Below are 226060 nucleotides of genomic sequence, written 5' to 3'. Positions count from 1 at the left end.
CCGTCACGCGCCGTCCGCACCACGTGCTGGAAGGAGGACCGCCCGACCATGCTGCCGGCCCACCACGCGATGAGCCCGGCGGCGGTGCCGCCGACGCCGAGCGCGGCGAGCAGCCCCATCTCCCGCAGCCGTCCGGCCAGGACGTAGGCGACGACGCCGCACAACAGGCCGGCGCACGCCGTCAGCACGGCGAACCAGCCGTCCGCGGCGATCAGGGTCTGGCTCTCCGGGTCGCCGAGGAGCGCCTTGCCGCCCGCGATCACGTACGTCGTGCGCGGCGCGACCGTGGTCCACAGCAACCCGGCGGGAACGCCGAGTACCGCGATCACGAGAGTCGCCGCCACTCCGATCCGAAGCTGGCCGGCCATCCGTACTTCCCCCCGCCTCTCGCTGATGATCGCAGCGTAGCGCGTGCCCACCGGTCGTTCCCCGGCCCGAGCCGCCCCGGAGACCACCCGGAACCCGGCCCGTCGCGCGGTAGGGCATGGGGCTCCGGCGGTCTCTGAGATAGTGTGCCCGCCATGTCTGGATTCAGCCCGGCGTTCGACCGGCTGGGAGCGGCGTACGCGGCGATCTCGGCCCAGCAGCAGGAGGCCCTCGTCGACTTCCTGCCCGCCGCCGACTGGAGCGCCGACCTGGCCACCGGCACGTACACGCAGGGTGAGGTCACGCTGAAGGTCGCCCTTCTCGGCAGCTACGCCGAGGAGAACCGCAGCTGGCTGTGGGGGTGGGCGAACCCGCAGTTCGGCCCCGACCACCCGGCGGTCGTGAACCCCACGGCGATCGGGGCGCGCCTCGCCATCGCCGAACTGACCGCACGGGAGCTGGACCTGTCCTGGTACGACGGTCCAGCGCGCAGCGGCGGCGACATCGTGGCGATGGCCGCCACCGGCCTGATCGGCTCGCCGGGCACGATCCCGGGCAGCTACGAGGGCGGTGTGGCCTACTTCGCCATCCAGGACGCGTCCGCTCCGGTGCCCGGCTGGGACTCCCTCACCGCCCCCCGGATGATCACCAGCGGGCTGACGCTCTTCCCGGCCGACCACCGGCTGACGGTGTCGCGGTTCTTCAGCCACCACCGGCTGACCTTCCGCGAGGACGAGACGTCGATCGTCGCGGCGCTGCCCGAGGGCGGCACCTGCGTGGCCGAGTTCGACGAAGAGGACCGGTTCGTCTCCCTGTCGATGGAGCTGATCGCGCGCTGAGCCGCCGTTGGGCGGAAAATCGCTGGACCGTTCCCCGGCGGCGACCGTACTCTGCGGGCATGTTCGGCATGGCCGCGTTCTGCACGCCCGCGCACTTCGATGCGCCGGGCGCCGCGGTCGTGCTCTCCGACGGCCTGCGACGCTGACCCTCCTCCGCCCCGTCCTTCGAGAACCCGCGGAGGAGGGTGGCGCGGCGGTCCCCTGACCGCCCTGGTTCTCACGTCCATCTCTTCTGACGCGAGGACATCACCATGGCCAAGCGGTTGTACGAACGCGGCAAGCCGCACCTCAACATCGGCACGATGGGGCACGTCGACCACGGCAAGACCACGCTCACCGCGGCGATCACCGCGGTGCTGGCCCGGCAGGGGCTGGCGAAGGTCGTGCCGTTCGAGGGCATCGACCGGGCCCCGGAGGAGCGGGACCGCGGCATCACCATCAACATCGCGCACGTCGAGTACGAGACGCCGACCCGGCACTACGCCCACGTCGACATGCCCGGCCACGCCGACTACGTCAAGAACATGGTCACCGGCGCGGCCCAGGTCGACGGGGCGATCCTGGTCGTGTCCGCGCAGGACGGCGCGATGCCGCAGACCCGTGAGCACGTCGTGCTCGCCCGGCAGGTCGGCGTCCGCCACATCGTCGTGGCGCTCAACAAGGCGGACACGGCCGAGGATGCCGAACTGCTGGACCTGGTCGAGCTGGAGGTGCGGGAGCTGCTGACGCGATACGGGTTCCCCGGTGAGGAGATCCCGGTGGTCCGGGTGTCCGGGCTGCGGGCGCTCGAGGGCGACCCGTACTGGGTCCGGCGGATCGAGGACCTCCTCGCCGCGGTCGACGCGTACGTGCCGGTGCCGGCGAGGATCCTGGACCGGCCGTTCCTGCTGCCGATCGAGAACGTCCTGACCATCACCGGCCGCGGCACCGTCGTGACCGGGGTGGTCGAACAGGGCACGGTCCGGCTAGGCGACCACGTGGAGGTGGTCGGCCTGGGCGCGACGCTCGCCACGGTCGCCACCGGTCTGGAGACGTTCGGCCAGACGATGGACCACGCCGAGGCGGGTGACAACACGGCCGTGCTGCTGCGCGGCGTACGACGCGAGCAGGTACGCCGTGGGCAGGTCGTGGCCGCGCCGGGCGCGATCCGGCCGCACACGCGGTTCCGGGCCGAGGTGTACGTGCTCGGCACGGAGGAGGGCGGCCGCAGCGGCCCGTTCTTCTCCGGGTACCGGCCGCAGTTCCACCTCCGGACGACGGACGTGCCCGGCGAGATCGAACTGGGCGAGGGCGGCATGGCGCTGCCCGGCGACACGGTCACCATGACCGTGAACCTGGGCCGCGCGGTGGCGCTGGACGAGGGCCTGGGCTTCGCGATCCGCGAGGGCCGCCGCACGGTCGGCGCCGGCACCGTGACCGCCCTGCTCGGCTGAGAAGGCCCTGGGGACCCCGCTCCGGCGGGGTCTCCGGGTGCGGTGCTACAGGCCGAGGTCGTCCAGCTCTTTGAGCAGGTCCGCGCGTGAGCCGGGGGTCGTGCCGGACGGGAGGGGGCGGGTGCCGCCGTCCGGCGTGGTCGGCTTGGTCGCCCGGGGGCGGCGTTCGCGGAGGATCCAGCCGCCCGCGATGCCCGCGATGAAACCGAACAGGTGGCCCTGCCAGCTGATGCCGCGGTGCGGCAGCAGGACCGCGAACTGGTACGCGAAGCACAACGCCATGACGAGCCCGACCGCGATGTCGATCCGGTGCCGGTCGAAGAAGCCGCGCACGATCACGTACCCGAAGTAGCCGAACACCACGCCGCTCGCACCGGCCGTCACGGTGCCCGGGCCGGAGGTCAGCCAGGCACCCAACCCGCTGACCAGCACGATCAGCACCGTGAGGCTCAGGAACTTCTTCACGCCGCGGAAGGCGGCCAGGAAGCCGAAGATGAACAGGGGCCCGGAGTTGCCTTCGATGTGCGCCCAGCTCAGGTGCAGGAACGGCGCCGTCAGCACGCCCGTGAGACCGGTGACGTCCCGCGCGTGGATGCCGTAGTGCAGGCTGAGCCCGTAGCCGTCCGCCCAGTTGACCGCCTGGACGACCCAGATGACCGCGAGCACCCCGACCATCACCCAGAACGCCTTGAGCGCCTCGGCCAGCACCGCCTCGGCGTCACCCGGCCGTCCGTCACCGCTGCCCATGTTCACCGTGCCTCTCCGGCCGAAGCAATCCCTCCCCGAAAGATAGCCCCGCCGGGGACGGTCGCGCGCGCCGGACGAAGACCGGGTCAGACGGTGGCGCCGCGGTGTTCGGGAAGGACGGCGCGGCGGACGGCGTCGGCCGCCCAGTCGTCCGCGGTCCTCTCCCGGATGCGCGTGCCGAGGACCCGCCAGTCGCCCGAGGTGGCCAGCAGGACCTTGGCCAGGCCCGCCGCGGCGGCGAGGGCGCCCAGGGCGAGCGTCCGGGCGTCGGGTGTGACGCTCGCGGTCGCGGCGTCCACCACCCGCTGGTGGGCCTCCCAGAGCGAGACGATGTCGCGCACCGGATACCAGGTCTCGGGGAACAGGCCGTAGTTCCGGTGTTGGTCGATCTCGACCTGCCCGGTGTCGACCATCCGCTTGAGCAGGCGGTCGGTCAGGCCGGTGCCGCGCAGCCGGGTGACCCACGCGAGGGCGGTACGGGGCGTGTCCGCGATCGCGTCGAGCAGTTCGTCGAGGACCGGGTCGCCGGTCGGCGGTCCACCGGACGGCACGAGGACGGACCCACCGGCCTCGTCCACGGTGACGCGACCGGTCAGGGCGAGTTCGGACAGCAGCCCGCCGACCACCCCGCAGTCCATCGCCGTCGGAGCGATGCGGCACTTGCCGCGGATGTCGTGAGCGAGGAGCAGCAGTTCCTCTGCCAGCGTCTCAGGCACGTTCGGAACGCTAAACGCCCCGGCTGTCGGCTCGGTAAACAGCGGGCAAAGTGTTTCAGGCGGGGTCCGGCGACACGATATGGCCTCGTCGTATCCGGACCGACAGCCCCGCCGCGATCAGGCAGAGCGCGCCCGCGCCGTACCACGCCGCCGCGTAGTCACCGAGCTGGTCCCGTACGACGCCGGCGGCCTCGGCCGCGATCGCCGCGCCGACCTGGTGCGAGGCGAACACCCAGCCGAACACGATCGGCCCGGACATGCCGAAGTTCTCCCGGCACAGGGTGACGGTCGGCGGCACGGTCGCCACCCAGTCGAGGCCGTAGAAGATGATGAAGACCAGCATGCTCGGGTGGGTCGTCCCCGCGAACAGGCTCGGCAGCACGAGCAGCGAGCAGCCGCGCAGCGCGTAGTAGACGCCGAGCAGCACCCGTGAGTCGACGCGGTCGGTGAGCCACCCGGAGAAGATTGTTCCGGCGACGTCGAAGACGCCGACGAGCGCCAGCAGGCTCGCGGCCGTGGTCTCCGGCATGCCGTGGTCGTGCGCGGCGGGGATGAAGTGGGTGCCGACCAGGCCGTTGGTGGAGGCTCCGCAGATCGCGAAACTTCCGGACAGCAGCCAGAACACCGGGGTTCGCGCGGCCGTGTCGAGCATGCCGAGCGCGTTGCGCGCCGCGCCGGTCGACCGCACCTTCGGCACCTGCTCCGTCGCGCCGTACGGGAGCACGCCGACGTCGGCGGGATGGTCGCGCAGGAACAGCACGACGAGCGGCACGACGGCCAGGGCGGCGACGCACACCGTCACCGAGGCGGACCGCCAGCCGTACGCGTGGGTCAGGTTGGCCAGGACCGGCAGGAACACGAGCTGGCCGGCCGCGCCCGCCGCGGTGAGCACGCCGGTGACGATGCCACGGCGCGCGACGAACCAGCGGCTCGTCACCGTCGCGACGAAGACCATCGCCATCGACCCGGTGCCCAGGCCGATCAGCACGCCCCAGCAGGCGATGAGCTGCCACGGCGCGGTCATGAAGACGGTCAGCCCGCTGCCGACCGCCACGAGCAGCAGCGCGGCGGAGACCACCTTGCGCATGCCGAACCGGTCCATCAGCGCGGCCGCGAACGGCGCGGTCAGGCCGTACAGGACCAGGTTGACCGAGACGGCGGCGGAGATCGTGCCGCGCGGCCAGCCGAAGTCCTGGCTCAGCGGGTCGATGAGCACTCCGGGTGTGGCGCGGAATCCGGCGGCGCCCACCAGGGCCACGAGTGCGACCGCCGCCACGACCCAGGCACGGTGCACCCGCGGGCGCGTCTTGGGCGGAGTGTCAGGGATTGTCGCAGTCACCCGAGGATCCTCGTACAGGCCGGGCCCGGCGGACGAGTGGCCGGAGAGCCATCATGAGCAATAATCGGGCCATGACCCCCCATGAGATCGTCGTCCTCGCGCTGAACGACGTCGTGGCGTTCGACCTCGGTGTGCCGACGCAGATCTTCGGCGGGGCCCGTGACGGCGACGACCGGCGGCTCTACCGGGTACGCGTCTGCACGCCGGACGGTGGTCCGGTCCGCACGTCGGGCGGCTTCCTGGTCCAGCCCTGCGTGGGGCCGGAGGCGATGGCCGAGGCCGACACGGTGGTGGTGACCGGCATCCACGACGGCGCGGCGCTGACGGAGGGCCGGCTGGAGCCGGTCGTGACCGAGGCCCTGGCCCGGCGGCGTCCGGACGCGCGGCTGATGTCGATCTGCACGGGCGCGTTCGTGCTCGCGGCGGCGGGAGTCCTCGACGGTCGCCGGGCCGCGACGCACTGGCGGCACGCCGACCGGTTCCGCGCGCTCTATCCGAAGGTGCGGCTGGACGCCGACGTGCTGTTCGTCGACGACGGCGACGTGCTGACCTCGGCGGGCGTCGGCGCGGGCATCGACCTGTGCCTGCACGTGGTCCGCCGCGACCACGGCAGCGAGGTGGCCAACCGCGCCGCCCGCCGCTCCGTGGTGCCGCCCTGGCGCGACGGCGGGCAGGCCCAGTTCATCGAACGGCCGCTGCCCGACCCGACCGGCACCTCGACCGCCGCCACCCGCGCCTGGGCGCTGGGCCACCTGGACGAGCCGCTGAGCCTGGCCCGGCTGGCCCGGCAGGCGGGCATGAGCGTACGGACGTTCACGCGCCGGTTCCGCGAGGAAACGGGGGTCAGCCCGGCGCAGTGGCTGCTGGGCCAGCGGGTGGAGGAGGCGCGCCGCCTGCTGGAGACGACGGACCTGCCGATCGACCGCGTCGCCGTCCGCGCCGGCTTCGGCACGGCGACGTCGCTGCGCCAGCACCTGCACGCGGCCGTGGGCGTCTCCCCGACCGCCTACCGCCGGACGTTCAGCCGGGACGCGGCCGAGGTCCGGGCCGACGCGGCCCGATAACCGGTTGGTGGGGCGGAGGCCGGTCCGTTACAACGGACGTCATGCTCCGCAAATACCCGCGAACCCCTCACATCGAGGGGTCGCGGCTCCAGCCCGGTGACTTCGACCTGGCCGCCGTGCCGTTCGCGGAGATCGCCGGACGGTACCTGGTAGTGGAGGAGAAGCTGGACGGGGCGAACGCCGCGATCAGCTTCTCGGCCGACGGCGGGCTGCGGTTGCAGAGTCGGGGGCACTACCTGACCGGCGGGCCGCGCGAGCGGCAGTTCGGTCCGCTGAAGGCGTGGGCGGCGACGGTCCAGCACCTGCTGTGGCCCCGGCTCGGCGACCGCTACGTCATGTACGGCGAATGGCTCTACGCCAAGCACACCGTCTTCTACGACGCGCTCCCCCACTACTTCTGCGAGTTCGACGTGCTGGACCGGCGGGAGGAGGTGTTCCTGTCGACGGAGCGCCGCCGCGCGCTGCTGGCCGGCACCCCCGTGGTGTCGGTGCCGGTCCTGCGCACCGGCCCGATCGACCGGCTGGAGACGCTGACATCGCTGGTCGGCCCGTCGACCTGCCGGACGCCGGGCTGGCGGGACGCGCTGGCCGAGGCGGCGGCGGAGGGCTGCGCCGACCCCGATCAGGTGCTGGCCGAGACGGACCTGTCGGAGGAGATGGAGGGCCTCTACGTCAAGGTCGAGGAGAACGGCGAGACCGTCGGCCGCTACAAGTGGGTACGCCCGGGGTTCCTCACGGCGGTGCTCGACTCCGGCAGCCACTGGCTGGACCGGCCGATCGTGGCGAACCGCCTGACCGACCCGGAGGCGCTCTATGCGACCGTTCGCTGACCTGTGCCCCGCGCCGCCGCACTGGACCGTGCCCTGGGCCGCGATCGAGGCCGCGTTCGCGTGGGTACGGCGCATGTCCGGGGTCCCGCAGGACGCCGAACACCACGGCGAGGGTGACGTCGCCACTCACACGCGGATGGCCTGCGAGGCGCTCGCCGCGCTGCCGGAATGGCGGGCGCGCCCGGCCGCCGAACGGGTACGGCTGTTCGCGGCCGTGCTCCTGCACGACGTCGCCAAGCCGTACTGCACGAGGGATGACGCCGACGGGCGGATCACCGCCCGCGGCCACTCACGGCGGGGCGACCTGATCGCCCGGCGGGTGCTGTGGGAGCTGGGAGCCCCCGTGGCCTGGCGGGAACACGTGGCCGCGCTCGTCCGGCACCACCAGGTGCCGTTCTGGGCGCTGGAGCGTCCCGACCTGGAGCGCATCGCGTTCCGGTCGAGCCTCCTGGCGCGCAACGACGACCTCGCGATCCTGGCGACGGCCGACATTCTCGGCCGGATCTGCGGGGACGCCGCGGAGGTGCTGGAGAACATCGCCCTGTTCCGTGAGTACTGCGCCGACCAGGGCTGCCTGGACCGGCCGCGCCGGTTCCCGTCCGAGCACGCGCGTTTCTGGTACTTCCGCACGCCCGGCCGGGATCCGGGCTACGCGGCGTACGACGACACCCGGATGACCGTGACCGTCCTGTCGGGCCTGCCGGGTTCCGGCAAGGACCACTGGATCGGCGAGAACGGCGCGGGGCGGCCGGTGGTCAGCCTCGACGCGCTGCGCGCCGACCTCGGGGTGGACCCGGCCGGCGACCAGCGTCCGGTGGTGGACGCGGCGTACCGACTGGCGCGGAAGCACCTGCGGGCGGGCCGGCCGTTCGTGTGGAACGCCACCAACGTGTCCCGGCAGCTCCGCGACCGGTGTGTCGGCCTGGCCGCGGGCTACCGCGCCCGCGTCGAACTGGTCGCGTTGGAGGCGCCGCCCCAGGTGCTGCGCGAGCGCAACCGGGCGCGCCGCGCCCCCGTGCCCGAGCCGGTGATCGACCGCCTGATCGGCCGGTGGGAGGCCCCGGACCCGACCGAGGCCCACGCCGTCCGGTGGGTCGTCACCGGCTGAGACCTCAGGTCAGGCAGGCCGGGCCGAGGAGCTGCTTCAGGTCGCCCATCAGGGCCGGGGACGCGGTGACGCGAAGCTTGTCGTCGAGACGGACGACCGTCGTGCGGGGACCGTTCTGCAACTGGAGGTGGACCTCGGTCTGGCCCGGGTGGGTGCCCAGGACCTCCTTCAGCCGCTGCACGACCGGCGGGGTGACGCGGGCGACCGGCAGCGACACCGTCAGGGGACGGCCCGCGTCGCTGACGGTCAGGTCCGGCTGGGTGACCTCCATCGCGATCAGCTTCGCGGTGTCCTCGCGCTTGTCCAGGCGCGCCTTGACGACGATGATCGCGTCTTCGGCCAGGAGCGTGGAGCACAGCTGGTACGCCGAGGGGAAGATCATCAGCTCGATGGCGCCCTCGAGGTCCTCCAGGACGGTCAGCGCCCAGGAGTCGCCCTTCTTCGTGATCTTGCGCTGCAGGCCGGTGATCAGGCCGCCGACCGTGACGATCTGGCCGTCGGGGCGCTCGTCGGCGGTGAGGGCGGCGATGGAGCAGTCGACGTTGGCCGACAGGATGTGCTCGATGCCGAGCAGCGGGTGGTCGGAGACGTACAGGCCGAGCATCTCGCGCTCGAAGGCCAGCAGCGTCGTCTTGTCCCACTCCCCCGCCGGGATGGCGACGTCGAAGGTCGTGTCGACCACGCCGTCGTCGGCCCCGCCGAACAGGGAGTCCTGCCCGATCGCCTCGTTGCGCTTGATGTCGATGATCGCGTCGATGGCGGCCTCGTGCACCATCACCAGGCCCTTGCGCTCGTGGCCGAGGTGGTCGAAGGCACCGGCCTTGACCAGCGACTCGACGACGCGCTTGTTGCAGACCTGCGGCGGCACCTTGCGCAGGAAGTCCTGGAAGTCGGTGAAGCGGCCCTTCTCCTTGCGCGAGGCGATGATCGCGTCGACGACGTTGCCGCCGACGTTGCGGATCGCGGTCAGGCCGAACAGGATCTCGGTGTCGCCCTTCGGGGTGAAGTCGGCGTCGGACTCGTTGACGTCGGGCGGGAGCACCTTGATGCCCATGCGGCGGCACTCGTTGAGGTAGAGCGCGCTCTTGTCCTTGTCGTCCTTGACCGAGGTGAGCAGCGCCGCCATGTACTCGGCCGCGTAGTTGGCCTTGAGGTAGGCGGTCCAGTACGAGACCAGGCCGTAGCCGGCGGTGTGCGCCTTGTTGAAGGCGTAGTCGGAGAAGGGCAGCAGGATGTCCCACAGCGCCTTGATCGCCGCGGCGGAGAAGCCGTTGGACTTCATGCCGGACTCGAAGGTGGCGTACTGCTTGTCCAGCTCCGCCTTCTTCTTCTTGCCCATCGCACGGCGCAGCAGGTCGGCCTGGCCGAGCGTGTAGCCCGCGACCTTCTGCGCGATCGCCATGACCTGCTCCTGATAGACGATCAGGCCGTAGGTCGTGTCGAGGATCTCCTTGAGCGGCTCTTCCAGCTCGGCGTGGATCGGCGTGATCGGCTGCTGGCCGTTCTTGCGGAGCGCGTAGTTGGTGTGGGAGTTGGCGCCCATCGGACCGGGCCGGTAGAGCGCGAGGGCGGCGGAGATGTCCTCGAAGTTGTCGGGGCGCATCAGCCGCAGCAGCGAGCGCATGCCGCCGCCGTCCAGCTGGAAGATGCCCAGGGTGTCGCCGCGGGCCAGCAGCTCGTACGCCTTCTTGTTGTCGAGCGGCAGCTCGAGCAGGTCGATGTCCTCGCCCTTGTTGAGCTTGATGGCCTTGAGGCAGTCCTGCATGATCGTCAGGTTGCGCAGGCCCAGGAAGTCCATCTTCAGCAGGCCGAGCGTCTCGCAGGTCGGATAGTCGAACTGCGTGATGATGACGCCGTCGCTGTCGCGGCGCATGATCGGGATGTGGTCGGTCAGCGGCTCGGCCGACATGATCACACCGGCGGCGTGCACGCCGGTCTGGCGGATCAGGCCCTCCAGACCCTGCGCCAGATCCATGATCTGCTTGACGTCGGTCTCTTCTTCGTACAGCTTGCGCAGCTCACCGGCCTCGCCGTAGCGCGGGTGCTTGTCGTCGAAGATGCCCGACAGCGGGATGTCCTTGCCCATGACCGCGGGCGGGAACGCCTTGGAGATGCGGTCACCGAGGGCGTACGGAAAGCCGAGGACGCGGCCGGCGTCCTTGATCGCGGCCTTCGCCTTGATGGTGCCGAAGGTGGCGATCATCGAGACCTTGTCGGCGCCCCACTTCTCGGTGACGTAGCGGATCGCGTCGGCGCGCCCACGTTCGTCGAAGTCCACGTCGATGTCGGGCATGGACACGCGGTCGGGGTTGAGGAACCGCTCGAAGATCAGTCCGTGCGGCAGCGGGTCGAGGTCGGTGATGCCCATGGCGTACGCGACCAGGGAGCCCGCCGCGGAGCCACGGCCCGGGCCCACCGCGATGCCGTTGTTCTTGGACCACATGATGAAGTCGGCGACGACGAGGAAGTAGGAGGGGAACCCCATCTGGCAGATGACGTCCATCTCGTACTCGACCTGCTTGCGGTGCTCCTCGTCCACCCCGTCGGGGAAGCGCCGCTCCATGCCCGCCCACACCTCTTTGCGGAACCACGACTCCTCGGTCTCACCCTCGGGGACCGGGAAGCGGGGCATGAGGTTGCGGAACTCGAACATGCCGGTCGAGTCGACCTTCTCGGCGACCAGCAGCGTGTTGCGGCAGCCTTCGGCCCAGATGTCGGAGGTGTCGATCGCCCGCATCTCGTCGGCGGACTTGAGGTAGTAGCCGGAGCCGTCGAACTTGAACCGGCCCGGGTCGGCGAGCTGCTTGCCGGTCTGGATGCACAGCAGCGCGTCGTGCGCGGCCGACTCGGCCTCGCGCGTGTAGTGGGAGTCGTTGGTGACGACGGGCGGGATGCCGAGCTTCTTGCTGATCTCGATGAGGCCGTCGCGGACCCGCTTCTCGATGGACAGCCCGTGGTCCATGATCTCCAGGAAGTAGTTGTTCTTCCCGAAGACCTCCTGGTATTTGGCCGCCGCGGCGAGCGCCTCGTCGAAGTGGCCGAGCCGCAGCCGGGTCTGCACCTCGCCCGACGGGCAGCCGGTGGTGGCCATCAGGCCGGCCGAGTGCTCCTGGAGCAGCTCGAAGTCCATGCGCGCCCACTTGCGCACGAACCCCTCGGTGTAGGCGCGGCTGGTGAGCTTGAAGAGGTTGTGCAGGCCCACTTTGTCGCGCGCCCAGATCGTCTTGTGGGTGTAGTGACCGCCACCGGAGACGTCGTCGCTCTTCTGGCTGGGCTCGCCCCAGCGCACCGGCTGCTTGACGAAGCGCGACGTGGGCGCGACGTAGGCCTCGATGCCGATGATCGGCGTGACCTCGGCGGCGGTGGCCTGCTTGTAGAAGTCGTACGCGCCGTGGGTGTTGCCGTGGTCGGTCATCGCCACCGCGGGCATGCCCTGCTTGCCGACCTCGGCGAACATCTCTTTGAGACGGGCCGCACCGTCAAGCATGGAGTACTCGGTGTGCACGTGTAGATGCACGAACGAGTCACTCATGCGCGACGCCTCCTCAGGGCATGCGGCAGCAACGCGTGCCGGGGGACACGCGCCGTCGTCGCAGGGTTCGTTGTCTCTTGCACCACCGGTCGCACGGCGGTCCCAAGAGCCTAACGGGTCCCACCGACGAGTTCGGGACTCGACACTCAAGATGTCCGAAACGCCGCGTTCGCGGGCGTGATCACTCCCGTAACGACCCGCGCACGCTCCGGCGTCTTGTATGGTCAGGCCCATATTCGGGCATCAAGCCAGTCCGTGCGAACGGTGAATCTCGGAGGCGGGACGTGTCGAGGACGATGGATCCCCCGGGCACGCTCGCCGGCGACCCGGGACATGAGGGCGACGAGGACTACGCCAAGTCGCTGAGCAACCGCCAGGTCCGGATGATCGCGATCGGCGGCGCCATCGGCGTCGGGCTGTTCCTCGGCGCGGGCGGCAAGCTCGCCGCGGCCGGGCCCGGCCTGATCCTGTCGTACGCCGTGTGCGGGATCGCCGCCTTCTTCGTCATGCGGGCGCTCGGCGAGCTCGTGCTGCACCGGCCCACCGCGGGCAGCTTCGTCTCGTACGCGCGGGAGTTCATCGGTCCCTGGGCGGGCTTCGCCAGCGGCTGGCTCTACTGGCTCAACTGGGCGATGACCGGCGTCGCCGAGACCACCGCCGTGGGGATCTACGTCCACCGCTGGCTGCCCGGCGTGCCGCAGTGGATGGTCGCGCTGGCCGCCCTGGTGGTCCTGCTCACCGTGAACCTCCTGTCCGTACGGCTCTTCGGGGAGCTGGAGTTCTGGTTCTCCGTCATCAAGGTGCTGGCGATCGTCACCTTCCTGGTCGTCGGGCTCGGCCTCGTGCTGACCGCCGCCGGCGTCGGGCACGAACACGCGAGCCCGGCGAACCTCACCGCGCACGGCGGCTTCCTGCCGCGCGGGCTGCCCGTCGTCCTCATGAGCCTGCAGGCCGTCGTCTACGCCTACTCCGGCATCGAGATGGTCGGCATCGCGGCCGGCGAGACGCAGCACCCGCGCCGGGTCATGCCCCGGGCGATCAACGGGGTGATCTGGCGGATCGGCATCTTCTACGTCGGCTCGGTGATCCTGCTCGCCATGGTGCTGCCCTGGACCGCCTACAGCGCCGGGGAGAGCCCGTTCGTGACCGTCTTCTCCCGGCTCGGCGTACCCGGCGCCGGCGACATCATGAACGCCGTCGTGCTCACCGCGGCCCTGTCGTCGTGCAACTCCGGCCTGTACGCCACCGGCCGCATCCTGCGCTCCCTGTCGAGGCGCGGCGAGGCCCCGGAGTTCGCCGGCCGGATGAACGCCCGGCACGTGCCGTACGGCGGGATCCTGTTCACCGCGATCGTGCTGACGCTCGGCGTCGGGCTCAACTACGCGGTGCCGAAGATGGCCTTCGACATCGCCACGTCGGCGTCCGCCCTCGGCGTCGTCGCCGTCTGGGGGACGCTGGTGTGGTGCCAGCTCCGGCTCCGCGCCGCCGCCAACCGCGGCGAGGTCGCCCGGCCCTCCTTCCGCATGCCGGGCGCCCCCGTCACGAACTGGCTGACCCTCGCCTTCCTCGCCGTCGTGGTCGTGCTGATGCCGTTCGCGGACGAGGCCAACCAGATCGCGTTCTGGTGCCTGCCGGTGGTGGTCGTGGTGCTGTTCGCGGGCTGGCGCGTCGTACGCCGGCGGCTCACGCCGGCGACAGGTCCCGTTCCTCCGACGCCTGCAGGCCCGCCTCGATCACCGCGGTCATGATGCGGGCGATCCGGTCGGCGCCGAGCCCCGGCGCGCGCGCCGCCATCGCCTCGACGATCTGACGCTCCCGGTCCAGGTCGCGGCCGGCGAAGCCGCCCACCGGCTTGAGCCGCTGCACCAGCCCGGCCAGCTCGGCGCGGCGTTCGAGGAGCGTGGCGAGCGCCGCGTCCACCCGGTCGATCTCGGCGCGCGCGTCCACGACGGTGGCGGGCTCGCCGTCGGCGAGCAGCGGTGCGAGCAGGGCCGCGCGGGCCCGCGCCTCGGCCACCCGCCCGGCCTCGGCGTCCTCGCCGAGCAGCAGGCCGTGCGCCCCGGCGGACAGGGCCGCCGTGGCCAGCGCCGGGTCGGACGACACGTCCACGAACACGGGCCGGCGGCGACCGGCCTCCCGCACGAGGGCCAGGTCGAGGGTGTGGTGCGGCAGATGGGTACGCGTTCCGGTCTCGCAGAGGACCACCTCGTGGTTGCCCTCGGCGACGCAGTACTCGGCGGCCGACAGCCACTCCTCCAGCGTGGCCGCCGGGGCCCGCTGGATCACCACCGGACGGCCGGTACGGGCGACCGCGCGTAGCAGCTGGAAGTCCTGCATCCAGGCCGCGCCGACCAGGACGCCGTCGGCGTGCTCGGCGATCGCGGGCAGGTCGAGGGCGGAGAACGGCTCGACGAGCAGCGGCCCGGCGTACGCCCGGCGCAGCGCGGTCAGCTCGGCGGCGGCGTCCGCGCGGCCGTGGCGGTGGCGGAGGCTGATCATCGCGACGTCCGGCTCGGCGGCGAGCCCGGCGATGATGACGGCGCCGCCCGGATCCAACAGGTTCATGGTGTGTCCCTTCGGGCGGCCCGCCCTCCGGAGACGAGCCGCCCACGTGTGTCGTGGAAAAAGCGAAAGGCAGAGCCTCGTGGGGCTCTGCCTTGTGCCGGCTCGGGAGGTCGCCGCGGTCAGGTCACGGCGACCGGCTCACCCGGAGCCGGCGACGTAAACGCGAAATAGCGACGATCCATGTGCCGATGGTAACCGGCCGTGCACCTTGAGCGCCATCTACCGGAACCGTCCGTCTCGTTATTTGAGACGGACGGGAGGATATCCTCCTGGAATGGACCGGGAAGTAGCGAAATACCGGCAACATCCCACGGAGCCCGGCGTCGACCTGCTCAGCGCGCGCTTCGTCACCCACCGCTACACCCGGCACGCGCACGCGACGTACACGATCGGGCTGATCGAGTCCGGGGTCGAGGAGTTCCAGCACGCCGGGAGCCTGCTGCGGGTGACGTCGGGCCAGGTGGCCCTGCTGAACCCGCAGGTGGTGCACACCGGCCAGGCGGGCGTGCCGGAGGGCTGGCGCTACCGGGTGCTGTACCCGGCCGTGGACCTGGTGCGGGAGGTCGCCGCCGAGCTGGGCGCGCCCGGCGGCACGCCGCACTTCCCCGCGACGGTCGTGGACGACCCGGCGGTGGCCCGCCTGCTGCGCTCGGTCCACGCCAGCGCCGCGCGCGGCGACGCCCTCGCGTCGTCGTCCGCGCTGCGCACCGCGCTGGCCTCGGTGCTGAGACGGCACGCGGCCCGGCCGCCCCACGCGGACGACGAGGGCGCGGCGCCCCGGGCGGTGCGCGCCGCACGCGACCTGCTGCACGCGCGGCCGGACGACCCGCCGTCGCTGGACGAGCTCGCGGCGGCCGTGGGGAGCCGCCCGTTCGTGCTGCTGCGCGCGTTCCGCGCGGCATACGGCCTGCCGCCGCACGCGTATCTGACGAACCTGCGCGTGCAGCGGGCACGGGCCCTGCTGGACGCGGGCCTGCGTCCGGCCGAGGTGGCCACCGTGGTCGGCTTCACCGACCAGGCCCACCTGACACGCCACTTCAAACGCGTCGTCGGCGTCCCACCCGGCGCCTACGCCCTCGGCCGCACCGCCTGAGACCCCCGGCCTCTGCGCTTGCACGAGCCGATCATCCGGCCGCTCGCGCCGCTGCGCACGCGTTCCCCACGGCCGGCGGCCCGCCCCCGCACACGCACCAGCCGAACCTCCACCCCTGACACGCCACCGCGAACGCGCCGTTCGGCGTCCCGCCCACCCTCCGCGGGCGCGCCGCTCGAAGCCCCTCCCGTTCGTGCAATTTCGTGCAAGACGGTGGTGCGGGGCGGTTTCTAGGGTCGGGGCATGGATTCGACGACGCGGCCCGCGGTACGGGACGGGCTGGGTGTGGGGTTCGCGGTCGGGCTGTCCGGGGTGGCGTTCGGCGCCGCCGCGGTGGCCGCCGGGCTCAGTGTCGCGCAGGCGTGCGCGCTCAGCCTGGCGGCGTTCTCCGGGGCCTCGCAGTTCGCGCTGGTCGGCGTGGTGGCCGGCGGCGGGAACCTGATCGCCGGGGCGCTCGGCGCCGTGCTGCTCGGCGGGCGCAACACCCTGTACGGCCTTCGCCTCGCCGAGGCGCTGGGGGTGCGCGGCTGGCGGCGGGCGCTCACGGCGCACGTCGTCATCGACGAGACGACGGCCGTGGCCACCGCCCAGGACGGCCGCCGGGCGACGCGCGCCGGGTTCTGGGCGACCGCGATCAGCATCTTCATCGTGTGGAACGTGATGACGCTGCTGGGCGCGCTGGGCGCCTCACGACTGGGGAACCCGGACACGTACGGGCTCGACGTCGTGGGCCCGGCGGCGTTCCTCGCCCTGCTGTGGCCCCGTCTGCGGAGCGGCGCCGCCGAGCGGCGCGTCGCGGTCCTCGCCGCGCTGGTGGCGATCGCCACCACTCCCCTGCTGCCGCCGGGCATCCCGGTGATGCTCGCCGCGGTGGCCGCCCTCGCCGGCGTGTCGCGGCACCGCCCGCGCGACGCGGCCGACCCCGAACCCGAGCCCGTCCTGACCGGCGGCCGCGGGGAGGAGCGTTCATGAGCTCCGTGGGAGGCCGGAACACAGTGTGTTCCCTGACGGAGGAGTGCTCGTGAACGTGTGGATCGCCCTGCTCGCGACCGGGCTGGGATGCTACGGACTCAAGCTGGCGGGCCTGGTCGTGCCGCAGCGTGTCCTGGACGACCCGCGGATTCGCCGCTTCAGCGAACTGGTACCGGTCGCCCTGCTGACCGCGCTGGTCGTGGTCCAGACACTGGCGAGCGGCCGAACCCTCGAACTGGACGCGCCACGGCTGGCCGGCCTGGCCGCCGCCGTGATCGCCCTGCTCCTTCGCGCGCCGTTCCTGGTGGTACTCCTCGTCGCCGCCGCGCTCACGGCGGGCCTCCGCCTCCTCGGCGTCTGAGCGCCCCGGCGGCGAAGTCGCGGACCGCGCGGAACCGGCTGTCGCTCTGGCCGGGTCAGGCCATGCGCCCCTGCGGTTCCGTCGGACGGGGGGCGTTTCGCGGTCGATCTGGAACCTCGGTGACGAGCGCCGCGCGGCCATTCTGCTAAGGCGCCACCCGTCGCTTTGTAGAAAATTACCTCCTGACTCGATCGTTGACAGCGAAACTTTCCTTCTTCACTCTCAGGGGCACCCAGGCAGGCCTGCCACATCCCATCCCTCTCGGATCTACCGAACGGAGGCAGTCATGGGTTGCTCTAACAGCGGTGCACCCGCCTACGGCGAGATGTCGTGGTTCTGCTGCGGCGCCGCCTGGGGCCCCTGCGGCAGCGCCGGCGGCGGCGCCTGTGGAACCTGCAACTCCAGCTCCCACCAGTGCGCCTGGCCGAACGCCTCGGACGCGTGCTTCAACATCACCCGGCCCGACCAGTGTGGTGAGGGCCTGGCGCGGCGTACGTGCGGCCACGTCTTCTACGTCACCAGCCAGTGCAGCGGTTCGTGCGTCAGCGTCTCGATCGCCGACTGCGGTCCGGACACCAACTCGTTCTGCGGCGAGCGGACCTGCTGCGGCTCGGCCTGCGCCAGCAACCGGCTCATCGACCTGACGCCCTCCGCGTACAGCGCGATCGCCAGCCTCTCCACCGGTCTCTCCCCCGTACGCATCGACAGCTAGCCGGAGGCCCCGCCATGCCCAGTACCGACCGCCGCCGGTTCCTCAGCTCCGCGGTGCTCGGCGGCACCGCCGTCGCCGGCGCCACCGCGCTCGGCTCCCTCGCCCCGGAGACCGCGTTCGCCGCGCCGCGGATCGACCTCGATCCCGGCGCCCGCGACCCGAACTTCGCCGAAGGCCGGATCACCGCGATCAGCGGTTCCCTCCTCAAGGTCTCCGGCTCCGACAAGGCGCTGCACCGCGTCTACGTCACCCACGGCACGAGCGTCTGGAAGCTCCGCCCCACGACGTTCGACGAGATCAAGGTCGGTGACGGCCTGTACGCCCGCGGTGTGAAGATGCCCGACGGCGCGCTCGCCGCCGACGCCGTCTGGGTCAACATCGTCAACCTGGACGCCGCGATCACCGCGATCGACTCGGGCAGGCTGCACCTCGACCACCACGGCAACAAGGTCGTCGGCCACGTGGTGACCGGCACCACCGCCGCGGTCTACAACCACACGCCGGCCATCTCGGACCTGTCCGGGCTCCAGGTCGGCAAGCACGTCAAGGTGATCGGCGCCTGGCGGCCCGACACCAACGAGGTCGACATCGCGACCGTCTACGCCGGGATCTGAGGAGGGAGTTCACCATGCTCGAGTGGCCGGCGTCGGTCCAGCCCCTGTTCATCGGCGGCACACTGCTGTGGTCGGGCGGGCTCAAGTGCCTCGGCCGGTCCGCGCGGCGGTCCGCCGAACGCTCCGCGCTCCCCTCGTTGGTCGGCGAAGGCCGGGCCCTGGCCGCGTACCGGCTGACCGGGGCGCTGGAACTGGCGCTGGCCGCCGTGCTCCTGCTCCCGCCCGCGTACGCCGCGGAGGCGGTCGCGGCCGTCGTCCTCGGCGTGGGGTTCCTCGGGTACCTCACCTACGCCAAGGTGGCCGCACCGGACTCCTCCTGCGGCTGCCTCAGCAAGCGGCGTACGCCCGTGACCTGGCGTTCCTTCGCCCGCGCCGGGCTGGTCACGGCGGCGGCGCTGCTGGGCACGCAGGCGGACGCCTGGTGGGCCGGCGGGCTCGGCGCGGGCACCGCCGTCCTGCTCGTCGCCGAGGTGGCGGCCCTTCTCGCGCTGTCTCCGGAGGCGGACGGCCTGTGGCTGCTGCCGCTGCGGCGGCTGCGGATCCGCATGCGCCACCCGCTCGCCGACCGGTCGTTCGAGATGCCGCTGGAGTCCAGCCTGCAACAGCTCCTGGCCAGCCCGGCGTACCGGCAGGTCAGCCCGCTGCTCAGGTCGGGTCTGCGGGAGACGTGGGACGAGGAGGACACGCGGATCCTCTGCTACACGGCCGAGTACGAGGGCACCGCCGCCACCGCGGTCTTCGCCGTACCGCTGCGGCACTACCTCCCCGAGGAGGTCCGCGTGGCCCTCGTCGACGAGTCGTCTGAGAGCACGTTGCTGGTCGGAGTCTGACCGGCTTACGGCGGTGACCCGCGGCGCGGGTCACCGCCGTGCGCGTCAGGGCAGGATCTCGAACCGGGTGGCGATCTCACCGAACAGGGCGGCGTCCTCCTCGGGCACGGACGAGCCGAGCCCCAGGCAGAAGTGGACTCCGTCGACGGCGACGAAGTACTCACGGACCGCCCAGACCCGCCCCGCGTCATGCAGCGCGCACTCCAGGAGGGCTCCCTCCCGGCCACCGACCCGAGCGTCGGTGATCCGGAAGTCGGTGAACCCCGAGCTCTCCAGTGAGGTACGCGCGCCCGCCGCGATGTCGCCCGGGCTTCCCGTCCGCCGGTTCGGCGCGCGGAAGACGATCAGGCTGTGCCGGCGATCCGTGCGCTGGCCGAACCGCGCCGTCTCCCACGGGCTGTTCTTCAGGTTCGGCGGCCGCTCGTCCCAGTCCTCGGGGACCTGGACGGCGTAGCCGAACTGGGATTTCTCGATGCGCTGCCACGACATGGGCTGCTCCTCGGCGTCCATCCGCCGAAGGTGCCTGAGGGCAGCGGTGTAGGACTCGCCGGTACGGCGGGCGCGTTCGCGGACGCGGCGCTTGAAGTGCTTGTTCGCTGTCATCAGGGCCCTCGGCGAACCACGGGACTCGGCCCCCGGCGAGGAGCCCGTGGCGGGCGGATGACCAGCGATCCGGGAAGACCAGTCCCCTTTGCCTCCACCAGGCGGCCCTGCCGGGGAGGGCCGAAGGAGGTTCGGCGGTGGATCGACGCCGCCCTGAGGATAACCCCTCGCGCGCCGTACGGCCATCGGGGAGCGGGCGGCCTCAGGCGGGGCCGATGCCGCGCATGACCGTGGCGACGAGACCGTCGGTGAAGCCGGACGGGATCTCGATCTCCTCGGCGGGAACGCCGCGCAGGAGGTTCGGCAGGACCATCTCGTGGCAGGCGCCGACGATCATGACGGCGGCGGACTCGGGATCGGCGTCCGGCGCGAGGCGGCCGAGGTCGCGTTCCGCGCGCAGGTAGTCCGCGAGATGCGCGCGCAGGCCGCGGCCGCCGGCCATGGGGTTCGGCAGGCCGGCGAATCGCGTGAGCACCTTCGGCTGGGCGAGCAGGCCCGCGAAGGCCGGCAGGATCGCGACGTGCAGCCGCAGGCCGTGCTCGACGTAGGCCAGCAGGTTGTCCGCGACCTCGCCGGCGCCGGCGCGCGCCGGCGGCGTGCCCAGCGAGCGCTCGACGGAGCTCACGTGGGCGTGCAGCGCCTGGGCGAGCAGGTCCTCCTTGTCGGCGAAGTGGTTGTAGAGGACGCCGTCGGCGACCCTGGCCTCGCGGGCGATGTCGCGCACGGTCAGCCCGGCGGTGCCCCGCCGGGCCATGAGCGCCTCCGCGGCGGCGATCAGATGGTCGCGCAGGCTCTGGTCGCCGCCGCGCAGGGCGGACGCTCTTCTCGGTGACATCACGTCGCATCGTATTGGCGCCGCGCGCCGGCCGAGGGTCAGGGGCGCGTGGCCGTGATCAGCCAGGCGGCCCCGCGCAGCCGTACCGCGCCGTCCTTCTCGAAGGAGCGCATCGCCGTGGTCAGCGCGTCGCGCGCCCGGGAGGCGAGGGCCGGGCCCATCTGGTCCAGGGCGGACCGTACCGGCCCCCAGGCGCCGACGAAGGCGGCCGCGTCCTCCGCGTCGTGCCCCCACACCTGGGTGGCGTCGACGGGTGTGGACGTGACGTCCGTCAGGCCGGCGTCGGTGAAAAGCCGGCGGACGTGGTCGGGGTCGGCCAGCGACTCGGGTCCGCTCGCGCCGGGCGCGGAGGCGGGGCCTGACGAGCGCCGGCCGCCGACCGCGGCGAAGACCGTCCCCAGGTCGCTGTCACGGAGGTGCCGCAGGCTCAGGAAGGCCACCCGCCCGCCGGGCCGCAGCGCGCGGGCGACGTTGGCGAACGCGGCGACCGGATCGGCGAAGAACATGACGCCGAACCGGCTGACCGCCACGTCGAACGCCCCCTCGGGGAACGGGTGGACCTGGGCGTCGGCCTGCTCGAAGGTCACGTTGGCGACTCGCTCCTCGGCCGCGGTGGCCCGCGCCCGCTCCAGCATCGGCGCCGACAGGTCCACGCCGGTGGCGTGCCGGCCGCGCCGCGCGGCCAGCCGGGTGAGCTGGCCGTTGCCGCAGCCGATGTCCAGGACCCGATCGCCCGCGCCGATGGCGGCGGCCTCCAGCAGCGGCTCGTTGAAGCCGCTGTTCACGGCGTCGTAGCGGCTCTGGTTGGCGGCCCAGTGACCCCCTTCGTAGCCGTTCCACGCCTCGGCCTGCGCCGTGTTGACGATCGTCGTCATGACACTCCCCCGCCACATCGTTATGAACGTATGTTCATGAACGTACGTTCATAACGTCCTCGTCGTCAAGTGCGAGGGGTGTCCAGCGGCGGTACCCGACGACGGTCACGCCGGGAGTGGAGTAGTAGGGATCGGCGGCGAGGATGTCCCGCAGGCCGCGCTCGTCGGTACGGAAGACCAGCAGCGCCCCCGAGTCGTCGGCCCACGGTCCGGCCATCGTCAGGGTCCCCTCGGCGCGCAGGCGGGAAAGCCGCTCCCGGTGGGCCGGCCGCGCCGCGAGCCGTCGTTCGTCATCGTCGAAGACGAAGGGCGTTATGCCGTCTGTCAAGCTGTCCAGGCGCGTTCTGTCTCATGGCGGACTTCGGCTAGCTTCGACGCTTCACATCTCGCTTCTGGCTGCCGTTGCGGCAGACCTGGATCAGTAGGGCCAGGCGGGCGGCGCGCTCGGCGTCGGCGATCGCCCAGCACAGCGCAACGGTGATGATCGCGATTACGACAGCGCTGGCTGTCAGCACGGGCTCGTCGAAGGCGAGCAGTATCGGGGTGGCCGCCAGTCCCCCGGCGATCTTTAGCGTCACCAGGGCGCCCCGCTTCATGAGGGCGCCTTACTCCGGCGTGGGGCCTTCAGCTCGATTCGCAGGTGGCCCGCTCGGAGGAGTTGCCGCGCAGCGTAGAGGATCTGCTGCCACCGTCCCGCCCCGGCCAAGTCCCACAGTTCGCTGCGGAACTCTTCGGCGTATCTGGCTCGATCGCAACCGGGTAGCAGGCGTGTCGCGACCTGCAACAGTTGCCTCGCCGACCAAGCCGCGCCCTCGACCTGTCGGCGACCTCCGTCATGTCCGTTCGCTGGAAGCGCGCCGAGGATTTCCTTGAGTTCGCCGATCATGGGCAGGACGGCCTCGAAGACGTCGTTGCGGGGGCTGCCCGGCAGCTTCTGGTAGCGACCGATTACCCAGCGAACGGCTTGGTCAAGTTCTTCGCAGTGGCCGGTGGCCTGGGGGTGATCGGCGAAGTCGAGGACGTTGGTGAGGCTCTTGGCGGTGTGGAGGACATCCTTGGCCTTCATGAAGGTGCGGAGGTCGCTGTGGGTGTCACTGACCGCTTGGAGGGTCCGCTTGATGTCGTGGGCGAGTTCGCGATCGCTGAGGGGCATGGTCATGCCGCACCACCGGCAGGCCGGGGGCGGAGCCCAGGAAGCGCGTTGACCGAGGTGCGGGCGGTAGCCAGAGCGTCTCGGGCTCGTTCGGCGCCGTCGGGAGTGAGCCGGTAGTAGCGGCGCCGAGGGCGGCCCTGCTCGTGGGGGTTACCGTCCTCCCAGCGGGATTCCACCCACCCCAGGCCCTCAAGCCGTGCCAGGATCGGATGGATCGTACCGCTGGCCAGGTTCGCCGCTGCGCAGATCTGCAGCCCGTACTTCTCCTGGTCGGGATCCTCAAGTAGTGCCCGCAGCACCAGCTGCGTCGTGAGTGTCATCCGTGGGACAGACCGTTGGGGCATGCCCTTACTCTACCTAGCCCTAGGTAGAGTACAAGTTAGAGGGGTCCGCCCGTCCCGCCGGCTTTCGATCGTCGAACGCAACCGCAGGATTCCCCGGAGTTCGAGTGAACTGAAGGGTCTTCACGATGAACCCATGGGCCTTCAGGCTCTATGGCGGATTCAGGCCCTTGGGTTCGGTGGAACCCAAGGGCCTGCGTTCTACCCCGAACCGTGTCCCCAGCCGCCGAGTAGGTGATCTACAGGTTCTCGATATAGCTGGCGGCGATCTCGTCGGGCGGGCTGGTGTAGAGGCGTAGCGGTTGTTAGGAGAATTCGTACCCGGTGAAGTCGGTGACGTGGACGTATCCGATGCGCTGGTAGAGGGCGTTGCTGGTGGGGTTGGTCGGGTCTGCGAACAGGACGACGTCCGTCGCTCCTGCGGTCAGCGCGGCTCTGCTCACCTCGACCGTCACGGCGCCCGCGTAGCCGCGGCTCCGGAAGGGTGCCGGGGTGAAGACGGGGTCCACCCGGACCATGCCGGCGACCATCGACGTCGAGCCCGCCATGGAGACGAGGGTGCCGTCCGGGGTCTCCCAGAAGGTGAAGTGCTTGTCCGCGAAACGCGTATCGGCCCAGGAGCCGGCATCAATCGCGTCTATGGAGACGCTCTCTCCGACGTTGGCGCAGAACTCACGGCACCAGCGCACGACCCGCTCATGGTCCTGCTTCCCCTCGACGCGGCCCCGGCCCTCCGGGCGCGGCTGAGGTGGGGTGAGTGCGCCGAGATGGTAGAGATGAGCCCGCCAGAAGGGCACCGGCGCTGCACCCGTGTGCTGCCGCCATGCCTCGGCGAACGCGGTGGCGGTGTCGTGGTCCGCGATGACGCCGGAGGGTGAGTGGCCGAGGCCGACCAAGTGAGCGGCGAGGGTGCCGGCCTGCTCGGTAGAGAGTGGGGTGAGGGTCAGGCGGTCGCGCGGAGTGCGGTAGAAGATGGCGCGGACCTTGCCCTCTGACTCCAGCCGGCCGAAGAGGGTGGATTCGGTGCTGTGCCCGTTCGCCGCGCGTGTTCGCAGTCTCTCGATGTCCGTCAGCAGCGTGTTGTGCAGGGCGGGACGTGAGCGCAGGAAGTCTCCCGCTTGGGCGAGGAAGTCTTCGACGTCTTCGGTGAGGTGCCAGTCATCTGGGCGCATGCTGCATGATCCCCCTGCCGGATCTGCCCCCGACCGCGGCCCGAGCCAGCACGAACCCTGCCAGCACATCGGTCTCGAGCCCCACCAGCTCCTCACCGGTGGCCGGAGGACGAGCCTCCCGAAGATCCCGCACGACCGCCAGGCTCAATCGGACCTCCTCGCCTTCATGCATTGGACACAACCGATTACGGAGACGGGTGTTTAGGAATCCTGAGCTGGCTTCACCTAACGGAACCCGCATAGATCAAGAGGAAAGAGCCAGGTCCTGGGACTACAGGGACGAGGAGGGCGCCAACGAACTCGAGGGTTATTTCTTAGTCCGCCGAAGGCTGGATCCCACCAGGACTGGCCGCCCGTCTTTAGGGCGCCCAACGCTTCGGCGAGCGACGGGGCGCCGGCGCTGTATCGGCCGATACTCCGGTTCATGCCGGATGACGTCGCGACGCTGCGGGCCGTGCCGCTCTTCGCCGGCCTGGACCGGCGGCGGCTCACCTCCCTGCCCGGCCGGTCCACCGCCCGCACCGTCACCGCCGGTACGGTCGTCGCCCTGCGGGGCGACCCGGCCGGCCACCTCATCGTCGTGGAGGCCGGCGCGGGGACGGCGGCTGCGGCTCGGGGAGTTCGCGGCGCCGTGCACGGTCGACAAGGCCGCCGTCCTGGCCGGCCGGACCCACACCGCGACATGGCTCGCGGCGACCCGCACGCGGATCCGGCTCGTCCCGGCGGGCGACCTGCTCACGCTCATCGACGAGGTGCCCGGCGTGCGCCACCACGTCCTGCGCCACCTGGCCGGCCGGCTGCACGACCGCCAGGACGACCTGGTGCGGGTCGCGTTCGGCGACACGACCGCACGCGTCGCCGGCCGGCTCGCGCGCGCCGCCGTACGGCCCGGCGACCGGGTGATCCTCCCCGGATCTCAGACCGGCCTCGCCGAGAGCGTCGGCGCGTCCCGTGTGGCGGTCAACCGCGCGCTGAGCGCGCCGGCCACCGCTTCGATGGTCGCGCTCGCCTCCTCACTCACTACGCGGACGGCTCGTCCCTCACCGCCCACTCCGCTCGCTCGTCGGCTCGCCGCTCGTATCGATGGTCGCGCTCGCCTCCTCACTCACTACGCGGACGGCTCGTCCCTCACCGCCCACTCCGCTCGCTCGTCGGCTCGCCGCTCGTGGGGCTCGTGCGGACCGAGCCCGGCGCGGTCGTCGTCCTGGCCCCCAAAGAACTCGCGGCACTCGCGGCCGAGTGATCCGGGCCGGCCGCGCCGGTCAGGACTCGGCGGCGGCGACCTCGAGGGCGTGGGCCAGGTCGTCCGGGTAGGGGCTCTCGAACTCCACCCAGTGCCCGTCGGACGGGTGGTCGAACCCGAGGCGGACCGCGTGCAGCCACTGCCGCCGCAGCCCCAGCCGCGCCGCGAGCGTCGGGTCGGCGCCGTACGCGAGATCACCCGCGCACGGATGGCGTACGGCGGACATGTGCACCCGGATCTGGTGGGTGCGGCCGGTCTCCAGCTTGATGTCGAGCAGGCTGAGCGCGCGGAACGCCTCGATCGTGTCGTAGTGCGTCACCGAGGGGCGCCCGCCCGCGACGACGGCGAACCGGCCGTCGCCGGAGGGGTGCCGGTCGATGGGCGCGTCGATCGTGCCCCGCAGCGGGTCCGGATGTCCCTGGACGAGCGCCTGGTAGCGCTTGTCGACCGTGCGCTCCTTGAAGGCGCGCTTCAGCATGGAGTAGGCCAGCTCGCTCTTGGCCACGACCATCGCGCCGGTGGTGTTCGCGTCGAGGCGGTGGACGATGCCCTGGCGCTCGGCGGCTCCGCTGGTGGCGACCGTGTGGCCGGAACCGAGCAGCCCCTCCAGCACCGTGGGCCCCGTCCAGCCGGGGGTCGGGTGGGCGGCGACGCCGATCGGCTTGTTCACCACGACGATGTCGGCGTCCTCGTACAGGATGGTCATGCCCGGCACCGGCTCCGGCCGCGGCTTCGGCGCCGACGGCGGGGCGGGCAGGGTGACCTCGAGCCAGGACCCCGCCTGCATGCGGTCGGACTTGGCGCCGGCCTGGCCGTCGACGAGCACGTCGCCGGCGGCGATCACCTCGGCGGCGCGGGTGCGCGAGAGCCCGAACAACCGCGCGAGCGCCGCGTCGAGGCGCTCGCCCTCGAGCCCGTCGGGCACGGGCAGGCTGCGATGCTCGGCCATCAGTGTTCGGCGTCCGGTCGGGGGCCGCCGCTCTGGTCGTCGCCGGCCACCGAGGCCTCCCGCCGGTCCGCGGCCGGCGTCTCCGGCTCGGCGGCCTCGCCGGGCGCACCGGCCTCGGGCTGCTCGGGTTTCTCAGGTTTCTCAGGTTTCTCGGGCTCGTCGTCGCGCTGCACCGTGCCGTCCACCTGCAGACCTCGCGAGGCGAGCAGGACGGCCAGCACGCCGCCGCAGACGATCGACGCGTCGGCCAGGTTGAACACCGGCCAGTGCGGCAGCTCGATCCAGTCGACCACGTGCCCGCGGAACACCCCGGGCGAGCGGAACAGGCGGTCGGCGAGGTTGCCCAGGGCACCGCCGAGCAGCAGGCCGAGCGTGACGGCCCACGGCAGGCTGCGCAGCCGCCGCGCGTAGCGCAGGATGGCCACGACCACGCCCGCCGCGATCACGGTGAACACCAGCGTCATGCCGGTGCCGATGTTGAAGGCGGCACCGCTGTTGCGGATCACCCGCAGGGTCAGCAGGCCGCCGAGCAGCTCGACGGGCTGCGGCCGGTCGGGCAGCGTCGCCACCACGATCGCCTTGCTGATCACGTCGAGCGCGAACGCGGCGATCGCGATGGCGACGAGCACGCCGATACGCCGTGGCCGGACGCCGGCGTCTTGCCCTGGGTTCATGGCGTCGCTCAGCGACGCTCCTCTCTCTGTTTGCATATCACGCATAGGGTCGCACGCGGGAAGGCCTGCAGGCGCGCCTTCCCGATCGGCTGCCCGCACGACTCGCACACACCATAGGTGCCCTGGCCGATCCGGTCGACCGCGCGCTCGTTCTGCGCGAGCAGATCCCGCGCGTTGTAGGTGAGCGCCATCTCGTGCTCACGCTCGAACGTCTTGGCCCCGGCGTCGGCCTGGTCGTCGCCGGCCCCCTCCGTCACATCGTTCATCCGCTCGGCGATCTGCGACTCGGCCGCGGCGATCTCCGAACGCAGAGCCGTCATCTCCAGTTCCAGCCGGTCACGTACGTCGGCGAGCTCGCCCGCCGTCCAGTGACCTTCCCCCTGGCGGACCGGCAACCGCTTGGCGGTCGCCGGGGAGATCTTTCGTCCCGTCGCGGACGCGCGCCGTGTGCCGGTGCGTGTCGCGCGAGGCGCCTCAGCCGTGGGATTCCTATCCTTCGGGCCGGCAGTGCCGTCCATAGTCGGGCCCCCCTTGCGCCGATCATCTCTGGCAGTGCGGGAAGCATAGGTCGCGCGTCATCGAGACGGCAAATGACCAGGTCTTGTAACACGCCGCATATGTCCTAATACAGGCGGTTAGCAAAGCCGACGCCGACCGGCCGCTTACCCAAACTTGGCGCGGAACGCCGGTCCGAACGCCGTCGTTCAACCGCCAAACATCCGATTTTCCCCGATCACCCGACCGAAAACCCCCGGACGCGACCGGGTCCTGTACGCCGCCCGTACATAACCGGGAAGAAGTCATCGCCCTCTGTGCGTTATGGTCGCTATCGGCAAGGCGTTGATGGGGACACCTGCCGCCGTACGCAACCATGAGCGACCCGGAGACGGTGCGAGTCCGGGGGTGTGCCCGGCGATCTGATCACCCCGTAGCCGCCGGCAGAACGGTCACCTCGACCCAGTAGACCCGGCCGCCGAGCATGAATGAGCGGGTCGCTCCCTTTCCGGGGCGGCCAAGGAGGGTGGTACCGCGGGGCCCACGCGCCTCGTCCCTCCGGTCCACGTGTCAATGCCGTGTCGCCGGAGGAGTCCCATGGCCGAAGAGCTGCGAGCGCGCCGGATGCGCGCCCTTCCCACCCAGGTCGACCTGCCCGCCCTGGAGCGCGAGGTGCTCACGCGCTGGCGCGAGGACAAGGTCTTCGAGCGTTCGCTCGACCAGACCGCCGGCGGAGACCCCTGGGTCTTCTACGAGGGCCCCCCGACCGCCAACGGCATGCCCGGCGTGCACCACGTCGAGGCGCGCGTGTTCAAGGACCTGTTCCCCCGGTTCAAGACCATGAAGGGCTTCCACGTCCGCCGCAAGGCCGGCTGGGACTGCCACGGACTGCCCGTCGAGGTGGCCGTGGAGCGCGAGCTGGGCCTGACCGGCAAGAAGGACATCGAGGAGTACGGCGTCGCCGAGTTCAACGCCCGGTGCCGCGAGTCGGTGCTCCGCCACGTCGACGCGTTCGAGGCGATGACCGAGCGCATGGGCTACTGGGTCGACCTCGCGCAGGCGTACCGCACCATGGATCCCGAGTACGTCGAGTCCGTCTGGTGGTCGCTCAAGGTCGTCTTCGACAAGGGCCTGCTGGTCCGCGACCACCGCATCAGCCCGTACTGCCCGCGCTGCGGCACTCCCCTGTCCGACCACGAGCTCGGCCAGCCGGGCGGCTACGAGACCGTCACCGACCCGACGGTGACCGTGCGCTTCCCGCTCGCCGAGGGGCCGCTCGAGGGCACCGACCTGCTCGTGTGGACCACGACGCCCTGGACCCTCGTCTCCAACACCGCCGTGGCCGTCCACCCGGACGTGACGTACGTGGTCGCGGCGCGCTCCGGCGAGCCCGGCCGCGTGATCGTCGCGGAGCCGCTGTTCGCCCGCGTCCTCGGCGAGGGCTGGCACATCGTCTCCCGGCACTCCGGGTCCGAGCTGGCCGGCACCGCCTACCGGCCCCCGTTCGACCTGGTGGAGGTGCCCGACGCCCACCGGGTGCTGACCGCCGACTTCGTCACCACCGAGGACGGCACCGGCCTGGTGCACCTGGCGCCCGCGTTCGGCGCCGACGACTTCAACGCCTGCCGCGCCGCCGGGCTGCCCGTCGTGAACCCGGTCCGGCCGGACGGCCACTTCGACCTCACCGTGCCGCTCGTCGGCGGTGTCTTCTTCCGCGACGCCAACCCGCGCCTCATCGAGGAGCTGAAGGAGCGCGGCCGGCTCTTCCGCACCGAGGCGTACGAGCACAGCTACCCGCACTGCTGGCGCTGCCACACGCCGCTCCTGTACTACGCGCTGCCCGCCTGGTACATCAAGACGACCGTGATCAAGGACCGGCTGCTGGAGGAGAACGCCGCCACCAACTGGTTCCCCGAGACGATCAAGGAGGGCCGGTACGGCGAGTGGCTGCGCAACAACGTCGACTGGTCGCTGTCGCGCAGCCGCTACTGGGGCACTCCCCTGCCGCTGTGGCTGTGCGCCGCGGACCACGTGACGTGCGTGGGGTCGCTGAAGGAGCTCGGCGAACTGGCCGGTACGGACCTGAGCGCGCTCGACCCGCACCGCCCGTACGTCGACGACGTCACCTTCGCCTGCCCCGAGTGCGGTGACGAGGCCCGCCGCGTGCCCGACGTCATCGACGCGTGGTACGACTCCGGCTCGATGCCGTTCGCCCAGTGGGGCGCCCCGCACCGGCAGAAGGAGACGTTCGAGTCGTCCTACCCCGCGCAGTACGTCTGCGAGGCGATCGACCAGACCCGCGGCTGGTTCTACTCCATGATGACGGTCGGCACGCTGGTCTTCGACCGCTCGTCGTATGAGAACGTCGTCTGCCTCGGGCACATCCTCGCCGAGGACGGCCGCAAGATGAGCAAGCACCTCGGCAACGTCCTGGAGCCGATCCCGCTCATGGACAAGCACGGCGCCGACGCGCTGCGCTGGTACATGGCGGCGGCCGGCCAGCCGTGGGCGGCCCGCCGGGTCGGCGACGCGGCGCTGGAGGAGATCGTCCGCAAGGTGCTCCTCACGTACTGGAACACCGTCTCCTTCTTCGTCCTCTACGCGAACGCCTCGGACTGGACGACCGAGACGCCGGCCCCGGCGCCCGCGGACCGTCCGCTGCTGGACCGCTGGGTGCTCGCCGAGCTGCACCGGACCGTACGCGAGGTCGACGAGGCCCTGGAGGGCTTCGACACGACGGCGGCCGGGCGGCGGCTCACCGAGTTCATCGACGACCTGTCCAACTGGTACGTCCGCCGGTCCCGACGCCGGTTCTGGGAGGGCCCGGAGGGCGGGCCGGCCAACGCCGCCGCCTTCGCGACCCTGTACGAGTGCCTGGAGACGCTGAGCCGGCTGATGGCGCCGATGGCCCCGTTCCTGACCGACTACGTTTGGAACGTGCTACGCCGGGACGACGCCCCGGACTCGGTGCACCTGGCGAGCTGGCCGACGGTGGACGAGACGCTGGTCGACCCCGCGCTGAGCGAGCAGATGGCGCTCGTACGGCGGCTGGTCGAGCTGGGCCGCGCGGCGCGGGCCTCCTCCGCCGTCCGTACCCGCCAGCCGCTCGGCCGCGCTCTGGTCGGCGCGCCGGGCTGGGACACGCTGCCCGGCGAGCTCCGCGCGCAGATCGCCGACGAGCTGAACGTCCAGGGGTTCGACACCCTCGCCTCGATCGGCCGTGACCTCGTGGAGTACGTCGTCAAGCCGAACTTCCGCGAGCTGGGCAAGCGGTTCGGCAAGCAGACGCCGCAGGTCGCCCAGGCGATCACGTCCGCCGAGCCCGCGGCTCTCACTCACGCGCTGCGCGAGTCCTTCACCGCGACGGTCGACGCGCCGGAGGTCGGCAAGGTCGAACTGACCCCGTCCGACGTGATCGTCACCGAGCGGCCGCTGAGCGGCTGGGCGGTGGAGAGCGCCGCCGGGGAGACGATCGGCCTGGACCTGACCGTCACGCCGGAACTCCGCCGCGCCGGTCTCGTACGCGAGGTGATCCGCCTGGTGCAGGACGCCCGCAAGAACGCCGGCCTGGAGATCACCGACCGGATCGAGCTGTGGTGGCGCACCACGGACGCCGACCTGGACGAGGCCCTGACCGAACACGGTGCCGAGGTGGCGAGCGAGGTGCTCGCGAACACCTGGCACGACGACGAGCCGGAGGAGGAGCTCCCGTCGAACCGGGACGACGGCCTGCGCCTCACCTTCTGGCTGCGCAAGGCGTCCTGACACTTCGCGGGGGGCGGGGTCGCCGTGGGCGGCCCCGCCTCCGTTCACGTACGGCCGTCAGAGCGCGGCGGCGTAGGCCTCGGCCAGGCGTTCCATCACGCTCGGGCCGTCGCGTTCCGGCGGCGGCGCGCCGAGATGGATGGTCCGCAGCTCGGCCATGAACTCGGCCCACAGCTCCGGGCCGCCGGCGGCGAGGAGCTCCGCCCGCACGCGCAGCCGCTTCGTGGTCGGCCGGTGGCGCACCCCCCAGTCGCCGAGCTGCGCGAAGACGGGCACCAGCTGGATCGCCGCCTCGGTCAGGCTGTAGGCCGCCCGCCGTCCCGGCCCCGCGTCCTCGCGGGTCAGCAGGCCGGCGTTCACCAGCCGTTTCAACCGGTCGGCGAGGATATTGGAGGCGATCCCCTCCTCCGAACCTGCGAGCAGCTCCCTGAAGTAGCGCCGGCTCCCGAACATGACGTCCCGCAGCACGAGCAGACTCCAGCCGTCGCCGAACGCCTCGACCGCGGCGTTGATCGGACATCCCGAACGCGCTGACTGCACCAACGCAGATCCCTCCCTCATCCGATTGCAATATACAACCGGATGACCTAATGTCGCCTTACCGATTGCAAAATGCAAGCAGATGGCGGAGGCGATGATGGGCGACACCGAGCGGCAGATCGCGGGCGGGAAGGTGCTCTGGCACTTCACGATGTCGCTGGACGGCTTCGTGGCGGGGCCGGACCACGCGATGGACTGGATGGCCGGCACCTCGTTCCGGCCCGGCCTGGTCGACGAGTACGTCGAGACCACGGGCGCCATCCTCGGCGGGCGAGACGGCTGGGACGCCGCGATCGATGACAAGCGCCCGTACGGCGGCGCCTGGGAGGGACCGATCTTCGTGCTCACCCACCACCCCGAGGACGCGACGCCCGCCGAAGGGGTCACGTTCCTGAACTGCGACCCGGCGGAGGCGGTGCGCATCGGGCTGGAAGCGGCCGGCGGCAAGAACCTCGAGGTGTTCTCGCCCACCATCGGGCGTCGGCTTCTCGAACTGGGCCTGATCGACGAGATCGACCTGCACGTCGCCCCGGTCCTGCTCGGCGACGGCATCCGGCTGTACGACAACCCCGGCGGTGAGCCCGTCCGCCTGCACCGGGTGGGCGAAGGCGACCCCACGTCGGCCGTGAACGTACGGTACCGGCCCACCCCGACGGTCTAGGGCCCTAGCCGCGCCGGCGGCGGCGTAGTGCGCGCTGCTGGTCGCGGAACTCGCGGTGGATCTCGCGCTGCTTCTCGCGGAACTCCAGGTGGATGCGGCGCTGTTCCTCGTGGAGCGTGCGGTGGTCCGGCTTGCCGGACAGGTCGGCGCCGTCCGCGGTCCGGCGCTTCACGTCCACGCCGCCGAGCAGGTTGAATCCGGTGAGCCGGACGACCGGGGCGGCCGCGTCGACCGTGTCCTCCGACGGCAGTGACGTGCCGCCGAGCACCGCGGCGATCGAGTTCACCACGCGCACGCCCGGCGGAACGGTGATCTGCACGCCGCCCATGACGGTGACGATGTTGATCGTGACCTCGCGCTGCGACAGCACCGCCTGCCGGAGGTCGAGCTCGACGCCGCCGCAGACCGCGACCACGTTGGTCCGGGGCTCGATCAGCCAGCGTCCCCGCCGATCGGCGCCGCTGAAGATCGCGACGATGTTCGGCGTGCCGGACTGGGGCGGGGGCAGGTCGTCACGGACGGACGGCCCGGTCTCCGGCGGGCGCACGCCGCCGGTCGCCGGCAGGTCCTCCACGATCGGCGCCAGCTCGGCATACGTCTTCGCCTCGTAGACCGCGTCGAGGCGTTCGGCGTGTTCCTCGGCCGTCAGCCGGCCCTCGGCCAGCGCCTCCCGCAGTTGTTCGGCGACCCGATCGCGGTCGGCGTCCGAGGCGCGCATGCGCGCCGGATCGGGCTCGGAAGGCTTTCCTGAAAGCTCCACAGGGGCATCATTCCGCACGAGGCAGGAAGAGCCAACGCGGAGAGCGCTTCCGGAGGCAGCGGCGCCGTTCCGTCGCCCCGCCCTCACCGCCGGCCGCACGATTCCGGGTTGCCGTCGGCCGCCGGAGGACGTTAGCGTCCGCGGCCGTGGACACCTTCCGTGCCGGCCGGCAGCTTCGGCTGATCGCCGAAGTGCTGGCGACGAGTGCGGCATGCGAGGTTCCGGTCTGGCTCCGGGGCGGCTGGGCGATGGACTTCTTCCTCGGCGAGGTGACACGGGACCACCGTGACATCGACTGGTTCGCCTGGGCCGGTGACGCGGAACGTCTGGGCGCGGAGCTCGCCCGGCGGGGGTACCGGCCGGTGGCGGGCCTGCCGCCGGAGCAGCAGCTCGACATGCTCAAGGACGGGCAGGAGCTGAGCTTCAACCTGATCCGCCGCGACGGATCGGGACGCGTCGTGGTCGGGGGTGGCCCGTGGGCGGGCTCGCCGTGGCCGGAGGACCTGCTGGAGCCGCACACCGGCCGCATCGGGAGCCTCTCCTGTCCGATCATCGCTCCCCGTGCGCAGATCGAGATCAAGCGGATGATGCCGGTCTGGGTGCCGGGCAGTCCGCGCCGCGCCAAGGACGCCGAGGACATCGCGCGCCTTGAAGCGGCCCTTGCCGCAGGCGGGCCCGAACGTCCACCTCCGTAGGACGCACCGCCTTCCGGCGCCTGGCCGTTACCGGCGGAGGCCGGTCCCGCGCATACGAAAAGGACCCGGGCGGAGCCGGGTCCTCTGCGGTGTGGGCGAGCTCAGTAGGAGTCGTCCGAGGGATCCTTGTCGGGCTGGCACACCAGGCAGGGGGTGCAGCCGCGCTCCTTCGCCTCGGTACGGGTCAGCGACTCCAGGTCGTCGGCGTCGTCCGCGATGTCCTCGATGAGGGCGCAGTTGGGACGGTGGTAGCGCTTGGTGCCGCTCAGGATGCGGACGAGCGAGTCGTCCGACGCCGCGTCGTCCTCGGAGGCGTCGTCGTCAGAGGCGTCGTCGGCGGAGGCGTCGGACTCGGCGTCGTCGGCCGGCTTCGGCGTCTCGTCCTCGTCCTCGTCCTCGTCGCCGGTCGCGGACTCGTCCGTGTCGGCGGGCTCCTCGTCGGCCTGGTCGTCGGGCCGGTCCTCGGCCTCGTCGGCCGCCCGGTCGTCGGCGTCGTCGGACCGGCCGGTCTCGGTCACCGCCGTTTCGGCCGAATCCGTCTCGGCCGAGTCCGTCTCCGCGGGGGCCTCGGCGGCCGGCTCATCCTCGGTCTCGGACGGCTGCTCCGCCGTCTCGGAGTCCTCCACGGCCTCCGGCTCCTCGGCGGCCTCCGGCTCCGACGGCGCCGGGGTGGCGGCCTCGGGCTCGGCGGGCTCCTCGGCGCGGGCCGCGTCGTCGTCCTCGGCGGGCGTCTCGTCGCTGGTGCTGGCGTCGTCCCGGTCCAGCGGCTCGAAGAACGACCGGCTGCGCGCCAGCGGTCGTTCGGCGGCCGGTTCGGACGGCTCCTCGGCGACCTCCGACTGCGGCTCCGCGTCGGTCTCCTGGTCGGTGTGGTGGTCGGCCTCGTGGAGGGTGTCGGCTTCGGACGTCACGGTCGACTCGGCCGCCGCTGGGGACTCGGCTGCGGGTGCGGTCTCGTCGTCGTCGAGCCGGGTGACGGGCAGATCCGTGCGCGTCACCGAGGCCGGGTCGTCGGCCCTGGGAGCGGTGAGCTCGGCGGTGTCCGCCGCGGTCTCCAGGGACTCGGTGGGGCGGGCGTCCTCGGGGGACGCGGGTGTCTCGGCGGCGGGCTCGGTCTCCGTGACCGCCGCTCGGGCCGCCAATGCCGTGTCGGGGAGACAGGCCGTACAGGCGGTGAAGCCCTCCTCGCGCGCCTCGACGTAGGTGAGCTCCTCCTTGTCGCGGCCCGCCAGCTGGCGGCAGGTCTCCAGGTGGTAGCGCTTACGGCCGGGGATCACATAGACGCTCGTCTCGGGGGGCACGTCGATCGCGGTCGTCGGGACCACCGAGACCGGTGCCTCCTCGCCCGCGCCCACGCGTGCCTTCGCCTTGGCCGTACGGGCGGTCTTGGACCGCGCCGCGGACCTCTTGGCGGACGACTCCGCCTCGGCGCTGCCGAACAGCTCCTTGCGGCGTAGGAACACCCCGATGGCTAGGCAGAGGGCGGAGATGATGCTGATCCCGATGGAGACGTAGATCAGTTTCAGTCCGTCAAGCCCCGCAACCTCGTGCCCGGTGTTGCCCGTGACGATGCCCGTGACTAGCAGGGCGATCGCCAGGACGACGAGCACACCACTCAGGATGATCACGCAGGTCTCCCTCTAACCGACCGTCGTACGGAGATGCGCAGCAACGCTAGCGCAACTTCGGCCGATTCGGTCGCCTCCAACCGGCTACCACTTTGTTCGAGGCTGGACATTCGCCTCTCGCGACGCGCGCTTGATCAGCGGCGGTCGTGCGGCGGGTTGTCGGCGGTGTGGAAACCTCCGGTGGCGTGCTGGGCGTGCTGCGGCTCGGGCTGGTGCTGCGGGAAGGGATTCTGGCCGGTGTTGGCCGGTCCGACCGACGGCTGGCCGTTGCGCACCTCGGCGTGCTGGGGCATGGAGGGCTGTGCGGGCTGCGGACCCGTGCCGCCCGGGCCGACGCCGAACGGCGCGTTCTGGCTGGCTCCGGCCTCCAGCTCGCGCAGCTGGCCCTCGAGGTAGGCCTTCAGGCGGCTGCGGTATTCACGCTCGAAGGCGTTGAGGTCGTCGACCATGCGCTCGAGCTCTTCGCGCTGCTGCACGAGGGAGCCCATCGCCTGACGGTGGCGGTCCTGGGCGTCGCGCTCGAGCGACTCGGCGCGGGCTCGGGCCTCGCTGACGATCTGCTCGGACTGCCGGCGGGCCTTGCCGAGGATCTCCTCGGCCTCGCGGCGGGCGCGGCCCAGCGTCTCGTCGGCCTCGCGGCGCGCGTCGGCGATCGCCTGGTCGGCCGTCTGCTGCGCGAGCGCGAGCACGCGGGCGGCCGTGTCCATGTTGTCCTCACCCGGGCTGCTCACCGGCGCGGGCGGCTGCGGCGCGACCGGGGGTATGCCGAGGCTGCCCAGCATCGGCTCCGGCTCCGGCTTGGGCTCCGGAGGCTTGGGCGGCTCGGGCATGTGCGTCATCTCGGGCTTGGGCTCGACGATGGGAGCGGCCATCGCCGGAACCTTGCCACGAAGGCACTCGGCGAGCTTGGCCCGCAGCTCCTCGTTCTCCTGGATGAGCCGGTCGAGCTCCGCCTCGACCTCGTCGAGGAAAGCGTCGACCTCCTCTTCGTCGTAGCCCGGCCGAAGCCGGGTGGTACTGAACTGCTTGTTCCGCACATCCGCGGGTGTCAGCGGCATCTGGTCTCCTTGGCGCGCTTGGAGTCTGTCCCCGAACGGACGGTACCCGATCAGAGCGGCTGGACGACGATGATCAAGAACCAGACCATGAAGAAGAGGACCGTGAAGCTCAGGTCGAACGCAACGTTACCCAGCCGAACGGACGGGATGAAACGGCGTAGCAGTCTAAGGGGTGGATCGGTGACCGTGTAAGTGGTCTCCGCCAACACCAGCACCACCCCGGTAGGCCTCCACGACCGGGCGAACGCCTGAAGCGTCTCGAGTACCAGCCTGCCGATGAGGAAGAGCAGGAACAGGTAGAGCGGGATGCTCAGGTAGCTTCCAAGGTTCACGAACACTCTCGCATGTGGCTGTCAGCTCTGATTGAAGAACCCTCGTTCTGCCATACGGGCCTTGTCTTCGGCGGTCACCTCGACATTGGCTGGGGACAACAGGAACACCTTGTTCGTAACACGCTCGATGCTTCCGTGCAGGCCGAATATGAGACCAGCCGCGAAGTCGACGAGACGCTTCGCGTCGCTGTCGACCATCTCGGTGAGATTCATGATCACCGGGGTCCCTTCCCGGAAGTGCTCTCCGATCGTGCGGGCCTCGTTGTAGGTCCTGGGATGAAGCGTAGTGATTCGAGCGAGGTCTGACACCGCCGACTCGGCAAGAGGCGGCCGACGCTCCGAGACGAACGCCTTGTGATCGCCTTCCGCCTGGTCCGGGGCTCCCGTGGACTGCTGAGGGGATGACTCGTCGTCGGCACGATCCACCCGGCGACGGTCCGCGGCATCGTCGTCGTAGATGTCGTACTCGTCGTACTCATCATCGTAGCGATCGTCCTCCACAAGGCCGAGGTAGACCGCCATCTTGCGCATCGCGCTGGCCATACGCCCCCTCCGTCGTCCACCGACAAGAGATCCCTGCGGGAAGCTTCCACTGGTCGATCGTTACGTTTGAACACGGACACCAAGGTCCACTGTGGGGACATTACCTGACGATTGCCCGTCGACCTCCGAGCAACGCCGTACCAATGCGGACGTGTGTCGCGCCACTCACGATCGCGTGCTCCAAATCACCGCTCATGCCCGCCGATACCGTTTTGGCGTCCGGATAGACGGCGCGCAGAGAATCGGAGATCTCCGCCAGACGAGCGAATGCGGGGGCCGGGTCGGCGCCGAGCGGCGCCACCGCCATCAGCCCGCCGAGCCGGAGCCCCTTGGCGGCGCTGAGCGCCTCAGCGAGCGCGAGCACCCCGTCGGGCCGTACGCCGCCGCGGCCGCCCTCCGCCGTACCGGCCTCGTCCAGGGAGACCTGGATGAGACAGCGCGGCGAACGCCCGGCGTCGGTCGCGGCCCGTGACAGCGCGTTCACCAGCCGCGCCCGGTCGACCGAGTGGATCACATCGGCGTACGAGACGACGGAGCGGGCCTTGTTCGTCTGCAGCTGTCCGACGAAGTGCCAGGTCAGATCGAGGTCGCGGCAGTCGTACACCTTGGCGGCCGCCTCCTGGTCGCGGTTCTCCGCGACGTCGGTGATCCCCAGTTCGGCGAGGAGCCGTACGTCGGAGGCGGGGAAGGTCTTGGTGACGGCGACGAGCGTGATCTCATCCGGCGCACGGCCGGCGGCGTGACACGCCTTGGCGATCCGCTCACGTACGGCGGCGAGGTTCGCGGCCAGTTCTTCGATACGACTCATCCCTTTTCCGACCCTCCGCGGGGAGACGGCGGCAGAGTATCCCGCCGGGTCACCGCCCCATCACGCGGGGTCGGCGCGTGCGGCCGGGTCCGGCTCGGACCCGGCCGTGCCGACATGGCGCGGACCGGCCGGTGCCGCCCGGGAGCGGCGACCGCGTACACGCGACCGAGGTCGGCCGCGCCGTGCGCCTGTCCGGCGCGTCGCCCGCCGAGACGTACCTGGGCCAGAAGGCGATCCTCGACGCCGCGCGGGCCGCGGGCGCGGACGCCGTCCACCCGGGGTACGCCTTCCTGTCCGAGAACGCCGTACGCCTTCCTGTCCGAGAATGCCGCGTTCGCCGAGGCGGCGCGCGGTCACGTTATCCACAATCGCGCCGCCCACCTGCCCGGACGCTTCCGACCCTGGACAATGGAAGTGGGATGGACCCCCGGGAGGGAGGGCCCTGCCCACCCCCGGCGCCGACCGGGGCCCGGACGTCCGTACGGTGTGCCGCGTCGGCGTCCGGCGCGCGATCGGCGGGAAGGATTCCGCAGGTCCGCGCGGCGTGCCGGGCCAGGAGAACGGCCCGGCGTCGCTTCGGTGGCTACTTCAGGAAGTCCGGCACGTCGAGGTCGTCGTCCTCTTCGAAGACGACGGGGCGGCGACGGGACGCGTCGGTGTTCAGGCGCGCCGCGGCAGGCTCGGTCGCCGGCCGCGGCACCTTAGGGCCCGCGACGGCCTCATTCGACGTCGAGCGGGGCGAGGTGGCCGACCCACCGACCGCTCCTCCGGCCGATCCGCTCGCCGGGGCTCCGGCCGGTCCTCCGGAGTCGCGGCCGGGCTCGCCCGGCTTGCCCGGGCCCGGCGGCTCGTGCTTGGGCTCGGTCGGCTTCGGCAGCTCCGCCTTGGGCGAGGCGGAAGCCGGGACCGCCGGCGCCTGCGGCTTGTGGTCGTCCTCCGGCTCGGCGCTCCGGGCCGGCGGGGCGGGCATCGGGGTGACGCGCGGCGGCGGGGGCGTCTGCGGCGGGACCACGGGGCGGGGCGCGGCCACCGGCGGCGTCGCCACGGGCGGCGTGGCCACCGGCGGTCGCGCCGGGGTGTTGCGCTTGGGCTCGGACTGTGGTCCGGGCCTGTTGTCCGGGCGGATGTCGTCGAAGCCCGCCGCGATGACGGTCACGCGGACCTCGTCGCCGAGCGCGTCGTCGATGACGGCGCCGAAGATGATGTTGGCGTCGGGTGCCGCGGCGTTGGACACCAGCTGCGCCGCCTCATTGATCTCGAACAGGCCGAGGTCGGAGCCGCCCGAGATCGACAGCAGCACGCCGTGGGCGCCGTCGATGCTGGCCTCCAGCAGCGGGCTGGAGATCGCCATCTCGGCCGCCGCGACGGACCGGTCGTCGCCGCGTGCGGAGCCGATGCCCATCAGGGCCGAGCCGGCCCCGGACATGACCGACTTGACGTCGGCGAAGTCGAGGTTGATCAGGCCCGGAGTGGTGATGAGGTCGGTGATGCCCTGAACACCGGAGAGGAGCACCTGGTCGGCGGCCTTGAAGGCGTCGAGCACACTGACCTGGCGGTCGGAGATCGACAGCAGCCGGTCGTTGGGGATGACGATGAGGGTGTCGACCTCGTCGCGCAGCGTCTCGATGCCGGCCTCGGCCTGCATCGCGCGGCGCTTGCCCTCGAAGCTGAAGGGGCGTGTCACCACGCCGATCGTGAGCGCGCCGAGCGACCGGGCGATGTTGGCCACGACCGGCGCCCCGCCCGTGCCGGTGCCGCCGCCCTCGCCCGCCGTGACGAAGACCATGTCGGCGCCCTTGAGCACCTCTTCGATCTCTTCGCGGTGGTCCTCGGCGGCCTTGCGACCGACGTCGGGGTTGGCGCCGGCGCCGAGACCGCGGGTGAGCTCGCGGCCGACGTCGAGCTTGACGTCGGCGTCACTCATGAGCAGCGCTTGGGCGTCGGTGTTGATAGCGATGAATTCAACGCCCTTGAGGCCCTCTTCGATCATGCGGTTGACGGCATTGACGCCACCACCGCCGATGCCGACGACCTTGATGACCGCTAGGTAATTCTGCGGTGCTGCCACAACGAGGGGCCCTTCCGCTCGCTCTATCTCTATGACCATCGGCCGCCCGTCAAGGCGACCGTCATGTTTCCTACCGGGGCCGGAACCCTCACCCTCAAGTTGAGACTTACAGTTATGTCAACCTAAGGCTGATACGGACAGTAGGGGCGCACCACTGCAGGGTCAACTAACCCGGCCCCGAGCCGATCGGCGTGTCGCGCGACATCCCACTAATCCTGTTTCGTCCCCCGCCACATGGCGAATGTCCCCGTCATGCGGCCGCCCCAGTGTGGCGCGTACGAAGGGTTCACCGCTACTCGGTGGTGACAACCTCCGGCGCGCTCACGTCGATGGTCTTGGTTTCGCGCTGCGAAGCCGTGCTCAGCAGCCCGCGGAGCAACCGTAGCTTGTCCTCGGTGCGTTCCGGCGCACCCCACACGATGGCGACGCCCTCTTTGAGCCGCAGCGTGACCGCCTCGGGCGAGCGCGCCTCGACGCTCGCGACGCGCCGGGACACCCAGGCGGGCAGGGCGCGGATGACGGCGAGCCCCGCCCGCAGCGACGGATCGCTCGACACCGGGGTCGCCACGACGAGCTCCGGCAGGCCGCGCGGGCGCGCCGCCGACGTGAGAACCGTCACGCCGTAGCGGTCGATCTGCAGGAACCGGTTGTCCTGCTGCACGGCGGCCACCGGCGTGCGCTCGCGCACGACGATGCGCACCGTGGTCGGCCAGCGCCGCTCGACCCGGGCGGTCTCGACCTCCTGGACCGCCTCGACCCGGTCGCGCACGGCCCCGGTGTTCAGCTTGATGAGCGGCTCGCCGAGGCGTACGCGGGCGACGGCGAGCACCTGGTCGCGCGACACCAGCCGCTCCCCCACCACGTCGATGTGCCGAGCGACGAGCAGCCGCGAGCCCAGCAGCACCCACGCCGCCGTGCCGAGCACCCCGGTGACGAGCAGCGCGACGAACAGCGCCTTCCAGCGGCTCGACCGGTCCCGCCGTCGTCGCGGGAGGGGACGTGGCGCGTCCTCGTCCTCCGTACCGCCGGGTTCGTCGGGCTCGATGCTCACCGGGTCTCCTCACCTGCGCGGACGTCGGGCGGGACGGGCCCCGGCCGCCACCGGCGGTCAGGCGCCGAGCAGCTCCAGAATCTTCGGCCCGAGCGCGGTCACGTCTCCGGCGCCCATGGTGATGATGACGTCCCCCGGCTTCGCCATCGCCGCGACACGCCCGGCCGCCGCGTTTCCGTCCGGTTCGTAGACGACGCCGTCGTGGGGCACGGCGTCGGCGACCAGCTCACCGGTCACGCCGGGAATGGGATCCTCGCGGGCCGGGAAGACGTCGAGCACGACGACCTCGTCGGCCAGGCCGAGCGCGGCGCCGAACTCGGCCCCGAAGAACTTCGTGCGGCTGAACAGGTGCGGCTGGAAGACCGCGATGATCCGGCCACCGCCGAGACCGCTGACGTAGTCACGGGTCGCCCGCAGGTCGGCGGCCAGCTCCGTCGGGTGGTGGGCGTAGCTGTCGAACACCCTGACGTCCCCGGCCTCTCCCTTGGGCTCCAGGCGGCGCCGCGCCCCCGTGAACCCGGCCAGGCCCTCGGCGACGGCGTCCGCCGGCACCCCCAGCTCGACGGCGGTGGCGTACGCCGCCGTGGCGTTGAGGGCGTAGTGGCGTCCCGGTACCGACAGCCGCAGCTCACGCTCGCCGACGGTGAACCGGGAGCCGAACCCCTGAGGTGTGAAGCCCGTCACCCGGTAGTCGGCGTCCGCGGCCTCGCCGTACGTGCGGACCGTCAGGCCCCGTCGCGCGCCGTCCTCGCCCAGCGCCCGGGCGACCGGGTCGTCCGCGCACACGACGAGCAGCCCGCCCGGCCGGACCCGCTCGGCGAACCGGGCGAAGGTCTCCTTCACCTTCTCGAAGCTGGCGTAGTTGTCCAGGTGGTCCGCCTCGACGTTGGTCACGATGGCGACCTTCGGGGCGAACATCAGGAACGAGCCGTCGCTCTCGTCGGCCTCGGCGACGAACAGGTCGCCGGACCCGTCGGCGGCGCCCAGGCCGGTGGTGACGAGCTGGCCCCCGATGCAGTACGACGGGTCGGCGCCGGCGTGCTGCAGGGCGACCGTCAGCATCGAGGTGGTCGTGGTCTTGCCGTGCGTGCCGGCGACCGCCACGGACCGGCGGCCGTCCATCAGGGACGCCAGCGCGGCGGCGCGGTGCAGGACGAGCAGGCCGCGCTCGCGGGCGGCGGCCAGCTCCGGGTTCGTCTCGCGGATCGCCGTGGAGACGACCACCGTGGTCGCGTCGCCGACGTGCTCGGCGGCGTGGCCGACGTACGTCGTCGCGCCCAGCTCGCGCAGGTCCGCCAGCAGGTCGGAGTCTTTCGCGTCACTGCCGGAGACCGGGATGCCGCGCCCCAGCATGATGCGGGCGATGCCCGACATGCCGGCTCCGCCGATGCCGACGAAGTGGACGCGTCCCAGCCGATCGGCCGGCACGACCTCGACCGGCGTGACCAGGCTCATGTTTCTCTCCCTGCGGTTCGGGCGCCGGTGTTCACTCGCCGGCCGCCACGACCCGGGCGACCATGGCGGCGAGGGCGACGTCGGCGTCTCGGCGGCCCATGCGGGCCGCGGCCTCGGACATCTGAGCGACCCGCTCGGCGTCGGACAGGACCGGCAGCACGTTGGCGCGGATCCAGTCGGCGGTCAGCTCGGCGTCCTCGACCAGCAGGCCGCCGTTGCCCGCCACGATCGGCTCGGCGTTGAGGCGCTGCTCGCCGTTGCCGATCGGGAGCGGGACGTACGCCGCGGGCAGCCCCACCGCGGTCATCTCCGCGCAGGTCATCGCGCCCGCCCGGCACATCGCGAAGTCGGCCGCGGCGTACGCCAGGTCCATCCGGTCGCAGTACGGAAGCATGATGTACGCGGGGTCGTCGGGCGTGACCTCGGGCTCGCTGGCGTTCTTGGGGCCGACGATGTGCAGGATCTGGATGCCGGCGGCGCGCAGGGAGTCCACCGTCGCGGTGAGCGCGCGGTTGAGCGAGCGCGCTCCCTGCGACCCGCCGAAGACCAGCAGGGTCGGCAGATCCGACCGCAGCCCGAAGTGCGCCCGCGCCTTGTCGCCCATGGCCAGCCGGTCGAGGGTGGCGATCTCCCGGCGCAGCGGGATGCCGACGACCTCGGCGTGCGGCAGCGGCGTGTCGGGGGCGGCCACCGCGACGTGCTCGGTGAACCGCGCGCCCAGGCGGTTGGCCAGGCCGGGCCGCGGGTTCGCCTCGTGCACGATGATCGGCACCTTGCGGCGGCGGGCGGCGAGGTAGCCCGGGGTCGCGACGTAGCCGCCGAAGCCGACCAGCACGTCGGCCTGGACGCGGTCGAGCACGGCGGCGGCCGTGTTGATCGCGCCGGCGAGCCGGCCGGGCACGGTCAGCAGGCGCGGCGTGAGCGTGCGGGGCAGCGGCACCGGCGGGATCAGCGCGAGTTCGTAACCGCGCTGGGGCACGAGTCTGGTCTCCAGGCCCCGCTCGGTGCCCAGGCAGGTGACCTGGACTCCGGGGTCCTCGCGGCGCAACGCGTCGGCGAGGGCCAGGCCGGGTTCGATGTGTCCTGCGGTCCCGCCTCCGGCCAGGACAACCCTCATGCTCGTGCTCCTGCTCATCGGTCGCTCAACCTCGTCACTAGCTCCGCGTGGCCGGCCTGGTTCGACCGCCCACGCCGCTCGCTTCGCCGGGTCATCGGTCGCCCTCGGTACAAGCACGCTCAGCGCTTGGCCAGGCCCAGCCAGCTTAGAGCCAGCGTGGCCGGACCCGGACCACGCGCCGCCAGGGCCTGCCGGGCGCCGGGCTCGCGCTTGGCGAACGACAACAGCATGCCCAGAACGATCAGCGTGGGGATCAGTGCTGACCCACCGTACGACACCAATGGCAGAGGGATACCCGTAATGGGCAGGACGCCGATCACCGCGCCGATGTTCACGATCGCCTGGACGGCCAGCCAGGCGGTGGCCCCGGCCGCCGCGAGCTGCATGAACGGGTCCTTCACGCGCCGGGCGATCCGCAGCCCGGCGTACGCCAGCAGGCCGAACAGGCCGAGCACGACGAGCGTGCCGATCAGGCCGAGCTCCTCGCCGATGATGGCGAAGATGAAGTCGGTCTCGGGGTTGGGCAGGAAGTTCCACTTGGCGCGGCCCTCGCCCAGGCCGGTGCCGAACCAGCCTCCCGACGCGATGGCGTACAGGCCCTGGATGCCCTGGTAGTTGAGGGAGAGCTGGTTGCCGGACTGGTCGAGGAACCCGGTCAGCCGTTGCAGGCGGTACGGCTCCACGACGATGAGGATGGCGACGAGCACGCCGGTCACGCCCGCCAGGCCGACGAAGAGCCGGCCGGGGGCGCCCACGACCCACAGGATGGCCAGGAAGATCGTCAGCAGGACGAGGGTGGTGCCCAGGTCGCTGCCGAGCATCACCAGCATGACGAGGACGCCGGTTCCGGGCAGCAGCGGGATCAGCAGCTGCCGCCACTCGGTGAGCTGGCGGAGCCGCTCCTTACGGGCCAGCAGGTCGGCGCCCCACAGGACCAGCCCGAGCTTGGCCGGCTCCGACGGCTGGAGCTGGAACGGCCCGCCGAAGCTGATCCAGCGCTGTGCGCCGTTGGTGCTCTGGCCGAGCCCGGGGACGAGCACCACGACCAGGGCCAGCGCCGACAGCAGCATCAGCGGGTAGGCCAGCGTGCGGAAGATCTTGGCCGGCATCCGGCTCGCCAGCCACATCAGCGGCAGCCCGATCGCCACCCACAGCGCCTGCTTCTCGAACAGCGTGAACGCCGAGCCGGTGTTCTGGTACTGCCGGACGCTGGAGGCCGACAGCACCATCACCATGCCGAGCGCGAGCAGCAGCATCGAGCAGCCCAGCACCAGGTAGTACGAGGTCAACGGCCGGTCGAGCAGGCCCGCCATACCCGGGAACCAGCCGCGCGGCCCCGGCTCCTCCTCGTCGGCCCGTGCCCTCAGCTCGCCGACACTCATGCTCACTCTCCTCGCCCGCCCACGGTGCCCACAGGTCGCCGCCGCCCCTCCGGGCGGGCTCGCTCCGTCGCTCAGGACGCGGTGAGACGCCTGACCGCGGCGGCGAAGGCCTCGCCGCGTGCCGGGTAGCCGGCGAACATGTCGAAGGAGGCTCCGACCGGCGCGAGCAGCACCGTGTCGCCGGGCCGCGCCAGGGCGGTGGCCGCGGCGACGACACGGTCCATGGCCCCAGTGTCGGTGTCGGCGACATCCACCACCGGGACATTCGGCGCGTGTCGCGCAAGTGCCGTCGCGATCTGTGCCCGGTCACGGCCCATGAGGACCGCGCCGCGCAGCCGCCCGGCGCACGAGCGGACGAGTTCGTCGACGTCGGCGCCCTTCAGCAGGCCGCCGGCGATCCACACGATCGGCTGGTACGCGGCCAGCGACGCGGCCGCGGCGTGCGGGTTGGTGGCCTTGGAGTCGTTGACGTAGGCGACGTCGCGGACGGTGGCGATCAGCTCGATCCGGTGCGGGTCGGGCGTGAACCGGCGCAGCCCCTCGCGTACGGCTTCGGCCGGCACGCCGAACGCGCGGGCCAGGGCCCCGGCCGCCAGGGCGTTGGCCACGTTGTGCGGGGCGTAGGGGCGCACGTCGGCCAGTTCGGCCAGCTCGGCCGCCTCGCATGCCGGGTCGCCGGTGAAGGCCCGGTCGACCAGCAGGTCCTCCACCACGCCGAGCTGACCGGCCCGCGGCGAGCCCAGCGTGAACCCGACCGAGCGCTCGGCGCGCTCGCCGAGCCGGAGGGACCACTCGTCGTCCGCGTTCACGACGGCGAGGGTGCCCGGAGCGAAGATCTTGCCCTTGTCGGCGGCGTACGCCTCCAGGGAGCCGTGCCAGTCGATGTGGTCCGGCGCCACGTTGAGCACGGTCGCGGCGTACGGGCGGACCGAGCCGGACCAGTGCAGCTGGAAGCTGGACAGCTCGACCGCCAGCACGTCGTACGGCTTGGCGCCGTCGCCGGTCACGGCCTCCACGATCGGGGTGCCGACGTTGCCGACGGCGAGCGTGCGGTGGCCGGCGGCCTCGAGCATGCACGCGAGCATGCGCACGACGGTGGTCTTGCCGTCGGTGCCGGTGATGGCCAGCCACGGCGCGGCGCCGGGGCCGCGCAGACGCCAGGCGAGCTCGACCTCGCCGATGATCTCCACGCCGGCCTTCGCCGCGGCGGCGAGCAGAGGCGCGTCGGGCCGCCAGCCCGGTGACGTGACGACGAGGTCCGTCCCGTCCGGCAGCGTCTCGCCGTCGCCGAGGCGCACCGTGACGCCGGGCAGCGCGAGCTTGTCGCGCAGCGCCTCGTCGTCACGCGCGTCGACGACCGTGACCCGCGCGCCCCGCTCCGCCAGCACGCGCGCCGCCGCCCGGCCCGAGATGCCCGCACCCGCGACGCAGACGGCGCGGCCGTGCCACTCGCCGGTCAATGGCCCGGCATCCATTCGATGTAGAACAGTGCCAGCCCGGCGGCCACGCACAGCGCCGAGATCAGCCAGAACCGCACCACGATCGTGGTCTCCGCCCAGCCGGAGAGTTCGAAGTGGTGCTGCAACGGCGCCATCTTGAACACCCGTTTACCGGTCAGCTTGAACGACCCCACCTGGATGATCACCGAGAGCGTGATGATCACGGGCAGGCCGCCGAGGACGATGAACAGCATCTGGGTGCGGGTCATCACGGCCAGACCGACGATCACGCCGCCGAGGCCGAGCGAGCCGGTGTCGCCCATGAAGATCTTCGCCGGCGGGGCGTTCCACCACAGGAACCCGACGAGGGCGCCGAGCACGGCCGAGGCGACGACCGCCAGGTCGAGCGGGTCGCGGACGGTGTAGCAGTTCGGGGCGAGGGCGACCTCGGTGCAGCTGTTGCGCAGCTGCCAGTTGCCGATCAGCACGTACGCGCCCAGGACCGAGCCGACCGCACCGGCCGCCAGGCCGTCCAGGCCGTCGGTGAGGTTCACCGCGTTGGACGTGCCGGCGATCATGAGCAGCGCCCAGCCGACGAACAGGTACGGCCCGATCGAGGGGCCGAAGTCACGCAGGAAGGACAGGTGCGTGGTGGCGGGGGTGATGTCGTAGCCGTTGGGGAAGCGCAGGGACAGCAGCGCGAACACCACGCCGACGATGATGATGCCGATCATCTTGGCGCCGCTGCGGAGGCCCAGGCTGCGCTGTTTGAAGACCTTGATGTAGTCGTCGACGAACCCGACGACGCCGAGCCCGGTCATGAGGAGCAGCACGAGCACGCCGGAGACCGTCGGCCGCGTGGTCGTGGCCAGGTGCGCGATGAAGTACCCGACGAGCGCGGCGACGATGAAGACGGTGCCGCCCATCGTGGGCGTGCCGCGCTTGCCGAGGTGGGCCTGCGGGCCCTCCTCGCGGATCATCTGTCCGTAGCCGAGCCGGCGCACGAGCCGGATCCAGACGGGCGTGCCGAGCAGCGCGATGATCAGTGAGAGGGCCGAGGCGACCAGGATGGTCCTCACGCGTCGTCGCTCCCCTCGACGGGTACGGCCGCCAGCACGGCCTCGGCGACCCGTTCGAGCCCGGCGACGCGCGATCCCTTGATCAGCACGACGTCACCCGGCCGCAACCGTTCGCCCAGCGCGGCCACCGCCGCGCCGACATCCTCGACCTGCACGCCTTCTCCTGTCCATGTGCCCACCTGCTCCGCGCCCTTCAGCACGGCCTCGGCGGTGTCGCCGACGGCGACGAGACCCGCCAGGCCGCCACGGGCGGCGTAGGCTCCGATCTTCTCGTGCTCCTCGACCGTCGACGCGCCCAACTCCGCCATTCCGCCGAGCACCGCGTACGCGCGTCCCCCGCGTGCCATGTGAATGACGGTGTCGAGGGCGGCGCGGACGGACTCGGGGTTGGCGTTGTAGGCGTCGTTGACCACCGTGACCCCGTCGGGGCGCTCGGTGACCTCCATGCGCCAGCGACTGGCGGGCTCGGCCTCCGAAAGCCCCTCGGCGACGTCCGCGACCGGCATGCCCAGGCACCGCGCCGCGGCGGCGGCCGCGAGGGCGTTGGCGACCGCGTGCGCGCCGTGCAGCCGCAGCCGCACCGCGGCCGAGCCCTCGGGTGTCACCAGCGTGAACCGGGACCGGCCCGCCTCGTCCAGCGACTCGTCGACCGCGCGCACGGTCGCGTCCGGCGCCCGGCCGAACGTCACGATCCGCGCCGAGGTGCGGGCGGCCATCGTGCGTACGAGCGGGTCGTCGGCGTTGAGGATCGCGGTGCCCTGCGCCGACAGGGCCTCGACCAGCTCGCCCTTGGCCTGGGCGACGACCTCCCGGCTGCCGAACTCGCCGATGTGCGCGCTGCCGACGTTGAGGACGATGCCGATGTCGGGCGGCGCGATCCGGGCGAGATGCCTGATGTGCCCGAGGCCCCGCGCGCCCATCTCGAGGACGAGGTAACGGGTGTCCTCCGTGGCCCGCAGGACGGTGAGCGGATGGCCGATCTCGTTGTTGAACGAGCCGGGCGGCGCGATGGTCGGGCCCAGCCGTGACGTCAGGTGGGCGAGGAGGTCCTTGGTGGAGGTCTTGCCCGCCGAGCCGGTCAGGCCGGCCACGGTCACCTGCGGCAGCCGGTCGACGACCGCGCGGGCGAGCACCCCCATCGCGGCCGGGACGTCGTCCACGATCACGGCCGCCGTGCCGACCTCGCGCTCGGCGAGCACCGCCACGGCGCCCGCCGCCACCGCCTGGCCGGCGAAGTCGTGGCCGTCGAGGCGTTCGCCGCGCAGTGCCGCGAACAGCGCGCCGGGCCCGGCCTTGCGCGAGTCGATGACGACCGGCCCGTCGACGACGGCCTCCGGGGACGCCCCGTCCAGCTTGCCGCGGGTGATCTCCGCGATCCGCGCGAGCGAGAGTGGGATCAAGACTGCTCCTCGTCCTCGGCCGCTGCGGCCGTGGTGTTCGCGACATCGCCGAGGGCCTCGTGGCGCTCGCGCAGCGCCCGCCGTACGACCTCACGGTCGTCGAACGGCAAGACCTCACCGGCGATGTACTGCCCCTGTTCGTGACCTTTGCCGGCGACGAGCACCACGTCGCCCCGCCGGGCCCGGCCGACCGCCAGCGCGATCGCCGCCGCCCGGTCGGGCTCCACGACGATGTGCGCCCGTTCGTCCTCCGGCACGGTGAGTACTCCCCCGACCATAGCGTTGAGTATCGCCCAGGGGTCTTCGGTGCGGGGGTTGTCGTTGGTGAACACCGCCACGTCGGCCCTGCGTGCCGCGAGCTCGCCCATGACCTTGCGTTTGCCCTTGTCACGGTCGCCGCCGCAGCCGAGCACGATGGTGAGTGTGCCCTTGGTCAGCGGGCGGAGGGTGCCGAGCACGGCCTCCACCGCGCCGGGTTTGTGCGCGTAGTCGACCAGGGCGGTGAAGTCCTGTCCCTCGTCCACCGGCTCCAGGCGCCCGGGAACGCCCGTGAGGCGTCCGATGCCGTTCACCGCGGCCTGCAGCGGGATCCCGGCCTCCACGAGCGCCACGATCGCGCCCAGGGCGTTGGCGACGTTGAACGGGCCCGGCAGCGGCACCCGCGCCTCGGCCTCGACGCCGCCCGGCCCGATCACCCGGAAGGTGCTGCCGTACGGCTCGAGGCGCACGTCGGTGGCGCGCCAGTCGGCGCCGGGGTCGCCCTCGGCGGAGAACGTCGTCACCGGGACCTTGGCGATGTGGGTGAGGCGGCGGCCCCAGTCGTCGTCGACGTTGACCACGCCGAGGCGGCTGAGCTCGGGCGTGAACAGCCGCGCCTTGACGGCGAAGTACGCCTCCATGGTGCCGTGGTGGTCGAGGTGGTCCTGGGACAGGTTCGTGAACAGGGCGACCTCGTAGAAGGCCCCGCCGACGCGGCCGAAGTCGAGCGCGTGGCTGGAGACCTCCATGGCCGCCGCCGTCACGCCGCGCTCGCGCATGAGCGCGAGCAGCGCGTGCAGGTCGGTGGCCTCCGGCGTGGTCAGCGTGCTGGGGAGGGTCTCGCCGGCGACCCGGAGCTCGATGCCGCCGATCAGGCCCGTCTCGTGACCGGCCGCCCGCAGGCCCGCCTCCAGCAGGAACGTCGTGGTGGACTTGCCGCTCGTGCCCGTGACGCCCAGCAGGGCCACGTCGCGCACCGGCCGCCCGTACACCCAGGAGGCCACCTCGCCGAGCACCGCGCGCGGGTCGTCGACGACGAGCACGGGGATCCCGGCGCGCTCGGCCCGGATCCGGCCCTCGTGGTCGGTGAGGATGCCGGTGGCCCCCGCGGCGGCGGCCTGCTCGGCGAAGACGGCGCCGTGGAAGCGGCTGCCGGGCAGCGCGGCGTACAGGTCGCCCTTGAGGACCCTCCTGGAGTCGTGTGTCACCCCGGTGACCATCCCCCGTATCGGCTGTCCCTGCTCGCTCAGGCCGAGCAGGGACACGAGCCCGGACAGTGAGCGGGCGGGCACGGACTTGGGGCGCATGGGATCGGGTCTGTTGGACACGGCGGAGAGAGTACCGCCGGTCACCGGTGGTCTGCGTAGATTCGGATCTTCGGAGACTTGCTGCCGGTCGGCGGAACCCGGCGGCTCTGCAGTGCGAAGCTCATGACGTCCTTGAACACGGGTGCCGCGACCTCGCCCCCGTAGTATCCCTTCTGCGGCTTCTGCAGCACCACCTCGACCACGAGCTGCGGGTCGTCGGCGGGCGCGAAGCCCACGAACGTCGAGGTGTAGCCTCCCCCGGTGTAGCAGCCGCAGTTGGGGTTGACCTTCTGCGCGGTGCCGGTCTTGCCCGCCACACGGTAGCCGGGGATCTGCGCCTCCGGCGCGGTGCCGTCCTTGCTCGTGACGCCTTCGAGCATCCGGGTCAGCTGGCTCGCCGTGGACTGCTTGATCACCCGGCGGGAGGACGGGCGGGCCGACGGCGTGAAGACGCCCTTGTCGTCGGTCGTGCCGGCGAGGAGGTTCGGCGTCACCCGCACGCCGCCGTTGGCGATCGTGGCGTAGACGCTCGCGGTCTGCAGCGCGTTGACCGACACCGACTGGCCGAACGCGATGGAGTAGCGGTCGGTGCCCCACCACTGGTCGACCGGCTTGAGGATGCCCGGGCTCTCGCCGGGCAGGCCGACCCCGGTCTTCTCGCCGTACCCGAACGCCTTCATGTACTGGTACAGCTGCGTCGCCGTGACCTCTTCGCTGGCCAGGATGGTGCCGATGTTGCTCGACTTGGCGAGCACGCCGCCGAAGGTGAGGTGCTCGGTGCCGTGGACCTCCGAATCATGGAAGGTGCGGTCGAAACGGGTCAGGCTGCCGGGCACGGTGAACGGGGTGTTCGGCGTGACGCCGCCCGCCTCCATCGCCGCCGCGGCCGTGATGACCTTGCTGGTGCTGCCCGGTTCGAAGCCCTCCTGGACCACCCGGTTGCCCAGGTCGACCGCGCGCGCCTTGTAGTAGGTCGCCGGGTCGAAGGTGGGCGCGGTGGCCATGGCGACGACCTGCCCGTTCCGCGGGTCCATGACGATGACGCTGCCGCTCTGCGCGCCGGTCGCCTTGACCTGCTTGGCGATCGCGTCCTGGGCCTTCCACTGGATGTCGCGGTCGAGGGTGAGCCGGATGCCCTTGCCCGGGATCGGCTTGCTCATCTCGTCCTCGCCCATCGGGATGCGCTGGCCGGTCTCGCTGAGCTCGACCTTCTGCCAGCCGCTCTTGCCCTTGAGCATGGTGTTCATGCTCGACTCCAGGCCCGCGCCGCCGTCGCCGTCGCCGTTGACGAAACCGGCGACGTTGGCGGCGAGATCGCCGTCCGGGTAGACGCGGCGGTACTCCTGCAGCGAGCCGATGCCCTTGAAGTCCATCGAGGTCACCATGCGGGCCCGGTCGGGCTCGACGTGGTGGACCAGCTCCACGTAGCGGTTCATCTTCGAGCCGGGCGTGAGCTTCTTGATCACATCGGCCTGGTCGAGACCGAACATCGACGCCATCGTGGCGGCGATCCGCTGCCGCTGGCCGGGTTCGACCATCACCGGGTCGGCGTAGATCACCCGCGCGTCGACGGTCATCGCGAGCGGCTGGCCGTCGGCGAAGCTGATCGGCCCGCGGACGGCGGGCAGGTCGATGCGGTTGAGCCGCTGGCGCACGGCCGCCTCGGCGTAGCCCTTGGCCTCGATGCCCTGAAGCTGGACCAGCCGGCCGGCGAACAGCGACAGCACGAACGCGACGAGCAACAGGCCGACGTTGAGCCGCTTGACCGGGTCACGGCGGATCATCAGGCCGCGCGGCCGCGCGGGACGCCGCGGCGGCGGAGCCGCGGGGCGCGGAGGCCTGCGTCGGGACGGCGGCGCCTTGGTCGCGGCGCCACGGCCACCGCCGCTGCGGGGCGCGGAGGCGCGCGGACCGGACGGGCGGCCGTTCTGGCCGCTCTTTCCCGGGCCCGCGCCGCGCGGCCCGCCGGGGGGTGGGGCGGCCGGGCCGCGGCCGCGGCGTGCCGTCACCGCGTGCCGCCTCCCTTCCGACCGGCGTCGTGAGGAGTGTTCCCGGTGGATGAGGGCGGCTTGCTCGTCGGTGTGCCCTTGGCCGGTGCGTTGGCAGGCGCGCCGACGGGCGGCATGATCGCGCCGGGTGCTCCGGCCACGCCGGCGCCGGCTGCCGCCGCCATGGCCTCGTCGGAGACTCCCGGCGGGCGGGCGCCGCTCTCGGTGACCCGGCCGGTGCGCGCGTCGATGAACGCGGGCCGCTTGCCGTCCACCATGCCGAGCGCGCGCGCCTTGGCGTGCAGCACCGCCGGGTTTCTTTCCCGGTCGATGTCCTCCTGCAGCGCCTCCTTGCGCTCGCTCAGCTGCTGGTTGCCGCGCTGCAGTTCGCTCAGGCTGAACGCGTCCTGGGCGAGCACGGTGTTGAGGAGCAGGAGGCTCACCAGGGCCCCGCCGAGCAGGCCGACGACGAGCAGCACGAACGGGGCGCGCGGCGGTGGCGCGGTCCGGCGCGCCGCGGCCTTCGGCGGCGGCTTGCGGGTCGCCGCGGACCGGCGGCGCTCCGTAGTGGTCGCCGGACGCGCCTTGACGGCACTCCCCTTGGCCGCGCCGCTCTTGGCGGGGCCGGTCTTGGCGGCACCGCTCTTCGCCGCGCCACTCTTGGCGGCACCGGTCTTGGCGGCACCGGTCTTCGCGGTGGCCTTCTTCTTCGGCGCACCGGGCCGGGCGGCGCCGGTCCTCGCCGTACGCTGCTTGACCGCTCCGCCCCTGGCCGCGTCGTCCTGGGACTCATCCGGCTCGGGCGGGCGGCGGCGGCGCGCCGACCGCGAGGCCGCCGCGTCATCGTCCCCGCGCGGGCGGCGAGTGCGGGTCTCCTGCGGCGGAGTCGTGATGGTCATGTGGTGCCTCCTGCTTGCCTCCGCCCGCTCGGCGGGTCTTCGTCGAGCGGCCTGGTGCCGCCTCGCGGACGTCCCTCACGCTCACGGATCCGCTCGACGGCGCGAAGACGCGCCGACGCCGCCCGTGGGTTGGTCGTGGTCTCTTCCTCGGACGGTTGCTCCGCGCCCCGGGTGAGCGGGCGGAACCGCGGCTGTAGTTCCGGCAGGGGAACCGGCAGGTCGGGTGGGGTGGTGTCGGTGGTCTGCGCGGCGAAGGCCCGCTTGACGATGCGGTCCTCGAGCGAGTGGTAGGACAGGACCGCGACGCGGCCGCCCACCACGAGTGCGTCGAGCGCGGCCGGGATGGCCCGCTCGAGCGTGGGGAGCTCGCCGTTGACCTCCATGCGCAGGGCCTGGAAGGTGCGCTTGCCCGGGTGGCCTCCGGTGCGGCGCGAGGCGGCGGGGATCGCGTCACGGACGATCTCGACGAGCCTGCCCGTCGAGGTCAGCGGGGCGCGCCCCCGCTCCCGTACGATCGCCTCCGCCACGCGCCGCGCGAACCGCTCCTCGCCGTAGTCGCGCAGGATGCGCGTGAGGTCCGAAGCGGAGTATGTGTTGACCACCTGCTCGGCGGTGAGCTCCTGGGTGCGGTCCATCCGCATGTCGAGCGGTGCGTCGTAGGAGTAGGCGAAGCCGCGCTCGGCCTCGTCGAGCTGCGGCGAGGAGACTCCGAGGTCGAAGAGCACGGCGTGGACACCGGGGATGCCGAGCTCGGCGAGAACCCGGGGAATCTCGTCGTAGACCGCGTGGACGAGACGGGTGCGCCCGGCGTAGGCCTCGAGCCGCCGCCCGGACCGCTCGATCGCGCTGGTGTCGCGGTCCAGACCGATGAGCGTGACACGCGGGTGGGCCTCGAGCACGGCCGCGGCGTGCCCGCCGAGGCCGAGGGTCGCGTCGACGAAGAACACGTCCTCATCGGAGGGCGTCGACAGGGCCGGCCCCAGCAGTGCCAGGATCCGGTCGAGCATGACCGGCACGTGCCCCGTCGCGCGTGGTCCCCCCTCGCGCTCTTCGTCGCCTCGCATCGAGTACCTCTCACATGACGCCACTGCTCGCGGACGGCGCTGATGCCGCGCTCGCCTGCTGGTCCGCCGTACCGGAGGCGCGCATAAGGCAACCCCGGACGGCCGATGCGGACTCGCACGGGACGCGATCGCCCCGATGCGCTCTGCGGCTCACCGCTCAATGGCTTCTTCGCCGGCCCCCGTTACGGACTTCGCCCGGCCAGGTCCCCATCCGCTGTTCCGTGGAGGAAGATGTGCTACGGCCATCTGGCACCGGGGAAGGTGCGCCAGTTGGGAGCGGGTGGAGACCTCGCCGAACGGATCCGCGACCGGCGATGGTGCGGTCAGAGAATTCCGGGCAGCACCTCCTCGGACAGATCGGAGAACTGTGGCTCCTGCTCCGCCAGGTAGGTCTCCCACGCGGTCGCGTCCCAGATCTCCAAGCGCGTGTTGGCTCCGATGACGGCGCAGTCGCGGCTCAGGCCGGCGTACGCGCGCAGAGCCGGTGGAATGGTGATCCGCCCCTGTTTGTCGGGAACCTCATCTGAGGCGCTGGCGAAGAAGACCCGGCTGTAGTCCCGGACGGCCTTGGCGGTGACCGGTGCGGTGCGAAGCGCCTCGGTGATGCGCTGGAACTCCGCCTCAGGAAAGACGTAGAGGCAGCGCTCCTGACCCTTCGTGATCACCAATCCCCCCGAGAGCTCCTCGCGGTACTTCGCCGGCAGGAACAGCCGTCCCTTGTCGTCAAGGCGCGGTGAATGAGTGCCGAGGAACATCCGGCCTCACCTCCGCCCCCCGTGAGGCCATGCACCCTGCCCCACGGCGCCCCACTCTACTCCACTCTGCCCCACGGTCAACGACCAAAACGCCTGGCTCGCGGCGTTCTCCACGACAAAGCCGCAGGTCAGAGAGGTGGAGCAGTGTGGGGCGTCCACGACGCCGCCGACGGCGGTCACGAACGAGCCGCGGCGCATTGAGAACACGGAAGGCGCCGAATGACGGGAAACACACGAACCTCGCGCGCCCGATGGAGCGGAGTGGGGAATCTGAAATGGCGCGTGAATCCGATAAGGCCCGGATGCGGCCGTTAGCCGGATCGAGGGTTACTCTCCTGCACGGGGCATCGCACCAACCAGCCCAAAAGACGTACTGTCGGTGCAACACAACAACATGAACAAACCGGATGGAGCTCCCCATCCGCATCCGTGTGCGACGGGGCCGGGCCGACGCGGACCGGCGGCGGGCCGCGTGGCCGGACGGATGGCCCGAGGAGGGGTTAGTGGCAGTCAGCACACACGGTGACGTCGGACGGGGGCTGGAAGGCCTCGCGAAGATCTCGGGCCGGATCTCCGGGGCCATCGAGTCCGTCATCGAGGGCAAGCCGGATGTGGTGCGGCTCGCGCTCACCGTTCTTCTCGCCGAGGGCCACCTGCTCATCGAGGACGTGCCCGGCGTCGGCAAGACGATGCTCGCCAAGGCGCTCGCCCGCTCCATCGACTGCTCGGTGCGGCGCATCCAGTTCACCCCCGACCTGCTGCCGAGCGACATCACCGGCGTGAGCGCCTACAACCAGGAGCGACGGGAGTTCGAGTTCAAGCCGGGTCCGGTGTTCGCCAACATCGTGGTGGGCGACGAGATCAACCGCGCCTCCCCCAAGACGCAGTCCGCGCTCCTGGAGTGCATGGAGGAGCGCCAGGTCACCGTGGACGGCCACACGTACGGTCTGGACGGGCCGTTCATGGTCATCGCGACCCAGAACCCGGTCGAGATGGAGGGCACCTACCCGCTCCCGGAGGCCCAGCGCGACCGCTTCACCGCCCGCATCTCGATGGGCTACCCCGCGCCCGGCGCGGAACTGGAGATGCTCGACGTGCACGGCCGGACCTCTCCGCTGGAGGACCTGTCCCCGGTGGCGCGGGCCGGTGACGTACGGGAGCTGATCGAGCTCGTCCGCAATGTGCACGTCTCCACCTCCGTGCGCAACTACGCCATCGCCCTGGTCACCGCCACCCGTGAGCACCCCGAGCTGCGCCTCGGCGCCTCGCCGCGGGCGACGCTTCACCTCGTACGGGCCGCTCGCGCGTACGCGGCGCTGGAGGACCGGGACTACGTCCTGCCCGACGACCTGCAGTACCTGGCCGGGCCGGTGCTCGCTCACCGGCTCCTGCCGACCGCCGAGGCCCAGGTCGAACGCCGTCTGCCCGAACACGTGGTCGCCGAGCTGGTCGCCCACGTGCCGGTGCCCGACCCCCGGCGCTAGTGGACGTGCCGACGAGCCGCGGCACCGGGGGCGCGGGGCCGTTCCGGCCGTGGCGCGCCGTCCGCAGGGCGCTCGGTTCGCTGACCACTCGCGGCCGGTCGTTCGTCGCTGCGGGCATCACCGCGATCGCCTGCGCGTTCATCCTGGGCGAGCGCGACCTGCTGCGGGCGGGCGTGCTCATCCTCGCGCTGCCCCTGCTGTCGGGGGTGGTCGTGTCGCGGACGCGCTACCGGCTCTCGTGCACGCGCCGCGCCGAGCCGTCACGGCTGCCCGTGGGGCACGAGGCCCAGGTCGGCGTCGTCCTGCAGAACATCTCGCGGCTGCCGACGGGCATCCTGCTCGTGGAGGACCAGGTCCCGTACACGCTCGGCGACCGCGCGCGCTTCGTCGTCGACCGGATCGAGCCCGGCGGCGGGCGGGAGATGGTCTACCGGATCCGCCCGGACGTACGGGGCCGCTACCAGGTCGGGCCGCTGCTGGTACGGCTCGCCGACCCGTTCGGCCTGGTGGAGCTGGCCCGGTCGTTCACGACCTCCAACCGGCTGACGGTCACGCCGCCGATCGTGCCGCTGCCGCACGGCCGGCTGACCGGCTCGTGGACGGGCGGCGGCGAGAGCCGGGCCCGGACGATCTCCACCGCGGGAGAGGACGACGTCGCGCCGCGGGAGTACCGCCACGGCGACGACCTGCGGCGGGTGCACTGGCGCTCGACGGCCCGGCGCGGCGAGCTGATGGTCCGGCGCGAGGAACAGCAGTGGCAGAGCCGCGGCACCCTCTTCCTCGACACCCGCCGGATCGCGCACTGGGGCGACGGGGCCTCTTCCTCCTTCGAGCAGGCGGTGTCGGTCGCCGCCTCGATCGGCGTGCAGCTCGGGCGCGAGGGACTCGGCCTGCGGTACGTCACGGACGAGGGCGAGACGTTCTCCCCCACCACCGCCTTCGAAGGCGCGCTGCTGGACTCGCTGGCGGTCGCCCGCACCTCCACCGGCCGGTCGCTGCGGACCGGCCTGGCCGCGCTGCGCACGACGGCGCGCGACGGCGACGGCCTGGTCGTGGGCGTCTTCGGCCGGCTGACCGCCGAGGACGTGCAGGACGTGGCCCGGTCCCGGCAGGGCACCGCCACGTGCGTCGCGGTGCTGGTCGGGGACGAGGAGCACGCGGCGGCACGGGCGGCCTCGGTGCTGCGCGCGGCGGGCTGGCGGGTCCTGACGGTCGACTCGGCGGCCTCCCTGCCGGCCGCGTGGGCCGGAGCGGACCAGGCGTCGGAGAACTCGCGGCTGCGGGCGGTACGGGACCGCGCGGGCGCCGGGCCGGCCACGCCGGCGAACGGCTCGGCGGCCGACGTGAACGGGGCCGGTACGGACGGAGCGGGCCGGGGAGTCCAGGGAGTCCAGGGAGAAACGCCATGAGGCTGCGGCTGACGATCGTGGCGTGTGTGGCCACGCTGCTGGGGACGGTCGGGCTCTACCCGCTGTACGAGTCCGGCGGATGGTTCGGCACCGGGTGCGGCGCGATCCTGGTGGTGGGGGTCGCCGGGGCGCTCACCCGGCGGTTCCGCGTGGCGGCCGCACTGTGCCCGCTGATCGGGCTGGCCGCCCTGTTCCTCTACCTCACCGTGCGGTTCGCCGCCGGGCAGGCGCTGCTCGCCGTCGTCCCGACGCCCTCCTCCACGGCGCGGCTCGGCCGGCTGCTCGGCGAGGGCTGGCACGACGCGAACGCCTACGCGGCGCCGGTGCCGATGCTGCCCGCCATCAACATGCTCACGAGCACGGGCATCGGACTGGTCGCCGTCCTCATCGACTTCCTGGCGGTGCGCGCACGCCGGGCGGCGCTCGCGGGGCTCCCGCTCCTGGCGATCTACAGTGTGCCGGCGGCGGTGCGCCAGCAGACGGCCGGCTGGCTGGCGTTCCTGCTGAGCGCGGGCGGGTACCTCGGGCTCCTGGTCTCGGACGCCCGGGACCAGCTCGCCGGCTGGGGCCGGGCGGTGTTCACCGCCCGCTGGTCGGCGGCCGTCCCCGCCGGCGAACGGCCGGACTCCAGCCCGCTCGCGGCCGCCGGGCGCCGCATCGGGCTGGCCGCGGTGGCGGTCGCGATCGTGCTGCCGTTCGCGGTGCCCGGCATCGAACCGCGCGGGCTGCTCGGCATCGGCGGGAACGGCGGCTCCGGATCCGGGAAGGGCTCCGGCTCGATCACCGGCCTGGACGCCCTGAACCCGCTCGTGAGCGTACGGCGCCAGCTCGTACGCGAGGGGGACGCCGAGGTGCTGAAGTACCGCACCACGGACGGCGGCGCACCGGACTACCTGCGGATGTACTCCCTCGACCGGTTCAACGGCGAGACGTGGTCGATCGGGCCGCTGCGCGCCGGGCAGGACGGGCGGGTGGCGGACAAGGAGCTGCCCGCCGAACCGGGCACGGCCGCCATCCCCGCGCGTGCGGTGACCACGAACATCAGCATCGACTCGCGGGTGCACGGGCTGGACGTGCTGCCGATGCCGTACCCGCCCACCAAGGTGAACATCAAGGGCGACTGGCGGGTCGACCCCCGGTCGCTGACGGTGTTCTCCACGCACGACTCGGCGGGCGGCCGGTCGTACACGGTGACGAGCATCCGCCCCGAGCCGACGTACCAGGAGCTGGTGACCGAGGCCGCCCCACCGGACTCGATCACCTCGCGGTACCTGGCGGTGCCCGACTCGGTCGGCGACGACGTCGCCAAGCTGGCCGCCCAGCTGACCGCGGGCGCGTCGACGCCGTACGAGCAGGCGGTCAAGCTGCAGGACTGGTTCACCAAGCCGGGGAACTTCACCTACAGCCTCACCACGCCTCCGCCGCGGCGCGGTAACGCGCTGCGGGACTTCCTGTTCACCTCCCGTACGGGGTACTGCGAGCAGTTCGCCTCGTCGATGGCGGTGCTGGCCCGCATTCTCGGCATCCCGGCTCGCGTCGGCATGGGGTACACCGCCGGCACCCAGCAGTCGAACGGCGAGTGGTTGGTGCGCACGAAGGACGCCCACGCGTGGCCGGAGCTGTACTTCACCGGCGTCGGCTGGCTGCGGTTCGAGCCCACGCCCGGTGGCGACGGCGGGCAGGGCAGCGCCACCGTGCCGTCGTACACGGCCCCGCAGCTGCTGCCCGGCGCGCCGGGCAGCGACCCGGAGACCCAGCTGCCGACGACCGGCTCGGGCTCGGGGTCCGCCCCATCGTCCGCGCCGACCGTCCCGCGGCACCGCACCGACACTCTGGCCGACTCGCGCGCGGCGCCGGGCGCCGTACCGGAGTCGCACACGTCGCAGCTGCCGGTCACGTGGCTGCTGATCGGTCTGGTGGTGCTGCTCCTGCTGCTGACCCCGGTCACCCTGCGCGCGCTCACCCGCGCGCGCCGGTGGCGCCGGGCGAAGACCGACGTCGCGGTGGCCCACGCCGCCTGGGACGAACTGCGCGCGGACGCGGCCGACCACCGGCTCCGGTGGCCGGCGAGCGAGACACCACGCGCGACGGGCCGGCGGCTGACCGAGACCCTCGCGCTGGAGGGGGCCGCGGCGGAGGCCCTGACGCGACTGGCACGGGCGGAGGAGCGGGCGCGCTACGCGCCGTCGACCGAGCCCCTGGCGACGCCCCGCGAGGATGTGCGCCTGCTGCGGGCGGCGCTCCGCGCCCGGGCGAGCCGGCGGGTGCGGTGGCGCGCCCGCCTGTTCCCGCCGTCGGTCACCATGAGCCTGCGGAGCGCGGGCACCCGGATCATGGACGTCTTCGAGTGGCTGGATGTGGCCACACCGCGCCGCCGCCGTCCGACCTGAGGGCCACAGGGGCTGACGGCTCGCCGCCCCTCACCACGAACGACCTCACCCGTGGGCTCGCAGGCCTCAACCCCGGGGCGTGACGGGCGCGTCCGGGTCAAGTGAGGCCCCGGTCAGGGGCCTTCGTGGCGGCGGCGCCAGCGCTCCTCCATCCGTTCCATGAAGCTCGACTTCGGCCCGCGGGACGGCTTGGGCGATCGTTTCCGGGGGTCGGGCTCGGCGCCGATGCCGGTCATGCGCTTCCAGCTCGTCAGGCCCCAGGCGCAGCAGAAGACCATGAGGAGGAAGCCGGCGACGCTGATCACGATGCTGATCGGCATCGTGTTCAGGATCGGCCCCGCCATCACCACGATCAGGCCGAGTACGAAGCCGATCGCGGCCTTCCAGATCCTGCGCTTGTAGTGGACCTTCGGATCGGTCGAGCGGACCGCGGAAACGAACTTCGGGTCCTCGGCATACAGCGCACGCTCGATCTGGTCGAGCTGGCGCTGCTCGTGGTCAGAGAGCGGCACGGCGCCTCCCAAGGACAGCCCCGCGAAGGGTATACCCACGCCGGACGGAGACATGGCTATCGGTGATATGCCCAGAATACGAGCCGCAACGACCGTGGGAAAGAAAACGCTCCCGCGTGTACGCGCCGATCGCCGAGTCAATCAGCATGTTCACCGCACGTGGTCGCATTGGCCACACCGTCCTCACTTGTCACGAGGCGACTCCTTACCGTAGTACGCCCTGCGCTCGCCGTCCGGGCGCACCAGCGCGGCGGGGCGTACGGCTCCGGTGCCGAACCGACGGGCCGCGAGGTCCATGACCTGCTCGGCCTCGCGCCAGCCCGTCTCCGGCTCGTCCAGTGTGAGCTGGCGGGTGGCGTCATCGGCGGCAATGAGATTTTCGACACGTACCCCGACGAGCCGCAGCGGAATGTGCTCCAACCCGGACGCCTCGTACAGCGTGCACGCCGTGGCGTAGATCTCACGCGCCAGGTCGGTCGGCTCGTGCAGGGTGCGGGCGCGGCTGATCGTGGTGAAGTCGGCCCGCCGGAGCTTGACCGCGACCGTACGGCCGACGTGGCCGGCGCCGCGCAGGCGCGCCCCCACCCGGTCGGACAGGCGCAGCAGCTCGCGCCGGATGGTCTCGGGGTCGGCGATGTCGACGTCGAAGGTCTCCTCCGCCCCGATGCTCTTGTCCTTGGCCGCGGAGACGACGGAGCGTTCGTCCCGGCCCCACGCGAGGTGGTGCAGGTGCTCCCCGGCCGCCTCGCCGACCTCGCGCCGGAGGGTGTCGAGCGGGGTCGCGGCCAGGTCGCCGACCGTGTGCAGGCCCAGGCGCAGCAGGATCTGCTCGGTACGCTCGCCCACGCCCCACAGCGCGGCGACGGGAAGCGGGTGCAGGAACTCCACGACGCCGTCGGCGGGCACGACGAGCAGGCCGTCGGGCTTGCACCGCGTCGAGGCCAGCTTGGCGACGAACTTGGTGCTCGCGACGCCGACCGAGCAGGTGATGCCCTGCTGCTCGGCGACCTGCCGGCGGATCAGCCGACCGATCTCGGCGGGCCGGCCGAGGCGGCGGAGCGCGCCGGTGACGTCGAGGAACGCCTCGTCGAGGGCGAGCGGCTCGACCAGCGGCGTGATGGAGCGGAAGATCTCCATGACTCCCGCCGAGACCGCGGCGTACTTGTCGTGCCGGGGCGGCAGGACGACCGCCTGCGGGCACAGCCGCCGGGCCCGGCTCATCGGCATCGCCGAGTGCACGCCGTACTTGCGCGCCTCGTACGACGCGGCGGCCACGACGCCGCGCCCGCCGGCGCCGCCGACGACCACGGGACGGCCGCGGAGCTCGGGGCGTTCGAGCAGCTCGACGCTCACGAAGAAGGCGTCCATGTCGACGTGCAGGATGCCGCAGCCGGTGTCGTCGCCCGGCGGCCCGGCCGGCGGCCCCGGCCGGTGCAGCTGCTGCTTGCGGCTCACCTCGGTGTCCGACCGCGCACGGGAACCACGGGGTGGCCCGTCACCGTCGCCGGGCGAGGGCGTGGAGCTGGGTGGCCACGTCCTTCAGCACCGGATGCATCGCGACCGCCCGCTCCAGGGCGAGGAGGTCTTCGGCCGCGCCGCGCTCGCCGTCGATCAGGCCGCTCGGCACCAGGTCGGTGAAGACGCGGACGCCGTGCACCTCGCCGACGCCCAGGCCGGAGCCCGCGATGAGCTCGGCCAGCATGCCGGAGGTGAACCTCCGGGGCATCGGGTCGTGCTCGCCCCACCGGCCCTGCGCGCTGGACAACAGCCGCCGCGCGTCGTCGAACCGGCCCGCGAGCGCCCGGTGCAGCACGGCGGCGACCTGGTTGGCCGCCAGCACGCTCACCGCGCCTCCGGGCCGTACGGTGCGGGCGATGGAGGCCATCGCCGCGGCCGGGTCGTCGACGTATTCGAGCACGCTGTGGCACAGCACGAGGTCGGCGCTGTCGGGACCGACCGTCTCCAGCAGCCCGTCGGCGTCGCCCTGCAGCGCGCGGACCCGCACGCCCGCCTCGGCGGCGCGGCGCTCCAGCCCGGCGAGGGCGTCGGGGCTGGAGTCGACGACGGTGACGTGGTGGCCCAGCTCGGCGAGCGGCACGGCCAGCCCGCCGGTGCCTCCCCCGGCGTCGAGCACGTCGAGGGCGGTCCGGCCGGACGCCTTGGCGCTGTCGTCGAGGACCTCGCGCAGAATCTCCCAGACGACGCCGCGCGCCGGACGCGTCCGCGGACGCTCGTTCACCGTGCCTCCCACCATGCCGGGCGGCACGGACGGACCCCAGGTGCACGGGCGCCTGCGCGGACGGTGGCCCCCAGCCTCTTTCGCCTCACAACGCCCAGCTTAAACGCCTACAACGACAATGACGGCTTGAGTTCGAGCAGGCGCGACAGCAGTCCGTTGACGAATCGGGGCGACTCGTCGGTGGACAGCTCGGTGGCCAGGGCCACCGCCTCGCTGATCGCCACGCCGTCGGGCACCTCGTCGTTCCAGAGCAGCTCGAAGGCGCCCAGCCGCAGGATGTTGCGGTCGACCATCGGCATGCGGTCGAGGGTCCAGCCGACGGAGTACGTCGCGATCAGCTCGTCGATGCGCTCACGGTGCTGGGCCACGCCCTCGACCAGGCGTCCGAGGAACGCCTGTTCGGCGAGCGGCTGGCTCGCGTCGGCGGCGCGCCGGGCGAGCACGTCGGCCGGCGGATCGCCGCGGACCTCGGCCTCGTACAGGATCTCCAGCGCTCGCCTGCGGGCCTTGCTGCGTGCGGCCACGGTCAGCCGCGGCCCAGGTAGTCGCCCGACCGGGTGTCGACCTTGATCTTCTCGCCGGTCGTGATGAACAGCGGGACCTGGATGACCGCGCCGGTCTCGACCGTGGCCGGCTTGGTGCCGCCGGTGGAGCGGTCGCCCTGCAGGCCCGGCTCGGTCTCGGTCACCTCGAGGACGACCGCGGCGGGCAGCTCGATGTAGAGCGGCGTGTCGTTGTTGAACGCGATCACGGCGTTCTGCTCGGGCAGCAGGTAGTCGGCCGCGTCACCCACGGTGGCGCCGGGGATGTGCGGCTGGTCGTAGGTCTCGGTGTCCATGAAGACGAAGTCCTCGCCCTCGCGGTAGAGGTACTGCATCTCCCGCTTGTCGACGTTGGCCACGTCGACCTTCGTGCCGGCGTTGAAGGTCTTGTCGACGACCTTCCCGGAAAGGACGTTCTTGAGCTTGGTGCGGACGAACGCGCCGCCCTTGCCTGGCTTGACGTGCTGGAACTCCGTGACGGTCCACAGCTGGCCGTCGAGATTCAGCGTCATGCCGTTCTTGAGGTCGTTCGTCGTCGCCACGTGCGATGTTCTCCTGCGTCGGCGGCCTGCCGCGTCTAGATGACGAGCAGTTCCTTGGTCGTCTTGGTGAGCAGCTCCGCGCCGTCCGTACGGACGACCAGAGTGTCTTCGATGCGCACTCCGCCGCGCCCCGCGAGGTAGACGCCGGGCTCGACGGTGATCGGAACTCGATCCGTCAGTTTACCGGTCTTGTCGTACCCGAGGAGCGGTGCCTCGTGGATCTCCAGTCCGACACCGTGCCCGAGGCCGTGCGGGAAGTCGTCGACGTGCCCGGCGGCGTCGATGACGTCGCGCGACGCGGCGTCGACGTCCTTGGTGGCGGCCTCCGGGACCGCGGCCTCGACGCCCGCGCGTTGCGCGGCCGCGACCAGGTCGTAGATCTCCCGCAGCGCGCCCGCGGCGGATCCGATGGCGACGGTGCGCGTCATGTCGGCGTGGTAGCCGCCGTACAGCGCGCCGAAGTCCATGGTGACGAAGTCGCCGGACTCGATCACGCGGGCGCCGGGCACGTGGTGCGGGATCGCGCCGTTCGGCCCGCTCGCCACGATGGAGGCGAATGCGGGCCGCTCCGCGCCGAGGTCGACCATCGACCGCTCCAGCGCGACGGCGATCTCCCGCTCGGTGCGGCCGGGCCGGATGAACGGCAGCACCGCGTCGAACGCGCGGTCGGTGATCGCGCAGGCCTCGCGCAGCAGCGCGATCTCGTCCTCGTCCTTGATCTGGCGCAGCTCCTCGACGGCGCGGCCCAGCGGAACCAGCTCGACGCCCTCGAGCTTCGCGGCGAGCTCCCGGTGCGCCTCCACGGTCACGTCGTGTGCCTCGAAGGCGAGCCGCCCGGACGCGCGTGAGCCCAGCGCGCCGGCGGTGTCGCGGTCGACGACGCACTCCAGCTCCGGGCACACGCGCGCCGCGGTACCCGCGTAGCGCCCGTCGGTGCCGAGCACCGCGGTGCCGTCGGCGCCCACGAGGAGAGCGGCGTTGGAGCTGGCCAGACCGGACAGGTAACGGACGTTGACCAGCCGGGTGACCAGGGCGAAGTCGGCTCCCTGGTCGGCCACGAGCGCGGCCAGGCGCGCGCGGCGTGTCTCATGGATCCCGGGCATGCCCCGACTGTACGCGCCGGCGCGCCCGGCGGCACACCGGGCCGGGCGGTCGCTCAGACGGAGGCCGCCAGGTCACGCACCTTCTCGATCAGTTTGACGCGCTCCGCGTGGTCGCCGGCGATCGGCGTGACGTTGAGCGTCGTGACGCCCGACTCCTTCAGCGCCACGAGCCGGTCGCGCACGAAGCCCTCGGTGCCGATCAGCGAGGTCTTCTGCAGCAGCTCGTACGGGACCTTCTCGGCGGCCTCCTGCTTCTTGCCGTCGAGATAGAGGTCCTGGATCTCCTCGGCCTCCCGCTCGTAGCCGTAGCGGCAGGCGAGGTCGTTGTAGAAGTTGCGGCCCTTGGCGCCCATGCCGCCGATGTAGAGGGCGGCCATGGGGCGGCCGAAGTCGAGGTAGCCCTCGACGTCGTCGCCGATCGCCAGGGGCGCCTGCGCGACGACGTCCAGCTCGCCGAGCGCGGGGTCGCGCTTGGCCTTGCCCTTGGCCAGGGCCTCGCCCCACACGCGGTCCGCCTTCTCCGGGACGTAGAAGATCGGCTCCCAGCCCTCGGCCAGCTCGGCGGTCATCTCGACGTTCTTGGGGCCGAGCGACGCGATGATGATCGGGATGCGCTCGCGCACGGGATGGTTGATCAGCTTCAGTGGCTTGCCGAGGCCGGTGCCCTGATCGGCGGGGAGCGGCAGCTTGTAGTACCGGCCGTCGTAGGACAGGCGCTCGCGGCGCCACACCGCGCGGCAGATCTCGATGATCTCCCGGGTGCGGCCGACGGGCGCGTGGTACGGCACGCCGTGCCAGCCCTCGATGACCTGCGGGCCCGACGCGCCGATACCCAGCACGAACCGGCCGTCGGAGACGTAGTCCAGGCCGGCGGCGGTCATCGCGGTCAGGGTCGGGGTACGCGAGTAGATCTGGAGGATGCCCGAGGCGATCTGCAGCCGCTCCGTACGCGCGGCGATGAAGCCGAGCTGGCTCACGGCGTCGTAGCTGTACGCCTCCGGCACGAACACGATGTCGAGCCCGGCCTTCTCGTAGTCGGCGAGCTCATCGACGGTCTCCCTGAAGCCCCCCGCGTAGTTGAGGGACATCCCGATACGCATGCCGCGGCACCTCTCAGCCGTTCCGTCCAAAAACCGAATCAGGTTCAGTAATAGCGTAGTCAGGCCGGCCTGAACACCATGCAGGTGCTCGTGCCGTGGGCGACCAGGCGGCCCTCCTCGTCCGTGACGCGCCCCTCGGTGGTGGCGATCCGGCCGCCCAGGTGGATCGTGGTGCCCTCGCAGCGGAGCCCGACGCCGTCGAGCCGTACGGGACGCACGAAGTTCACCTTCAACTCCAGCGTCGTGTAACCCGCGCCGTCGGGCAGCGAGGTGTGCACGGCGCAGCCCATCGCCGAGTCGAGCAGGGTGCTGCACACGCCGCCGTGCAGCGTGCCCAGCGGGTTGCCGAAGTCGGGCCGGGTCCGCAGCGTGAACACCACCCGCCCGGGTTCGAGCGTCTCGACCGTCATGCCGAGCAGCGACCCGATGCCCGTCACCCGCCCGTCCAGCAACGCCTTCAGCTGATCAAGTCCGGTCGGCACGGCATCCTCCTCTATGACGGTCGGCATAGTGAGGCTCTTCTATGATGGACGTCATAGTCAAGGTGGTGAACGTCTCATGGCCTCCGACTCCCGGGAGCGGATGGTGCGCAGCGCGGCCTACCTGCTGCGCGAACACGGCTACAGCGGCACGGCGTTCAGCGACGTCATCGCGCACAGCGGGGCGCCGCGCGGCTCGATCTACCACCACTTCCCCGGCGGCAAGGAGCAGCTCGCCGAGGAGGCCGTACGGTACGCGGGCGACTTCGTGGCCGCCGGCGTCCGCGCCGCCACCCGCGACGACGACCCGGTGGCGGCGGTCCGGGCGTTCAGCGGCTGGTGGCGTCGCGTGCTGGTGGACAGCGACTTCCGCGCGGGCTGCCCGATCGTCGCGGTGATCACGGAGTCGCGGCTCGCCGACGCCGCGGCGGCGGCGTTCCGGCGCTGGCAGGACGCGCTGGCGGCCGGCCTGGTCTCCGCGGGGGCGACGCCCGAACGCGCCGCGCGGGTCGCGACGCTGGTCACCGCCTCGGCCGAGGGCGCGACCCTGCTGTGCCGGGCGCGCCGTTCGCTAGAGCCGTTCGACGACGTGGTGGCGGAACTGGAGGACCTCATCGCCTCGGCGTGCGAGAAGGGGTGAGAGCGGGGCGGGCCCCTGAGATCATGCGCGCATGACGCCCGACGAGTTGCTCACCACCACCCGCACCGTACGCCGGCGGCTCGACCTGTCCCGCCCGGTCCCGCCCGAGCTGATCCGCGAATGCCTGGAGATCGCGCTGCAGGCGCCGAGCGGCGGCAACAAACAGGGCTGGCACTGGATCGTCGTCACCGACCCGGACCAGCGCGCGGCGATCGGCCGGGTGTTCACGCGGGCCGCGCGGGAGTACCTGGCGTCGGACCACGCGGCGCCCCGGCTATTCGCCGACGACCCGGAGCGCGCGCCGGTCCAGCGCCGCATCGGTGAGGGCGTCGCGTACCTCGCCGAGCACATCGCGGAGGTGCCGGTGCTGGTCATCCCCTGCCTGCGCGTCACCACCGTGCCGAGCGGCGGGCAGGCCGGGCTGTGGGCCTCACTGCACCCGGCGACGTGGAGCTACATGCTGGCCGCCCGCGCCCGAGGGCTCGGGACCGCGTGGACGGCGCTGCATCTCGCGTACGAGCGGGAGGTCGCCGGGCTGCTCGGGCTGCCGGACGACATCCGCCAGGGCTCGCTGATCCCGACGGCCTACTACACCGGGGAGACGTTCCGCCCGGCGCGGCGGCAGCCGCTGGAGGAGGTCCTGCACCTCGACCGCTGGTGACCCTCGCTCAGCCCACCGTCAGGACCGGGCCGTCGTGCGCCGCCTCCCGGGCCGAGGTGGCTAGGAAGCCGACTCGGCGAGGAGCTCGGCGACGGCCTGGAGGGCGAGGACGTACGAGAAGGTGCCGAAGCCGGCGATGGTGCCCGACGCCACGCCCGCGACGACCGAGGTGTGGCGGAACTCCTCGCGGGCCGCCGGGTTGGAGATGTGCACCTCGATCAGCGGCGCCGTGCGCTGCGCGATGGCGTCGCGTACGGCGTAGGAGTAGTGCGTGAAGGCGGCCGGGTTCAGCACGACCGGGATGTGCCCGTCGGCGGCCTCGTGCAGCCAGCCGATCAGCTCCGCCTCGTCGTCGGTCTGGCGCACCTCGGCGTGCAGGCCCAGGCGGCGCGCCGTGTCGCGGCACAGGCCGGCCAGGTCGTCGAAGGTCGCGGCGCCGTACACGTCCGGCTCACGGCTGCCCAGCCGGCCGAGGTTGGGACCGTTCAGGACCAGCACCTCTGCCATGGGGTTCATCGGGCCACCCGTTCGTAGGCGGACCTCAGCAGGTCCTCGTCCGGATTCTCCAGGCGGCCCGGGACGGCCAGGTCGTCCAGCACGACGAACCGGAGCCGGGCGCCGCGCGCCTTCTTGTCGACGCGCATCGTCTCGCGCAGCTCCGCCCAGGCCTCGACCGCGTACGACGTCGGCAGGCCCACCGCGGTGAGGATCTCCCGGTGACGCTTGACGACGTCGGCGTCCAGCCGCCCGGCCAGGCAGGCCAGCTCGGCGGCGTACACCATGCCGATCGCGACGGCGTCGCCGTGCCGGAAGTGGTACCCCTCGACCTTCTCGATCGCGTGGCCGAGCGTGTGGCCGTAGTTGAGGATCTCCCGGAGACCGCTCTCCCTCAGGTCCTCCGACACGACCCGCGCCTTGATCGCGATGGCGCGCTCGATCAGTTCGAGCGTGTGCGGCCCGTCCGGACGGCCCGCCGCCTCCGGGTCCTCCTCGATCAGCTCCAGGATGCGGGGATCGGCGATGAACCCGGCCTTGATCACCTCGGCGAGGCCGGCGACGTAGTCCTCGCGCGGCATGGTCACGAGCGTGGCCAGGTCGCACAGGACGCCGGCGGGCGGATGGAAGGCCCCGACGAGGTTCTTGCCCTCGGGGATGTCGATCGCGGTCTTGCCGCCGACGGCCGCGTCGACCATGCCGAGGAGCGTGGTCGGCACCAGCACGGCGCGTACGCCGCGCAGCCAGGTCGCCGCGGCGAACCCGGCGAGGTCCGTCGTGGCCCCTCCGCCGACGCCGACGATCGCGTCCGACCGGGTCATGCCCAGGCCGGCGAACGCGGACCACAGCCCGGCCAGCACGTTGACGTCCTTGCCCGCCTCGCCGTCGGGCACCGGCAGCGGGCGCGCGTCGTACCCGGCGCCGGCGAGCGCGTGGCAGACCGGCCGCGCGACCTCCGGCAGCCCCTCGGCGTGCACGACGGCGACGGTCCCGGCCTCGCCGAGCAGCGAGGGCAGCTCGCCGAGCACCCCGGTGCCGATCACCACGTCGTAGGGGGCGTCGCCGCCGACCCGGACACGGCTCATGAAAGCCCCTTGACGATCTCGTCGACGATGTCGTCGGGCTCGCGCTCGTCCGTGGCGACCCGGATCGTGGCGAGACCCTCGTAGATCGGCCGGCGCTCCTCCATCAGCTTGCGGAACTGGCTGCGCGGGTTGAGCACGAGGAGCGGGCGCGCCGAGGCGAGGCCGACCCGCTTGACCGCGTCCGACAGCCCGACCTCCAGGTAGACGACCGGCACCTCCGCCAGGTCGGCCTGGGTGCCGGGGTCGAGGACGGAGCCGCCACCGAGGGCGAGCACCCCGTCGTGCGCGGTGAGCGCCTCCTGAACCGCCGCGCGTTCGAGTGCGCGGAAGCGCTCCTCGCCGTCGTCGACGAAGATCTCCCCGATCGGCTTGCCGGCCACGGCCTCGACGTCGTGGTCGGTGTCGCGGAAGTCGACTCCGAGCCGCTCCGCGAGGAGGCGTCCGACCGTGGTCTTGCCCGACCCGGGCGGGCCGATGACGACGGCCTTGGGTTTCATTTGATCACCAGTGAGGATAGGTAGCCCTGCAGGTTCCTGGCGGTCTCCTCGACGGAGTCGCCGCCGAACTTCTCGACCGCGGCCTCGGCGATGACCAGGGCCACCATCGCCTCGGCCACCACGCCCGCGGCCGGGACGGCGGTGACGTCGCTGCGCTGGTTGATGGCCTTGGCCGGCTCGCCGGACAGCACGTCGATCGTGGACAGTGCGCGCGGCACCGTGGAGATGGGCTTCATGGCGGCGCGGACCCGCAGGGTCTCCCCGGTCGTCATGCCGCCCTCGACGCCGCCGGCGCGGTTGGTGACCCGCCGGATCTCCCCGTCGCGCACGATCTCGTCGTGTGCCTCCGAGCCCCGCCGCGCGGCGGTGCGGAAGCCGTCGCCGACCTCGACGCCCTTGATCGCCTGGATGCCCATGAGGGCCGCGGCGAGACGCGAGTCGAGGCGCCGGTCCCAGTGGACGTGGCTGCCCAGGCCCGGCGGCAGGCCGTGCACGACGACCTCGACCACGCCGCCGAGCGTGTCGCCGTCCTTCTTGACCTGCTCGATGTGCGCCACGATCGCGGCGCTGGTGTCCGGGTCGAGGCAGCGGACCGGGTCGGCGTCGACGCGCTCGAGGTCGCCGGGCTCGGGGACCACGCCCTCGGGGACGCTCACCTCACCGAGCGCGACCACGTGGCTGAGGATCTCCACGCCGAGCGCCTGACGGCAGAAGGCGCGCGCGACCTCGCCGATCGCCACCCGGGCGGCCGTCTCGCGGGCGCTGGCGCGTTCGAGGATCGGCCGGGCGTCGTCGAAGCCGTACTTCTGCATGCCGACGAGGTCGGCGTGGCCCGGGCGGGGCCGCGACAGCGGCGCGTTGCGCGCCTGCTCGGCGAGCACGTCGGGGTCGACCGGGTCGGCCGCCATCACCGTCTCCCACTTGGGCCACTCGGTGTTGCCCACGCGGATCGCGATCGGGCCGCCGAGCGTACGGCCGTGGCGGATGCCGCCGATGATCTCGACTTCGTCCTGCTCGAACTTCATGCGGGCGCCGCGTCCGTAGCCCAGGCGCCGGCGGCGCAGTGCCTCGGCGATGTCGGCCGAGGTCACGGCCACACCGGAGGGCAGCCCTTCGAGGATCGCGGCGAGGGCCGGGCCATGCGACTCCCCCGCGGTCAGCCAGCGCAACATGCGGTAAATACTTTCATGTACGAGCGGCGCCTCACGCAGCCGTCCCAGCATCCGGACCCGGGCGGCCGTCGGGAACCGGGTGCCGGGGTCCCGACGGCAGCCGCGTTCGGGGTCGTGACCGGCCGCGCGTCGTCGTCACAGCGGATTCCGGATGCTCAGGCCGGAGAACCGGCTGAAGTCACGATCCACGGTCCACAGCTCCCGCACTCCGTGCGCGGCGCACAGAGCGGCGATCCTTCCGTCGTGTACGAGCGGTCCGGCGATCTTGCCCTCCATGAGCATCGACCGGAGTGCGTCCCAATAGCCGGTCCCCTCGCCGAGCGTCACCAGCGACGGCGAGGCGAGCCACGCCTCGATCTGGTCGATCGCCTGCTCGGCGGTGCTGGGAGGGGCGTAGATACGCGGATGCGTGACGACGGAGAAGAACTCATGCACGCATGGCCACGGGATCGCCCACGGAGCGCGCCCTTCGGCCAGTTCCCGCACGCGGGACGCGGCAGCGAGATGAAACGCACTGTCTCGCCGATGCGCGTAAACCAGAACGTTGGTGTCGACAGCGATCACAGACGTTCCCCGTACGCCATCGCTCGAAGCTCTTCCCACGAAGCGCCGCGCGCCTCCGGGCGAAGGCCCTCTCCGTCCACGGCCGCGTCCGGGAGAGTCCATCGGCCGCCGCGCGCCCGCCGTTCGAGAACCGCTCTCAGGCCCTCTTCGATCAGCGATCTCAGCGTGGCGCCCTCCTGACTCGCGATCCGGCGCGCCTCCTGCAGGAGCCCATCGGAGATCTCCACTGTGGTCTTCATATGGCCGACCATACCCATGGACCCATATTCCCATACGCCACTACTCGGCGTTGCCGTTTCAACGCTGAAAGTGATGGGTCAGGCGATCTCTCGCCAGTCGAGAACGCCGGCGACGAGGTCGCGGACGGCGGCGAGGAGGCCGAGCCGGTTCGCGCGCAGGGCCGGCTCCTCGGCCATGACCAGCACCTTGTCGAAGTAGTCGTCGATGGGCTCGACCAGCGCCTCGGCCACGTTGGCGAACTCCGGCAGCGGCAGCGGGCCGCCGCGCAGCTTGTCCGCGGCGCCCGCGAGGGCGGTGGCCAGCGCCCGCTCCGCGTCGTCCTCGAACAGCGCGGGCTCATAGGACGCGGGCGTGTCCGGCGGCACGATCCGCAGCACCCGCTGGAGCGCGACGGTCAACCGGGCGAACTCCTCCGACTCCAGCAGCCCCTCCAGGTCGGCGGCGTCACGTGCGGCGCGCGCGGGTGTGGCGGCGTGCGGCAGGACGGCGCGCACCACGTGCACCGGGCGGCCGGCCTCCAGGAGCGCCTGCTCCAGCCGGCGCGCGGTCAGCCGCTCCGCCTCACGCACCGCCTCCGGGCTCACCTCCACCGGCTGGCAGGCGGCCGCGACCGCCAGGCCCTCGTCCACCCGGATGCCGGCCAGGCGGTCGTGCGCCCGCAGGATCGCCGTGAGGCCGAGCGCCGCCCGGCGCAGGCCGTACGGGTCGGAGCTGCCGGTCGGCTCGGCGCCGACGCCGAACAGGCCGGCGAGCAGGTCGAGCCGGTCGGCGACGGCGAGCAGCGCCCCCGGCAGCGAGACGGGGAGCGCGTCGCCGGACGAGCGGGGCAGCTCCATCTCCACGAGCGCCTCCGCGACCGGCTCCGGCTCGCCGGCGCGGCGGGCGTACTCCCCCGCCATCGTCCCGGCGAGGCTGGACAGCTCGATCACCATGTGCGAGGCGAGGTCGAACTTGGCGAGGCGCGCCGCGCGTTCGAGCGTCGCCCGCTCGTCATCGTCCAGGCCGGCGCGGTCGGCGAGGGTCAGCGCGATCGAGCGGATGCGGCCGGCGCGGTCGGCCATCGACCCGAGGCGCTCCTCGAAGGTCAGCGCGGCCAGGCCCGTCGTCATCTCCTCCGGCGGCGTGCGCAGGTCGGCCGCGAAGAAGAACGCGGCGTCCTCGAACCGGGCCCGCAGGACCGCCTCGTTGCCCGCGCGCACCACGCCGAGGTCGCAGGCGCCGTTCGCGACCGTGACGAAGTGCGGCAGGAGACGGCCGGCGGCGCTGACCGGCAGGTACCGCTGGTGCTTGCGCATGACCGTGGTGAGCACCTCGGCGGGCAGTTCGAGGTAGCGCTCGTCGAAGGAGCCGAGGAGGGCCACCGGCTCCTCCACGAGGTTCACGACCTCGGGCAGGACGGTCTCGTCGGGCATTCCGCCCGCCGTGGCGGCGAGCTCGGCCGCGGCCTCGGCGATCCGCCGCAGGCGGACCCCGGCGTCCGGCTCGATGCCGTGCGCGCGCAGCGTGTCCAGGAACCGGCCCGCCTCCGCCACCTCGACGACGGGCTCGTCTGCGGTGCGGTGCACGCGGGTCGAACGGCCGCTGTCCAGCGTCGACACCGTGAACGGCACGACGTGGGAGCCGAGCAGCGCGGCGATCCAGCGGATCGGGCGGCTGTAGGACAGGCCGGGCGCGTTCCAGCGCATGTTCCGGTCGGCGCGCAGCGCGGTGACGACGCCGGGCAGGACCTCGGCGAGCACCTCCGCGGCCGGCCGGCCCGCGACCGTGCGGACGAGGCCGACGTACTCCCCGCCGTTCACGGTGATCTCGCGCAGGTCGGCGACGTCGGCGCCCTGGCCGCGGGCGAACCCGAGCGCGGCCTTGGTGGGCGCGCCGTCGGCGTCGTAGGCCGCCGACCGGCGCGGGCCGCGTACGGTCCGCTCGACGTCGTCCTCGCGCGGCTGGACGTCGTCCACGACGGCGACGACGCGGCGCGGCGCGGACATCACCCGGACCTCGCCGTGGCGCAGCCGGGTGCCGGCCAGGAGTTCGGTGAGGCTGTCGCGCACGGCACCGGCGACGCGCTCGGTCTCGGTGGCGGGCAGCTCCTCGAAGCCGATCTCGAACGCCAGCGCCGACGGCTCGCCGATCTCGGGGAAGGCGTCCGCGCGGCGCTCGGGCACCGGGCGGGTGGCGGCGTCGCCGAGCGGGTGGCCGAGCTCCTCGCGGCGCTCGGCCCACAGCCGCGCGACGTCGTGGGCGAGGGAGCGCATACGGGCGAACGCGCTGGCGCGCTCGGTGGTGCCGACGGCTCCGCGCGCGTCGAGCACGTTGAAGGCCTGCGAGCACTTGAGCACGTACGTGTGGGCGGGCACCGGCAGGCGCGCCTCGATCATGCGCCGCGCCTCGGTCTCGTACGCGGCGAACAGCCCCCGGTTGGCCTCGACGTCGGCGTCGTCGAGGTAGTAGCGACTCATCTCGTACTCGGCCTGCCCGAACGCCTCGCCGTAGGACAGGCCGGGCGCGTACGCGATGTCCTTGAAGTGCCCGACGCCCTGGAGCGCCATGATGATGCGCTCCATGCCGTAGGTGATCTCGACCGAGACCGGGTCGAGGGCCATGCCGCCGGACTGCTGGAAGTAGGTGAACTGGGTGATCTCCAGGCCGTCGAGCCAGACCTCCCAGCCGAGCCCCCACGCGCCGAGCGCCGGGGAGGCCCAGTTGTCCTCGACGAACCGCACGTCGTGGGCGCGCAGGTCGATGCCGATGGCCTCCAGGCTGCCGAGGTAGCGCTCCTGCGCGTCACCGGGCTCGGGCTTGAGGATCACCTGGTACTGCGTGTGCGTCTGGAGCCGGTTGGGGTTGTCGCCGTACCGCGAGTCGTCCGGACGGACGCTGGGCTCGACGTAGCCGACCCTCCAGGGCTCGGGCCCGAGGACCCGCAGCGCGGTGGCGGGGTTGAGCGTGCCGGCGCCGACCTCGGTGTTCATCGGCTGGATGATGGCGCATCCCTGCCCGGTCCAGTATTCGGTGAGGCGGATCAGGGCGTCCTGCATCGTCAGCGTCGTCGGCATGTCCCGAGCCTAACGAGACACGGCGCCCCCCGCGCGCCCGCCGCCCGGCGCGCCGGAGAACCGGAAGCCGGGCGGCGGGGCCGAGCGTCAGGAGAAGACCACGCCGAGTTCGAGGCCTCCGGCGATGCGGCCGCTCAGGCGTTCGGACAGGCGGTCGGCGGCCGCGCGCAGCACCACCTGCTCGTCGGCGTCCTGGGCGAGACGCAGCCGGATCGCCAGGTCGCTCTGCGTCCCGGGCCGTACCTGGATGCCGGTGATCCCCGGCAGCCCGCCGGCGGCCTCCTGGACGGCGGCCAGGACGTCCGGGTCCTCGTGCGGGGCGGTGATCGTGCCGCCCTCGGCGAGGACGCGCAGCCTCGGGCCCTCGATGGCGTACGGCACCGGGCCCGCCACGTCGATGACCACGGCGTCGGCGCCCTCGTCGAGGGCGGCCTGGCACGCCTGGGCGATGCGCACCGCGACGGGGCGCGCGTCCGCCTGCCAGCGGGCGAGGCTCTCGGCCGAGGTGAAGGCCAGCACGCCGCGCCGTCCGTCGTCGCCGACGAGCGTCGGCAGCGCCATCTCGCTCTCCTTCTCACGGCGCAGTCCGTCCACCGTCTCATCCTCGGTCAGGACGGCGACCACGGGGACGAACAGGCGTGATCCGGCGAGGGCGGCGAGGACGGCGTGCTCTCCGTGCCCACCGGAGTAGGCGCGCAGCGCCGCCTCCAGCTTGGCGGGTGCCATGCCGTCATCGTCGGGGAATTCGGGCTGAGGAATGGTTCTTTCGGACACGACAGACCAGCGTATAGGCCTATGGATCCGGTCGCTCCGGCCTGGCGCGGATGGCCGGTGCGAGGACCGGTGTGAGGGCCGTCCCACGAGCACCGCGCACGGGGCGACGGCCTGGCGGGACGGCCCCGGATCAGCCGAGGTCGGCGATCGCCGCGACCGGGCCTCCGCCCGAGGGGCCCTGGTGGACGGCGGCCACCGAGACGAACGCGGCCGGGTCGCCCGTCACCGACGCGGTGACACCGCCGACGCACGCCTTGATCTGGCGGTGCCAGTGCACGTCGGAGTCGTCGAGCATGATGTTGCGGCGGCCGCGCACCGACCCGCTCGGGTCCGCCTCGCACTTGAGGAACACGTTGACGAGCCGGCCGTCCAGGTCGTCGTGGTGGGGGCGTTCGGGCAGGTCGATGCCTGATGAGCGGATCGCGGCCCAGATGCCGTCGGCGTCCAGGGCGTCCCGCATCACGCTGTGGCCGATGCGGTAGCGGCCGCCGATGCCCCGGACGTTGCCGACCACGACGATCTGGGCCCGGTCGAGCTCCACTCCGGAGGAGCAGGAGGCGACCGAGGAGTACAGCGACAGGTCCTTGTGTATTTGCTCCGCCTCCGGCATCTCGATCTCCCCGAGGGCGACGGCGATGCCGAGCGCGGTCGTGGAGTTGGAGATGTCCATGGACTTCAGGGTGTCCTCGGTGACGACGTCGTGGCCGCGCCGCTTGGCGTCGTTGATCGTGTCGAGGGTGAGCAGGGGCGTCTTGGTCTGCACGTAGTGGACGTCGGCGGCGTCCTGGATGCCGGCCGCCTTCATGGCGTCGCGCACGCCGCCGGCGACCTTCTCCACCATGGCGGGGCGGCCGATGTCCTCGGGCAGGATCACCTCGCTCATGGCGACGCCGACGGAGACGCGGGGCTCGTCGGTCGCCGGCGCCGAGGACGGGTCGACGGTCGCGAAGATCGTCGCGTGCGGGCTGAGCACCCCGTCCGTACCGCCGGACCACACGAGCGGCACCTGGGCGACCTCCTCCGGCGTACGCGTGCCCCGGGCGACGAGCACCTCGCGGAACGCCCGGTCGGCGAGGATGCGCGTGTAGTCGTTGACGCCGCCGTTGCCCTCGGTCTTGCCGATCACGGCGAGGACGCGATCGGCCTCGATCACACCGTCGTCGATCAGCCGGGCCAGCCCCGACGCGTCCGTGACGCTCTCGATGGCGACCTTGCGTATCTCAATCGGGTCCGGCATGTCCTCACCCTTCACAACTCGATGACTGTTCCGGCCTTGCCGTCCGCGGCGTCGCCGATGTGCTCCAGCGAAGTGATCGCCGCCCGTTTCCCGCCCGTCTCGACGAAGCGCACCGCCGCCTCGACCTTCGGGCCCATGCTGCCCCCGGCGAACTCCCCCTCCGCCGCGTACGCCCGCAGCCGGGCGGGCGTCGTACGCCGGATGGGCCGCTGGTCCGGGGTGCCGTACCCGGTCATGGCGTACTCGACGTTCGTGGCGATGACCATGGTCGTGGCGGAGACGTGGCGGGCCAGCAACTGTGCGGCGAGGTCCTTGTCGATGACCGCCTCGACCCCGCGGAAGCCGCCGTCGGCGCGTACCACCGGGACGCCGCCGCCCCCGGCCGCCACGACGATGAACCCGGCCGCGAGCAGGGCGTCCACGGCGGGCGCGTCGATGATCTCCTGGGGTTCCGGCGAGGCGACGACCCGGCGCCAGCCCCGGTCGCCGAACGACCGCCAGACCTCGCCGTGCGCGCGGCCCCGCTCGGCCTCGTGGGCGGAGAAGTAGCGGCCGACCGGCTTGGCCGGGGCGTCGAAGCCCGGATCGGCGGCGTCCACGAGGGTGCGGGTCGCCACGACGGCCACCGGCCGGTTCGCGCCGCGCGCGGCCAGGGCGCGGTCCAGCGCGTTGAGCAGGAGGACGCCGATGGTCGCCTGGGTCTGCGCGCCGCACCAGTCGAGGGGCACGGGCGGCACCACGTGGGCGGCCAGCTGGTTCTTGATCAGCAGGTTGCCGACCTGGGGCCCGTTGCCGTGGGTCAGCACGACCTGCGCGCCCCCGGCGACCAGGTCCGCGACCGGCCCGACGGCCGCCTCCACGGCGCACAGTTGGGCGTCCGGCGTGGCGTCGCCGTCCGGTCCCGTCATCGCGTTGCCGCCGAGGGCGATGACGACGCGCTCGCCGTTCGCGGTGGTCACGAAGGCGAACCTAGTCTCTGACCTGTGGTGTGCTCATGGGCAGAGTATGCCCAGCGAGCGCGCCTCCTTTGTCAGGTGTGAGCGTACGGGGCCGCTCCCCCGGTGTTCAGGGGGCCACGCGGGGAAGGCGCGCGGCGGCGTCGTCGATGACCTCGTCGCGCTTGCAGAAGGCGAACCGGACGTACGGGTCGCCGGCGCCGGAGTCGTAGAACACCTGGCTGGGGATGGCGACGATGCCGGCCCGCTCGTGCAGCACCCGGCAGAACTCCAGCCCTTCGGTGAAGCCGAGCGGGCGGATGTCGGCCTGGACGAAGTACGTGCCCTGGGTGTACAGCGGGGTCAGCCCGGCCGCCTGGATGCCGGCGGTGAGCCGGTCGCGCTTGGACTGCAGGGCGGTCCGCTGCGCCTCGACCCACTCCAGCTCGGCGCCCAGCCCGTACGCGACCGCCCGCTGGTACGGGGCGCTGCAGGTGAAGGTCAGGTGCTGCTTGACGGTCTGCACGGCGCGGACGAACCGCGGCGGCGCGGTGATCCAGCCGGTCTTCCAGCCGGTGACCGAGAACGTCTTGCCGGCCGAGGAGATCGCCACCGTGCGCTCGCGCATGCCGGGCAGCGTGGCGATCGGCACGTGCTCGGAACCGTCGAAGGTCAGGTACTCGTACACCTCGTCGGTGACGGCCACGAGGTCGTGCTCGCGGCACAGGTCCGCGATGATCTCCAGTTCCGCGCGGGAGAACACGGTGCCGGTCGGGTTGTGCGGGGAGTTGAGCAGGATCAGCCGGGTGCGCGGGGTGACGGCGGCGCGCAGCTCGGCGGGGTCGAAGGTGAACCGGTCGCCGTCGGGCCGCAGCGTGACCGGACGGCGCACGGCTCCGGCCAGCGCGATGATCGCGGCGTAGGAGTCGTAGTACGGCTCGAACACGACGACCTCGTCGCCGGTCTCGCAGAGGGCCAGGAGCGTCGAGGCGATGGCCTCGGTCGCGCCGACGGTGACGAGCACCTCGTCCGCGGGGTCGTAGGTCAGGCCGTAACGGCCGGACCGCTGGGCGGCGACGGCCTCCCTGAGCTCGGGCACGCCGGGGCCGGGCGGGTACTGGTTCGCGCCGCCGCGGATCGCCTCGACGGCGGTCTCCAGCAGCTTGGCCGGACCGTCGGTGTCGGGGAACCCCTGGCCGAGGTTGACCGCTCCGGTACGGACCGCCAGGGCGGTCATCTCGGCGAACACGGTGGTGCCGAAGCCCCGCATCCGGGCGACCAGCGGATCGATGTTGACCGTCACGCGGCTCAGGGTAACAACGCGGACAGGACGACCCCACGGGCGCTACGCCCGGTCTGTGCCACAGTGGAGCGAGCAGGAGCGAGCCCGACGTAGCGAGTGGAGTGGCCGGGCGAGGGACGAGTCCGGCCGCGGAGCGAGTGAGGAGGGCGAGCGACCAGTGAGCAGGAGTGAGCACCGAGCCGGCGCGCGGCGCCGATTCTCCTCCAGGAAAGGAGTCCGCGATGCGAGTGGCGCTGTGCCAGATCACGATCGGCGACGACCCGAAGGAGAACCTCGAACGCGCCCGCGAGGCCCTGGCCTCCGCGGCGGACGCGGACCTGGCGATCCTCCCGGAGGCGGCGCTGGTCCGCTTCGGCGGCGACCTGGCCTCGATCGCCGAGCCGCTCGACGGCCCGTGGGTGACGGGCCTGGCCGAGGCGGCGCGTGAGCACGGCACCGCGGTGATCGCGGGCGTGTTCGAGCCGGCGTCACCGGGCCGGGTGTACAACACCGCGGTGGCCCTCGACGCGTCCGGCGAGCTCGTGGGCTCCTACCGCAAGATCCATCTGTTCGACGCCTTCCACGACCGCGAGTCGGAGTTCGTCGATCCCGGCGACGCGCCGGTGGTGGTGGAGCTGTGCGGCACGCGGATCGGCCTGATCACCTGCTACGACGTGCGCTTCCCCGAGCTGGCGCGGGCGCTGGTGGACGCGGGCGCGGAGATGTTCGCGGTGATCGCGGCCTGGGCGCAGGGACCGTTCAAGGAGGAGCACTGGGTGACGATGGTCCGCGCCCGCGCGATCGAGAACACCACGTGGGTCGCGGCCGTGGGCAAGGCCCCGGACCGTAACGCCCCGCCGCGGGGGCGTCCGGGCGGCGTGGGCCGGAGCATGCTGGTGGACCCGATGGGCGTGGTCCAGGCGGACCTGGGCCCGTCCCCGTCCGTACGGCTCGCCGAGATCGACCTGAGCGTCACCGACCAGGTACGGAAGGTGCTCCCGTCTCTGTCCCACCGGCGTCCCGACCTGCTGGGCTGAGGGAGGTCCTCGTCCGGCCGCCGGCGACGTAGACGACGGCGCCCACCACCAGCCAGGCGGCGGCGACGAGCTTGGCCGGCGTGGTCGCCGAGACCATGATCCAGATCGACACCGCGGCGCCGAGGGCCGGGACCACCAGGTGCGGGATCCACCGGCGGCTGCCCCGGCGGATGACGTAGTAGCCGACCACCGAGACGTGCAGGAGGGTGAAGGCGGCCAGGGCGCCCATGTTGACGATCGACACGAGCACGTCCAGACCGTCCGCGCGGCGGGCCGCCCACACCGACACGACCAGGCTGACCGCGGCCGTGGTCAGCAGGGCGGCGCGCGGAACCCGCGAGCGGGGGTCCACCGACGCCAGCGCCTTCGGCAGGCCGCGGTCGCGCGCCATGCCGTACAGCAGGCGGGACGCCGCGGCCACGGCCGCCATCGCCGTGAACGCCGGGCCGACGCCCTTGACCACGGCGAAGGCCCGCTGCATCCACACGCCGACCGCCGTCCGGGTCATCGTGTAGAACGCGGTGCCCTGCTCGGCCGGCGCCTGGGCGAGGTGGTGCGGGCTCACCGGCATGAGCAGCCCGGCGAGGTAGGTCTGCACGACGAACAGCAGGCCGGCGACGCCCAGGCAGAACAGCACCGCCCGCCCGACCTGGCGCTCGTCGCCGGTGTTCTCCTCGGCGAACGAGGCGATCGCGTCGAAGCCGAGGAAGGACAGCACCGCCACCGAGACCGCGCCCATCACCGCGGCCGTGGTCGTGCCGCCGACGCCGAGGGCGGGTGAGGTCCACGGCCGGGCGGGACCGTCCATGATCAGCACCACGATCGCCGCGACGACGAACACCGCCAGCAGCACGATCTCGACCACGAGCACCACGAAGCCCACCCGTGCGGCCAGTCGCACGCCGAAGAGGTTGAGCAGCGTGGTCGAGACGAACGCGAGCGCGGTGAACACCCAGGCCGGCACCGAGGGCACCAGCGAGTGCAGCGCGATGCCGCAGAACAGATAGCCGACCGCGGGGATCAGCAGGTAGTCCAGCATCGCCAGCCAGCCGGCCGCGAACCCGGCGGGCCGCCCGATGCCGATGCCCGCGTAGGCGTACACCGATCCGGCCTGCGGCACCTTCCGTGACATCTGGGCGTACGACACCGCGGTGAACGCCATCGCGAGCGTCGCCACCAGGTAGACGAGGGCGACGGAACCGTGGCTTCTGGCGTCGAGGACGCCGAAGACGCCCACCGGCGCGAGCGGCCCGATGAACAACAGCCCGTAGACGATCAGGTCACGCGACGACAGGCTGCGGCGGAGCACCTGCGGCTCCATCCAAATCCCCCGATCCGAGACAAAAGCGCAGGTCAGGAATCTACCTGCTCCCTCAGAGTGTGGACGTCATCGGTGGACCGGCTGCGGTGTGGAGGCGGGGCCGGCGGGTCTGCGGGCACACCCTGGGGCACATGGTGACACTCGGGACCGTACGGTGGCCGTCCAGGACGGCCGGGACGCTCAAGGGAGATGATGATGTCGATGAGTCCAACCGTCGCAGTCGTGGGTCCGGGGGCGATCGGCACGACCGTGGCGGCGGCCCTGCACGAGGTCGGCCGTACACCGAGGATCTGTGGCCGCACAGCGCGTGAACGCCTTGAGCTGCACGTGGGCGAGGGTCGCGTCATCGTGCCGGGGCCTGTGCGGATCGACCCGGCACAGGCCGGCGGAGCGGTCGACCTTGTTCTCCTTGCCGTCAAGTCGACGCAGGTCGAGGCGGCGGCACCCTGGTTGACGGCATTGTGCGGCGCGGACACCGTTGTCTGTGTTCTGCAGAACGGCGTCGAGCAAGGGTCGATCGTCGCGTCTCACCTCTCCGGCGCCCGCGTCATCCCCTCGGTCGTGTGGTTCCCCGCCCAGGCGCAGCCCGACGGTTCTGTGTGGTTGCGCGGCGAGGCGCGCCTCACCCTGCCGGACGCGCCGGCGTCCCGTGTGGTGCTCGAGGCTTTGCGCGGCACTCGGTGCTCGGTCGACCTGGCCACGGACTTCACGTCTGTGGCGTGGCGCAAGCTGCTGCAGAACGCGGTCGCCGGATTGATGGTCCTCACGGGCCGCCGCACCGGCATGTTCGCCAGAGCCGATATCGCCGAGCTGTCTCTGGCCTATCTACGGGAGTGCCTGGAGGTCGCCCGAGCCGAGGGCGCGGCACTGAGCGACGAGGTGGCGCAAGAGATCGTGGACGGCCTCCAGGCCTACCCGGCCGATATGGGCACCTCCATCCTCGCCGACCGTGAAGCCGGCCGGCCGCTCGAATGGGACACCCGCAACGGTGTCGTGCGGCGCCGCGGACGGGCCCACGGCATCCCGACGCCGATCAGCGATCTGGTGGTGCCACTCCTCGCGGCCGCCAGCGATGGACCCGGCTAGTCCACCTCGTCCAACCAGGCGAGGACGTCGTCGGTGTGCTGGCCCAGCGTCGGAGGGGCGGTGTGCTCTCGCGGCGGCGTCCCCTCGAAGCGCAGCGACGGGCCGGGCAGCTCGATGCGGCCGAGCTCGGGATGCTCCACGTCGACGACGAGCCCCTGCGACCGGGTCTGGTCCCACTCGTAGACCTCGTCGATGGAGCGGATCGCCCCGGCGGGGACGCCGGCCTCGGTGAGCCGGGCCAGCCAGTGCTCCCGCGTTCCGGTCGCCAGCGCCTTCTCGATCAGGACGCCCAGCTCACCGCGGTTACGGGACCGGTCGGCGCCGGTCGTGAAGCGCGGATCGTCCGGGTCGATCGCCACGACCGGCGCGAACCTCCTCCACAGCCCCTGGTTCGCGACGCCCACCTGGATCAGGCCGTCGGCGCACCGGTAGCTGCCGTACGGGGCGATCGAGGGGTGGTCGTTGCCGATCGCCCGCGGCACTTCGCCCGCGACCGTCCACCGGGTGGCCTGGTAGGCGTGCGCGCCCACGACGGAGGCGAGCAGGGAGGTGCGGACCACCCGGCCGCGCCCGGTACGGGTCCGCTCGTACAGCGCGGCGACGATGCCGTACGCGCCGTTCACCCCGGCGAGGATGTCGCAGATCGACAGGCCCATCTTGGTCGGCTGGTCCGGCGCGGGCCCGGTGACGCTCATGATCCCGGCCTCGCCCTGCACGATCGCGTCGTAGCCGGGCCGCCCGCCCTCCGGCCCGTCGTGCCCGAACCCGGAGATCGAGAGGATGACCAGGGCCGGGTTGATCTCGTGCATCCGCTCGAAGGAGAACCCGAGCCGGTCCAGGACGCCGGTACGGAAGTTCTCGGCGAGGACGTCGGCGTGCCGGATCAGGCGGGTGAGCGTCTCCTTGCCCTCCTCGGACTTCAGGTCGAGGGTGATCGACTCCTTGTTCCGGTTGCAGGACAGGAAGTACGTGCTGACGCCGGGGTCCACGTCCTCCCGCCCGGGCGCGGTGGCGAACGGCGGGCCCCACTGGCGCGTCTCGTCGCCGGTGCCCGGCTGCTCGACCTTGATCACCCGCGCGCCGAGGTCGGCGAGCATCATCGTCGCGTGCGGCCCGGACAGGACGCGGGTGAGGTCGAGCACCACGATGCCGTCGAGTGGACCGTTCATCAGATGACGCCTCCGTGATCGGGTGAATGCCTACCGGCAGTATGAACGCCGCCCTCGGGAAGGCCGCTGTGACGCGCCTCACTGCTCCCGGGGCCCGTAACGATCATTTCCAGGGATGTGCCGCGATTCGTCGGGGTGCTGCCCTACGGTGTGCCGACGTGAACGTCCGATCCACCGCCGGCTCCCGACGGCCCGGCGAAGACGCCCTGACCCTTCCGGCCGCGTGGAGAGCGCGTCGGCATCCGCGGCGGGGCGATTCGTCGATCGCCGCGGTGGGCGAGCCCTCGCGGGGCCGACCCCTCTCACCGGAGGACCGCGCCGAGATCGAGCGGGTGCTCCGCGACCCGGGATCCGATCCCGAGCTGGCCGATCGGGGGCTCGCCCATCTTCACGGCTCCCCGAACCCGCCGGGTGCGGCGGTGGTCGCGTCGGTCAGGGTGCACCGGAGCGTCGGCGGGGTCGCCTGGGGGAACACCGAAGGCTGGGTCATCGACCATGGTCTGCCGTTCGCCGCCTGCGCGTACGCCGAGTTCGGTTCCGCCGCCGTCGACGGGATCCCCGGCAACGGGCCGGCCCGGGTGGTCGCCGCCTCACGTCACGGCGCGCACACGCGCGCCTGGTGGCGCGACGAGTACGCGTCGCGCCGGCTCCGCACCCGGCTGGCCGCCGCCGACGACGAGGTTCACGCGGAGGCCGTGGAGCGGCTCGCGGGCTGCCGGCGCGACCCCGCGCAACGGGCCGTCGTCTCCTACCTGGTACCGGACCGGCGCGACTGGGTGGACGAGTGCTGCGCCGCCCCTCCGGACGATCCGCTCCGGTGGATGCCGCTGCTCGCCCTGAGCTCGGCGGACCAGCTCGCCGCACTCGGCGACCGGGTGCCGCCGCGATGGTGGGACTTCCCCACGGGCGTCGTCGCCACCATGGTCGACGGGCTCGGTGCGGCGATGGCGCCGCTGCTCACCGATGCCCTGGACCAGGACCTGTCGGTGCCCGAGACCCGCACGATGCTCGGCGCGCTCGCCCTGCTGCCGTCGGACGAGGCGTTCCAGGCCCTGGTGGACCGCCTCGGCCGCAAGTACGTCCAGCCCGCGCTGCTCGGCGCGATGAAACGCTTCCCGATCCGCGCGATGCGCCTGCTCGCCCCCGCGACCCGCGGGTCGTCGCGTGCCGCCGAACTCGCCCGCGAGCTGCTGGCCGGGCACCTGCTGGCCGCTCCGGCGCGTACGGCGGCCGCGCTGCCGGATCTGCCGCCCGGCGTCCGTGCCGTCATCGATTCGCTCGGGGCGGCGAACACGCGGGTGCCGGACGCCCCGGCCGACGCCCTCCCGCCGGTGCTGCTCACGCCGCCGTGGTCCCGGAGGCTCACGCCGCCGGAGCCCACCGTCGTCGCCGGGCTGACGCCGCCCGCCCGGCAGGCGGTGACCTGGGCCGACGGCGAGCGGGAGCGGTGGGCGGGAGCCGAGCCGGCCACCTACGGGTATCAGCGACGCGAGATCGCGATCAAGGCCATCGAGGAGTACCGGGCCGGAACGAGGACCGACCGCGACCCCGCGCTGTTCCTATGGGGCCCGGAGGAGTCGCTGCGGCCGCTGGTCGGGACCTGGCGACCCGGGCGGCTCGCGGGGGCGGCGACGTGGATGCCGGCCGTCGTGGCGCGGTTCGAGCTCGACGCCCTCCCCCTCGCGCTGTACGCCGCCCGGACGAACCCGTCCGGAGCCGCCGCCGTTCTCCTGCCGTTCCTGGACGCCGAGGCCGCGCTGCTGGCGGCCGGCTGGCTGGCCCGGCCGGCGTCGGTGCGCGCGACCGCCGTCGGCTGGTTCGGACGGCACGGCACGGACGCCGTGCCGTACCTCGTGCCGGCCGCGCTCGGCGAGCCCGGGCAGCGGCGTGAGGACGCCGAGGGCGCCCTTCGCCACCTCGCGTCCGAGCACGGCGCCGACGCGGTCGTGACGGCCGCGCGCGTGTCCGGCGACGAGGCCGCGCGCGCGATCGAACGGTTCCTGGCGATCGATCCGACGGAGCTCCTCCCGGACCGGATGCCGGCGATCGGGCGGTGGGCCGAGTCCGCGTTGCTCCCGCAGGTCCGGCTGCGCGACCGCACGCGGGCGCTGCCGCGCGAGGCGACCGCCCACCTCCTGACCATGCTCGCGCTGTCGAAGCCCGGCGCGATGTACCCGGGGATCGGGCCGGTCCGCGAGGCCTGCGACCCGGCCTCCCTGGCGGAGTTCTCCTGGGTGCTGTTCCGCGGCTGGCAGGCGGCCGGCGCGCCGGCCCGGGACGGCTGGGCGCTGACGCAGCTCGGCTGGCTCGGCGACGACGAGACGGTGCGGCGGCTCGCGCCGGTGATCCGGGCCTGGCCGGGCGAGGGCGGGCATGCCAAGGCGGTCAAGGGCCTGGACGTGCTCGGCGAGATCGGCACCGACGTCGCGCTGATGCACCTGGACGGAATCGCGCGGAAGGTGCGGTTCCCGGCGCTCAAGGCGCGGGCCCGGGCACGGATCGATGAGGTCGCCGCGCGGCTGGGGCTGACACCCGAGCGGCTCGCCGACCGGCTGGTGCCGGACTTCGGGCTCGACCCCGACGGGACTCTCCTCCTCGACTACGGACCGCGGCGGTTCGTCGCCGGCTTCGACGAACAGCTCCGCCCGTACGTCACCGACGAGCACGGCAGACGGCGCAAGACACTGCCGAGACCCGGGGCGAAGGACGACCCCGAGCGCGCCGAGGCGGAGTACCGGAGGTTCACCGGGCTCAGGAAGGACGTCCGCACGGTCGCCGGCGATCAGGTCCGCCGGCTCGAGAGCGCCATGGTGACCCGGCGCCGCTGGACGCTCGCCGAATTCCGGGACCTGTTCGTCGCACACCCGCTGACCTGGCACATCACCCGCAGGCTGGTATGGGTCGCCTCGGACGGAGACCGGGCGACGGCGTTCCGGATCGCCGAGGACCGCACCCTCGCCGGCATCACCGACGGCGCGCTGGACCTGCCCGAGTCGGCCGTGGTCCACATCGCGCACCCGGTCGACCTCGGCCGCGACCTGGCGGCCTGGTCCGAACTGTTCGCCGACTACGAGATCCTGCAGCCCTTCCCCCAGCTCGGCCGGACCGTGCACACCCTGACCGAGGACGAGCGGCCGAGCGGCCGGCTGGAACGCTTCGAGGGACGCACGATGCCGATCCGCGGTGTACTGCGCCTGATCCGGCGCGGCTGGGAACGGGGAGAGCCGCAGGACCGCGGCGTCACGCGCTGGATCTCGCGGGAGATGGGGGCGGGCCGTCACCTGGTGATCGGTCTCGATCCGGGCATCGTGGCCGGGGCCGGCATCGACGACCCCGAGCAGAAGGTCCTGCACGTCCGGCTCGCCGGCCGGCCCGACGACCCCCGGCCGGACCGCGACGGCCCCGCCTTCGACGCCCTGGACCCGGCGATCATCTCCGAAACCCTCGCGAACCTGACCGAAGCGTTCGTGGAGACAGCGCCACCGACCGTGTGACCGGCGGTGACGGGCCGGCGGTGACGGGCCGGGTGGGTCGCCGCAAGCGCCCGGCGCGGGCATCCGGCCGACCGCGACGCGTCCGGTCGGCGCCGTGCCGGGGGGCCGCCGCCGCCCGTCCGCGAAGGCGGAGTCGCCGCCACCAGCCCGGTGGCCCCGGGCGGCGGCGCGCGCGGGCGATGCCTGGGCGCGCTGACCTCGCGCGGCCGGTTCGGCCGCACGGCGATGGCCTCGCGGGTGCCGGCCCCCGGCCGCGAAGCGGCCGGGGCGTGTCACGGGCGCCGGCGATGACGGGCCGGTCACGGCGGGCCGGTCACGGCGGGCCGGTCACGGCGGGCCGGTCACGGCGGGCCGGTCACGGCGGGCCGGTCACGGCGGGCCGGTCACGGCGGGCCGGTCACGGCGGGCCGGTCACGGCGGGCCGGTCACGGCGGGGCCCTCCCGCCCGGGGGCTCCAGCCCACTCTCATTGTCCAGTCCCTCGCACCGCCGTGACCAGAGGGCGGTGCGGCTGTGGATGAGCGGACCCGCCCCCGGGGGGCGGGCCCGCGCACCGGCTCAGCAGGCGTCGAGCAGGTCTCCCAGGGCGGCCTTCTCGTCACTGGTCACGAACAGCTTGAACTTGTACTTCACGCTCACGTACTCCTCGCCGTACGTGCACCAGTACGCCGTGTTCGACGGCTTCCACTCGCTGGGGTCCTTGTCGCTCTTGGAGCTGTTGCTGGAGCTGGAGGCGATGATCAGCTGCGCGTCGGTCAGGTCGTTGCCGAACGCCTTGCGCTGCGCGGCGGTCCACTGGTCGGCGCCGGTCCGCCACGCGTCGGCGAGCGGCACGATGTGGTCGATCGTCGCCTGCGAGACCACGGTGACCGTCGTGTCGTCGTAGGCGCTGTACCAGGAGCCGGAGGTCGGCTGGCAGCCGTCGCCGCCCTCGACGACGTTCTCGCCGTCGCGGGCGAGCACGTCCTGGCGGGTGGTGCAGCCGTCGGGCTGGTCGGCCCAGACGTCGAAGGCGTCGCGGCTGTAGCCGTCCATGCTGTGCGGGGTGCCGACCGTGAGCGAGGCGAGCTCGGTCCGGGCGGTCGAGTCCGACGGGGGCGGTGGCGGGTCGGCCAGCGCCTGGGTGGAAGGTCCGATGAGGCTCGCGATCCCGATCAGGGTCGCCACGAGCGTAACGGCACGTCGCACTGCTGGGGTCCTCTCATCCGTGGATCCCGCTCCCCGCATGAGACTCGCGCCCAGAGTCAACCAAATGGTTACCAGACGGTAAATACGCCTGTATTGACCGGATCTGGACAAATAGCCCATCCCCTATTTCCCGCCTCGGGCGGGCCGGGGGGCGGGGCCAGGGCCGATGGAGGCGACGGCTCCGGCAGGATGGGCGGAATGGCCGCATCCGTTCCCCCGGTCGACGCCGCGCTCGTGGCGCGGCTCCGTGCGCTCGGACCGTCGTGCGGGTCCGTGCGGATCGTCGCGGTGGACGGGCCGAGCGCGGCGGGCAAGACGACGTTCAGCGGCGCTCTGGCGGCCGCTCTGGACGACGCGCCGGTCGTGCACTCCGACGACTTCCCGGTGCCCTGGGACGGCGAGCCGCTCGCCTGGTGGCCGCCGCTGACCGCACACGTGCTCGCGCCGCTGCGCGCCGGGCGTCCCGGGCGGTTCCGCCGGTACGACTGGCGGCGCGGCGCGTACGCGGAGGAGGTCACGGTCCCGGTGGCGCCCGTGCTCGTCATCGAGGGGGTCGGCGCGGCGCGCCAGGAGTCGCCGGCGGCGTTCCGCGTCTGGGTGGAGGCTCCGCTCGCGGTACGGAGGCGGCGCGCGGCCGGACGCGGCGACGACCTGGCCGCGTGGGATCACTGGGCGGAGACCGAGGCGAAACTGTTCACCGCCGACCGGACCCGCGATCGGGCCGACCTGATCATCGACGGCAATTTCTCGTAGCTCGCCCGACCTATCCCGTAATAATGGCGGACATGGGGAAAGTGTGGCGATGGGTAATGCGCTCGGAAACGACCCTGGGGCTTTTCCTGCTCATCGTCGCGCTCGCGGGCGCCGGCATCGTGATCGACTGGATGTCGTCGGCCGCGCACGGCTGCGCGCCGCACGACACGGCCGCCATCTGCGACGACGGCCTCAAGAACGTCATCACGCCGATCTGCGTGTTCGGCACGCTCGCCTTCTGCGCGGTGTCCGTCATCGGCGTCAAGTGGTCCTCGCTCGCGTGGATGCGCCGCTGGACGCTCATCGGGCTGGCCGGCGAGCTGGCCTGCCTGGCGGTCGGCGCGGTCCTCGCCGCGACCGGCCCCTGAGGGGTCAGGACGCCGGGTCGTCCACCTCCGCGCGGGTACGCCCGCCGGCGAGCGTCGCGTAGCCGGGGCCGCGGTCGAAGAAGGCGGCCGGGCCTCGTCCGGCGCGCAGGCGTGTCCGCAGCGCGGCGGTCGCCTCCTCGTCCACGGACGGTTCTTCCGGCGGGCCGGTGAGTACGACCCCGTAGTCGTCGCGCGCGCCGTCCGCCGAGACCTTGCCGTCCCGTACGTCGGCGGCGACCATCGCAGGCGGCCGGTTCAGCGGGTCGCCCCACCCGCCGCCGCCCGTCGTACGGATCCGGATCACCTCGCCCGCCCGTACCGGATGGTCGTCGACGAGGCCCTCCATCGGCACGCCCGCCACCTCGGCGCGGAACGGCCGCCCCGCGCGGCCGCCGTTCACGCCCCAGCAGGACAGGATCGAGCGGTCGGCGATCGACATGTAGTGCGCGTCGCGGAGCATCCGGATGTGCTTGTCGTAACCGAGCCCGCCGCGGTGCTCCCCCGGCCCGCCGGAGTCGACGGCCAGGCCGAGGCGTTCGACGCGGAACGGCCAGCGCGCCTCGGCGAACTCCACCGGAATGTTGCGCGAGTCGGGCACCACGTGGATCGTGTCCTCGCCGTCGGCGTAGTAGCGCCCGCCCGAACCGCCGCCGAGCACCTCGCGCATCAGGTACGGCTCGGGGTCCTCGCCGTACACTCCGGTGTACCGGATGGTCTCCTGGTCGGCCGGCATCCGGCCGCCGGTCGCCTTGGCCAGCACGCCCGCGAGGACGCCGAGCAGCCGCAGGATCACGAACGTGCGGGCGTTCGTCGGCGCCGGGAAGATCGGGGTGAGCAGCGTTCCCTTCTCCGGGAAACGCATCTCGATGAGCGGCACGACGCCCTCGTTGACGTCCAGCTCGGCCATCCGCTCCGGTGAGTCGGCGAGGTTGCGCAGCACGGGCGCCAGCCACTTCTTCAGGAACACCCCGTCCGCGTAGTCGCCCGCGTGGTTGATCGGCCCCTTGGCCTGCGGCGACGTGCCGGTGAAGTCGATGACGAGCTTCTCGGGGGTCTTGGTGAGCGTGATCCGCTGGGCGTGCAGCCGGGGCGGGTCGACCCCGTCGTGCTCGGCGTAGTCCTCCCAGACGTGCGTCCCGTCGGGGATCTTGGCCAGGATCTCCCGCCGGAACGTCTCGGTGGTCTTGTCGATGATCGCGTCGAAGCAGTCCTCGACCGCCGCGCGCCCGTACCGGGCGAACAGCTCGCCCAGCCGCCGCGCGCCCATGAGACACGCCGAGCACTCGGCGTCCAGGTCGCCGGCGAGCGAGTCGGGCATCCGGGAGTTGCGGGTCATGATGCGCAGCGCCGCGTCGTTCGGCACGCCCTGGTCCCACAGCTTGATCGGCGGGACCATGAGCCCCTCCTCGAACGCCGACCGCGCGTGCGAGGGCATCGAGCCCGGCACCGCCCCGCCGATGTCGTCGTGATGCCCGAACGCCTGCACGAACGCGACCACGTCCGTGTCACCCCGACCAACCGGCCCCGACCGACCTCCCGGCCCCAGGAACACCGGCACGGTGACGCACAGGTCGGGCAGGTGACCGATGCCGCCCTCGGACAGGTAGACGTCGTTGTGGAAGAAGACGTCGCCGGGCCGCATCGTCTCGATCGGGAAGTCCCGTACGACGGGTTGCACCAGCGCCGAGTACGAACGGCCGGTGAGCTTGCGCATCCGCCGGTCGTGGATGCCGGCGCGGAAGTCGTGCGCGTCCCGGATCATCGGCGAGCGCGCCGTACGGGCGATCGCGGTCTCGACCTCCTTCTCGACGGAGGCGAGCGTGCCCTCCACGATCTCCACCAGGATCGGATCGGCCTTCATCAGCGGGTCACCACCAGGTTGCCGTGGCCGTCCACGCGGGCGGAGAAGCCCGGGTGGAGCGGCAGCGTGGATCCGAACTCCTCGACCACCGCCGGACCGGTCAGCACGTCGCCCGGTTCGAGGCGTTCGCGCGCGTACACGGGCACCTCGGCCCAGTCGTCGAAGAAGACGCGGCGGACGCCCGTACGGGCACGGGCGGGGTCGCCGTCGCCCGGCGGCCGTACCGGCGGCTCCGGCCGTTCGATCGGCCCGATGCCGGCGACGCGCAGGTTGACCCACTCGACCGGGTCGCCGCGGTGGCAGTAGCCGTACAGGCGTTCGTGCTCGTCGTGGAAGCGGGCGGCGACCTCGGCGGCGTCGGCGCGGCCGACCGGGACGCGCACCTCGAACGCCTGACCGTGGTAACGCAGGTCGGCCGAGCGCACGTAGCGGTGCTCGGCGAACCCCTGCCGGTCGAGCGCGGCGCCGGCCTGGGCCTCCAGCTCCGTGTACAACTCCTCCAGCTCCTCCGGGCCGGGGTCGCGGGTGACGCGCGTGCGCACGTACTCGCTGCGCACGTCCACGGTGAGCAGGCCGAACGCGGACAGGTTGCCCGGGTCGCGCGGCACGATCGCCGACGGCAGCCCGAGTATGTCGATCAGACGGCAGACGAGCAGCGGGCCGGAGCCGCCGAAGGCGACCAGGGGAAAGTCGCGCACGTCGAGGCCCCGCTTGACGGTGATCCGGCGGATGGCGTTGGCCTGGTTCCAGGCGCTGATCTCCAGGATGCCGGTGGCGCACGCCTCGGTCTTGAGGCCCAGGGTCGAGGCGAGCGCGGTGACCCCTTCGCTTGCCGCCGGCACGTCGAGCGGGATCTCACCGCCGAGCAGGTGCGGCGGGATCCGCCCGAGGTGGACGTGGGCGTCGGTGACGGTGACGTCCGTCGCGCCCCGGCCGTAGCAGAGCGGCCCGGGGTCGGCGCCGGCCGAGCGCGGCCCGACCTTGAGCGTGCCCTCGGGCGAGATCCAGGCGATCGAGCCGCCGCCGGCGCCGACCGTGACGATGTCGATCATCGGGATCTTGGACGGGTAGTCGCCGACGGTGCCCTCGGTGGTGAGCGTCGGCTCGCCGTCGAGCACGACGGCGACGTCGGTGGAGGTGCCGCCGCCGTCGAGCGTGATGACGTTCGCGTGCTCGGCGGCCGCCCGCGCGACGAACGCGGCGCCGAGGGCGCCGGCGGCCGGGCCCGACAGCACGGTCGTGATCGGCCGGTCCACCACCTCGCTCGCCGACAGCACGCCGCCATTGCTCGTCATGACGTACAGGGGCACGTCGCCGAGTCGCTCGGAGATCCGCGCCACGTAGCGGCCGATGGCGGGCTTGACCGCGGCGTCGACCAGGGTGGTGACCGAACGCTCGTACTCCCGGTACTCCCGCAGCACCTCGTGCGACAGCGACCCCACCGCGTCCGGGTGCTCACGGCGCAGCACCTCGCGCATGGCCAGCTCGTGCGTGGGGTCGGCGTAGGAGTGCAGGAAGCACACGCCGATCGCGGTCACGCCCTGGTCGCGGAACCAGCGTGCGGCGCGCACCGCAGACGCCTCGTCGAACGGCCGCACCTCCGCGCCGGTGTGGTCGAGCCGTCCGCCGACCGTCCGAACCCGGTGCGCCGGGACGATCCGCGGCGGCTTGACCCAGAAGTAGGAGTTGCCGTACCCGTCCGGGACGCTCTGGCGGGCGATCTCCAGCAGGAACTCGAAACCCTCGGTGGTGACGAAGCCGAGATCGCCGACGCGGCCCTCGAGGAGCCGGTTGGTGGCCACGGTCGTGCCGTGGCACACGGCCGCGATGTCGGCGGCGTCCAGCCGGCCGATGCCCGCCATGAACCCCTCGGCCGGGTCGTCCGGCGTCGACGGCGTCTTAGTGGTGACGATCGCCCCGGTGTCCTCGTCCACCGAGACCACGTCCGTGAACGTCCCACCAGTGTCAATGCCGATCCGGATCGCCATGAGTCAGTGTCTACCCGGACGGTACGGACGGGGGAACCGTCGACTCCTGCCAACGAGCGAACCGTTTTTCGGTATTCGGTCACCCGGCCCGCGCGCGCTCAGCGGGTGGTGCCGCGCGTCAGGACCGGCTCATGCCTGGGCGGCCACCTCGCGCAGCGCGCTCTCGAAGACCTCGGCCGGCTGCGCGCCCGAGACCGCCCACGTGCCCTCGAAGACGTAGAACGGGACCCCGCTCACGCCCATCGCCCGCGCGCGCTCCACCTGCTCGGCCACCTCCGTCTCGCCGTCGCCGGCCGCGAGTCGCTCCGCGACCCCGTCGAGCCCCGCCTCGGCGGCCAGATCGGCGAGCGTGCCGTGGTCGTTCAGGTCGCGGCCCTCCGCGTGGTAGGCGCGGAACAGCCGGTCGACGACGGCGTCCTGGACGCCCGCCTCACCCGCCAGCGCGATGACCCGGTGGGCGTCGCGCGTGTTCGCGCTGATCGCCTTCTCCGGCTCGTACGGCAGGTTCTCCGCGGTCAGCAGGCCGCGCATCCGCTCGTGCATCTCGGCGACCCTGGCCGGGCCGCCGAAGCGGTCGGCCATGCGCTCGGTGGTCAGCCCGCCGCCGGTCGCCTCCGGGTCGAGCTGGAACGGACGCCAGGTCACCACGGTGTCACCGCCGAACGCCTCGGCGGCCGTGCTGAAACGGGCCCGGCCGAGGTAGCACCACGGGCACACGACGTCGGAGAAGATCTCGATGTTCACGTCCGGCCCAACCCGGGCCGCCGCGCCCGCATTCCCCGGCCGCGTACAGGCATCGCTACGCTGGGCGGTTCGTACATCGTCGAACAGCGAAAGATTCTCATGGCACTCGAGCGACCCGAGATCGACTTTCCCGAGGGCGAGCCGCCCGCCGACCTTCAGATCACCGACATCACGGTCGGCGACGGCCCCGAGGCGCGGCCCGGCTCCACCGTCACCGTGCACTACGTCGGCGTCTCCCACTCGACCGGCGAGGAGTTCGACGCCTCGTGGAACCGTGGGGCGCCCTTCGACTTCCCGCTCGGCGCCGGGCGGGTCATCCAGGGCTGGGACCAGGGCGTGGCCGGCATGAAGGTCGGCGGACGCCGCAAGCTGGTGATCCCGCCGCACCTGGGCTACGGCAACCGCGGCGCCGGCGGGGGCGCCATCAAGCCCGGCGAGACGCTGATCTTCGTGGTGGACCTCCTGGGCGTCGGCTGAGCCGTTGAGAGGCCGCCCGGGTCCCTGGGGTTCCGGGCGGCCTCTCAGTACGCCACCGAGACGTGGTGGCGTACCGAGCCGTCATCGCCGACCACGCCCAGCATGCAGGCGGCCAGGTCGGCCCGGGAGATCGTCCGGCCACCGCGCAGGTTGACGTCGATCGCGGTGCGGTAGCGGCCCGTGGCCTCCTTGTCGAGCAGCCGCGGCGGCCGTACGAGGGTCCACTCCAGCGCCGAGTCCCGCACCTCCCGCTCGCAGGCGCGCATGTCCTCGAAGGCATTCTTGAGCAGCGGGCCCAGGATCAACGGCTTGACGACGTAACGCGTGAACAGGCCGTCTCCCCCGTCCGCGAACGCGCCCGCGGCGCTGCACACGACCAGACGGCGGACACCCGCCTTGCCCATCGCCTCGATGACGGCGCGCGCGGCGTCGCGGCAGATCGTCGTCGGTCCCCTGTCGCGGTGGCCGAGCGTCGACAGGACCGCATCGGCGCCCTCCACGGCGGGCGCGACGGAGGCGGCGTCGGTGACGTCCGCCGTGACCACGCGAAGCCGCTCGTGGGCGGGCACGTCGAGCCGCGCCGGGTCCCGTACGACCGCGGTCACGTCGTGGCCCTCCTCAAGCGCCTGTCCGACCAGCTGGGTGCCGGTGCCACCTGTCGCACCGAGGATCGTCAATCTCATCGGGGCCTCGCCTTCCATCGTCTCGCGTTCTGGTTAGTGAGCACTCACCCACTACACTAGCCAGTGAGTACTCACTAACCAAAGGGGATTCGTTGGAGACGCGCGACCGCATCCTGGACGCCGCCGCCGAACTCATGCGGACACGCGGCATCGCCCGTACGACCACCAAGGAGATCGCCAAGGCGGCCGGCTTCTCCGAGGCGACGCTCTACAAGCACTTTCGCGACAAGGAGGAGCTCCTCCTGCGCGTGCTGAGCGAGCGCGTGCCGGGCGTCGCCCAGATCGCGATCGCGGCCGGGCAAGGCCGGATCGAGGACAACGTCTTCCGGCTGGTCCGCGGGACGCTCGACTTTTACCACGAGACGTTCCCGATGCTGGCCTCGCTGCTGTCCGAACCCGGGCTGATGGCGGCGCACCACGCGTCGATCAGCCGGCGCGGCGGCGGGCCCCGGCGTGCGGTCGAGCGCGTCGCCGCCTACTTCCGCGCCGAGCGTGAGCTGGGCCGCGTCCCGGAGCACACCGACCCGCACGCGGTGGCCGCGCTGCTGACCGGCGCGTGTTTCCAGCAGGCCTTCTTCGCCTACTTCGCCGGGGGGCCGGACGCGGAGCGGGTGCCGGACGACGTGGTCACCGCGCTGACCCGCACGCTCACCGCCGCCCTGGGCACGTCCGGCTGAACGCTCAGCGCCGCTGGGAGCGGCGGGCGATGGCCCAGCCGAGCGCCACCCCGGCCAGCGCGACGAGGCCGCCGGTGCCGAACGCCGTCGCCATCGCCCAGGCGTCCGACGGCGCGCGGCCGCCCGCGTACGCCGGGGCGGGCGCCGCGACCGGGCCGGCGGCCGGGGCGGGGACGGACGCGGCCGGGGCCTCGGCGCTCGGGACGGGACGGGCGATGGCGTGTTCGACCGCGGAGAAGAACTCCCCCGCCGTCCGCCTGCCCACGCTCGCGAGCATGCGCTGGCCGACGCCGCCGATCATGCCGCCCACCGTGGCGTCCGCGTCGTAGTCCACGCGGGTGCCGCCGTCCGCCTCGGACAGGCGGACCCGTACGGTCGCGTCGATGGTGCCCGGCGCGCCCTGGCCGCGGGCGCGGAGGGTGAACGCGTGCGGCGGCTCGGGGTCGGACAGGGCGACCTGGCCGGCGTAGGTGCCCTTGATCGACGCCACCCCGGCCCGGATCGTCATCGCGTACGTGTCGGGGCCCACCTCGTCGAGGCGTTCGCACCCCGGGATCGTCCGGGCCAGCACGGCGGGATCGCGCAGCGCCCGCCACACGTCGGGTACGGGCGCGGCGACGCTGACGCTGCCGTTGACCTTCATCGTCGACCTCCTGTGTGAGCCCCGACACTAGAAAAGCCCGAGCGCCGGGCGAAGGGCAACAACTGCCGAGCGACCGCCGCGTCCTTTGACAATCCCCACCGGCGATCAGTACCCGATCCGGCCAAGTACCGATCAACACACTCCTATCGTGGGATAAAGCGAGACAAGCGGAGACCAGACGCCACAGGAAGGAATCCGATGGCGCTTCGGCCACCGGCCCGTACCGTGACCGCGACCGCCTGCACCCTGCTCGCCGCCGGCGGCCTCACGGCCTGTCATGACACCCGGACACCGCAGGCCGGACGCTCCCCGTCCGCCTCCGCCTCCGGCGGCCCGACCCGTCACCGCAGGCCCAGGTCCACCCGGTCCCCGGCGCGGACGACGACCTCGCCGGCGGCCCCGCCGACGGGCACGCGGACGACGAACCCGGGGTCCCGTACGCTGCCGGACGACGGCCCGCTCCCGCCGGTCATCAGCCACGTCCCGGTACGAAGCCGGATCGTGTTCGTCACGATCGACGACGGCTGGGAGAAGGATCCGGCGTTCGTCCGGCTGGTCCGTGAACGGCGGATCCCGCTGACGCTCTTCCTCACCAACGCGGCCATCAAGGACGACTACGGCTACTTCACCGGGCTGCGGCGCGCGGGCGCGCTCATCGAGGACCACACGATGACCCACCCGTACCTGCCCAAGCTGTCGTACGCGCGGCAGCGGGAGGAGATCTGCGCGCCGGCCGACATCTACGCCCGGCGGTACGGCACGCGGCCGACACTGCTGCGCGCCCCGTACGGCGCGACCGACCGCGCCACGCTCCGCGCCGCGCGCGACTGCGGCATGAAGGCCGTTCTCTTCTGGCGCGAGGTGGTCACGAACGGCCGGATCGCCTACCAGTCGGGCCACCGGCTGCGTCCCGGAGACATCCTGCTCGTGCACTTCAAGCCGCACATGACGGCGGATTTCGAGCGGCTGCTGCGCACCATCGGCGAGCAGGGCCTCCGGCCGGCCGCGATCAGGGAGCACCTGCCCGCCGGCTACTTCCGTTCCTGAGGAACCGCCGCGGCGGCGGACCGGCGGGGAAAGGCAGCGCAAAGGCCGATCGATGTTCGCCTCCGGACGCGTCGTCGCACGGCGCGTGACGGGCCACGTGCGTGTACTCCTGCTGTCGGCGAACGACGGATGGTCTTCCGCCGTGACCACACGTGACTCTTTCCGGCCGGGGGCGGTCTCATGGGCTCATTCACGCGATCGACGAGCGGCGCGGGCATCGCCGTCCTCACCGGGGGCATGGTGGTGGCGGCCGTCCCGGCGCCCGCGACGGCCGCGGCGCGCGTCGTGCGGGTGCCGTGCAGCGCGACCGCGCTGAGCGCGGCGATGACGGCGGCCAACGCTTCGGCGAGCGCGCCCCTCAGCCTCGCGCCGCGCTGCGTCTACGACATCACGACGCCCGCGACCGCCGCGACGGCGCTGCCGGTCATCACCCGGGACGTCACCCTGCTGGGCGGGCCCGGCACGACGATCCGGCGCGCCCCGTCCGCGGCCGCACGCTTCCGCGTCTTGGAGGTCGCCGCGGGCGCGAGCCTGCGGATGGCCGGCGTCTCCGTCCTGAACGGCGCGACGAGCGGCCTGGGCGGCGGCGTCCAGAACGCGGGCCGCCTGGTGCTCAGCCAGGTCACCCTGGCGGGGAACACCGCGGCCAACGGCGGCGCGATCGCCAACCTCGCGGGAGGGAGGGCGACGGTGTCGCGCAGCGTCCTGAAGGCGAACACCACCACCAGTGTCGGTGGCGGCGGGATCCTCAACGCGGGCACGGCGACGATCTTCGCCAGCGCCCTCCTGTCCAACACCGCGCCGATCAACGGGGGCGGCGTCAACACCCAGCCGAGCGGCACGACCTGGCTCATCCGCACCGCCGTCGAACACAACACATCGGGCAGCCTGGGCGGTGGCCTGTCGAACCTGGGGCACACCACGCTGAACCAGGCCGTGGTGCGGTTCAACCAGGGTTCGGCCGGCGGCGGACTCGCGAGTGCGAACACCAAGGTGCTCATCAGCCGGTCGGTCGTACGGGACAACACCCCCGGCAACTGCTCGCCGGTCAACACCATCGCGGGCTGCACCGGCTGATCGGGCATCCGGGTGTAATCCGGATGCCGGCCCGGCGGCCCTGCCGTCATACTGCCGGGGTGAGACGCTGGCGGCAGGTACCTGATCTCGGCGCCGCGGGTACGTGCGGGCGATGCCGGGGACCGCTGCGGTCCTACGTCTACCGCTACCACCCCCGCGGTTCGGGGTCCTACGAACGCTGCGTGTCCTACGTCTGGTGCTCGCCGTGCCGCCGCTACGCCGGGCAGATGGTGCACGTCCCGAAGGACGAGGTGCTGCCCGACCCGCTCGGCGACCTGCCGGCCGACGAGCGCGACGCCATCCGCGGGAGCTCGCGCCTCGTGCCGTACGTCGACCGGGTGCTGACCCGCACCGGGGCTGCGCCGGAGCCGCACTGGGTGATCACCCGGGAGCCGGTCGAGACGACGAGTCTGCTGCGGGACTACTTCACCGACGTGGCGTCGCGGTACTACGGCCGGCCGGCCACCGAGGCGGAGGTGGACGCGGCGCTGGCCGAGGATCCGAGCGACGATCTGGTGTGCTTCCTCGTCGGCCGACGCGGCGGGGCGCCCTCCGGCTGCGTGGGCCTGCGGCTGCTCGGTCCCGGCGTCACCGAGCTGACCCGGCTGTTCGTCCATCCGAGGGCCCGGCGGACCGGCGGGGGCCACGCGCTGCTCGCCGCCGCCGAAGACGCGGCGGTCGACGACCTGCGGGCGCACACGATGCGGCTCGACACCCGGCACGACCTGGTCGAGGCGCGCGCCCTGTACGCGGCGCACGGCTACGCCGAGATCCCGGCGTACTCGCACGGCCCGTACGCCGAGCACTGGTTCGAGAAGTACCTGGGCTGAAAATTGCGCACCCCGAAAGATTGCGGGGTCCGCACTTTTCGGGTTAGTGTCATGGCATGACCACCGCACGCGCGCCCGGCCACCGGGAGCGCAAGAAGCAGCAGACGCGTGAGGCCCTCAGCTGGGCCGCGCTGCGCCTCACGGTCGAACGCGGGCTCGGCAACGTCCTGGTCGAGGACATCGCCGCCGAGGCGGGCGTCTCGCCGCGCACCTTCAACAACTACTTCTCCAGCAAGGCCGAGGCCATCGTCTGGCGGCAGCTCGACCGCCTGCGCCGCGTCGCCGGCCTGCTCCGCGAGCGCCCGCCGGCCGAGCCTCTCTGGGAGGCCGTCACCGCCGCGGTCACGGCCACCTTCGACCACGGCGAGGCCCTGCCCGACCAGCGGTGGACCGAGGGCGTGCGCCTCATGCTCGGCGAGCCCGAGCTGCAGGCGGAGCTGATCAAAGGCGGCGCGGCGGTCGAGCACGAGGTCGCCGCCGTGATCGCCGAGCGCACCGGCACCGACGCCGACCGCGACCTGTACCCGCTGTTGATGGCCGGGGCCGTCACCGCCGCCGTCCGGATCGCCGGGGAGCAGTGGCTGCGCACCGATCCGCCGGTGCCGCTGCCCACGCTGCTCCGCGACGCACTGGAGCGGCTGGCCGCCGGCCTGCCCGTCCCCGAGTAGCCCTCTCCCCCATCAGCGGCCTCGCGCGAGGCCGCCATCTGACCCTGCCCCCTAACGGCCTGCGCGCGAGGCCGCCATCTCAGCCTGCCCACATCACGCACGGCCTTTCCCCTCAACGGCCTCCGCGCGAGGCCGCCATTTCGCCCTGCCCACATCACGGGAGGAACCCCATGACCCACGACGTCGTGATCATCGGCGGTGGGCCCAACGGCCTGCTGCTCTCCTGCGAGCTCGCGCTCGCCGGCGTACGCCCCCTCGTCCTCGAACGGCTGGCCGAACGCGCCACCACGCCCAAGGCCAACGGCCTGGTGGGCCGCGTCGTCCAGGCACTCGACCGCCGGGGTCTGCACGAACGGCTGAGCGGCGGCGACGGCCCGCCGTTCGCCGTACCGGGCTTCCAGTTCGGCGCCCTGCCGCTGGAGCTGTCCCGGCTGGAGGACAACCCGATGTTCATCCTGCCGATCCCGCAGCGGCGGATGGAAGAGCTCCTGGAAGAGCGTGCGCTCGAACTCGGCGTCGAGATCCGACGGGGGCACGAGCTGACCGCGCTGAGCCAGACCGCCGACGAGGTCACCGCCGAGATCACGGGCCCCGAAGGCGGCTACGAGCTGACCGCGCGCTTCCTCGTCGGCGCCGACGGCGGGCGCAGCACGGTGCGCAAACGGCTCGGCATCGGCTTCCCCGGCATCACCGACCGGGGCTTCACGAGCCGCCAGGGGCAGGTCGCCATCGACCCTCCCGTCGCGGTGCCGGGCACCGGCGAGCTGGAGGTGCCCGGGCTGGGCCGGCTGCGGCCCGCCACGTTCACCCGCACCGAGCACGGCATGTTCGCGTATGGCATGTTCCAGCCGGGCCTCTACCGGGTCAGCGCCGTCGAGTGGTCGCCCTCGCCGCTGGAGGACAGCACGTCGATGCCGCTGGACGAACTGCGCGACGCCGTGCGGCGGGTGCTCGGCGCCGACCTTCCCATGCGCGTGGTGGGCGGCGTGGACCCGGGGCTCCGCCGGTCGGCGGGCGCCAACTCCCGGCAGGCCGAGCGCTACCGGCAGGGCCGGGTGTTCCTCGTCGGCGACGCCGCCCACGTGCACTCCGGCATCGGCGGTCCCGGCCTGAACCTCGGCATGCAGGACGTGCTCAACCTCGGCTGGAAACTCGCCGGCGAGATCAACGGCTGGGCGCCGGAGGGCCTGCTGGACACGTACGAGAGCGAGCGGCGCCCGGTCGGCGAGCGCGTCATCATGCACACCCGCGCCCAGATGGCGCTGACCTCGCCCGGCGAGGGCATCACCGCCCTGCGCGCGCTGCTGGGCGAACTGCTCACCGACCCGGCCAACATCCGGCACATCGCCGAGCTCATGTCCGGCGCCGACGTCCGCTACGGCGACGGCGACGCCCACTCGATGACCGGCCGCTGGATGCCCGACCTGACCCTGCACACCGAGTCGGGCACCACACGGGTCGCCAGGCTGCTGCGCGACGCCCGTCCGCTGCTCCTCACCCGCACGAACGGCGCCGCGAAGGCCTGGGCCGGCCGCGTCGAGGAGGTCACGACCCCCGACGCCCCGGCCGAGGCGGTGCTCATCCGCCCCGACGGCTACGTGGCCTGGGCGGGCGAGGACACCGACGGGCTGGAGGAGGCCCTGCGCACCTGGTTCGGCACGCCCGGGTGAGGAGCCGGGATGTCCAGGCCGCTCACGGAGATGAGGCGGGCGGGTGGAGAGCTCGCGAACCGGGTCCGGGCCGCACGTCGGCGCGTACCCGGGCGGCGGACCGGTCAGGTCCGCCGCCCGGGCCGGGGCCGCGTACGACGAGACGTCGGCGCGGTCCACGCCCAGGCAGTCGTTCCATGCGCGCCTCATCTCGGTTCCGTTGGTGAACCTCCGGTCCGTGATCCGCTCGATCGACGCGGTGGCCCATCGGTCGTCGAGGCACGCGATGGAGCCTCGGCTCAGGAAGGGCTCGCCGAGCCGGCGCGGTTCGTGCGTTCCGCGACGCCGGACGCGGCCGCGAGGCGCAGGTGGTACAGCTCCGACGGCGAGATCGGCATCCGGGTGATCCGGATGCCCTCCGCGTCCTCGATCGCGGCGGCGATCACCGCCGAGCCGGGGATGACGCCCGCCTCCCCCGCGCCCTTGACGCCGAGCGGGTTCAGCGGCGACGCCGTCTCCATGTGGCCGGTCTCGATCCGCGGCACCTCGGTCGCGTACGGCATGAGGAAGTCCATGAACGACGCGTTGAGCAACTGGCCCTCGGCGTCGTAGACCATCCGCTCGTAGAGCGCACCGCCGACGCCCTGCGCCACTCCCCCGTGGATCTGGCCCTCGACGATCCGGGGGTTGATGAGCCGGCCGCAGTCGTGCAGCACGGCGTACCGCAGGATGCGTATCTCCGCGGTGTCCGGGTCGGTCTCCACGATCGCGGCGTGCATGCCGTAGGCGAACGTCGAACGCGGCGGCGAGTAGTAGTCCCGGCCCTCCAGGCCCGGCTCGCCGGTCAGCGGCGGGTCGTCCGGCGAGCCGCCGACGGCGAACTGCGTCGCCTGCTGCGCCGCCTCGTCGAAGGCGTACCGCAGCGGGTTGGACAGCACCGCCACGGTGCGCAGCGGGATCGACGCCGCCGCGTTGCCCTTGACGCGCACGACGCCGTCGACGATCTCCAGGTCGCGCGGGTCGGCCTCCAGCGCCTCGCCGGCGATGCGCAGCGCCTTCTCGCGTACCTTGCGAGCGGCCAGGGCGATGGCGTTGCCGCTCATCACGGCGGCGCGCGAGGCGAACGTGCCGACCGCGTACCCGAACCGGCGGGTGTCGCCGGTCGTCACGGTGACGTCCTCGATCGGCACGCCCAGCTCGGCCGCGGCGACCTGCGCGAACACGGTCTGGTGCCCCTGGCCCTGCGAGGTCAGGCCGGTGGAGACGTGCACCCGTCCGCTGGAGTCGATCTCGACGTGGCCGCCCTCGTACGGGCCGACGCCGGTGCCCTCGACGTAGCAGGCGAGACCGATGCCGACGCGCCGGCCCGCCCGCTCCGCCTCGGCGCGGAACGCCGCGAAGCCGTCCCAGCCGATCAGCTCCTTGATGCGCCGCAGCATCTCCGGGTAGTCGCCGGAGTCGTAGATCAGCGGCCGGCCGTCCTGGAAGATCAGGCCCTGGTCGTAGGGGAACTCCTCCGGCCGGATCAGGTTGACCTCGCGGACCGCCGTCCGGTCGAGGCCGAGCTCGTCGGCGATCCGGTCCATCGTGCGCTCCATGCAGAACGCGCCCTGCGGGCGACCCGCGCCGCGGTACGGCGTGACGATGACCGTGTTGGTGTAGAGGCTGGTGAACTCCACCCGGTACGCGCCGGGCTTGTACGGCCCGAGCAGCTGTGTCGAGGTGATGATCGGCACGATGATGCCGTACGGGGTGTAGGCGCCGTGGTCGTGCTGGATCCGCACGTCGAGGCCGAGGAGGCGGCCCTCGTCGTCGAAGCCGACCCGGATGTGGTGCACCTGGGCGCGCTCGTGCGCGGCGGAGACGAAGTGCTCGCGCCGGTCCTCGGTCCACTTGACCTCCCGGCCGAGCAGCCGCGCCGCCCACGGCACGAGGACCTCCTCCGGCCACGGGTGAACGATCTTGACGCCGAAGCCGCCGCCGACGTCGGGCGCGATGACCTCGACCTTGTTCGCGGGCAGGCCGAGCTTGACGGCGATCGCCATCCGCACACTCGTGGAGGTCTGCGTGGAGGAGTACACCCGCAGGGACCCGTCGTCGGCGTCCCAGCGGGCGTACACGCCGCGCCCCTCCAACGGCATCGACGCGCTGCGCTCGATGTCGAGCCGGAACTCCAGCACGTGCGGCGCGGCGCCGATCGCGGCGGACACGTCGCCGGTCTCCTGCACGAGGTGCGCGCCGACGTTGCCGGGCACGTCGTCATGGACGCGACAGGAGGCGTTCACCGCGTTCTCTATGCCGACGACCGGCGGCAGCGGCTCGTACGTCACCCGGATCCGCTCGGCGGCGTCCTCGGCGAGGTAGCGGTCGCGCGCGACCACCATGACGACCGCCTCGCCGACGTGCCGTACGACGTCGCGGGCCAGGGGGTGGGCGGTGCGGCCGTGGGTCAGCGCCGGATGCGGGATCAGCAGTGGCAGGGGCTCCCCGACGCGGCCGTCCAGGTCCTCCCAGGTGTAGATCGCGACCAGGCCGTCGACGTCGAGGGCGTCGTCCACGTCGATGCCGGTGATCCGCGCGTGCGCGTGCGGCGACCGGACGAACGCCGCGGCGAGCGCGTCCCGCCCGAGGTCGTCGACGTAGCGCCCCTGGCCGGTGACCAGGCGCGGGTCCTCCCGGCGGGCGATCGGCTCGCCGAACGTCACCGGTCCGTCCTCTCTTCGGCGATCAGGTCGGCGGCGCGGTGCACCGCCTTGACGATGTTCTGGTAGCCGGTGCACCGGCACAGGTTGCCCGAGATGCCCTCCAGCACCTCATCCTCGCTCGGCCGCGGGTTGTCCCGCAGGAGCGCGGTGACCGTGCACAGGAACCCCGGCGTGCAGAAGCCGCACTGCAGGCCGTGGCATTCGGAGAACGCCCGCTGCACCGGCGACATCCCGCCGTCCGCGCCGAGCCCCTCCACCGTGGTGACCTCGTGCCCGGCCGCGGTGACGGCGAACATCAGGCACGAGCGGACCGGCTCTCCGTCGAACAGCACCGTGCAGCAGCCGCAGACGCCGTGCTCGCAGCCCACGTGAGTGCCGGTGAGGCCCAGGTCGTGGCGGAGGAAGTCCGACAGCAGCCGCCGCGGCTCCGCCGACGCCGTCCGCGGCACCCCGTTCACGTTAAGGCTGATCTCCCTGGTCATGGGCCCTCCTTCGTCGGGGGAGGGTGACCACAAGGGCGCGTCTTCGATTCTCTCGCTTCGCTCGGTCATAGGGCCTCCTGGGCGGCGGCGCGCAGGGTGCGCTCGGTGAGGACGCCGGCGAGGTGGCGGCGGTAGTCCGCGCTCGCGTGGATGTCCTCGTCGGTGTCCAGGCGATCACGGGCGTACGCCGCGGCGGCCGCCCAGTCGCAGGTGACAGGCGGGCGGTGGCCGAGCGGTCCGGTCAGGTCCAGGACGAGCGGGGTGGCCGCCACGCTGAGGTAGGCGACCTTGGCCGAGCTCACCCGCTGGTCCTCATCCAGGGTCACCAGCGCGGCGGCCCCGGCCATGGCGTAGTCGCCGTGCCGCCGCGCCACCTCGGCGAACGCGGTGCCGGACCGGGCGGGCGGCGTCGGGAAGAACGCCGACGTCGCGAGTTCGCCCGGCCGCAGAGAGGACTCGAGCGGCCCGGCGAAGAACTCCGCGGCCGGGATCGTCCGCCGGCCGCCGGCCGAGGCCGCCTCGACCGTGCCCTCGCAGAGCGCGAGGACGGCGGGCAGTTCGGCGGCCGGGTCGGCGTGCGCGAGGCTGCCGACGACCGTGCCGCGGTTGCGCACGACGGGATGGGCGACCTGCCGCAGCGCCGCGCGCAGCAGCGGGAGGACGCCCGCCGCCTCCTCCGACCGTTCGACGCGCGCGTGCCGGGCGAGCGCCCCGACACGCACCCCCTCCGCGGTGGCCTCCAGAGTGTCCAGCGCGGTGACACGGTTGATGTCGACGAGGTGGGCCGGGGCGGCCAGCCGCATGTTGAGCAGCGGGATCAGGCTCTGCCCGCCGGCCAGGACCTTCGCGTCCTCTCCCGTACGGGCGAGGACGTCCAGGGCCTCCTCCAGCGTCTCCGGGGCGTGGTGGTCGAACGGGGGCGGTTTCACGAGAGGCTCACTCCGCGGCCGGCCGGCCGGGCGTGTCGGTGACGTCGTCGCGCTCGCCCGGCGCGATGACGCCGCCGCCCGCGTCGCGCGGCGCGCGTGGGACGGCGGACAGCAGGTGGTATCCGACCAGGACCGCGATGGTGCCGAGCGCGATGCCCTGGAGCGGGAAGTCCTTGGTGATCTTGAGCGTGACGTCGCCCACAGCGAGAATGATGCCCGCCGCGACGGGGACCAGGTTGACCGGATCGCCGAAGTCCACCCGGTTCTCGATCCAGATTTTGGCCCCGAGCAGACCGATCATGCCGTACAGCACGACCGTGATGCCGCCGAGGACACCGCCCGGAGTCGCCGCCACGAGCGCGCCGAACTTCGGGCACAGGCCGAACAGGATGGCCACGATCGCGGCCACGTAGTACGCGGCGGTCGAGTAGATCCGGGTGGCGGCCATGACGCCGATGTTCTCCGCGTACGTGGTCGTCGGCGAGCCGCCGACCGCGCTCGCCAGGAACGTGCCCACGCCGTCGGCGGCGAGGGCGCGGCCGAGGTAGGGGTCCAGGTTCGTCTCGGTCATCGCGGCGACCGCCTTGACGTGCCCGGTGTTCTCCGCGATCAGCGCGATGACCGCGGGCAGCGCGACGAGGATGGCCGAGGTCTTGAAGCCGGGCCCGTGCAGGTGCGGGAAGCCGAACCAGTCGGCCGCCCGCACGCCGTCGAAGTTCACCCGGTAGTGCGTGCCCATCTTTCCCGCGCCGTCCACCGCGGTGATCTTGCCGGCGGTCTGGTCGAGGACCCACGACAGGGCGTACCCGAAGATCAGGCCGAGCAGGATGGCGATACGGGACCAGAAGCCGCGCAGCAGTACCGCGCAGAACACCACGAACGCGAGCGTGGCGAGCGCGACCCACTGGTCCTGCGGCCAGTACACGTCCGCGACGACCGGCGCGAGGTTGAAGCCGATCAGCATGACGACCGCGCCGGTGACGACCGGCGGGAAGATCCGGTGGATGACCTCGGCCCCGAGGAAGTGGATGAGCATGCCGACCGCGGCGAGCACGAGACCGGCCACCAGGATCGAGCCGGTGACGACGGCGGTCGAGCCGCCGACCCCGCGGATCGAGGCGACCGCGCCGACGAACGACGCGCTGGTGCCCAGGTAGCTCGGCACCTTCCCGTTCACGATCAGCAGGAACAGGATCGTCATGATGCCCGACATCATGATCGCCAGGTTGGGGTCCAGGCCCATGACGACCGGGAAGACGAACGTCGCGCCGAACATCGCCACGACGTGCTGGGCGCCGATGCCGATGGTCCGGTCCCACGAGAGCCGCTCGCCGGGCGCGACCACCTCGCCCGGCCCGAGGCCGCGGCCGTCACCGTGCAGTTTCCATCCGATCGCCATGGCGGCCCTCCAGGATGTAGTTGCGGGCACGCTAGAACCGTGTGTCCTCGTGGACATCGTCGAGAACTGCCAAACCGGGACATCGGCGGTTGTGACCAGGGCGGGTTTCACAATCCCCACGCGCGGGGTACACCGCCGGGGCGGTCGTCAGATCCCCCGCATGCGCAGCACGTGGAGCGCGAGGGTCAGGTTGAGGCGGAGGTGGGCGTCCTCGGTGAACGGGCCGAGGAGCCGTTCGAGCTTGCCGATCCGGTAGCGCAGGGTGTTGTAGTGGAAGTGCAGCCGGCGCGCCGTCTCGGCCACGTTGAGGTTCGTCTCCAGCAGCACCTGGAGCGTGCGCCGCAGGTCGACGGCCTCCGGGTCGCCGTCGCCGGCGAGCTCGCCGAGGGTCTCCTCGACGAACGCGTGCAGCTCGGCGGTGTCGCCCACCAGGCTCAGCAGCCGGAAGACGCCGAGCTGGTCGAAGTGCGCGACCGCCCCGTCACCGTGGAGCTGGCGGCCCACGCGCACCGCCTTGACCGCCTGGTCGTAGGCGGCCGGCAGGTCGCCCGGCACCGCGGCCGTGCGGCTGACGCCGATCGAGAACGTCCGCCCGGCGTCGGTGAACACCGCGGCGGCGTCCTTGGCGAGCGCCGTGACGTCGCAGGTGTCCGCGCCGAGGACGGCGACGACCTCGTGACTGAAGCCGGCCACGGCGCCCTTGCGGTCGCGGCGGCGTACGGCCGAGGTCAGCGCCGCGGTCAGCCGGTCCTGGAGCATCCGCTCGTCCGGCACGCCCGCCGGGCCGCGGTCCAGCTCGGCCACGACCACCATGACGGGACGGCCGAGGTCCCAGCCGAAGCTCGCGCTGTGCGCGACGACGTGCTCGTCACCGCCTCCCGGCCGGCCGGTGAGCACGTCGCGCAGGAAGTCGGCGCGGTACTTGCTCTCCACCGCCGAGACGGCCTGCTGCTTGGTGATGACCAGCGCGGCGACCGTGGCGGCACGTTCCAACATGCCGACCTCGGGCGCGGTGTCGCCGACCGCCGTCATCCGGCCGTAGGTGTAGCCGCCGGCCACGACCGGCACGGTCGTACGGTCGCCGTGCGCGCCGTAGTCCCCGGGTCCGGGCCCGCCCTCCCGCACCGCCGCCAGGTGACGCTCGTCGCCGGAGGCGGCCAGTTCGTTCCCGTCGCCGTCGACGACCGCGACGGCCGCGCCGATCACCGCGGCGACCTCGTCGGTGATCTCCTGCAGTCCGCCGCCGCACAGCACGATCTGCACGAGCGCCCGGTGCACCTCCTCGGTGCGCGCGAGGATCGCGGCCTGCCGGTTGAGGATGTCGGTCAGGACCTGGTTGAGGACGTCGTCGAACCCGACGTCGTTGGGCAGCAGGATCAGCGGGAAGCCCAGCCGGTCGGCCTGCTCCAGCATCTCGTCCGGGAGGCCGTCGAGGTAGCGGCCGAGCTTGATCGCGATCGCCGCGAGACCCCGCTCGTCGAGGTCGGCGACCAGGTGGCCGAGTGACTGCGGCGTGTTGCGCAGGGGGTATCCGGTGGTGAGGAGCAGCTCGTGCGGCTTCACCCAGCCGAGGATGTCCGGCACCTCCATCACGTTGAGGCGCTGCACCACCCGGCCGAGTCCGCTCTCACCGGCGATCACGCGAGCCCCGGAGAGCGCGGGAACCCCGAGCACCTCCCCGACCGACAGCCCGTAGGTCAGGGTTCCGGTGCTCGCGAGGCGCAGTGTGGGAGGGAGGGGTTCGGTGAAGGACATGGGTGCCCGATCTGCCGCAGTTGACCACCTATGCGCGAACAACCATGACAAGAGACACGAACGATGGCAACCATCCTTGGCAGAATTCTCCATACGGCCGGACCCCGGCCCGGTCTACGTTCGCCACGAGCGAGCCATCACGGGGAGGCGATCTGGTGACGGTGTCCACCGCCCGGCGCAGGACCGGCACGCGTGGCTCCCACGCGGCGGCGCCCACTCTCGCCGGCGCCGCCAGCCTGGGCGTCCGCTCCGCGCTCGGCGGGCCCCGGCGTCACGGCCGGGTCATCGCCGTGTTCCCCACCGCCGTCTACCTCCGGGTCGACCGGTCCTCCGAGCCCGCGGTGATCGCGCTGACCACCTCCGACGCCGTACGCCCGCCGAACGCGGTCGTGCTGGCCGTCCCCGGCCGGCAGGAGCCGTTCCGCGCGGTGCGCGAGGGCGACGAGGCGTACGTCGGCGACGGCTGCGCCCTGGTCGACGGGCGGCTGCGCGCGCGGGTGCGCCGCTGGTGGGACCCCACGCCCGTGCTCGGGCCGCTGTCGCTGGCCCGGCTCTCGCACGGTGAGCGCGCGCTCGGCGCCGTCACCGGGCCGTGGGGCCTGTCCGGCCACGAGACGCCGAAGAGGCTCGCGGAGGCCTGCCTGGCGGGCGACCTCGCGCACGCCGTGGACGCCGCCGAGCGCATCGTCGGCCTCGGCCCGGGCCTGACGCCCAGCGGCGACGACGCCCTGGCCGGCCTGCTGCTGGCGCTGCGCCTGCTCGGCGGCGCGGTGCCCGGCGGCGGACGCGCGGTGTGGCTCGCCGACTGGCTCGGCGCCGCCGTCACCGCCCACGCGGGTGACCGTACGACGTCGCTCGCCGCGACCCTGCTGCACTGCGCCGCGCGCGGCCAGGCGAGTTTCGAGGCCGCGGCGGTCCTGCGCGGCATCGCCGGCCAGGACCCCCTTGTCCCCGCCGCGCGGCGGCTGCTCGCCACCGGTCACACGTCCGGCGCCGACCTGACGTGGGGCCTGCTGCTCGGCTGCCGCGCCGCGCTGGCGCTGAGCTCCGCCGCCCGGCCCGCGCCCGGCGAGGACCCGTGAGCGAGCCGACACGACCGAGCAGGAGGCTGGACACTCTGGGCACCAAAGAACTGGTGGAGGTACGGCCCGGCGCGTACCACGACTCGGTGACGCTCATGCGGGCCGGCCGCCGCCTGACCGAACGCCCGGGGGTGAGCGCCGCGCTGACGGCCATGGCCACCACGCTCAACGTCGACCTGCTCGCCGAGATGGGCTTCACGCCTCCGCGCGGGGCGCGGCCCGACGACCTGCTCGTGGCGATCCGCGCGGACGACGAGGCCGCGCTGGAGGCCGCCCGCGCCGCCGTCGACGAGTTGCTCGCCACCCGCGCCGCGCCCCGCGCGTTCGGCGCCCCTCCCCCGGCCCGCACCACCGGGTCGGCGGCCCGGCGGATCGACGCCACCGTCGCGCTGATCTCGGTGCCCGGACCGTACGTCTTCGCCGAGGCGATGGACGCGCTGGAGACCGGGCTGAACCCCATGATCTTCAGCGACAACGTGCCGGTCGAGCACGAGCTGGCGCTCAAGGAGACGGCCGCGCGGCGGGGCCTGCTCGTGATGGGCCCCGACTGCGGCACCGCCGTGATCGGCGGCGTCGGGCTCGGCTTCGCCAACGTCGTGCGTCCCGGCCCGATCGGCCTGGTCGCCGCCTCCGGCACCGGCGCCCAGCAGGTCATGAGCCTGCTCGACGAGGCCGGCGCGGGGATCAGCCACGTGCTGGGCGTCGGCGGGCGCGACCTGTCCGCAGAGATCAGCGGCCGCTCGGCGCTCCAGGCCCTGCGGGCGCTGGACGCCGACCCGGCGACCGACCTGATCGTCGTGGTCTCCAAGCCGCCCGCGCCGGAGGTCGGCGACCTCATCCGCGCCGCGGCGCGGCGGCTGGCCACCCCGGTCCGCTTCGGCCTGCTCGGCGAAGGCGGCGCGGATCTGACCGCCGTGGCCGAGGACGCCCTGAAGGCCGTCGGCGCGCCGGTGCCGTCCTGGCCGTCCTGGACACCCGCGGCGCGTGCGCACGCGCCGCGGCGCGGCCGGATCCGCGGGCTGTTCGCCGGAGGCACGCTGTGCGCGGAGGCGTCGATCGTCGCCGGTGCGACGCCGCACGAGATGACCGACCTCGGCGACGACCGGTACACCCGTGGCCGCGCCCATCCGATGATCGACCCGACGCTGCGGCTCGAACGCCTCGCCGCGGAGACGGCGAGCGACGCGAACGCGGTCGTGCTCATCGACGTCGTCCTCGGCCACGGTGCCGACCCCGATCCCGCCGCCGCCCTGGTCCCGCTCGTGCGGGACGCCCGGGTGCCGGTGGTCGTGTCGCTGTGCGGCACCTCCGGCGACCCGCAGGGCCGCGACCGGCAGGCCCGGGCGCTCGCGGACGCCGGCGCGGCGGTCTTCGCCTCCAACGCGGCGGCCACGCGTCACGCCGTCACCCTCGCGGAAGGATCGTGACCATGCGCGGGAGAGACGACGACGGCGCCGGGCTCGGCGGGCTGCTCACCCGCGAGGTGAAGGTCGTCGCGGCCGGCGCGTCCGTGCTGGCCGACGCGCTCGCCGAGCAGGCGGTACCGGTCGAGCCGGTCGAGTGGCGACCGCCGGCCGAAGATCTGGCCGGTGATCTGGCCGTCGTCATGGGCGACCGGCGCCGGGCGGAGGCCAACGCCGAGGCGGTCCGCCGCATGCTCGACGCCCGGCCCCACCTGGTCGACGTCCGGCCCGCGAGCGAGGTCCTCGGCATCGAGCGCGGCGCGTTCCTCCACGCCGGACCGCCTTTGACCTGGGATCGCGCCTCGGGCCCGATGCGCGGCGCGCTCATCGGCGCGGCGCTCTTCGAGGGCCTGGCGGACACGCCGGAGGACGCCGAGCGGATGCTGCGGACGGCGCCCATCGACCCCTGTCACCATCACCGCGCGGTCGGCCCGATGGCCGGTGTGGTCAGCCCGTCGATGTGGATGTTCGTGGTCGAGGACGCCGAGAGCGGCGGCACCGCGTACTGCTCGCTCAACGAGGGGCTCGGCAAGGTGCTGCGCTACGGGGCGTACGGGCCGGAGGTGATCGAGCGGCTGCGCTGGATGGCCGGCGACCTCGGCCCGGCGCTGCGCGACGCGGTGCGGGCGCACGGCCCCGTCGACCTGCGCGCGATCATGGCGCAGGCGCTGCACATGGGCGACGAGCTGCACAACCGCAACCGCGCGGCGACCTCCCTGTTCGTGCGCGAGCTGGCGGGCGACCTGGCCGAGGCGGGCGGCGCGGAGGCGCTGCGGTTCGCGGCCGGAAACGACCACTTCTTCCTGAACCTGGCCATGGCCGCGGGCAAGGTGAGCGCGGACGCGGCCCGCGGGGTGCCCGGCTCGTCGATGGTCGTGGCGATGGCGCGGAACGGCACGGACTTCGGCGTCCAGGTCTCCGGCACGGGAGACCGCTGGTTCACCGGGCCGGCCGGCGTGCCCGACGGGCTCTACCTGGGCTCGTACGGCCCGGCCGACGCCAACCCCGACATCGGCGACTCGACCATCACCGAGACGACCGGGGTGGGCGGATTCGCCATGGCGGCGGCGCCGGCGATCGTGCGGTTCATCGGCGGCGAGGTGCCCGACGCGCTCGCCGCGACACAGCGGATGTACGAGATCACGCTGGCCGAGCACCCGGCCTTCCAGGTGCCGATCCTGGACTTTCGCGGCACACCGGTGGGCATCGACGTCACCAAGGTCGTCCGCACCGGCCTGCTGCCGGTCGTCAACACCGGTATCGCCGGCCGCGTCGCCGGCACCGGCCAGGTGGGCGCCGGCCTGGTGTCCCCGCCGGCCGAGGTCTTCCCCCAGGCCGTGCGCGCCCTGGCCGAGGAGGCGACAATCACACCATGACGCTCTCGGGTGACCAGTACGAGATCTCCGCCGGGCCCTACACGGCGATCGTGACCGAGCAGGGCGCGAGCCTGCGCGCGCTCGCCTGCGACGGCCGTCCGCTGATCCTCTCCCACGACGCCGACGAGCCGACGCCGGCCGCCGCCGGGCAGCTGCTCGCGCCCTGGCCCAACCGCATCGACCACGGCCGCTACTCCTTCGGCGGCGAGACCCACGCCCTGCCGATCAACGAGGGCCCGCTGGACAACGCGATCCACGGGCTCGTCCGGTTCGCGCCCTGGCGCGTCGCCGCGCACGAACGACACCGCGTGTCCCTCACGCACCGGCTGCTCGGGTACTCGGGCTATCCGTTCCGCCTCGACCTCACCGTGGAGTACGCCCTCGACGCCGACGGCGGGCTGACGGTGCGCCAGTCGGCGCGCAACGCCGGATCACGCGTCGCGCCGTACGGGCACGGGGCGCACCCCTACCTCACGCTCGGGCGGCCGCTGGACGAGTGCGAACTGCTCGTCACCGCCGAGCGCTACCTGGAGATCGACCGGCGCGCCATCCCGGTCGGCGCCCCGCAGGACGTCGCCGGCACGCCGTACGACTTCCGCGAGCCGCGGCGGCTCGGCGCCACCGCGATCAACAACCCCTACACCGGGCTGGTCCGCGACGGCGACGGCCGCGCGTGGATACGGCTCAGTGACGGCGAGCAGGCCGTGGCGCTGTGGGCGGGCGAGGGGCACCCGTGGCTGGAGGTCTACACCCGCGACGAGGTGACCGACGAGACGTGGCGCACCGGCCTCGGTGCCGAGCCGATGACCTGCCCGCCCAACTCCTTCGTCACCGGCGTCGACCTCATCGCGCTCGAGCCCGGCGAGGAGACCACCGGCGTGTGGGGCGTCACCGCGGGCTGACGGCCGTACGTGATCACCCGTCTCGGGGCGGTTCCGGTCGGTAACGTGGGCCGCAGCATCTCTGGGAGGGAAACCGCGGTGAAGTTGACTCTGTCCTCGCTCGACGATCTGAACGCTCGCGTCGAGGAGGCGCGCGCCGAGCACGAACGCCGCCACCCCGGCGAGCCGGCGGACCGGCAGCCGGTGCACACGGTGTACGTGCCCGCGGACCGTTTCACCGCGGACACCCCCGGCGAGCTGGGCGCGGAGGCGCTGCGGCTGCTGGACGCCCACGCCGCGGACCCTTCCACGTTGACCGCGGCGTTCGGCGTCGAGCCGTCGCTGACCGAGACGGTACGCGAGCGGGTCGCCGCCAAGCTCTCCCGTGACCCGGTCGAGGACGTGCGGATCGACTTCGAGGACGGCTACGGCGTACGCGACGACGAAGAGGAGGACGCGCACGTCGCCGCCGCCGTCGAGCAGGTCGCGCGGGCGTACGAGACGCGGCGGCTGCCCTACTACTGGGGACTGCGGGTCCGGTCGTTCGCGGACGGCGGGCACGCGCGGTCGATGCGCACTCTCGACGGGTTCCTCACCGGGCTGGCCGAACGCCTCGGCAAGCTGCCGGGCGGCTTCGTGGTGACGTTCCCGAAGATCATCACGGCCGAGCACGTGAAGATCTTCACCGAGTTCCTGTCCCGGTTCGAGGACGAGATCGGGCTGCCGGAGAACATGCTGCGCTTCGAGATCCAGGTCGAGACCCCCGAGTCGGTCACCGGCCTGCCCGCGATCGTCGAGGCCGCCGGCGGCCGGCTGAGGGCCGCCCACTTCGGCGTCTATGACTACACGGCCGCGCTGGGGCTGCCGCCGTCGGAGCAGCGGCTGGACCACCCGTCCTGCGAGTACGCCCGGCACGTCATGCAGGTGACGCTGGCCGGCACGGGCGTGCGCCTGTCGGACGGCTCGACCAACATCGTCCCGGCGGGTGACGAGACGGCCGACGTCCACAAGGCGTGGCGCCGCCACTCCGCCCTGGTGCGCTACTCCCTGCTGCACGGCTACAACCAGGGCTGGGACCTGCACGCGGCCCACCTGGCCAGCCGGTTCGCCACCGTCTACGCCTTCCACCTGAACGGCCTGGACGACGTCATCGACCGGGTCCGCGCGTGGAACGACGCCGGAGGCGCCGACGGCCCGGCGGACGGCGTGCTCGACGAGCCGGCGACCATCAAGGCGCTGACCGCACGGCTGAGGCGCGCGGTCGACTGCGGCGCGATCGACGCCGACGCCGTCACGCTTCCCTGAGATCCGCCTCGCGCCCGAAGATCATCGAATCGGCGCCGCGGCCCTCGTCGTCGGCGCCGTCGAGCCCGGCGATCGTCCGGCGGAGGTTCTCCACCGCGACCGTCTGCTCGTACATGCGGCCCATGATGTCGCGCAGCGTGTGCACCACGACCATCGTGGCCTCCGCCTGCGCCATCGTGGCATGGACCTGGGCCTTGGCGACGTCCGGCACGGGGGCGCTCATGGCCTCGGCCGCCTTGGCGAGGTGACCCGCCGTGCTGTCGTTGTGCGTGACCCAGTGGTAGCCGGGCTCTTCCGGCCAGTTGCTCATCGCGCGCCTTCCCACGGTCGCCCCGGCACCGTTGTTCGTCACTTACGCCACAGAGCCCCCGGCCTGTGGAAGACGCGCGAGCGCGGCGGCCGGTTGTCACCGGGACCCGCCGTACCTCTGAAGATCTTCGGGCGTGTCGATGTCGCCGGGGTCGGCGATGTCATCGCAGGCCACCGGAACCACGATGTCGGACCGGGCGCGCAGGAACTCACGCGCCCCCACGTCGCCCTTCGCGTACGCGGCGGCCTCGTCGAAGTACTCGTGGGCGATGAGGACCGGGTTGCGCGGACGGCCGCCGTAGGTCGCCACCGCGACCCGCGCCCCGGTCTCGTAGGCCGCCCGCAGCCGCCGCACGGCCGCGGCGGTGACGTGGGGCTGGTCGACCAGGGCGATCACCACGGCCGGGCAGGCGGGCGCGAGCGCGGACAGCCCGGTCCGCAGCGAGGAGCCCATCCCACTGCGCCATTCGGAGTTGTGCACGACCACGGCGCCCGCGACGTCGACGCGCGCCGCGCCGGTGATCACGACGATCGGCGTGCAGCCGGCCTCGTGCAGCATCCGCACGCCCCGGTCCACCAGGCGCGTCCCGTCGATCTCGACGAGCGCCTTCGGCGTACCGAGCCTGCTCCCCTCCCCCGCGGCGAGCAACAGTCCCGCGGGCGCTCCCGCATGCCTGGTCTCCATGCTCGGACAGCGTATCCACGTCCCGCGCCGCCGACCGGCCGAATCGCTGATCATCATCGCCCCGGTGCCGCGATCACGTGCCAATCCCGGCATATCGGGGAAGGGCCTGGCAGAGGGCGCGAAGGCCCGCTCGCCGAGGCCGGCACCACCCGCAGGTGACACCCGGGCCGTCTTCACGGTGCCTGGCGCCCGGCCGTTCAGGCACCGTGGATGCGGCCCGCCGTGTCGGTGAGGGCCTGGCCGGTCCCGCCCCAGCGGAGCTGGATCAGTTCGGCCGCGATCGAGACCGCGGTCTCCTCCGGGGTGCGCGCGCCCAGGTCCAGGCCGATCGGCGAGCGGAGGCGGGCGATCTCCGCGTCCGTGACGCCCGCGTCGCGGAGGCGCGCGAGGCGGTCGTCGTGGGTGCGGCGGGAGCCCATCGCGCCCACGTAGCCCGCGCGGGTGCGCAGCGCCACCTCCAGCAGCGGCACGTCGAACTTCGGGTCGTGGGTCAGCACGCAGATCACCGTGCGCTCGTCCACGTCCGCCTCGGCCTCGGTGAGGAACTTGTGCGGCCACTTCACCACGACCTCGTCCGCCTCGGGGAACCGCTTGGCGGTCGCGAAGACCGGGCGGGCGTCGCAGACGGTCACGTGGTAGCCGAGGAACTTGCCGATCCGGGCGACGGCCGCGGCGAAGTCGATCGCGCCGAACACCAGCATGCGCGGCGGCGGAGCGAACGAGTGGACGAACACGCCCAGCTCGTCGAGCCGGCGCTCGCCGTTGCGGCCGTACCGGCGGATGCCGGTGGTGCCCTGGGCGAGCATGCCGCGCACGTCGTCGTCCACGGCCTCGTCCAGCCGCTCGACGCCGAGTGAGCCCTCCGCGCGGTCCCCCCACACGATCCGCCGGGCGCCGATCTCGCCGGGGCCCTCGATCACGGTGGCGATCGCGACCGGCTCGTGCCGCTCGATGGAGGCGACGATCTCGCCGAACAGCGGGAACGTCCGCGGGCTGATCGGCTCGACGAGGATGTCGAGGATGCCGCCGCAGGTCAGCCCGACGGCGAAGGCGTCGTCGTCGCTGACGCCGTACCGCTGCACGACCGGCCGGCCCGACTCCACGACCTCCTGCGCCAGCTCGTACACCGCGCCCTCGACGCAGCCGCCGGACACGCTGCCCACGACCTCACCGCCACCGGAGACGGCCATCGCGGCCCCTGCGGGACGTGGGGCGCTGCGGAAGGTGTTCACGACGGTCGCCAGCCCGAACGTCTCCCCCTCGTCGTACCACTTGGCGATATCGCCGAGGACGTCACGCATTTCCGATCACCCCTGCCAGTTCTTCCAGTGCGGCCAGGCTGTGACCGGCCACGAAGTGGTCAACGTACGGAAGCGCCGCGAGCATCCCTCCGGTGAGCGGTTCGTAGCCCGGCTGGGCCTTGTGCGGGTTGGACCACACCACCCGGTACGCGAGCCGGCGCAGCCGCGCCATCTGCTCGCCGAGGAGTGACGGGTCACCGCGTTCCCAGCCGTCGGAGGCGATGACGACGATCGCGCCGCGGGCCATGCCGCGCTGCCCGAAGCGGTCGAGGAACTCCTTCAGCTCCTCCCCCAGCCTCGTGCCGCCGCTCCAGTCCGGGATCGCCGCCGACACCGTCCGCATCGCGGCGTCCGGCTCGCGGTGCCGCAGCTCCCGCGTGACCCGGGTCAGCCGGGTGCCCGCGCTGAAGACCTCCGTCGTACGCGGCGCGGAGCGGACGGCGGCGTGCGCGAAGCGCAGGAGCACGTCGGCGTACGGGCTCATCGAGCCGCTCACGTCCACGATCAGCACGACGCGCCGCGGCCGGGTGCGGTGGGCGCGGTAGCGCAGGCCGGAGATCTCCCCGCCGCGCCGCAGGATGGAGCGGACCGTACGGTGCTGGTCGAGACGCCCGCGATGCCGCGCGGTGAAGCGCCGCGACCGGCGCCGGGCGGAGACGTCGTCGAGCAGGGCGAGCAGCCGGTGCACCTCGGCACGCTCGGCGGCGCTGAGCCGGGCCACGTCCCGCGAGCGCAGCACCTCGATCTCGCTGGCGGTCGCCAGGGACACGTCGTCGGGCTCGTCGCCGCCCTCGGCCGTGCCCGGCGTGGCGGCCGGCCGGATGACGGTGACCGGGGGCGGCATCGTACGGGTCACCGGGGGCGTGCGGCCGGTGAAGTACGCGGCGAAGCACCGGTCGTAGCGCGGCAGGTCGGCCGGGTCGGCGCACATGGTCAGCCGCCCGGCCCAGTACACGTCACCCGGATCGAGCACGTCGAGGTGACTCACCGCGTCGATCATCGCCTGGACGCGTTCGGGATCGGCGCCGACGCCCGCGGCGCGGAGCGTACGGGCGAAGCCGGTGAGCGTCTCCACCACGTCCCGGGGCACGGTCAGCCCCCGTTGAACAGCGCTTCGATGCCGCCCTGCACGACGCGCTCGGTGTCCTCGCGGTACTTCAGGACGGTGCCGAGCGTCACCGCGGCCGTCTCCGGGTCCAGGTCGCGCGCGCCGAGGGCGACGAGCGCCTCGGCCCAGTCGAGGCTTTCCGCGATGCCCGGCGCCTTCAGCAGGTCCAGCCCCCGCAGCCGGCCCGCGGCGCCCGCCACCTGGCGTACGAGGGTCTCGGTCGCCTCCGGGAGCCTGCGGCGGATGATCGCCACCTCGCGTTCGAAGGCCGGGTGCTCCAGCCAGTGGTACAGGCAGCGGCGCTTGAGCGCGTCGTGCACCTCGCGGGTGCGGTTCGACGTGACGACGACCACGGGGGGCCGCCGGGCACTGATCGTGCCGAGCTCGGGGATGGAGATCGTGAAGTCGCTCAGCACTTCGAGCAGGAACGCCTCGAACTCGTCGTCGGCCCGGTCGATCTCGTCGACGAGCAGGACGCTCGGCCGCTCCTCCGTCGAGGTCTCCAGCGCCTGTAGCAGGGGGCGCGAGACGAGGAAGCGCCGGTCGTACAGCTCCGACTCCAGCCGCGCGACGTCCGTGACCCCGGCCGCCTCGGCGGCGCGCAGGTGCAGGAGCTGGCGGGGGAAGTCCCAGTCGTACAGCGCCTGAGCGGCGTCCAGGCCCTCATAGCACTGCAGGCGGATCAGGGGGACGTCCAGGACGGCGGCGAGCGTCTTGGCCAGCTCGGTCTTGCCGACGCCCGCCTCCCCCTCCAGGAACAGCGGCCGGCGCATGCGCAGGCCGAGGAAACAGGCCGTGGCGAGGCCCTCGTCGGACAGGTACGCGTGTGCTTCGAGGGCCTCACTGAGAGCCTTCGGCGACGCGAACTCCGACGCCGGGTTCAACGTGGAATGCGGCACGCATCAAGGCTACTTCCCGCGCCGGGGCGGGACGCTCACGCCTCGGACAGGTAGTACGGGATCTTCGTCTCGCGGGCGTGCAGCGCGGGCGGAAGCCGGCGCCCGACGCGGCCGAGCCTGCGACGGGCCTCGTCCGGCGGGAAGAAGGCGTGGTCGTCCAGCTCGTCCTCCTGCAGCCGGATCCGCTCGGGGCCGTCGAGCTCGCCGCCGTCGAAGATGAAGGTCACGATGGGGCGGGGCCGCGGAGCGCGGGCGGGCGCCCAGCCGACGAGCAGCAGCGGCCCGACCGGCAGGTCGAGGCCGATCTCCTCCTTCACCTCACGGGCGCAGGTGGCCTCGGGCGGCTCGCCCTCGTCGGCCGTGCCGCCGGGCATCAGCCAGTGGTCGAGATAGTGGGGTTTGACCAGCAGGACCCGCCCGGTGGGGTCGGTGATCAGCGCTCCGGCCGCGACGTAGGCGGCGGGGAGCCCGGCGTAGTAGATCTCCGGCTCGACGAAGCCGGCCGGTCGCGTCACCGCCGGACGGTCGCCCTGCACGTCATCGGTCACCCGCAGAAGGCTACCGATCGGGCCGGATGTGTCCGGTCCTCCGCCCGCCGCTCAGTCGAGGAGGCGGTAGGACCCCACGAGCGTGACCTCGCCGGCCTCCGGCGGCGCGGCGACCCGGTCGCCGATGCCCTGTTGGAACGCCGCGAAGGCGGCCGATGCGCCGAGCGGATCGCCGTCGCCCTCGTAAGCGACGACGTGGACGAAGCTCACCCCGTCGGCCAGGCGGAACGTGGCATAGCGCAGCCCGTCCGGCCTCTCCGCACGCAGCTCGGCGAACACCTTCTCCACGAGCCGCTGGTTCTCCTCGGCCGCCTCGGGCCGGGTCCGGTAACGGATGATCCTCATCATGACGCGTCCTTTCGCGTGGTGGGTCGTGCGGGTCCGAGTGCGGCGGGCAGGACCGCGGCCAGGGCGATCGCGGCGGCGACGGCCATGGCCGGCCGGAATCCGTCGATGAAGACCGCGGGCGAGGCGTATCCGCCGTGGCCGGCGAAGACGACCGCGACGATCGCGACGCCGAAGACGCTGCCCAGCTCGCGGAGGGAGCTGTTGGTGCCCGCCGCCACTCCGGCATCGTCGGTGGACACCGCGCCGGTCACCATGTTGGCCACTGTCGGGAAGCCCATGGAGATGCCCACACCCGCCACGATCAGCGGCAGCACGAGGGTGCCGTACGTCACCCCCGGCCGGGTGACCTCCGCGAGCCAGCCGAGCCCGGCGGCCTGCAGCGCCATGCCGACGGCCATGATCGGGCGGTCGCCGAACCGGTCCGCCAGGGCGCCCGCGACCGGGGCGACCACCATGAGCGTGCCGTTCCAGACGAGGATGCGCAGCCCGGCGGCGAACGGCGAGTAGCCCATCCCGATCTGCAGCAACTGGGAGATCATGAACAGCGAGCCGATGAGGGAGACCTGCTGGCCGAAGGCGACGGCGTTGGCGACGGCGAACCCCCGCCGGGTGAAGTGCCCGAAGGGCAGCAGGGGGTGGGCCGTCCGCCGTTCCCAGGCGGCGAACGCCGCGAGCAGCGCCACACCGATCGCCAGCGCGCCGAGTACCTCGGCGCTGCCCCAGCCGGCCGACGGCGCACGTACGGGAGCCCAGGTCAATGCGAACGCACCCGCGCCCACCAGCACGAGACCGGGCAGATCCAGCGTGGTGCGCGGGCCGTGGCTCTCCCGCAGACGCAATGCCGACAGCAGTGCCACCACCAGGCCGATCGGGACGTTCACCCAGAAGATCCACTGCCAGGACAGTCCTTCGGTGATGGCGCCGCCGACGACCGGGCCGGCCGCCACCCCCAGCCCGGTCACCCCGCCCCAGACGCCGATGGCCGCTCCGCGCCGTCCGGTCGGGAACGCGTCGATGATCAAGGTCAGGGTCAGCGGCATCACCACGGCGGCGCCGACGCCCTGTGCCATCCGGGCGGTGATGAGCGTCCCGGCGGTCGAGGACAGTGCCGCCGCCGCCGAGGCCAGGCTGAACGCCACCAGCCCGATGACGAACACCCGCCGTCGGCCGAACCGGTCGCCCAGCGCCGCGCCCGTCATCAGCAGGCAGGCGAGCACCAGGTTGTAGGCGTTGATCGTCCACTCGAGGTCGGCGAGACTCGCGTGCAGGTGCGTGCGGACCACCGGCAACGCCGTAGCCACCACGACGATGTCGAGCGAGGTCAGGAAGACCCCGATGGGGGCCAGCACCATCGTCCAGACCACCCGGGCGCGGGGCATCGGGGCGTCGCGGGTGCGCTCCCGCGGCGGCCCGCCGACCCGGGCGGTCGTCGGTGTCGTTTCCGGCATCATGAGCTCCGTTTCGTGGTTCGGTCTGCCGGAAATAGGGACCCGGGTGGGGCGCCGGATTCATCACGCGGTGGCGGGTAGCCCGAAGGCGGATGGCAGCCCGGGGTCGAGGAAGGCGTCGATCCGGCTGATCGCCCCGCCCCGTACGGTCAGCACCTGCACTCCGTGGGCCCGGTAGATGCCGTCCGGTTCCCGCTCGTACGCGGCCGCCGCCGGCTGCCCATTGGCCGACACGGGGACCATGCGGAAGCGCCCCGGCGTCGTCAGGCATCTGCGCCTGAGGAAGCCGGTGACCGCCGCGCGTCCGGCGAACCAGGTCAGGTACGGCGGCATCTCCATCACCGCGTCCTCGTGCAGCAGGGCCACCAGTCCGGCGACGTCGGCGTTCTCGAAGGCCTTGACATAGCGTCCGAGCAGGGCGCGGCGGCCGGCCTCGGCGGGCTCGGTGAGGTCCTCCTCCACGGCCGCGGCGCGGCCCAGGCGCGCTCGCGCGTGCTGGAGGGCGCTGTTGACCGCCGTCGGCGTCATGCCGAGGACCTCCGCCGCCTCGGCGGCGCGCCAGGCGAGCACCTCCCGGAGGATCAGCACGGCGCGCTGGCGGGCCGACAGGTGCTGCATGGCCGCCACGAGCGCCAGCCGCACTCCGTCACGCCGCTCGACGACCGTCGCCGGGTCGCCCGGCACCACCTCGGGCAGCGGCTGGAGCCACACGACCCGGGGATCGGTGGTCAGCGGCGTTTCCGGGTCCTCCGCCGGACCGCCGAGCCCGGACGGCATCGGCCGGCGCTCCCGGCGTTCGAGGGCGGTCATGCACCGGTTCGTGGCGATGCGATAGAGCCAGGTGCGCGGCGAGGACCGGCCCTCGAAGCCGCCGAATGAACGCCACGCCCGGAGGTAGGTCTCCTGCACCAGGTCCTCGGCGTCCTCCGCCGAGCCGAGCATCGAGTAGCAGAAGACCAGAAGTTCTCTCCGGTATGAGCCGGTGAGCCTGACGAACTCCCCCTCGTCCACGTCCACCGTCATGCGGTCCCCTTTCACCGTGGTCCGGACCCGTCACAGGTACGGACCCGGCGGCCGCCCGGAATTCATCGCGGCCTCGGTCACGCGGAACTGTCGGGGTCCTTCGATAGCTTCCGTTCATGATCGAAACAGCCGCCTGGGAGCGGCGCAGCGCCGAGCCGGTCGTGCGACCCGTACGCCCCCGCAAGCTGGGCAAAGTCCCCTTCGTCGAACTGGCGGACGGACGGCTGCAGGGCGTCGTGTCGAGCGGTTCGGACCTCGCCCGCGTCTACGTCTCCTCGATCAGCGCCGCCACCCACGGGTTCAGCTGCAGCACCAACAACAACCGCCCGTGCGGCGGGCTGTCGGGCGGCTCCCCGTGCAAGCACCTGCGGGCGCTCGCCGACGAGGCCGTGCTGCAGTACGGCCTCGACCGCGTCACCCGCTACCTGCGCGTGGAGGCCGGTGACGACGACGACCTGATGAGCCGCCTGGACGGCACCCGCGAGGCCGCGCCGGCGGCCGGGGTGTTCAGCCGTTTCCTGCGGCATCTGGCCTACCTCGAGCTCCCCGGCAGCACGGCGCCGATCGCCGAGATGCACTGGTTCCCGGCCGTCTCCGCGGAGGTCCGCTGATGCTCGGGGTCCAGCTCGCCGAGCTGACCGGCGCGGCGCCGGACGGCACGGAGGAGGCGCTCGACCTGGTGGCCGGGTTCGACGACGCCCTCGCACACGGGCTCGGCCGGCTCGGCGGGGAGCGATCCGCGGCGCTGACCGCGCTGGCCGGCGCCCTGGACGCGACACCGCTCGGCCCGGCCGTGCGCGAGGCCGCCGAAAAGATCGCCGCCGGTTCCGTCACGGACGAGCACCTCGCGGCACTGGCCGGAGGGCGCACCGCGCTGTTCGGCGCCGTCCACGACGCCCTGCTCGGCCGGCTCGACGCCGCGCTCGGCCGTACGAGGGCCGGCTGGGCCGAGGCCGCGATCGAGACCGATGCCGAGGCTCCCCTGCTCGGCGCCGCCCGCTCCTGGCTCCAGGAGCTGGCCATCACCGGATGGCGGGGCGTCGACCACGATCTCGTCTCCGCCTCCGACCAGGCCGTCGAGGCGCTGCTCGCCGACCCCGGCGCGCGGCGGCTCGCGGTGCTGCTCGACGGCCTCGCCGCCGAACTGCGGGCCTCCTCGCCCGTGGCCACGATGGAGCGGCTGCCGGTGCGGCGCTGGGCCGACCTCTGGGCACGGGCACTGCTGCTCTGCCGCCCGGGAGGTCGGTCGGGGCTGGTTGGTCGGGAAGAACCGGGAGGTCGGTCGGGGCTGGTTGGTCGGGAAGAACCGCGAGGTCGGTCGGGGCCGGTTGGTCGGGAAGAACAGGGGTCGGCCGGCCGGGAGGAGCCCACGCAGGTGTCGGGGCGGCTGCTGATCCTCGGCGTCGACGTGCACGAGCACGCCACCGCGGTCCAGGCGCAGGTCCACGCGGTCCTCGAACCCGCCGGAGGGGCTCGGCCGCGCGTCGTACGCGTCAGCGTGGGCGCCGCGAAGGTGGACACGATCGTCGGCCCGGCGGTGTGGCGGCTGCTGGACGCGCATCCGACGCTGCTCGGCGCCCTGGCCGAGCGCCGCGGTCTGGACATCACGGACATGCCCCTGGCGGCGAGCGGCGACCTGATCTGGCACGACGACCGCGCCGCCCTGGCCGAACCCGCCGACCCGTTCGTCACCGCCCGCGTGCTGCTGCCGGAGGCCGCCTTCCCGGCCGTGCCGCCGCTGGAGCGCCACCCGGTGCGCATCGCCGAGCCCGTGCTGGTGGAGGGCCATCGGACCGGCGACGGCGCCGTCGAGCTGGACGGCCACACGCTCGCGCTCGACCTGGACCGGCTGCCGGGCCTCGGGCCGCTGACCCCGGCGATGGTGACCGCCGCCGAGGCGTGCGTCGGCCTGGTCCGCTGGGACGGCGGCCGGTGGACGCTCCAGCCGCTCGCCGTACGCGGCACGCTGAAGCGCAAGCCGTTCGAGGCGCACGGCGGCGACTGGGCGATGGGGCCCACCGACCCGAAGGTCGTGAAGGCCGAGGCCAAGGCCGGCGACGCGGTCGCCGTGCTCCGAGAGCGGGCGGGACGGCTGCTGCGACGATGACCGAGACACCCATCACCGCCCCGGGCGACGAGACGCGCCGTCAGGTCCTCTACTGGCGGCTGCTGGCCCGGGTGTTCGACGCCGACGAGCAGCCCGCGCTGGAGACGGCGAGCGTGGCCATCGTCGACGACGTCGGGCTGCCGACCGCGCTGCTCGACCCGTCCCTCTCGGTGGACAACCTCATCCAGCGCTTCCCCGAGCTGGGCGACGAACTGCGCGGCCTGATGGCGGGTGGCGAGGGGGGAGGCGATCGCGTACGCCGGGCGGCGCTGATGTCGAAGCTGCTCCTCAGCGTGTTCGCCACCGGCTCGGGCAGCGTCACGGCCACGCAGCTCGCGAGCTGGCAGAAGGACGCGGGCCGGCTCCGCGAAGCGCTCGGCGAGGAGTGCGCGGGCGGGCTGGCCGGCACGCTGTCGGAGCTGGAGGGCGACCTCGTACGCCGCATGCGGCTCCGCGAGGTGCTGGCCGACCCGGCGCTGGCGAGCCGCCTGACGCCCAGCATGTCGCTGATCGAGCAGCTGCTGCGCGACAAGTCCAACCTGTCGGGCGTCGCCCTCGCCAACGCCAAGTCGCTGATCCGCCGCTACGTCGACGAGGTCGCGCAGGTGCTGCGCACGCAGGTCCAGCAGACGAGCGCGGGCACCCTCGACCGTTCGGTGCCGCCGAAGCGGGTCTTCCGCAACCTCGACCTCCAGCGCACGATCTGGAAGAACCTCACCAACTACAGCCCCGAGGACGAACGCCTCTACGTCGACCGGCTGTTCTACCGGCACACCGCCAAGCGCACCACGCCGGCCCGGCTGATCGTGGTGGTCGACCAGTCGGGCTCGATGGTCGACTCGATGGTCAACTGCACGATCCTCGCGTCGATCTTCGCGGGCCTGCCCAAGGTCGACGTGCACCTGATCGCGTACGACACCCGGGCGCTCGACCTGACGCCATGGGTGCACGATCCGTTCGAGGTGCTGCTGCGGACCAACCTCGGCGGCGGCAACGACGGGCCGGTGGCGATGGCGATGGCCCGGCCGAAGATCTCCAACCCGCGCGACACCGTGATGGTGTGGATCTCCGACTTCTACGAGTTCGACCGGTCCCAGCCGCTGTTCGACGGCATCGAGGCGGTGCACCGCTCGGGGGTGAAGTTCATCCCGGTCGGCTCGGTGAACAGCTCGGGCCGGCAGAGCGTGAACCCCTGGTTCCGCCAGCGGTTCAAGGACCTCGGCACTCCCGTGATCTCAGGACACATCCGCAAGCTCGTGTTCGAGCTCAAGAACTTCCTCGCCTAGGAGAGAAACGATCATGACCGATGACATGCTCCGCGCCCCAGCCGAGGTCAAGTACGCCGAGGAGCTCGACTGGCTGGAGTCCGTCGACGACGGGCCAAAGCCGTTCTCCTGGCGGCTCAGCCCCCGCATGGTGCGCACGTTCGTGCTCGGGTCGACGCGGTCCGACGGCCTCGACCGGGAGATCCCGCAGAAGTGGTTCGGCGACCGGACCTTCGTCGAGCGCGGCATCGTCACCCTGGCGTCCGACCGCGGCCTGCTGCTGATCGGCGACCCGGGCACCGGCAAGAGCTGGCTGGCCGAGCTGCTGTCCGCCGCGATCTCCCGCAACTCCACCCTGGTCGTGCAGGGTACGGCGGGCACCACGGAGGACCACGTCAAGTACTCCTGGAACGTCTCAATGGTGATCGCCAAGGGCCAGTCGCGCGAGTCGATGATCCCTTCGCCGATCATGACCGCGATGGAGCAGGGCGTGATCGGCCGGTTCGAGGAGCTGACCCGCTCGACCAGTGACGTGCAGGACGCGCTGATCTCGATCCTGTCCGAGAAGTACGTCTCCATCCCGGAGCTCGACCGCGACAACATCGTCTTCGCCCAGCCCGGGTTCTCGATCATCGCGACGGCCAACAGCCGCGACCGCGGCGTCAACGACCTGTCCTCGGCGCTGAAGCGCCGGTTCAACTTCGTCCGCATCCCGGTGGTGACCAACAAGCGCAGCGAGGCCGAGATCATCCGGTTCCGCACCACCGAGCTGATGCGCCGGCACCGGATCGAGCTGGAGGTGCCGCCCACGCTGCTGGACGTCCTGCTGGAGAGCTTCGCCGACCTGCGGGCGGCCTCGGCGTCGGCCACCAGCGACGATGAGCGGCTGGAGTCCGCGCTGTCGACCGCCGAGCAGATCGGCGTGCTAGAAGACGCCATCCTGCACAGCCGCTTCTTCGGCGACAGCTCGCTCCGCGCCGAGACGCTCGCGAGCTCGCTCGTCGGGTCGCTGGCCCGGCGCAGCCCCGAGGACCTCGCCATCTTGAACAAGTTCTGGCACGGCGTGGTCGAGCCGCGCGGCAAGAAGGACAAGGACGGTCCGTGGCACGCCTTCCTCGAAGGCGGCCGCGAGGCGATCGCCACCCTGTCATGAGCGACCGGCATGGTGCGTCCGGCACCTTCGACGCGCTGCGCGAGCAGCTGACGACCGCCGCCGAGGCGTTCGCCGGCGGTCCGAGCGCCGTGCCGGGGATCCTCTCGGGCATGGTCGACGACGTCGACCGCGCGCTGTCCGAGCGGCTCGAGATCTTTCCGGTGTGCCACCACTCGCCGGCGTCGGCGCTCGCGATGGCGAAGCGGCTGCGCGACAAGCAGCCCAAGGTCGTCTACCTGGAGCTGTGCGAGGACCTGCGACCGCTGCTGGACGAGCTGCGCAACTGCCGCCTGCCGGTCGCGTTGCAGGCGTTCGCGTCGGAGATCGACGGGTTCCCGCCGGAGGCGGCGCCGCTCAGCGTGGTGGCGCCCATCACCGAGGCGTCCGCGGAGTACCAGGCCATCGCGTACGCCCTCGACACTCCGGGTGTCGAGCTGGTGCTGGTGGACCGTTCGACCGACCACGTGTTCCAGTGGGAACCGGACGCGCCCGCCGGGACGGCGGCCCCGGAGGCGGAGACCGATTCTGAGGACGACGCGGCGCTGCACGGCGACGCCGTCGGCCTCGAGATCGGCGACCTGCGGCCCGGCTTCGCCGAGCTGGAGGAGCACCTGCTCCACCACGGCCGGGTCCGGCACTGGTCCGAGTGGTGGGACCAGTACGTCGAGCAGCCGCTGATCGGCGCGGACTACGCCACGTACCGCCAGGTCATGGTCCTGATCGGCAGCCTGTTCCGCCGGCTGCGGCCCGGCCGGCGCGGCCTCGGGGTCGAAGAGGACCGCGAACGGTACATGTGGACCCGCATGCGCGAGCACCTCGCCTCCTCCGGCGCCGACCCGGCCGACTGCCTGTACGTCTGCGGCGCCTTCCACGCGGCCAGCACGGTCGCGCAGTTCGGCCTCGACGGCGACGCCGAGCCGTTCGAGATCAGCCCGCGGACGGGCACCCGCTGGCTCTACGGGCTGATCCCGTCCAGCCACGCGGCCATCGAGGCGCAGTTCGGCCTGGCCTCCGGCTCGGTGTCGATCGCCGCCGCCACGTGGGACAAGGCGCGACGGCACGCACGCGTCACGCCGTACCGCCTGAAGGGCCAGAAGGGCACCCGCGAACCCGCGAAGAATCCCGTCCCGGCGCCGCCGGAGCCGGTCGCCGACCGGCTGTCCGGCTTCCTGGCCGCGCCGCCGGCACTCGACGCCGTTGACGAGGACGAGCTGCTCGGCTGGTGCACCGGCATCGTCGGGCTGGCCCGGCGCAACGGCTACCTCGCCAGCACGGCCGACGCGATCGCGGTGTTCGAGACGTCCGTCCTGCTCGCCGGGCTGCGGGGCCGCCGGCGCCCCACCCCGTACGACTTCCAGGACGCCGCGATCACGTGCATCGAGAAGGACGTCGTGCCCGGCCGGCGCGACGTGCGCCGCCTCTGCGAGATCCTCCTCGGCGGTGACCGGATCGGCCAGGTCGGGTACGACGCGCTGCCGCCGCTGGCGCGCGATGTCCTCGACCGGCTCGCGCCCCTGGGGCTCGACCTGGAGAAGCGCACGATCCAGCGGGCCCTGATCGACCTCGGCGCGCGGCCCGAGCTGGCGCCGTGCTCCCAGCTGCTGTGGATCCTGCGTCACCTGCTGCCCGACGACGCCGTACGCCCGATCATGGGCTCGCGCCGGCTCGGCGAGCGCTCGATCCAGGAGAGCTGGGACCTCGCGATCGGCCGCAACCAGCGTTCGCTCATCGAGCTGGGGTACGAGGGCGTCAGCGTCGAGCAGGTGCTCGAACAGCGGCTCCGGCGCGCCGTGCACGCCGAGCACGCCACCGCGTCCGTCGCGCTCGACGCGGTCGAGCAGTCCCTCCTCTACCTCGGCGGCGGCCGGCTCACCGACGAGCTGGGCGCGCGGGCCGTGGAGCTGCTGTCCGCCGAACGCACGGTCGACGACGCGCCGGAGGTGCTTCGCCGCATGCGCCGGCTGCTCGCGCACTACCGGGCGACGCGGCCCGCGTTGCCCCGGTGGTGCGAGGCGTTCGTGACCACGGGGTACGCCCACTACTGCACGCTGTTGCCGACCGCGTTCACCGACGACGACACCGGCGTGCGGCAGGTGGCGGCCATGCTCGGGTTCCTGTTCGGGATGGAGAGCCTGGCGCTGTCCTTCGGCTGCGACCACGCCCAGCTCGAACTCGCCGTACGCCAGTCGCATCCGGAGGCGCCCGCGAAGGTGGCGCTGCTGTGGGCCGCGAGCTCCCAGCTGGGCCTGCTGTCCCAGGCCGACCTGCGCACCCGGTGCGACGACCTGCTGGCGAATCCGCTGATCGTCCCGACGTTCCCTCAGTACATCAGCGGGTTCGTCCAGGCGCTCGAACCGGTACCGGCGCTGACGCCGCTGGTGGTCGAGGTGATCTCCAAGGCGTTCGCCCGGCTCCCCGACACCGTCCTGCTCCCCTGGCTGCCCACGTTGATCACCACGCTGCGCGACAACGCACGGGAACTCGTGCCGGTCCTCGTCCGCGAGGCGGGCCGCACGTTCCCCGGCACCCTGGCGGGCGTCGACACGTGGGTGCCGCCGTGGTCGGAGCGGCCCGCCCCTGCTCCGGCGGAACCGGTGCCGGCCGGGCCGGTGGCGGACCTGCTGGCCGCCCACCCGGCGTCGTACGAGGCGGTGGCGGACCTGCTCGGCTACGACCGTACGGCCGGCGCCCCGCTCCGGCCGGGCGAAGCCGAGGCGGCGGCGCTGTCGGCCCGGCACCCGGAGACCGCCGAGGCCGTCGCGGCACTGCTCGGCTGCCCGGCGCATCAGGCGAACCCATGATGCGCCGGCTCGGCCGGCCGATCCACCGCACGGCCATGTCGATCACGGCCGCGGCGAACGAGCGCCCGGTCGAACCGCTCCCGGTCGGTCTCGGGTCGCTCGGCGAGCGGCGCGCGGGCCTCGGCAACGGCCCGCGATGGCGATCGTCCACGCGAACGCGGAGCCGTTTCCCGGGCCCAGCCGGGGATCGGTGATCGCGGTCGGGTCCGTCGGTCGTAGCCGGCCCTGATCGCGTCTCCAGACCGGCGACGGCGGGCCACCGCGCCGGCGGTCGCCGTCCGCGGCCCGCCCCGGCTGCCGGCGAACACCACGAGCACCGTGGGGCACCTGCCTCGGCGATACGAACGGACGACGCCGGAGGCGAGGACGCCGGTCATGCGCCGTCGCAGCGGTCGCGAAGAGGAAACAGGTCCGTGGGACCGGCCCGACGGGGCATCCGGAGCTGAACGGATCGTGGTGCGCGCCTCCGGTCCGGCCCTGCCCACGTCGATCGCCGTCCTCCCATCGCCCGAGCCGACCGTGCGCGGCTCAGTGGCAGCGCATGGCCGCCGACGTCTCGCCGAAGCCGCCGCGGCGAACACCTTCGCCGGGATCGTGACGTACATCGTTCCGGCGCCGTCCCAAGGCCCAGCCGAACCGCGCGTCCTCGGCGAGCTGATCGCGGGGCCGTCCGCGCCGCGGCCGGTCACCGAGGATGCGTACGAGGTGTCGGGCCGGCCGAAGGCACGGTGGCGGCCGACGGTATTCCCGTCGAGGTCCGCCATCGCGTCGAGGATCAGCGGCGACGCGCCCCAGTGTTCGGCCGTGTGCGACTGCCACGTCGCCGTCCTCCGTGTTCCAGCCGCCCGGAAGCGTGATCGCTTCGGCCGGGCGGACGGGGCGTGGTGGGCGGCATCCTCACTGAACCCCACGCCGCCGCCCTCGACGCCCCAGCCCCCGAAACACGACCACCTCAACCACGCGGACGGGGTGGTGGGGTGGCTCCTCGCCGGACGAACGCCGGCCGGGCGGCCGGGCGCTCTACCGCTCGGCCGGCCGAGCAACCGCGCGCGGTCGCCATCGGACGCCTGGACGCCGGTCGTCGGATGGTCAGCGTGCTCGCTGGAGAACCGTGATGAGTACGCCGTCGCCGACGGTGATCGACTCGGTCGGCTTCCAGGTCGACTTGTCCGAGGTCTCCCCGAACAGGCGCCGCCCGGTGCCGAGGAGGACCGGGAACGTCATGAGGTGGAGTTCGTCGACCAGGTCGTGCTCGAGCAGTCCCCGTACGAGCCGAATGCTGCCGGGGACCGAGATGTCGCCGTCCACCTCGTCCTTGAGCCGGGTCACCTCCTCGGCCAGGCCGCCGGAGAGCACGCGCGTGTTGTTCCACTCCGGGTCGGTGAGCGTGCTGGAGACCACGAACTTCGGCATCCCGTTGTACTTCTCGGCGAGCTCGCCCTCGTAGTGCGGCCAGGCCGCGGCGAATCCCTCGTAGGTCCGGCGGCCGAGGAGCAACGCCTCGGCGCCGAGCGCCTCATCGAGCTTGAACCGCTCACCCTCCTCCCCCCGGTCGAACTCGAAGCTCCAGTTCGCGTACTTGAAGTACTCACCGCCAGGTGCTTCCGCGACGCCGTCGAGCGAGACGAACTCGGTGACCACGACTCTTCCCATGTCCGTACCCTCCCTTCAGCGGGCGTGGGCGAAGTCGCGCAGCGCGGCGGCGAGCACCCCGGCGGGGGCGCTGTGCTGCTCGCCCTCGACGGCGAGCAGAGTCGCGGTCGGCAGCAGCTCGGCGAGCGCACGGGCACCCGCGACGATGAACGGGTACGTCCCGGTACCGTGCATCACCAGCGTGGACGCCGTGACGGCGGCCCACCGATCACGAGGCAACGGGGCGCCCGACATCGTGGTCCCCATGATCCGGCCGTCATAGGCGATCGTCGGCGCGACCGCCTCCATGACCGGCCAGAACTCACTCTCCCGCATCCCACCGACGGCCTCGCCGGGCAGACCGACCGCAGCCGTCAGGAACAGCTCCGCGGCGTCCCCGGGACGGCCGTCGGCCACGGCGGCGTCGAGACGCTCCACATAGTCCACCGGCAACGGCGGCCGGCTGTCATCGACGACGAACGGCGGCTCGAACAGCGCCAGCCGGGCGATCGGCAGACCCGCCGCCGCGGCGTCCAGCGCGAGAACCGCGCCGGACGACCACCCGAACACCGTCACCGGCGCGCCCGCCACCTCGATGAGCGCGGCGAGGTCCTCGACCTCGCGCTCCACCGCGTACGGCGCGGTGTCGGTGCTCTCACCACGCCCACGACGGTCATAGGCGTAAGTCCGGAAATCCGCGCTCAGCAGCCGCCCGATCTCCTCGTTCGTCGGGTTGATGGCGGGGTAGGCGGTCGCGCCGTCGATGATGATGAGCGGCTCGCCCTCGCCCCACGCGGTGAACGCGATCACGGTGCCATCGGCGGACACGGCGGCCGCACTGACGTTCTCGGTCATCTGACTTGCCCTTCCTGACCTGGATGTGAAATCTCTCCTGGTCAGGCTAGGAATCGGAGACGTCGCCGGTCTTGTACAGAAGCGACAGGGGTTGCCCCGCCTCGTCCTGCCGGCACAGTTCGGTCGCGGTGCGGCCGATGAAGCGCGTCAGCGAACGGGCGAGGTGCGGCTGGTCGTAGTAGCCGAGCCGGTTGACGACCTCGAGGGACGCGACGCCCTCGCCGAGCAGGATCGCGGCCTGCCGGGCGCGTTCGATCTGCCGGATGCCGCCCTGCGTGAGCCCGGTCGCCGCCGCGACGCGACGCTGCACCGACCTCGTCCCGACGGCCGGCGGCCTGCCCACCATGACCTCCTGGACGAGAGGATCGCGTATGACGACGCCCTCCCGCACGAGCCGGCCGACGAACTGCTCCGCGCTCTCGAAGCCGGGGATGAACCACTCTTCACCGCCGAGCGCGAACCTCGTCGCGGTCGCGTGCGGGCTCTCCCACGCGGAGTCGACGAGGCGCGCGGGAGGCAGGTGCGGCATCGAAGTGCCGTGCGCGAACGTGATGCCGAAGGACTCCGACCCGTCGGGCACGTCGACGCTCGAGGCCGTGGTCTCCGGCCCTCGTACGGCGGCGTGCGTGTGGCCTTCGTGCGTCCAGAAGACCAGCTCCCAGTTCGACGTCGCGATCGAGGTCATCCGCGCGACGCCGGACGCGCGGCTACGCCACACGCGGTGGACGTACGGGGAGTCCGACGGCCGGTCCTCGTTCTCCAGCGGCATCCCGTCTCCCGATGACATATGTGCGGCCGAGGGGCGCGCTCAGGCGTCCCGGGCCTCGCCGCGCTCGTGGACCAGGGCGGCGAGTTCGGCGACCGCGTGACGGGCGCGGTCGCCGTCGGACGCCTGGATGCCCATCGCCGGAAGGGTCGAGCCGTCGGCCAGATCCAGCATCGGCCACGGCGCGCCCTCCGGCATCGACACGCCCAGGATCTCGGCCCACTCGTACTCATGAGTGCGCAGGCCGTTGACCACCGTCACACCGCGATCGTCGGCGGTGATCCGGCTGCGCGCGAGGATGTGCAGGATCCCCGCGAGGATCAAGCCGATCACGACCAGGCCGATCCGGTCGCCGACGGCCCAGTTGGACGGCATGCCCACGGCGAGGGCGACCGAGCCTGCCACGACCACCACGGCGAGAACGTACGGGATGATCCGGGCACGGTGCGGCCGCCACGTCGCCGCGGTCACGTCAGTCGACGATCTTGCTGATCGGGATCTCGAGGATGTCGCAGCCGCCGGCCGCCTTGATCGCCGGGATGAGGGTGTTGACGCCGTGCTTGGCCACGACGCTCTCCACCGCGTGCATCTCGCCGCCGGCCAGGCGGGTGACCGTCGGGGACGACAACGACGGCATGATGCTCAGGACGTCCTGCAGCTGCGCGTCGGGGACGTTGAGCTTGAGCAGGACGTTGCCGCGGGCCCGGATCGCGCCCTGCAGCAGCAGCGCGATGTCCTCCATGGCGGCCCGCTTGTTCGGGTCCTCGTACGCCTCGCGGTTGGCGACCAGCTCGGTGTAGCTGACCAGCAGCGTGTCGAGGATGCGCAGGCCGTTCTTGCGCAGGGAGGACCCGGTCTCGGTCAGGTCGACGATCGCGTCGACGATGTCGGGCACCTTCGCCTCGGTGGCGCCGTACGAGGGCACCACTCGCGCCTTGACGCCGTGCTCGGTCAGGAAACGCTCGGTCAGCGCCGGGAACTCGGTGGAGATCCGCACGCCCTCCGGCAGGTCCTCCACCGACTGCCAGGGGGCGTCGTTCGGCACGGCCATGATGACGCGTACCGGGTTGGAGGTCGCCTTGGAGTACTTCAGCTCGCCGAGCGAGACGACGTCGGCCTGCGTCTCGGTGATCCAGTCACGCCCGGTGATGCCGAGGTCGAAGAGCCCCTGCTCCAGATAAGTGGGGATCTCCTGCGGGCGCAGCACGCGAACGCGGTCGATGCGCGGGTCGTCGACCGACGCGCGGTAGTCACGATCGGAGCCACGGCGGACCGTCAGATCGGCGGCGTCGAACAGCTCGAACGTCGCCTTCTCCAGCGAGCCCTTGGGAAGCACGAGTGACAGCACGGTGAAAGACCTTCCTACGGATGAGAGATCGGTGTCGCGGCGTGAGGGACTTCAGGAGCCTTGATGCTCCTCGTGATGCCGCGCGTGACCGTGATGCCGCAGGCCCCTCAAGGTCAGTGCCGTATCGAGTGCGGCCACGGTCGCCTCCCATCCTTTGTCTTCGCTGCTGTCCGGCCGACCGCAGCGGTCCAGTGCCTGGTCAAGCGTCTCACAGGTTAGTACGCCATTGCCGATGGGGGCGCCCTCATCAAGGGCAACCCTCGTCAAACCCGCCGTTACCGAGTCGCATACATAGTCAAAATGGGGCGTACCTCCCCTGATCACGGCGCCGAGACAGACGACCGCGTCGTGATCACGGGCGAGCTGCTGGGCGACGACCGGAAGTTCGAGGGCGCCCGCGACCCGTACGACGACGGGCTCCGGCAGGCCGCACTCCTTCGCGGCGGCCAGCGCGCGTTCGAGCAACTGGTCGGTGATCTGACCGTTCCAGCGGGCGGCGACCACGCCCAGGCTCAGCCCGGACGCGTCGACGGCCGCGGCTTCGGGACGTCCCGCACCGCTCATGACAGCTCTCCGATGTGGTGGCCGAGGCGGTCGCGCTTGGCCGTGAGGTAACGACGGTTGTACTCGGTGACGACGACGGGCAGGGGGGTACGGCCGCGCACCTCGACGCCGAAGCCCTCCAGGCCCGCCAGCTTGAGCGGGTTGTTGGTCAGCACGCGCACCGACTGGACGCCGAGGTCGATCAGCATCTGTGCCGCGTTGACGTACTCGCGCGAGTCCACTGGCAGGCCGAGCTCGATGTTGGCGTCCACGGTGTCGGAGCCGTTGTCCTGCTGCGCGTAGGCCCGCAGCTTGGCGAGCAGGCCGATCCCCCGGCCCTCGTGCCCGCGCAGGTAGAGGACGACACCCCGGCCCTCCGCGGCGATCGCCGCCATCGCGGCGTCGAGCTGGGTGCCGCAGTCGCAGCGCTGGGAGCCGAGCACGTCGCCGGTCAGGCACTCCGAGTGCGCCCGGATCAGCACGTCCTCGCCGTCGCCGAGATCGCCGAGGACGAGCGCGAGGTGCTCGCCGCCGTCGACGGCGCTGGAGTACCCCACCGCGCGCCACATGCCGTGCCGGTTCGGGATGTGCGTCTCGGCGACCCGCGCGACCATCCGCTCGGTGCGCTTGCGGTACGCCACGAGCTGCTCAATGGAGATCAGCTTCAGGTCGTGCTCCTTGGCGAACACCTCGAGCTGGGGCAGCCGGGACATCGTGCCGTCGTCGTTGACGACCTCGGCGAGGACCCCGGCCGGGGTCAGCCCGGCGAGCCGGGCCAGGTCCACCGCCGCCTCGGTGTGGCCGCGCCGCCGCAGGACGCCGCCCTCGTGGTAGCGCAGCGGGAAGACGTGGCCGGGCCGCACCAGCTCGTACGGTTCGGTCGCCGAGTCGCACAGCCGCCGGATCGTGGTGGCGCGGTCGGCCGCGGAGATGCCGGTGGTCACGCCGTCGCGCGCGTCCACGCTGATGGTGTACGCCGTGCGCATCCGCTCGCGGTTCCGCGTGGTCATCAGCGGGATGTCGAGGCGGTCCAGATCCGCGCCCTCCATCGGCACGCAGATCACGCCGCTGCTGTAGCGGATCGTGAAGGTGAGCAGCTCCGGGGTCGCCTTGGCGGCCGCGAAGATGATGTCGCCCTCGTTCTCACGGTCGGCGTCGTCGACCACCACCACGGGCCTGCCCGCGGCGATGTCCGCGATCGCCTCTTCCACTGTGTCGAAGCTCATGCCGCGACCGCCTCCAGTTCGGCACTCCGCCGCTGCCGGCGGTATTGGTTGATCCAGTTACGGAACCCGGCGAGGACCATCACGAAGAAGATCACGTACGCCGCCCCGGAGACGTACAGGCCGGACTTGATCGCCAGGGGAACGCCCACGAGGTCCACCAGCACCCAGATGACCCAGAAGTCGACGAGGGCGCGGCTCTGCGCGAACGTCGCGACCGCGCTGCCCGCGAAGATGTACGCGTTCGCCGTCGGGGACCAGGTGATCTGCAGCCAGGAGATGTTCGCGAACAGCAGCGCCATGGCCGCCGTGCCACCGGCCAGGGCCACCACCAGCACGACGCGCTCGCGCCCGGTGGCCGGGCGCACCGGCAGGCCGTCGCTCTCGCGGATGCCGCGCAGCCACTTCACCCAGCCGTAGGAGACCAGCGCGACGAACAGCACCTGCTTCAGGGCGTTGCCCGGCGCGTGCGCGCTCACCGAGGCGGTGAACAGCAGCACCGCGCCGGCGAGCTGGACCGGCCACGTCCAGATGGTGCGCCTGATCGCCAGCCAGACCGTCGCCAGGGAGAACACGTTGCCCAGCAGGTCGGTCCACAGCACCTTCTCGCCGAGGATCGTCACCCCCGCCTGCGTCCAGGAACTCATGAGGCCTCCTTCGTCGGAGGAGCGGCCATGAACGCTGTGCCGTCGATTCGCTCACTTCGTTCGCTCATGGCCGGACTCCGGCGGCGACGAGCCGCTCGACGTACTTGGCCACGACGTCGACCTCGAGGTTGACCGGGTCGCCGGGGCCCTTGCGGCCGAGCGTGGTCAGCTCCAGCGTCGTGGGGATCAGGGCGACCGTGAAGGCGTCGTCGCGGGCCTCGACCACGGTCAGGCTGATGCCGTCGACGGTGATCGAACCCTTCTCCACCACGTAGCGGGCCAGATCCGCCGGCAGGCCGATCGTCACGACCTCCCAGCGGTCACCGGGCTCGCGGGAGACGATCTCCCCGACGCCGTCGACGTGGCCCTGCACGATGTGGCCGCCGAGCCGGTCCGACGGGCGTACGGGCCGCTCGAGGTTGACCGGGGAGCCGGGGGCCAGCGCGGCGAGGGAGGACCGGTCGAGGGTCTCCTTCATCACGTCGACGGTGAAGGCGTCGTCCTTGACGTCGGTGACCGTGAGGCAGACCCCGTTGACCGCGATGGACGCGCCGTGGACGGCGTCGGAGACGACCAGCGGGCCGCGTACGGTGAGCCGGGCGGAGTCGCCCTCGCGCTCGAGCGCGACGATCTCCCCCAGCTCCTCGACGATTCCGGTGAACACTTCAGTTCTCCCTTCGAGACGGTGCCGGCCGGTCGCGTACCGTCGCGGTGATCCGCAGGTCCGGCCCGATCGTGGTGACGTCGTCGATGTCGAGGTGGTACGCCTCCGCGAGCGTCGCGATCCCGGCGTCGCCGAGGGCGGCGGTCCCGGCGCCGAGCAGCGCCGGCGCCAGGTAGGCGACGACGCGGTCGACCAGGCCCGCGGCCAGGAACCCTCCGGCCAGGGACGGACCGCCTTCGAGGAGCACGGAGACGATCTCGCGTTCGGTCAGCTCCGCGAGCAGGGCGGACAGGTCCAGGCCGGGTCCGCGCCGGGAGCGCGGCACCCGTACGACGGCGGTCGTGGACTCCAGGGCGGACGCGTCGGTGTCATCGGCGACCGCGACCAGCGTCGGCGCCGCGTCGTCCAGGACGCGGCTGTCCAGGGGTGTACGGGCGCGGGCGTCGGCGACGACGCGCAGCGGGCGGCGATGGGTGCGCAGGTGGTCGTGCGGTTCGAAGCCGCGCACGGTGAGACGGGGATCGTCGGCCAGTACGGTGCCGGACCCGGCGATGATCGCGTCGACGCGTGCGCGCAGGCGGTGGACGTCCTCCCGCGCGGAGGCCCCGGTGATCCACTGGCTGGTGCCGTCGGCCGCGGCCGACCGGCCGTCCAGAGTGGCGGCGAACTTCCAGGTCACGTGGGGTCGGCGCAGGCGGGCGTGGGTGAGCCATTCGGCGTTGACCCGCTCGGCCTCGGCGGCGAGGAGCCCGGACTCGACGGACAGACCGGCCTCGGCGAGCCGCCGCCCGCCGCCCTGGGCCTGGTCGCTGGGGTCGCCGACGGCGTACACGACCCGGTGCAGACCGGCGGCCAGGATGGCCCGGCTGCAGGGCCCGGTGCGTCCCTGATGATCGCAGGGTTCGAGGGTGACGAGGAGCGTGCCGCCCCGCGCGCGGTCCCCGGCCTCGCGGAGCGCGACGACCTCGGCGTGCGGACCGCCCGCGTACGCGTGGAAGCCCCGTCCCACGGGCGCTCCGTCGGCGTCGAGCACGACGCATCCGACGACGGGGTTGGGACTGGTCTCACCGAGCGCACGTGCCGCCAGCGCGATCGCGTCGCGCATCGCCGTCTCTTCCGCGGAAGATGCGGTCACCCCGGGCCTCCTGATCCAGGCTCCGGGATGTGACGGCGTGATGGTGCCGACGCCACTACCGTGCCCCGCACAGGGCACGGCCGCGCGCTGCCTCCCATCCGGACTTTGACCGTCGGTCCCGGAATTCCACCGGGTCAACCGGCCGATGGTTTCGGCCGGGTCGCGGACTGTAACCGCCGGTTCGGAATTTCACCGACCCCGGAGCACGCTGATGAACACTCCCAACCAGTGTGCCACGCGAGACATTCCCCGCGTTGTGTGAGGAAGAGCACGTTGACGCCCCACCCCCCGAGCCCAGCGAGCGGTCCTCGCACGTGACCGCTTGACCGCACCTGCCGATCGGTGTTCACCGACATCCGCACAGTGCCGCCACGCCCTTGACCACCGTGAGCGCGGCGCCCGCCATGGCCAAGGCGATCACGGCGGTGCGGCCCCGCGCCGGCGAGAAGCGCCCGGCCAGGCCGTTCCCGGTGAGAACGCCGGCGGTCAGTCCCGCCGCGACCGTCGCCCATTCGGCCGCGGCCATCGACGGCCGGCCGCCCTTGGCGGCCAGCGACGCGACGCCCAGGACTCCGAACACCAGCTGGGCCGTTGCCGCGAACCGGTGCTGCGCCCAGCCGGAGGACACCGCGTACAGCGCGACCGCCGGCCCGCCCGCGCCGACGGTCGCGTTGAGGAAGCCCGATCCGATTCCGGCGGCCACCGCCCCCGGTGTGCCGCGCAGCACCCGCGCCCTCTCGCTGGCCACGACGGCGACCAGGGCGCACAGGATGAGCACGCCGACGACGACGGCCAGCGGCGGTGCCGGCAGGCTCCTCGCCATCCAGGCCCCGGCCGCCACGGCCGGCAGCGCGGGGCCGATGAGCAGCGCGGCCCGGCGCGGGTCCACGTCCCGCCAGACCTGCGTCAGGACGACGAAGGCGGTGAGGACGGCGCAGGCGTTGACCACCAGGACGCCGTCGAACGGACCCAGGAGCAGCACCAGGTACGGCGAGGTCACGAGCGAGAAGCCGAGCCCGGTGATCCGCTGAGCCGCCGCGCCGACGAACACGACCAGCCCGAGTCCGATCGCCTGGATCATCTCCCCGCCTCCCCTCGACGCCGACCGTACGGGACGCGCCGCGGCGAAGAGTAATGAGATTCACCGGTCCCAGCCGTGGTGCCCGGAGCGGGAAGTCCGGTATAGATCGAATGACGTTCTAAAACCGCACGCCGGAAAGCCGAGGACCGAGCCGATGTCGCAGCGATCTGAGTGGATCGAGCCTGGAGCGTTCCAGGTCGCCCCTGGAGTCCACCGGATACCGCTGCCGCTGCCCACAGACGGCCTCCGGGCGGTCAACGTCTACGCGATCGAGGACGACGAGGGCCTCGTGCTGATCGACGGCGGCTGGTCGCTGGAGGAGTCGCGGCGGCAGCTGGAGACCTCGCTCAAGGAGATCGGGTTCGGGCTCGCCGACATCAGCCGTTTCCTGGTCACCCACGTCCACCGGGACCACTACACGCAGGCGGTCGCGGTACGCCGGGAGTTCGGCACGCGGGTGAGCCTGGGCATCGGCGAGCGCCCCACCCTCGAACTGCTGACCGCCGCGGGGCCGACCGACCGCTCCCCTCAGCTGGAGCAACTGAACGCCTGCGGCGCGGCGCCCCTCATCGAACGGCTGCGGGCGGTGTGGAAGGAAGGCGGGCACAACCCGTCCGAATGGGCCATGCCGGACGACTGGATCGAGGGGCGGATCCCGGTGCCGCTGACCGGCCGCGAGCTGCTGGCCGTGCCGACGCCCGGCCACACGCGGGGTCACCTGGTCTTCGCGGACCTGACCGCCGGGCTGCTGTTCGCCGGCGACCACGTGCTGCCGCACATCACCCCGTCGATCGGCTTCGAGAGCGCGCCGGAGGCCTCACCGCTCGGCTCCTACCTCGCGTCGCTCAAGCTCGTACGTGAGCTGCCCGACCTGCGGCTGCTGCCGGCGCACGGACCGGTCACCGACAGCGTGCACTCCCGCGTCGACGCGTTGCTGGACCACCACGCCGAGCGCCTGGACGCCTGCGCCGCGGCGGTCGCCGCCGGGGCGGGCACGGCGTACGAGACGGCCCGCGCGCTGACCTGGACCCGGCGAGGACGCCACTTCGACGAGCTGGACATGTTCAACCAGATGCTGGCGACCACCGAGACCCGTGCCCACCTGGAGGTCCTGGTCACCCAGGGCCGCCTGAGGAGCCACGTCGAGGACGGCGCCTCCGTCTACGCCCCCTGACGGGACGCCCGGGTCGCCTGGGCGCGCAGCGAGCGGACCGCCTCGGCCGGGTCGTCGGCGGAGTACACGGCCGAACCGGCCACGAACACGTCGGCGCCCGCCTCCGCGCAGCGCTCGATGGTCTCGGTGTTCACTCCCCCGTCGACCTGGAGCCACACGTCGAGGTCCCGGCCCTTGATGAGGTCGCGGGCTCGGCTGATCTTCGGCAGCACGACGTCGAGGAACGGCTGGCCGCCGAAGCCCGGCTCGACCGTCATCACGAGCAGCATGTCGATCTCGGCGAGCAGGTCGGCGTACGGCTCCACGGCCGTGCCCGGGTTGAGCGCCAGACCGGCGCGGGCGCCGGCGGAGCGGATCTCCCGCAGCGTGCGGATCGGGGCGCTCGCCGCCTCGGCGTGGATGGTGACGCTGGCCGCCCCCGCCTCGGCGTAGCCGGGCGCCCACCGGTCGGGGTCCTCGATCATGAGGTGGCAGTCCACCGGAAGGGGCGTCGCCTTGAGCAGCGCCTCGACCACCGGCAGGCCGAGGGTGAGGTTGGGCACGAAGTGGTTGTCCATCACGTCGACGTGGATCCAGTCGGCGTCGGCGACCGCCGCGACCTCGTCGGCGAGCCGGGCGAAGTCGGCGGACAGAATGCTGGGAGCGATTTGCACGGCCATGATGCGGTCAAGTGTAGGGACGCCCCGCACGCCGCGCACCAGGCCTTCGGACGGCCTCGGGAGAACCGCCCCGTCCGTCACCGGCTCAGCCGGGCTTGACCGCCGAGAAGCACGCCAGCGCTCCGGTGGCCGTGACGTCCGCGGGCTCCAGCCCGGCGTCGTCCAGCCAGCCTCGCAGGTCGGCGAGGCTCCCGGGCCGGCCGAAGTCGCCGCGCGACCGCAGGAGCGCGATGAGGAGGTCCTGCCGGCGGCCGGCCCCGGTCACGAGCGCGCTGCCCCGCAGCACGCCGCCAGGCCGCAGCACCCGGGCCATCTCGGTCACCGCGCCGGCCGGGTCGGGCAGGCAGTGCAGCCCGTTGTAGGTGAGGCAGCGGTCGAACGACCCGTCGGCGAACGGCAGCCGGTCCACGCTCACCCCCGCGAACGCGGCGTCCAGTCCACGGCGGCGTGCCTCCGCTCGGGCCCGGCCGAGCATGAGACGTGACAGGTCCGCCGCGACGTACCGCAGGTCGGCGCCGCGCGGCACGCCGCGGAACGCCACCCCGCCCCCGCACGGCACGTCGAGCACGACGGCGCCCGGCGGCAGCCGCCCCGCCTCGGCGAAGGAGTCGTAGAGGGGGCGCATGTCGGCGCCCCACAGCAGCCGGCCGCCCAGCCGGGCGATCGGCTCGTGTTCGGCCCCGAAGTCGTAGACGGCCGGGACCAGGCGGCCTCTCCGCCAGTGCCGGTGGAGCCGATCGGCCGCGCCGCTCACACCGCGCCCTCCTTCGGCCCCGAAGCTTACGAATCGCCGTCCTTGGGCGCACGCTCCCGCATGCCGCCCGCCGACATGACGTCGATCTCGGCCACGGCGTCCCGCAGCGCCTCGAGCGTAACCGCGACCGACGGCCGGCGCACGCTCGCCGTACGGGCGACGGCGTACACGTAGCGGGTCAGCGATCCGGGCAGTTCGCGTGCCGCGATGCCCGGCACCGCGGCGGTCAGCGCCAGGCTGGGCACGGCCGCGATCCCGACGCCGCGCGCGACCAGGCCGAGGATCGTGCCGAGCCCCTCGAACTCCCACGGCATCGGCGGCGCGCCGCCGACGTCGGCCAGCAGGCGGTCGAAGGCCTGGCGTGACGGCTCGCCCGCCGGCGCCGCCAGCCAGGGCTCGTCGCGCAGCCGCCACAGGTCGATCTCGCGGCCGGGATCGGCGGCCCAGTGGCCGGACGGCACGACGAGCACGAGCGGGTCGTGCAGGAGCAGCGAGAAGCGCAGGCTGCCGCCCCCACGCGTGGGAAGCCGCCCGGTCCAGTCGTCGACCAGCGCGAGGTCGACCTCTCCGGAGCGCACCTGCCGCAGCCCGTCGCCCGGCCGGGTCTGGCGCAGCTGGAAGGTGAGACCCTCGTGGCGGCGCAGGCTGTGCGCGAGAGCGGGCGCGAACGCCACCGCGGCCGTGGGGAACGCCGTGAGCACGATCTGCCCGGTCGGCTCCGCCTCGGACAGGTCGGCCTCGGCGAACTCGATCATCCGCAGGATGCGGTCGGCGTGGTCGGACAGCCGCCGGCCCGCGTCGGTGAGCTCGGCGCTGCGCGCCGTGCGGTCGAGCAGTGTGGTGCCGACCTCGCGTTCGAGCACGGCGAGTTGCTGTGAGACGGCGGACGGCGTGTAACCGAGGGCCTTGGCGGTCGCCGCGATGCTGCCGCGGTCGGCGAACTCCCGCAGCAGCCGCAGTCGTCGTACATCGAGCATAAGTTCAGCTTACGCCCGGCAGCGGAAAGCCTCGCTTGTACTGATGCACCGTTCCACCACACCATGGAGACGTACGGCCGCGCGCAGGTCAACCAGCCAGAAGAGCTCCTTGGAGTGAACTCATGTCAGTCGCCATCTCCGCGACTCTCGCCGCCAACGAGGCCCTCGACCACAGACGCCGCATCGGGCTGCCGGTGCTGCCCCTCGCCTTCGGAGAGGCGGGCCTGCCCGTCCTGCCGTCGCTGGAGCGGCAGCTCGGCACCGCCGCCGGGCGTGGCGCGTACGGCCCCGTCGCCGGCAGCCCCGACCTCCGCACCGCCGCCGCGGGTTACTGGCACCGCCGCGGCCTGCCGGCCGACCCGGGCCTGATCGTCGCGGGCCCCGGCAGCAAGCCGCTCCTGTACGGCCTGCTGCTCGCCATCGGCGGAGGCGTCGTCGTGCCCCGCCCGAGCTGGGTGAGCTACGCCGCCCAGACCCGTCTCATGGGCGCCGAACCGATCTTCGTCGAGACGCCTCCCGGTGAGGGCGGCGTGCCCGACCCGGACGCGCTGCGGGCCGCCGTCACGCTCGAACGCGCGGCGGGGCGCCCGGTGAGCTGCCTCGTCGTCACGCTCCCCGACAACCCCACCGGCACGCTGGCCCGGCCGGAGACGGTGCGGCGCATGTGCGAGGCCGCCCGCGAGCTCGACCTGATCATCATCGCCGACCAGATCTACCGCGACCTGCTCTTCGACCAGCACACCGACTTCCCGTGCCCGACGCGGTACGCCCCCGAGCGCACCGTCATCACGACCGCGCTGAGCAAGAACCTCGCCCTCGGCGGCTGGCGCATCGGCGTGGCCCTGCTGCCCGAGGCGCTCAGCGGGCTGCGCGACCGGCTCGCCGGCGTGGCCAGCGAGATCTGGTCCAGCACGTCCGGCCCGACGCAGCAGGCCGCGGCGTACGCCTTCGCCGAGCCACCGGAGGTCGTCGAACGCGTCGCGGCCAGCCGGCGGCTGCATGAGACCGTCGCACGCGCCATGGCGGAGCGCTTCACCGCCGCCGGCGCGCGGGTGCCGCGTCCTCAGGGCGGCTTCTACCTGTACCCCGACTTCGAGGACCTTCGCGAGACGCTCGGCGTGGAAACGTCGGCCGAGCTCGCGGCGCTCCTCCTCGACCGGTACGGCGTCGGCGTCCTGCCGGGCAGCGCCTTCGGCGACACGCCGGAGGCCCTGCGCCTCCGGGTGGCCACCAGCCTGCTCTACGGCGAGACCGACGAGCAGCGGCTCACCGCACTCACGTCCCCGGACCCGGCCGGACTGCCGTGGATCGCCGCCGCCCTCGACCGCGCGACCGAGGTGCTCACCGATCTGACCGCCTCCGCCCGCGAGGAACGGGTCGCCGTCACCGCCTGAGCGACCGCCTCGCGAGGACCCCCGCCACGGGCGGTACCGCCGGTGGGGGTCCTCGCGAGAACGTGGTCCTGTGTAGGCGACATAGGTTTTGGTCACTGCGTGAAGCTTGCTGCGTGGGTGCGGTCATGAGGCATTTGTCCGCAGACCGCTGATTGGTGGTTCGGTAAGAGCGGTTGAGCGACCGGCGTCATGTGACGCTCCCCCGGCTGGGCACGATCCGTACGAGCGAGTCCACCCGTGAACTCGCCCGGCGTCCGGAGCGTGGTACCGGCCGGATCATGGCGGCCACCGTGCGGTACGAGGGTGGGCGGGGGCTGGTGTCCTTCACCTGCGAGGTCGAGCGGGCCGGCCGAACGTGTCCCCGCACGCCCTGCCGCCGTGGTGGGGGTGGACCTCGGGGTGAAGGATCTCGCGGTGCTGTCCACCGGTGATGGCCCGCGCGGTGGCCGATGTCGGTATGGGCGAGGTACGGCGGCAGCTGATCTACAAGACCACCTGGAACGGCGGGCGGCTGGTCGTGGCCGACCACTGGTTCCCCTCCAGCAAGACCTGCTCGGGTTGCGGGGAGACGGAAAACGCCCCCGGGAGACCGGGCGGGACGGCCGTTCCGGTGGAGCCGGTGTGAGACCCACCCCAGGTGGGCCCTCGGCACTGAAGCGGGAACCCCGGAAACGGGGAATGCCGGACCGCAAGGCCACGGCTGCCTGACAAGTGCGCCGTACGCGATCACATTTCAGGTAACGGTTCTGGCATCCTGGGGCGATGGCCGACAAGCTCAGGGTCGAGCTCACCGGTGTCCCCCAGACGCTGCTGTGGAACCTCTACCACCGCGCCGCCGAGGCCCGCTGGCCCGACGGCCTCCTGGACGACCCCAGGGCGGTCGAGCTGGTCGACGCGATCGACTTCCCCTTCGAGCGGTTCGGCGAGCCGGCGATGGCGCAGTGGCACGCGCTGCGGGTGCTGTGCTTCGACCGCGCGGTCCGCCGGTTCATGACGGCGCACCCCGGCGGCACGGTGGTCGCGCTCGGCGAGGGGCTGGAGACGCAGTTCTGGCGCGTCGACGACGGCCGGGTGCGCTGGCTGACCGTCGACCTGCCGGAGACGGTCGAGGTGCGCCGGCGACTGCTCCCGGACGACCCGCCGCGCCGCCGTACGCTCGCCGGATCCGCGCTCGACCTCGCCTGGACGGACGAGGTGGACGCGGACGAGGGCGTGCTGATCTCGACGCAGGGGCTGCTGATGTACCTACAGCCGGACGAGGTGCGGTCGCTGATCGCCGCGTGCGCCGAGCGCTTCCCCGGCGGCACGCTGGTCTTCGACGCGGTCCCCCACTTCATGGCCGAGCGCAGCCGGCGGGGCGGGATGAACCCCGGTGCCGCCTACCAGGCGCCGGCCTGGCACTGGAGCCTCGACCCGGGTGAGCATCGGAAGGTGCTGGAGTACTCCCCGAAGATCTCCGGCGTCCGCGACCTGCCCTACCCGCGCGGCCGCGGCCTGCTGACGATCGCCCCGCTGGTCGGCCGCATCCCGCTCATCCGCAAGCTCCGCATGCCGATCGTCGAGGTCCGCTTCGCGGCGTGAGACCCGGCCGGATCAGCCGACGCCCGCCATCGGCGCACGCGCCGCGGGGCGCTCGCCGCCCGCGCGCCGGAAGGTGTGCCAGGACAGCACGGTGGCGGTGGCGAGAACGGCCCCGCTGATCAGGAAGATGTTCTGAATGCCCAACGCGGCGCCCGCGAGACCGGAGAAGGTCATGGCGAGTACGGAGACGGTACTCGGCACGATCGACATCAGTCCCATCAGGGCGTTGTCCACCTCCGTCTGTGTCAGCGCCCCGATCCCCGTCTGGATCGCGACGGTGAGGAGACCGAACACGAGGTAGGCCGCCGGCAGGCCCGCCACGGTCGTGGTCCAGGCGGGGGAGGCGATCAGTGCCGCCAGCGCTGTCCACGACGTACGGCGTCAGCAGCACGGCCATCGGGCTCAGGGCGAAGGTGAGGGCGCTGAACACCAGCAGGAGTATCCGGGCACGGGTGAACGCCATGGGGCACCTCTCGGGGGTGGGAGGAACGCGATGGTGACGAGTGGTGTTACGACGCCAGGCCGTGCAGGAGAAGGTCGGCCGGCCCATCGGTGCTGGCGCTGGCGGGTCCGGCATCCCAGCCTCCGCCGCGGCCGAGTGCCATCACGATCGCGAGGACGAGCGTGGCGGCGTCCTCCGGGGACCCGCGCAACGTGTCCGCGTCGGCCTCGAAGGTCGCGACGACCGCGGCGTGCAGGCTCCGGTAGGAGGCGGTGCGGCCGGCCGAGAGGCGCCTGTGCTCCTCATCGGACAGCGACTCCTGCCGGCGTGGCCGCGCGGCGCCCGCGAGACTGACCGCGTTCACCACCGCTCCGGTCCGTTCCGCCTGGGCGCGCAGGACCTCGATCAGCGCGACCAGACGGTCCCGCAGCGGCAGGGACGGTTCGATCGCGGCCAGCTCCCGCACCGTGTGGTGCGGGTCGGTCACCTCCGTGCGAACCACGATCGGCGGTCAGCAGGTCAAGATTCGCGGGAAGAACGAGAGAACGAGCGTTAGGCCCGGCGGCGGAGCAGTGCCAGGAACATCGCGTCGGTGCCGTGCCGGTGCGGCCAGAACTGGGCGTACGGGCCCTCGCCCAGGTCCGGGACGCCCTCCAGGTACGACGGGGAGTCCAGGCGCTCGATGTCGTCGCGGCCGCGCAGCACGTCGTCGACCACCACGCGGGTCTCGGCCAGGTGCGGTGAGCAGGTGACGTACGCGACCACCCCGCCGGGGCGTACCGCCTCCAGGGCCGAGCCGAGGAGCCGCCGTTGCAGCGGGCCGAGTTCGGCGATCGACTCCGGGCTGCGCCGCCAGCGGGCCTCCGGGCGGCGGCGGAGCGCGCCGAGGCCGGTGCAGGGCACGTCGGCCAGGACCCGGTCGAAGGTGCCGGGACGCCAGGCGGGCCGGGTGCCGTCCACGACGGTGACGGCCGCGGCCGGATCGGCGGCGCGGCGTACCAGCCGGGCCCGGTGCGGCTGCAGGTCACAGGCCAGCAGGTGCGCGCCGCGCTCGGCCGCGAGCCCCGACAGCAGCGCGGCCTTGCCGCCCGGCCCGGCGCACAGGTCGAGCCAGCGTCCGTCGGGGCCGTCGAGCTCGGCGCGGGTGAGGGCGAGCGCGACGAGCTGGCTCGCCTCGTCCTGTACCGCGGCGCGGCCCTCGGCCACGGCGGGTACGGCCGCCGGGTCGCCCTCGGGCAGGTACGCGGCGTACGGGGAGTAGGCGGCGGGGTCACCGCCCAGCTCGGCGACGGTCGCGCGGCCGGGCCGGGCCACCAGGGTGACGCGCGGGCGTTCGTTGTCGGCGGCCAGCAGCGCCTCGACCTCGCCGGCGCCGGCCGCGTCGCGCAGGGCGTTCACGATCCAGCGCGGATGGCTGTGCACGACCGAGAGCCGGCCGGTCTCGTCGTCGGGCGCGACGATGCCGAGCCACGCGTCCAGGTCGCGGGCGGACACCTTGCGCAGCACGGCGTTGGCGAACTTCGCCTGCCCCGGGCCGGCCACCGAACGGGCGAGGTCGACGGCGGTGCCGACGGCGGCGTGCGGCGGGATGCGGGTGCCGAGGAGCTGGTGCGTGCCGAGCCGCAGGACGTTGAGCAGCGGCTGGTCGATCTTGGCCACGGGGCGGTCGCTGCACATGCCGAGGACGGCGTCGTACGTGCCGCGCCCGCGCAGCGTGCCGTACGTCAGCTCGGTCGCGAGCGCGGCGTCGCGCCCGGACAGGCCGCGTTCGCGCAGCAGGGAGGGCAGGAGGAGGTTGGCGTAGGCGTCGCGTTCGTCGACGGCCTGCAGGACGTCGAACGCGGTCCGGCGGACCTGGTCGCGAGAGCGCCGGGGGGCCGGCCGGCCCTGTCCCCTGCCCTGTCCCTTGCCTCGCCGGGAGCCGGTGGATCGCTGCGGCATCAGATCAGCGCGTCGCCTTCGGCCGGGCGCACGCCGCGGGCCCAGGCGGTGGCCGGCATGCGCTGCTTGCCCTGCGGCTGGACGTCGCCGAGGACCACGGGATGGGAGCCGGTGCCGGCGAGGACCTCGGCCTTGGTGGCGCGCAGCTCACCCGGGGCGAGCGGCTCGGCGTCCGGCGCCGGGCGAACGGGACCGAGCTTGAGCCGGTCGCCGCGGAACGTCGTCCAGGCCCCCGGCGCGGGCGTGCAGGCGCGGACGCGCCGGTCGACGTGCTGCGCGGGCAGCGTCCAGTCGACGTGGGCGTCATCGGGGGTGAGCTTGGAGGCGTACGAGACGCCGTCGGCGGGCTGCGGGCGGGGCTCGAGCTCGCCCTCCTCGACGCCGTCCATGGTCGCGACGAGCAGGTGCGCGCCGGTCTCGGCGAGCCGCGCGAGCAGGTCGCCGCTCGTGTCGGTCGGCTGGATCGGCTCGGTCACCACGCCGTACACCGGCCCGGTGTCGAGGTCCTCCTCGATCTGGAAGGTCGCGGCGCCGGTGATCTCGTCGCCGTGCAGCACGGCCCGCTGCACCGGGGCGGCACCGCGCCAGGCGGGCAGCAGCGAGAAGTGCAGGTTGATCCACCCGTGGCGGGGGATGTCCAGCGCCACGCGCGGGATCAGCGCACCGTAGGCCACGACCGGGCAGCAGTCGGGGGCGATGGCGCGCAGCCGGTCGAGGAACTCCGGCTCCTTGACCTTGGCGGGCTTGAGCACCTCGACGCCCGCCTCGGCGGCGCGCTGCGCCACCGGGCTCGGCGTGAGCCTTCGCCCGCGCCCGGCCGGGGCGTCGGGCCGCGTGATGACCGCGACGACCTCGTGGCGCGACTTCAGCAGGGCGTCGAGCGCGGGTACGGCGGTCTCCGGCGTGCCGGCGAAGACGAGCCGCACTAGAGTGCCTTGCCGAACATCGGGTGCGGGGAGTCCTTGACCACCGGAGCGTCGTCGCCGAACCACTCCGACTCGCGGATCGCCTTCATCGCCGCCTTGCGCTGGTCGGGGTCGAGCCGGTCGATGAAGATCACGCCGTCGAGGTGGTCGGTCTCGTGCTGCACGCAGCGGGCCAGCAGGTGGGTGCCCTCGAGGACCACCGGCTCCCCGTACATGTTGAAGCCCTTGGCCACGACGCCGATCGCGCGCTTGGCCGGGAAGACCAGGCCGGGCAGCGAGAGGCAGCCCTCGTCGCCCTCCTCCTGTTCGTCGGTCAGCTGGAGGCTGGGGTTGACGAGGTGGCCGAGCTGCTCGTCGACGTAGTAGGTGAACACCCGCAGGCCCACGCCGAGCTGCGGCGCGGCCAGGCCGACGCCGGGCGCGTCGATCATGGTGTCGGAAAGGTCCTTGACGAGCGTGCGCAGCTCCTTGTCGAAGTCCTTCACCGGCTCGGCCGGGGTACGCAGCACCGGGTCGCCGAAGAGGCGGATGGGCTTGACGGCCACGAACGGCTCCGTTCACGTCTCGTAGTTGGGCAGGACCAGTCTACGGTTCAGATCAGCTCGAGCGGGTCGACACGGACGCGCACGACGTCGGCGGTCTTGCGCGTGCTGCGGGTGGCCTGCGCCGCCTTGAGAAGCCGGGACAGGGCGGCGCCCCGGCCCCGATCGACCCGTACCAGCGCGCGCTCCTGGCCCTCCCCCAGCTCGACCGGCCCGAGCACCTCCGCGTCGTCCGGCAGCCGGGCGGCCTCGACCAGCTCCCGTATCGACTGCGGCGTGCCGGTGAGCGAGGCCATCCGCACGGCGGGCGGGAACCCGAGCTCCCGGCGCTCGGCCAGCTCCCGCTCGGCGTACGTGACGGCGTCCCAGCGGATCAGGGCCTGCACCGGCGCGAGCGACCCGTCCGCGAGCACGATGACGGGGCCGCGCGGGCGTACGAGGGCGGCGGCGTTCATCCAGCGCCGCAGCGCCTCCTCCCCGGCGCGCAGGTCGGCGCGGCCGAGCAGCACCCAGCCGTCGAGCAGCAGCGCGGCGGCGTACCCGCCGTCGGCCACCGGCTCGGCACCGGGCGTCGCGACCACCAGCGCCGGTTCGCCGGAAACCTCGGCGAGCACGCCGTCGCGGCCGGACGTGCGCACGGGCACCCCGGGGAACGCGCGGCCGAGCTCCTCGGCGGTGCGCCGCGCGCCGACGACGACCGCCCGCACCTGGCCGCCGCCGCACTCGGGGCACCGCCAGGCCCCGGCGATCCGGCCGCACCAGCGGCAGTACGGGGCGGCGTGCGAGGAGCGCAGCGACAGCGGACCCTCGCACTCGGGACAGCGCGCCGGCCCGCGGCAGCGCGAACACGCGAGCGCGGGAACGTAGCCGCGCCGCGGCACCTGCACGAGGACGGGCCCGTGCTCGAGCCCCTGCCGCGCGGCGCGGAACGCCATGTGCGGCAGGCGCGCGCTGCGGGCGGCCTCGTCGCGCGCCAGGTCGGCGTCGTCCCCGGCGGGCCGCACATAAGCCATGGAGGCGCGCAGCCGCTCCCGCCCGGGCACGAGCGGCCGCGCCCACCCGGCCCGTACGAGCTGCGTGGCGTCGGTCGTGCGGGTGAACCCGCCGATGAGCGCCCCCGCCCCCGCCCGGTGCGCCCGGAGCGCGAGCACCTCACGAGCGTGGGGATAAGGGGCGTGCGGCTCGGCGTGCACGTCGTCACCGTCGTCCCAGAGCACGACGAGCCCGAGCTCGCGAACGGGCGCGAACATCGCGGCCCGCGTGCCGACGACGGCCGCCACCCGCCCACGACGTACGGCGAGCCAGCGACGGTAGCGCTCGGCGGGCCCGAGCTCGGCGGTGAGCGCCACATGACGGCCGTCGCCGAGCTCCCGGCGCAGCGCCCGATCGACACGCGCCACGTCGCGACCGTCGGCAACGATGACGAGCGCCCCCCGCCCACCGGCGAGCACGGCCCGCACCGCGAGCGCGACCTCCGCCGTCCAGTCACCGCCGGGCAGCGCGTTCCAGACGGCCCGCGGCGCCCGCCCCGCCGTGAGCGCCTCGAGAAACGACGCACCCGCGGGATAGGCCTCCCATGGCCCGGCCGCCGGAGCCGTGACGTCAGGGGTCCGCGCCCCGTGTTCCCGTCCGCCGCTCCGCCCACTGGGAGCGGGTACGGCCCCGGTCACCACGACGCCCTCCGAAGCCGCGGCGTCACCGGCCTCCGCCTCGGACTCCTGACCGCCACCTGGCTCACCGGATGCGGGTACGGCACCGGTCCCCATGAGGGAACCCGCCGTCACACCGCCCGCTCCGGCGGCCTCATCGTCACCGCCGGTTCCGCCACTCCGGACGGGCCCGGCCCCGGCCTGGTCGCCCCCGGCAGTCCCGGCACCACGGCCGGCCTGACCGCCACCGTCTGCCCCACTGACACCGCTTGCCGCGTCACCGCCGTCCGGTGCGTCGTCTCCACCGTGCGACGCGTCAGGAACGGCGAGAACGCCGGGAGCGGAGGCTTCTCGGTCGGCTCCGGCCTCACCAGAACCGGCGGGAACGCCACCACCAGCCACGTCACCGCCACGACCGGCGGACGCGTCGTCACCACCGCCGGCGGACACCCCACCGCCGCCGGGCATGCCGCTGTTACGACCGCCGGCCTCCCCACTGCCATCAGGAGAGATCCCACCGGCAGAGGGCTCACCGGTGTCGTCGTCGGGAACCTCAGGCGGTGCCACGGGTGCCGAGTCCGTGAAGGCGACGGTGTCCGGCGCCCTCGGGACATCGGCGCGCGACGCCTCAGCGGTGGCCGCGGCGTCCGGCGAACCGGCCGTCTCCTCGGCCGTTCGGCCCTCCGGGTGGTCGTCGCCCGGCCGCGCCAGGTCCGTTTCCCCCCGCCCACGGCCGCCCTGACCCGCCGTGCCGCTCGTCGTCGCCGGCCCTGCCGGGTCGGCCGGGGCCTGGTCCGCCGTGCCGGACTCCGCCGGACCGGTCCCGCTCGCGGGATCGGCCAACACCTCGGACGCCGACCCGGACTCCGCCAGACCGGTACCGCGCCCACAGCCGACCCGGGCCTCATCCACCGACCCGGACTCCACCGCGCCGCTCCCACTCGCAGGATCGGCAAACACCTCGGACGCCGACCCGGACTCCGCCAGACCGGTACCGCGCCCACAATCGGCCCGGGCCTCATCCACCGACCCGGACTCCACCGCACCGCTCCCGCTCGCGGGATCGGCCGACGCCTCGGGTGCCGCCGGGCCGGGATCGCGCCCAGAGTCGGCCAGGGCCTCATCCGCCGACGCGGGCTTCGCTGAGACGTTTCCGCCTCCGGATTCGCGCCCAGGGGCCGATGGGCCGGTTTCGTTCGCGGGCGCGGGCGCGTCCTCGTTCTCGACGCGGGCGTGGCGGGGCGGGATGGCCAGGCGCAGGACGTCCGCGAGGGTGCCCGCGTAGCGGTCGGCGATCTCTCGGGCGAGCGCGGCGATCTCCGGGGCCAGGACCGGCTCCGGGGAGGTGACGCGCTCCAGGTACGCGAGCCGGCCCTCGTGGTCGCTCTTGTCCACGCGTTCGAGCAGGAAGCCGTCCATGAGCTGGCCCGCGAACCGGACCCGGACCCGGCATCCGGGGACGGCCGCCTCGTCCAGCGCCGAGGGGACCAGATAGTCGAAGGGGCGGTCGAGGTGCGGGAGCGGCATGTCCACCGCCACCCGCGCGACCGGGAGCGCCTCGGCGGGCGTGCGGGTGTTCTTCTTGGTCGTGCGCTTACCCCGGCCGGGGCCGCGGTCCCGCGCGCCGCCGGCCGGCGCGGGTGCCGCCGGCTCCGGGAGGTCGCCCATCCCGGGAAGCACGCCCATCTCCACGCCGTCGGTCACCTCTCCGTCCTACCAGACCTCCCCACCGCGAACGCGCGACCACGGCCACGCCCCGCCGCCCCACGAACGTACGCGCCGGAGCCGAACCGGCGCGCCACCCACCCCGACCGGGCGGCCATCGGGGCGGCGACCACGACCCGAACGCCAACCCGTACGCGGGGAGCACGAACAGGAACCCCGCCCCGACCGGGCGGCCATCCCAGCGGCGACCACGACCCGAACACGCCACCCCCCGAACACAGGGAGCACGAACACTCCACCCGACCGAGACACCCACCCCGGCGACAACCACCACCCGAACACGCCAACCCCCGTACACAGGGAGCACGAACCGCACCCGCTCCGACCGAGACGGCCACCCCGGCGGCGGCCACGCCCTGAACACGCCGTCCTCGTACGCGCCGGAGCACGAACAGGCACACCCGGCGGCGACCACTGCCCGCGCACGCCGTCCCCGTGCGTACCGGAGCACAGGGACACCCCAGCGGGACGGCCCTCCCGGGCGGCTACCGACTCGATCGCGGCCACGCCCCGCCGCCGCGGACCCGGACCGGCAGGCCGCCCGCCCCGACCCGGCGATCACGGCCCGCGACACGGAAACGACCGTGGGCCGCGCCCGTAGCGCCGAAGGATCCGGGCGCCTCCCCGGGCGGTCGTCAGGCGTCTTCTCGGACCGTCTTCGAGGCGTGCTCGGCCGCCACGCGTTTGGGGACCACGCCGCGCCAGGCGTCCAGGACGAGTTCGTGCATCTCCTCCACCGAGATGGCGTCCAGACGGACGTCGATCCAGTTGAAGCGCTGGTCCGACACCCGGGGCATCAGGAACTTCTCCGGCTCGGCGGCGATCATCGCCTCCCGCTCCTCCTTGGGGAAGCCACAGCCCATCGTGGTCTCGTCCCGGGAGAGGGCCGCGTAGACGATCTTGCCGACGCGGAACTTCACCCGGTCGCGGATGAGGTGTTCCTCCGAGCGCGGCAGGGTGGACGTCAGGCGGCGGATGTCGTCGATCGTGACCATGGGGCGGCCTCCTCCGTAGCGGCGGCCCTCAGCATGGCACCGGGCACCGACAGACCGCGGCGACGCTCAGGCCGGGGTGAACGTGACCGGTACGGCCTTCGGGCCGCGCAGGCTCGCGACGTGCCAGCGCAGTTCGTCGAACGGCACGGCCAGGGTCAGGTCGGACAGCCGCCGCAGGATCGCGCCGATGGCGATCTCGCCCTCCAGGCGGGCGAGAGGCGCGCCGAGGCAGTAGTGGGCGCCGTGCCCGAACGCCAGGTGCGTGTTCTCCGTACGGGTGACGTCGAGCCGGTCCGGGTCGGCGAAGTGCTCCGGGTCGCGGTCCGCGATGGCCGTGGCGATCATGACGGTGTCGCCCTGCGGGATCCGCACGCCGCCGATCTCCACGTCCTCCGTCGGGAACCGGATCACCCCGGGGTTGACCGGCCCGTCGTAGCGCAGGAGCTCCTCCACCGCGCCGGGCAGCAGGCCCGGGTCGTCGCGGACGAGCTTGAGCTGCTGCGGATGGGCCAGCAGGGTCGCGGTGCCGCCGGCGATGAGGTTGACCGTGGTGATGTACCCGGCGACGAGCAGGAGGAAGGCCATCGCGACCAGCTCGTCCTCCTCCAGGCTCCCCTCGTCGTCACGCGCGGTGATCAGCGCGCTGAGCAGGTCGTCGCCGGAGTGTCCGCGCTTGTCCGCGATCAACCCTTCGAGGTACCCCCACATCCGGCGCCACGCCCGGTCCACGACGTCGCGGTCGTAGTGCTGCTCCTGGCCGAGAATGTCGTCGGTCCACTCCTGGAAGCGCGCGCGGTCGGTGACGGGCACGCCGAGCAGTTCGCAGATGACGGTGACCGGCAGCGGCAGCGCGATGTCGGCGACCAGGTCGGCGCGGCCGGCGGGCGCGACGGCGTCGATCAGGCCGTCGGTGATCTCCTGGACGCGTGGGCGCAGCGCCGCGACGCGGCGGGCGGTGAACGCCTTGGAGACGAGGCGGCGCAGGCGGGTGTGGTCGGGCGGCCCCACCCTGATCATGCTCCGCAGGAACGACTCGCGCTCGGCCGAGGGCAGCAGGTCCAGCAGGCGGCCGTCGGTCGCGTCCCGCAGGTCGCTGCTGAAGCGCGGGTCCGACAGCGCGGCCAGCCCGTCCTCGTACCGGGTGACCAGCCACGCCTCGATGCCGCGTACGGTCGCCACGCGGCGTACGGGGCCCTCGCGGCGCAGCCTCTTGTAGAAGGGGAACGGGTCCGCGACGAACGCCGGGTCGTCGTACGGGAAGACCTCCGGCTCACCCACCGGGCACCTCCTCCTCCCGCCCCACCGCCACTACCGACTGTGCCCGCCCGGACACGCGTCCAAGCACGCGAAAGGGCGGCCCCGGCACATGCCGGGACCGCCCTCATGACCGGAGGCTCAGAGGCCGGCGGCCTCGCGCAGCGCGTCGGCGCGGTGCGTGGTCTCCCACGCGAAGTCCGGCTCCTCGCGGCCGAAGTGGCCGTACGCCGCCGTCTGGGAGTAGATCGGGCGGAGCAGGTCGAGGTCGCGGATGATCGCGGCCGGGCGCAGGTCGAAGACCGCGAGCACGGCCTCCTGGATCTTCTCGACCGGGAGCTTCTCGGTGCCGAAGGTCTCGACGAACAGGCCGACCGGGTGCGCCTTGCCGATGGCGTACGCGACCTGGGCCTCGCAGCGGTCCGCCAGGCCCGCGGCGACGACGTTCTTGGCCACCCAGCGCATGGCGTACGCGGCGGAGCGGTCGACCTTGGACGGGTCCTTGCCGGAGAAGGCGCCGCCGCCGTGGCGGGCCATGCCGCCGTAGGTGTCGATGATGATCTTGCGGCCGGTGAGGCCGGCGTCGCCCATCGGGCCGCCGATCTCGAAGCGCCCGGTCGGGTTGACCAGCAGGCGGTAGCCCTCGGTCTCCAGGTCGAGCTCGGCGACGACCGGGTCGACCACGTGCTCCTTGATGTCCGGCGTCAGCAGGTCGCTCAGGCTGATGTCCGGGGCGTGCTGGGAGGAGACGACGACGGTGTCGAGGCGGACCGGGCGGTCGCCGTCGTACTCGATGGTGACCTGAGTCTTACCATCCGGACGCAGGTATGGCACCACACCGTTGTTGCGGACCGCGGACAGCCGGGCGGCGAGCCGGTGGGCGAGGGTGATCGGCAGCGGCATCAGCTCGGGGGTCTCCCGGCAGGCGTAGCCGAACATCAGGCCCTGGTCGCCGGCGCCCTGACGGTCGAGGTCGTCGGTGCCCTCGCCCTCGCGGGTCTCGTACGCGTCGTCGACGCCCTGGGCGATGTCGGGCGACTGGGCGCCGATCGACACGGACACGCCGCACGAACGCCCGTCAAAGCCCTTGCTGGAGGAGTCGTACCCGATGTCCAGGATCTTCTCCCGGATGACACCGGGGATGTCCACGTACGTCTCGGTGGTGACCTCACCCGCGACGTGAACCTGGCCGGTAGTGATCATGGTCTCGACGGCGACGCGACTCTTGGCATCGTCCTTCAGCATCGCGTCGAGGATCGCATCGCTGATCTGGTCCGCGATCTTGTCCGGGTGACCCTCGGTCACGGATTCTGAGGTGAACAGGCGACGGGACACGTGCGTGTACTCCTTGCAGCGGCTGCTGACTGACGTAAGCAGAGATGGACTTGCGTTTGTCGGTGGCGAAGTCTACCGAGAACGTATTAAAACGCGGGTGGGGCCGTGTCGGCCTCTTCAGGTCATGCGTGCGGCGACCAGATCCCAAACCACGTCGGACAAAGTCTCCTTCGATCCACGCGGCACGTCGACGGCCGCACCGTCGGCGGAGAGGATGACCGCGGCGTTGTCCGGACGGCCGAACGCCAGGTGCTCCCCCACCTGGTTGACCACCAGCAGGTCACAGCCCTTGCGGGCGAGTTTCCGCCGTCCGTTCTCCAGGACGTCGTGGGTCTCGGCGGCGAACCCGACGATCACCCGACCGGCGACGTCGCGCGACTCGCGTACGAGTTCGGCCAGGATGTCGGGATTCTCCACGAGGTGGATCGGCGCCGGCTCGGCACCGGGCGTCTTCTTTATCTTCACGTCCTCGTAGTCGGCCGGGCGGAAGTCGGCCACCGCCGCCGCCATGACCACCGCGTCGGCGTCGGCCGCGGCCTTCAGGACGGCGTCGCGCATCTCCCGTGTCGACCCGGTGCGCACGATCTCGGCGCCGGCCGGGTCGGGCAGGGTGACGTTGGCGGCGACCAGGGTGACCCGCGCGCCGCGGGCCAGTGCCGTACGGGCCAGGGCGTACCCCTGCATGCCCGAGGAGCGGTTGCCGATGAACCGGACGGGGTCGATGGGCTCGCGGGTGCCGCCCGCGGAGACCACGACGTGGCGGCCGGCGAGGTCGCGCGCGGCCGCCGTCCCGCCGCGGGCCAGCACCCCGCGCGCGGCGTCGAAGAGCGCGTCCGGGTCGGGCAGGCGTCCCCTGCCGGAGTCGGCGCCGGTGAGCCGGCCGACCGCGGGCTCGATCACGATGCTCCCCCGCCGGCGGAGCGTCTCGACGTTGGCCTGCGTGGCGGGGTGCTCCCACATCTCCGTGTGCATCGCGGGAGCGAACACGACCGGGCACCGCGCCGTGAGGAGCGTGTTGGTCAGCAGGTCGTCGGCGATGCCGTGCGCCGCCTTGGCCAGGAGGTTCGCCGTGGCGGGCGCGACGAATACCAGGTCGGCGCCCTGCCCGAGGCGTACGTGCGGAACCTCTTCGACGCCGGACCAGACCTCGGTGGTGACCGGTTCGCCGGACAGCGCGGCCCATGTGGGCTCGCCGACGAAGCGCAGTGCGTCACGCGTCGGGATCACCCGGACCCGGTGACCCGACTCGGTCAGCCTCCGCAGCAGTTCACAGACCTTGTACGCGGCGATGCCGCCGCCGACGCCGAGCAGAACGCGCGGCCCCTCACCCGCGGTCGTCATCGCCACGTCCCGCGGTGTGGCCGGTCGCGATCACTTACGGGCCTTCGATGGCCTCGGAGTTGAGCAGGCCCTCGCGGACCTCGCGCAGCGCGATGGACAGCGGCTTTTCCTGCACCTGGGTCTCCACGAGGGGACCGACGTACTCGAGCAGGCCCTCGCCGAGCTGCGCGTAGTAGGCGTTGATCTGGCGGGCGCGCTTGGCACCCATGATCACAAGGCTGTATTTGCTGTCAACGATCTTCAGCAGGTCGTCGATGGGCGGATTGGTGATGCCGTCGGCACCGCCGGGGGCGTTAGAAGCCACTCCCGCGCCTCTCAGTCGTCAGATGGGTGGACAGCCAGCAAGGATATCAGCTCAGCGCAGACGTCCTTGACCGAAGTGTTCACCAGGGTGAGATCGAACTCCTTCTCGGCGGCGAGCTCCTCGCGGGCGGCCGCCAGCCGGCGTTCGATCACCTCGGGCGCCTCGGTGCCACGGCCGACGAGACGGCGCACGAGCTCCTCCCAGGACGGGGGTGCCAGGAAGACGAGCCGTGCGTCCGGCATGGACGCGCGCACCTGGCGGGCGCCCTGCAGGTCGATCTCGAGCAGTGCCGGCACGCCGGCGGCGAGGTGCTCCAGCACCGCACGCCGCGGCGTACCGTAACGATTCCCCGCGAACTCGGCCCACTCGAGCAGTTCGCCTTCGTCGACGAGCCGATCGAACTCGACGTCGTCGGCGAAGAAGTAATGCACGCCGTGGATTTCACCGGGACGGGGCGCACGGGTGGTCACCGAGACCGACAGCCACACCTCGGGGTGGGCCCGCCGGATCTCGGCGACGACCGTGCTCTTGCCGACGCCGGACGGCCCGGAAAGGACCGTCAGGCGCCTGGACGAGATGGAGCCGCCCGCCGCGGACGCGGCGGAACTGGCCGCGGCGGCCGAGCCGCCGCGCCCGTCCGGCGCAAGTCGATCAGCGATTTCCACCGCCGCCGAACTCACGCTCCAGAGCGGCGCGCTGGTTGGCGCCAAGACCCCGCACGCGGCGGGACTCGGCGATACCGAGCCGCTCCATGATCTGCTTAGCGCGGACCTTTCCGACGCCAGGCAGTGATTCCAGGAGAGCCGACACCTTCATCTTTCCGATTACGTCGTCGGCCTGACCATCTTTCAGAACCTCGGCAAGGGAGGTTCCCCCGTGCTTCAGGCGGTCTTTGACCTCGGCACGCTCTTTGCGGGCCTTGGCAGCCTTCTCCAGGGCTGCGGCGCGCTGTTCAGGGGTTAGGGGCGGAAGCGCCACGCCGGGTCACCTCGTGTTTCCACTCGATTGAGTCGGACGGCTTGGGAACCTAGCGAGTTCAGGGCCCATAAAGCAACGTGAAAGCCCGTTTAGCCCGTCATTAAATTGCAGATGTCACTCTATGAGCTGTCCTGAACACGCAGAGTACCCAATCGGGGGGGTTGCTTCACCCCGAACCGTACGACGGCCTGGCGTTTCTTGCGAGGGGCAAACGGCTCAGTCAAGACGAAACGGCGGCGGATGACACTCTGCGGGACACGTTTCGCCGCCGAACACCTCCTTCGGGACGGTCACCCTCCGCCATCTAACTCCCAAACCCCCACAAGCTGCCCTTCGGGGTCCCCTGAGGGCCCTCGCGGGGCGGCTCGTAGGCTCGGGGCGACACGCGACGGGGCCTCGCGACATCCCCGCGGCACGGCGGCCGGCGACCGGCCCGGCGACGCCGCGCTCACGACACGCCCGGCGCGGTCCCTGTCATAACGGGTTGACGGTTTGTGTCACCCGCCGGCAACTCTCGGTGGCCGCGCCGTCCGCGGCGGAGAACCCGGCCGCACGGCCGTCGCTCGCTGCCGCAGTACGGAGGCACTCGACCCTTCTGGGGGTTTAAGGCGGAATTGGCACGTTCCAGCAGGCCGATCGCCGTTTCCGCTGGTCCCTCGCGGCCGGCGAGGGCCGCGTTTTCGTGCCTGAGAGCGTCCCAGCCTCGCGAACCCCCGCTACCCCACGGAGTTCATCAGGTGCCACCGTCCACGGCGGTCAGACGACCTGTCAGCGAGGCGCCGCGGCCGTCGGCGGCTCGGAGCCCGTGGGGCCTTCGCCCGCCGGGCGGGCGATGGAGGGTCTCGACCCGCACGGCCGACGCTTGGTGAGGGCCCGGCGGGGCATCGCAGCGGGGGTGAGGTGTGACGCCCGACACCCAGGCGGCGTCACCGAGGCGACGCTTCGGACGGCACCGGTCATCTCCAGTGACGGAGGTCACCCGGCCACCCCGCCCGCGCCCCAGAGGCGTGACCACACCGATGCGCGGCGAGGAGAGGCTCAGACGTCACCGCTCGCACGGCGATGCGCGAGCCCCCGGCGCCCGGTCCGGAGCGACCGATCACCGGCAGGTCCGCGTCCGACGCGCGAGCCGCCTCCGGCGAGGCCACACGAGGCCGCGGCGCCCGAGTCCGAGGCGGCGGCGATGAGGCGGCCGATCACCAGCAGGCCCACACCCGCGGCCAGAGCGTCCAGCATGGGGCGGCCGATCACCAGCAGGTTTACGCCTGAAGCCGGGGCCTCCGGCGCGGGACGGCCGATCACCAGCAGGTCCACGCCTGAAGCCAGGGCTTCCAGCATTGGGCGGCCGATCACCAGCAGGTCCGGGCCTGAAGCCAGGACCCTCCGGCGTCACCGTGGCCTGGTCCGAGTCGCGGCGTCGCGCGGGCTCCCGGGTGATCAAAGTCACCTCGGGCCCACCTCCGCAGGGGTCGGCGACCGTCCCACGACCACCACCGCGACGAATCCTCGAACGCCACCACCCGCACGCCCTGGCGGCAACCGCCCCGCCACGACCCCACACCGCCGCGGCGACGAGACGGAGGCTCAGACGCTGCCCTCTAACGGCGTCCTCGCTCGCGGCGACGCCCGGGCGATCAAAGTGATCTGGGGCCCGCCTCTGCAGGGCCGGCAACCCACGACCAGCACACCCACACCGCGACGAACCCCGGACGCCGCCACCCGCACGCGCCAGAAACGGCATCCCACGAGAGACACACGGCGATCAAAAAGCTCAGAAGCCACCGCTCGTACGGCGCAGAGCGATGCGCGTGCCCCGGTCCAGAGCGACCACTCACGAGCAGGTCCGCGAGCCTCCTCCGGCGAGGCCACACGGGGTCACGGCGTCCGGATCAAAGGCAGCGGTGCTGAGGCGGCCGATCGCCCCCGGTGTCGCCACGCGGGCCTGCTCCTGGGTCGCGGCGCCCAGTCACCTCCGCCGGGCCGTCGGCCCAGCACCACGACGGAAGCCCGAACGCCACCACCCGCACCGCCCCAGAGCGCGGCGGCCATCCCACAGCGGCGGGAGAAGGTCAGACACCGCCGCTCGTACGGCGTAGGGCTGCGGTGGGGCGGCCGATCACCAGCAGGTCCGCACCCGACGCCAGGGCCTCCTCAGGGGTCGCCACGCGGGCCTGGTCCTGGGTCGCGGCGCCGCGGAACCCCGTCACCTCCGGGCGCGCCTTCGCAGGGCCGACGGCCCAGCACCGCGACGACACCACCAGTCCGAACGCCACCCGCCAGAGTGCGGCGGCCATCCCATGGCTGGGGAAAGGTTCAGACGCTGCCGCTCGTGCGGCGCAGGGCGGCGGCGATGTCCGCGGCCGCGGCGCCCGGGTCCGGGGCGGCGGTGATGGGGCGGCCGATCACCAGCAGGTCCGCACCCGACGCCAGGGCCTCCTCCGGTGTCGCCACGCGGGCCTGGTCCTGGGTCGCGGCGCCGCGTGGGCGGACGCCCGGGGTGATCAAAGTCACGTCCGGGCCCACCTCCGCGCGTACCGCGGCGGCCTCCATCGGGGAGCACACGAGCGCCTGGGCGCCCGCCCCGACCGCGAGGGCGGACAGCCGGCGTACGGCGTCCAGCGCCGGGCCCGACAGGCCGATGCTCGTCAGGTCGTCCTCCGCCAGGGACGTGAGAACCGTCACAGCGGCGATCTTGGTGTTCGGCGCGGCCTCGGCGGCGGCGCGGATCATCGAGGCGCCGCCGACCGCGTGGACGGTGAGGTACGCCGGCTTGAGGCGGGACACCGCACGCGCCGCCCCGGCCACCGTGGCGGGGATGTCGTGCAGCTTCAGGTCGAGGAAGACCTGGACACCGGTGGCGCCGCGGACGCTGGCCACCACGTCCGGCCCGTACCGGAGGTACAGCTCCAGCCCGACCTTGACCGTGCTGACGTGAGGTGTCACCAGTGTCGCCCAGCGGGCGGCCGTCTCGAGGTCCGGCGCGTCCAGGGCGACGGCGATGGGGGCGAGGTTCACTGCAGACTCTCCTGTTCCGTCGGCTCACCGACACCGACGTTGGGGTCGATGCGCCGGATCAGTGTGCCCGCCGGTTTGTGGGCCAGTCCGACCGCGTCGGCCAGTCCGGTGATGCCGCGCTCCCGCAGCGCGGTGTCCAGTTCGCGGAGGATCCGTGTGCACGCGGACGGATCGTGGAGGTTCGCCGTGCCGACCGCGACCGCCGACGCGCCCGCCAGGATGAGTTCCAGCGCGTCGGTTCCCGTGCGCACGCCGCCCATGCCGATGATCGGGACCTCGGGCAGCGCCGCGTGCACCTGGTAGACGCAGCGGACCGCGACGGGCCGGATGGCCGGGCCGGACAGCCCTCCGGTGACACCGGCCAGACGTGGCCGGAAGCTCCAGGTGTCCACGGCCATGCCGTGCAGCGTGTTGATCATCGACAGGCCGTCGGCGCCGGCGTCCGCGCAGGCCATCGCGACGCCGACCACGTCGGTCACGTCCGCCGACAGCTTGGCGAAGACGGGCACGCCCCGGCGTGTGTTGGTGCGTACGGCGCGGACGACCTCGGCGGCGGCCGTCGGGTGGGCGGCGAACATCAGGCCGCGGTCCTCGACGTTCGGGCAGGAGGTGTTGATCTCGACCGCGGTGACGCCGGGCGCGCTGTTGAGGCGCTTGGCGACCTCGGCGTACTCCTCGACGCTGTTTCCGGCGATCGAGACGATCGTGCGGGCGCCCTGCTCGTCGAGCCACGGCAGGTCGCGGTCCAGGAAGACGTCGATCCCCGGTCCCTGCAGGCCGGTGGAGTTGAGCACGCCGCTCGGCGTCTCGGCGAGCCGGGGCGCGGGGCGCCCGGCGCGCGGTTCGGGAGTGATCGACGGCGTGACGATCGCGCCGAGCTTGGCGACGTGGAAGAAGCGGCCCAGTTCGCGCCCGGTGCCGCCACAGCCGGACGCGGTCATGATCGGGTTCGGCAGCGAGACCGGACCGAGCCGGGTCCGCAGATCAACGCTCATGAACCCTCCTTCGTCGGAGGAGAGACCATGCGCGCGTGTTCTTTGACTCGCTCGCTCCGCTCACTCATGGAACCCTCCTCCGTCGAGGAGAGACCATGCGCGCGTGTTGTTCGACTCGCTCGCTCCGCTCACTCATGGGCGTTCTCCCAGGCGCAGGGCGCGCGGGGCGCCCAGCGCGTCGAACGGGATGGTGCCGACGTCGTCCCAGCGCACGCGTTCGCCGCGGAACACCGGGCCCTCGACGCAGGTACGGACCATGTGGGTGGCGCCGTCGTCGCCGATCACCGGGAGCACGCAGGCCATGCACACCCCGGTGCCGCACGCCATCGGCTCCTCCACCGCGACCTGGGCCGGGATGCCGTATCCCGCGCAGGTGCGGCTGACCGACCGCAGCGTCTCCAGCGGCGCGCAGGCGTACACGACCTCCGCCTGGGCGCCCTCGATGGCGCTGGCGAGGAGGTCCTCGACCCGGCCCGCCGAACCCAGCGAACCGTCCTCCGTGGCCACCGCGACCGAGTCGCCGGCGCGGCGGGCGCCACGCGCGCCGTGCACCTCCTCGGTGCCGGCCCCGCCGAGGAGGAAGTGCAGCGGGCAGTCGCGCTGGCGCAGCACGGCGGCGAGCGGGAACAGCGCCGCGCTGGCGTGCGCGACGCCCAGCAGCACGCAGGTCACCGGGTAGCGCGGCAGCGGGAAGGGCCGGCCGAGCGGCCCGGCGACATCCACGATGTCGCGCGGGCGCAGCCCGGCGAGCCACTGCGTGCCCTTGCCGCGTACCGAGAAGACGATCTCGACGGTGCCGCCGTAGTCCGGTTTGACCTCGCGGACGGCGAAACAGCGTCGCAGCAGCATGCTGGACTGTTCACCGCCGACCGCGAGGGCGACGAACTGGCCGGGCCGGAAACGCTCCGCGACGCCGGGGGCGACGAGGGTCATCGTCTGGTACGCCCCGATCCGCCGCATGGTGAGCACGGTTCCCGGCACCTGCACCGGCGACGAGTCCGTCACTCGCCTCCTCCGCTCAACGGCTCCCCCTGAGATGCTCCGCGTGTTCTTGCAGCGACCGCACGCCGACGTTGCCGGCGGTGATCGCCTCGATGCCCTGGACCGCGGCGCTGAGCGCCTGCACCGTGGTGAGGCACGGAACGCCGCGAAGCACCGCCGCGGTGCGGATCTCGTATCCGTCGAGCCGCGGGCCGGACTGCCCCGGGCTGCCGAACGGGGTGTTGACGATGAGGTCGACCTCTCCGTCGAGAATGCGCCGCACGATCGTCGGCTCGCCGTCGGGCCCGGTTCCGGCACTGTGCTTACGAACGATCTTGGCATGGACGCCGTTGCGCCGCAGGACTTCGGCGGTGCCCTCGGTTGCGAGAATCTCAAAACCTAGGTCAGCGAGGCGTTTGACCGGGAAGATCATGGCTCGTTTGTCCCGGTTGGCCACGGAGACGAAGGCGCGTCCCTTGGTCGGCAGCGAGCCGTACGCCGCCGCCTGCGACTTGGCGTACGCCGTGCCGAAGTCGGCGTCGATGCCCATGACCTCTCCCGTCGAACGCATCTCCGGGCCGAGGATCGTATCGACGCCGCGCCCCTCGGGGGTGCGGAACCGGTCGAAGGGCAGCACCGCCTCCTTGACCGCGATGGGCGCGTCGAGGGGCAGGTCGCCTCCGTCGCCGGTCGCGGGCAGCAGCCCCTCGGCGCGCAGCCGGGCGATCGGCGTGCCCAGCATGACGCGCGCGGCGGCCTTGGCGAGCGGCACCGCGGTCGCCTTGGAGACGAACGGCACCGTACGGGAGGCGCGGGGGTTGGCCTCCAGGACGTACAGGACGCCGGCGGCGAGGGCGTACTGCACGTTGATCAGGCCGCGGACGCCGATCTCCCGGGCGAGGGCCTCGGTGGAGGACCGGATGCGGGAGATGTCCTCGTGCCCGAGCGTGATCGGCGGCAGCGCGCAGGCGGAGTCGCCGGAGTGGATGCCGGCCTCCTCGATGTGCTCCATGACGCCGCCGAGGTACAGCTCGGTGCCGTCGTAGAGCGCGTCGACGTCGATCTCGATCGCGTCGTCGAGGAACCGGTCCACCAGCACGGGGTGCTCGGGGCTCCACTGGCCGCCGCCGCCCGACGCCCGCTCGATGTAGGACTTCAGCGTGTCGGCGTCGTAGACGATCTCCATGCCGCGCCCGCCGAGGACGTAGGAGGGCCGGACGAGGACCGGGTAGCCGATCTCGCCGGCGATCTCCGCGGCCTCCTCGTACGTCGTGGCGGTGCCGTGCTTGGGCGCGGGCAGCCCGGCGCGTTCGAGGACGCGGCCGAACGCGCCGCGCTCCTCGGCGAGGTGGATGCTCTCCGGCGAGGTGCCGACCACGGGCACGCCGGCGTCCTTGAGGCTCTGCGCGAGGCCGAGGGGCGTCTGCCCGCCGAGCTGCACGATCACCCCGGCGACCTCGCCGGTCTCCTGCTCGGCGTGCACGACCTCCAGGACGTCCTCCAGGGTGAGCGGCTCGAAGTAGAGCCGGTCGGAGGTGTCGTAGTCGGTCGAGACGGTCTCGGGGTTGCAGTTGACCATGACGGTCTCGTAGCCCGCCTCGGCGAGCGTGAAGGACGCGTGCACGCAGCTGTAGTCGAACTCGATGCCCTGGCCGATGCGGTTCGGCCCGCTGCCGAGGATGATCACCTTGGGCTTCTCGCCCGGCGGGACCTCGGTCTCCTCGTCGTAGGTGGAGTACAGGTACGGCGTCTCGGCGGCGAACTCCGCGGCGCAGGTGTCGACGGTCAGGTAGACCGGCCGGACGCCGAGGGCGTGCCGCAGCCCGCGGATCAGCTCGGCGGACACGCCGCGGATCTCGGCGATCTGCGCGTCGGAGAACCCGTGCCGCTTCGCCTCGCGCAGCGCCTCGGGGTCGAGCTGCTCGCCGGTGAGCGTCGCGGCGATCTCGTCCAGCGCGGCGATCTGGTCGAGGAACCACGGGTCGATCGCGGTCGCCTCGTGCACCTCCTCGATCGTCGCGCCGGCCCGCATCGCCTGCTGGGCCGCGCGCAGCCGGCCGTCGTGGGGCCGGGAGGCGCGCTCGAGCAGGTCGTCCTTCAACGCGGCGCGCTCGTCCGCGGGCAGCGCCTCCGGCCCCGGGGCCCAGGAGAACGACGCCCCGGACCGTTCGAGGGACCGCAGGGCCTTCTGCAGCGCCTCGGAGAAGGACCGGCCGATCGCCATGGCCTCCCCCACGGACTTCATGTGGGTCGTCAGGGTCTCGTCGGCGCCGGGGAACTTCTCGAACGCGAACCGCGGAGCCTTCACCACGACGTAGTCCAGGCTGGGCTCGAAGCTCGCCGGGGTCTCGCGGGTGATGTCGTTGCGGATCTCGTCGAGGGTGTACCCCACCGCGAGCCGGGCGGCGATCTTGGCGATCGGGAAGCCCGTGGCCTTGGAGGCGAGCGCGCTGGACCGCGAGACGCGCGGGTTCATCTCGATGACGATCATGCGGCCGGTGCGCGGGTCGATGGCGAACTGGATGTTGCAGCCGCCGGTGTCGACGCCGACGGCGCGGATCACCGCGATGCCGACGTCGCGCATGTGCTGGTATTCGCGGTCGGTGAGCGTCATGGCCGGCGCGACGGTGATCGAGTCGCCGGTGTGCACGCCCATCGGGTCGACGTTCTCGATGGAGCACACGACCACGACGTTGTCGTGCTTGTCGCGCATCAGCTCCAGCTCGTACTCCTTCCAGCCGAGGATGGACTCCTCCAGGAGCACCTCGGTGGTCGGGCTGGCGGCCAGGCCCGCGCCGGCGATGCGGTGCAGGTCCGCCTCGTCGTAGGCCATGCCGGATCCGGCGCCGCCCATCGTGAACGAGGGCCGCACCACCATGGGGTAGCCGAGCGTGTCGGCGGCGGCGAGGCAGTCGTCCATGCTGTGGCAGATCACGCTGCGCGCGGACTCGGCGCCGATGTCGGCGACGATCTGCTTGAACCGCTCGCGGTTCTCCCCCGCCTGGATGGCGTCGACGTTCGCGCCGATCAGCTCGACGCCGTACTTGTCCAGGGCACCGGACTCGTGCAGCGCGATCGCGGTGTTGAGCGCGGTCTGGCCGCCCAGCGTGGGCAGCAGCGCGTCGGGGCGTTCCTTGGCGATGACCTGCTCGACCGTCGCGGGCGTGATCGGCTCGACGTACGTCGCGTCGGCGATCTCCGGGTCGGTCATGATCGTCGCGGGGTTGCTGTTGACCAGGGCGACGCGAAGGCCCTCGGCCTTGAGGACCCGGCACGCCTGGGTGCCGGAGTAGTCGAACTCGGCGGCCTGGCCGATCACGATCGGGCCGGAGCCGATGACGAGGACGGACTTGATGTCGGTACGGCGCGGCATCAGACCCCCTGTGCGGACGCGATCGCGGCGGCGGCCAGAACGGCCACGGTCAGCAGTGCCGCGACGGCCGCGGCGAGGAGCGCGCGCGGGCTGGGCGCCTTCGCGCGCAGCACCGCGTCGTTGGGATCGACCGGGACGTGGCCGTGCGACCCGGCGTCGGACGCGTGGTCGGCCTCGTGGCTGGAAACGTCGCTCATTTGCTCATCAGCTCGCAGAAGGTCTCGAAAAGGCCGGTGGCGTCGTGCGGGCCGGGGGCGGCCTCGGGGTGGTACTGGACGCTGAACGCGGGACGGTCGAGCAGCCGCAGGCCCTCGACCACGCCGTCGTTCAGGTCGACGTGGGTGACCTCGGCGCGGCCGAACTCGGTGTCGAACGGCCCGTCGAGGGGCGCCTCGACGGCGAACCCGTGATTGTGGCTGGTGATGTGGACCCGGCCGGTGGCGCGGTCCTGCACCGGCTGGTTGACCCCGCGGTGGCCGAACCTCAGCTTGTAGGTGTCCAGGCCGAGGGCGCGGCCGAGCATCTGGTTGCCCAGACAGATGCCGAAGACCGGCCGGCCCTCCTCCAGCACGCCCTTCATCGAGTCGACGGCGTAGCCGCACGCGGCCGGGTCGCCGGGCCCGTTGCTGTAGAAGATCCCGTCGGGCTCCAGCGCGAGGATCTCCTCGGCGGTCGCCGTCGCGGGCAGCACGTGCACCTCACAGCCGCGTTCGGCCATGCGGCGCGGGGTCATCGTCTTGATCCCCAGGTCCACGGCGGCGACCCGGTGGCGCACCTCGCCGTCGGGCCGTACGACGTAGGGCTCGGGGGTGGAGACGACGCGGGCCAGGTCGGCGCCGATCATGTCGGGGCTGGCCAGGACCCGCTTCAGCAGCGCGTCCGGGTCGGTCTCCTCGGTGCTGATGCCGGCCCGCATGGCACCGCGGTCGCGCAGGTGACGCGTGAGCGCCCGGGTGCCCTGCACGGCGATGCCGACCACGCCGTACGCGCGCAGCTCGTCCTCCAGGGACCGCCGCGCCCGCCAGCTCGACGTGATGCGCGAGGGCTCACGGACGACGTACCCGGCGACCTGGACGCGACCCGACTCGGGGTCCTCGTCGTTGACGCCGGTGTTGCCGATGTGCGGGGCCGTCATGGCGACGATCTGCTGGGCGTAGGAGGGGTCGGTGAGGGTCTCCTGGTAGCCGGTCATGCCGGTGTTGAAGACCACCTCGCCGAACGCCTCGCCCTCGGCCCCGTACGCGGTGCCGCGAAAGGTGCGCCCGTCCTCCAGAACGAGCAGCGCCTGCTTCATACGGTCTTCCCCTCCAGAACGGTAGGACGCCCGCGCAGGAACGTCGCGTGAACGCGGCCGGGCAGTTCGAGCCCGGCGAACGGAGTGTTGCGGCTCTTGGACACCGAGGCCGCCGGGTCGACCACCCTGCGCACGCCGGGGTCGTACAGGGTGAGGTTGGCCGGCGCTCCCGGGACGGGCAGGTGCCCCTGCCCGGCGAGGCGGCCGATGCGCGCCGGGCGTACGGACATGCGGTCGGCCAGGCCGGCCCAGTCGAGCAGCCCCGTGTCGACCATGGCCGCCTGCGCGACGGACAGGGCCGTCTCGAGCCCGATCATGCCCATCGCCGCGGGTGACCACTCGGTCTCCTTGGCCTCGACCGGGTGCGGCGCGTGGTCGGTCGCGACGCAGTCGATCGTGCCGTCGGCCAGCGCCTCGCGCAGCGCCTCGACGTCGGCCTTCGTACGGAGCGGCGGGTTGACCTTGTAGATCGGGTCGTAGGTCTCGGCGAGCTCGTCGGTGAGGAACAGGTGGTGCGGCGTCACCTCGGCGGTGACCTGCCAGCCCTTGCTCTTCGCCCACCGGATGATCTCCACCGAGCCGGCCGTGGAGACGTGGCAGACGTGCAGGCGGGAGCCGACGTGGGCGGCGAGCAGGCAGTCGCGGGAGATGATCGCCTCCTCGGCCACGGCCGGCCAGCCGGCCAGGCCGAGACGCCCGGAGACCTCCCCCTCGTTCATCTGTGCGTGCTCGGTCAGGCGCGGCTCCTGCGCGTGCTGGGCGACGACGCCGTCGAAGGCCTTGACGTACTCCAGCGCGCGGCGCATCAGGACCGCGTCGTCGACGCAGTGGCCGTCGTCGGAGAAGACCCGTACGTGCGCCGCGGAGTCGGCCATGGCGCCGAGCTCTGCGAGCTGGCGGCCCTCGATGCCGCGGGTGACCGCGCCGACCGGGTGGACGTCGCAGTGGCCGGCCTCGCGGCCGAGGCGCCAGACCTGCTCGACCACGCCGGCCGTGTCGGCGACGGGCTCGGTGTTGGCCATGGCGTGCACGGCGGTGAACCCGCCCGCCGCCGCGGCCCGCGTGCCGGACTCGACCGTCTCGGCGTCCTCGCGGCCGGGCTCACGCAGATGGGTGTGCAGGTCGACGAGGCCGGGCAGGGCGATGAGGCCGTCCGCGTCGATCGTCTCGGCGTCCTTGGGGGCCAGGCCCGTGCCGATCTCGGTGATGACGCCGTCTTCCATGCGGATGTCCCGCGCCTCGCCGCCGAGAATGCGGGCGCCCTTGATCAGGTACGTCATTCGCCTTCCGTTCTGGAGTTGCCGATCGCGGGCTCGGAGCCGCCCAGGAGGAGGTAGAGGACGGCCATGCGCACGGTCACGCCGTTGGCGACCTGCTCGACGATGGTCGAGCGCGTGGAGTCGGCCACCTCGGCGGCGATCTCGACGCCGCGGTTCATCGGGCCGGGGTGCATGACCAGGGCGTGGTCCGGCAGGGCGTCCATGCGCCGGGCGTCCAGCCCGTACCTCCTGCTGTACTCCCGCACGGTCGGGAAGTAGGCGGCGTTCATCCGCTCCTGCTGGACCCGCAGCATCATGACGACGTCGCTCTTGGGCAGGACCGCGTCGAAGTCGTAGGCGATCTCGCACGGCCATGTGCCGACCGCGACCGGGAACAGCGTGGGCGGCGCGACCAGGGTGACCTCGGCGCCGAGCGTGTTCAGCAGCAGGACGTTGGAGCGCGCGACGCGGCTATGGAGGATGTCGCCGACGATCGTGATCCGGCGGCCCTCGAGGTCGCCGAGCCGGCGCCTCATCGTGTACGCGTCGAGCAGGGCCTGGGTCGGGTGCTCGTGCGTGCCGTCGCCGGCGTTGACCACGCTGCCGCGGACCCACGTGGCGAGGCGGTGCGGCGCTCCCGAGGCGCTGTGCCGGATCACGACGCCGTCCGCGCCCATCGCCTCGAGCGTCAGCGCGGTGTCCTTCAGGCTCTCGCCCTTGGACACGCTCGACCCCTTGGCGGAGAAGTTGATCACATCCGCGGACAGGCGCTTGGCGGCCGCCTCGAAGGAGATCCGGGTCCTCGTCGAGTCCTCGAAGAAGAGGTTGACGACCGTACGGCCGCGGAGCGTGGGCAGTTTCTTGATGGGCCGATCGGCGACGCTCGCGAGTTCCTCGGCGGTGTCGAGGATCAGCAGGGCGTCGTCCTTCGTCAGGTCGGCCGCGGAGATCAGATGCTGTTTCACTTGCCGGCCTCCAGCAGGACGGCGTCGCGGCCGTCCACCTCCTCGACCAGCACCCGCACGGTCTCCTTCGCGCTCGTCGGGAGGTTCTTCCCGACGTAGTCGGCGCGGATGGGGAGCTCGCGGTGGCCGCGGTCGACCAGCGTGGCGAGCTGGACCGCTCGCGGGCGGCCGAGGTCGTTCAGGGCGTCGAGGGCCGCACGCACGGTGCGACCGGAGTACAGGACGTCGTCGATGAGCACCACGACGCGGTCGTCGACGCCTTCGGGCGGCAGTTCGGTACGCCCGAGGGCGCGCGCCGGCCGCAGGCGGAGATCGTCGCGGTACATCGTCACGTCGAGGGAGCCCTGCGGAACCGGGCGCCCTTCGACCTCCTCGATGCGCCGGGCGAGGCGCTCGGCCAGGGTCACCCCTCGTGTCGGGATTCCGAGGAGAACGATGTCCTCGCCGCCTTTGGTGCGTTCGAGGATCTCGTGGGCGATACGCGTGAGAGCGCGACGAATGTCCGGCGCTTCGAGTACAGATTTGTGACTCATGTCACCATTGGGAGAGGACCTGTGCGGGGGCACAGAGGCAGCACTCACCGTCTAACCTCCTTTCCCGCCTCACTGGACGGGCCTTAAAGGATCGGCGTTTTCACGGTAGCAGCCCGTTGCCGAGGCAACGTCACCCGGTGGCGTGGCGTTTGCCCAGGCAGAGACGGTACGGTGTCGGCCTCGACAGTCACGGAAAGCCTTGAGCCGTAAGGGTTTTCGCCGCTTCGTCGGCCGACGTTCACGCGAGACGCGTGATGACGGATTCGACCGCTTTTTTCCAATCGGCTTGACCTGGAGGCGTACCCGTTTTACCGTCACTGTCCGTAACCATCCCAGGAGATGGACCCCTCGGGCAGCCGGCCCCGGCCGGTTGACAGTGCGCCCCCTGTGACGCACGCGTTCTCGTGGAGGCAGGGGCAGTACGCCCCTTGGTCCCCTCCCGGGTCACGTCGACGACGAGAAAGTGAGCCTGGGGGCCGCAACGATGCCGTCTGAATACGCAAAGGCTCTCGGCGCGAGGCTTCGCGCCATCCGCACCCAGCAGGGCCTGTCCCTGCACGGTGTGGAGGAGAAATCACGTGGCCGCTGGAAGGCCGTCGTCGTAGGTTCGTACGAGCGGGGCGACCGCGCCGTCACCGTTCAGAAGCTGTCCGAGCTCGCCGAGTTCTATGGCGTGCCCGTCTCTGAGTTGCTCCCCGGCGGAGCCGCGCCGAGCCCGCTCGGCCCGACCCCGAAACTTGTGATCGACCTGGAGCGACTCCAGCAGCTTCCGAAGGACAAGGCCGGTCCACTCGCCCGTTACGCCGCGACGATCCAAAGCCAGCGGGGCGACTACAACGGAAAGGTCCTGTCCATCCGGCAGGAGGATCTGCGATCCCTGGCGGTGATCTATGACAAGTCACCGACCGAACTGACTGAGGAACTCATCGGCTGGGGTGTCCTCGACCCTGAGGCACGCCGCGCCGTAGAAGCGTTCTGAGCCGTACCCCCCGAAGTGGTGCGGTGATCCCACCCGATCACCGCACCGCGTCGGAGGGCCATACGACGCTGCCCAGCCCCCGCGCGGCCAGGCCGCCCGAACTCGCACGGCCGCATCGCCCCGGAAGACCGCATCGCGCCGGAGGGCGACCTCCCGCAACCGCCACATCTCCCGGGCACGGCAATCGCCTTCTACGCCACGTCGCCCCGCACGGCGGACCACGTCGGCCCGCGCGGAAGACCACATCGCATCGCGCGGAAGACCACGTCCCTTCGCAACGCCACGTCGCCCCCGCACGGCAGACCGTGTCGGCCCGCACGACAGACCACGTCGCCTCGCAACGCCACCTCGCCCCACGTGGCGGCAGACCACGTCGCCTCGCAACGCCACGTCGCGCCCGCACGGCAGACCAAATCGCCTCGCAGCGCCACCTCGCCCCGCACGGCAGACCACGTCGCCTCGCAGCGCCACGTCGCCCCCTGGCGGCACGCCCGCTGGTGGCACATCCCCTGTAGCGCCCCGCAACGCCACACAGCCCCGTATGACTGCGTCGCCTCGCATTGCCGCATATCCCTTAGCGACATGTCGCCCTCAGCGCCATCGCCCCGTCGTGCCCCTACTGCGACGTCGGTCCCCTAACGCCCCCATCGCGACATCACCTCGTGCGGCGACGTCTCACGGTCGTGCCCTGGGAATGCGGCCCGTCTCTTGCGCCGCCCCGCCTCCGCCGCCCTGACCGGTGGTCACGCTGGGGCACCCGCACGGAGCCGATCGGTGAGGCTCAGGAGCCCGCCTCTCCCCACACAGCCGCGACGTCGCCGTACGGCTCGGCGGTGTAACGGGTGCTCGTAGCTCCGGTCGTAACGGCCTGCGGGTCCCGCCGATTGGGGGGGAGAGATCTCGGCGGGACCCGCGGCCAGACCGGCCGCTCCGGTGAAGGCCGGCCCGCCCGGGACGCACCGGACATCCCGCAATGTCACCACGTGCGCCCCGGGGGCCACCGCCATCCCGACCGGGGCGCCCGGCGGGGATGACGACGCTTCATGGACTACTCAAAGCGAACAGAAGGAAAGACCGGTCACGGACCAGAGCCCGCGCGCGCCCCACATGGCTCGAAGGACGGCCCGGTGGTAGGTACGGACCGGAGGTAGGTAGGCATCCAAGGTGAAGGTCCGGTCCCGGCCGCGGCCGAACGACGAACCGTCGATGAAACCATGACGGAGCAGGAGAAAGCCTCCCGTCGAACCTGGACGAAAAGGTGGGGCCGAGTAGCCAGGCCAGCTCGGGCGCGCGCCACACTCCAGCCGACCACTCGGGCCAGTCTGGACACGAACCACACCTCCAACCGTCCGACCAGGTCAGCCCTGGGCCGACCTGATCGAGACTCGTTCCCAGCCGACCGGCCGAGCCGGCCTGGACACCCCCGCAACCGACCGGACACCCGGAACAGGAGCCGCGCCCCAGCCAACCGACCGGGCCGGCGCGGACACCGCCGGATATTCCACTGTGGCCTCCCCGGATCCATCGCCGCCTCACCGGCCCGCGCCTCGATGCCAGACGGCCCGGCGCCCATGGCGGGCACGGTTCGCGCAGGGCGGCTCCGCCGGCACTCGCGCCTGGACACGAACCGCACCCGGCCGACCGACCGGGCCGGCGCGGACACCGCCGGATGTTCCGCTCCGGCCTCGCCTGCCTACGCCTCGACGCCGGACGGCCCGGCGCTCATGGCGAGCGTGGCCGGTGCAGGACGGCTCGGCGGCACTCACACCCGGACGCGCCCCGCACCCCAGCCGACCCCTCGGGCCGACCTGAGCGCGAACCGCGACCCGACCGACCGCGAGGGTCGGCCGTCACCACCGCTCACGCGCAATCGGCTCGGCCGCGCCTCGCACCCCAGCCGACCCCTCGCGCCGGCCTGAGCGCGAACCGCGACCCGACCGACCGCGAGGGTCGGCCGTCACCACCGCTCACGCGCAATCGGCTCGGCCGCGCCTCGCAGCCCGGCCTGCCGTGGCCGGGGTGGCCGGCGGGGTCAGCCGGCCACCGGGAGCATCGGCTGGCTGTCGATGCCCAGCGTCGTCTCGACCAGCGCGACGAAGATCTCCGCGTCGTGGAGCAGGTCGTTGGCCTCGTGTACGGTCACGGCGCTGGGGAGGCCCGCCTCGGCCGCGGCTCGTTTGCCCGCGCCCGCGGCGAAGAAGGCGGCCCACTCCCGCAGGGCCGGTTCGACCTCCGGGAGCAGGACCCACACGCTCCGGGGCCGGCCGCGGCGCTTGTCCGTCGGGTCGCCCCGGGCCGCGAGCACCGCGGCCGCGGCGCGCAGCGCGGCCAGGTGGGCCGCGACGTAACGTGAGGCGGGTACGGCGGACTCGGCCGCCTCGACCAGGCCGTGCCTGGCCGTCTGCAACAGTGTGATCGCCGGCGGTGCCGGCCTGCGCCTTGGGACGGGGCGCAGAGGGACGGCCGTGGACCTTGCGGACATGGCGTGCCTCCTTCCGCTCGTCGGGGTTCGCGGACGGCGCGGGCGAAACGCTTCCCCTCGTCCCGCCCGGCCGCCGCGTCTCGCTCTGGCATGCGCTGCCCGGCGAGCCGAACCCCTCCGGCGCGGACCCGCGAGAATCCGCACCGAATACTCGAACACAGGTTCGAGATGACTCCAGTAAACCCGCGTCGCCGCCATTCGTCAACATGTTCGAATGACGCCGTGTCGCCGCAGGTCAGGGCGGTCGAACATGACTGCTGTCAGTGCGCCCGGCACCCGTCCGTCGACGACACTGACGACGATACGAACGCGGACCGACAAAACCAGGCTCTAAAGTGCTGACCATGCATCCCAACACCGCGAACGTCGCCGCTCGCCTGCGGGAACTCGGCGCCACCGGCGAGGTGCGCGAGCTCCCGGACGCCGCGCCGACCGCCGTGGCCGCCGCCGCGCAGCTCGGCTGCGAGGTCGGCGCGATCGCGAACAGCCTGATCTTTGCCGCCGACGGCGAACCCCTGCTCGTCCTCACCAGCGGCGCCCACCGCGTCGACACGGCCAAGGTCGCCGCCCTGATCGGCGTCGCGAAGGTCAAGCGCGCCGACCCCGAGTTCGTACGCGCGGCCACCGGCCATCCGATCGGCGGGGTCGCGCCGGTCGGTCACCCTCGCCCGGTCCGCACGCTCGTCGACAAGTGGCTGGCCGAGCACGAGGTCGTCTGGGCGGCGGCCGGCCACCCGCACACGATCTTCCCGACCTCCTACGACGAGCTCGTACGGATCACCGGCGGCACGCCCGTCGAGGTGGAGTAGGCCGAGCGGTACGGCCGGAACGCCTCGCGGACGTGCCGTACGAACTGCTCGGGGGACTCCAGAGCCAGGAAGTGGCCGCCCTCGTCCGTCGTGGCCAGGCGGGCCATCCGCGGGTACGCGCGCCGCAGCCAGGGCTCCGGCGGGATCGGGAGCTCCGGCTCGCGCGTCAGCAGCACGGACGAGGGCACCGAGACCGCCTCGGGCGGCGGAACGGCGTCGACCGCGTACAGGCGTGACGAGGACCCGATCGAACCCGTCACCCAGTACGTCATCACGTTGGTGAGCAGGTCGTCGTCGGCGAGGCGGCCGCGCGTCGCCGGGTCGCTCCACGTCAACCACTTCTCCAGCACCCAGGCCGCCAGGCCCGAGGGCGAGTCGTTCAGCCCGTACGCCAGGATCTGCGGCCGGGTCGCCTGGACGTGCGCGTACGCGCCCCGGGTCCGCTCCCAGCGGCGCCCGGCCTCCACGTACGCCACCTCCTCCGGCGTGCGCGGAGTCGGGTCCGCCGGCCGGATCCAGTTGGTGGTCTGGATGGCCCGTACGGTCGCGGCGTGGTACATGCCCAGGCGGTTCACCACGCCGCCGCCGATGTCGTCGCCGTGCGCGACGTAGCTCGCGTACCCCAGGCCGTCGACCATGAGCCGGTCGAACAGCCCGGCGATCACGGCCCGGTCGAGCCGCCCCGGATAGGGATCCGAGAATCCGTACCCCGGCAGCGCGGGCACCACGACCGAGAACGCGTCGGCGGGATCGCCGCCGTACGCCGCGGGGTCGGTCAGCCGGTCGAGCACCCCGAGGTACTCCACGAACGAGCTGGGCCAGCCGTTGGTGAGCAGCAACGGCAGCGGGTCCGGTCCCGAGCCGGGCACGTGCACGAAGTGGATGCGCGCGTCGCCGACGGCGGCGCGGAAGTGCGGCACCGCGTTCAGCCGGGCCTCCTGCGCCCGCCAGTCGTACCCCGAGCGCCAGTACGCGACGAGGTCCTCGATGCGCTCGACGGTCTCGGGGCTCTCTCCTCCGTCGAGGACCTGCGGCGACGGCGGGCGCGTCCGTTCGAGACGGGCGGCCAGATCCTCCAGGACCTCGTCCGCGACGGCGATGTGGAACGGCTCGATCACAGGAACCTCCCGGTCTGAGTTACGAGCAAAGACGGTACGCACGTAACTCGTTACGTGTCAAAGTCGTACGGATGTAACATCGGCGCATGTCATCGCGACCGTCGGCTCCCGGGCCGCTCGCATCGGTGGAGGCGTTCCTGCGGACGCGGCACGAGGCCGACGCCGCCGGACTCGACCGCTGGCGCGCGGAGTACGGGCTGCCGGGCGAGGTGGCGGCGGAGACGTACCCGCGCGCCGTGCGGTTGCGGGAGGCGCTCCGCTCGCTGCTGCTCGCCAACAACGCCGGCCCCGCCGATCCCGACGCGTTCGACCTGGTCAACGCGGAGATCGTACGTTGCGGCGTGCGGCCGCTGATCACCGCCGACGGCGTACGGTGGCCGGCCGGCGAGCGCGAGGCGGACCCGGGCGACCTGGCGCTCGGCGCCGTCCTGGCGGGTGTCCTCAGGGCGATGACCGACGGCACGTGGCCCCGGATGAAGGCGTGCGCCGCCGACGACTGTCACTACGCGTTCTACGACCACACCCGCAACCGCTCGGGCCGCTGGTGCGACGTCGCGGGCTGCGGCGCCAACGCCCGCATGCGCGCCTACCGCCGGCGCCGCGCCTGACCGCCGCCACCCCCCGGCGGCCATTAGCGGCAGACCCCTTCTGACATGCGGAAGGGCCGTAAACGGCCGCCCCTCGCGGCCTACAGACAGGCGGGACCGACGGTGGTACAACGGTCTCCTGAGGCTAGAGCGCACTCTCCGGAGCGGCCCCTATGGCTGGACACGAGGATCTGCGCGCCGCCGCCGCGCGTGACAGGGACTTCGTCGGCGTGGACGTCGACGCGATGGCACGGCTCATCCAGCAGATGAACGGCGCCTCGCAGGCCATCTCCACCTGGTTGCGCACCAATGCCACTCTGCCGCCCGGAGTCCCTCGCACCGGGCTGCGCGAGGCGCAGGCCGTGCACGCCTGGACCGGCGGCCAGCAGGGCATGCTCACGCGACGCCGCAACTACGCCCTCACCCACCTGAATCAGGGCGGGCCCACGATGCCCAAGGTCAGCGCGGGCCGGCTCGGCGCCGGCGCGCGCCGCCGTGCGACGTCCGCCGGGGCCGGGCACGACCTCGGCGCCTTCCCTGACGTACGCGCCGCGACCAGGGCCGGGACGGCCGACGCGGCGGCCTTCCTCAAGGCGCGGGAGGCGCACCGCCCGGTGCCGGACGAGGTCTGGAAACGCCTGCGCGCGAGCGCCGACGACCCCGACTACACCCACGGCCTGTACGGCCGGCTCGGCCCGGCCGGCACCGCCCGGCTGATCGAAGCGGCGGGCAAGGACCACCTGAAGGACGTCCGCACCTCGCTCGGCGTGGCCAGCCACCACCTGACGATGGACGAGAAGTGGCTGCGCGCGATGCTCGACGAGGCGCTCCGGCGGGGCGTACGCGACGACGCGGTCGCGCTGCTGTCCCAGGCCGGTCTCGCCCACCGCACCCGCGTCGCGCTCGGCCACCTGGGCCTGACCGAGATCGTGGAGACCGGAGGGTCGGAGCCCGCCGGCGCGGAGAACGGGCCCCCGGTTCCGTCGCACGAGGCCATGCTGGCGCCCGCGGCCGACGATCCGCACGCCGCGGTCGAGCTGTACTCCCGTCATCCGGAGACCCTGCACCGCGCGCTGGCGGACGGGCCACGGTCGGAGGCGCTGGCCCGGCTGGTCATCCAGGCGACCACCGCCCACGACGCCGACCCCGCCGCCGTACGCGCCAACGCCGCACGCCTGGCCGCCTTCCAGGCGACACGCTCCCCGGAGACCTCCGCATGACGCTCCCATTGGAGGGCCCGTGAACGAGCGGAGCGAGCGAACCAAACAACACGGACCCCTGGTCGCTTTCCCGACGCAGGAGGGCCCGTGAACGAGCGGAGCGAGCGAACCAAACAACACGGACCCCTGGTCGCTTTCCCGACGCAGGAGGGCCCGTGACCACTTATCCGCCCTCCCCGGCCACGTTGCGCTCGCCCTCCGACCCGCCTCCGCCGGACGGCACTCAGCAGCCCAACCCCGCGTACGCTGAGCTCTACAACGCCTACCAGCGGGCGTTCGACAGCGCTTCGACGCTGGAGACCGCCCTCGACCCGCCCGTACGCACCGCCGGCGACGCGTGGGTCGGGCCCGCCGCCCGCTCGTGGCAGAGTGAGCTGGAGGCCCGGCGCGGGCAGTTGAAGAAGGCGGCGGCGCAGATTCTGTGGGACATTTACGGCGCACTGTCGAAGGTTCCGCCGTACATCCCCAAGTGAGGCACGTGAGACCAGCATTCAGGGCCCGCCGCGAGGCGTCACCCCAGATCCGTGAGATCGGCCGCCGTGACTTCCTGCGGCGCCTCGACGCGCTGCTCGCCACCTACGAGGCGGCGATGCTGCCTCCACCGGGGCAGATGCCCGGCCGGCACATGATCATGGAGCGGCACACCGGCTATCCGGCGTTCCGCGCCTTCGTCGCCGAGCGTTCACGGAGCGTGGTCGGGTTCAGCTACGGCTTCCACGGCGAGTCCGGGCAGTGGTGGCACGACGTCGTACGCGCCGAACTCGTCAAGATCGGCGGCGAGGAGCACGCCCGGCACTGGCTGGACGACACGTGGGAGGTGGCCGAGCTGCACGTGCATCCGGCCGCGCAGGGGCTGGGCCTGGGCCGCGGGCTGATCACCTCGCTGTGCGCGGGCCGGCCCGAGCGCACCGTGGTGCTGTCCACGCTTGACGCGCAGACGCCGGCCCGCAACCTGTACCGTTCGCTCGGCCTGGTCGACCTGCTGACCGACTTCCGGTTTCCCGGGGGCGGCCCGGCCTACGCGGTGATGGGCGCGGAGTTCCCGCTGAGCTCCAGGCGGGAGTAGACCTCGCGCGTCGCGGTCGAACTGTTGAACGTGATGAAGTGGATGCCGGGCACCCCTTCGGCGAGCAGCCGCCGGCACAGCTCGGCCGCCTGGTCGATGCCGAGCCGCCGTACCGCCTCCGGGTCGTCGCCGACCGCGGCGAACTGGGCGGCCAGCTCCGGCGGGAACGGCGCCCCGGACAGCTGCTCGGACCGCTCGATCGTGCTGAGCCGGGTGACCGGCATGATGCCCGGGATGATCGGCACGTCGCAGCCGGCCGCCGCCACGCGGTCACGCAGCCGCAGGTAGTCGTCGGCCCGGAAGAACATCTGCGTGATCGCGTAGTCCGCCCCGGCCTGGCACTTACGAATGAAGTGATGAGTATCACTTTCGATGTCGGGCGACCGCGGATGCTTGTACGGGAAGGCGGCCACGCCGACGCTGAAGTCGCCCGCGGACTTGATCAACCGGACGACGTCCTCGGCGTACTCCACGCCGTCGGGATGGCGCACCCACTCCCCCATCGGGTCGCCGGGCGGGTCGCCGCGCAGGGCCAGCAGGTCGGTCACGCCCACCGCCGCGAACCTGCCGATGAGCTGCCGCAACTCCGCGACGGAGTGGTTGACGGCGGTGAAGTGCGCGACCGGGGTGAGCGTCGTGTCGGTGGCGATCCGCTCGACGATCTCCACCGTACGGTCGCGGGTGCCACCCCCGGCGCCGTAGGTCACGGAGACGAAGGTCGGCTGGAGCACCTCGAGCCGGCGGATCGCCTGCCAGAGGTTTCGCGCCCCCTGCTCGGTCTTGGGCGGAAAGAACTCGAACGAGAAGGTCGTCTCCCCGGCGGCGAGGACTTCCCGGATGGTGCGGCGGCGGGCGGTCGTCATGTCCCACAGGGTAACGGGCCCGTGCTTGAGGGCCACTAGTCTCGATCACGTGGCCGCTCATGAAATTCGCAAACGGGTCGACGAGGCGCTGTACGCGTTCGTGGACGACCGGCGTCCCCTCCTTGGCGCCGTCTCGGCCGATCTGACGCCCCTTCTCACCGCCCTGGACGCGCTGCTGTCGGGCGGCAAGCGGTTGCGCCCGGCGTTCTGCTACTGGGGCTGGCGGGGCTCGGGCGGCGCCGACCTCCCCGAGTTCTTCACCGCGGCGGCCTCACTCGAACTGCTCCAGGCCGGCGCGCTGATCCACGACGACGTGATGGACGGCAGCGACACCCGGCGCGGGATGCCCGCCGTGCACCGGCGGTTCGAGGCGCTGCACGCCGAGTCGGGCTGGCGTGGTTCGGCGGAGGGGTTCGGCGCCGGTGCGGCGATCCTGCTCGGCAACGTGTGCCTGACCTGGTGCGACGAGATGTACCAGGGCAGTGGCCTGCCCGACGACGCGCTGACGCGCGGGCGGCCGCTGTTCAACCAGATGCGTACCGAGGTGATGTGCGGGCAGTACCTCGACCTGCTCGGCCAGGCCCGCGGCCGGCAGCCGGACGCCCACGAGATGGTCGAGACGGCGTTGCGGGTCGTCCGGTTCAAGAGCGCCAAGTACACCGTCGAGCGCCCGCTCCAGCTCGGTGCGGCGCTGGCCGGTTCGCCGTCGGTGGCGGCCCTCTCGGCGTACGGCATGCCGGTGGGCATCGCCTTCCAGCTGCGCGACGACGTCCTCGGGGTGTACGGCGACCCGGCGGAGACCGGCAAACCGGCCGGTGACGACCTGCGCGAGGGCAAGCGCACGGTGCTCGTCGCGCTGGCCCTGGAGCGCGCCTCGGCCGCGGAGGCCACGACCGTCGAACGCCTCCTGGGCGATCCGGAGCTGGACGCCGCGGGCGTGGAGACGCTCCGCGAGATCATCGTGACGACCGGCGCGCTGGACGCCTGCGAGGAGATGATCGACCGGTACGCCTCGGAGGCCTCCGCGGCGCTGGCCGCCGCCCCGCTGACCGCCGACGCACGTGCGGCCCTGTCGGAACTCACCGTGGCCGCGACCGCACGTACCGTCTGACCGGCCATCGGCCGCTCCGCCGGAAACGTTCCGTACGCCCGTGAATCGAGCGTTCGCCGGACAGAAGGATCTTGCCCGGTTAAGAATGGGGCATGACCCACCGAGCGTCCGAATGAGCACGGATGTCAGCACCATGAAACTCGACACCGGAGAGCACCGGCGTGTCACGGCCCGCGGGCCCGCACGGGTGCGTCCCCGTCCGGCGTCACGGCCTGCCCGCCGTCGCCGGAGCCGTCAGCTCATCGTCGGGCTGGCCCTCGTCATCCTCGCCGGGTTCCTTCTGGGCCTGGGCCTGCCGATCCACCCGTAACGGCCGCTACCAGTGCGGAGGGCGCTCCTCCAGCAGCCGGGCGTCCTCATCCGATGCGCGCCACTCGCCCCATCCGGTGTCGGTGTCGTCACTCGTCTGATCGGGCAGCACGTCAAGTTCGTCGTCGTCGGAGAGCTCGACGGGGCGTTCGTCGTCAGGAATGCCGATCATGGCTCCCATTCTCGCGCACGGCGAGGTGTGGGCTGGGTGAACCACGGGTGAAATTCACTCATGGCGCAGGCGCCGGGACAGGGCCTCCGCCGCGGCCCGCGGGTCGTCGGCCTCGGTGATCGCCCGCACGACGACGACGCGGGTCGCCCCGGCCGCCAGCACCTGGTCGAGGTTGCCGGCGTCGATGCCGCCGATCGCGAACCACGGACGGGCGAACCGGCGTTCCGCGGTGGAGGACAGCAGCCCGAGGCCCGGGGCCGGCCGGCCCGGCTTGGTCGGCGTCGGCCAGGTCGGGCCCGTACAGAAGTAGTCGACGCCGGGCTCGCTCGCCGCCGCGGCCGCCTGCTCCTCCGAGTGCGTGGACCTGCCGATGAGCATGTCCTCACCGACGATCGCGCGTGCCCGGCGTACGGGCAGGTCGTCCTGGCCGAGGTGCAGCACGTCGGCGCGGACGGCGTGCGCGATGTCGGCCCGGTCGTTGACCGCGAGCAGGGCGCCGTGCCGGTCGCAGGCCGCGCGGAACACCTCCAGGTGCTCCAGCTCCCGGCGCGCCTCCAGCCCCTTCTGGCGGAGCTGGACGATGTCGACCCCGCCGGCCAGCGCCGCGTCGAGGAACCCGGGCAGGTCGCCCTGGGCCTCGCGCGCGTCGGTGCACAGGTAGAGGCGCGCGCGGCCGAGGCGGGAGCGCAGGCTCACCGCCCGGTCAGTGGGAAGACGTGCGGGCAAACCGCGGCCCTCCGTCTCGCCGGGCGGTGTCGCCGTGGCTCAAAGCGCGAGCGCCTGCGCGCGCCGGTTGATCTCTTTGACCCGGTGCTCGGTGAGCGCCTGAACCGGCGTGCCCGGCAGCGAGTCGTCTGCGGTGAACAGCCATCGCAGTGCCTCGACCCGATCGAACCCGGCGTCCGCGAGCACGGTGAGCGTGCCGTGCAGGCCCTTGAGCGGCTGGCCGTCCTGGATGAACGCGGCGGGCACGCTCAACCCGCCCTCGCGCTGCACCCCCAGCAGCTTGTGGTCGCGGAGGAGTTGCTTGACCCGCTTGAGATCGAGGCCGAGGCGCTCGGCCGTCTCAGGGAGGGTGAGCCATTCGCCCACCAGGGTGTCGGTCTGTCGATCGATCTCGATTTCGGCAACGGTGTGCGTCACGCCTGCCTGCTTACCATCTTCGGCACCATCTGAAACCTCTATTCCGGTCGCGAAATCACAGGGTGAGGTATCAGCCGCGCACGGTGGCCTTGACCGGGATCTGGGGATCGGCGAGCCGCCCGGCGTCGACGGCGGCGCCCGACGCTATCAGCCGCCGCCCCTGCACCAGGTCACGCGGCCGGTCGACGGTCAGGATCGCGACGAGCCGCTCCCCCGCCAGCCAGCACAGCGACCAGCGGTCCGCCTCGGGGTCCTCGCGCCAGACCGTCGTGTCGGCGGCGGGGTGATGGCCGGCGTACTGCACCATCCGGCCGAACTGCTCGGACCAGAAGTACGGGACGGCGTCGTACGCCCGCTCGCCGCCGAGGAGGTTCGCCGCCACGACGTCGGGGGCGTTCAGTGCCACGTCCCAGTGCTCGACGCGCAGCCGGCGGCCGAACCGGCCCGACCACCACGCGGCGCAGTCGCCCACCGCGAACACGCCCGGCCGGCTCGTGCGCAGCCCCTCGTCGACGACGACGCCGTTCTCCAGCGCCAGCCCGGAGCCCTCCAGCCAGCCCGTCTCGGGCCGTACGCCGACGCCCGTGAGGACCAGGTCGGCCTCGATCGAGCCGCCTCCGGCCAGCGCCAGGCCGCCCGCCTCCACCGAGGCGGCCTTGACGCCGTGGCGCAGCTCGACGCCGGCCTCGGCGTACCAGCGCGCGGTCCGCGTCCCGGCCTCGGCGCCGACGGCGCCCGCGAGCGGCGCGTCCGCCGCCTCGGCGACCGTCACCCGGCAGCCCGCCGCGGCCGCGGCCGTCGCGACCTCGGCGCCGATCCAGCCCGCGCCGACGATGACCAGCCGCGCGCCGGGACGCAGCGCGGCGCGGAGCGCGCGGGCGTCGTCGATGGTGCGCAGCACGTGCTGCGGGCCGTCGCCGGGCAGCCGGATCGGTGTCGCGCCGGTCGCGATGACCAGCCCGTCGAAGGCGAGTGGCCCCTCGGTCGTCTCCAGTTCCTCGCCCAGGCCCGTCGCGCGGCGCCCCAGGAGCGTCGCGCAGCCGAGCGCGTCGAAGTCGGCGGCGACGGTCGTGTCGTCGGTCTCGCCCCGGAGCACGGCCTTCGACAGCGGCGGACGGTCGTACGGTGCGTGCGGCTCGGCCCCCACCAGCGTGAGACCGCCCGCGTACCCCTGGGCCCGCAGGGTCTCGGCCGTCCGCAGCCCGGCCAGTCCGCCACCCACAATGATCACGCGCTCCATACGACGTAGGCTAGGGGGTGCTTCACGGGCCCTGACCGCCGCCGAGCCGGCAGCGGGCCGGTGAACGCCCCCGAGAAAGATCCCAGCGCGGGAGCCCGGCGAACCGGGCTGAGAGGGCGGCATGAGGCCGCCGACCGCTGAACCTGATCCGGGTCATGCCGGCGAAGGGAGCGCCAGAGTGGACGACGTGGTCATCATCGGCGGCGGTGTCATCGGGCTGGCGACGGCGTGGCGTTCGCTCGGACGCGGGCTGCGGGTCACGGTCGCCGACCCCGAACCGGCCGCCAAGGCCTCCTATGTCGCCGCCGGGATGCTCACCCCCGTCAGCGAGCTCACCTACGGCGAGGAGGCGCTCCTGCACCTCGGCCTCGCCTCACGCGACCGTTATCCGGCGTTCGTGGCGGAGCTGGAGGAGGTGTCCGGGCGCGACACGGGCTTCCGCGACGACGGGACGCTGCAGGTCGCCCTCGACTCCGACGACCTCGCCCTCCTCGGCGAGCTGCGGCGCTTCCAGGAGTCGCTCGGGATCCCGGCCGAGACGCTCACCGGCCGCGAGTGCCGGCGGCTGGAGCCCATGCTCGCGCCGTCCGTGCGCGGCGGCCTGCTCGCGCCCGCCGACGGCTCCGTCGACCCGCGACGCCTCACGGCCGCGCTGCTGGCCGCCGTCGAGCGGCTCGGCGGCACGCTCGTACGCGAGCGGGTCGCGGAGGTGCTGACCGAGGACGGGCGGGCCGTGGGCGTCCGCCTCGACGGCGGCGACGTGGTCCGCGCGCATCAGGTGGTGCTCGCCGCCGGGCCGTGGAGCCAGGACGTCAAGGGCGTGCCGGACGGCGCGCTGCCGCCGGTACGCCCGGTCAAGGGCCAGGTGGTGCGGCTGCGGAGCGCGACGCCGTTCCTGGGACGGTGCGTACGCGGCCTCGTGCGCGGCTCGTCGGTCTATCTCGTGCCGCGGGCCGACGGGGAGATCGTCGTCGGCGCCACCCAGGAGGAGATGGGCTTCGACACGACGGTCACCGCGGGCGGCGTCTGGGAGCTGCTGCGCGACGCCCGCGAACTGCTGCCCGGCGTGACCGAGCTGGAGTTCACCGAGGTGCGCGCCGGTCTGCGGCCCGGCTCGCCGGACAACGCCCCGGTGCTCGGCGCGAGCGCGCTGCCGGGCCTGCTGCTGGCCACCGGCCACTTCCGCGGCGGCGTGCTGCTCGCGCCGGTCACCGGCGAGGCCATGGCCGAGCTGCTGGCGACCGGTTCGATGCCCGAGGTCGCCCGGCCGTTCTCACCCGGCCGGTTCCAGGAGTGAGCTCGCAGGAGCGAGCGGAGGCGGCGGCCGAGGTACGAGGTCGCCGGTGGAGCGAGTGAGAAGGGCGAACGACCAATGAGCACGAGTGAGCCCGAAGGAGCGAGCGGAGGCGGCGGCCGAGGTACGAGGTCGCCGGTGGAGCGAGCGAGAAGGGCGAACGACCAATGAGCACGAGTGAGCCCGCAGGAGCGAGCGGAGGCGGCGGCCGAGGTACGAGGTCGCCGGTGGAGCGAGCGAGAAGGGCGAACGACCAATGAGCACGAGGAGTTCGTGAAGGTCCGATGAAGATCACTGTGAACGGCGCGGAGCGCGAGGCGGAGGACGGCGCGACCGTCGCGGGCGTGGTCGCCTCCGTGACACGGGCGCCGGCCGGCGTGGCCGTCGCCCTCAACGACCAGGTCGTCCCGCGCGGCGACTGGCCGACCACGATCGTTCGGGAGGCGGACCGCATCGAGGTGCTGACCGCCGTGCAGGGAGGTTGACGATGGAGGACCCGCTCGTCATCGCGGGAGAGACGTTCGAGTCCCGGCTCATCATGGGGACCGGCGGCGCCCCGAGCATGAACGTGCTGGAGGAGGCGCTGACCGCGTCCGGCACCGAGCTGACCACCGTCGCGATGCGGCGCGTCGACCCCGGCTCCCGCGGCTCGGTGCTCGACGTGCTCGGCCGCTTCGGCATCCGGGTGCTGCCGAACACCGCCGGCTGCTTCACCGCGGGCGAGGCGGTGCTCACCGCCAAACTCGCCCGCGACGCGCTGGAGACCAACTGGGTGAAGCTGGAGGTCATCGCCGACGAGCGGACGCTGCTGCCGGACCCGATCGAGTTGCTGGACGCGGCCGAGCAGCTCGTCGACGACGGGTTCGTCGTGCTGCCGTACACCAACGACGACCCGGTGCTCGCCCACCGGCTCGAGCAGGCCGGCTGCGCGGCGGTGATGCCGCTCGGCTCCCCCATCGGCTCGGGCCTGGGCATCCGCAACCCGCACAACATCGAGCTGATCGTCGAGCGGGCGCAGGTGCCGGTCGTCCTGGACGCGGGGCTCGGCACGGCCAGCGACGCGGCGCTCGCCATGGAGCTGGGCTGCGACGCGGTTCTGCTCGCGACCGCGGTCACCCGTGCGCAGTCGCCGGCCCTGATGGCGTCGGCGATGCGGCACGCCGTGACGGCCGGCCGGATGGCCCGGCTCGCCGGCCGCATCCCCAAGCGGCGGTACGCGCAGGCGTCGTCTCCGTGGCAGGGACTCAGCTCGGGCGGTTGATCTCGATCCGGTCAAGGATCGATGCTTTCCTTTGGAGCGGCGGCGAGTATCACGTTTAAACACGAATACACTCCCTCCTGATGGATACGTCGGTTGCGGACCCGCTCGTCGGGCAGGTGCTCGATGGGCGCTATCGCGTCCAGTCGCGGGTCGCCCAAGGCGGCATGGCCACGGTGTACGTCGGCCATGACACGAAGCTCGATCGCACGGTGGCCCTCAAGGTCATGCACGCGAACCTCGTCGGCGACGAGGAGTTCGTGCGGCGCTTCATCTCCGAGGCCAAGCACGCCGCGGCGCTGTCGCACCCGAGCGTGGTGGCCGTCTACGACCAGGGCACCAGCAAGGGCCACGTGTTCCTGGCGATGGAGTACGTCCCCGGGCGCACGCTCCGCGCGCTGCTGACCGAGCGCGGCCGGCTCGGACCGCGCGAGGCGCTGGAGATCATGCAGCCGGTGCTCGCGGCGCTGGGCGCCGCGCACCGCGCCGGCGTCATCCACCGCGACGTCAAGCCGGAGAACGTCCTGCTCAACGCCGACGGCCGCATCAAGGTGGCCGACTTCGGCCTCGCCCGCGCGGAGTCGGCGAGCAAGCAGACCAAGACCGGCATGCTCATCGGCACCGTCGGCTATCTCGCCCCCGAGCAGGTCATCTCCGGCGACGCCGACACCCGCACCGACGTCTACGCGGCCGGCATCATGCTGTTCGAGCTGCTGACCGGCCGCCAGCCGCACCAGGGCGGCACGCCGCTGTCCGTGGCGTACAAGCACGTCAACGAGGCCGTGCCGCTGCCGTCGAGCGTGGTCCCGGGCCTGCCGCCGCAGATCGACGCCCTCGTCGCCAGCGCGACCAACCGCGATCCGGCGCGGCGGCCCTCCGACGCGGTCCACTTCCACTCCGCGGCCGGCGAGGTCTACCGCACGCTGCCGCACGACATCGACGAGTCCCTCGCGGGCGTCAGCCCGGTCACCGCGCCCATGCCCGGCCCGTCGGCCCCCTCCTCTCCGGAGGGCGCGACACAGGCGCTCTCGGCTCCGGCCGGCTCCGGCACGCAGATGATGCGGCCGCACACGATGGCGATCCCGCGCGACGAGCACACGCAGCCCGACCCCGGACCGCCGCCCGCGGGCCTGAAGGACCGGCTCCTGCGCCCGCCCGGCCTGTACGGGGTCATCGCCGCCGCCGTCGTGGTGGTGCTGCTCCTCGGCGGCGTCGTGTGGAGCGTGACGGTCGGCAACACCGAACGGGTGCCCAAGCTCGTCGGCCTCTCCGAGGAGCAGGCGCGCGTCGAGGCCGCCAAGATCGGCCTGAAGGTCAAGCACGGTGACTCCCGCTACGACCAGAAGATCCCCAAGGACCGGGTCGCCGAGGTCCAGCCGGCGGTCGGCACGGAGGTCAAGAAGGGCACCGTGCTCACGCTGGTGTTCTCCAAGGGCAAGAAGCCCGTGGACGTCCCGGACGTGCACAACCTCCCGCTCGACCAGGCCAAGCAGCGGCTGCAGAGCGCCGGCCTGCAGGCCGGCGACCAGGTGTCGCAGGACAGCACGACGATCCCGCGCGGCTACGTCATCCGGACCAAGCCGGCCGCCGGCACGTCGCAGAACCCGGACGACCCGGTCACGCTGGTGGTCAGCAACGGCATGAAGATGCCCAACCTCGTCAACATGCGCCGTGACCAGGCCAACGCGGCCCTGACCAAACTGGGCCTGAACGTCCAGTGGCAGGAGCAGGACCCGGCTCCGAACCAGCCGGAGAACATCGTGGTCGGCCAGAACCCGCCGCCGGGCCAGCAGGTCAACCGCGGTGACTCGGTGCAGGTGACGGTGACCAAGGGCCAGTGCCAGTGGTGGAACCCGTTCTGCAAGGACAACGACGGCGGCCAGGGGGCGGTGCCCCAGGTGACGGGCCAGCCGATCGCGCTGGCGCGGCAGCTCCTGCGCCAGAACGGCTTCCAGGTGAAGGTCACCAAGGGCGGCGGCCGTGACATCGTCACCGGCCAGAACCCTCCGCCCGGCACCCCGCAGCCGCACGGCGCCACGATCACCATCTGGCACTGAGCGGTTTCGGCGCCCGCGGCGCGGTGCGCGGCGAGCGGGCTCCTCGCACCCACTAGGCTGGCGCGGCGATGACTGCCCAGCTGACCAACCCCATCGGGGCACACGTGCCGGTGGCCGGCGGCCTGGCCACCGGCGGGCTGCGTTACGCGGCGCAGATCGGCGCCGAGGCCATCCAGGTCTTCGTCAGCAACCCGCGCGGATGGGCGCTGGCGGCCGGCAAGGAGGCCGAGGACCACAAGCTGCGGGAGCACGCCGAACGCACCGGCATGCCGGTGTTCGTGCACTCCCCGTACCTCATCAACGTCGGGTCGCCCAACCCGCGGACGGTCGCCAGTTCGGTGGCCTCGATCCGGCACTCGCTCGTGCGCGGCGCCGCGATCGGCGCCCGCGGCGTCGTCGTGCACACCGGCTCGGCGGTGTCCCAGGCGCGTGAGGCCGCCGTACGCCAGCTGCGCGAGCACCTGCTCCCCCTCCTCGACGAGATCCCGGCGGACGGCCCCGACCTGCTGTTCGAACCGATGGCCGGGCAGGGCGCGATGCTGTGCGCGACCGTCCAGGACCTCGGCCCGTACCTGGACACCGTGGACCGCCACCCGCGCGCCGGGGTGTGCCTGGACACCTGCCACGCGTTCGCGGCCGGCCACGACCTGGCCGCGCCGGGCGGCGTGGCCGCGATGCTGGACGCGCTCGCCCTGACGGCCGGCGCCGACCGGCTGAAGCTGATCCACGCGAACGACTCCAAGGACGGCTGCGGCTCGGCCAAGGACCGGCACGAGAACATCGGCGAGGGCCGAATCGGGGCGGAGCCGTTCGCCGAACTGTTCCGCCACCCGGTGAGCCGGGGCGTGCCCCTGGTGATCGAGACCCCGGGCCGCAGCGCCGAACCACACCGCGCGGACGTGGAGACCCTGAAGGCCCTCCGCGACCGCTGACCTGACGCGCCCCCACCGGTGAGACGGACCGCGAACAGGTCGGCGCCGCCCGGGCGCACGGCCGCCGGAGACGCGCGTCTTCCAGGGACGCGGAGCGAAGGCCCGGTGAGACGCGCGCCACTGAGGTCGATTCGACCCCGAGCGCGGGCGGCAGGTGCGGGCTCGGGCGACGCGACGGCGGACGAACGCCTCCAGGACGTGGTGCCGGGGCGAATCGTGGGCGACGTGGGCGAACGCGGAGACGCCGCCGAGACAAGCCCTCGACGTCGGCGGCGGCGGGCTCTCCAGGGCCTTGCCAGAGCCGGACGCGCGGTGCGACAGCCGGTGGGTACGGCCCCACGCGCGGCGGGGAGACGATCACCACGGCGCCGCCGATGGAGAGGTCCAGGAGCCGGACGTCCTGCCGGTCATCGAGGGCGCATCCAGCCCGGCATCTTCCACAGCGCCGTCGCGTACCGCCGAAGGCGCACAACCGGGCAAGCGCCCGGGCGGCGATCCGTACCCCCGGACGGGCGAGCTCGTACCGCCTCTCGCCGCCGGCCGCGTCCTGATGCGAGACGCCGGGCGGCGCCTTCCCGGCGTCCCCGGGCCGGAACGAAAAAAGGCCTGGGTGCCGCTGAACAACCCCCCGACCGTTCAGCAGCACCCAGGCGCCGCCGCCTGGCCTCCACCCCCCCGAGTCGGAGCCTGGCGGCCGTCCCGAGAACGTTGCTGTGCCGAAACACTAGGGTCCGCACGTGCCGCGGCGAAACCCATAAAGCCCTTGCCTCGGTAAACGGTTAGTAGTCGGCGGTATGCGTTCGGCAACCTCGGTCTGAGCGGTCGCTCCGGTGCGACGAACGGCGGCGTTCACGGGCGGTCCTCCGGGAGGTGCATGCGAGCCATCGCCCGGTGCGTGTGCGCGGGGACGGTCGCGCGCGTCAGCAGCGACACTCCGATCATCGCGGCGAACCCCAGCGGCACCGTGACGAGCGCCGGCTGTTCGATCAGCATGCCGAGCCAGCCGGGGCGCTGGCCGCCGAGGATCCGCGCGAGGCCGGCGGCGGTGGCCGGTCCGCCGCCCGCGAGCACGCCCGCGACCGCGCCCGCCGGGGTGAGGCGCGACCACCAGACGCCCAGGACCAGCAGCGGGCACAGCGACGACGCAGCGACCGCGAAGGCGAGGGTGATCAGGGCCATCGACTGCGGTACGCACGTCAGCACCGCGAGGAGGAGCGGGACCGCCATGGTGATCACCGCGGACAGCCGGAAGCCGCTCGCGCCGCCGCCGAAGTTGCCGGAGATGCTGCCGGAGACCGCGACGACCACCCCGCAGGAGGTGGAGGCGAACGCCGCGAACGCCCCGGTGGCGACGAGGATGGTCAGCAGGTCGCCCGCGAGGCCCGGCAGGATCCGGTGGGGCAGCATCAGGAGCGTCGCGTCGGTCTCGCCGGTCATCAGGAGCTCGGGCGTGTAGAGCCGGCCGAGCGTGCCGAACAGCGCCGGGAACAGGTAGAAGGCGGCCAGCATCAGCACCACGATCTTCGCGGTACGGCGTGCGGCGCGCCCGCCGGCGTTGGAGTAGAAGCGGACGACGAGGTGCGGCAGGCCCATGGTGCCGAGCAGGACGCTGAGCAGCACGGAGTACGTCGCGGCGAGCGGATGGTCGCGCCCGCCCGAGAACGGCGTCGCCCACCGGTCACCGCGCAGGAGCGTCAGCTGGTCGGTGTGCGGCACCGTGGCGCCGGCCGGGAAGCGCAGCCGCGCCCCGGCACGTACGCGATGCGTCCCGGCGTCCAGCCGCACGGGCTCACCGTTGTGGTGCCGCCCGTCGACGACGCCACGGACGGTGAGGACGGCGGGCGCGGTGAGCCGCATCCCCGCGCTCGTGCCGGCCGTGACCGTCGTCGGCCGGTGGAAGTACGGCGCGCGCGCCGCGTCGGCGTCGTTCTGCAGCCGCCAGACGGCCAGGAAGATCAGTCCCGGCACGACCACCGCGATGAGCTTGAGCCAGAACTGGACGGCCTGCATACCGGTGATGCTGCGCATGCCGCCCGGCAGGATCATCACGCCCACCGCGACGACGACGGCCACCCAGCCGGTCCACACGGGCAGCCCGCTTATTACCGACAGTGTTACGCCCGCCCCCTGAAACTGCGGAAGGAGGTAGAACCAGCCGATGACGACGACGCAGGCGCTGACGGCGTGCCGGACCGTACGCGATCCGAGCCGCCAGGCCGCGAAGTCGGACAGGGTGTACGCGCCGGAGCGGCGGAGGGGAGCCGTGACGAGTGTCAGCAGCACCACATGGCCGGCGGCGGCGCCGATCGGCAGCCACAGCATGTCCGCGCCGTACGCGAGCACGAGGCCGGCCATGCCCAGGAAGGCCGCGGCGGAGATGTACTCCCCGCTGATCGCCGAGGCGTTCCACCACGGCGAGACCTCGCGTGACGCGGCGTACAGGTCGCAGGCGTGCGCGGGCCGCGTACGCGCGGAGACGCCCAGGAGAGAGGCGATGAGCAGCGCGAGCGCCACCACCGTGATCATGAATGCTCCTCACCCGCTTCCGGCACCGAGGTGGTGGTCACTCGGGCCGTGCCGGTTCGGTGAAGGCGCGCTCGGCGCGCTCGGCGAGACGTACGTGGCGATGCGCGGCGACCACCCAGACGGGCTGGACGCCACCGCAGAGGATGAGCCAGGGCAACCGGACGCCCAGCAGCCGCACGTGGGACAGGCCCGGGGCGCAGGCGAACAACATCGGCAGGCCGGCGAGGAGAAGAAAGACGATCGTGAGGGTTGCGAGGGCCAGCCGGGCCTGCGTGCGGATCAGGGATCTGACCCGTGCCGCGCCCGGCTCCAGATGTTCGTCGGGAGGTCTTCGGCGGGGGCCACGCCTGCGGGCCCCGCGAACGGTGACGGTGACGCGTTCGGTCATCTCGGGCCGCGGGCCTCCTGCCGGAATCTGCGGACGAGCAGGTCGCGGACCTCGCGGGTATGTCGCCGGCTCACGAGCAGCGGGCGCTCGCCGACCTGCAGGACCGCGCGGCCGTCGTCGAACCGCAGCTCGCTGATGTGCGCCGTGGAGACCAGCGTCTTGCGGTGGATGCGGATGAATCCGACCGGCCGCCACCGCTCGGCCAGTGCGGCGAGCGGCACGCGGATGAGGTAGCTGCCGTCGAAGGTGTGGAGTCGTACGTAGTCGCCGTGCGCCTCGGCGTGGGTGACGGCGGCGAGCGGGATCATCCGCGTGCGGCCGCCGAGTTCGACCGGGATCATCTCGTCGGCTTCGGGCTCCTCGGCTGCGGCGTCGCGGCGAACGGTCTGCTCGACGCGGCGAACGGCCTCGCTGAGGCGGCCAGGGTCGACCGGCTTGAGGAGGTAGTCGACCGCGCCGAGCTCGAACGCGGTCACCGCGAACTCCTCGTGGGCGGTGACGAAGACGACGGCGGGCGGGTCGGCGAAGCCGGTGACCAGCCGGGTGAAGTCGAGCCCGTCGAGGCCCGGCATGCGGATGTCGAGGAAGACGGCGTCGAGCCGGTCGCCTTCGGTCACCATGCGGCCGAGGTCGCGCAGCGCCTCAGCGGCGTCGGCCGCGGGCTGGACGGCCTGCACGCGCGGGTGCCGGCGGAGGAGGTAGGTGAGCTCCTCGAGGGCCGGGGCCTCGTCGTCTGCGGCGAGCACGCGCAACATGGCAGGAGACTGCCCCCTTTACTCTCCGTGTGCAATAGATTTCATGGAGTAAGACGTGACTCTTACCCGGCGGACAGATCGGTGTGGCACTTGGGCACTCGGAGGCTCACTTTCATGCCCGCGCCGACCGCGGTCTCGATGACCAGGCCGTACTCCTCGCCGTAGACCTGGCGCAGCCGGTCGTCCACGTTGAGCAGGCCGATGCCGCGCGTCGTACCGCTGTCGTCGCCCGATTCGAGCAGGGCCCGCAGCTTGTCGGGGTCCATGCCGACACCGTCGTCCTCGATGCTGATCGCCGCCTCGGCACCGGCGTCGCGGGCCACGATGCGCACGTGGAACCGCGGCATGCCGCACTCCATGCCGTGGCGGATGGCGTTCTCGACCAACGGCTGCAGCGACAGGAACGGCACGGCGACGGGCAGCACCTCGGGCGCGATCTCGACGCTGAACCGCAGGCGGTCCTCGCCGAACCGCGCGCGTTCGAGCAGCAGGTAACGGTCGATCGAGCGGAGCTCCTCGGCCAGGGTGGTGAAGTCGCGCGGGTTGCGGAACGAATAGCGGGCGAAGTCGGCGAAGTCGAGCACCAGCTCGCGGGCGCGCTCGGGGTCGGTGCGCACGAACGACGCGATCGTGGTCAGCGAGTTGTAGACGAAGTGCGGGGAGATCTGGGCACGCAGCGCGCGCATCTCGGCCTCCATGAGCCGCGCCTTGGAGGAGTCGAGCTCGGCGAGTTCGAGCTGCCCGGACATCCAGCGGGCCACCTCGCCCAGGATCCGCAGCCGGTGGAACCGCGCGCGCTCGGCGTACGCCGCGAGGGCGCCCGCGACCCGGCCGTCGATGGTCAGCGGCGCGATCATGGCGACCCGGACCTGGCAGTGCGGGTCGCCGCAGGGGTCGAGCTCCCGGACGATCACCCGGGACCGGGCGGAGGTCAGGACCGGCTCGGCGAGGCGGAGCGTGGAGTCGGAGTGGGCGATGCCGCCCTCCCAGACGAGGAGCCGCTCGGTGTCGGTGACCGCGACGACCGGGACGCCGAGCAGGTCGCGTAAGTGCCGTACGGCCTTGCGGGCGGAGTCCTCGGTCAGCCCCGCCCGTAGCGAGGTGGAGGCGACCGAGACGGTGTGCAGCGCGGCGAAGGTCGCCTCGTCGGCCAGAGCGCCCCTGCCGGTGCGCTGCCGCATGGCGCACAGCGACCAGCCGGCGGCGCCCACGGTAAGGGCGGACGCCACGGCGATCAGCGCGTCGGCGGAAGTCACGAGCATGACAGCAGAAGGTAATACCGCAGTCACGATACGCGTGGGTCTTTGCCCGTAAGCGGTCTGGTTCCCGTGCCCGGACGTGTCAGGCCGGCGGGGTCTCCTCCTGGTAGGAGTAGCGCTGCTCCAGCCAGGGGTCGGCGATGTTGTGATAGCCGCGTTCCTCCCAGAAGCCGCGCCGGTCGGCGACGAGGTACTCGATCGCGCGGACCCATTTGACGCTCTTCCAGGCGTACAGGTGCGGGACGACCATGCGGAGCGGCCCGCCGTGCTCAAGGCTGAGGGGCTCGCCGTCGCGGTGGGTGGCCAGCAGGGACGTGTCGGCGAGGAAGTCCGACATCCGCACGTTCGCGCTGTAGCCGTACTCGGCCCAGACCATCACGTGGGTGGCGTCGTCCGCGGGCGGGGCGAGCGCGGCCAGCGTCGTCGCGCGGACGCCCTCCCACACGACGTCCCGGATGGAGAACTTCGTGACGCAGTGGAAGTCGGCCGTGACCCGCTCCCGTGCCATCGCCGCGACCTCGGGCCAGGTCCAGCGGGTCTCCTCCCCGGAGGCGGTCGCGCCCTGCACCCGCAGGTCCCAGCGCTCGGGACGGAACTTCGGCACCGGACCGTAGTGGAGTACCGGCCAGTTACGCGGAACGTGCTGTCCCGGCGGGAGCGGCTCTTCAGCCGCCATCACGTATCTTCCGCCCGCAGTCCCTCATCGCCCGCCATCCTGCCATTCGCCCCGAGACGGGCAACGCGGGCCCCTACCGCACGCGCATCCCCCGGCATGGGCTACTGTGTGCGGCGTGAGCAACGCCTTCTCCTTTAGCTATGGCGGGCCCGGGTCACGGGCGGCTGCCAGGAAGACGCTGCACTAAAGGCAACCGCTGACGAATGCCCCGGGCCGACTGGCCCGGGGCATTCGTCGTTTCTGGGAAGAGAGAACAGCATGGTCGTCGTCATGGCCGCCGAGGCCGGGGAAGCCGATGTCCAGGCCGTCGTCGAACGCGTCGAGTCGGCGGGCGCCGAGGCGTTCGTCAGCCGGGGCGTGAACCGCACGATCGTCGGGCTGGTCGGCGACGTGGAACGGCTCGGCACGCTGAACCTGCGCGGGATGCGCGGCGTCGCCGACGTCGTGCGCATCTCGGTGCCGTACAAGCTGGTCAGCCGGGAGAACCACCCCGACCGCTCGGTCGTACGGGTCGGCGGCGTGCCGATCGGGCCGGGGACGATGACGCTGATCGCCGGGCCGTGCGCGGTGGAGACGCCGGAGCAGACCCTCCAGGCGGCACAGATGGCGCAGGCCGCCGGTGCGACGTTGCTGCGGGGCGGGGCCTTCAAGCCGCGGACGTCGCCGTACGCGTTCCAGGGCCTGGGCGAGAAGGGCCTGCGGATCCTGGCCGAGGTGCGGGCCGAGACGGGCATGCCGATCGTGACGGAGGTGGTGGACGCCCACGACGTGGAGCTGGTCTCCTCCTACGCGGACATGTTGCAGGTCGGCACGCGCAACATGCAGAACTTCGCGCTGCTGCAGGCGGTCGGCGGGGCGGGCAGGCCGGTGATGCTCAAGCGCGGCTTCAACGCGACGATCGAGGAGTGGCTGATGGCCGCCGAGTACATCGCGCAGCGGGGCAACCTGGACATCGTCCTGTGCGAGCGCGGCATCCGGACGTTCGAGAAGGCCACGCGGAACACGCTGGACATCTCCGCGGTGCCGGTCGCCCAGCGGCTGTCGCACCTGCCCGTCATCATCGACCCGTCGCACTCGGGCGGGCGCCGGGAGCTGGTGCTGCCGCTCACGCGCGCGGCGATCGCGGTGGGGGCCGACGGGGTGATCATCGACGTGCACCCGCATCCGGAAGAGGCGCTGTGCGACGGTCCGCAGGCGCTCGTCAACGGCGATCTCCGCGAACTGGCCAAGGCCGTCCGCGAGCTGCCCCCGCTGGTGGGCCGCACCCTCACCACCGTGTGAACCGGACCGGAGAGGCGGCTCGCGGTCACGCGCGCTGGACGGTCAGCCGCCTCCCGGTCTCGTCGGAGCGCCGGACGGCGTCGAGCAGGCGGTGCACCCGCACCCCGGCGTGGAAGTCCGGGGCGGTGCGCGTGCCCGTGCGGATGTCGGCGGCGAGCGCGGCGTACAGCCGGGCCACGTTGCGGGCCTCGATCCCGAGGATCGGGGCGGGATCGGGCGCCGGCGTCTCCTCCCACCGGCCGTCCCGCGAGGTGAGGAGGCGCAGCTCGCTCAGCTGCACCCCGCCCGGGCCGTGCGCGCCCGACACGACGGCGAGGTCGCCGTCGGTCCCGGCGATCTCGATCCGGGTACGGCCGTCGGTCTCCTTGCCATCGTGGACGTGGGCCGAGACGACCGCGCCGCTCGCCAGGGTGCCGTTGAGGAGAAGGTGGTCGGGGCCGGTCGCCTCGATCTCCTCGCCGGTCTCCTCGACGACGTGACGGGGCCGCTGGACCGACAGACGGGCCGAGAGCTCGGTGAGGTCGCCGAGCAGGTACTCCAGCGCGTCCAGCGTGTGCCCTGCGGCCACCTCCAGCATGCCGGCCCCGTTGCGACGATCGAGCGTGTACGCGGCCCATGCCGGGACCCGCCCGCCGGCGCCCTTGCCGCGGGCCGCGTACACGGTGGCCGAGGTGACCCGTCCCACCCGGCCGCCGGTGAGCAGTTCACGCGCCTGACGGATCTCCGGGGCGTGGCGGGCCTGCAGGCCGACCGCGTGACGCACGCCGGCGCGGTCGGCGAGCTCGGCCAGAGACTCCGCCTCGTCGGTGGTCAGCGCCAGCGGCCACTCGCAGTACACGTGCTTGCCCGCCTCGATCGCCGCCCGGACCAGCGCGGCGTGCGCCGGCACCTTGACCGTGACGGCGACCAGGTCGACCTCGTCGTGCTCGGCGAGCCGCCGCGCGTCCGTGAAGGCGTGCTCGGCGCCGAAGGCCCGTGCGGCCTCCCGCGCGCTCTCCTCCCGCGTGGTGCCGACCGCCGTGATCACGTGGTCCGGCAGCGCGCGGAGGGCCGGGACGTGCGCGCGGGCGGCCCATCCGCGCCCGGGCGTGGCCCCGATGATGCCCACCCTGATGCGGTCTGCCATGGCCGGCTCCTTCCCTCATAAGCGGACGCACGCCGTCCGCTTACGCCCGGAGCCTAGGATAAACGGACGGCCTGCGTCCACTTTGCTAGCCTTCCGTGGCATGAGCGCCGTGGAACGGATGCTGGCCGGTGACGCGGGACGCCGGCCGCGGTCGGACGCGCTCCGCAACCTCGAACGCCTGGTGACGGCCGCGCGCGCCGCGATCGCCGAGGACGGCGTCGAGGTGACCGCACACGAGATCGCCCGCCGGGCGGGCGTCGGCATCGGCACCTTCTACCGCCGGGTCTCCTCCCGCGAGGCCCTCCTGTACGCCGTGCTGGAGGAGGTGCTCGGCGAGATCCTGGCCACGGCGGACCGGGCGCTCGACGACCCCGACCCCTGGCGCGGCTTCTGCGACTTCGCCGCCGCGTTCGTCCGGCTTCGCGCGGAGAGCTGCGGCGTGGGCGAGGCGCTGGGCGGCGCCTGCGGCCCCGCACTCGACCGGTGCCTCGGCGAGGTCCGCGACCGCGTCCGGCGCCTGGTCGAACGCGCCCAGGAGTCCGGGCGCATGCGCCCGGACGTGTCCTGGACGGACGTCCCCTTCCTGCTCGCCGGCGTCGCGACCGGCCCACGCACGATCGGCCTGCACGCCGGAGACGGACAGTGGAACCGCAACCTGAGAGTCGTCCTGGACGGACTGAGCACTCCCCGGCCCGCCGCCCTGCCCTCCACCACGAACGCCCCGGCGCAGGCATAAGGCCCGCCCCCGCCCCACCACGGGGCAGCGGGCACTCCGCGCCCCAGGCACGGACGCTCCGCCGCAGGCGTGAAGTCACCCGTTCCGACCTCACAGATCTTCCCGACGGCCACCACAACGCGCCGAGCTTCGCGCGTACGCCGCACGCCGCCCTCCGGCACGAGTGTTCCCGTGCGGGTACGAGGCCGTCATTTTCCGCCTCGCCGACCGCCGTCACAGCTCGGCGGGATTCGGCACGAGCGGCCCGCTCCGGCCCGTGCCGGCGCCGCCGGTAGGGCGCGGCCCCGCTTCGCGTGGCGCGTCGTGGGCGGGTTAGGCTGCTCGCCATGACGTACTACACCGCTCAGCTCGGACCGCCCCGGCTCTGACCGGGGCCGCCCCTCCCCCACGTCCGGCAGACCGCCCGGCGTGGTGGTGAGCGTGTTCAGGCGCGTCCCCGGATCCGGTGTTCATCATCCGGTTCGAGCCTGGAGTCTCTCTCGTGACCAGTACGTCCCTCAGTTCCACCACGCCCGTACGCCGGTTCGGCGGGGCGGCCGACATCGTCCTCGCCGCCGCTCTCTGGGGCACCACCGGCACCGTGCGCACCTTCACGCACGCCGGTCCGGTCGTCGTGGGCGCCGCCCGGCTGCTCATCGGCGGGGCCTTCCTCTTCGTTCTCGCCGTACGTTCCGGTGGCCTGCGGCCGCTGATCGCCGCCGGCCGCCGTACCCGGCTGATCCTCTTCCTCGGCGCCGCCCTCGCCTCGATCTACCAGGTGGCGTTCTTCAGCTCCGTCGCCCGTACGGGTGTGGCCACCGGCACGGTCGTCACGATCGGCAGCGGGCCGGTGTTCGCCGGGCTGCTCACCCTCGCCCTGCGAATGGGCGCGCCGAGCCGCCGCTGGCTGCTGTCCACCGTCGGCGCGGTGGCCGGCTGCACGGCGCTGACCGTCGGCGGCCGGTCCGCCGGAGTCGAGCCGGTCGGGATCGGTCTCGCCCTGCTGGCGGGCTTCGGGTACGCCGCGTACGCCACCGCGGCGTCCGTGCTGATCACGCGCGGAGAGGAGGACCGGGCGGTGACCGGTGTCATCTTCGGCGGCGCCGGGATCCTGCTGCTGCCCGTACTCGTGTTCGAGGGTGCCGGCTGGATGTTCACCGTACGCGGCGGCCCGGCGGCGCTCTACCTCGGCCTGATCACCACGGGCGTCGGCTACGTCCTGTACGGCCGGGGGTTGCGCACCACCCCGGTCGCCACGGCGACGACGCTCACCCTGGCAGAACCGGCGGTCGCCGCCGTACTCGGCCTGTTCGTGCTGGGCGAGCATCTCGGCGGGATCGCCCTGGCCGGTCTCGCCCTGCTGGTGATCAGCCTGCTGATCCTCACCCTGCCGGAGGGCAGGCAGAGGCGGTGATCGACACGGCGGGGCCGTCCGGGCCCCGCCGGTAACCCGCGTGGGGGCGGCCCGGCGGCATCATGCGCCCGGGTGGCCCCTGCGCGGGAACGGACGGTGGGAGCCGCGACCGGCCTGGACGGACCGAACGCCCCGCGGCCCGCCGCAACGTCCGCGTCGGCGAAGACGCGCCCGCCGCGGCCGCGGCCCGTTCGGCCGGTCCTCACGAGCAGCACAGACCACCCTGGATGCGAAAAGCCCACCCCGGCCGAACTCGCCATCACGGCCACCCGCGCGCCGACCGTCCTACCCGCCCGCCTCGGGAACGCCCGGCACAGGCCACCCCGCCGACCCCCTTGGATGCGAACACCGCGATTGCCGCGATGGCGCCAAGCAGCAGTGTCAGGCGGTCGGCTCGCCGTACGACGGACGGTGCTCCTGCAGGGACGTGGCGAGCTGCTCGGCCATCTCGCCGGCGTCGAGGCGCTTCTCGATCTGACGGAGATCGTCGATCTTGGCGCGGGTCTCGGCACGACGCGGGGTCAGGACGGTGCAGCAGTCCTCGTCCGGCAGTTCGGAGATCGCGAGCGTGTGGAGGCGGCGGGCCTCATCCATGATCTCGACCTTGTCCATGCCGATGAGCGGACGCAGGATCGGCAGCTCCACCGCGTCGTCGAGGGCGGTGATGTTCTGGAGCGTCTGGCTGCTCACCTGGCCGAGCGAGTCGCCGGTCACGAGCGCCGCTCCGCCGAGGTTGTGCGCGACGATCTCGCCGGTCTTCAGCATCAGCCGTCGCTGCGCGACGATCTGCAGCCGGTCGGCGCCGGAGGTCTTGATCTGCTGCTGCGCCTTGCCGAACGGCACCACGAACAGCCGTGAGCCGCCCTGGAACTTGTCCAGCTCGCGGACCAGGGCGTACGCCTTGTAGATCGACTCGGGGCCGGTGAAGGGCATGCCGGAGAAGTGGAGGAAGTCCACTCGCAGGCCGCGCCGCATCATGCGGTACGCGGCCACGGGCGAGTCGATGCCGCCCGACATGAGGACGAGCGCCCGGCCGCTCATGCCGACCGGCAGGCCGCCCGCGCCCGGCATGCCGTCGGTGAAGACGAACACCTCGCGCTGGTCGACCTCGACGAACACCGCGATGTCGGGCTGCTTCAGGTCGACCGGCAGGTCGTAGCGCTCCTGGACCTTCGAGCCGAGCAGGATGTTCAGCTCCGAGGAGGTCATCGGGAAGCGTTTGTCACGGCGCCGCGACCGGATCGCGAACTTGCCCTTGTGCGCGAGCGCCGGGTGCTGGCCGACGAGGTCGAGCGCCGCCCGTACGGCCGCGTCGGGGTCCTTGTCCACCCGCCACGCACGGTGCACCCACACGATGCCCATCACGTCGGTCATGCGCCGCGCGACCGCGTCGACGTCGGCGAGCTCGCCGCTCTCGGTGCGGACGACGATGACGCCCTCGCGCTGCCAGACCTGGATCTTGATCCCGAGGCCCTTGACCGCGGCGCGGATGTTGTTCTGGAGCCGCCGCTCGAACAGGTCGCGGTTTCTGCCCTTCAGAACGAGCTCACCCAGCTTGAGCAGCACACAGGGCTCACCGTTCACAGGGGTGTGCCTGCTCGGGCTCTCGGCCGCCGCGTCGAGCATGGGCATGGATGACCTCCAGCAGGGGAAGCGGGGAAGGGGCGACGCGCCTAGTGTCGCGCAAGAAGTGCAACATCGCGACTCGGGCGCGGTGTTCCCGTGTCGTCACCGTTTCACGCAGGTGTACGCGCCGTAGATCCGGCCGCGGAAGCCGGTCCGGACGATCTCGAATCCGGCGGCCTCCAGCATCGGCTCCAGCAGCCACCGGAAGGTGCTGTGCTCGGTCCGGAGGTGTTCGGCGAAGTCCTCGCGGGTGTAGCCCCGCGTGGGATCGGCCGCCGCGCCGTCGAACCAGCGCGCGATGACCTCGTCGGCCTCCTCCGGGCGGAAGTCGAAGACCAGGTCGCGCAGCCGCAGCACGCCGCCGGGCCGCAGGATCCGCGCGGCGCGCTCCAGGGCGAGTGCCTTCCAGAAGTCCGGAAGCTGGTGCAGCGCGTTGCGGCTGCAGACCGCGTCCGCCGGCGCTCCGGTGTGCTCATAGGACAGGAAGCCCGCGCGTACGCACTCGACGTTGGGAAATCCGGCGGCCCGTTCGCGCAGGACCTCCTGCATGGCGGGCGAGACGTCGACCGCGACCACGCGGCGGAACCGCGGCGCGGCGGCGAACGCCAGCCGTCCGGTGCCGGCGCCGAGGTCGACCAGGGTGCCGTCGAGCCCGGCGAGCTCGGCGAGGTCCTCCTCGACGTCCGGCAGAACGTCTCGGTCGTATCCGGCCTTCGTCTCGTACCGGGCGACGAACCCCGGATCGAGGTGCTCGGCACCGGCGTGGGCGAGTTCGTCGAGGGTCCACGATGTGTCCATTTCGCGATCCTCACATCGGAGGCGGGGCGGCCGCACGCGGTTTTCTCACCGCGGCGAGCCGGCCCCGACGGGCTCCGGCGAGCGTTCCACCGGCCGCAGGCCGGGCGCGAGGGCCAGCGTGACCGCCACCGACGCCGCCGCCATCACGGCCATGGCCGTCGCCGGTGAGGTGTGCTGCGCGACGGCCCCCGCGAGGACCGCGCCGACGCCCTGCATGGCGAGCATCCCGGAGGAGTGCAGGCCCAGCGCGTGCCCGTGCATCTCACCCGGCGTGATGGCCATCAGCCGCTCCTGCAGCAACAGCGTCGCGGAGTATCCGATCGACGCGAGGACGACCGCGGTGACCGCGACGGGCGCCGGTGGGTCCACCGCGAAGATCAGGTACGGGACGGCGAGCAGCAGGCGCAGCGGCGCGCCGAGACGTCGCCGCCACCGGTCGGCCACGAACCGGCCGGCCAGCGTGTCCCCGACCAGCATGCCGAACGCCGCGACGGTGAACAGCAGGCCCGCGTGGCCGGGCGCGTACGGGACGAAGAGCGACTCGCAGCCGACGATCAACCCGTTGGGCACCCAGAGCGCGAGGTAGACGCAGCGGCGGGACCGGTCGGACCACAGGACCGCGTTGCTCCTCCAGGTCTCGGCCACCGAGGGGCGGCCGGCGGCGCGCGGCGGGCGCGCCCCCAGGCCCGTACGGGAGACGGCCGCGGCGGCGAGGAAGAGGGCCGCGCCCGCCAGCAGGGTGCCTCGCGGGGACAGCGTGGCGACCAGCACGCCTCCGGCCGCGAACCCGAAGATCTGCGACGTTCCGGCCGACATGTTCAGCACCGACCGGCCCAGCAGGTAGCCGTCGGCCGGGAGGATCTCGCTGAGCAGCCCGTACCGGACTCCCCCACCAACCGACGCGACCAGCCCCTGGCCGAGGACGATCGCGAAGATCGCGCCGAGCGGCAGGCCGGGCACGGCCAGCACCAGCGTGCTCAGCCCGAACACCAGCCCGATCGCGGTCATCGCCGCGCGCGGCGGCAGGCGGTCCGCCGCCGACAGCAACGCCACCGCGCCGGCCAGCTGGGCGAAGGAGGCGCCGAACATGCTGAGCGCCGACAGCAGCGGCGACCGGGTGGCGGTGTAGACGAGGGTGCCGAGCGCGAGCCCGCTCAGCGTGGACGCGGCGACCTGAAGGGAGCTCGCCGCGAACAGCGGCGTGAACTCCTCGGTCCGAAAAAGCTCCCCGTATGTACGCATAGCGGGAAATATGACTTCGCCGGCGCGGCAACCGTTATGGTTTCGCCGGGAGGCGAAACTCAGTGGGGTTGTGGCAGGTCAACGCGGACACGCTGGCCGGGAGCCGATTCGTGGTCTCGGAGCTGAACGAGACGATCGCCTCGCTGGTCGCCCTGCAGCGCGCGACCGCCGCCCACCCCGGCGAACGCGCCTGGCTCGACGCCCACCTGCCGGCGTACCGGGCACGGCTCCGCGACGACCCGGTCGCCGCCCTGCTCGTACGAGCCGGTCTCATGGGCAGCTGGAACGCCGCCTTCCTCACGCCCACACCGCCCGGCGAGGGCGGCCCGTCGTTCGCCGATGAGGTGGCCCGGATCTGGGAGACACCGCCGGACACCGCCCGCGTGGACCTGACGGTGTCGCTGAAGGGCCCGTTGCCGCCCATGCTGGACCGCCCTGACCTGCCCTCACGCGCCGCCGGCCTGCTGGAGTGGGTGTGGACGGAGGCGGTCCGGCCGTACTGGCCACGCCGCCGGCGGCTGCTGGAGGCCGACATCCTCGCCCGTACGCGACAGCTCGGCGAGGGCGGCTGGGCGAGGGCCCTGGACGACATGCGCCCGGGGATGCGCTGGCTCGGCGACGGCCGTCTGCGGATCAACATGTACGACCACTCACCACGGGTGATCTCGGGCGCGCAACTGCTGTTCGTGCCGGTCACGCCGGGCCGGGGCTGGGTGTCGTGGGAGGCACCGCACCGGTACGCCGTGGTGTACCCGTGCGCGGGCGTCCTGGCGGACGGCACCGGATCCGGCGCGCCGCAGGCACTGGGGCGCCTGCTCGGCCCGGCGCGGGCCGGCGTCCTGACACTGCTCGCGTCGCCGAAGAGCACGACACAGCTGGTCGCCCTGACGGGACAGGGCCTGGGCTCGGTGGGCCGCCACCTGAAGATCCTTCTGGAGGCGGGCCTGGTGACCCGCCGCCGTACGGGCCGCTCGGTCCTGTACTACCGCACGCCGGCGGGCGACACCCTGGTCACCGCGTCCCGCCGATAGCCGCCGGAGACCCGGGCTACCGCGGATCGAGCAGCTCTTCCACCGACTCGACGCCGCCGGCGCGCCGCACCCAGGAGTCCAGCAGCGACAGATCCGTCGTCTCACTGATCCGCACCCGCGCCGACTCCGGAACCTCGATCCCCCGAGCGGCGAGCAGAAGCAAGATCGCGCGTGCCTCACCCTTGGCCTCGCCTTCGGCGACATACCTACGGGCGAAGTCGCTCTTGTACTCGCGGGCTCGCGTCTTCATGATCTCCTCCAGGATTCCGCGGGCCGTCTCGGGAAGCACGGCGAGCCGCGCTCCGTCGTGGCCGAACGTCACCACGGCATCGGCACGATAGGGAGACTATTAGTAATCGATCGGTAACGCAAAGTCAACGCAATCGAATGTGCGTGCGGCAAGCCGGTCGTACGCCGTCGAGGAGGAAACCGGGCCGATGGGGCATCATCGGCTTCGAAGTCTTGGAGGACCGACTCGGGAGGGCCATGAGCGAGCCATCTGCGACCGCCGCCGCGCCCGCGTTGCGGCGGCGGCTCGGGCTCTTCGACGCCGTCGTGATCGGGCTCGGGTCGATGATCGGGGCCGGGATCTTCGCCGCGCTCGCCCCGGCGGCGCGGGCGGCCGGGTCCGGGCTGCTCCTCGGCCTGGCCGTGGCCGCCGTCGTCGCGTACTGCAACGCCACGTCCTCGGCACGGCTGGCGGCCCGCTACCCGGCGTCCGGCGGCACGTACGTCTACGGGCGGGAGCGGCTCGGGGAGTTCTGGGGTTACCTCGCCGGGTGGGGATTCGTGACCGGTAAGACCGCTTCCTGCGCGGCCATGGCGCTGACCCTCGGCTCGTACGCCTGGCCGGCGCGGGCCCACGCCGTCGCCGCCGGTGCCGTCGTGGCGCTCACCGCCGTCGACTACGCCGGGGTGCGCAAGTCCGCCTGGCTCACCCGCGTCATCGTCGCCGTGGTGCTGGCCGTGCTGGCGACCATCGTGGTCGCCGCCCTGACCTCCGCCGCGGCGGATCCGGCACGGCTCGACGTCGGTACGGACGCCACCGCCGGCGGGGTGCTCCAGGCGGCGGGCCTGCTGTTCTTCGCGTTCGCCGGGTACGCGCGCATCGCCACTCTGGGCGAGGAGGTGCGCGACCCCGGGCGGACCATCCCCCGGGCCGTCCCGCTCGCGCTGGGCATCACCCTGGTGGTCTACGCGGCGGTGGCGGTCGCGGCCCTGACCGTGCTCGGCCCCCGCGGGCTGGGCGCGGCGACCGCTCCCCTGGCCGACGCCGTGCGCGCCGCGGGGATGCCGGGCCTGGCCCCGGTCGTACGGGCCGGCGCGGCCGTCGCGTCGGCGGGGTCGCTGCTCGCGCTGATCCTCGGGGTGTCGCGCACGACGCTGGCCATGGCCCGCGACCGGCACCTGCCGCACGCGCTGTCCGCGGTCCACCGCCGGTTCGGGATCCCCCACCGCGCCACACTGGTCGTGGGCGCCGTCGTCGCGGTTCTCGCGGCGACCACGGACGTGCGCGGGGCGATCGGGTTCTCCTCCTTCGGAGTGCTGGCGTACTACGCGATCGCCAACGCCTCCGCCGCGACCCTCACCGCGGACGAGGGCCGGCCTCCGCGCGCCGTGCCGGTCGCCGGGCTGGCCGGCTGTGTGGTCCTCGCGTTCGCCCTGCCGGTCACCTCGGTGGTCGCGGGCGCGGCCGTGCTGGCCGCCGGCGCCGCCGCGTACGCCGTCCGCCGGGCGATGACGACCTGACCGCACCCGCCCTGGACGACGAAAGGCCCCCGCCGCGTGCGGCGAGGGCCCGGTGTCCGGCCGGAATCAGCCGAAGAAGACCTCGGCCTCGCTGTAACGCTCGACCGGGACGGTCTTGAGCTGGTCCGTCGCCGCGCTCAGGTCGACGCGCACGATGTCCGTGCCGCTCAGGCCGACCATCTTGCCCCAGTCGCCGTCGTGCACCGCGTCGATCGCGTGCAGGCCGAAGCGGGTCGCCAGGACCCGGTCGAACGCGGTCGGGGTGCCGCCGCGCTGAATGTGGCCGAGGACCGTCGTACGCGCCTCCTTGCCGGTGCGCTTCTCGATCTCCGCGGCCAGGCGCTCGCCGATGCCGCCGAGACGCACGTGGCCGAAGGCGTCGAGCTCCTGGGTCTGCACGTCCATCTGGCCGTCGGCCGGGTGCGCGCCCTCGGCGACGACGATGATCGGCGCGTACTTGGTCTTGAACCGGCTCTCGACGTAGCCGCAGACCTTCTCGATGTCGAACGGCCGCTCGGGGATCAGGATGACGTTGGCGCCGGACGCCATGCCGGCGTGCAGCGCGATCCAGCCCGCGTGGCGGCCCATGACCTCGCAGATCAGCGCGCGGTGGTGGGACTCGGCCGTGGTGTGCAGCCGGTCGATGGCCTCCATCGCGATGTTGACCGCGGTGTCGAAACCGAAGGTGTAGTCGGTCGCGTTGAGGTCGTTGTCGATCGTCTTGGGCACGCCGACGACCTTGACGCCGCGGTCGTGCAGCTGCCGCGCGACACCCAGGGTGTCCTCGCCGCCGATGGCGATGAGCGCGTCGACGCCCAGCCCGGCGAGGTTGTCCTTGATCCGCTCGACGCCGCCCTCGATCTTGATCGGGTTGGTGCGGGACGATCCGAGGATGGTGCCACCGCGGGGCAGAATGCCGCGTACGGCTTGGACGTCCAGCGGAATGGTGTCACCCTCGAGGGGACCGCGCCAGCCGTCGCGGAAGCCGACGAACTCGTACCCGTACTCCTGGACGCCCTTGCGGACCACTGCGCGGATGACGGCGTTCAGGCCGGGGCAGTCACCGCCGCCGGTCAGCACTCCGACACGCATGCCTTCTCCTCTTCGAACCATGGACTGACCCGACCAGACTAGTGGGCCGGGAACGGTGGATGCGGCATCACGCGCGAGGCACGATGCACCGCGATTGGTCTAGACCATAGCGGATAGCGCCCCCGCCCATCAGCTCCGTACGGGGAGAACATCCTGACTTTTCGCGACCGGGGGGTAAAGCCGGGAAGCGTTCGGCCGGCGGTCGTGTTGCGGTCACCGGGCCGTCACCCCGTACCGGCCGGGCCCTCCGGGTGGACAATGGCGGTGAGGACGACGTGACAACCGGTAAAACAACCTCCCGCCCGACCGTAGGTGTACGCCCGGAGAGCGATCTGAGAGATGATGGTCATCTTCCCAACCCCGGGCCCGCGCGCCCACGATCCGCACCCGCAACCTTTTGGTCAATCAGAGTTGTCCCGGCCGTAGGCTCTTTCGTGAAGCGGCGGTCGACGGGAGTTCCGAGGGGAGGCGCCATGGCGCTCACGCCAGGCGTCAGGTCGGAGGCGACGGGCCCGGCACCCGGCGACTCCGGTCTCGCACACAGGGGGGCCGGCCGATGAGCCGGCGCGGCAACGGGCTGACCGCGGACGCGTACGTTCCTGTCGCCGATCTGACACCGCAGCTCGCGGACGCGATGCTGGCCGCCCTGCGCGAGGCCGGGATCGCCGCGTACGCGGTGCCGGCGCCGGGCGAGACCGGGGGTTATCTGGACGTCCGCCTGCCGGAGGAGCCCACCGACCGGCTCTACGCCGACGCCAGCGCCAAGGCCGCCGCCGAGGAGATCCTCGAGGCACGGCTTCCCGAGCTGCGGGAGGACTACGCCGCCTCCCGCGACGAGGACCAGATCTTCGCCGAGATCGTCGCGGCCTTCGACCGCCCCTCGGCCCCCGGCGAGACGCCGTGGCCGGCCCAGGAGAACATCGACGATCCCCTCGACGACACCGCCGACGACCCGCCCGCCGAGACGAACGGCGAGCTGATGACCGCTCGCGTCGTCAAGCCCGCCACCGATGACGAGGACGATGATCACTTCGTCCCGCCGCCCCCTCCCCCGCTCCCGAAACCGGACGCGCTGACCCGGTTCGCCTGGATCGCCCTCCTCGGGGGGCCGGTCTACCTCGTGGCGTCGGTGTTCCTGAGCTGGGACGTGCCGAGCTGGGCCGCCTTCGTCGCGGTCGCCGCCTTCATCGGCGGCTTCGTGGCGCTGGTCCTGCGCATGGGCGACGACCCGCCGGAGGACGACGACGGCGCGGTCGTCTGATCAGCTCTCGCGGACGCGGAGCTCGGCCAGCAGCGGGCGGTGATCGGTCGCCGCCGGATAGTCGGCCAGCAGCTCCGGTTCGTCGGGCACCCCGCAGCTCAGCACCTCGAACCCGGAATCGGCGAAGACGCCGTCGATACGCGTGCGCGGCGTCCGGGAACTGTACGTCGCGCCCTGGCCCGACGGCGCGGTCGCGAATCCGTCCTGGAAGCGCGACGCCAGGTGCTCCCACGCCCCTCCCCCGGGCTCCTCGTTGACGTCCCCGGCGAGCACGACCGGGGCGCCGAACCGCTCGCGGATCCGCGCCAGCTCCGTCACGATCTCCTCGGCGTGCCGCAGCCGCGGCCCGTCGGCCAGGTCCAGGTGCACGCTGGCCGCCACGAACCGCGCCCCGCCGACCTCGAACAGCCCGAAGACCAGCCCGCGCCGGTGCAGGCCCGGCACGGGCGACAGCAGGCGGTGCCGCCGGTGCAGGAGGGCCGTGCGGGGCCCGGCGTACAGCTCCAGCCCGGCGGGTCGTGAGCGTACGGCCAGGCCCAGCGACGTGCGCCGGGCCAGCCAACGACGCTTGCGGAGCCAGAACGCGAACCTCGGCGCCTCCTGCACGCACGCGACGTCCGGCTCGAGCCTGCGGATCACGCGGGCCAGCGCGGCCCGGTCGTCGCGCATCGACCGGACGTTGTAGCTGAGCAGCCGAATCGTCGTCAACGGACCGTTACAAAAGCGGCTCAGCGCAGGCGCGCCAGGTCCGCGGCGCCGACGATGCCGGCGTCGGGGCCCAGCTCGGCCATCCGGATATCGGCGAAGACGCGATGGCCCCGGCCGGTCAGGGCGTTCTCGAACGCGGCGCGTGCCGGGTCGAGCAGCAGGTCGCCCGCCTCCGACAGGCCGCCGCCGATGATGAACGCGCCCGGGTCGAGGATGGCGGCCAGGTCCGCCATGCCCTGGCCGACCCACACGGCCACGCTGCGGAAGCACTCCAGCGCGGCGGTGTCGCCGCCGCGCGCCGCCTCGGTGATCTCCGGGCCGCTGATGCCCTCGGGCGAGCCGTCGCCGAGCTCCAGCAGCCGGCCGGCCAGGGCCGGGGAGACGCGTGCCAGCTCGCGCGCCTCGGCGACGAGCGCGTTGCCGGAGGCGTACTGCTCCCAGCATCCGCGGTTGCCGCAGCCGCAGCGCCGCCCGTCCGGAACGACGCGGAAGTGCCCGAACTCACCGCCGATGCCGAACCGGCCGCGGTACAGCTCGCCGTCCATGATCAGCCCGCCGCCGATGCCGGTGCCCAGCGTGATCAGGACGATGTGGTCCTCACCGCGGCCCGCGCCGAACTTCGCCTCGCCCCACGCGGTGGCGTTGGCGTCGTTCTCCACGATCACCGGCAGGCCGACCTGGCTCTCGACCTTCTTCTTGAGCGGCTCGTCACGCCAGGCGAGGTTCGGCGCGAACAGCACCATGGAGCGGCTCTCGTCCACGAAGCCCGCGGCCCCGAGGCCGACCGCCTCCACCTCGTCGAACTTGCCCTTGAGGATGTCGACGACCTCGGCGATGACCGCGGCCGTCTCGTGGGGGCTGGTCGAGGGCGTCGGGCGCCGGAGCTTCTCGATGATCCGGCCGTGGTCGTCGACCACTCCGGCGGCGACCTTCGTGCCGCCGACATCCACACCAATGGTCAGCGTCATCGACGCGGCCCCCTAGTCACCCTGCGGCCGGCCGCCGTCGGCCGGTTCTCCACCCGGCTCGTGACGCGACGACTCGGCCGGCTTCGTACGCTCGAACCCCGCCACCGCTTCGCGGAGAGCGGCGAAGAGTGACTCGCCCGCCGACATCACGTGGCTCACCACGTCGGGGCCGGACTCACGGGACGCCGCGATCGCCCGGCACACCGGGCAGTAGCGGCACTCCGGCGCGCCGGTCGCGATGTGGTCGCCCCAGGCTTCGCTGGTGGCGTCGCTCCACACGTCATCGGACCGGGAACCGGCACCCGTGGCACCGCTCACGCGCCTCCGCAGTACGTCGACGAGACGCATTGCCTCAAACAGCGCCGATGCTGGCTGTTCACTCATGGGGTCATCATCTACCTAATCGTTCGGCGTGAAACGGTACCGTCCCGCGAGGGATGCGTGGCACACAGGCCGGGCATCCGGAGGTGAGCTACGCTTCGACGCGCTGTTTCAACCCTTTCAGCGCCGTCTCGATTATCCGCTTCTCCGCTTTGCGCCGGACCATTCCGATCATCGGGATCCGTACGTCGACCGCGAGCTCGTAGGTCACCTCGGTGCTCCCATCGACCGGGGCGAGACGATATGCCCCGGTCATGCCGGTCAGCATCGCGCCGGACTCGGCGAGCTTCCAGTGGACCGCGTCGTCACCGTCCCAGTCGTAGGCGAGGACATAGGTGTCCTTGATGGGCCCGGCCTCCAACGTGATCCGTACCTGCTCCGCGCGCCCGTCATCTCCGGTGGAGAGGACCTCGGCGGCGGTGATGCCCTCGGCCCATCCAGGGTATGCCGGAAAGTCGGCGATCACCGCCATGATCTCTGGTGCGGCGGCGCCGATCGTAATGCTCGAACTCGTGCGATCCGCCATCGCGGGCGTCCCTTCTTCGGCACTCGAACGTTTCCTGCGGGAGCGTAGCCGTTACCACTCCAGAACGTACGGAACGCCGCGAGCGCGAAAGTGCCCGACGTTGACGCATTCGGTGCGGCCGATCCGCGTCCGGCGTACGAGCGGCTGGTGGACGTGGCCGAACAGCACGTAGCGCGGCTGCGTGTCGCGGATGGCGTCCAGCACGGCCTCGCTGCCCCGCTCGAAGCGGCGCGCCACGGTGTCGTAGAGCAGTTCGGGCACGGCCGGCGGGATGTGGCAGCACAGGACGTCGACCTCGCCCACGGCCGCGACCTTCGCGGCGTAGGTCTCGTCGTCGATCTCGTGCGGCGTGCGGTACGGGGTGCGCAGGCCCCCGCCGACGAAGCCGAACCGCCAGCCGTCGAGGTCGACGGTCTGCCCGTCGAGCACGTGGTGGCCCTCACGGAGGTTCTCCGACCACATGCGAGGGATGTCGACGTTGCCGTACGTGAGGTAGGCCGGGGTGGGCATGGCGCCGAACAGCGCCTTGTACTGCCGGCGGACCGCCGCCTCGATGTGCGACCTCGGCTCGCCCTCCAGCGACGCCCACAGCCGCCCGGAGAACTCCCGCGCCTCGTCGAAGCGCTTCTGCGTGCGCAGGGAGATGAACGTGTCGGCGTGTCGTTCGCCGAACAGGTCGGCGAAGATGCCCTGGGCGTGGTCGTCGTAGTCGATGAAGAGGATGAGATCCCCGAGACAGACGAGCGCGTCGGCCCCGTCGCCGGCCGCGGCGAGCGCGTCCACGCGCCCGTGCACGTCGCTCACCACATGAACCCGCATAGGTGCACCCTACTTCCGCGAACCCCGTCCTCAGCCGAGCAGCGAGCCGACGAGCGAGCGGAGTGGGCGGTGAGGGACGAGCCGCCCGCGGAGCGAGTGAGGAGGCGAGCGCGACCATGGACACAGCAGCGGCCATGGACACGAGCAGCGAGCGGCGACCATCGACACGAGCGCGGCATCAGGTGCAGGAGGCGTCGACGACCGCACGCCATTCGCGTACGAGCGAGGCGTCGACCACCGAGGCGCCCGAGGCGTCGCGCCGCCGGACGGCCGCGCCGACGTGGAAGGCGTCCACCCCCGCCGCGGTGAGCACGGCCACGTGCTTGCGCCGCAGCCCGCCGCCGACCAGCATCAGCGGCGCGTACGCCGCGGCGCGCCGCAGCAGCGACTCCATGCCGGCGTCGACGCCGTGCGGGGACCCGGCGCAGAGCACGGCGTCGAGACCGGCCAGCTCTTCGATCGCCGGCCATGCCTCGTCGGCGCACACGGCGCTGTCGACGGCCCGGTGGAAGGTCCACGGCAGCGGCGCGACGGCCTCGGCCAGTTTCGTGGTGGCCGACGTGTCGACGGCGCCGGACGCCTCCAGGAAACCGAAGACGAATCCGTCCGCCCCGGCCTCGGCGTGCTCGGCCGCCACCCACCGCAGCCGGTCCAGCTCCGGGCCGTTCGTGCGGAACCCGGTCTTGGCCCGCAGCATGACGCGCATCGGCAGGGACGTGGCGCGGCGCATCCCGGCGACGACGCGAGGGTCGGGCGACAGTCCGCCGGCCCGCAGGTCCGCCACGACCTCGACCCGGTCGGCGCCTCCCTCTTCGGCGGCCTCCGCGTCGGCCTCGGTCTGTGTGATCACTTCGAGCAGCGACATCTTTCTCCCCCGATCGCCCCGCGAGCGCATTCTCGCGACGGCCGGGAGCCGTGCGGGCCGGATTGACCTGGTCTTTGTCCGGCCGGGCCGCTCCCATTCCCGCTACCGGACGCGATGCGACGGTGGTGAGGAAGCGCGCCGAGCGGTGATAAGAAGAAATGCGAGACGCGTCACCCGCCGGAGGCTACCGATCGGTAAGTAGACGCGGTACCGTCCGTGCAGTTCCTGGCCACCATGCCCGCAAAGGAGAGATCCGTGCGTGAGTTCAGCGTTCCCGCGCAGGTGACGATCGCCGGCTCGGCGAATCTGACCGAGACGCTTTTCTCCCGGGCGGCCGAGGAGCCCGGCCGTACGGTCTTCCGCCGCAAGGACGGTGCCGGATGGCGCGACGTCAGCGCCCGCGAGTTCGGCGACGAGGTCGCCCGGGTCGCCGAGGGCCTGGTCGCGGCCGGCATCGAGCCCGGCGACCGCGTCGCCCTCATGTCCCGCACCCGCTACGAGTGGACCGTCGCCGACTACGCCATCTGGACGGCCGGCGCGGTGACCGTGCCGATCTATGAGACCTCCTCCGCCTCGCAGATCCAGTGGATCATCGGCGACTCCGGCGCGAAGGCGATGTTCGTCGAGAGCGACGAGCACGAGAAGGCGGTGGCGTCCGTACGCGACGACCTGCCCGAGCTCGCCCACGTGTGGCGGGTCGATGCCCCGCCGTCCCGGCCGTCGGGCGAGGGCGACGAGGCGGTCGGCGCCGACCTGGACGAACGGCGTGCCTCCCGTACCTCCGGCGACCTGGCCACGGTCATCTACACCTCGGGCACGACGGGCCGGCCGAAGGGCTGTGAGATCACCCACGAGAACCTCCTCGCGACCGCGCGCAACACCATCGAGGGCGCCCTGACGGAGGTGTTCGGCCTGAGCGAGGGCTCGACGCTGCTGTTCCTCCCGCTCGCCCACGTGTTCGCCCGGCTCATCGAGGTCGGCTGCGTGGAGGCCGGCGTGGTCCTGGGCCACACCCCCGACCTGACCGACCTCGTCGGCGACCTCGAGTCGTTCCGCCCGACCTTCCTGCTCGCCGTGCCTCGCGTGTTCGAGAAGGTCTACAACGGGGCCGAGCAGAAGGCCGCCGCCGACGGCAAGGGCAGGATCTTCCGCATCGCCGCCGACACCGCGATCGACTACAGCCGGGCCGCCTCCCCGGGCCTGGGCCTGCGGCTGAAGCACGCGGTCTTCGACCGGCTCGTGTACACCAAGCTGCGGGCCGCGGTCGGCGGCCGGGTGACCCACGCCGTGTCCGGCGGCGCCGCCCTGGGCGAGCGCCTCGGCCACTTCTTCAACGGGGTCGGCATCACCATCCTCGAGGGGTACGGCCTGACCGAGACGACCGCGCCGATCGCGGTCAACCTGCCGAGCGACAACCGCATCGGCACGGTCGGCAAGCCCATCCCCGGCACCTCGGTGCGCATCGCCGACGACGGCGAGGTCCTGGCCAAGGGCCCGAACATCTTCGCCGGCTACTGGCACAACGAGGAGGCCACCAAGCAGGTCCTGGAGGACGGCTGGTTCCACACCGGCGACATCGGCGAGCTCGACGGCGACGGCTACCTGAAGATCACCGGCCGGAAGAAGGAGCTCATCGTCACCGCCGGCGGCAAGAACGTCGCCCCCGGCCCGCTGGAGGACCGGCTGCGCGCCCACCCGCTCGTCAGCCAGTGCCTCGTCGTCGGCGACGGCCGGAAGTTCATCGGCTGCCTCATCACGCTCGACCCCGAGGCGATCGAGCCGTGGAAGGAGGAGCACGGCAAGTCGTCGCTGTCGGCGGCCGAGCTGGCCGAGGACCCCGACCTCGTACGGGAGATCGACGCCGCAGTGGCCGAGACCAACGCGTCGGTGTCGCGGGCCGAGGCGATCAAGAAGTACCGGATCCTGGCGAACGACTTCACCGAGGAGACCGGGCACCTCACGCCGACCCTGAAGGTCAAGCGCAACGTCGTGCTCAAGGACTTCGCGGACGAGATCGAGGCGCTCTACTCCTAGCTTGGGCCCGTCGCGAAGGCCCGCCGTCCTGTTGCGCGGCGCCCAGGCGACGCCGTCAGGAGGCGAGGAGAAGGCGAAGGGCCGCCTCGGACGCCGAGCCGGGCTCGGCGGCGAAGACGGCCAGGCGCTGACCGGGCTGCTCCTGCAGCCGGAACACCTCCTCCGCCAGGGTCATCTCTCCCACCAGCGGATGCCGGAACGTCACCGTGACCGAGTGGCAGTCGCGTACGGGATGGCGCGCCCACATGGCCGCGAACTCCGCGCTGTTCATCGTCAGCTCCCCGACCAGCTCCGTCAGCGCCGGATCGTCCGGCCACTGTCCGGCGGCCTTGCGGAGGTAGGCCACCGTGTCACGTGCCTTGGCCGGCCACTCGGCGTACAGGTCGCGTGTGTGCGGCTCCAGGAAGACCAGACGAGCCATGTTCGGACGGTCGCCTGGCCGGTCCGGGGCGTCCAGGGCGAGATGGGGAGCCGGCAGCGCATGAGCGGGGCGGTTCCAGGCCAGGATGTCGGCCGCCCTGCCGAGGACGAGCGCCGGATTGACGTCCATCGAGCGCAGGACGGCGACCGTGGCGGGCCGCACGCGCTCGGGCCGGTACCGCCGCACGCCCTTACGCGGCGGCCCGGCCAGGCCGCGTAGGTGTGCCTGCTCCTCGTCGTCCAGCCGTAGCGCCCGCCCGATCGCGTCGAGTACGGCGTCTGAGGCGTTCACGCTCTGCCCCTGCTCCAACCGGGTGTAGTACGCCACGCTCACCCCGGTGAGCTGGGCGAGTTCTTCGCGGCGCAGTCCCGGGACACGGCGGCGCGATCCTGGTGCTGGCGCTCCTGCTCGGAACCCAGTTCATGCTGGCCGCCGACTTCTCCATCTTCAATGTCGCCCTGCCCGCCGTGGGCAGGGGCGTCGGGCTCGCCCTTGACACCCTGCAGTGGGTGGCCACCGCCTACGCCCTCCCTGCCGCGGGCTTCACGCTGCTGTTCGGACGGGTCGCCGACCTGGCGGGCCGACGCAGAATGCTGCTGATCGGACTCGGCCTGCTGGCCGCCGCCTCCGTGTACGGCGGGACGGCCCACACGCCCGTCGCGCTGCTGTCCGCCCGCGTCGTTCAGGGACTATCCACGGTGGCCGTCGTGGCCTATGTCGTCGCCGTCACCTCCGGCCTGCCCGACCACGAGCAGGGACTGGCCACCGGGCTGAGCGCGATGGCGCAACAGGTCGGCACGACCGTCGGCATCCCCCTGCTCAGCACGATCGCCACCGCGCCCGGGGGCATCCACTCGGCGGTCGGCGTGAACGCCGCGATCATCATGGCGGTGGCCCTGCTGGTCCGGCTCCTGGGACGCGTGCCCGCGGCCGGCTGAGTTCACGACGCGACGCCCCGCAGGACATCCCTGTGCCCGGCCACCTCGCCGGGGACGTCCGGGCGCGGCTGATGGCCACCATCGGCGGCTTCACCGCGCTGTACGGCAGCGGGCGTCCGTACCTGGGCCGCACCGCGCTGCTCGCGGTCGTCGCGGCGGCCGCGACCGGGTGGGCCGCGGTCCTCGTCGTCGCGGTGATCGCGGTGGCGGCGACCTGCTGTGCAACGCGCTCGCGGTCGGGCCGCCGGGGCCGTACATGTTCACACTGGCGTGCGCGGCCGTACGACGCGAGCACCGGCGCATCGGCCGCCGTACGCCGGGAGGCCGAGCGGCTGTGGCCGGCGGTGGTCGCGACGGAGCGGCCGGCGTACCGGCTGCCGGCCGCGTGCTGGGCGGCCGAACGGGACGGCGAGCCGGCCGTCCCCGGCGCGGCGGGCCTGCCCGCGACGCTGGCGGACCTGGCCGCGGCGGTACGCGAGGGCACCGGGCCACCGGAGGAGGGTGAGCCGCCGGAGTTCCTCGCCGAGGAGGTCGCGGCGGTACGCGAGTCGCTGTTCAGGGCCGAGACCGAACCGGCCCCGTAGGGTCCGGTCCCGCGTCGGCTCCTTGGGCCCCCGCTTGCCGGACCGCTTCCGGGACACGGCCTAGTCTGGCCGGTAATGCGGGTTCTGGATCCACTCGGCCTGGTCCTGCGGGCGGCCGGGGAAGAAGACCCGGCCGTCGTAGGAGACGCTGCCCGGGATCGGAAGGTCGCCCGGAATGCGCAGCGCCCCGACGATGTACCGCCGGTCGATGCCGCCGATGAACTTCACCTCGTCCTGTCCGCCGCCGATGTCGTAACCGCCGGGGGCATCGATCACGTACACCCACCGGTCGGCGCCTTTGCGCCGGAATTGGTTCGCGAACTCGATCGCGGTGTCCACCAGGCGAGAGGTGCAGATGAGCTCCGGGTCGGAGGCGAAGCCCCGCTCCCCTTTCTGCATCGCGAAACCTTCTTCGAAGATCCGCTCCGGTCCGCGGCGGTCCCCGCGGAACAGTGCGTTCCGGTCGAGCCGCCAGCCGACCTCCAATCGTCTCGGCTGCTCACCCGAGTAGTCACCGTTGTCACCCCAGTACTGGGGTGACTCCTCTTCATCGCGGTACCACTTGAGCAAGTCGTTGAGACGGGACGGATTCCCGTTCGCGGCGGCGGTGTGGTCGATCGGACCGGACGGCGGCGAACCGCCCGACAGCGGCCAGCGTTCGACCGGAGCGGCGTCGTCCCGCAGGAACCGTGGGCTCGCCGGCACCCGCGGCAGTGCGCGCAGCGCCGACGGCGCCTCCGCGACGTGGGACGCGGGATGCAGTTCGCCGTCCGCGCGCCGCAGCGCCCGCACCAGCTCGAGCGGATCGGCGTGCTGCCCGCGCACCTCGGCGTCGACGTGCCGGTAGACAGCGATCAGGTCGGGCACCGACAGACCGGGACGGACGCGGTTCGCCAGCCAATCGAGGAAGCCGACGCCACGCGGCAGGCTCCGCTCCCCGCCGGGGTCCATCGCGCGGTTCAGCTCGGCCACCGCGTGTACGGTCGGCTCGTCCTTACCGAGGCCCAGGCTGTCGGCGATCCGGCGGGCGGTCAGCAGGTCTGGGCCCAGTTCGCCGCGGGCACGCCGCAAGGCGGCGAGCATGCCATCGTGATCGCCCCTGAGACCGGGGAAGGACTTCTCCTCCGCGTACTTGTACAACTCGATCATGTCCCGCACGGCAAGATCACGGGATACACCGCGGGCCAGAGCGTAGAGGGCGGCGTCTCCCGGCCTCGGCCCGCCGTAGTCCACGCTCTCCTTTGCATACGCCCCGAGCCGGCCGTCGCGTGCCGCGAGCCCGAGGTCCCGCTCGGCCGCACCGGGATCCGGTACCTCGACCCGTTTCAGGGTGCTCACGATCCGGACCGTGTGGTCATCCCGCTCCGGAATCAGGAACACCTTCTGGGTCTCCCGGAACGCCTGGCGGTCCTGGTCCAGCCGGAAGGCCGGCACATCGTGGCGGGCCAGCGTGAGCAGGTCGGTGAGTTCGGCACGACTGCGCGCGTACGACGGCTCGAACCCCATCTCAAGGGCGTCTCGATGGAGGGCCAGCAGGTCGGCGACCGTGGCATCGGGACCGAGGACGTCGTGCGCGAGGTCGCGCAGCGGATAGGAGCCATGCGCGGGACCTCGCGCGGGGTCGTACGCCGGATCGCTGAGCACGGTCAGGTCGTGGATCACGCGTGTCGTGTGATGGTCGGCGTACCAGAGCCCGTAGTGGTCCGCGAGGGCGCGTGCCGAGTCCTCGCCCCCGGCCGCAGCGGACATGCGGACCGGCTCGGGGATGGGACGGACCGCCTCGCCGCGCACCTGTTCGATGAGATGCTCCAGCCCGGACCTGACGACGCGGGAGTCGCCGTCAGCCAGCCGCACCAGGCGCAGCACCGCGTCCTGGTCACTCCGCTCCCCGAATCCCGCTTCGTGCGCACGCGCGTCGCCGAGCCCGGCCGCGTGGGCGATCTCGACCAAGCGGCGATAGCTCGCCAGCATGTCCGGGCTGCCTCGAGTGAGGTGGTTCTGGATTATGCCCAGACCCCTCGCCTCGGCGTCGCTCAGCCCTCGCATCCCAACGGTACGGGCGAGGCGGCGGCCGATGCCCTCGAACGGGTCGTCGACCGGCCGGTCGTGGGCCGAACTCAGGATCTCGACGAGTTCGTCGCGGTCCCGCGCCCGCCACGGTTCGTGACCCAGCAGAACGGCGTCGTGGTGGAGGTTGAGCAGGTCGACGACCGAGGCGTCCCGTCCGATGACCTCGTGGGCGAGGTCGGTCAGCGGGCCGGTGCCCAGTGGGCGGTTCTCGCCCGGGCCGACGATCTCCGTGAGGCCGTGGAAGAAGTGGGCCGCGTCCCGGCCGGAGACCGCGGTCAAACCGTACTGCTCGGCGATCCGCCGCCCCGCGGACTCGGCGTTGCGACCCGGCTCCAGCGATGCGGGCACCATGGGGTCCGGTGCCACCGGGCCGCGCCCGTTCTCATGGCCGGCCGAGCCGTCGTGCGCGTCATGGTCCGTGGCCGGCGTCAGGTGCCCGGCTTCCCTGGCGACCGGGACGCCCTTGACCTCCAGCTCGGTAACCAGGCCCAGCCGGACCACGTCGCCTTCGCGCAGCCGGACGTTCTCGTCGTCTAGGAGGCGTCTCTCGTTGACGAAGGTTCCGTTGAGGGAACCCATGTCACGGACCCACGGAACTCCCGCCGCGTCGACGCTGAAGGTGGCGTGCACACGCGACACGTATTCGTCGTACGGCAGGGGCGAGTCGTAGCGGCTGCGCCCGAGCGACACCTTACCGTTGGGCGGAATCCGGAGGACCTCCGTGGCGCCTCCGATGGCCAGTGCGAGATCACCGGACGGTCCCAGCTCCTGGCGCGCGCGGAGGATCGCGGCGTCCAGCGCCGCGATCTCCGGGTCGGGATCGTGGTGATGCAGAACGGCCTGGTCGGCGACGCGGACGCTACCAGCCAGTTCGGCACGCCGCGCTTCGAGCGCGGCGATATGCACCAGCAGTCCGTCCTCCGAGAGCTTGGTGCGAAGCGGCCGTTCGGGTGCGGCCCCCGTGTCCGGGTGGCCCGCCGGTGCGTACGACTCCGCTCGGTGCTCCGTCCGAGGGCTCGGGACGCTCTCGTGGATGGAGATGGGCTGGGTGGTCGCGACAGGATCCGTCGGCTCACCGCGTTCGCGCGACTCGGTCCCGTCACGGTCGTCGGACCGCTCAAGATGATTCCCGCGGTCCGCCTGATCCACCGGTTCGCCCCGGCCCGTCGGGCCGATCGGCTCCTCCCGGTCTCGGGACTCCGACGGCACGGCCTCATTCGTTCGGCCGCCGTTCGCGGGCCGCGTCCCCTCGTCCGCGTGAGCAGAGGACTCCGGCCGGGCGACCAGGGGCGGACGCGGCGACCGGCTGCCGACCTTCGCTGATCCGTCGACGGTTCCCTTCACGGGCATGCCCGGCCGGTCACGGCCCGGTGTCGGCTCGTCACGGGGACCGTACTGCCTGGAGACCGGAGCGCTCGCCTCCCCGACGTGCCCGCCGACGACCGGCCCTCCGCTCCGGTCGTAGACGGGGCGGCTCTGGCCCGTGGCGCCCGCGTCCCGTACGAGCGGCGGGGCGTGCGGCACGTCCCCGGAGTCATGTGGAGCACTGGCGAGTTGCATGTCTCCGGAGCCGTGTCCCTCCGGCGAGGAGCCGGCGTCCGGCCGAGGGCCTCCCCCGCCTGTGGCGGGCGGCGCAGAGTGGTCGGCGGGCGGAACGTGGGCCGTGAGATCGGCGCCGACATCGGAGCCTTTTAGCGCGTGCATCACCTCGCCGTGGATGCCCATACCGGCGGACATCAACAGATCCTTGCCGACGTTGACTTCATCCCAGTGGACCGTGCCACCGTTATGGATCGCGTTCGCGGCGATGTCGTTGGCCACGAACACCGTGCTGTTGACGCCCATGTGGGTCGCCAGGCGGCCGGGGAGCGTGCCGGTGAGCATTTTGGCGAGCGAGTTTCCGTCCATCGCCGCCTCGCCCAGGCGCCGGTAGACGGCACCGGTCGCTCCACCGCCCGCGGCGCCGAGCAGCCCGCTCTCGGCAAGATCACCAAGGTCCAGGCCGTCCTGCAGGCCGTAACCCATCCGGGTCAGCTGGCCGACGAGGTTGAGCCCACCGACGAACCTCGCCCCGGACACGGCGGCCCGGCCCTCCGCAGTCCGGAGCATAGCCGCCAGGCGCATCCCCGCTGTGCGGGTTTTGGCCGTCGCGGTCGCCAGGTAGAACGGTCCCGCCGGAGTGGGCGCGAAGATCCGCGCGATCGCCCACAGCGTGAAGAGGTAGGCGCCCGACAGGTAGAACTGGGCCTTGCCAACCTTGATCTCCGTGGCCATGTAACGGCAGAACCCTGCCATCCCGCGGCAGGCATCCGCAGCGTCGGGTAGGTGCCCGCCGCCGCCCCTGGCCAGCCGGGCGAACGACTTGGTGAACGCCTCGATGTCGGCGCCGGCGTTGCCGGAGGTGATCTTCGTAGCGTGTGTTGAGGCGTGGCCGGTCACCGTGTCGACCACGTCGGCCATCCGCTCGAACGCTCTCGCCAGTTGCTCCATACCGGCCGCGTCACCGGCGGGCAGGCGGCACATCGTGACCATTTCCTCAAGGAGCGGCGCGATCTCCTCGTACCACGGCGGCGGTGGGTCGTCGCGTACCAGGCCGTCGGCCGCCGAGCCCACGACCGCCCGCAGCGCCGCCGACTCCGCCGCCGACCGACCGGCGTCCGTGAGGGTGAACCGCGGGTCGTCTCCGGTCTCGGCCCGGTGCCAGGTATGGGCCATGCGCACCGCGCCCACGGCGTGACCCTTCAATGCCACGGACAATTGGGCGACGCCATCCAGAAGCTCGTCCCTGGCCTGCCGGAATCCCAGGGAGTCTGGTGCCCCATCGAAGAAGTTCCGGCCCAATTCGTCGTCGCCCCAGGGCGAGCCCAAAGCGTTCAGAGCGTAGACGAGACCGACCAGCCCATGGGCCAGCATCGAGCCCGCGTCATTAATACCGCCGGCCGACTGTGCGATGAGCTCCGGAGATACAACGACCTCGCCGATGTCGGATCACCACCGCAATTCCATGATCACCGCTTTGGATCCCGACATGGTACGACACGGTGAGAAAGCCGACGCGGTATCTCCTGGGGGCCGTCCGTCACATCGCTAAGCGAACTCGGTGCAAGAGACTTTGCCCTCCGCGCGAAGGTCGCTCGTCGCCGACGCGGTGCTTCGCAGGTACTGGGCCCTAACCCTCCAGCAGCGCCGCGAAGCGGCGGGCCTGGACCTCCCAGCGCCACTCGTGCTCGATCCACGAGCGACCCTTCTGCCCCATCGCGGCCGCCTCGGCCCGGTTGGTCAGCAGGTCGATGACGGACTGGGCCACGGCGGCGTCCGAGTGGCCGTCGACGACCACGCCGGTCTCGCCGGCGAGCACGGCGTCCGGCGCGCCGCCGGAGTCGCCCGCGATGACCGGCAGCCCGGTCGCGGAGGCCTCCAGGTAGACGATGCCGAGCCCCTCGACGTCCAGGCCGGCCCGCCGGGTCCGGCACGGCATCGCGAAGACGTCGCCGGCGTCGTAGTGCGCGGGCAGTTCGTCCCACGGAACGGTGCCGGTGATCCACACCGACCCGGCCACGCCCGTCTCGTCGCGGAGCCGCTCCAGCGCCTTCCGGTACGGTCCGCCGCCGACGAGCAGCAGCGCGGCGTCCGGCACCGCGCGCGACACCCGGGGCCACGCCCGGATCAGGGTGTCCTGGCCCTTGCGCGGCACGAGGCGGGAGACGCAGACGACGACCGGCCGGTCTCCCAGGCCGTACCGCGCGCGGATCTCCTCGCCGCCGGCGCCGGCGCGGAACACCGTCTCGTCCACACCCGGCGCGAGCCGCCGCATGCGCGCCGCCGCGGACGGCGACAGGCCGCGGGCGATCCGTCCGCGGGTGTACTCCCCCAGGTAGGTGAGAACGTCGACGCCGTCGCCGATGCGACGCAGCAGGCCGCGGGCGCCCGGCAGCGACGCCCAGCCCGCCTCGTGGCCGTGCGTGAGGCCGACGATCCGGTCCGCGCCGGCGCGCCGCAGCGCGGGCGCCAGCAGGCCGAGCGGCGCCGCCGCCCCGAACACCACCGAGTCACAGCCCTCGGCCCGTACGATGCCGGCGGCCCGGCGCAGGACCGTGGGAAGCGGCAACATCAGCCGGCCGGGGTGGCGCACGACCGGGAAGGGCTGGGCGGCGTCGAAGTCCGCCGCGCCCTTCCACGCGGGCGCGTACACGATGACCGAACCGGGCGGCCGCCGTACGGCGAGGTTGTGCACGAAGGCCTGGATCCCGCCCGGCCGCGGCGGGAAGTCGTTGGTCACCACAAGCGTCTTCGTCATGAGTCCTCCTGCGTCGGAGGGAGTGACCACCACAGCGTGTCTTCGATTCCCTCGCTCCGCTCGGTCATGGCTTTGTCAGCATCGCAAGCGTGATCACATTTCGGTCCCGGCCCAGTGACCGGAACGAAACAGGGCGTTAATCTTTACAGGTGTCAACACGTGGCCGCCCTCACCCCGCCCGGCCTGCGAGAGATCGCTGCGGACCTGACGAGGCACGGCGGTGGAGTTCTCCACGGATATAGGAGGAGCCACCTTGACCGAGACCCCCTCAACCCCCGCGCCGGCGGCATCGTCCATCGCGGACCCCGGCCCGCTCGGCCTCGCCGCCTTCGCACTCACCACATTCCTCCTGTCGGCCAAGAACGCCGGCTGGACGGACGGCACCGACGCCTGGCTGGGCTACGCCTTCGCCTACGGCGGGCTCGTCCAGCTGCTCGCCGGCATGTGGGAGTTCCGCAACCGCAACGTCTTCGGTGCCACCGCGTTCTCCACGTACGGCGGCTTCTGGATC

At 72.5% G+C, this 226060-nt stretch carries 211 protein-coding genes, 4 pseudogenes and 2 riboswitches (1 of these 217 cut by a window edge); of the genes and pseudogenes, 69 read left to right on the top strand and 146 right to left on the bottom strand.

Annotation, left to right across the window (positions count from 1 at the left end; translation table 11 throughout):
• Window positions 1–521 precede the first annotated feature (521 nt).
• Window positions 522–1205, top strand: a complete 684-nt coding sequence (locus tag ACQEV1_RS19855) for a DUF6882 domain-containing protein (RefSeq protein WP_285616819.1) — start codon at window positions 522–524, stop codon at window positions 1203–1205.
• 251 nt (window positions 1206–1456) lie between these two features.
• Entirely contained in the window at window positions 1457–2638 is a 1182-nt protein-coding gene (gene tuf / locus ACQEV1_RS19850) for an elongation factor Tu (protein WP_285616821.1), read from the top strand.
• A gap of 45 nt (window positions 2639–2683) precedes the next feature.
• Here tuf and ACQEV1_RS19845 read toward each other — a convergent pair whose 3' ends face one another.
• The 3 genes from ACQEV1_RS19845 to ACQEV1_RS19835 all read right to left on the bottom strand — a co-directional run bounded on the left by ACQEV1_RS19845 (window position 2684) and on the right by ACQEV1_RS19835 (window position 5440).
• Window positions 2684–3385, bottom strand: coding sequence for a rhomboid family intramembrane serine protease (locus ACQEV1_RS19845; protein ID WP_285618845.1), 702 nt, complete (start codon window positions 3383–3385; stop codon window positions 2684–2686).
• An 86-nt stretch (window positions 3386–3471) separates the two neighbouring features.
• Window positions 3472–4101: a GOLPH3/VPS74 family protein gene (locus ACQEV1_RS19840; RefSeq protein WP_433395108.1), complete on the bottom strand. Its 630-nt coding sequence runs from the start codon at window positions 4099–4101 to the stop codon at window positions 3472–3474.
• Window positions 4102–4156: 55 nt separating this feature from the next.
• Window positions 4157–5440: an MFS transporter gene (locus tag ACQEV1_RS19835; protein ID WP_285616823.1), complete on the bottom strand. Its 1284-nt coding sequence runs from the start codon at window positions 5438–5440 to the stop codon at window positions 4157–4159.
• Window positions 5441–5511: 71 nt separating this feature from the next.
• On the opposite strand from ACQEV1_RS19835, the gene ACQEV1_RS19830 reads away from it, so the two are divergent.
• Genes ACQEV1_RS19830 through ACQEV1_RS19820 form a run of 3 tightly spaced genes read left to right on the top strand, consistent with a single transcriptional unit; the run spans window position 5512 to window position 8442 of the window.
• Window positions 5512–6504: a GlxA family transcriptional regulator gene (locus tag ACQEV1_RS19830; protein WP_285616824.1), complete on the top strand. Its 993-nt coding sequence runs from the start codon at window positions 5512–5514 to the stop codon at window positions 6502–6504.
• Window positions 6505–6545: 41 nt separating this feature from the next.
• On the top strand, window positions 6546–7334 hold the full coding sequence (locus ACQEV1_RS19825) for an RNA ligase family protein (RefSeq protein WP_433395105.1): 789 nt from the start codon (window positions 6546–6548) through the stop codon (window positions 7332–7334).
• The gene (locus tag ACQEV1_RS19820) at window positions 7318–8442 is read left to right on the top strand and encodes an AAA family ATPase (RefSeq protein ID WP_433395103.1); all 1125 of its coding nucleotides are present in this window, start codon (window positions 7318–7320) and stop codon (window positions 8440–8442) included. The genes ACQEV1_RS19825 and ACQEV1_RS19820 overlap by 17 nt, the downstream gene beginning before the upstream one ends.
• 4 nt (window positions 8443–8446) lie before the next feature.
• On the opposite strand, the gene dnaE is transcribed toward ACQEV1_RS19820, so the two are convergent.
• Window positions 8447–11974 (bottom strand): DNA polymerase III subunit alpha, encoded by a 3528-nt coding sequence (gene dnaE, locus ACQEV1_RS19815; protein ID WP_433395101.1) that lies wholly within the window; start codon window positions 11972–11974, stop codon window positions 8447–8449.
• 284 nt (window positions 11975–12258) lie between these two features.
• On the opposite strand from dnaE, the gene ACQEV1_RS19810 reads away from it, so the two are divergent.
• A complete protein-coding gene (locus tag ACQEV1_RS19810; protein WP_285616828.1) occupies window positions 12259–13722 on the top strand; it encodes an amino acid permease in 1464 nt (487 codons plus the stop codon).
• Here ACQEV1_RS19810 and ACQEV1_RS19805 read toward each other — a convergent pair.
• Window positions 13658–14539 (bottom strand): chorismate mutase, encoded by an 882-nt coding sequence (locus ACQEV1_RS19805; protein ID WP_433395098.1) that lies wholly within the window; start codon window positions 14537–14539, stop codon window positions 13658–13660. The two genes, ACQEV1_RS19810 and ACQEV1_RS19805, sit on opposite strands and share 65 nt — an antisense overlap.
• A gap of 274 nt (window positions 14540–14813) precedes the next feature.
• On the opposite strand from ACQEV1_RS19805, the gene ACQEV1_RS19800 reads away from it, so the two are divergent.
• The 3 genes from ACQEV1_RS19800 to ACQEV1_RS19790 all read left to right on the top strand — a co-directional run bounded on the left by ACQEV1_RS19800 (window position 14814) and on the right by ACQEV1_RS19790 (window position 16965).
• The gene (locus ACQEV1_RS19800) at window positions 14814–15632 is read left to right on the top strand and encodes an AraC family transcriptional regulator (protein ID WP_433395096.1); all 819 of its coding nucleotides are present in this window, start codon (window positions 14814–14816) and stop codon (window positions 15630–15632) included.
• A gap of 243 nt (window positions 15633–15875) precedes the next feature.
• A complete protein-coding gene (locus ACQEV1_RS19795; RefSeq protein WP_433395094.1) occupies window positions 15876–16604 on the top strand; it encodes an AzlC family ABC transporter permease in 729 nt (242 codons plus the stop codon).
• 49 nt (window positions 16605–16653) lie between these two features.
• The gene (locus ACQEV1_RS19790; RefSeq protein WP_285616831.1) at window positions 16654–16965 is read left to right on the top strand and encodes an AzlD domain-containing protein; all 312 of its coding nucleotides are present in this window, start codon (window positions 16654–16656) and stop codon (window positions 16963–16965) included.
• A 315-nt stretch (window positions 16966–17280) separates the two neighbouring features.
• Here the strand turns inward: ACQEV1_RS19790 and ACQEV1_RS19785 are convergent, their stop codons facing one another.
• Both ACQEV1_RS19785 and ACQEV1_RS19780 read right to left on the bottom strand, forming a co-directional pair.
• Window positions 17281–17418, bottom strand: a complete 138-nt coding sequence (locus ACQEV1_RS19785; RefSeq protein ID WP_285566490.1) for a hypothetical protein — start codon at window positions 17416–17418, stop codon at window positions 17281–17283.
• Between the two features lie 57 nt (window positions 17419–17475).
• The gene (locus ACQEV1_RS19780) at window positions 17476–17646 is read right to left on the bottom strand and encodes a hypothetical protein (protein WP_285566493.1); all 171 of its coding nucleotides are present in this window, start codon (window positions 17644–17646) and stop codon (window positions 17476–17478) included.
• A 45-nt stretch (window positions 17647–17691) separates the two neighbouring features.
• Between ACQEV1_RS19780 and ACQEV1_RS19775 the strand changes: the two genes are divergently transcribed.
• Window positions 17692–18291, top strand: coding sequence for a DUF5666 domain-containing protein (locus ACQEV1_RS19775; protein WP_285566495.1), 600 nt, complete (start codon window positions 17692–17694; stop codon window positions 18289–18291).
• Window positions 18292–18305: 14 nt separating this feature from the next.
• Window positions 18306–19121: a MauE/DoxX family redox-associated membrane protein gene (locus ACQEV1_RS19770; RefSeq protein WP_433395090.1), complete on the top strand. Its 816-nt coding sequence runs from the start codon at window positions 18306–18308 to the stop codon at window positions 19119–19121.
• 45 nt (window positions 19122–19166) lie between these two features.
• On the opposite strand, the gene ACQEV1_RS19765 is transcribed toward ACQEV1_RS19770, so the two are convergent.
• The 11 genes from ACQEV1_RS19765 to ACQEV1_RS19715 all read right to left on the bottom strand — a co-directional run bounded on the left by ACQEV1_RS19765 (window position 19167) and on the right by ACQEV1_RS19715 (window position 27385).
• Window positions 19167–19724, bottom strand: a complete 558-nt coding sequence (locus ACQEV1_RS19765; RefSeq protein WP_285616833.1) for a hypothetical protein — start codon at window positions 19722–19724, stop codon at window positions 19167–19169.
• 202 nt (window positions 19725–19926) lie between these two features.
• Window positions 19927–20559, bottom strand: coding sequence for a TetR/AcrR family transcriptional regulator (locus ACQEV1_RS19760; RefSeq protein ID WP_433395088.1), 633 nt, complete (start codon window positions 20557–20559; stop codon window positions 19927–19929).
• A gap of 38 nt (window positions 20560–20597) precedes the next feature.
• Window positions 20598–21434 carry a class I SAM-dependent methyltransferase gene (locus ACQEV1_RS19755; RefSeq protein WP_433395086.1) on the bottom strand — a complete coding sequence of 279 codons (837 nt, stop codon included), beginning with the start codon at window positions 21432–21434 and terminating at the stop codon, window positions 20598–20600.
• Between the two features lie 34 nt (window positions 21435–21468).
• Window positions 21469–21762, bottom strand: a complete 294-nt coding sequence (locus ACQEV1_RS19750) for a YciI family protein (protein WP_433395084.1) — start codon at window positions 21760–21762, stop codon at window positions 21469–21471.
• A gap of 37 nt (window positions 21763–21799) precedes the next feature.
• Complete coding sequence (locus ACQEV1_RS19745; protein WP_433395082.1) at window positions 21800–22030, bottom strand: hypothetical protein; 231 nt, start codon at window positions 22028–22030, stop codon at window positions 21800–21802.
• On the bottom strand, window positions 22027–22593 hold the full coding sequence (locus tag ACQEV1_RS19740; protein ID WP_433395080.1) for a hypothetical protein: 567 nt from the start codon (window positions 22591–22593) through the stop codon (window positions 22027–22029). The genes ACQEV1_RS19745 and ACQEV1_RS19740 overlap by 4 nt, the downstream gene beginning before the upstream one ends.
• Window positions 22590–22907 (bottom strand): PadR family transcriptional regulator, encoded by a 318-nt coding sequence (locus ACQEV1_RS19735; protein WP_433395078.1) that lies wholly within the window; start codon window positions 22905–22907, stop codon window positions 22590–22592. The genes ACQEV1_RS19740 and ACQEV1_RS19735 overlap by 4 nt, the downstream gene beginning before the upstream one ends.
• A 326-nt stretch (window positions 22908–23233) precedes the next feature.
• Window positions 23234–24100 carry a GNAT family N-acetyltransferase gene (locus ACQEV1_RS19730; protein WP_433395075.1) on the bottom strand — a complete coding sequence of 289 codons (867 nt, stop codon included), beginning with the start codon at window positions 24098–24100 and terminating at the stop codon, window positions 23234–23236.
• Between the two features lie 1262 nt (window positions 24101–25362).
• Window positions 25363–26292: an RluA family pseudouridine synthase gene (locus ACQEV1_RS19725; RefSeq protein ID WP_285616841.1), complete on the bottom strand. Its 930-nt coding sequence runs from the start codon at window positions 26290–26292 to the stop codon at window positions 25363–25365.
• The gene (lspA, locus tag ACQEV1_RS19720) at window positions 26292–26966 is read right to left on the bottom strand and encodes a signal peptidase II (RefSeq protein WP_433395073.1); all 675 of its coding nucleotides are present in this window, start codon (window positions 26964–26966) and stop codon (window positions 26292–26294) included. Before lspA ends, ACQEV1_RS19725 begins: the two co-directional genes overlap by 1 nt.
• Window positions 26967–26974: 8 nt before the next feature.
• Window positions 26975–27385 (bottom strand): TraR/DksA family transcriptional regulator, encoded by a 411-nt coding sequence (locus ACQEV1_RS19715; protein WP_285567187.1) that lies wholly within the window; start codon window positions 27383–27385, stop codon window positions 26975–26977.
• Window positions 27386–28058: 673 nt separating this feature from the next.
• On the opposite strand from ACQEV1_RS19715, the gene ileS reads away from it, so the two are divergent.
• Complete coding sequence (gene ileS / locus ACQEV1_RS19710) at window positions 28059–31226, top strand: isoleucine--tRNA ligase (RefSeq protein WP_433395071.1); 3168 nt, start codon at window positions 28059–28061, stop codon at window positions 31224–31226.
• Window positions 31227–31283: 57 nt separating this feature from the next.
• On the opposite strand, the gene ACQEV1_RS19705 is transcribed toward ileS, so the two are convergent.
• Window positions 31284–31787 carry a winged helix-turn-helix transcriptional regulator gene (locus ACQEV1_RS19705; RefSeq protein ID WP_285616845.1) on the bottom strand — a complete coding sequence of 168 codons (504 nt, stop codon included), beginning with the start codon at window positions 31785–31787 and terminating at the stop codon, window positions 31284–31286.
• Between the two features lie 61 nt (window positions 31788–31848).
• Here ACQEV1_RS19705 and ACQEV1_RS19700 point away from each other — a divergent pair, with 61 nt between their 5' ends.
• The gene (locus ACQEV1_RS19700; RefSeq protein ID WP_433395069.1) at window positions 31849–32427 is read left to right on the top strand and encodes a dihydrofolate reductase family protein; all 579 of its coding nucleotides are present in this window, start codon (window positions 31849–31851) and stop codon (window positions 32425–32427) included.
• 4 nt (window positions 32428–32431) lie between these two features.
• Here ACQEV1_RS19700 and ACQEV1_RS19695 read toward each other — a convergent pair whose 3' ends face one another.
• Entirely contained in the window at window positions 32432–33145 is a 714-nt protein-coding gene (locus ACQEV1_RS19695; RefSeq protein WP_432705540.1) for a DUF1707 SHOCT-like domain-containing protein, read from the bottom strand.
• 188 nt (window positions 33146–33333) lie between these two features.
• Here ACQEV1_RS19695 and ACQEV1_RS19690 point away from each other — a divergent pair, with 188 nt between their 5' ends.
• Window positions 33334–33882 carry a nucleotidyltransferase domain-containing protein gene (locus tag ACQEV1_RS19690; protein WP_433395067.1) on the top strand — a complete coding sequence of 183 codons (549 nt, stop codon included), beginning with the start codon at window positions 33334–33336 and terminating at the stop codon, window positions 33880–33882.
• A 101-nt stretch (window positions 33883–33983) separates the two neighbouring features.
• Here the strand turns inward: ACQEV1_RS19690 and ACQEV1_RS19685 are convergent, their stop codons facing one another.
• The 5 genes from ACQEV1_RS19685 to ACQEV1_RS19665 form a co-directional block, all read right to left on the bottom strand.
• Complete coding sequence (locus ACQEV1_RS19685; RefSeq protein WP_433395065.1) at window positions 33984–35510, bottom strand: hypothetical protein; 1527 nt, start codon at window positions 35508–35510, stop codon at window positions 33984–33986.
• A gap of 134 nt (window positions 35511–35644) precedes the next feature.
• Window positions 35645–36568: a DivIVA domain-containing protein gene (locus tag ACQEV1_RS19680; RefSeq protein WP_433395063.1), complete on the bottom strand. Its 924-nt coding sequence runs from the start codon at window positions 36566–36568 to the stop codon at window positions 35645–35647.
• Window positions 36569–36618: 50 nt separating this feature from the next.
• Window positions 36619–36900, bottom strand: coding sequence for a YggT family protein (locus ACQEV1_RS19675; RefSeq protein WP_285566527.1), 282 nt, complete (start codon window positions 36898–36900; stop codon window positions 36619–36621).
• 21 nt (window positions 36901–36921) lie between these two features.
• Window positions 36922–37443, bottom strand: coding sequence for a cell division protein SepF (locus tag ACQEV1_RS19670; protein WP_285616850.1), 522 nt, complete (start codon window positions 37441–37443; stop codon window positions 36922–36924).
• A gap of 100 nt (window positions 37444–37543) precedes the next feature.
• Window positions 37544–38251: a YggS family pyridoxal phosphate-dependent enzyme gene (locus ACQEV1_RS19665; RefSeq protein WP_433395060.1), complete on the bottom strand. Its 708-nt coding sequence runs from the start codon at window positions 38249–38251 to the stop codon at window positions 37544–37546.
• Between the two features lie 158 nt (window positions 38252–38409).
• Between ACQEV1_RS19665 and ACQEV1_RS19660 the strand changes: the two are divergent.
• Window positions 38410–38556: pseudogene (locus tag ACQEV1_RS19660) on the top strand (biotin carboxylase N-terminal domain-containing protein); the annotation flags it as partial.
• 278 nt (window positions 38557–38834) lie between these two features.
• Here the strand turns inward: ACQEV1_RS19660 and ftsZ are convergent.
• The 13 genes from ftsZ to mraZ form a co-directional block, all read right to left on the bottom strand.
• The gene (ftsZ, locus tag ACQEV1_RS19655; protein ID WP_285616854.1) at window positions 38835–40319 is read right to left on the bottom strand and encodes a cell division protein FtsZ; all 1485 of its coding nucleotides are present in this window, start codon (window positions 40317–40319) and stop codon (window positions 38835–38837) included.
• 292 nt (window positions 40320–40611) lie between these two features.
• The gene (locus tag ACQEV1_RS19650; RefSeq protein WP_285616855.1) at window positions 40612–41370 is read right to left on the bottom strand and encodes a cell division protein FtsQ/DivIB; all 759 of its coding nucleotides are present in this window, start codon (window positions 41368–41370) and stop codon (window positions 40612–40614) included.
• 57 nt (window positions 41371–41427) lie between these two features.
• Window positions 41428–42825: a UDP-N-acetylmuramate--L-alanine ligase gene (gene murC, locus ACQEV1_RS19645; protein ID WP_285616857.1), complete on the bottom strand. Its 1398-nt coding sequence runs from the start codon at window positions 42823–42825 to the stop codon at window positions 41428–41430.
• Between the two features lie 31 nt (window positions 42826–42856).
• On the bottom strand, window positions 42857–43942 hold the full coding sequence (gene murG, locus ACQEV1_RS19640) for an undecaprenyldiphospho-muramoylpentapeptide beta-N-acetylglucosaminyltransferase (RefSeq protein WP_285566539.1): 1086 nt from the start codon (window positions 43940–43942) through the stop codon (window positions 42857–42859).
• Between the two features lie 119 nt (window positions 43943–44061).
• Window positions 44062–45324 (bottom strand): putative lipid II flippase FtsW, encoded by a 1263-nt coding sequence (gene ftsW, locus ACQEV1_RS19635; RefSeq protein WP_432705512.1) that lies wholly within the window; start codon window positions 45322–45324, stop codon window positions 44062–44064.
• Window positions 45325–45395: 71 nt separating this feature from the next.
• Window positions 45396–46784, bottom strand: a complete 1389-nt coding sequence (gene murD, locus ACQEV1_RS19630) for a UDP-N-acetylmuramoyl-L-alanine--D-glutamate ligase (RefSeq protein ID WP_433395056.1) — start codon at window positions 46782–46784, stop codon at window positions 45396–45398.
• A complete protein-coding gene (mraY, locus tag ACQEV1_RS19625; protein ID WP_285566543.1) occupies window positions 46781–47842 on the bottom strand; it encodes a phospho-N-acetylmuramoyl-pentapeptide-transferase in 1062 nt (353 codons plus the stop codon). The genes murD and mraY overlap by 4 nt, the downstream gene beginning before the upstream one ends.
• Window positions 47839–49242 carry a UDP-N-acetylmuramoyl-tripeptide--D-alanyl-D-alanine ligase gene (locus ACQEV1_RS19620; protein ID WP_433395053.1) on the bottom strand — a complete coding sequence of 468 codons (1404 nt, stop codon included), beginning with the start codon at window positions 49240–49242 and terminating at the stop codon, window positions 47839–47841. Before ACQEV1_RS19620 ends, mraY begins: the two co-directional genes overlap by 4 nt.
• Window positions 49239–50807, bottom strand: coding sequence for a UDP-N-acetylmuramoyl-L-alanyl-D-glutamate--2,6-diaminopimelate ligase (locus ACQEV1_RS19615; protein ID WP_285618851.1), 1569 nt, complete (start codon window positions 50805–50807; stop codon window positions 49239–49241). Before ACQEV1_RS19615 ends, ACQEV1_RS19620 begins: the two co-directional genes overlap by 4 nt.
• A gap of 41 nt (window positions 50808–50848) precedes the next feature.
• Window positions 50849–52591, bottom strand: a complete 1743-nt coding sequence (locus tag ACQEV1_RS19610) for a peptidoglycan D,D-transpeptidase FtsI family protein (RefSeq protein WP_433395051.1) — start codon at window positions 52589–52591, stop codon at window positions 50849–50851.
• A gap of 221 nt (window positions 52592–52812) precedes the next feature.
• On the bottom strand, window positions 52813–53694 hold the full coding sequence (locus ACQEV1_RS19605) for a hypothetical protein (RefSeq protein ID WP_433395049.1): 882 nt from the start codon (window positions 53692–53694) through the stop codon (window positions 52813–52815).
• Entirely contained in the window at window positions 53691–54758 is a 1068-nt protein-coding gene (gene rsmH, locus ACQEV1_RS19600) for a 16S rRNA (cytosine(1402)-N(4))-methyltransferase RsmH (protein WP_285616865.1), read from the bottom strand. The genes ACQEV1_RS19605 and rsmH overlap by 4 nt, the downstream gene beginning before the upstream one ends.
• Before the next feature lie 323 nt (window positions 54759–55081).
• Window positions 55082–55513 carry a division/cell wall cluster transcriptional repressor MraZ gene (mraZ, locus tag ACQEV1_RS19595; RefSeq protein ID WP_285616866.1) on the bottom strand — a complete coding sequence of 144 codons (432 nt, stop codon included), beginning with the start codon at window positions 55511–55513 and terminating at the stop codon, window positions 55082–55084.
• A 503-nt stretch (window positions 55514–56016) separates the two neighbouring features.
• Here mraZ and ACQEV1_RS19590 point away from each other — a divergent pair.
• From ACQEV1_RS19590 to ACQEV1_RS19580, 3 genes are read left to right on the top strand one after another with little or no spacing between them, the layout of a single operon-like run.
• Window positions 56017–56997: an AAA family ATPase gene (locus tag ACQEV1_RS19590; protein ID WP_285566556.1), complete on the top strand. Its 981-nt coding sequence runs from the start codon at window positions 56017–56019 to the stop codon at window positions 56995–56997.
• A 5-nt stretch (window positions 56998–57002) separates the two neighbouring features.
• Complete coding sequence (locus tag ACQEV1_RS19585) at window positions 57003–58406, top strand: DUF58 domain-containing protein (protein WP_433395046.1); 1404 nt, start codon at window positions 57003–57005, stop codon at window positions 58404–58406.
• Complete coding sequence (locus ACQEV1_RS19580; RefSeq protein ID WP_433395044.1) at window positions 58403–60796, top strand: transglutaminaseTgpA domain-containing protein; 2394 nt, start codon at window positions 58403–58405, stop codon at window positions 60794–60796. Before ACQEV1_RS19585 ends, ACQEV1_RS19580 begins: the two co-directional genes overlap by 4 nt.
• Window positions 60797–60909: 113 nt before the next feature.
• Here ACQEV1_RS19580 and ACQEV1_RS19575 read toward each other — a convergent pair whose 3' ends face one another.
• The 8 genes from ACQEV1_RS19575 to ACQEV1_RS19540 all read right to left on the bottom strand — a co-directional run bounded on the left by ACQEV1_RS19575 (window position 60910) and on the right by ACQEV1_RS19540 (window position 67316).
• Complete coding sequence (locus tag ACQEV1_RS19575) at window positions 60910–61308, bottom strand: DUF3040 domain-containing protein (RefSeq protein WP_285567190.1); 399 nt, start codon at window positions 61306–61308, stop codon at window positions 60910–60912.
• Window positions 61309–61491: 183 nt separating this feature from the next.
• A complete protein-coding gene (locus tag ACQEV1_RS19570; protein WP_433395042.1) occupies window positions 61492–62763 on the bottom strand; it encodes a DNA polymerase IV in 1272 nt (423 codons plus the stop codon).
• A 40-nt stretch (window positions 62764–62803) separates the two neighbouring features.
• Window positions 62804–63562 (bottom strand): methyltransferase domain-containing protein, encoded by a 759-nt coding sequence (locus tag ACQEV1_RS19565; protein ID WP_432705541.1) that lies wholly within the window; start codon window positions 63560–63562, stop codon window positions 62804–62806.
• 92 nt (window positions 63563–63654) lie between these two features.
• Entirely contained in the window at window positions 63655–64071 is a 417-nt protein-coding gene (gene nusB / locus ACQEV1_RS19560) for a transcription antitermination factor NusB (RefSeq protein WP_285616872.1), read from the bottom strand.
• Window positions 64072–64073: 2 nt separating this feature from the next.
• Window positions 64074–64631, bottom strand: a complete 558-nt coding sequence (gene efp / locus ACQEV1_RS19555; RefSeq protein WP_285566569.1) for an elongation factor P — start codon at window positions 64629–64631, stop codon at window positions 64074–64076.
• Between the two features lie 35 nt (window positions 64632–64666).
• The gene (locus ACQEV1_RS19550) at window positions 64667–65734 is read right to left on the bottom strand and encodes a M24 family metallopeptidase (RefSeq protein ID WP_433395039.1); all 1068 of its coding nucleotides are present in this window, start codon (window positions 65732–65734) and stop codon (window positions 64667–64669) included.
• Between the two features lie 53 nt (window positions 65735–65787).
• The gene (locus ACQEV1_RS19545) at window positions 65788–66834 is read right to left on the bottom strand and encodes an LLM class F420-dependent oxidoreductase (RefSeq protein WP_285566573.1); all 1047 of its coding nucleotides are present in this window, start codon (window positions 66832–66834) and stop codon (window positions 65788–65790) included.
• Between the two features lie 59 nt (window positions 66835–66893).
• Window positions 66894–67316, bottom strand: coding sequence for a PaaI family thioesterase (locus ACQEV1_RS19540; protein WP_285616874.1), 423 nt, complete (start codon window positions 67314–67316; stop codon window positions 66894–66896).
• 76 nt (window positions 67317–67392) lie between these two features.
• Between ACQEV1_RS19540 and ACQEV1_RS19535 the strand changes: the two genes are divergently transcribed.
• Together ACQEV1_RS19535 and ACQEV1_RS19530 are read left to right on the top strand one after the other, a co-directional pair.
• Window positions 67393–67953 (top strand): TetR/AcrR family transcriptional regulator, encoded by a 561-nt coding sequence (locus tag ACQEV1_RS19535; protein WP_433395036.1) that lies wholly within the window; start codon window positions 67393–67395, stop codon window positions 67951–67953.
• 31 nt (window positions 67954–67984) lie between these two features.
• A complete protein-coding gene (locus tag ACQEV1_RS19530; protein ID WP_433395034.1) occupies window positions 67985–68614 on the top strand; it encodes a nitroreductase family protein in 630 nt (209 codons plus the stop codon).
• A gap of 60 nt (window positions 68615–68674) precedes the next feature.
• Here the strand turns inward: ACQEV1_RS19530 and aroQ are convergent, their stop codons facing one another.
• The 11 genes from aroQ to ACQEV1_RS19475 all read right to left on the bottom strand — a co-directional run bounded on the left by aroQ (window position 68675) and on the right by ACQEV1_RS19475 (window position 79969).
• Window positions 68675–69121 carry a type II 3-dehydroquinate dehydratase gene (gene aroQ, locus ACQEV1_RS19525; protein WP_285567191.1) on the bottom strand — a complete coding sequence of 149 codons (447 nt, stop codon included), beginning with the start codon at window positions 69119–69121 and terminating at the stop codon, window positions 68675–68677.
• Window positions 69122–69126: 5 nt separating this feature from the next.
• On the bottom strand, window positions 69127–70194 hold the full coding sequence (gene aroB, locus ACQEV1_RS19520) for a 3-dehydroquinate synthase (RefSeq protein WP_433395032.1): 1068 nt from the start codon (window positions 70192–70194) through the stop codon (window positions 69127–69129).
• A complete protein-coding gene (locus ACQEV1_RS19515) occupies window positions 70191–70691 on the bottom strand; it encodes a shikimate kinase (protein WP_285616882.1) in 501 nt (166 codons plus the stop codon). The genes aroB and ACQEV1_RS19515 overlap by 4 nt, the downstream gene beginning before the upstream one ends.
• Entirely contained in the window at window positions 70688–71863 is a 1176-nt protein-coding gene (gene aroC, locus ACQEV1_RS19510) for a chorismate synthase (protein ID WP_433395029.1), read from the bottom strand. The genes ACQEV1_RS19515 and aroC overlap by 4 nt, the downstream gene beginning before the upstream one ends.
• A 135-nt stretch (window positions 71864–71998) precedes the next feature.
• Window positions 71999–72529: a TA system VapC family ribonuclease toxin gene (locus ACQEV1_RS19505; RefSeq protein ID WP_433395027.1), complete on the bottom strand. Its 531-nt coding sequence runs from the start codon at window positions 72527–72529 to the stop codon at window positions 71999–72001.
• Window positions 72424–72666, bottom strand: a complete 243-nt coding sequence (locus tag ACQEV1_RS19500; protein WP_285616885.1) for a type II toxin-antitoxin system VapB family antitoxin — start codon at window positions 72664–72666, stop codon at window positions 72424–72426. Before ACQEV1_RS19500 ends, ACQEV1_RS19505 begins: the two co-directional genes overlap by 106 nt.
• A gap of 78 nt (window positions 72667–72744) precedes the next feature.
• Window positions 72745–75720 carry a glycine--tRNA ligase gene (locus ACQEV1_RS19495; protein WP_433395025.1) on the bottom strand — a complete coding sequence of 992 codons (2976 nt, stop codon included), beginning with the start codon at window positions 75718–75720 and terminating at the stop codon, window positions 72745–72747.
• 87 nt (window positions 75721–75807) lie between these two features.
• Window positions 75808–76446 (bottom strand): SseB family protein, encoded by a 639-nt coding sequence (locus ACQEV1_RS19490; RefSeq protein WP_433395023.1) that lies wholly within the window; start codon window positions 76444–76446, stop codon window positions 75808–75810.
• A gap of 178 nt (window positions 76447–76624) precedes the next feature.
• Entirely contained in the window at window positions 76625–77731 is a 1107-nt protein-coding gene (locus ACQEV1_RS19485; RefSeq protein ID WP_433395021.1) for a ring-opening amidohydrolase, read from the bottom strand.
• 11 nt (window positions 77732–77742) lie between these two features.
• Complete coding sequence (locus ACQEV1_RS19480; protein ID WP_285616890.1) at window positions 77743–78690, bottom strand: carbamate kinase; 948 nt, start codon at window positions 78688–78690, stop codon at window positions 77743–77745.
• A gap of 106 nt (window positions 78691–78796) precedes the next feature.
• Window positions 78797–79969 (bottom strand): pyridoxal phosphate-dependent aminotransferase, encoded by a 1173-nt coding sequence (locus tag ACQEV1_RS19475; protein WP_433395018.1) that lies wholly within the window; start codon window positions 79967–79969, stop codon window positions 78797–78799.
• Window positions 79970–80190: 221 nt separating this feature from the next.
• On the opposite strand from ACQEV1_RS19475, the gene ACQEV1_RS19470 reads away from it, so the two are divergent.
• Complete coding sequence (locus ACQEV1_RS19470; RefSeq protein WP_285616891.1) at window positions 80191–80985, top strand: carbon-nitrogen hydrolase family protein; 795 nt, start codon at window positions 80191–80193, stop codon at window positions 80983–80985.
• Here ACQEV1_RS19470 and ACQEV1_RS19465 read toward each other — a convergent pair.
• Window positions 80921–82294: an APC family permease gene (locus ACQEV1_RS19465; RefSeq protein WP_285616892.1), complete on the bottom strand. Its 1374-nt coding sequence runs from the start codon at window positions 82292–82294 to the stop codon at window positions 80921–80923. The genes ACQEV1_RS19470 and ACQEV1_RS19465 overlap by 65 nt on opposite strands.
• A gap of 201 nt (window positions 82295–82495) precedes the next feature.
• Between ACQEV1_RS19465 and ACQEV1_RS19460 the strand changes: the two genes are divergently transcribed.
• Window positions 82496–83392 carry an oxidoreductase gene (locus ACQEV1_RS19460; protein WP_433395015.1) on the top strand — a complete coding sequence of 299 codons (897 nt, stop codon included), beginning with the start codon at window positions 82496–82498 and terminating at the stop codon, window positions 83390–83392.
• On the opposite strand, the gene ACQEV1_RS19455 is transcribed toward ACQEV1_RS19460, so the two are convergent.
• Window positions 83389–84561 (bottom strand): CaiB/BaiF CoA transferase family protein, encoded by a 1173-nt coding sequence (locus ACQEV1_RS19455; protein ID WP_433395013.1) that lies wholly within the window; start codon window positions 84559–84561, stop codon window positions 83389–83391. The two genes, ACQEV1_RS19460 and ACQEV1_RS19455, sit on opposite strands and share 4 nt — an antisense overlap.
• Window positions 84562–84719: 158 nt before the next feature.
• Between ACQEV1_RS19455 and ACQEV1_RS19450 the strand changes: the two genes are divergently transcribed.
• Window positions 84720–88055 (top strand): DUF4132 domain-containing protein, encoded by a 3336-nt coding sequence (locus ACQEV1_RS19450; RefSeq protein WP_433395011.1) that lies wholly within the window; start codon window positions 84720–84722, stop codon window positions 88053–88055.
• A 557-nt stretch (window positions 88056–88612) separates the two neighbouring features.
• On the opposite strand, the gene ACQEV1_RS19445 is transcribed toward ACQEV1_RS19450, so the two are convergent.
• Entirely contained in the window at window positions 88613–89242 is a 630-nt protein-coding gene (locus ACQEV1_RS19445) for a GmrSD restriction endonuclease domain-containing protein (protein WP_433395009.1), read from the bottom strand.
• 198 nt (window positions 89243–89440) lie between these two features.
• Between ACQEV1_RS19445 and ACQEV1_RS19440 the strand changes: the two genes are divergently transcribed.
• Window positions 89441–89995 (top strand): uridine kinase family protein, encoded by a 555-nt coding sequence (locus ACQEV1_RS19440; protein WP_285616898.1) that lies wholly within the window; start codon window positions 89441–89443, stop codon window positions 89993–89995.
• 56 nt (window positions 89996–90051) lie between these two features.
• On the top strand, window positions 90052–90363 hold the full coding sequence (locus ACQEV1_RS19435) for a hypothetical protein (RefSeq protein ID WP_433395006.1): 312 nt from the start codon (window positions 90052–90054) through the stop codon (window positions 90361–90363).
• A 4-nt stretch (window positions 90364–90367) separates the two neighbouring features.
• Here ACQEV1_RS19435 and ACQEV1_RS19430 read toward each other — a convergent pair whose 3' ends face one another.
• The 3 genes from ACQEV1_RS19430 to ACQEV1_RS19420 all read right to left on the bottom strand — a co-directional run bounded on the left by ACQEV1_RS19430 (window position 90368) and on the right by ACQEV1_RS19420 (window position 94956).
• Entirely contained in the window at window positions 90368–92224 is a 1857-nt protein-coding gene (locus ACQEV1_RS19430) for a hydantoinase B/oxoprolinase family protein (protein WP_433395004.1), read from the bottom strand.
• Window positions 92224–94212 (bottom strand): hydantoinase/oxoprolinase family protein, encoded by a 1989-nt coding sequence (locus tag ACQEV1_RS19425; RefSeq protein WP_433395002.1) that lies wholly within the window; start codon window positions 94210–94212, stop codon window positions 92224–92226. Before ACQEV1_RS19425 ends, ACQEV1_RS19430 begins: the two co-directional genes overlap by 1 nt.
• A gap of 129 nt (window positions 94213–94341) precedes the next feature.
• On the bottom strand, window positions 94342–94956 hold the full coding sequence (locus ACQEV1_RS19420) for a DsbA family oxidoreductase (RefSeq protein WP_433395001.1): 615 nt from the start codon (window positions 94954–94956) through the stop codon (window positions 94342–94344).
• Window positions 94957–95055: 99 nt separating this feature from the next.
• On the opposite strand from ACQEV1_RS19420, the gene ACQEV1_RS19415 reads away from it, so the two are divergent.
• The gene (locus ACQEV1_RS19415; protein ID WP_285566622.1) at window positions 95056–95433 is read left to right on the top strand and encodes an FKBP-type peptidyl-prolyl cis-trans isomerase; all 378 of its coding nucleotides are present in this window, start codon (window positions 95056–95058) and stop codon (window positions 95431–95433) included.
• A 44-nt stretch (window positions 95434–95477) separates the two neighbouring features.
• Here ACQEV1_RS19415 and ACQEV1_RS19410 read toward each other — a convergent pair whose 3' ends face one another.
• On the bottom strand, window positions 95478–96116 hold the full coding sequence (locus tag ACQEV1_RS19410; protein WP_433394998.1) for an NAD(P)-dependent oxidoreductase: 639 nt from the start codon (window positions 96114–96116) through the stop codon (window positions 95478–95480).
• A 92-nt stretch (window positions 96117–96208) separates the two neighbouring features.
• Between ACQEV1_RS19410 and ACQEV1_RS19405 the strand changes: the two genes are divergently transcribed.
• Window positions 96209–96793 (top strand): TetR/AcrR family transcriptional regulator, encoded by a 585-nt coding sequence (locus ACQEV1_RS19405; protein WP_433394996.1) that lies wholly within the window; start codon window positions 96209–96211, stop codon window positions 96791–96793.
• Window positions 96794–96797: 4 nt separating this feature from the next.
• Here the strand turns inward: ACQEV1_RS19405 and ACQEV1_RS19400 are convergent, their stop codons facing one another.
• Together ACQEV1_RS19400 and ACQEV1_RS19395 are read right to left on the bottom strand one after the other, a co-directional pair.
• Entirely contained in the window at window positions 96798–97436 is a 639-nt protein-coding gene (locus ACQEV1_RS19400) for an SRPBCC family protein (protein ID WP_285616905.1), read from the bottom strand.
• 341 nt (window positions 97437–97777) lie between these two features.
• Complete coding sequence (locus ACQEV1_RS19395; RefSeq protein ID WP_433406184.1) at window positions 97778–97909, bottom strand: hypothetical protein; 132 nt, start codon at window positions 97907–97909, stop codon at window positions 97778–97780.
• Here ACQEV1_RS19395 and ACQEV1_RS19390 point away from each other — a divergent pair.
• From ACQEV1_RS19390 to ACQEV1_RS19370, 5 genes are all read left to right on the top strand, one after another.
• Complete coding sequence (locus ACQEV1_RS19390) at window positions 97878–98483, top strand: polysaccharide deacetylase family protein (protein WP_433405926.1); 606 nt, start codon at window positions 97878–97880, stop codon at window positions 98481–98483. The two genes, ACQEV1_RS19395 and ACQEV1_RS19390, sit on opposite strands and share 32 nt — an antisense overlap.
• Window positions 98484–98663: 180 nt before the next feature.
• A complete protein-coding gene (locus tag ACQEV1_RS19385; RefSeq protein WP_433394994.1) occupies window positions 98664–99560 on the top strand; it encodes a hypothetical protein in 897 nt (298 codons plus the stop codon).
• A gap of 59 nt (window positions 99561–99619) precedes the next feature.
• Complete coding sequence (locus tag ACQEV1_RS19380) at window positions 99620–100390, top strand: GNAT family N-acetyltransferase (protein WP_433394992.1); 771 nt, start codon at window positions 99620–99622, stop codon at window positions 100388–100390.
• Between the two features lie 56 nt (window positions 100391–100446).
• Entirely contained in the window at window positions 100447–101058 is a 612-nt protein-coding gene (locus ACQEV1_RS19375) for a TetR family transcriptional regulator (RefSeq protein WP_285616909.1), read from the top strand.
• 170 nt (window positions 101059–101228) lie between these two features.
• A complete protein-coding gene (locus ACQEV1_RS19370; RefSeq protein WP_433394990.1) occupies window positions 101229–102728 on the top strand; it encodes an FAD-dependent monooxygenase in 1500 nt (499 codons plus the stop codon).
• A gap of 278 nt (window positions 102729–103006) precedes the next feature.
• On the opposite strand, the gene cutA is transcribed toward ACQEV1_RS19370, so the two are convergent.
• The 5 genes from cutA to ACQEV1_RS19345 all read right to left on the bottom strand — a co-directional run bounded on the left by cutA (window position 103007) and on the right by ACQEV1_RS19345 (window position 109977).
• Window positions 103007–105412, bottom strand: a complete 2406-nt coding sequence (cutA, locus tag ACQEV1_RS19365; RefSeq protein WP_433394988.1) for an aerobic carbon-monoxide dehydrogenase large subunit — start codon at window positions 105410–105412, stop codon at window positions 103007–103009.
• On the bottom strand, window positions 105409–105894 hold the full coding sequence (locus ACQEV1_RS19360) for a (2Fe-2S)-binding protein (RefSeq protein ID WP_285616912.1): 486 nt from the start codon (window positions 105892–105894) through the stop codon (window positions 105409–105411). Before ACQEV1_RS19360 ends, cutA begins: the two co-directional genes overlap by 4 nt.
• Window positions 105895–105959: 65 nt before the next feature.
• Entirely contained in the window at window positions 105960–106823 is an 864-nt protein-coding gene (locus tag ACQEV1_RS19355) for an FAD binding domain-containing protein (RefSeq protein ID WP_433394986.1), read from the bottom strand.
• Window positions 106824–106830: 7 nt separating this feature from the next.
• Entirely contained in the window at window positions 106831–108222 is a 1392-nt protein-coding gene (locus ACQEV1_RS19350; RefSeq protein ID WP_433394984.1) for a uracil-xanthine permease family protein, read from the bottom strand.
• 147 nt (window positions 108223–108369) lie between these two features.
• A complete protein-coding gene (locus tag ACQEV1_RS19345) occupies window positions 108370–109977 on the bottom strand; it encodes a PucR family transcriptional regulator (RefSeq protein WP_433394982.1) in 1608 nt (535 codons plus the stop codon).
• A gap of 155 nt (window positions 109978–110132) precedes the next feature.
• Between ACQEV1_RS19345 and ACQEV1_RS19340 the strand changes: the two genes are divergently transcribed.
• From ACQEV1_RS19340 to ACQEV1_RS19320, 5 genes are all read left to right on the top strand, one after another.
• Complete coding sequence (locus tag ACQEV1_RS19340; RefSeq protein WP_285616917.1) at window positions 110133–111059, top strand: oxamate carbamoyltransferase subunit AllH family protein; 927 nt, start codon at window positions 110133–110135, stop codon at window positions 111057–111059.
• On the top strand, window positions 111056–112486 hold the full coding sequence (locus ACQEV1_RS19335; protein WP_433394980.1) for an FdrA family protein: 1431 nt from the start codon (window positions 111056–111058) through the stop codon (window positions 112484–112486). The genes ACQEV1_RS19340 and ACQEV1_RS19335 overlap by 4 nt, the downstream gene beginning before the upstream one ends.
• A 2-nt stretch (window positions 112487–112488) precedes the next feature.
• Complete coding sequence (locus ACQEV1_RS19330; RefSeq protein ID WP_433394978.1) at window positions 112489–113898, top strand: DUF1116 domain-containing protein; 1410 nt, start codon at window positions 112489–112491, stop codon at window positions 113896–113898.
• The gene (locus ACQEV1_RS19325; protein WP_285616921.1) at window positions 113895–114800 is read left to right on the top strand and encodes an aldose 1-epimerase family protein; all 906 of its coding nucleotides are present in this window, start codon (window positions 113895–113897) and stop codon (window positions 114798–114800) included. The genes ACQEV1_RS19330 and ACQEV1_RS19325 overlap by 4 nt, the downstream gene beginning before the upstream one ends.
• A gap of 78 nt (window positions 114801–114878) precedes the next feature.
• A complete protein-coding gene (locus tag ACQEV1_RS19320; protein ID WP_433394976.1) occupies window positions 114879–116084 on the top strand; it encodes a DUF6986 family protein in 1206 nt (401 codons plus the stop codon).
• Here the strand turns inward: ACQEV1_RS19320 and ACQEV1_RS19315 are convergent.
• The 9 genes from ACQEV1_RS19315 to ACQEV1_RS19275 all read right to left on the bottom strand — a co-directional run bounded on the left by ACQEV1_RS19315 (window position 116071) and on the right by ACQEV1_RS19275 (window position 123753).
• Window positions 116071–116394 carry a hypothetical protein gene (locus ACQEV1_RS19315; RefSeq protein ID WP_285616923.1) on the bottom strand — a complete coding sequence of 108 codons (324 nt, stop codon included), beginning with the start codon at window positions 116392–116394 and terminating at the stop codon, window positions 116071–116073. The genes ACQEV1_RS19320 and ACQEV1_RS19315 overlap by 14 nt on opposite strands.
• Before the next feature lie 96 nt (window positions 116395–116490).
• Window positions 116491–117078 carry a nucleotidyltransferase family protein gene (locus ACQEV1_RS19310; RefSeq protein ID WP_433394974.1) on the bottom strand — a complete coding sequence of 196 codons (588 nt, stop codon included), beginning with the start codon at window positions 117076–117078 and terminating at the stop codon, window positions 116491–116493.
• A gap of 197 nt (window positions 117079–117275) precedes the next feature.
• Window positions 117276–118379 (bottom strand): XdhC family protein, encoded by a 1104-nt coding sequence (locus tag ACQEV1_RS19305; RefSeq protein ID WP_433394972.1) that lies wholly within the window; start codon window positions 118377–118379, stop codon window positions 117276–117278.
• On the bottom strand, window positions 118372–119469 hold the full coding sequence (locus ACQEV1_RS19300; protein ID WP_285616927.1) for a vWA domain-containing protein: 1098 nt from the start codon (window positions 119467–119469) through the stop codon (window positions 118372–118374). Before ACQEV1_RS19300 ends, ACQEV1_RS19305 begins: the two co-directional genes overlap by 8 nt.
• A gap of 2 nt (window positions 119470–119471) precedes the next feature.
• Window positions 119472–120386: an AAA family ATPase gene (locus ACQEV1_RS19295; protein WP_285616928.1), complete on the bottom strand. Its 915-nt coding sequence runs from the start codon at window positions 120384–120386 to the stop codon at window positions 119472–119474.
• A gap of 35 nt (window positions 120387–120421) precedes the next feature.
• A complete protein-coding gene (locus ACQEV1_RS19290; RefSeq protein WP_285616929.1) occupies window positions 120422–120934 on the bottom strand; it encodes an NUDIX domain-containing protein in 513 nt (170 codons plus the stop codon).
• A gap of 51 nt (window positions 120935–120985) precedes the next feature.
• Window positions 120986–121282 carry a hypothetical protein gene (locus ACQEV1_RS19285; RefSeq protein ID WP_433394969.1) on the bottom strand — a complete coding sequence of 99 codons (297 nt, stop codon included), beginning with the start codon at window positions 121280–121282 and terminating at the stop codon, window positions 120986–120988.
• Complete coding sequence (locus tag ACQEV1_RS19280; RefSeq protein WP_433394967.1) at window positions 121279–122730, bottom strand: DHA2 family efflux MFS transporter permease subunit; 1452 nt, start codon at window positions 122728–122730, stop codon at window positions 121279–121281. Before ACQEV1_RS19280 ends, ACQEV1_RS19285 begins: the two co-directional genes overlap by 4 nt.
• A 63-nt stretch (window positions 122731–122793) precedes the next feature.
• A complete protein-coding gene (locus ACQEV1_RS19275; RefSeq protein WP_433394965.1) occupies window positions 122794–123753 on the bottom strand; it encodes a sigma-70 family RNA polymerase sigma factor in 960 nt (319 codons plus the stop codon).
• Window positions 123754–123869: 116 nt separating this feature from the next.
• Between ACQEV1_RS19275 and ACQEV1_RS19270 the strand changes: the two genes are divergently transcribed.
• Genes ACQEV1_RS19270 through ACQEV1_RS19250 form a run of 5 tightly spaced genes read left to right on the top strand, consistent with a single transcriptional unit; the run spans window position 123870 to window position 131079 of the window.
• Window positions 123870–124364: a hypothetical protein gene (locus ACQEV1_RS19270; RefSeq protein WP_433394963.1), complete on the top strand. Its 495-nt coding sequence runs from the start codon at window positions 123870–123872 to the stop codon at window positions 124362–124364.
• Window positions 124364–125860 carry a hypothetical protein gene (locus ACQEV1_RS19265; RefSeq protein WP_433394961.1) on the top strand — a complete coding sequence of 499 codons (1497 nt, stop codon included), beginning with the start codon at window positions 124364–124366 and terminating at the stop codon, window positions 125858–125860. Before ACQEV1_RS19270 ends, ACQEV1_RS19265 begins: the two co-directional genes overlap by 1 nt.
• Complete coding sequence (locus ACQEV1_RS19260) at window positions 125857–127146, top strand: vWA domain-containing protein (protein ID WP_433394959.1); 1290 nt, start codon at window positions 125857–125859, stop codon at window positions 127144–127146. The genes ACQEV1_RS19265 and ACQEV1_RS19260 overlap by 4 nt, the downstream gene beginning before the upstream one ends.
• A gap of 13 nt (window positions 127147–127159) precedes the next feature.
• Complete coding sequence (locus ACQEV1_RS19255; RefSeq protein WP_433394957.1) at window positions 127160–128278, top strand: ATP-binding protein; 1119 nt, start codon at window positions 127160–127162, stop codon at window positions 128276–128278.
• Complete coding sequence (locus ACQEV1_RS19250) at window positions 128275–131079, top strand: DUF5682 family protein (protein WP_433394955.1); 2805 nt, start codon at window positions 128275–128277, stop codon at window positions 131077–131079. The genes ACQEV1_RS19255 and ACQEV1_RS19250 overlap by 4 nt, the downstream gene beginning before the upstream one ends.
• Before the next feature lie 1089 nt (window positions 131080–132168).
• Here ACQEV1_RS19250 and ACQEV1_RS19245 read toward each other — a convergent pair.
• From ACQEV1_RS19245 to ACQEV1_RS19195, 11 genes are all read right to left on the bottom strand, one after another.
• On the bottom strand, window positions 132169–132732 hold the full coding sequence (locus ACQEV1_RS19245) for a dihydrofolate reductase family protein (RefSeq protein WP_433394953.1): 564 nt from the start codon (window positions 132730–132732) through the stop codon (window positions 132169–132171).
• A 15-nt stretch (window positions 132733–132747) separates the two neighbouring features.
• A complete protein-coding gene (locus tag ACQEV1_RS19240; RefSeq protein WP_433394951.1) occupies window positions 132748–133566 on the bottom strand; it encodes an alpha/beta fold hydrolase in 819 nt (272 codons plus the stop codon).
• 46 nt (window positions 133567–133612) lie between these two features.
• Window positions 133613–134335: a hypothetical protein gene (locus ACQEV1_RS19235; RefSeq protein ID WP_433394949.1), complete on the bottom strand. Its 723-nt coding sequence runs from the start codon at window positions 134333–134335 to the stop codon at window positions 133613–133615.
• Window positions 134336–134374: 39 nt separating this feature from the next.
• The gene (locus ACQEV1_RS19230) at window positions 134375–134803 is read right to left on the bottom strand and encodes a PH domain-containing protein (protein WP_285616944.1); all 429 of its coding nucleotides are present in this window, start codon (window positions 134801–134803) and stop codon (window positions 134375–134377) included.
• A gap of 1 nt (window position 134804) precedes the next feature.
• Window positions 134805–135680, bottom strand: a complete 876-nt coding sequence (gene hisG / locus ACQEV1_RS19225; RefSeq protein WP_285616945.1) for an ATP phosphoribosyltransferase — start codon at window positions 135678–135680, stop codon at window positions 134805–134807.
• A 51-nt stretch (window positions 135681–135731) separates the two neighbouring features.
• On the bottom strand, window positions 135732–136244 hold the full coding sequence (gene ribH, locus ACQEV1_RS19220) for a 6,7-dimethyl-8-ribityllumazine synthase (protein WP_285566700.1): 513 nt from the start codon (window positions 136242–136244) through the stop codon (window positions 135732–135734).
• On the bottom strand, window positions 136241–137449 hold the full coding sequence (locus ACQEV1_RS19215) for a bifunctional 3,4-dihydroxy-2-butanone-4-phosphate synthase/GTP cyclohydrolase II (protein ID WP_285616947.1): 1209 nt from the start codon (window positions 137447–137449) through the stop codon (window positions 136241–136243). The genes ribH and ACQEV1_RS19215 overlap by 4 nt, the downstream gene beginning before the upstream one ends.
• Window positions 137446–138093 (bottom strand): nicotinamide mononucleotide transporter family protein, encoded by a 648-nt coding sequence (locus tag ACQEV1_RS19210; protein WP_285616949.1) that lies wholly within the window; start codon window positions 138091–138093, stop codon window positions 137446–137448. The genes ACQEV1_RS19215 and ACQEV1_RS19210 overlap by 4 nt, the downstream gene beginning before the upstream one ends.
• Before the next feature lie 64 nt (window positions 138094–138157).
• Complete coding sequence (locus ACQEV1_RS19205; protein WP_433394945.1) at window positions 138158–138757, bottom strand: riboflavin synthase; 600 nt, start codon at window positions 138755–138757, stop codon at window positions 138158–138160.
• A 1-nt stretch (window position 138758) separates the two neighbouring features.
• Entirely contained in the window at window positions 138759–139892 is a 1134-nt protein-coding gene (ribD, locus tag ACQEV1_RS19200) for a bifunctional diaminohydroxyphosphoribosylaminopyrimidine deaminase/5-amino-6-(5-phosphoribosylamino)uracil reductase RibD (protein WP_433394943.1), read from the bottom strand.
• An 80-nt stretch (window positions 139893–139972) separates the two neighbouring features.
• Window positions 139973–140103, bottom strand: a riboswitch (FMN riboswitch).
• Window positions 140104–140238: 135 nt separating this feature from the next.
• Window positions 140239–140973 carry a TSUP family transporter gene (locus tag ACQEV1_RS19195; protein ID WP_433394941.1) on the bottom strand — a complete coding sequence of 245 codons (735 nt, stop codon included), beginning with the start codon at window positions 140971–140973 and terminating at the stop codon, window positions 140239–140241.
• Between the two features lie 154 nt (window positions 140974–141127).
• Here ACQEV1_RS19195 and ACQEV1_RS19190 point away from each other — a divergent pair, with 154 nt between their 5' ends.
• Window positions 141128–142147, top strand: coding sequence for an MBL fold metallo-hydrolase (locus ACQEV1_RS19190; RefSeq protein ID WP_285616954.1), 1020 nt, complete (start codon window positions 141128–141130; stop codon window positions 142145–142147).
• On the opposite strand, the gene rpe is transcribed toward ACQEV1_RS19190, so the two are convergent.
• From rpe to ACQEV1_RS19175, 3 genes are all read right to left on the bottom strand, one after another.
• On the bottom strand, window positions 142135–142806 hold the full coding sequence (gene rpe / locus ACQEV1_RS19185) for a ribulose-phosphate 3-epimerase (protein WP_285566712.1): 672 nt from the start codon (window positions 142804–142806) through the stop codon (window positions 142135–142137). The genes ACQEV1_RS19190 and rpe overlap by 13 nt on opposite strands.
• An 85-nt stretch (window positions 142807–142891) precedes the next feature.
• Window positions 142892–143560 carry a class I SAM-dependent methyltransferase gene (locus ACQEV1_RS19180; protein ID WP_433394938.1) on the bottom strand — a complete coding sequence of 223 codons (669 nt, stop codon included), beginning with the start codon at window positions 143558–143560 and terminating at the stop codon, window positions 142892–142894.
• Between the two features lie 26 nt (window positions 143561–143586).
• Complete coding sequence (locus tag ACQEV1_RS19175) at window positions 143587–144537, bottom strand: LysR family transcriptional regulator (RefSeq protein ID WP_285616957.1); 951 nt, start codon at window positions 144535–144537, stop codon at window positions 143587–143589.
• Window positions 144538–144659: 122 nt separating this feature from the next.
• Between ACQEV1_RS19175 and ACQEV1_RS19170 the strand changes: the two genes are divergently transcribed.
• From ACQEV1_RS19170 to ACQEV1_RS19160, 3 genes are all read left to right on the top strand, one after another.
• On the top strand, window positions 144660–145931 hold the full coding sequence (locus ACQEV1_RS19170; protein ID WP_433394936.1) for a pyridoxal phosphate-dependent aminotransferase: 1272 nt from the start codon (window positions 144660–144662) through the stop codon (window positions 145929–145931).
• Window positions 145932–146373: 442 nt separating this feature from the next.
• Window positions 146374–146556 (top strand): zinc ribbon domain-containing protein, encoded by a 183-nt coding sequence (locus ACQEV1_RS19165; RefSeq protein WP_433394934.1) that lies wholly within the window; start codon window positions 146374–146376, stop codon window positions 146554–146556.
• A gap of 137 nt (window positions 146557–146693) precedes the next feature.
• Complete coding sequence (locus ACQEV1_RS19160) at window positions 146694–147512, top strand: class I SAM-dependent methyltransferase (protein WP_433394932.1); 819 nt, start codon at window positions 146694–146696, stop codon at window positions 147510–147512.
• Between the two features lie 12 nt (window positions 147513–147524).
• Here the strand turns inward: ACQEV1_RS19160 and ACQEV1_RS19155 are convergent, their stop codons facing one another.
• The 25 genes and pseudogenes from ACQEV1_RS19155 to pyrR all read right to left on the bottom strand — a co-directional run bounded on the left by ACQEV1_RS19155 (window position 147525) and on the right by pyrR (window position 173359).
• Window positions 147525–147833 (bottom strand): hypothetical protein, encoded by a 309-nt coding sequence (locus ACQEV1_RS19155; protein ID WP_433394930.1) that lies wholly within the window; start codon window positions 147831–147833, stop codon window positions 147525–147527.
• 188 nt (window positions 147834–148021) lie between these two features.
• Window positions 148022–148456 carry a hypothetical protein gene (locus tag ACQEV1_RS19150; protein ID WP_433394928.1) on the bottom strand — a complete coding sequence of 145 codons (435 nt, stop codon included), beginning with the start codon at window positions 148454–148456 and terminating at the stop codon, window positions 148022–148024.
• A gap of 50 nt (window positions 148457–148506) precedes the next feature.
• Complete coding sequence (locus ACQEV1_RS19145; protein WP_433394927.1) at window positions 148507–149895, bottom strand: RsmB/NOP family class I SAM-dependent RNA methyltransferase; 1389 nt, start codon at window positions 149893–149895, stop codon at window positions 148507–148509.
• Complete coding sequence (gene fmt / locus ACQEV1_RS19140; protein WP_285566721.1) at window positions 149895–150821, bottom strand: methionyl-tRNA formyltransferase; 927 nt, start codon at window positions 150819–150821, stop codon at window positions 149895–149897. Before fmt ends, ACQEV1_RS19145 begins: the two co-directional genes overlap by 1 nt.
• The gene (def, locus tag ACQEV1_RS19135) at window positions 150821–151366 is read right to left on the bottom strand and encodes a peptide deformylase (protein ID WP_285566722.1); all 546 of its coding nucleotides are present in this window, start codon (window positions 151364–151366) and stop codon (window positions 150821–150823) included. Before def ends, fmt begins: the two co-directional genes overlap by 1 nt.
• A gap of 47 nt (window positions 151367–151413) precedes the next feature.
• Window positions 151414–152958, bottom strand: a pseudogene (locus ACQEV1_RS19130) (primosomal protein N'); the annotation flags it as partial.
• A 1308-nt stretch (window positions 152959–154266) separates the two neighbouring features.
• Window positions 154267–154680: pseudogene (locus ACQEV1_RS19125) on the bottom strand (primosome assembly protein PriA); the annotation flags it as partial.
• Window positions 154681–155372: 692 nt separating this feature from the next.
• Window positions 155373–155732: an MmcQ/YjbR family DNA-binding protein gene (locus tag ACQEV1_RS19120; protein ID WP_433394924.1), complete on the bottom strand. Its 360-nt coding sequence runs from the start codon at window positions 155730–155732 to the stop codon at window positions 155373–155375.
• Between the two features lie 66 nt (window positions 155733–155798).
• On the bottom strand, window positions 155799–157010 hold the full coding sequence (locus ACQEV1_RS19115) for a cytochrome P450 family protein (RefSeq protein WP_433394922.1): 1212 nt from the start codon (window positions 157008–157010) through the stop codon (window positions 155799–155801).
• 117 nt (window positions 157011–157127) lie between these two features.
• The gene (gene metK / locus ACQEV1_RS19110; protein ID WP_285616970.1) at window positions 157128–158321 is read right to left on the bottom strand and encodes a methionine adenosyltransferase; all 1194 of its coding nucleotides are present in this window, start codon (window positions 158319–158321) and stop codon (window positions 157128–157130) included.
• 117 nt (window positions 158322–158438) lie between these two features.
• Complete coding sequence (gene coaBC, locus ACQEV1_RS19105; RefSeq protein WP_285616972.1) at window positions 158439–159662, bottom strand: bifunctional phosphopantothenoylcysteine decarboxylase/phosphopantothenate--cysteine ligase CoaBC; 1224 nt, start codon at window positions 159660–159662, stop codon at window positions 158439–158441.
• A gap of 34 nt (window positions 159663–159696) precedes the next feature.
• Window positions 159697–159966, bottom strand: coding sequence for a DNA-directed RNA polymerase subunit omega (rpoZ, locus tag ACQEV1_RS19100; protein WP_285566731.1), 270 nt, complete (start codon window positions 159964–159966; stop codon window positions 159697–159699).
• Between the two features lie 11 nt (window positions 159967–159977).
• The gene (gene gmk, locus ACQEV1_RS19095; RefSeq protein WP_285618855.1) at window positions 159978–160544 is read right to left on the bottom strand and encodes a guanylate kinase; all 567 of its coding nucleotides are present in this window, start codon (window positions 160542–160544) and stop codon (window positions 159978–159980) included.
• A 73-nt stretch (window positions 160545–160617) separates the two neighbouring features.
• The gene (mihF, locus tag ACQEV1_RS19090) at window positions 160618–160944 is read right to left on the bottom strand and encodes an integration host factor, actinobacterial type (RefSeq protein ID WP_252782942.1); all 327 of its coding nucleotides are present in this window, start codon (window positions 160942–160944) and stop codon (window positions 160618–160620) included.
• A 1038-nt stretch (window positions 160945–161982) separates the two neighbouring features.
• The gene (locus tag ACQEV1_RS19085; RefSeq protein WP_433394918.1) at window positions 161983–162282 is read right to left on the bottom strand and encodes a hypothetical protein; all 300 of its coding nucleotides are present in this window, start codon (window positions 162280–162282) and stop codon (window positions 161983–161985) included.
• 731 nt (window positions 162283–163013) lie between these two features.
• A pseudogene (locus ACQEV1_RS19080) lies at window positions 163014–163136 on the bottom strand (orotidine-5'-phosphate decarboxylase); the annotation flags it as partial.
• Between the two features lie 121 nt (window positions 163137–163257).
• Complete coding sequence (pyrF, locus tag ACQEV1_RS19075; RefSeq protein WP_285616975.1) at window positions 163258–163959, bottom strand: orotidine-5'-phosphate decarboxylase; 702 nt, start codon at window positions 163957–163959, stop codon at window positions 163258–163260.
• Entirely contained in the window at window positions 163956–164954 is a 999-nt protein-coding gene (locus tag ACQEV1_RS19070) for a dihydroorotate dehydrogenase (RefSeq protein ID WP_285616977.1), read from the bottom strand. Before ACQEV1_RS19070 ends, pyrF begins: the two co-directional genes overlap by 4 nt.
• A 132-nt stretch (window positions 164955–165086) precedes the next feature.
• The gene (locus ACQEV1_RS19065; protein ID WP_285566734.1) at window positions 165087–165959 is read right to left on the bottom strand and encodes a dihydroorotate dehydrogenase electron transfer subunit; all 873 of its coding nucleotides are present in this window, start codon (window positions 165957–165959) and stop codon (window positions 165087–165089) included.
• Between the two features lie 13 nt (window positions 165960–165972).
• Entirely contained in the window at window positions 165973–169308 is a 3336-nt protein-coding gene (gene carB / locus ACQEV1_RS19060; RefSeq protein WP_433394915.1) for a carbamoyl-phosphate synthase large subunit, read from the bottom strand.
• On the bottom strand, window positions 169308–169505 hold the full coding sequence (locus ACQEV1_RS19055) for a hypothetical protein (RefSeq protein ID WP_285566739.1): 198 nt from the start codon (window positions 169503–169505) through the stop codon (window positions 169308–169310). The genes carB and ACQEV1_RS19055 overlap by 1 nt, the downstream gene beginning before the upstream one ends.
• Window positions 169502–170602: a glutamine-hydrolyzing carbamoyl-phosphate synthase small subunit gene (gene carA, locus ACQEV1_RS19050; protein WP_433394913.1), complete on the bottom strand. Its 1101-nt coding sequence runs from the start codon at window positions 170600–170602 to the stop codon at window positions 169502–169504. The genes ACQEV1_RS19055 and carA overlap by 4 nt, the downstream gene beginning before the upstream one ends.
• A complete protein-coding gene (locus ACQEV1_RS19045; protein ID WP_285566743.1) occupies window positions 170599–171882 on the bottom strand; it encodes a dihydroorotase in 1284 nt (427 codons plus the stop codon). Before ACQEV1_RS19045 ends, carA begins: the two co-directional genes overlap by 4 nt.
• Window positions 171879–172826, bottom strand: a complete 948-nt coding sequence (locus ACQEV1_RS19040) for an aspartate carbamoyltransferase catalytic subunit (RefSeq protein ID WP_285566745.1) — start codon at window positions 172824–172826, stop codon at window positions 171879–171881. Before ACQEV1_RS19040 ends, ACQEV1_RS19045 begins: the two co-directional genes overlap by 4 nt.
• The gene (gene pyrR, locus ACQEV1_RS19035; RefSeq protein WP_285566747.1) at window positions 172823–173359 is read right to left on the bottom strand and encodes a bifunctional pyr operon transcriptional regulator/uracil phosphoribosyltransferase PyrR; all 537 of its coding nucleotides are present in this window, start codon (window positions 173357–173359) and stop codon (window positions 172823–172825) included. The genes ACQEV1_RS19040 and pyrR overlap by 4 nt, the downstream gene beginning before the upstream one ends.
• A gap of 484 nt (window positions 173360–173843) precedes the next feature.
• Between pyrR and bldD the strand changes: the two genes are divergently transcribed.
• The gene (bldD, locus tag ACQEV1_RS19030) at window positions 173844–174338 is read left to right on the top strand and encodes a transcriptional regulator BldD (RefSeq protein ID WP_141961424.1); all 495 of its coding nucleotides are present in this window, start codon (window positions 173844–173846) and stop codon (window positions 174336–174338) included.
• A 2032-nt stretch (window positions 174339–176370) separates the two neighbouring features.
• Here the strand turns inward: bldD and ACQEV1_RS19025 are convergent.
• Entirely contained in the window at window positions 176371–176820 is a 450-nt protein-coding gene (locus tag ACQEV1_RS19025) for an SAV_6107 family HEPN domain-containing protein (RefSeq protein ID WP_285616981.1), read from the bottom strand.
• A gap of 344 nt (window positions 176821–177164) precedes the next feature.
• Between ACQEV1_RS19025 and ACQEV1_RS19020 the strand changes: the two genes are divergently transcribed.
• Window positions 177165–177629, top strand: a complete 465-nt coding sequence (locus ACQEV1_RS19020; protein ID WP_285616983.1) for a YbaK/EbsC family protein — start codon at window positions 177165–177167, stop codon at window positions 177627–177629.
• On the opposite strand, the gene ACQEV1_RS19015 is transcribed toward ACQEV1_RS19020, so the two are convergent.
• Window positions 177578–178747 carry an epoxide hydrolase family protein gene (locus ACQEV1_RS19015; protein WP_433394909.1) on the bottom strand — a complete coding sequence of 390 codons (1170 nt, stop codon included), beginning with the start codon at window positions 178745–178747 and terminating at the stop codon, window positions 177578–177580. The two genes, ACQEV1_RS19020 and ACQEV1_RS19015, sit on opposite strands and share 52 nt — an antisense overlap.
• A gap of 86 nt (window positions 178748–178833) precedes the next feature.
• Here ACQEV1_RS19015 and ACQEV1_RS19010 point away from each other — a divergent pair, with 86 nt between their 5' ends.
• The 4 genes from ACQEV1_RS19010 to ACQEV1_RS18995 all read left to right on the top strand — a co-directional run bounded on the left by ACQEV1_RS19010 (window position 178834) and on the right by ACQEV1_RS18995 (window position 181620).
• A complete protein-coding gene (locus ACQEV1_RS19010; protein WP_433394907.1) occupies window positions 178834–179355 on the top strand; it encodes a CGNR zinc finger domain-containing protein in 522 nt (173 codons plus the stop codon).
• A 152-nt stretch (window positions 179356–179507) separates the two neighbouring features.
• The gene (locus tag ACQEV1_RS19005; RefSeq protein ID WP_433394905.1) at window positions 179508–180554 is read left to right on the top strand and encodes a hypothetical protein; all 1047 of its coding nucleotides are present in this window, start codon (window positions 179508–179510) and stop codon (window positions 180552–180554) included.
• A gap of 155 nt (window positions 180555–180709) precedes the next feature.
• Window positions 180710–181027: a hypothetical protein gene (locus ACQEV1_RS19000; protein ID WP_285566759.1), complete on the top strand. Its 318-nt coding sequence runs from the start codon at window positions 180710–180712 to the stop codon at window positions 181025–181027.
• Window positions 181028–181032: 5 nt separating this feature from the next.
• Entirely contained in the window at window positions 181033–181620 is a 588-nt protein-coding gene (locus ACQEV1_RS18995; RefSeq protein WP_285616991.1) for a GNAT family N-acetyltransferase, read from the top strand.
• On the opposite strand, the gene metF is transcribed toward ACQEV1_RS18995, so the two are convergent.
• The gene (gene metF / locus ACQEV1_RS18990; protein WP_285616993.1) at window positions 181572–182483 is read right to left on the bottom strand and encodes a methylenetetrahydrofolate reductase [NAD(P)H]; all 912 of its coding nucleotides are present in this window, start codon (window positions 182481–182483) and stop codon (window positions 181572–181574) included. The genes ACQEV1_RS18995 and metF overlap by 49 nt on opposite strands.
• Window positions 182484–182532: 49 nt before the next feature.
• Between metF and ACQEV1_RS18985 the strand changes: the two genes are divergently transcribed.
• Window positions 182533–183594: a polyprenyl synthetase family protein gene (locus tag ACQEV1_RS18985; RefSeq protein ID WP_433394902.1), complete on the top strand. Its 1062-nt coding sequence runs from the start codon at window positions 182533–182535 to the stop codon at window positions 183592–183594.
• A gap of 112 nt (window positions 183595–183706) precedes the next feature.
• Window positions 183707–183904: a hypothetical protein gene (locus ACQEV1_RS18980; protein WP_285616996.1), complete on the top strand. Its 198-nt coding sequence runs from the start codon at window positions 183707–183709 to the stop codon at window positions 183902–183904.
• 6 nt (window positions 183905–183910) lie between these two features.
• On the opposite strand, the gene ACQEV1_RS18975 is transcribed toward ACQEV1_RS18980, so the two are convergent.
• From ACQEV1_RS18975 to ACQEV1_RS18960, 4 genes are all read right to left on the bottom strand, one after another.
• A complete protein-coding gene (locus ACQEV1_RS18975) occupies window positions 183911–184075 on the bottom strand; it encodes a hypothetical protein (protein WP_285566767.1) in 165 nt (54 codons plus the stop codon).
• Window positions 184076–184129: 54 nt separating this feature from the next.
• Window positions 184130–184765, bottom strand: a complete 636-nt coding sequence (thiE, locus tag ACQEV1_RS18970) for a thiamine phosphate synthase (protein ID WP_433405923.1) — start codon at window positions 184763–184765, stop codon at window positions 184130–184132.
• A 75-nt stretch (window positions 184766–184840) separates the two neighbouring features.
• On the bottom strand, window positions 184841–185218 hold the full coding sequence (locus ACQEV1_RS18965; RefSeq protein WP_285566769.1) for an Rv2175c family DNA-binding protein: 378 nt from the start codon (window positions 185216–185218) through the stop codon (window positions 184841–184843).
• A gap of 70 nt (window positions 185219–185288) precedes the next feature.
• Window positions 185289–186458 (bottom strand): NAD(P)/FAD-dependent oxidoreductase, encoded by a 1170-nt coding sequence (locus tag ACQEV1_RS18960; protein WP_285617000.1) that lies wholly within the window; start codon window positions 186456–186458, stop codon window positions 185289–185291.
• 77 nt (window positions 186459–186535) lie between these two features.
• Window positions 186536–186647, top strand: a riboswitch (TPP riboswitch).
• Between ACQEV1_RS18960 and thiO the strand changes: the two genes are divergently transcribed.
• From thiO to ACQEV1_RS18935, 5 genes are all read left to right on the top strand, one after another.
• On the top strand, window positions 186637–187755 hold the full coding sequence (gene thiO, locus ACQEV1_RS18955) for a glycine oxidase ThiO (RefSeq protein WP_433394898.1): 1119 nt from the start codon (window positions 186637–186639) through the stop codon (window positions 187753–187755). It overlaps the preceding riboswitch by 11 nt.
• Window positions 187756–188036: 281 nt before the next feature.
• Entirely contained in the window at window positions 188037–188237 is a 201-nt protein-coding gene (gene thiS / locus ACQEV1_RS18950) for a sulfur carrier protein ThiS (RefSeq protein ID WP_285566773.1), read from the top strand.
• Window positions 188238–188239: 2 nt separating this feature from the next.
• Window positions 188240–189013 carry a thiazole synthase gene (locus ACQEV1_RS18945; RefSeq protein WP_433394896.1) on the top strand — a complete coding sequence of 258 codons (774 nt, stop codon included), beginning with the start codon at window positions 188240–188242 and terminating at the stop codon, window positions 189011–189013.
• A gap of 80 nt (window positions 189014–189093) precedes the next feature.
• Window positions 189094–191067 (top strand): Stk1 family PASTA domain-containing Ser/Thr kinase, encoded by a 1974-nt coding sequence (pknB, locus tag ACQEV1_RS18940; RefSeq protein WP_285617004.1) that lies wholly within the window; start codon window positions 189094–189096, stop codon window positions 191065–191067.
• 68 nt (window positions 191068–191135) lie between these two features.
• A complete protein-coding gene (locus ACQEV1_RS18935) occupies window positions 191136–191999 on the top strand; it encodes a deoxyribonuclease IV (protein ID WP_433394893.1) in 864 nt (287 codons plus the stop codon).
• Between the two features lie 849 nt (window positions 192000–192848).
• Here the strand turns inward: ACQEV1_RS18935 and ACQEV1_RS18930 are convergent.
• The 5 genes from ACQEV1_RS18930 to ACQEV1_RS18910 form a co-directional block, all read right to left on the bottom strand.
• The gene (locus ACQEV1_RS18930; protein ID WP_433394891.1) at window positions 192849–194525 is read right to left on the bottom strand and encodes a cation acetate symporter; all 1677 of its coding nucleotides are present in this window, start codon (window positions 194523–194525) and stop codon (window positions 192849–192851) included.
• A gap of 37 nt (window positions 194526–194562) precedes the next feature.
• On the bottom strand, window positions 194563–194913 hold the full coding sequence (locus tag ACQEV1_RS18925; RefSeq protein WP_285566782.1) for a hypothetical protein: 351 nt from the start codon (window positions 194911–194913) through the stop codon (window positions 194563–194565).
• Entirely contained in the window at window positions 194910–195668 is a 759-nt protein-coding gene (locus ACQEV1_RS18920; RefSeq protein WP_285566784.1) for a LytR/AlgR family response regulator transcription factor, read from the bottom strand. Before ACQEV1_RS18920 ends, ACQEV1_RS18925 begins: the two co-directional genes overlap by 4 nt.
• Window positions 195669–195730: 62 nt before the next feature.
• Window positions 195731–196930 (bottom strand): histidine kinase, encoded by a 1200-nt coding sequence (locus ACQEV1_RS18915; RefSeq protein WP_285566786.1) that lies wholly within the window; start codon window positions 196928–196930, stop codon window positions 195731–195733.
• Window positions 196931–197009: 79 nt separating this feature from the next.
• Complete coding sequence (locus ACQEV1_RS18910) at window positions 197010–197603, bottom strand: molybdopterin-dependent oxidoreductase (RefSeq protein ID WP_433394888.1); 594 nt, start codon at window positions 197601–197603, stop codon at window positions 197010–197012.
• Window positions 197604–197861: 258 nt separating this feature from the next.
• Between ACQEV1_RS18910 and aroF the strand changes: the two genes are divergently transcribed.
• Window positions 197862–198884 (top strand): 3-deoxy-7-phosphoheptulonate synthase, encoded by a 1023-nt coding sequence (aroF, locus tag ACQEV1_RS18905; protein WP_433394886.1) that lies wholly within the window; start codon window positions 197862–197864, stop codon window positions 198882–198884.
• Window positions 198885–198909: 25 nt separating this feature from the next.
• Here the strand turns inward: aroF and ACQEV1_RS18900 are convergent, their stop codons facing one another.
• Window positions 198910–200010, bottom strand: coding sequence for a Gfo/Idh/MocA family protein (locus ACQEV1_RS18900; protein ID WP_433394884.1), 1101 nt, complete (start codon window positions 200008–200010; stop codon window positions 198910–198912).
• Between the two features lie 100 nt (window positions 200011–200110).
• On the opposite strand from ACQEV1_RS18900, the gene ACQEV1_RS18895 reads away from it, so the two are divergent.
• Entirely contained in the window at window positions 200111–200746 is a 636-nt protein-coding gene (locus ACQEV1_RS18895; protein WP_285617013.1) for a TetR/AcrR family transcriptional regulator, read from the top strand.
• A gap of 481 nt (window positions 200747–201227) precedes the next feature.
• Complete coding sequence (locus ACQEV1_RS18890; RefSeq protein ID WP_433394882.1) at window positions 201228–202139, top strand: DMT family transporter; 912 nt, start codon at window positions 201228–201230, stop codon at window positions 202137–202139.
• A 381-nt stretch (window positions 202140–202520) separates the two neighbouring features.
• Here the strand turns inward: ACQEV1_RS18890 and thiI are convergent, their stop codons facing one another.
• The 3 genes from thiI to ACQEV1_RS18875 form a co-directional block, all read right to left on the bottom strand.
• Window positions 202521–203771, bottom strand: a complete 1251-nt coding sequence (thiI, locus tag ACQEV1_RS18885; protein ID WP_285617015.1) for a tRNA uracil 4-sulfurtransferase ThiI — start codon at window positions 203769–203771, stop codon at window positions 202521–202523.
• A 96-nt stretch (window positions 203772–203867) separates the two neighbouring features.
• Window positions 203868–204563, bottom strand: a complete 696-nt coding sequence (locus ACQEV1_RS18880; RefSeq protein WP_433394879.1) for a class I SAM-dependent methyltransferase — start codon at window positions 204561–204563, stop codon at window positions 203868–203870.
• 45 nt (window positions 204564–204608) lie between these two features.
• The gene (locus tag ACQEV1_RS18875; RefSeq protein ID WP_285617017.1) at window positions 204609–205805 is read right to left on the bottom strand and encodes an MFS transporter; all 1197 of its coding nucleotides are present in this window, start codon (window positions 205803–205805) and stop codon (window positions 204609–204611) included.
• Window positions 205806–205867: 62 nt separating this feature from the next.
• Here ACQEV1_RS18875 and ACQEV1_RS18870 point away from each other — a divergent pair, with 62 nt between their 5' ends.
• Complete coding sequence (locus ACQEV1_RS18870; protein ID WP_433394876.1) at window positions 205868–206836, top strand: ArsR/SmtB family transcription factor; 969 nt, start codon at window positions 205868–205870, stop codon at window positions 206834–206836.
• 16 nt (window positions 206837–206852) lie between these two features.
• Here the strand turns inward: ACQEV1_RS18870 and ACQEV1_RS18865 are convergent, their stop codons facing one another.
• Window positions 206853–207161 carry a hypothetical protein gene (locus ACQEV1_RS18865; protein ID WP_433394874.1) on the bottom strand — a complete coding sequence of 103 codons (309 nt, stop codon included), beginning with the start codon at window positions 207159–207161 and terminating at the stop codon, window positions 206853–206855.
• Window positions 207162–207322: 161 nt separating this feature from the next.
• Here ACQEV1_RS18865 and ACQEV1_RS18860 point away from each other — a divergent pair, with 161 nt between their 5' ends.
• A complete protein-coding gene (locus ACQEV1_RS18860) occupies window positions 207323–208585 on the top strand; it encodes an APC family permease (protein ID WP_433394872.1) in 1263 nt (420 codons plus the stop codon).
• Between the two features lie 66 nt (window positions 208586–208651).
• On the opposite strand, the gene ACQEV1_RS18855 is transcribed toward ACQEV1_RS18860, so the two are convergent.
• Window positions 208652–209677 (bottom strand): 6-phosphofructokinase, encoded by a 1026-nt coding sequence (locus tag ACQEV1_RS18855; RefSeq protein WP_285617022.1) that lies wholly within the window; start codon window positions 209675–209677, stop codon window positions 208652–208654.
• 556 nt (window positions 209678–210233) lie between these two features.
• Here ACQEV1_RS18855 and ACQEV1_RS18850 point away from each other — a divergent pair.
• Window positions 210234–210938, top strand: a complete 705-nt coding sequence (locus tag ACQEV1_RS18850) for a hypothetical protein (protein ID WP_433394870.1) — start codon at window positions 210234–210236, stop codon at window positions 210936–210938.
• Here the strand turns inward: ACQEV1_RS18850 and ACQEV1_RS18845 are convergent, their stop codons facing one another.
• The 6 genes from ACQEV1_RS18845 to ACQEV1_RS18820 all read right to left on the bottom strand — a co-directional run bounded on the left by ACQEV1_RS18845 (window position 210939) and on the right by ACQEV1_RS18820 (window position 215205).
• Entirely contained in the window at window positions 210939–211646 is a 708-nt protein-coding gene (locus ACQEV1_RS18845; RefSeq protein ID WP_285617025.1) for an endonuclease/exonuclease/phosphatase family protein, read from the bottom strand.
• Between the two features lie 20 nt (window positions 211647–211666).
• Window positions 211667–212614, bottom strand: coding sequence for an ROK family glucokinase (locus ACQEV1_RS18840; RefSeq protein WP_285566811.1), 948 nt, complete (start codon window positions 212612–212614; stop codon window positions 211667–211669).
• Between the two features lie 12 nt (window positions 212615–212626).
• Window positions 212627–212932 (bottom strand): hypothetical protein, encoded by a 306-nt coding sequence (locus ACQEV1_RS18835; protein WP_285617027.1) that lies wholly within the window; start codon window positions 212930–212932, stop codon window positions 212627–212629.
• Between the two features lie 154 nt (window positions 212933–213086).
• Window positions 213087–213521: an SRPBCC family protein gene (locus tag ACQEV1_RS18830; protein WP_285617029.1), complete on the bottom strand. Its 435-nt coding sequence runs from the start codon at window positions 213519–213521 to the stop codon at window positions 213087–213089.
• A 51-nt stretch (window positions 213522–213572) separates the two neighbouring features.
• Entirely contained in the window at window positions 213573–214340 is a 768-nt protein-coding gene (locus ACQEV1_RS18825; RefSeq protein ID WP_285617030.1) for a metallophosphoesterase family protein, read from the bottom strand.
• Between the two features lie 178 nt (window positions 214341–214518).
• The gene (locus ACQEV1_RS18820; RefSeq protein ID WP_433394866.1) at window positions 214519–215205 is read right to left on the bottom strand and encodes a copper homeostasis protein CutC; all 687 of its coding nucleotides are present in this window, start codon (window positions 215203–215205) and stop codon (window positions 214519–214521) included.
• A 255-nt stretch (window positions 215206–215460) separates the two neighbouring features.
• Between ACQEV1_RS18820 and ACQEV1_RS18815 the strand changes: the two genes are divergently transcribed.
• Window positions 215461–217239 carry an AMP-dependent synthetase/ligase gene (locus ACQEV1_RS18815; RefSeq protein ID WP_285566820.1) on the top strand — a complete coding sequence of 593 codons (1779 nt, stop codon included), beginning with the start codon at window positions 215461–215463 and terminating at the stop codon, window positions 217237–217239.
• A 55-nt stretch (window positions 217240–217294) separates the two neighbouring features.
• Here ACQEV1_RS18815 and ACQEV1_RS18810 read toward each other — a convergent pair whose 3' ends face one another.
• Window positions 217295–217987: a transcriptional regulator gene (locus tag ACQEV1_RS18810; protein ID WP_432705514.1), complete on the bottom strand. Its 693-nt coding sequence runs from the start codon at window positions 217985–217987 to the stop codon at window positions 217295–217297.
• Between the two features lie 65 nt (window positions 217988–218052).
• Here ACQEV1_RS18810 and ACQEV1_RS18805 point away from each other — a divergent pair, with 65 nt between their 5' ends.
• Window positions 218053–218598 carry an MFS transporter gene (locus ACQEV1_RS18805; RefSeq protein ID WP_433394863.1) on the top strand — a complete coding sequence of 182 codons (546 nt, stop codon included), beginning with the start codon at window positions 218053–218055 and terminating at the stop codon, window positions 218596–218598.
• A gap of 32 nt (window positions 218599–218630) precedes the next feature.
• On the top strand, window positions 218631–219182 hold the full coding sequence (locus ACQEV1_RS18800) for a hypothetical protein (RefSeq protein ID WP_433394862.1): 552 nt from the start codon (window positions 218631–218633) through the stop codon (window positions 219180–219182).
• Between the two features lie 60 nt (window positions 219183–219242).
• Here the strand turns inward: ACQEV1_RS18800 and ACQEV1_RS18795 are convergent, their stop codons facing one another.
• Both ACQEV1_RS18795 and ACQEV1_RS18790 read right to left on the bottom strand, forming a co-directional pair.
• The gene (locus tag ACQEV1_RS18795; protein WP_433394861.1) at window positions 219243–224003 is read right to left on the bottom strand and encodes an FHA domain-containing protein; all 4761 of its coding nucleotides are present in this window, start codon (window positions 224001–224003) and stop codon (window positions 219243–219245) included.
• Between the two features lie 418 nt (window positions 224004–224421).
• Entirely contained in the window at window positions 224422–225549 is a 1128-nt protein-coding gene (locus ACQEV1_RS18790) for a glycosyltransferase family 4 protein (protein ID WP_285617040.1), read from the bottom strand.
• Window positions 225550–225802: 253 nt separating this feature from the next.
• Here ACQEV1_RS18790 and ACQEV1_RS18785 point away from each other — a divergent pair, with 253 nt between their 5' ends.
• Window positions 225803–226060, top strand: the beginning of a protein-coding gene (locus ACQEV1_RS18785) for an acetate uptake transporter (RefSeq protein ID WP_285617042.1). It continues 393 nt past the right edge of the window; 258 of the gene's 651 nt are visible here — the first part of the coding sequence; its start codon is at window positions 225803–225805; its stop codon lies beyond the right edge, outside the window.

This window comes from Actinoallomurus sp. CA-142502 (assembly GCF_050936355.1).
Taxonomy (GTDB): domain Bacteria; phylum Actinomycetota; class Actinomycetes; order Streptosporangiales; family Streptosporangiaceae; genus Actinoallomurus; species Actinoallomurus iriomotensis.
This window is presented reverse-complemented; position numbering and strand designations above follow the sequence as displayed.

Coding starts and splice junctions, on each gene's coding strand:
- ACQEV1_RS19855 (WP_285616819.1), top strand. CDS start 522: ATGTCTGGATTCAGCCCGGCGTTCGACCGGCTGGGAGCGGCGTACGCG.
- tuf (WP_285616821.1), top strand. CDS start 1,457: ATGGCCAAGCGGTTGTACGAACGCGGCAAGCCGCACCTCAACATCGGC.
- ACQEV1_RS19845 (WP_285618845.1), bottom strand. CDS start 3,385: ATGGGCAGCGGTGACGGACGGCCGGGTGACGCCGAGGCGGTGCTGGCC.
- ACQEV1_RS19830 (WP_285616824.1), top strand. CDS start 5,512: ATGACCCCCCATGAGATCGTCGTCCTCGCGCTGAACGACGTCGTGGCG.
- ACQEV1_RS19825 (WP_433395105.1), top strand. CDS start 6,546: ATGCTCCGCAAATACCCGCGAACCCCTCACATCGAGGGGTCGCGGCTC.
- ACQEV1_RS19820 (WP_433395103.1), top strand. CDS start 7,318: ATGCGACCGTTCGCTGACCTGTGCCCCGCGCCGCCGCACTGGACCGTG.
- dnaE (WP_433395101.1), bottom strand. CDS start 11,974: ATGAGTGACTCGTTCGTGCATCTACACGTGCACACCGAGTACTCCATG.
- ACQEV1_RS19805 (WP_433395098.1), bottom strand. CDS start 14,539: ATGAACCTGTTGGATCCGGGCGGCGCCGTCATCATCGCCGGGCTCGCC.
- ACQEV1_RS19800 (WP_433395096.1), top strand. CDS start 14,814: ATGGACCGGGAAGTAGCGAAATACCGGCAACATCCCACGGAGCCCGGC.
- ACQEV1_RS19795 (WP_433395094.1), top strand. CDS start 15,876: ATGGATTCGACGACGCGGCCCGCGGTACGGGACGGGCTGGGTGTGGGG.
- ACQEV1_RS19785 (WP_285566490.1), bottom strand. CDS start 17,418: ATGTTGAAGCACGCGTCCGAGGCGTTCGGCCAGGCGCACTGGTGGGAG.
- ACQEV1_RS19775 (WP_285566495.1), top strand. CDS start 17,692: ATGCCCAGTACCGACCGCCGCCGGTTCCTCAGCTCCGCGGTGCTCGGC.
- ACQEV1_RS19770 (WP_433395090.1), top strand. CDS start 18,306: ATGCTCGAGTGGCCGGCGTCGGTCCAGCCCCTGTTCATCGGCGGCACA.
- ACQEV1_RS19765 (WP_285616833.1), bottom strand. CDS start 19,724: ATGACAGCGAACAAGCACTTCAAGCGCCGCGTCCGCGAACGCGCCCGC.
- ACQEV1_RS19760 (WP_433395088.1), bottom strand. CDS start 20,559: ATGTCACCGAGAAGAGCGTCCGCCCTGCGCGGCGGCGACCAGAGCCTG.
- ACQEV1_RS19755 (WP_433395086.1), bottom strand. CDS start 21,434: ATGACGACGATCGTCAACACGGCGCAGGCCGAGGCGTGGAACGGCTAC.
- ACQEV1_RS19745 (WP_433395082.1), bottom strand. CDS start 22,030: ATGAAGCGGGGCGCCCTGGTGACGCTAAAGATCGCCGGGGGACTGGCG.
- ACQEV1_RS19740 (WP_433395080.1), bottom strand. CDS start 22,593: ATGACCATGCCCCTCAGCGATCGCGAACTCGCCCACGACATCAAGCGG.
- ACQEV1_RS19735 (WP_433395078.1), bottom strand. CDS start 22,907: ATGACACTCACGACGCAGCTGGTGCTGCGGGCACTACTTGAGGATCCC.
- ACQEV1_RS19730 (WP_433395075.1), bottom strand. CDS start 24,100: ATGCGCCCAGATGACTGGCACCTCACCGAAGACGTCGAAGACTTCCTC.
- ACQEV1_RS19725 (WP_285616841.1), bottom strand. CDS start 26,292: ATGGCCGAGCATCGCAGCCTGCCCGTGCCCGACGGGCTCGAGGGCGAG.
- lspA (WP_433395073.1), bottom strand. CDS start 26,966: ATGAACCCAGGGCAAGACGCCGGCGTCCGGCCACGGCGTATCGGCGTG.
- ileS (WP_433395071.1), top strand. CDS start 28,059: ATGGCCGAAGAGCTGCGAGCGCGCCGGATGCGCGCCCTTCCCACCCAG.
- ACQEV1_RS19705 (WP_285616845.1), bottom strand. CDS start 31,787: ATGAGGGAGGGATCTGCGTTGGTGCAGTCAGCGCGTTCGGGATGTCCG.
- ACQEV1_RS19700 (WP_433395069.1), top strand. CDS start 31,849: ATGGCGGAGGCGATGATGGGCGACACCGAGCGGCAGATCGCGGGCGGG.
- ACQEV1_RS19695 (WP_432705540.1), bottom strand. CDS start 33,145: ATGCGCGCCTCGGACGCCGACCGCGATCGGGTCGCCGAACAACTGCGG.
- ACQEV1_RS19680 (WP_433395063.1), bottom strand. CDS start 36,568: ATGCCGCTGACACCCGCGGATGTGCGGAACAAGCAGTTCAGTACCACC.
- ACQEV1_RS19670 (WP_285616850.1), bottom strand. CDS start 37,443: ATGGCCAGCGCGATGCGCAAGATGGCGGTCTACCTCGGCCTTGTGGAG.
- ACQEV1_RS19665 (WP_433395060.1), bottom strand. CDS start 38,251: ATGAGTCGTATCGAAGAACTGGCCGCGAACCTCGCCGCCGTACGTGAG.
- murC (WP_285616857.1), bottom strand. CDS start 42,825: ATGAGCCTGGTCACGCCGGTCGAGGTCGTGCCGGCCGATCGGCTGGGA.
- murG (WP_285566539.1), bottom strand. CDS start 43,942: ATGAGGGTTGTCCTGGCCGGAGGCGGGACCGCAGGACACATCGAACCC.
- ftsW (WP_432705512.1), bottom strand. CDS start 45,324: ATGAGTGTCGGCGAGCTGAGGGCACGGGCCGACGAGGAGGAGCCGGGG.
- ACQEV1_RS19615 (WP_285618851.1), bottom strand. CDS start 50,807: ATGCGCCCCAAGTCCGTGCCCGCCCGCTCACTGTCCGGGCTCGTGTCC.
- ACQEV1_RS19610 (WP_433395051.1), bottom strand. CDS start 52,591: ATGATCCGCCGTGACCCGGTCAAGCGGCTCAACGTCGGCCTGTTGCTC.
- ACQEV1_RS19605 (WP_433395049.1), bottom strand. CDS start 53,694: ATGACCATCACGACTCCGCCGCAGGAGACCCGCACTCGCCGCCCGCGC.
- rsmH (WP_285616865.1), bottom strand. CDS start 54,758: ATGCGAGGCGACGAAGAGCGCGAGGGGGGACCACGCGCGACGGGGCAC.
- mraZ (WP_285616866.1), bottom strand. CDS start 55,513: ATGTTCCTCGGCACTCATTCACCGCGCCTTGACGACAAGGGACGGCTG.
- ACQEV1_RS19580 (WP_433395044.1), top strand. CDS start 58,403: ATGAGGCTGCGGCTGACGATCGTGGCGTGTGTGGCCACGCTGCTGGGG.
- ACQEV1_RS19565 (WP_432705541.1), bottom strand. CDS start 63,562: ATGGTGGGAGGCACGGTGAACGAGCGTCCGCGGACGCGTCCGGCGCGC.
- ACQEV1_RS19550 (WP_433395039.1), bottom strand. CDS start 65,734: ATGCCCGGGATCCATGAGACACGCCGCGCGCGCCTGGCCGCGCTCGTG.
- ACQEV1_RS19545 (WP_285566573.1), bottom strand. CDS start 66,834: ATGCGTATCGGGATGTCCCTCAACTACGCGGGGGGCTTCAGGGAGACC.
- ACQEV1_RS19535 (WP_433395036.1), top strand. CDS start 67,393: ATGGCCTCCGACTCCCGGGAGCGGATGGTGCGCAGCGCGGCCTACCTG.
- ACQEV1_RS19530 (WP_433395034.1), top strand. CDS start 67,985: ATGACGCCCGACGAGTTGCTCACCACCACCCGCACCGTACGCCGGCGG.
- aroQ (WP_285567191.1), bottom strand. CDS start 69,121: ATGGCAGAGGTGCTGGTCCTGAACGGTCCCAACCTCGGCCGGCTGGGC.
- aroB (WP_433395032.1), bottom strand. CDS start 70,194: ATGAGCCGTGTCCGGGTCGGCGGCGACGCCCCCTACGACGTGGTGATC.
- ACQEV1_RS19515 (WP_285616882.1), bottom strand. CDS start 70,691: ATGAAACCCAAGGCCGTCGTCATCGGCCCGCCCGGGTCGGGCAAGACC.
- aroC (WP_433395029.1), bottom strand. CDS start 71,863: ATGTTGCGCTGGCTGACCGCGGGGGAGTCGCATGGCCCGGCCCTCGCC.
- ACQEV1_RS19505 (WP_433395027.1), bottom strand. CDS start 72,529: ATGGACTCTCCCGGACGCGGCCGTGGACGGAGAGGGCCTTCGCCCGGA.
- ACQEV1_RS19500 (WP_285616885.1), bottom strand. CDS start 72,666: ATGAAGACCACAGTGGAGATCTCCGATGGGCTCCTGCAGGAGGCGCGC.
- ACQEV1_RS19495 (WP_433395025.1), bottom strand. CDS start 75,720: ATGCCGACGACGCTGACGATGCAGGACGCCCTGATCCGCCTCACCGAA.
- ACQEV1_RS19490 (WP_433395023.1), bottom strand. CDS start 76,446: ATGGCACCCGCCAAGCTGGAGGCGGCGCTGCGCGCCTACTCCGGTGGG.
- ACQEV1_RS19485 (WP_433395021.1), bottom strand. CDS start 77,731: ATGCCGGACCCGATTGAGATACGCAAGGTCGCCATCGAGAGCGTCACG.
- ACQEV1_RS19470 (WP_285616891.1), top strand. CDS start 80,191: ATGCGAGTGGCGCTGTGCCAGATCACGATCGGCGACGACCCGAAGGAG.
- ACQEV1_RS19460 (WP_433395015.1), top strand. CDS start 82,496: ATGATGATGTCGATGAGTCCAACCGTCGCAGTCGTGGGTCCGGGGGCG.
- ACQEV1_RS19455 (WP_433395013.1), bottom strand. CDS start 84,561: ATGAACGGTCCACTCGACGGCATCGTGGTGCTCGACCTCACCCGCGTC.
- ACQEV1_RS19440 (WP_285616898.1), top strand. CDS start 89,441: ATGGCCGCATCCGTTCCCCCGGTCGACGCCGCGCTCGTGGCGCGGCTC.
- ACQEV1_RS19435 (WP_433395006.1), top strand. CDS start 90,052: ATGCGCTCGGAAACGACCCTGGGGCTTTTCCTGCTCATCGTCGCGCTC.
- ACQEV1_RS19430 (WP_433395004.1), bottom strand. CDS start 92,224: ATGAAGGCCGATCCGATCCTGGTGGAGATCGTGGAGGGCACGCTCGCC.
- ACQEV1_RS19425 (WP_433395002.1), bottom strand. CDS start 94,212: ATGGCGATCCGGATCGGCATTGACACTGGTGGGACGTTCACGGACGTG.
- ACQEV1_RS19415 (WP_285566622.1), top strand. CDS start 95,056: ATGGCACTCGAGCGACCCGAGATCGACTTTCCCGAGGGCGAGCCGCCC.
- ACQEV1_RS19410 (WP_433394998.1), bottom strand. CDS start 96,116: ATGAGATTGACGATCCTCGGTGCGACAGGTGGCACCGGCACCCAGCTG.
- ACQEV1_RS19400 (WP_285616905.1), bottom strand. CDS start 97,436: ATGAAGGTCAACGGCAGCGTCAGCGTCGCCGCGCCCGTACCCGACGTG.
- ACQEV1_RS19395 (WP_433406184.1), bottom strand. CDS start 97,909: ATGACCGGCGGGAGCGGGCCGTCGTCCGGCAGCGTACGGGACCCCGGG.
- ACQEV1_RS19385 (WP_433394994.1), top strand. CDS start 98,664: ATGGGCTCATTCACGCGATCGACGAGCGGCGCGGGCATCGCCGTCCTC.
- ACQEV1_RS19375 (WP_285616909.1), top strand. CDS start 100,447: ATGACCACCGCACGCGCGCCCGGCCACCGGGAGCGCAAGAAGCAGCAG.
- ACQEV1_RS19370 (WP_433394990.1), top strand. CDS start 101,229: ATGACCCACGACGTCGTGATCATCGGCGGTGGGCCCAACGGCCTGCTG.
- ACQEV1_RS19360 (WP_285616912.1), bottom strand. CDS start 105,894: ATGACCAGGGAGATCAGCCTTAACGTGAACGGGGTGCCGCGGACGGCG.
- ACQEV1_RS19350 (WP_433394984.1), bottom strand. CDS start 108,222: ATGGCGATCGGATGGAAACTGCACGGTGACGGCCGCGGCCTCGGGCCG.
- ACQEV1_RS19345 (WP_433394982.1), bottom strand. CDS start 109,977: ATGTCCTTCACCGAACCCCTCCCTCCCACACTGCGCCTCGCGAGCACC.
- ACQEV1_RS19330 (WP_433394978.1), top strand. CDS start 112,489: ATGCGCGGGAGAGACGACGACGGCGCCGGGCTCGGCGGGCTGCTCACC.
- ACQEV1_RS19325 (WP_285616921.1), top strand. CDS start 113,895: ATGACGCTCTCGGGTGACCAGTACGAGATCTCCGCCGGGCCCTACACG.
- ACQEV1_RS19315 (WP_285616923.1), bottom strand. CDS start 116,394: ATGAGCAACTGGCCGGAAGAGCCCGGCTACCACTGGGTCACGCACAAC.
- ACQEV1_RS19310 (WP_433394974.1), bottom strand. CDS start 117,078: ATGGAGACCAGGCATGCGGGAGCGCCCGCGGGACTGTTGCTCGCCGCG.
- ACQEV1_RS19305 (WP_433394972.1), bottom strand. CDS start 118,379: ATGCGTGACGTCCTCGGCGATATCGCCAAGTGGTACGACGAGGGGGAG.
- ACQEV1_RS19285 (WP_433394969.1), bottom strand. CDS start 121,282: ATGATGAGGATCATCCGTTACCGGACCCGGCCCGAGGCGGCCGAGGAG.
- ACQEV1_RS19280 (WP_433394967.1), bottom strand. CDS start 122,730: ATGCCGGAAACGACACCGACGACCGCCCGGGTCGGCGGGCCGCCGCGG.
- ACQEV1_RS19275 (WP_433394965.1), bottom strand. CDS start 123,753: ATGACGGTGGACGTGGACGAGGGGGAGTTCGTCAGGCTCACCGGCTCA.
- ACQEV1_RS19270 (WP_433394963.1), top strand. CDS start 123,870: ATGATCGAAACAGCCGCCTGGGAGCGGCGCAGCGCCGAGCCGGTCGTG.
- ACQEV1_RS19265 (WP_433394961.1), top strand. CDS start 124,364: ATGCTCGGGGTCCAGCTCGCCGAGCTGACCGGCGCGGCGCCGGACGGC.
- ACQEV1_RS19260 (WP_433394959.1), top strand. CDS start 125,857: ATGACCGAGACACCCATCACCGCCCCGGGCGACGAGACGCGCCGTCAG.
- ACQEV1_RS19255 (WP_433394957.1), top strand. CDS start 127,160: ATGACCGATGACATGCTCCGCGCCCCAGCCGAGGTCAAGTACGCCGAG.
- ACQEV1_RS19250 (WP_433394955.1), top strand. CDS start 128,275: ATGAGCGACCGGCATGGTGCGTCCGGCACCTTCGACGCGCTGCGCGAG.
- ACQEV1_RS19245 (WP_433394953.1), bottom strand. CDS start 132,732: ATGGGAAGAGTCGTGGTCACCGAGTTCGTCTCGCTCGACGGCGTCGCG.
- ACQEV1_RS19240 (WP_433394951.1), bottom strand. CDS start 133,566: ATGACCGAGAACGTCAGTGCGGCCGCCGTGTCCGCCGATGGCACCGTG.
- ACQEV1_RS19235 (WP_433394949.1), bottom strand. CDS start 134,335: ATGCCGCTGGAGAACGAGGACCGGCCGTCGGACTCCCCGTACGTCCAC.
- ribH (WP_285566700.1), bottom strand. CDS start 136,244: ATGAGCGGTGCGGGACGTCCCGAAGCCGCGGCCGTCGACGCGTCCGGG.
- ACQEV1_RS19215 (WP_285616947.1), bottom strand. CDS start 137,449: ATGAGCTTCGACACAGTGGAAGAGGCGATCGCGGACATCGCCGCGGGC.
- ACQEV1_RS19210 (WP_285616949.1), bottom strand. CDS start 138,093: ATGAGTTCCTGGACGCAGGCGGGGGTGACGATCCTCGGCGAGAAGGTG.
- ACQEV1_RS19195 (WP_433394941.1), bottom strand. CDS start 140,973: ATGATCCAGGCGATCGGACTCGGGCTGGTCGTGTTCGTCGGCGCGGCG.
- ACQEV1_RS19190 (WP_285616954.1), top strand. CDS start 141,128: ATGTCGCAGCGATCTGAGTGGATCGAGCCTGGAGCGTTCCAGGTCGCC.
- rpe (WP_285566712.1), bottom strand. CDS start 142,806: ATGGCCGTGCAAATCGCTCCCAGCATTCTGTCCGCCGACTTCGCCCGG.
- ACQEV1_RS19175 (WP_285616957.1), bottom strand. CDS start 144,537: ATGCTCGATGTACGACGACTGCGGCTGCTGCGGGAGTTCGCCGACCGC.
- ACQEV1_RS19170 (WP_433394936.1), top strand. CDS start 144,660: ATGTCAGTCGCCATCTCCGCGACTCTCGCCGCCAACGAGGCCCTCGAC.
- ACQEV1_RS19160 (WP_433394932.1), top strand. CDS start 146,694: ATGGCCGACAAGCTCAGGGTCGAGCTCACCGGTGTCCCCCAGACGCTG.
- ACQEV1_RS19145 (WP_433394927.1), bottom strand. CDS start 149,895: ATGCCGCAGCGATCCACCGGCTCCCGGCGAGGCAAGGGACAGGGCAGG.
- ACQEV1_RS19120 (WP_433394924.1), bottom strand. CDS start 155,732: ATGGTCACGATCGACGACATCCGCCGCCTGACGTCCACCCTGCCGCGC.
- coaBC (WP_285616972.1), bottom strand. CDS start 159,662: ATGACGACCGCGGGTGAGGGGCCGCGCGTTCTGCTCGGCGTCGGCGGC.
- ACQEV1_RS19085 (WP_433394918.1), bottom strand. CDS start 162,282: ATGCTGGAAGCCCTGGCTTCAGGCGTGGACCTGCTGGTGATCGGCCGT.
- ACQEV1_RS19070 (WP_285616977.1), bottom strand. CDS start 164,954: ATGAGCGTTGATCTGCGGACCCGGCTCGGTCCGGTCTCGCTGCCGAAC.
- carB (WP_433394915.1), bottom strand. CDS start 169,308: ATGCCGCGCCGTACCGACATCAAGTCCGTCCTCGTCATCGGCTCCGGC.
- ACQEV1_RS19055 (WP_285566739.1), bottom strand. CDS start 169,505: ATGAGCGACGTTTCCAGCCACGAGGCCGACCACGCGTCCGACGCCGGG.
- carA (WP_433394913.1), bottom strand. CDS start 170,602: ATGAAGCAGGCGCTGCTCGTTCTGGAGGACGGGCGCACCTTTCGCGGC.
- ACQEV1_RS19045 (WP_285566743.1), bottom strand. CDS start 171,882: ATGACGTACCTGATCAAGGGCGCCCGCATTCTCGGCGGCGAGGCGCGG.
- pyrR (WP_285566747.1), bottom strand. CDS start 173,359: ATGAGTCACAAATCTGTACTCGAAGCGCCGGACATTCGTCGCGCTCTC.
- bldD (WP_141961424.1), top strand. CDS start 173,844: ATGCCGTCTGAATACGCAAAGGCTCTCGGCGCGAGGCTTCGCGCCATC.
- ACQEV1_RS19025 (WP_285616981.1), bottom strand. CDS start 176,820: ATGTCCGCAAGGTCCACGGCCGTCCCTCTGCGCCCCGTCCCAAGGCGC.
- ACQEV1_RS19020 (WP_285616983.1), top strand. CDS start 177,165: ATGCATCCCAACACCGCGAACGTCGCCGCTCGCCTGCGGGAACTCGGC.
- ACQEV1_RS19010 (WP_433394907.1), top strand. CDS start 178,834: ATGTCATCGCGACCGTCGGCTCCCGGGCCGCTCGCATCGGTGGAGGCG.
- ACQEV1_RS19005 (WP_433394905.1), top strand. CDS start 179,508: ATGGCTGGACACGAGGATCTGCGCGCCGCCGCCGCGCGTGACAGGGAC.
- metF (WP_285616993.1), bottom strand. CDS start 182,483: ATGACGACCGCCCGCCGCCGCACCATCCGGGAAGTCCTCGCCGCCGGG.
- ACQEV1_RS18980 (WP_285616996.1), top strand. CDS start 183,707: ATGAGCACGGATGTCAGCACCATGAAACTCGACACCGGAGAGCACCGG.
- ACQEV1_RS18975 (WP_285566767.1), bottom strand. CDS start 184,075: ATGATCGGCATTCCTGACGACGAACGCCCCGTCGAGCTCTCCGACGAC.
- ACQEV1_RS18960 (WP_285617000.1), bottom strand. CDS start 186,458: ATGGAGCGCGTGATCATTGTGGGTGGCGGACTGGCCGGGCTGCGGACG.
- thiS (WP_285566773.1), top strand. CDS start 188,037: ATGAAGATCACTGTGAACGGCGCGGAGCGCGAGGCGGAGGACGGCGCG.
- ACQEV1_RS18945 (WP_433394896.1), top strand. CDS start 188,240: ATGGAGGACCCGCTCGTCATCGCGGGAGAGACGTTCGAGTCCCGGCTC.
- pknB (WP_285617004.1), top strand. CDS start 189,094: ATGGATACGTCGGTTGCGGACCCGCTCGTCGGGCAGGTGCTCGATGGG.
- ACQEV1_RS18935 (WP_433394893.1), top strand. CDS start 191,136: ATGACTGCCCAGCTGACCAACCCCATCGGGGCACACGTGCCGGTGGCC.
- ACQEV1_RS18930 (WP_433394891.1), bottom strand. CDS start 194,525: ATGATCACGGTGGTGGCGCTCGCGCTGCTCATCGCCTCTCTCCTGGGC.
- ACQEV1_RS18925 (WP_285566782.1), bottom strand. CDS start 194,913: ATGACCGAACGCGTCACCGTCACCGTTCGCGGGGCCCGCAGGCGTGGC.
- ACQEV1_RS18920 (WP_285566784.1), bottom strand. CDS start 195,668: ATGTTGCGCGTGCTCGCCGCAGACGACGAGGCCCCGGCCCTCGAGGAG.
- ACQEV1_RS18915 (WP_285566786.1), bottom strand. CDS start 196,930: ATGCTCGTGACTTCCGCCGACGCGCTGATCGCCGTGGCGTCCGCCCTT.
- ACQEV1_RS18910 (WP_433394888.1), bottom strand. CDS start 197,603: ATGGCGGCTGAAGAGCCGCTCCCGCCGGGACAGCACGTTCCGCGTAAC.
- aroF (WP_433394886.1), top strand. CDS start 197,862: ATGGTCGTCGTCATGGCCGCCGAGGCCGGGGAAGCCGATGTCCAGGCC.
- ACQEV1_RS18900 (WP_433394884.1), bottom strand. CDS start 200,010: ATGGCAGACCGCATCAGGGTGGGCATCATCGGGGCCACGCCCGGGCGC.
- ACQEV1_RS18895 (WP_285617013.1), top strand. CDS start 200,111: ATGAGCGCCGTGGAACGGATGCTGGCCGGTGACGCGGGACGCCGGCCG.
- thiI (WP_285617015.1), bottom strand. CDS start 203,771: ATGCCCATGCTCGACGCGGCGGCCGAGAGCCCGAGCAGGCACACCCCT.
- ACQEV1_RS18880 (WP_433394879.1), bottom strand. CDS start 204,563: ATGGACACATCGTGGACCCTCGACGAACTCGCCCACGCCGGTGCCGAG.
- ACQEV1_RS18875 (WP_285617017.1), bottom strand. CDS start 205,805: ATGCGTACATACGGGGAGCTTTTTCGGACCGAGGAGTTCACGCCGCTG.
- ACQEV1_RS18860 (WP_433394872.1), top strand. CDS start 207,323: ATGAGCGAGCCATCTGCGACCGCCGCCGCGCCCGCGTTGCGGCGGCGG.
- ACQEV1_RS18855 (WP_285617022.1), bottom strand. CDS start 209,677: ATGCGTGTCGGAGTGCTGACCGGCGGCGGTGACTGCCCCGGCCTGAAC.
- ACQEV1_RS18850 (WP_433394870.1), top strand. CDS start 210,234: ATGAGCCGGCGCGGCAACGGGCTGACCGCGGACGCGTACGTTCCTGTC.
- ACQEV1_RS18840 (WP_285566811.1), bottom strand. CDS start 212,614: ATGACGCTGACCATTGGTGTGGATGTCGGCGGCACGAAGGTCGCCGCC.
- ACQEV1_RS18830 (WP_285617029.1), bottom strand. CDS start 213,521: ATGGCGGATCGCACGAGTTCGAGCATTACGATCGGCGCCGCCGCACCA.
- ACQEV1_RS18825 (WP_285617030.1), bottom strand. CDS start 214,340: ATGCGGGTTCATGTGGTGAGCGACGTGCACGGGCGCGTGGACGCGCTC.
- ACQEV1_RS18820 (WP_433394866.1), bottom strand. CDS start 215,205: ATGTCGCTGCTCGAAGTGATCACACAGACCGAGGCCGACGCGGAGGCC.
- ACQEV1_RS18790 (WP_285617040.1), bottom strand. CDS start 225,549: ATGACGAAGACGCTTGTGGTGACCAACGACTTCCCGCCGCGGCCGGGC.